Raw genomic sequence first — 222,301 nt, 5'->3', positions numbered from 1 at the left:
CTTCACCGCGAACCGGGGCGACTTCACGCTCGCCGAGGCGCTGATCTGGACGACGGCCGGCTCGGTGATCGGTGCCGCCGTCCTCTACTGGCTGGGCGTCGCCTTCGGCCGCCAGCGGATGTACCGCGTGTGGGAGCACGTGCCGCTGGTCAAGACCGAGGACCTCGAGCGCACCGAGGCGTGGTTCGAGCGGCACGGCAGGAAGGCCGTGTTCTTCGGGCGGATGGTCCCGATCTTCCGCAGCCTCATCTCCGTCCCCGCCGGCATCGAGCGGATGCCGTTCCTGCTCTTCCTGCTGCTCACGCTGGCGGGCAGCCTCGTGTGGAACAGCATCTGGGTGCTCGCCGGCTACTTCGCCGGGTCCCAGTGGGACCGCGTCGAGCCCTACATGGGCGCGGTGCAGACGACCGTCGTCGTGGTCGTCGCGCTGGCCGTCGCGTCCTTCGTCGTCTTCCGCGTGCGGCAGAACCGCCGCGTCAGGCGGGACGCCAGTACCCTCGGCCCGTGACGACGGACCTGACCCCCAAGCGCTCGCGGGCCCTGCTGCCGCTCGACCTGGTGCGGGGGTTCCTCATCGGTCTCGCCGAGCTGGTGCCCGGGGTCTCGGGCGGCACGGTCGCCCTGGTGACCGGGGTCTACGAGCAGCTCATCGCCTCCGCCTCGCACTTCCTGGGCGCCGCCAAGCGGTTGGTGCTCGGGCCCGACCGACGCGCGGGCTTCGCCGCGGAGGTCCGCCGCACGGACTGGTTCCTGGTGGGGCCGGTGCTCCTCGGGATGGCAGCCGCCGTCCTCACCGTCGCGGGCGCGATGGAGGCCTTCGTCGGAGACCACCCGGAGCACGCCCGGGGGCTCTTCCTCGGTCTCGTGGCGGCGAGCATCGCCGTCCCGCTGCGGATGCTCCCGCGGCGCGAGCGCGGGACGGGTGGCGGCCGGGGCGCCGACGTCGCGCTCTTCGCGGTGCCCGCCGTCGTCGCCTTCGTGCTCGTCGGCCTGGCGTCCGGCAACGAGGTCGCCGACCCGCCTGCCTGGGTCGTCTTCCTGGCCGCGGCCGTCGCGATCTGCGCCCTCGTCGTGCCGGGCGTGTCCGGCTCCTTCTTCCTCCTGGCCGTCGGTCTCTACAGCACCACGCTGACCGCCGTGGACGAGCGCGACCTGGGGTACGTCGTGGTGTTCGCGGCCGGTGCGGTCGCGGGCCTGGCGGCGTTCGTCCCGGTGCTGCACCTCGCCCTGACGCGGCACCGCCGCGCGACCCTGCTCGCGATGGCGGGTCTCATGCTCGGGTCGCTGCGCGCGCTGTGGCCCTGGCAGTCCGGCGGTGCGGACGACGAGGCGCACGGCCCGGGCAGCCTCCTCGCCCCCACCGACCCGGTCCTCGGGCCGGTGCTGCTCGCCGTCCTGGGGGTCGTGATCGTCCTCGTGCTGCTGGTCGTCGAGCGGCGCGCGTCCGTGACCGACCGCGACCCGGCGCGACCGGCCTGAGCGCCGGCGTGCCCGGTCCCCAGGACACCGCCGGACCCGACGAGGAGGCGGTGCGCGCGCCGTACGACCCCATGCCGCACGGCCCGGCCGAGGTGGGCGTCGGGCCGTGGGAGGGCCCGTGGCCGACGGGGGAGGGCAGCGAGCGCTACGACCCCGAGCTGCTGGCCGGCGGCGACCGCCGCAACGTCGTGGACCGCTACCGCTACTGGCGGCTCGAGGCCATCGTGGCCGACCTCGACACCCGCCGGCACGGCTTCCACGTGGCGATCGAGAACTGGCAGCACGACTTCAACATCGGCACGATCGTGCGCACGGCGAACGCCTTCCTGGCCGCCGAGGTGCACGTCGTGGGCAACCGCCGCTGGAACCGCCGCGGCGCGATGGTCACCGACCGCTACCAGCACGTGCGCCACCACGCCTCCGTGCCCGACCTCGCGGCGTACCTCCACGGGCTCGAGCGGCCCGTGCGCCTGCTGGGCATCGACAACCTGCCGGGGTCGGCCCACCTGGAGACGATGGCCGTGCCCCACGACGTCTGCTTCCTCTTCGGGCAGGAGGGTCCCGGCCTGTCGGAGCAGGCGCGCGCGGTCTGCGACGGCACCTTCTCGATCGCGCAGTTCGGCTCCACGCGCTCCATCAACGCCAGCGCGGCGGCCGCGATCGCGATGCACGCCTGGGTGCGCACCCACGCCGACCTCGGCGACGCTCAGGTCTGGCGCGGCTGATCCTCGCCCCGGCGCCGGCGCAGGCGGGCCACCTCGCCGCGCAGCCGCTCCACCTCGGCCTCCAGGGCCAGCACCCGCCCGATGCCGACGAGGTTGAGACCCTCCTCCAGCAGGGTGCGGATGCGGTGCAGCCGGTCGATGTCGGCCTCGCTGTAGAGCCGGGTGCCGCCCGGCGTGCGGTCGGGCTCGAGCAGGCCGCGACGCTCGTAGACCCGCAGGTTCTGCACCTGCATGGACACCATGTCGGCCGCCACCGAGATGGCGAACACCCCCGTCGTCCGTCGCGCCACGGCACCTCCCGAAAAAATCCCCGGCATGGGCTTGAACCGCGCCCGTCACCGGAATATATAACAGTGGTGTCAGGTTCTCTGATGCGTAGACATCAGGTCTCGGGCCCTCCGGGACCAGGACACACGAGGAGGATGACGTGATGCTGCTCCGGACCACCGACCCGTTCCGTGAGTTCGACCGCCTGGCCGCCCAGCTCATGGGCTCCGGCACGACCAACCGACCCGCCGTCATGCCGATGGACGCGTGGCGCGAGGGCGAGCACTTCGTGATCGAGTTCGACCTTCCCGGCGTCAGCGCCGACACCATCGACCTCGACGTCGAGCGCAACGTGCTCACCGTCAAGGCCGAGCGCGTGGCGCGCAACGGCGACTGGGAGATGCTCGCCTCCGAGCGCACGCGGGGCACGTTCACCCGCCAGCTGGTGCTCGGCGACAACCTCGACCTCGACCGCATCGAGGCGGCGTACGCCGACGGCGTGCTCCGGCTCGTCGTCCCCGTGGCCGAGAAGGCGAAGGCGCGGAAGATCGCCGTGGCGGGCGCCCGGCCCACCGACACGCCGGAGGCCATCGAGGCCTGATCCACCCGGTCCGCACGGCACGCACACGACGCCGGTCCCTCCCGAGGGGCCGGCGTCCGTCGTGCCGGGGGCGCCCGCCCGCACCCGGGCGTCACCTCCCGGCCACCCGTCGTCACCGCGGGGGCCTACGCTGGCCCGTCCGCGTCCCGGCGCGGCCCCCGCCCGACCGCGCCCCGCGGACGGCCGCCCCCGTGAGGAGGACCGATGTCGGACCGCACCCGCCCGTCCCGCCTGCTGCCGCCGCCCCTGCGACGCAACCGCGTCGATCCCGCGCGGGTGGACGCCGTCGAGGGGGCCGCGGGCGTCCCCGCCCCCGAGAGCGGGACCCCCGAGCCCGCGGACGCGACCGAGCGGCGCATCATCGACAGCGCCCTGTACGTCGGTGGGCGACGCGTCGCCTCCCCGGGCGACCTCGCCGCGACGTACCGGGTGCTGCGCGAGCACGACGAGGCCATCGCCTGGATCGGGCTCTACCGCCCCGAGAACCACGAGCTCGCCTCGCTCGCCGGCGAGTTCGACCTGCACGAGCTCGCGGTCGAGGACGCGATCGTGGCGCACCAGCGCCCGAAGCTGGAGCGCTACGACGACACGCTCTTCGTCGTGCTGCGCCCCGCCCGCTACGTCGACGACCGCGAGGAGGTCGAGTTCGGCGAGGTGCACCTCTTCGTCGGGCCCGACTTCGTCGTCAGCGTCCGCCACAGCGAGGCACCCGACCTGGGTGCCGTGCGGCACCGGCTCGAGGAGGACCCCGAGCTGCTGGCGCTGGGGCCCGAGGCGATCCTCTACGCCATCCTCGACCGGGTCGTCGACGGCTACGCGCCCGTCGTGGCCGGTCTCGAGAACGACATCGACGAGATCGAGACCGAGGTCTTCAGCGGCGACCCGGGGGTGTCGCGGCGCATCTACGCGCTGACGCGCGAGGTCGTCGAGTTCCAGCGCGCCACCCGCCCCCTGTCCGCCGTGGTCAAGGGCCTCGGGGCCGGCTTCGCCAAGTACGGCACCGACGAGGAGCTGCAGCGCTACCTGCGCGACGTCGACGACCACCTGACCGTCGTCATCGAGCAGGTCGACGAGTTCCGCCAGCTGCTGCGCGACATCCTGACCGTCAACGCCACCCTCGTCGCCCAGCAGCAGAACGAGGAGATGAAGGCGTTGAGCGAGGTCAGCATCGACCAGAGCGAGGAGGTCAAGCGCATCTCGTCGTGGGCCGCCATCCTCTTCGCGCCCACCCTGGTCGGCACGGTCTACGGCATGAACTTCGACCACATGCCCGAGCTGCACTGGGCGTGGGGCTACCCGATGGCCGTCGTCATGATGCTGATGGTCAGCGTGGTCCTCTACCTCGTCTTCCGCCGCCGCGGGTGGCTCTGACCCGGCGGGCGGCGCCACCCCGCTAGGGTGACGGCGATCCGCCCGCTCATCGAGGAGACCCCACCGATGCCCATCGCCACTCCCGAGAAGTACGCCGAGATGCTCGACGCGGCCAAGGCGAAGTCCTTCGCCTACCCGGCCATCAACGTCTCGTCCTCCCAGACCCTCAACGCGGCCCTCAAGGGCTTCGCCGACGCCGGGTCCGACGGCATCATCCAGATCTCGACGGGCGGCGCGGAGTACCTCTCCGGCCCCAGCGTCAAGAACATGGTGACCGGCTCCGTCGCGTTCGCGGCGTACGCCGCCGAGGTCGCGAAGAGCTACCCCGTCAACGTCGCGCTGCACACCGACCACTGCCCGAAGGACAAGCTGGACGGCTTCGTGCGGCCCCTCATCGAGATCTCGAAGGAGCGGGTGGCGCGCGGCGCGGCGCCGCTTTTCCAGTCGCACATGTGGGACGGCTCGGCCGTGCCGCTCGACGAGAACCTGCGGATCGCCGAGGAGCTGCTGGCCCAGGCCGCGGCGGCCAAGATCGTGCTCGAGGTCGAGATCGGCATCGTGGGCGGCGAGGAGGACGGCGTCGAGGGCGGCATGGGCGAGCACCTCTACACGACCCCCGAGGACGCGCTGGCCACGGTCGCCGCGCTCGGCACCGGCGAGAAGGGCCGCTACCTGACGGCGCTGACGTTCGGCAACGTGCACGGCGTCTACAAGCCCGGCAACGTGAAGCTGCGCCCGGAGATCCTCAAGGCCGCCCAGGAGGCGGTCGTCGCGCAGCTCGGCCTCGACGCCGGCGCCAAGCCGTTCGACCTCGTCTTCCACGGCGGGTCGGGCTCGACGGCCGAGGAGATCGCCGCGGCCGTCGACTACGGCGTCATCAAGATGAACGTCGACACCGACACGCAGTACGCGTTCACCCGCCCCGTCGCGGGCCACATGCTCGCCAACTACGACGGCGTGCTGAAGATCGACGGCGAGGTCGGCAACAAGAAGGCCTACGACCCCCGCGCCTGGGGCAAGGCCGCCGAGGCCGGCATGGCGGCGCGCGTCGTGGAGGCGTGCCAGGCCCTGCGCTCGGCGGGCACCACGCTCGGCGCCTGAGCGCCACCGCACGAGACGACGGGGCGGTCCCACCTGCGGGTGGGGTCGCCCCGTCGCCGTACCGGCGGGCGACGTCAGCGGCCGGGTGGCTCCGCGTCGGGGACGCCCTCGGCGAGCTTGTCGGTGAGCAGGTGGGCGAGCAGGAACATGACCACCGCGACGACCGGCACCACCAGCAGCGCGACCCACGAGAACAGCACGTCGAGCAGGAAGAGCAGCACGACGAACGCCACGAGGCCGACCGCCAGGAAGCTGGTGCTCCCGGGCTCGGACACCCGCCAGGCGCTGAGCAGCCGCGCGCCCAGGACGACGGCGATCACCAGCGCCGCGACGAGCAGCAGCAGCACCGGGCTGCCGCACGACCCGGTGCCCTGCACGACCGAGCAGAGCTGCAGCGAGCCGGTGGCCAGCACGGCGACGACCAGGCCCGTCAGGAGGCCGGTCGCGGCCACGGCCACCGTCTGGGGCACGGGCGGCAGCTCGAAGGTGCGCAGGCGGGTCAGCAGCGACGAGCCGGTACGACGTCCCCCGCCGCCGCCCTCGGCGCCACCCTCGGCGGACGCAGCCGCCGGGTCGGTCGACTGCCCGGTCTCCGGGTAGAGGATCTCCTCGGGCACCGGTGCGGTCCCCGCGACCGGCTCGGACGAGGGCTCCTCGACGGGACGGTCGACCAGTCCGGTGGGCGCGGCGGGGTCGGTGGGCTCAGTGGGCTCGGTGGGCCCGGTGGGCCCGGTGGGCCCGGCCGGGGCGTCGGGATCGGGGGCCACCTCGCGGGTCGCGGCCTCCACCGCTTCGCGCAGGGGAGACGCGGGCGCGGCGTCCTCCGGCTCGGCAGCGACCGGCTCCGGCTCCGGCTCGGCGGCCACCGGCTCCGGCACGAGATCGATCGGTGCGGGCTCCGTCGGCTCCGCCGGCTCCGCCGGCTCCGCGGGTGTCAGCGCCTCCGGCTCGACCGCGGTGCCCGGCTCCTCGGTCGTCTCCGACCCGACCGGCGGCTCGACGGCGACCGGCTCGGGCGCGACCGGCTCGACAGGGTCCGCCAGGGGCGTCTCCGGCGTCGCGGCCGGGGCGGGTGCGGGGGCCCCGCCGGAGGCCAGCTCCTGCTGGCTGCGCCGAGCGGCGAGCCGCTCGCTCAGGGTGCCCCCGAGGCGGCCGCGGGCGGTGGACAGCCCCGGACGGGGACGGCGCACGACCGGCTCGACGCGCGCGGCCTCGGCGGCCGCGGGCTCGGCCGTGGGCTCGGCGGCGAGTGACGGCTCGGGCTCGCGTGCGGACTCGGCCGGGGGCTCGGGTGCGGGCTCGGGCTCGAGTTCTGCCGGGGGCTCGGCCGGGGCCTCAGCGGGGGTCGGCGTGGCGCCCGACGGCTCGACGACGGGCAGCACCTCGGTGACGGGCTCGGGCTCCGGGAGCGGCTCGGGCTCGGGGAGCGGCTCGGGCTCGGGCACGGGGTCCGGCTCGGGGAGCGGCTCCGGCTCGGGGGCCGGCAGGGGCTCCGGGACCGGCAGGGGCTCGGGGACGGGCTCGGGCTCCGGCAGCGGCTCGGGCGCCGGCGGTGGGGGACTCGGCTCGACGACCGGGGCAGCGGCCTCGGCGCGCGCCCCCTTCTTCTTCCGCCGACGACCGAAGGAGGGCAGCTGGAGGGAGAGCTCGAGGTCCTTCTCGACGTCGTGCGCGGGCCCGCCGCCCTCGTCCTTCTCGACCATGGGGGGAGTGTGCCACGCGCGCCGGGTGCCGCTGCAGGTGAACGGGCCCGCCCGACGGGCGGCCGTCGTGGCGCTGCAGCGCGGGGCGCGGTCGGGCGCGCGGGCGACGGGTGCGGCCGGGTCGGAAGGCCCCGGAAACGGGCGACGGCCGGACCCCTGGGGGTCCGGCCGTCCCGGTGGTCGGGCTGACAGGATTTGAACCTGCGGCCTCCTCGTCCCGAACGAGGCGCGCTACCAAGCTGCGCCACAGCCCGACGATCGTGGCCTCTCGGCACACGAGCGTCAGGAGCATATACGAGCCGACGACCGGCGCTCCAATCGGCCCCGCGTCAGCCGACGGTCGGCACGGCGGGCGCCGGGACGAGCGTCAGCAGCGTCGCCTCGGGACGGCAGAACGTGCGGATCCGCATCGACGGCGCGGTGCCCAGCCCGGCGGACACGTGCATCCAGGTCGACCCGGGGTCGCCCGGCGCGGAGTCGGCCGGGTGGCGGTGCAGGCCCCTGGCGCGCGCCGGCTCGAGGTCGCAGTTGGTGGTGAGCGCGCCGATCCCCGGCAGGCACACCTGGCCGCCGTGCGTGTGGCCGGCGAGCACCGCGTCGTACCCGTCGCGGGCGAACTGGTCGAGCACCCGCAGGTACGGCGCGTGCGCGACGCCGAGGGCCACGTCCGCGTCCGCGCCCAGACCGGCCCGGGCGTCACCGGCGACGGCATCGAGGTCGTCCTGCTCGAGGTGGGGGTCGTCGACGCCGGCGAGCACGAGCCGCAGGTCCCCCACGTCGAGGCTCGCCCGGCGGTTCGTCAGGTCGCGCCACCCGGCGGCGGCGAACGCGGCGACGAGGTCGCGCCACGGCAGCTCGGGGGTCTGCGTGTTGCGCCGGCCGTCGTCGGGCAGCAGGTAGCGCAGGGGGTTGCGCAGCGACGGCGCGAAGTAGTCGTTCGACCCGAGCACGTGGGCGCCCGGCACGTCGAGCAGCGGGCCGAGGGCGTCGAGCAGCGCGGGGACGGCGTCGGGGTGCGCGAGGTTGTCCCCGGTGTCGATCACCAGGTCGGGGCGCAGATCGCCCAGGCTCCGCAGCCACGCGATCTTGCGCCGCTGCGTCGGCACGAGGTGGATGTCGGAGAGGTGCAGCACCCGCAGCGGCCGGGCGCCGGGTGGCAGGACCGGCACCTCCACCTCCCGCAGGGTGTAGCGCCGGGCCTCCCACGCGCCGTACGACGTGGCCGCGGCCCCCGCCGCGACGCCCGCCAGCGCGGTGCGTGCCAGGACCCTCCCGGCCCGGCGTCCACCCGCGCCGACGTGGGGGGAGGAGGGGCGGAGGAAGTCGGTGGGCGGCACCCCGACAGGCTGCCACAATGGCCCCATGAGTGCCCTGAAGGACCGTCTCCGCGCCGACCTGACCGCTGCCATGAAGGAGCGGGACCCGCTGCGCTCCTCGACCCTGCGGATGGTGCTGGCCGCGGTCACCACCGCCGAGGTGTCCGGCAAGGAGGCCCGCGAGCTCAGCGACTCCGAGGTGCTCGGGGTGCTCGGCAAGGAGGCCAAGAAGCGGCGCGAGGCCGCCGCGGCCTTCGCCGAGGGCGGGCGCGCCGAGAGCGCGGAGAAGGAGCAGGCGGAGGCGGCGGTCATCGCCGACTACCTCCCGGCCCAGCTCGGTGAGGCGGAGATCACGGAGATCGTGCGGGCGGCCGTCGAGCAGCTCGGGGTCGCCGGCGAGGGCATGAAGGCGATGGGGAAGGTGATGGGGGTGGTCCAGCCGCAGGTCAAGGACCGTGCGGACGGCGGGGCCGTCGCCGCCGAGGTGCGCCGCCAGCTGGCCTGACCCGACGCCCGGGCGTGTCGCGCCGTCGGGGGCGGGGCGTGATTTCGCGGTGGGCGTACGGCGAATGTGCGTCGGGAAGTGCGGGAACGACCAGCGAACAGGTAGCGTTGCGCCCACGACACAGACAGTCAGCCCGGGTGCCCCAGAGCCCCGGCCAAGCGCGAGGGGGTCGACCCTATGGGGCGCGGCCGAGCAAAGGCCAAGCAGGCGAAGGTCGCACGCGACCTGAAGTACCGCACGCACGAGACCGATCTTGGTGCTCTGGCGCGGGAGCTGCATGGCGACAGCGGCAATGACGACTCCGCGGAGTCGTTCGATGAGTACGACAAGTGGGCCGACTACCCCGGCCCACAGCGTGACTGACCCCCGCTGAGCGGATCGGCACCCCCGAAGGCGTGAGCCTCGGGGGTGCCGGTGCGAAGGCCTCCTGGCTTCCCGCTCAGCTGCCCAGCCAGACCCCTCGCAGGCGACCCACGTCCTGCATCCGCTTCTCGGCCAGCCGGTCGGCGGCCGTCGCCGGCGTCACGCCGTCCCGGTCGGCCAGCTCGAACACCGCCCGGGTGGTGTCGAATATCCCCGCCGCACGCTGCTGCGCGCGCTCGAAGGAGAACCCGTCGAGCTCGTCGGCGACCTGGATGAGGCCGCCCGCGTTCACGCAGTAGTCGGGCGCGTAGAGGATGCCCGCGTCCGCCACGCGCTCCGCCGAGCCCGCGTGGGGCAGCTGGTTGTTGGCCGCGCCGCACACGATGCGGGCCTTCAGCACGCCGACCGTCTCGTCGTCGAGGGCGCCGCCGAGCGCGCAGGGCGCGTAGACGTCGAGGTCCTCGCGCACGAGGTCCGCCGTGGTCCCGACCGCCCGCACGCCGGGGTACGTCGCGAGCACGCCCTCGACCGCGGGCGCGTGCACGTCGGTGACGACGACCCGGGCGCCGTCCTCGACGAGCAGCCCGGTCAGGTGGCGCCCGACCTTGCCGACGCCGGCGATGCCGACCGTGCGCCCGGCGAGCGTCGCCTCGCCCCACAGCCGCTCGGCCGCGGCCCGCATGCCCTGGAACACGCCGTACGCGGTGAGCACGGAGCTGTCGCCGGCGCCGCCGTTCGCGACCGTGCGGCCCGTGACGTAGCGGCACTCCCGTGCGACGAGGTCCATGTCGGCCGAGTAGGTGCCGACGTCGCAGGCGGTGAGGTAGCGCCCGCTCAGCGACTGCACGAACCGGCCGTAGGCGCGCAGCAGCGCCTCGGACTTGTCGCGGCGCGGGTCGCCGATGATGACGGCCTTGCCGCCGCCCAGGTCCAGCCCGGCGAGGGCGGCCTTGTAGGACATCCCTCGGGACAGGTCGAGCACGTCGCGCAGCGCGGCGTCGGTCGAGGCGTACGGGTGGAAGCGGGTGCCGCCGAGGCCCGGGCCCAGCGCGGTGGAGTGGATTGCGATGATCGCGCGCAGGCCGGAGGCCGGGTCGTTGGCGACGACGACCTGCTCGTGGCCGGCGGCCAGCTCGAAGAGGTCGGACCCGACGGTGTCGGGGGCGGTTGCGGGGCTGGTCATGGTTCTCCTGTGCTCGGGCGCCGCGGGGGTGGGCGGCGCGGTGGGCGCGCCCGCAGGGGTGGCGCGGGCGACGCCCACCACCCTAGGACCGACGGGGCCCGGCGTCAGGAGGTGGCGACGGACTCGGCTCAGCGCAGGCGCGCGACGTACTGCCGGCCACGGCGCAGCGACTGCAGCCGGCTCTCCCAGGTGACGCCCACCGCGACGAGCACGACGCCCGCGAGGAGCATGACGAGGTACGGCGGCACCTGCGCGGCGTACGGCGCGAGCGCGCGCAGGAGCAGCAGGCTCCCGGTCACGGCGCCGGCGAGCAGCGGCGCGCTCCAGCGCAGCCGCGCCCCGCCGAGGACGAGCGCGAGGCAGGCCAGGGCGAGCAGCAGGCCACGCAGGGACGCCGGCTCGTCCAGCGCCGCCAGCAGGCTCGGCGTCAGCGCGAGCGCCAGGCCGCCCAGGAGGGTCGGCGTCGTCCGCAGCCGGGGCTCGCGCAGCAGGGCCAGCACGCCCACGGCGAGGAGCGCCACCGCGGCCGGGAGCGAGTAGGCCTCCGGGGTCGTGACGCCGGAGTCGACGAGGCGCACCCACGAGGCGAGCACCAGCAGGGCGCCACCGACCCAGGCGAGCGGACGGCGCCCGGTCCGGAGCAGGGCCGCGAGGGCGGCCCCCACCCCGAGGAGGGTGAGGTCGACGGCCAGCCACGTGCCCGCGTCGGGCTGGGACGCCGCGACGCCGAGGAGCACCACGGCCGTCGCGGCGGCGCCGAGCTCCACGGCGACCCGGCCGACGAGCGCGACCAGCAGGGCGACGACGACGGTCGTCACCGCGACCAGCGGCTGGCGGTCGGCGTCGAGCAGGTCGCCGAGCACCAGCACGGTGCCCGTCGCGGCGGGCGCCAGGACCAGGCCCGCGCCGGTGCCCACGACGACGCCGCTGGGCAGCAGGAGGGCGACGGTGCACCCCACGACGGCCAGGGCGAGCGCGCCGAGCAGCAGCTCCGGGGCAGGAGTGGCGGCGATCGTGCCGAGGCCGGTCAGGGCGGCCGCGACGCTCCACCACGGTGCCGACCGCCCGTCGCCGAGCGCGGCGACCACGACCGCGCCGGCGGCGGGCACGAGCAGCCCGAGCACGACGACGAGGAGCGGGACCGGGTAGGAGGCCGCCACCGCTGCGGCGACCAGGGTCGTGAGCAGCAGCGCGACGGGCACGTCCCCGCGGTCCCCACGTGCCGCGGGGACGTGCCGTCCGAGGGTCACGGCGAGGGCCGCGACGAGGGCGAGGGCCGCGACGGCGGCCACCCAGGGCCGGTCGAGCAGGCCCTCGGGCGGGGCCAGTCGGGTGAGGGCGTCGGTCGGGCGCGGCACGGTGAGGACGGCCCCGACGGCCCGGCTCACCACCTCCAGCAGCGCCGCGAGGGGGACGAACGTGCTCACCGCGCCGGGGCCCAGCAGGGCGGCCCGCCAGGCCGGCGGGACGACCGCCGCGGCCGCGGCGACCACGAGGAGGGCGAGGCTCCAGCCGGTGACGGCGGCGTCGAGGCCCACCGCGTGCAGGCCCAGCACGACCGCGACGGTGACCGCGGCGCCCGCGGCGGCGGCGCACACCACCCGGGCCAGGTGCGGCAGGGCGAGGACGGTCGGCGGCAGCACGGCGGGAGCGGCAGCCAGGCCGGCCGCGACGAGCAGGGGCACCACGTGGCCGGCGGACCACAGGGTGTCGAGGTGCAGGACCGCCCGGACGACGCCGACGGTGGCGAGCAGGGCCCAGGTCCCGGCGCCGGCCAACGCGGCGAGCGCCGAGAGCAGCCGGGAGGGCCGCACGGCGCCGTACGCCGCGAGGAGGGCGAGGCCCGCCGTACCACCGGCGAGACCGCTCTCGACGGGGAGGACCGCCGCGGCGCCCGCCGTGGCGAGGAGCCCGCCGAGGACGGTGCCGACCTGGGGCGCGGCGAGCAGCCCGCGGGGCGTGCCGTGGCCCGCCTCGGCCAGCCCGAGACCGACGGGCACCAGCGCGCCGCCCATGAGCAGGAGCAGCGTGCCGCCCCCGATGTCGCCCCACCAGCCCGCGGCGTCGGCGCCGCCGACGACGAGCAGCACGAGGCCGAGCGTGACGCAGGCGAACGACTCCGCGCCCGCCCGCAGCCCGCGCCGCGCGAGCGCGACGGTGCCGACGGCCGCCAGCACGGTCATCGAACCCAGCACGGCCGTGCGTCCGCCGACGCCGAGCAGGGCCCACGCGATCGCGAGGAAGACCAGCGAGCCGACCAGCAGGCAGGCCGCGCCGAGGCCGAGGAGCAGGCCCGGCACCCCGCTCTCGAGGAGGCCCGTGGAGGGCGCCGCCGGGGGAGCCGCCGCAGGACGGGGGCCCGGGGGCGCCGGCGTCGGGCGGGGGTACGGCGCGACCGTCGCACCGCCGACCCCGACCGGGACAGGGGCGGGGGCGGTGACGGGCGCGGGCGCGGATGCGGGGGCCGGTGCGGGTGCCGGCGCCGGTGCCGGGGCGGTGGCGGTGGCGCGGAGCCGGACGAGCAGGCCGTCGGCGGCGCGCAGCGTGCTGAACAGCTCGCGGGCCAGGTCGCCGCGCAGGGGGAGGCCGCAGCGGCTGCAGCCGGGGCTCCCCGCGGCGTACGGCGCGCGGCAGTCGGGGCAGCGGGTGGGATCGGCGAAGCTCATGCTCCCCATCCAGCCAGTCCGCCGCCGCGCGCGGCAGGCCGTGGGGACTCAGGTGCGTCTGAGTACGCACACCTGCCTTCGCGGACGGTCGCCTACTGTGGGCCGCGTGCGTGTACTCCTCGACCGCCGCAACCCCGCCGCCGCCGGCACCGACGACCTCGGTGACGACCAGCTGCCCGCGCTGTACGGCGTGCCGGCGGGTGGCCCGTGGCTGCGCGTCAACATGGTGAGCACCCTCGACGGGGCGGCGACCGGCGACTCGGAGCGCTCCGACTCCATCCACGACGCGGCCGACCAGCGGGTGTTCCGCGTGCTGCGGCAGCTGGCCGACGTCATCGTCGTCGGTGCCGGGACGGCGGAGGCCGAGGGCTACTCGCCGGCCGAGCGGCCGATCGTGCTCGTGAGCCGCCGTGGCCAGGTGCCCGCGGGGCTGCGCGGGGCCGAGCCCGGCCGGGTGCTCCTGGCGACCTGCGCGGCGGCCGACGGCCTGGCCGAGGCGCGCGAGGTGCTCGGCGAGGACAACGTGCTCGTGCTCGGCTCCCACAGCGTCGACCTGGTCGCGCTGCGGGAGCAGCTCGTGGAGCAGGGGTTCGTGCACCTGCTCGCCGAGGGCGGCCCCCACCTGCTGCGCGACCTCCTGGCGAGCCGTGTCGCCGACGAGCTGTGCGCCACGTTCGTGCCGCGGATCGTCGCCGGCGAGCGCCCGCGCATCACGGCCGGTCCGCCGGTCGACGCGGCCCTCGACCTGCAGCTGCTCCTCGAGGCGGACAGCACGCTGCTGGGCCGCTGGTCCGTCCGCCGCTGACGCTCGCGTCGACGGTGCGTCCGCGCCGGTGCGAGGATGACCGACCGTGACTGTCCGACGGATCGCGTACCAGGGTGAGCCCGGCTCCAACTCCCACATCGTGTGCCAGCGGCACTACGCCGACCTGGAGTCGGTGCCGTGCGCCTCGTTCGAGGAGGTCTTCGCGGTCGTCGAGCGCGGCGACGCCGACCTGGCGCTCATCCCGATCGACAACACGCTCGCGGGGCGCGTCGCCGACATCCACCACTTCCTGCCGACGACGAGCCTCCACATCATCGCGGAGCACTTCCTGCGCATCCAGTTCCACCTGATGGCGGTGCCGGGCGCGACGACGGAGACGATCCGCACCGTCCACAGCCACGTGCACGCGCTCGGGCAGTGCCGCCGGATCATCGCGGCCCACGGCTGGACGCCGATGATCTCGGGCGACACCGCCGGCGCCGCCCGCGAGGTGGCGGAGTCCGGCGACCCCACGCAGGCCGCGCTCGCCCCGCCGCTGGCCGCCGACATCTACGGCCTCGAGGTGCTGGCGACCGACGTCGAGGACGAGGACCACAACACCACCCGGTTCGTGGTGCTCTCCCCGTCGTACGACGAGGCGCCCGCGGGCAACGGGCCGGTCGTGACGACCTTCGTGTTCAACGTGCGCAACCTGCCGGCCGCCCTCTACAAGGCGCTCGGCGGGTTCGCCACGAACGGGGTGAACATGACGAAGCTGGAGTCCTACATGGTCGACGGGGAGTTCATCGCCACCCAGTTCCTCGCCGAGGTGGACGGGCACCCGGCCGATCCGGGGCTGGCCCGGGCACTCGAGGAGCTGTCGTTCTTCACCACCGACGTGAAGGTCCTGGGCGTCTACCCGGCCGACGCGTACCGGGCGGGCTGAGCGCCGTACCCCGCCGTGGCCGGCGCTGCCGGTAGTGTGACGCGCACCACACGTCTCGGAGGGGAGCTCGCATGACAGCCACCCAGGACGGCCGCTCCGGCCAGCGCACCGACGTCGACAAGGCGTTCCTCGACACCGCGACCTACCGCAGTCTCGGCGAGCAGCACCTGTCGCCGCGCGAGGAGCGGTTCGAGAAGGGGCGGCGCACGGCCGGGCTCGTGCTCGCGCCGCTGCTCGGGGTGGTCTTCTGGCTGCTGCCGACGGGGCTCGAGGGCGACCAGCACCTGCTGGCGGCGATCCTGCTCGGCGTCATCGTGCTGTGGGTGACCGAGCCGGTGCCGATCCCGATCGGGGGCTTCCTGGGCATCGCGGCGATCGTCGTGCTCGGGGTGGCCTCGGCCGACGAGGCGTTGGCGCCCTTCGGGTCGTCGACGGTCTTCACCTTCATCGGGGCGTTCATCCTGGCCCAGGCGATGCTCAAGCACGGGGTGGCGCGGCGCTTCGCGATCTTCGTGCTGAGCCTGCCCGGCGTCGGACGCTCGACGTTCCGCGTCGTCATCGCCTTCGGCGCCATCACCGCGCTGCTCTCGGCCTTCGTCTCCAACACCGCGACGGTCGCGATGCTCCTGCCCACCGCGATCGGCATCCTCACGGTCATCGCGAAGCTGATGCAGGACCGCGGGGAGGTCGCGGCCGACTTCGACCCCCTGCGCCTGCGGGTCGGTGCCGCGCTGATGCTCATGCTGGCCTACGGCGCGAGCGTCGGCGGCCTGCTCACCCCCGTCGGCTCGCCGCCCAACCTCATCGGCCGCGGCCTCATCGAGGAGGCGACGGGCGAGCGCATCTCGTTCCTCGACTGGATGATGATGGCGGCGCCGATCTGCGGGGTGATGTTCGTGGCCCTCGCCGTGGTCGTCCTGCTCCTCAACCGCCCGGAGACCCGTCGCCTCGAGGGGGTCGAGGAGTACGTCGCGGCCGAGCGGGCGCGGCTGGGCCGCTTCTCGGTCGCCGAGCGCAACACCCTCGTGGCGTTCGCCGTCACCGTCACCCTCTGGATCACGCCGGGCGTCGTCGCCCTCGTCGCGGGCACGGACTCCGGCGTCTACACCACGGTGAGCGACCGGCTCGACGAGGGCGTCGTGGCGATCCTCGGGGCCTCCCTGCTGTTCCTGCTGCCCACCCGCTGGGCCGAGCGCGAGTTCACCCTGCGCTGGAGCGACGCCGCCAAGATCGACTGGGGCACGGTCGTGCTCTTCGGCACCGGCATCATCTTCGGCAGCCTGCTGGAGTCCTCCGGGCTCGCCGAGACCATCGGCAACGGGGCCTCGGACCGCCTGGGTCTCGCCAGCACGTTCTGGATCACCGCGTTCGCGGTCGTGCTGGCCATCGTCGTCTCGGAGACGACCAGCAACACGGCGTCGGCCGCGGTGGTGGTGCCGATCATCATCCCCATCGCGGTGGCCGCCGGGATCAACCCGTTCGTGCCCGCGCTGGCGGCGACATTCGCCGCGTCGTTCGGCTTCATGCTGCCGGTCTCCACGCCGCAGAACGCGGTCGTCTACGGCTCCGGCACCGTGCCGATCACGCGGATGATCCGCACCGGCGTCTCGTTCGACGTGCTCGGCGCGGTCCTCATCATCCTGGTCCTGCCGCTGATGGTGGGCGCGCTCGGGCTGGGGGGCTGAGCGCGGCGCACGAGCGCGGCGACGGCGAGCGCCACCGCGAGGGTCAGCGCGCCCAGCAGGGCGACGCTGCCGGCGAACGCGGCGGTACGGCGGGGGTCGAGGGCGTCGTACACGGCGAGGTCCCCCGCGACGTACCAGGTCAGGTAGGCCGCCGGCGGCAGGAGCCACGACGGGGCGTGCCAGCGGCGGGGGGCCGGGGAGCGTGCCACCAGGAGGTGGTCGATCGTCACCAGGGCGGGCGTGAGCACGTGCTCGAACAACGAGTACGGGTCGGTGAGGTTGTCGTTCTGCATCGGCAGGTAGGCCAGCGCGACGAGCAGCACCGCGGTGGTCAGCGCCCCGCGCAGCCAGCCGCTGCGGGGCTCCGGGCGGCCGGTGACGTGGGGGAGGGCCGCGAGCCCGAGATAGGTCGCCCCGACGGCCAGGCTGACGAGCTGGCTGAGCGCGGTCCACCACACGTCGTGCTGCAGCGCGGCGAGCACCACCCCTGTCAGGGCGGAGGCCGCGACGGCGAGGCGCCAGGCGGTGAGGGCGGGGGAGACCACCTGCCCACCGTGCCACGTTCACCCTGAGGTCACCCCCCGTTCACCCGAACTCGTGGGGGACGACGGGTCGCCCGACCGGGCGCGGAGGCTCAGAACAGCTGGTCGTCGCGCGGCGGGTCGAGGTCGCAGGTGTCGCCGATGCGCACCGTGCCGGAGTCCAGCAGCCGGCACACCACGCCCCCGCGCCGACGCAGGGCGACGGCGCCGCCGGGCCCGAGCTCGTCCTCCATGATCCGGCAGGGCGCGGCGACGCGCAGCACCTCGAGGTCCAGGTTCGCCAGCCGCAGGCGCGCGCCGGGCGTCGTCGGCAGCGGGCCGTGGTCGAGGGTGATGTTGCGGCGGGTGCGGTCGGGGGTGACCGGCCGGCCCAGCCGCTCGGTCGCCACCGCCAGGTCCTCGGCGGTCTGCACGGTGACGTGGCGCGAACGGGCGCCGAAGAACCGGTCGCCCACGATGCCGCGGCCGCCGACGAGCTCGAGCGCGTCGACCGCCCGCATGGGCGTGCGGTGGGCGGGGGCGAGGTGGAGTGCGACGACGGTCGCCGTGGGCGACGGCACCGATCGATCGTAGCCAGCGGGCGGGTGGGGCGGCCGCACGCCGCCTACCCTCGGCCCCGTGCCGATCACCGTCGCCCACCCGGCCGTCGTGCTGCCGCTGCGTCTGCTCGGCCTGCCGCTGACGCCGCTCGTGGTGGGGGCGACCGTCCCCGACCTCGGGCTGTACGTCGGGGCCCGCGACGTCTACGGGTTCGCGCACTCGCCGCTCGGCCTGCTGACGTGGGCGCCGGTGGTCACCGTCGTGGTGGTGGCCCTCTGGTTCACGGTGGTACGCGACGCCCTCGTGGGCCTGGCGCCGGCCGCGGTGCGGGCCCGGCTCGACCCGCACGTGCGCCTGGGGCGCCGCGGGTGGGCGTGGGTGCCGATCGGCGGGGTGGTCGGCGCCGTGACGCACGTGGCCTGGGACTCCTTCACCCACCCCGGTCGCTGGGGGTGGGAGAACGTGGCCTGGCTCGCGGAGCAGCACGGTCCGCTGCCGGGCGGGAAGTGGCTGCAGTACGGCTCCGGCGTCACCGGGATGGTCGTGGTCGCGGTGGCCGCCGTCGTGTGGCTCGCCCGCCGGCCGGTGCGCGCGGAGGTCCCGCCCCGGGCGACCCGGCTGCCCCTGCTGGAGGTCGCGGTCGGGGCGGCCGCCCTGGTGGCGGTGGGCACCGCCGTACGACGGGTGCCCGAGGGCCTGCACGCCGTGGCGTTCGACGGGGTGGTGGCGGGGTGCGTGGCGCTCGTGGTCGCGCTGCTCGTCGCCACGGCGGGGTGGCACGCGGCGCGGGTGCGCGGCGTACCGGATCGGCGCTAGCCGCCGGGGCCGCCGGGGTCCCTCAGACCTGCTCCTGCGGGCACCACCACGTGGTGCGCCCGCCGACGGTGCCGCGGGTCATCGCCGCGCCGCAGCGCGGGCAGTGCGCCCCCGCCCGCCGGTGCGGCACGACCTCGCCGGTGTGCACGCCGCCGTGCTCGATCGCGGCGCGGGTGCAGCGCCGCAGCACGCGGCGCAGGTGGTCCAGCCGGTCGTCGTCGAGGTCGCCCGCTGGGCGGAGCGGGCTGATGCCCGCCTGCCACAGGGTCTCGTCGGCCAGCAGGTTGCCGATGCCCGCCACGCATCCCTGGTCCAGCAGCCGCGCCTTGAGCGGGGCGGTGCCGCGGCCGACGCGGGCGCGGAACTCCTCGCGGCCGACCTCGGCGGCGTCGGGTCCCAGCGCCGACAGGTCGGGGTCGAGGCGCACCCGGCCGAGGCGGCGCGGGTCGAGCAGGCGCAGGCTGCCGCCGTCGGCGAAGCGCAGGGTGAAGCGGAACCACTCCTCCCTGCGGCGGTCGCCGGTGCGGCCGGCGTAGTCGCCGCCCTCCTGCTCCTCGCCGCCCTCGGCCTCGGGGCGCTCGCGCACGAGGATCCGCCCGCTCATCCCGAGGTGGAGCCCGAGCACGGGCCCCTCGGCGCCGCTACCCCCGCCGGCGCCGGCGTCACCCTCGCGGGCCGAGGTGGTGCACCACATCGACTTGCCGCGCCGGTGCGCGGCCACGAGCGTGCGCCCGAGCAGCGCCTCGCGGATCTCGCCGGGCGCGTGCGGGCGGCACTCCCAGGTGTCGCTGTCGTCGACGTCGACGATCCGCCGGCCCAGGGCGCCGCGCTCCACGACGGCGCGGGCCGACTCGACCTCCGGCAGCTCCGGCACCTAGAGGCCCAGCAGCCCGCGGACGTACGCCGCCTGGCCCGCGTGCTGCGTCCCGTCGTCGACGACGCTGACGAGCCGGACCCCGAGGGTGACCGGCGGGTCCCAGCGCTCGTCCACGACGCGGTCGAGCGCCTCGGGGGTGAGCGAGCGGAGGAAGGTGGTGCTCGCCTCGTGGGTGGCCCGCAGGTACGCCGTCAGGTCGGCCTCGCTCGCCCGCACCTGCCCGACCTGCTCGCTGCTGTGGCCGTAGCCCGTGTCGGCGTCGTCGAGCGGCAGGGCGAAGCGGGCGGCGTACCCCTGCTCGGTCCACACCTGCGAGGTGCCGGCGACCTCGGCGACGTGGTCGTCCTGCACGCGGGTCAGGTGCCACACGAGCCAGGCGATCGAGTTCGCGTCCGGGGCGGGGCGGGCGGCGAGCTGGTCCTCGTCGAGGCCCTCGACCGCGGCGGTGGCGTTCTCGAGCACGCGCCCGTAGGCCTCGATGAGCAGGTCGGCGGGGGTCATGTCAGTCCTCCTGGGGGATGGTGACGGCGATCTTGCCGCGGGTGCGGCCCTCCTCCGAGGCGCGGTGCGCCTCGGCGATCTCCTCGAGCGGGTACGTCGCGGCGAGGTCGACGCGGAACCGGCCGGCGTCGACGAGGGCCCGCAGCTCGTCGAGGTGGGCGCGCTCGGGGCGCACGAAGACGTAGTGCCCGCCGAGCCGCGCGACGGTTGCGTCGTCGACGACGGAGGCGATGCGGGCGGGGTCGCGCACCTGCTGCGGTGCGTCCTCGAGGGCCTCGCCGCCGACGAGGTCCAGCACGGCGTCGACGGGGGCCGAGAGCTGGGCGCTGACCGGGCCGGCCGAGTGGTCGACCACCTCGCTGACACCGAGGTCGCGCAGCAGGTCGTGGTTGTCGGGCCGGGCGGTGCCGACCACCACGGCGCCCCGGGCGAGCGCGATCTGCACCGCGAACTGGCCCACGCCCCCGGCGGCGGCGTGCACCAGCAGCCGCTCGCCCGCCTGCACGTCGAGCGCCTCGACCACGGTCTGCCAGGCCGTGAGCCCGGCGAGGGGCACGGCGGCGGCCTCGGCGAAGGAGAGCCCGGCGGGCTTCAGCGCGACGGTGCGCTGGGGCGCCGGCACGAGCTGCGCGGCGGTGCCGAACGCGAGGTCGTCGCGGCGCACGTAGCCCCAGACCTCGTCGCCGGGGCGGAGGCCGGTGCGGACCGCGGGGCCCACCGCCTCGACCACGCCGGCGACGTCCCAGCCCGGGATGATCGGGAGGTGGTGGGGGAAGGCGCCCCGCAGGTAGCCCTCCCGCACCTTCCAGTCGACCGGGTTGACGCTCGTCGCGTGGGCCCGCACCAGCACGACGTCCGGCCCCACCGGCGGGTCGTCGACCTCCCGCACGCTGATGACGCCCGCGTCGCCGAACTCGTCGTACACCGCTGCTCGCACCCTCGGCCTCCTCGCTCCCGCCCCGGCGGTCGGGGCGCTCCCCGCCATCGTGGCGCGGGAGGCAAGGAGGCCGGGCCGGCCCGCGTCAGGCGGGGGCCGCGGCGTCCTCGTGCCGGCCGTGCCGGCGCTCCCGCCGCCGGCGACGCCGCTCGGCCCCGCGCTCCTTGCGGCGCTCGACCAGCAGGTAGAGCGCCGGGACGAGCAGGAGGGTCAGCAGGGTCGAGGACAGCAGCCCGCCGATCACGACGATCGCCAGCGGCTGGGAGATGAACGCGCTGCCGCCCGTCACGCCGAACGCCATCGGCGTCAGCGCCAGCACCGTCGCGAGCGCCGTCATCACGATGGGCCGCACGCGCTTGCCGCCGCCCTCGCGCACCGCCTCGACGATGCCGGCCCCCGCCTCGCGGCGCTGGTTCACGAGGTCGATGAGCACGATCGCGTTGGTCACCACGATGCCGATGAGCATGAGCGCGCCGATGAGGGAGGGCACGCCGAGCGGGATGCCCGTGACGGCGAGCAGCAGCATCGCGCCGGTCGCGGCGAACGGCACCGAGACGAGCAGGATGAGCGGCTGCACCAGGGAGCGGAACGTGCCCACCATGACGACGTAGACGATCGCGATCGCGATGAGCAGCGCGAGCCCGAGCTGGGCGAACGCCTCCGCCTGGTCCTCCGAGACGCCGCCGAGGGAGACCTCCGTGCCCTCCGGCAGGTCGACGTCGTCGAGGACGGCCTGGACGTCGGCGGTGACCGACCCCAGGTCGTCCGCCGCCGGCTCGGCGGTGATGGTCACGGTGCGCTCGCCGTCGGCGCGGGTGATCGCCGTGGCGACCTGCTCCTCGCGGAGCTCGGCGACCTGGCCGAGCGTGGTGCCCTCGCCGACGGGCAGCTGCTCCAGCGCCTCGACCGACGTCGGCTTCTCGCCCTGAGCGATCACGACGGGCAGCTGCTGGCCGTCGACCGAGACCTGGCCGACGGGGGGCTGCGCCAGGGCGGCCGCGAGCACCTGGCCGAGGACGGTCGACGTGAGCCCGGCCGCCTCGGCCTCCGGGCGCGCCTGCACCGACAGCACGGGCTGCGCGGGCGCGGCGTCGGAGGTGACCTGGCCGATGCCGTCGACGCCCTCCAGCTCGGCGGTGACGACCTCGGCCGCCTCCACCAGGCGCGACTGGTCCGTGGCGGTGACGACGACCTCCAGCGCGGAGGCGAACCCGGCGTCGCCGGCCGCGACCGTGATGTCGCCGTCCGCGTCGGCCAGGTCGTCGGTCAGCCGGTCGGCGACGGCCTCGGCGTCGGCCTCCTCGTCGAGGGTGACGGCGAACGACGCCGAGCCACCCGCCCCGAACGCCGCGGCCGCCGGGTCGGCGGACCCGACCGAGGTCTGCACGCTCTCGATGTCGTCGGCGCCGACCAGCACCTCCTCGACCGTGCGGGCCGCCTCGTCGCGCCGCGCGAGGCTGGCGCCGGGCTCGAGGTCCTGGGTGACGGTGAGCGTGTTCTGCCCGCTGCTGCCGAGGAAGCTGGTCGCGATGAACGGGGTGAGCCCGAGGGTGGCGACCAGCACGACCACGGCCGCGCCGACGGTGGTCCACGGTCGCCGCACGACCCAGCGCACGGCGGGGTCGTAGGCGCGGCGCAGCCAGGTGCGCTCCTCCTTCGCCTCGGCCTCCGCCTGCACGACGGCCACGTCCACCGGGCTCGCGGGCGAGGCCAGGAACCAGTAGGCGAGCACCGGCACGATCGTCAGCGCGACGAGCAGGGACGCCAGCAGCGCCAGTGCCACCGTCACCGCGAAGGGCCGGAACAGCTCGCCCACCTGGCCGCCGACGACGCCGATGGGCAGGAACACGGCCGCGGTGGCCAGCGTCGAGGACGTGATGGCCCCGCCGACCTCGCGCACCGCCGTGGTGATCGCGGTGACCTTGGGCTCGCCGTACGACAGGTGGCGCTTGATGTTCTCGATGACGACGATCGAGTCGTCGACGACGCGGCCGATCGCGACCGTCAGCGCGCCCAGCGTCAGGATGTTGAGGGTGTAGTCGCCCAGGCGCAGCCCGATGAGGGTGACCAGCAGCGACAGCGGGATGGAGATCGCGGTGACGAGCGTCGAGCGCACCGAGAAGAGGAACACGAGGATCACCAGCACGGCGAAGAACAGGCCGAGCCCGCCCTCCGTCGTCAGGTCCTCGACCGACTTCTCGATGAAGGGCGCCTGGTCGAACGCGACCGTGAACTCGGTGCCGTCGCCGAGGTCCTCCTCGAGCTCCGGGACCAGGTCGGCGACCGCGTGCGAGATGTCGACGGTGTTGCCGTCGGGGGTCTTGGTGATCGCGACCGCGAGGCTCGGCTCACCGTCGGTGCGCGAGTACGACGTGGCCGCCGCCTCGGTGACCTGCACCTGGGCCAGCCGGCCGAGCGGCGCCGTACCGCCCGCGGGCAGCGGGACCGGGACGGCCTGCAGCTCCTCGAGCGTCGCGGGGGTGGTGCCGACCTGGACGGACAGGGCCTGGTCGCCGGCCTCGAGGTTGCCCGCGGGCACGAGCGAGGCGTTGGTGCCGAGCGCCTCGGCGACGGAGGCGCCGGTGACGCCCTGGGCGAGGGCCTCCGGGGCGAGTGCGACCTCGACCCGGTCGGTCGGGGCGCCCGTGAGCTGCACCTGCCGGACGCCCTCGACGTCCTCGAGCTCGGGCAGCGCGAGACGCTCGAGACGCTCCGCGAGCGCGGCCGGCTCGGCGTCGGAGGTCACCGCGAGCTGCACCACGGGGAACTGGTCGAAGTCGCCGGCGAAGACGACGGGCTCGACCTCCTCGGGCAGCGTCTCCAGCCCGGAGACCGCGCTCTCGACCTGCTGCTGCGCCCGGTCGAGGTCGGTGCCGTACTCGAGCACCACCAGCACGAGCGAGGAGCCGCTGGACGAGGTGGAGTCGAGCTCGTCGAGCCCGTCGATCCCCGTCAGGGCCTCCTCGACGGGGATCGTCACCTCCTGCTCCACCGCCTCGGGCGACGCCCCGTCGTACGGCAGCACGACCCCGACGGCGGGGAACTGCAGGTTGGGGATGAGCTCCTGCTTCAGCGAGCCCGCGGAGATGACGCCGAAGAAGGCGACCATCACGGTGGCGAGGGCGACGAGCGCGCGGTTGCGCAGGGAGAAGGACGCGAGACGGCCCACGGAGGTCAGCTCCTGTGTCGGTGGCGGCGGTGGTGCGGGACCCGGCGGAGGGGTCGGCGAAGGCGGTTAGCGTCAGGCTAACCGTATCCTCGGACGGGTGAGTGACCGTCAGGTGGACATCGATGCGGTCGAGGGCATCGCGCTGCGCATCGAGGACCTCCTGACGGACGTCCAGGTCGACGCGGTGGTCGCCACCGAGCTGTCGATCCAGCAGCTCAAGGTGCTGATGCTCGCCGTGCACCGCAGCCCCGTCACCGCCCACGACGTCGCCGTGGCCCTGGGAGTGAGCGCCGCGACGGTCTCCGGGCTGGTCGCCCGTCTCGTCGACCGGGGCCTGCTGGTGCAGGAGCGCACGCCCCACGACCGGCGGGCCCGCCACCTCGTCGCCACCCCCGCGGGCCACGCCGCCCTCGAGCAGGTCGCGAGCACGGGCGTCGCCCACCGGCGCGAGCTGCTGCAGCGGCTCACCGACGCCGAGGTCGCCGCCCTCCGGGTCGGGATGGGCGGCCTGGAGCGCGCGCTGCGCGAGCTGGTCGGGCCGGGTACGCCGGAGCGGCCCGGCGACTAGCCGGTCGGTGCGCCGGGCTCGGGTACCGTCGACGCGATGAGCGAGCACCCCCGCGGCCCGCGCGGCCTCCGCGCCGTACCCGCCACCCTCGTCCGGGGCCGCGAGCGGCTCACCGGGGCCTTCCAGCACCGCTACCCGACCGTCGCCGTCACCGGCATGACCGGCGTCGGCAAGAGCGAGCTGGTCGACCACCTCGCGGGCCGCCCGCGCAGCGAGGAGCCGCCCGAGGCGGGCTCCGCGGTGATGGAGCGACGGGTACGCCGGGACCGGCGCCTGCGCGGCTTCCGCTTCCGGGTCGTGCCGGGGGAGAACGCGGCGACCCGGCTCGGGGCGCTCGACGAGGTCTTCCACGACGACCCCGTCGACGGCGTGCTCCACGTGGTCGCCGACGGTCACGCCACGGGCCGTCGTCCCGCGGGGACGACCGGCGCGGTCCACGTCGACCGCGAGGAGCAGCTCGCCCGCGAGCTCGAGGACTGGACCGTGACCGCGCACCGGATCGCGTCCATGGCCGTGCGCCGGCCGCGCCCGACGTGGCTCGTCGTGGTGGTGACGAAGGTCGACCTGTTCCTCGACGACGTCGACGAGGTCGTGCGGTCCTACTCGCCGGGCAGCGGCACCCCGTTCGGGGACCGGCTCGACGAGCTGCGCGCCCTGGCCGGCGCGGCCAAGCTGTCGGTCGACGTGCTGCCCGCGTGCAGCCGCCTCGAGCCGGACAGCCCGCTGGCCCCGCAGCAGCGCGACGCCTACCTCGCCGCCCTCGAGGCGCGCATGGGACAGCTCGCCGGGCACGTCTGAGGGGCCGCCCGCACGTCGCGGCCACCCCTCAGGACGCCGGGGTCCCCGGGTCGAGCAGCGCCCGCAGGGTGGCGGTGAGTGCCGCCCGGGCGTCGTCGGTGTCGAGCCCCAGGTCGTCGCGCAGGGTCGACCACGCGGGGTACGTCGCGGCGGCGAGCACCGCGGAGGTCCGGTCGGGTGCCCCGGCGAGCTCGGCGCCGAACAGCCGCAGCACGTCGTCGCGCACGGCGCCGACGAAGCGGGCCCGGGAGGCGCGCAGTGCCGGGCTGAAGGGCTCGGCCAGCGCGGCGGTGCGGGCGAAGGGCGCGATCTCCTCGTTCTCCGCCGCGCGCCGGGCGGCGAACCGGTCCACCCGGGTCGGCAGGTCGAGGTCGGCCGCCACGAGGGTGCGGCCCTCCTGGTAGCGACGCCACAGCTCGCGGCTCGCCGCGTCGTACAACGCCTCGAGGTCCGCGAAGTGCGTCCACACGGTCCGCACGGAGACGCCCGCGCTCTCGGCGACCTGCTGGCCGGTCACGCGCTGGTGCCCGGCCGCCACCAGGTCGAGGAAAGCGGCGACAAGGGCGGCGCGGTTGCGCTGCCCCCGCGCGACGCGCCCGTCCGCCGCGTGGCCGTCCGGAGCGGCGGTCCCGTTCGTGCCGTTCGTGCTGCGGTCGTCGTGCTCCACGTGCTCCCCCTCGGTCGCGTCGGTCCCGGCCCGCCCCGCGGTGCCGGGACCGACGCGCCGGGCGGGCTCAGCTGATCCTGTAGTCCGAGACGTCCCCGAACGGTGACACGTTCGGGCCCGGGGTCAGGAACTGCTCGTAGCGGGTGTCGTCGTCGACGTAGCGCTTCAGCCACGCGACCGTGTAGGCCGCGATCGTCGCGTTCGAGGTGTTCGGCGCGAAGTGGCTGGCCCCGGCGAGCTCGAGGTAGGCCCGCCGCTCCGCCCCCGTGAGCGAACCGTAGAACGGGATGGCGTGGCTGGAGACCGGGGCGACCGAGTCCCTCTCGGCGCCGATCATCAGCGCCGCCGCGTCGACCCCGGACCACGTCTTGTCGAGGTTCCAGGGGGTGAGGCCCACGGCGGCCTCGAGGGAGGGCCGGGTCACGGCCGCCTCGAGGGTGCCGCCGCCGCCCATGGAGTGGCCGACCACGGCCTGACGGGTCGCGTCGACGCGGGAGGACGTGCGGGAGTCGGCGATGACGTGGTCGAGGGCGGCGAGGAGCTGGTCGCCGCGCGCGGCCGGCTGGTCGTAGCGGGAGTTGGTGTTGAAGGTGACGACCACGAAGCCGAACGACGCGAGCCGCGGGCCGAGCCAGGCGATGGTCGACTCCGACGCGGTGTAGCCCGGCGAGATGGCCACCACGCCGAAGCGCCCCTCGCTCGTCGTCGTGGGGTAGGTGACGGTGCCCGAGCCGAAGCCGCGGCTGGCGAGGTCGGAGATGGAGTACGACGACGTGGCGTACGGCCCGCGGGTCGCTCGGATCGCGGCGAGCGTCGGGTCCGGACCGTGCTGGTACGGGCTGGCGAGGGCCGCGGCGGCGGTCGTGGTGGTGGCGGCGTGCGCGCCGGTCGGCGTGGCCGTGGCGGGGCCGGTCGTGGCCGTGCCGAGGGCGAGCGCGGCGACCAGCGCGGGCGCCGAGAGACGGCGCAGGAGGGGGTGCTGTGACATGGGTGGTGCTCCCGAGGTGGAGGGGCGTCGCGGCGGCACCCGAGTGGCGCGTGGCGAGGTGGTGCCCGAGTTCCTGCACTCATGGTGCAACTACTTCCGCGGTTCGGCAAGGGGTCGGCGTGACCCAGGTCCCAGCCAACTGCTAGTGCATGTTCTTGCTCAATGCTGACGACTTCTGCACGATTCGCTCGTAGGCTGGCGCCGTGGACACCATCGAGACCGATCGCCCCGACCCCTCCCCGTCGCCCCGCGGCGCCGCGACCACGACCCGCGGCACCCCCGGGGTCGACGTGCCCGACGCGCGGGGGCGCACGGGCCTGGACCAGGCGGGCCGTGACCTGCACGGCAACGACGACGTCGTCGTGCGGGACGTCGAGCTCCTCGCCGCGGGGTGGCACGTCCTGCGGCGCACGACGTTCGACTACCGCGACTCCCGCGGCCGGTGGAGCGTGCAGCAGCGCGAGACCTACGACCGCGGCAACGGCGCCACGATCCTGCTCTTCGACCCGGTACGGCGCACCGTCCTGCTGACGCGCCAGTTCCGGTTCCCGGTCTACGTCAACGGCCACCCCGACGGGCGGCTCGTGGAGACCGCGGCCGGGCTCCTCGACGAGGACGACCCGGTCACCGCCGTGCGACGCGAGGTGGCCGAGGAGCTGGGCGTCGTCGTCGGCGACGTCGAGCACGTCTTCGACCTCTGGATGAGCCCCGGCTCCGTCACCGAGCGGGTGCACTTCTACGCCGCCCCCTACGGCCCGGGGGACCGCACGGGGGCGGGGGGCGGCCTCGAGGACGAGGGCGAGGACATCGACGTCCTCGAGCTCGACTTCGACGACGCCCTGCGGCAGGTGGGCGACGGCAGGATCGCCGACGCCAAGACGGTCGTGCTGCTGCAGTGGGCCGCGTTGTCGGGCCCGTTCCGCGCGGGCCCGCGGGCCTGAGCCCCTCCGTCACCCCGACCCCGCGGGGCGGGGGGCCTCAGGGGGCGGGGCTGCCCGCGTCGACGACCGGGACGCCGAGCGCCACCAGGTCCGCCACGGCGGCCGTGTCGGCGGGCGCGTCGGTCACGATCCCCGCGACCCGGTCCAGCGGCAGGACCGTGTACGGCGAGGCAGCGCCGATCTTCTCGACGCTGGCCAGCACGTAGGTCTCGGCCGCGCGCTCCGCCAGCAGGCGCTTCATCGCCGCCTCGTCGGGGTCGCCCGTGGTGAGGCCGGTCCGCGCGTGCACCCCGGTGACCCCGAGGAGGAACAGGTCGGCCGTGATCGTGGCCGCGGCCTCGGCCGCGGCGGCGCCGCACGTGACGGCCGAATGCTTGAAGAGCCGGCCCCCCAGCACGAGCACCCGGACCGTGGGGTGCTCCACCAGGGCCGCGGCCACGGTCACGCTGTGGGTGACGACGGTCGCGTCGAGGTCCGCCGGCAGGGCACGCGCCACCTCGAGGGCCGTCGTACCGCCGTCGAGCAGCAAGGTGGAGCCCGGCTGCACGAGCCCGGCCGCGGCGACGGCCACGCGGCGCTTGCTGTCGGAGGCCACCCGCGTGCGGGCGGCGTAGTCGCCCACCGCCGGCGAGACCGGCAGCGCGCCGCCGTACACCCGCTGGCACAGGCCCGCGGCCGCGAGCTCGCGCAGGTCGCGGCGGACCGAGTCCTCCCCGACGCCCAGCTCGGCGGCGACGTCCTTCGCGATGATGCGGCCGTCCTGCCGCAGGCGGGCCAGCAGGAGGTCCCTGCGCTGTGCGACCAGCATCGACCGCTCCCTCCTGTCCGGTGACCGGGCCCCACGCTAGCGCCGGGCGCCGGCGGGAGGTGCCCGGGAAGGGCGAGAGCCCCGCCGGCGGACCGGCGGGGCTCTCGTGCTCGTGGGCAGGGGCGGGGTCGAACCGCCGACCTATCACTTTTCAGGCGATCGCTCGTACCAACTGAGCTACCTGCCCGAGCGAGGGCAACCATACCGCAGCCCGCGCGGGCGCACGAAACCGGTTCCGAGCCGGGCCCGAGGGCGGTGTCCTATGCTTGACGGGTCGTCGGCACCCGGCTCCGCCCGGACGCCGCGCGGCTGGCCCCCATCGTCTAGCGGCCCAGGACCCCGCCCTTTCACGGCGGTAGCGCCGGTTCGAATCCGGTTGGGGGTGCGGGCCGGACCTCGATTGGGATTCGGTCGCGAGGATGAGTTATGGTTCACCGGCTCCTGACGCAGGAGCTGCCACACCTGGCCCCGTAGCGCAGTTGGTTAGCGCGCCGCCCTGTCACGGCGGAGGCCGCGGGTTCGAGTCCCGTCGGGGTCGCAGGACGATCGCCCCGGATCCACACGGATCCGGGGCGATCGGCATTTCCGGCCCCCGCCATGATGGTGCCGTGCCCGTCGACCTGGACCGTGAGACGTTCGAGCGCATCGTCGACGCCGCGCTCGACTCGGTGCCCGACGAGCTGGCCCGCCTGGTGCACAACGTGGTCGTGCTCGTCGAGGACGAGCCGCCGGAGGACGAGCCGGACCTGCTGGGTCTCTACGACGGAGTCGCCCTCACCGAGCGCGGGTTCGACTACGGCGGGGTCCTGCCGGACCGCATCTTCGTCTTCCGCCGGCCGCTGCAGGAGATGTGCGACTCGCTCGAGGAGCTCGAGGACGAGGTGCACGTGACCGTGGTCCACGAGATCGCGCACCACTTCGGCATCGACGACGACGCGCTGCACGCCCTCGGCTACGGCTGAGCCCGGCGCCCGTCAGGAGGCGTGGACGCCGTCGACCCGGTCGGCCGCCGCCGCGGCCCAGGCCGCGGGCTGCTCACCGCGGCCCTGGCGCGCCACCTCGCTCAGCAGCCACTGCTGGAACGCCCGCTGCGCCGCGCTGCGCTCGAGCGAGAGCAGCCGCTGGGCCCGGCAGAACGCGTCGGCGAGGTCGAGCAGCTCGAGCATCTGCTCCGCGAGCCCGCCCGCCGGCTCCCCGACCGTGAGGTCGACGTCGACCCGGTCGTGCCCGGCGGCCAGCGTCGCCTCGACGCCGGCGGCGGCGGCGGCGTGGTCGATCTGCCGCTCGAACGTGTCGAACAGGCGCGAGAGGTCCCGGGCGAGGGGGTAGGCGTCCTCGTGGGCCAGCGCCAGTAGCCGGACCTCGCGGCGCAGGTCGCTGTAGTGCCGCCGGAAGTCGCGGTACGCCGCCGCGGGCAGGCCCGCCAGGTGCACGACGTACCGGTCGTCGGCGTCGGGGGCCGACGGTGCCGTGGTCACGTCGTACACCTCGCCCGCCAGGTCGCCGTCGAGGCGCGGCTCGGCGACCGGCTCGAACCAGACGACCTTGCCCTCGGGCGTGATGTCGGCGCCCCAGGCGGCCGAGTTCATCGCCACCATCCCGAGTCCGCGCCCGACGGTGAGCAGCAGGTCCAGCTCGTCGTCCACGTCGCCCTCCGCCATCGGCGTGAACACCGGCGGCTGGTGCGACCCGTCGAAGACCTCGAGGCGCGGGTGCTCGCGGGTGCCCCGCACCCGCAGCGAGATCGGCGGCTCCGCGTGCAGCACCGCGTTGGTGACCAGCTCCGACACGCACAGCTCGGCGGCCTCCACGAGGTCCTCGCGCCCCATCTCGCGGCAGGCGGCAGCGGCCCAGCGTCGGGCGTGCTGGACGCTGGACGGACCGGGGTCGAGACGGACGGCGTCGCGGCTCTGCGGCATGACGGGCAACCTCGGGTGCAGGTCGCGTCAGACCGAGATAGACGCGGGGTTCGGAGACATCTGGCGCCTGTTTCCCCGGGTGGTTGTGTCTGAAACCACCTCTGGTGATGTGCTTTGGGTCGCGGACCGGACAAGAATGGGGGGTGCGCGCCGGGATCTGGGGTAACCGGCGTCGCACGGGATGCCACGAGGTGAAGACGACGAGAAGGGCGAGGCCGATGAGCGCAGCGCAGACCAGCGGAGACCGTCACGAGGTGGTCGTCATCGGCTCCGGGTTCGGGGGTCTGTTCGGCACCAAGGCGCTCCGGAAGGCCGACGTCGACGTGACGATGGTCGCGAAGACGACCCACCACCTCTTCCAGCCGCTGCTCTACCAGGTGGCGACCGGCATCCTCTCCCAGGGTGAGATCGCGCCGCCCACCCGGGAGATCCTCGCGAAGCAGCGCAACGCGACGGTCCTGCTGGGCGAGGTGTCCACCGTCGACCTCGAGGCGCGCACCGTGACCTCGCACGTGCTGGGCCGCGAGACCGTCACGCCGTACGACTCCCTCGTCGTCGCCGCCGGCGCGAGCCAGAGCTACTTCGGCAACGACCACTTCGCCGAGTTCGCCCCCGGCATGAAGAGCATCGACGACGCGCTCGAGCTGCGCGGGCGCATCTTCGGTGCGTTCGAGATGGCCGAGCTCGCCGCGGGCCGCGGCGAGCCCGTCGACCACCTGCTGACCTTCGTCGTCGTCGGCGCGGGCCCGACCGGTGTGGAGATGGCCGGCCAGATCGCCGAGCTCGCCCACCGCACGCTGCGCCGCGACTTCCGCCACATCAACACCGAGCGTGCCCGCGTCCTCCTGGTGGACGCGGCACCCCAGGTGCTCCCGCCCTTCGGCGCCCGTCTGGGCCAGAAGGCCAAGGAGGGCCTCGAGAAGCTGGGCGTCGAGGTGATGCTCGGCGCGATGGTCACCGTCGTCGACGAGCGCGGCCTCGAGGTCAAGTTCAAGGACGGCAGCACCGAGCGCATCGAGTCGATGGCGAAGATCTGGGCCGCCGGCGTGCAGGCGAACCCGATCGGCAAGCAGCTGGCGGAGCAGAGCGGCGCGCCGCTCGACCGCGCCGGCCGCATCGGCGTGAACCCCGACCTGACGCTCCCCGGCTACCCCGAGGTCTTCGTGGTCGGCGACATGATCAGCCTCAACAACCTGCCGGGCGTCGCCCAGGTCGCGATCCAGGGCGCGCGCTACGCCGCCCGCGAGATCGAGGGCCGGCTGAAGGGCAAGGAGCCCCAGAAGCCGTTCAAGTACTTCGACAAGGGCTCGATGGCGATCATCAGCCGCTTCCGCGCCGTGGCCATGGTGGGCAAGTTCCGGTTCACCGGGATCCTGGCGTGGCTCTCCTGGCTGGCGGTCCACCTCGTCTACATCACCGGCTTCAAGAACCGGGTCAGCGCCCTCATGCACTGGGCGATCTCGTTCCTGGGCCGCGACCGGTCCGAGCGCACCGTGACGGAGCAGCAGATCTTCGCCCGCACGGCGCTCGCCCGGCTCGAGGGCGGGGCGAAGGACCTCGTGTCCCGCCCCGGTGAGTACGAGTCCGAGCTCGAGGCCCGGCGCATGGAGCTCGAGGACCAGGCGGCGGAGGAGAGCAGGCTCACCGACGCCGGTGAGCGCGGCGTGCGCGTCGGCGGGTGAGTCCACGCCGCGGGGGCGCCCGCGTCCGGGAGGTCCCGCACGGGCACGTCCACGGGCACGTCGACGCCCCCACCAGCCGGTTGGCCCGCATCGTCCTGCTGACCTTCCTCGCCGTCGTGGCGCTGGGGTCGGTGGCCGGTCTCGTGGCGCTGTGGCCATCGGGCGACAGCGTCGTGGACGACGTGCAGTACGCCGCGGAGGGCGTGACGTTCCCCGACGCCGAGGTGCTGGCCGTCCGTGAGCCGTGCCCGGTCATCGCGGTGGGCCCGGGCATCGAGACGCCCGAGGGCGTCGAGGACTTCCCCGAGGGGTGCAACGAGATCGACGTGCGCCTGACCTCGGGCCCGGAGGAGGGCGACGAGGCCACGGTGCAGACCGAGCCCTCCGTCGTGCGCTCGGGCCTGCGCGCGGGCGACGAGGTCGTGCTGCTGCGCATCCCGCCTCCCGACGAGACGGTGCCGGTCGTCTACGGCTTCTCCCACACCCACCGCGAGGCGCCGCTGCTCGGGATGACCGTGCTGTTCGTCGTCGTGGTCGCCGTGGTGGCGCGCCTGCGCGGCATCCTGGCCCTCCTCGGGCTCGTCTTCGCCGCGGCCGTCATGTGGTGGTTCGTGATCCCCGGCCTGCTGGCGGGGGAGTCGGGCATGGCGGTCGCCGTCGTCGGGTCCACGGTGATCATGTTCGTGGTGCTCTACCTGGCCCACGGCCCGTCGATCCGGACGTCCACGGCCCTGGCCGGCACCTTCCTCGGCATCGCGGTGACGGCGCTGCTCGGCGTGTGGGCCGTCGACGCCGCGCGGCTCTCGGGGATGAGCGACGAGGGCGGCGAGATGCTCCAGCTCTACGCCGACGGCCTCGACTACAAGGCGCTCCTGTCGGCCGGCATCGTGATCGCCGGCCTCGGCGTGCTCAACGACGTCACCATCACCCAGTCCTCCGCGGTCTGGGAGCTGCGGGCAGCCGCCCCCGACCTCACCCGGCGCGAGCTCTTCGGCCGCGGCATGCGCATCGGCCGCGACCACATCGCCTCGACGATCTACACGATCGTCTTCGCGTACGCCGGCACCGCCCTCGGCGTGCTGCTGCTGCTCTCCCTCTACGACCGGCAGACCTCCCACGTGCTCTCCGACGACATGCTGAGCGAGGAGGTCGTGCGCACCCTGGCCTCCGCCATCGGGCTCGTCGCCAGCGTCCCGATCACCACGGCGGTGGCGGCGCTGACGGTCAGCGGGGCCCGGCCGCGGGACGCCGTACCGGAGCACGAGGACGCGCGGGCCTGACCGCGCGGGTCCGGCCGGTCGCGGCCCGGGGTCTCAGACGTCGCGGCGGTAGCGGCGCACGGCGGCCATGAAGGCCGTCGGGTCGACCATGCGACGGTCGACCGCCACCGGCCCGAGGCTGCGGCGGTGCACGACGAACCGCCAGTCGCGGTCCCGCGGCCGCCCCTGCTCCTCGACGTCGAGCTGCACGTTCGTCAGGTCGAAGGTCGAGCGCTGCGCGCCGCGGTGGATCTCGAGCACGCCCCGGTCGATCGCGACGCGCGACGGCGCGGAGCCCGCTCGCGCGCCCCACACCACGAGCGTGAGGGCGGCGGCCACGCCGGCGAGTGCGATGTCGGGCACCGCCCGGGTGTCGTAGGCGACCCAGCCGAGCCCCGCGGTGACCAGCAGCCCGGCGAGGATCAGCAGCGACGCCGTCAGCTGGCCGGTGCGCGACGAGGTGAACTCGACCCGCACGGGAACCGGTGCCTCCGGCGTGCCGGCCGCCCGGGTGCGGGCGCCGATCGGCGTTCCCGGGGCGGTGTCCGGTACGGCGGACGTCCCCGCGCCGCGGGCGGGCGTGGGGTCGGCGACGGGGACGGTGGGCTCCGGGTCGGCCGCGGTCTGCTGCTCCTCCAGCCGGCGCGCCGCGGCGAGGAGCGGTGACGCGGCGGCGGTGGGGCTGACGGCGGCGGGTTCGCCCGAAACGGGCTCGCCGGGAACGGGCTCGACGTCGGGCTCGAGGTCGAGCTCGACGTCGGGCTCGACGTCGGGCTCGGGCCGGGGCCCTGCGTCGGTCGGTCCGGAGGACCGGTCGGCCACGGGCGTCCCGGGGGCCGAGGGGGTGCGGAACGCGGCGAGCACCGACCGCGCGACGTCGTGCCGCGGGTCGACGGGTCCCGCCTCGACGGGCGCCTCGACGGGCGCCGGCTCGACGGGCGCCGCCTCGGCGGGTTCCGGGGCGGCGAGGTCGCGGTCGACGGCGGAGAGGGCGGGCTCGGTCGCGGGCGTGCGGGGCGTGCGGTCGGCCCGGTGGGCGGGCTCGACGGGCGCCTCGTCGCCCGGCGTGCGGCTCTCGAGCCAGCGGCTCAGCAGGTCGACGGGCGCGGGGCCGCCGTCGTCCCGGGGAGTGCTCATGCCCCACAAACTACGCCGTGGCGGCCGCGTTACGGGCCCGTTCGCTCGCACGTCGGGCGTCCCGCCCGGCATCCCGGCGCGTCTCCCCGACTGGCAGACTGGGGCGGCGGGCCACTAGCTCAATGGGCAGAGCATCGGACTTTTAATCCGCTGGTTCAGGGTTCGAGTCCCTGGTGGCCTACCACCTCCCGCGCCGCGCGGCGGCGCGTTCGGCCCCCCGACGGGACGCCGTGAGCCCGGGCGTAGCGTGCGCGGGTGAGCACGGGACCCGACGACCGACCGGCCCGCGCAGCGTTCCCCTGGGTGCCCGTGCTGGCGCTGCTGCTGGTGGCGCTCAACCTCCGCGCCCCGTTCGTCGGGGTCTCCGTCGTCACCGACGAGCTGCGCTCCGCCCTCGACGCCAGCAGTGGCGAGATCGGGCTGCTGACGAGCCTGCCGGTGCTCTGCTTCGGCCTGGCCGCCCCGCTCGCGCTGGCCGTGGTGCGACGCCTCGGCGCCGAGGTCGCGGTCGTGGTGTGCCTCGCCGGGGTCGTGCTCGGCAGCCTCGTGCGCTCGTCCGGCTCACTGGCCGCCGCCGCGGTCGGCACCGTCGTCCTCGGCCTCGGCATCACCATCGGCAACATCGTCGTGCCCGTGCTCATCCGCCGCTCGACGCCGCCGGCGTACGTCGGGGCCGTCACCGGTGCCTACACCGCGACCCTCAACATCGGCTCGATGTGCGTGCTCGTCGGTACGGCGCCGCTCGCCGACGCGGCGGGCTGGCAGGTCGCGATCGTCGCCCCCGCCGTGGCGGCGAGCCTCGCGATCGCCCTGTGGTGGCGGGTGGCGCTCCCGCGCGGGCTCCCGGTCGCCGGGGGCGTCGCCGAGGAGGCCGGGCCGGGGGTGTCCGTCGTACCGGCCACCGGGGGCACGCGTGCCCGCCCGCTGTGGCGCGAGCCGGTCGTGCTCCTGCTGGCGCTGGCGTTCGCGGGGCAGGCGACGTCCTACTACTCGCTCACCGCGTGGTTGCCGTCGGTGCTGGCCGACGAGGCCGGCGCCGGCGACGCGGCCGGCGGCCTGGCCGCGGTGTTCCAGATCGCCGCGATCATCGGCGCGGTGGGGGTGCCGCTGCTGGCGCTGCGCGTGCCGGAGTGGTGCACGGTCGCGCTCGTCGGGGTGCTGTGGACGAGCTTCCCCGTGCAGCTGCTCGTGGCCCCCGACGCCTACCTGCTCGGCAGCCTGCTGGGCGGCGCCGCCCAGGGTGGCGGGTTCGCGGCCATCTTCACGATCATCGCGCGGGTGGCCCGCTCCGACCGGGAGAGCGCGGGCATGTCGACCTTCGTGCAGACGGTCGGGTACGCCGTGGCCGCCGTCGGCCCCACCCTGCTGGGCGCCGTCCACGACGCGACCGGGTCGTGGACGGTGCCGCTGGCGCTCGTGGTCGGCACGACCGCGACCTTCACGGTGGCGGGCTCGGCCGCCGCCCTCAATGCGCGACGTCGGTGAGGTCGAGGTCGCGCGGGGTGAGCCGGGCGACGACGAGCGAGGCGAGCAGCAGCAGGACGCCGCCGGCGAGGCCCGTCCACGCGAGCGCCTCGCCGAACGCGGCCGTCGCGTCGGCCGCGAGCGCCGCCCCGCCGGGGGCACCCTCGGCCACCTCGAGCGCGCCGCCGAGCGACTCGCGGGCCGTGTCGCCCGCACCCCCGCTCACGCCGTACGACGCGCCGTCGCCGAGGCCGGCGCGGTAGATCGCCGAGGCGAGGCTGCCGAGCAGCGCGACGCCGAGGACGCCGCCGATCTCGTAGCTGCTCTCCTCCATCGCGGCCGCGCTGCCGGCCTGGTCGGCCGGTGCGCCCGCCATGATCACCGCGGACGCGACGGCGAGGGACGCCGTACCGATGCCGACGAGGGTGAGGGCCACGGCGACCGCGCCGTACGCGAGCGGGGCCGGGGCCGCGAACAGCACGAGGAAGCCGATGCCGGCGACCGCGAGCCCGCCGGCGAGCACCGTGCGGGCGCCCACGACACGCGCCACCGTGGGCGCCAGCGGTGAGCCGACGAGACCGCCGACGGCGAGGGGCAGGAGGGCGACGCCCGACCGCAGGGGCGACCAGCCCTGCACCAGCTGCAGCCACTGGGCGCCGAGGAGCAGCAGGGCGACCATCGCCAGGCTCGACGTCAGGGCCGTCAGCACGCCCGCGGTGAACGCCCGGCCGCGGAAGAGGCGCACCTCGAGCATGGGCTGCGGGGTGGCGAGGCAGCGGCGCACGAACGCGGTCAGCGCGACGGTGGCGGCCACGGCGACCGCGAGGCCGGTCAGGTCCGGGCCGTGCTTCCCGAGGTGCTTGACCGCGAACACGAGGGCGGCCATCCCGGAGAAGGAGAGCGCGACACCGGGGAGGTCGATGCGCGGCGGACGCGCCGAACGGCTCTCGGGCAGCAGCGCCACGGCGGCGACGATCGCGACGACCATCACGGGCACGTTGACGAGGAACGCCGCGTGCCACGAGAACGCCTGGAGCAGCGCGCCGCCGACGACCGGTCCGAGCGCCCCGCCGAGCGCCGCCATGGCGCCCCAGATGCCGAGCGCCGTCGCCCGCTCGCCCGGGTCGGTGAAGAGGGTGCGGATGAGCGAGAGGGTCGACGGCATGATGAGCGCCCCGCCGACGCCCAGCAGGGCGCGGACGCCGACGACGTGCGCCGGGTCCGTCGCCACGAGGGCGCCGAGCGACGCGACGCCGAAGACGGCGAAGCCCAGGAGCAGGCTGCGCCGGCGCCCCCACCGGTCGGCGACCGCGCTGGCCGGCACGAGCAGGCCCGCGAGCACGAGGGCGTAGGCGTCGACGATCCACAGCTGCTCCACCGAGGTGGGCCGCAGGTCCGCGGTCAGCGAGGGCAGGGCGACGTTGAGGATCGTCATGTCCATCACCACCACCAGGAGGCTGGCGGACAGGACGGCGAGCCCGGCCCACCGGCGGGGGTCGCGGTCGGCCCGTGCGACGGCCCCGGCCCGGGGTCCGGGCTGGCCGGAGGGCTGCGGCTGGGGCTGGGGCTGGGGCTGGGGCTGGGGGGCGGTCGGGGCGGTCACCGTGCGGCTCCGTCGAGGAAGGTGGTCAGGACGAGGGGGGCGAGGTCGCGCGGCGCCACGTCCCCGGCCCGCGTCGCCTCGCGCGAGGCGACGAGCAGGCCGTAGACCGCGTGTCCGACCCAGCGGGCCGGCACGTCGCGGCGCAGCACCCCCGCGTCCTGGGCGGCGGCCCAGAGGGCGACCTCGCGGTCGAAGAGGGCGTCCGCGCGGGCGGCGACGTCGGGCAGGGCGTAGAGGAACTCGTCGACGAGGGTGAACCCGAACTCGTCCGCGTCCGCGACGAGCTGGGTGAGCAGCGCCGTCAGGCAGGTCCGGATCCGCTCGGGGTCGCCCGAGCGCCCGGCGGCCGTGACGCCCGTCTCCTCCTGCGTCTGCTCCCAGCGGTCGAGCGACCGGTCGCCGATCTCCCGCACCAGCGCCTCGCGGCTGTCGAAGTGGCGGTGCAGCGTGGCCCGGCTGACCCCGGCGGCCTCGGCGATGTCGGCCATTGACGCGGTGGGGTCGGTGTTGAGGTGGCGCAGGGCGGCGCCGAGCACGGTGTCGCGGGACTTCACGGGCACTCCCAGGTGGTGAATCAGGTTGAGACATCACTGTCGCACGTGAGCCAAGCTGGTCTCGAATCGGCGGTGGCGAGGTGAGGTCCCTGGCTCGTGTAGCCCCCGTGTCACCGGCTCGTAGCGCAGACTTCACCGCCCGCGGAAAAAAATCAGGCCGCGGAGAATGTCGTGCTGGGGGTAGAGGTTGGTACTGTCGGAGACGCAACAGGTGCAAGTTCCAGCAGGTATCGCCCGCGGAGTTTGTGATCCAACGGCGCTTTTCTTCGTGGGCCTACCACTCACGACAGTCGGAGCGACGTATCACCGCATCTGGTGTGGGTCGTCGAAGTGACGGCTCTCGCCCCGACAAGAGGAGAATGAGTCACATGACTCTGGGCACCGTTAAGTGGTTCAACGCTGAGAAGGGCTTCGGCTTCATCGCGCAGGAGGACGGCGGCGACGACGTCTTCGTGCACTACTCGGCGATCCAGTCGCAGGGCTACAAGTCCCTCGACGAGAACCAGAAGGTCGAGTTCGACGTCACGCAGGGCCCGAAGGGCCCGCAGGCGGAGAACGTTCGCGCCGTCTGATCGAGCCTCTCGGACGCACCTGTCCGTAGCTCACGAGGCCCCTCCCGCTCCGGCGGGAGGGGCCTCGTCCCGTTCGGTGGGCACTAGGCTCGGGCCCGTGAGTGCCTCCGCCGAGCTGCCCCACCGACTGCGCGACGCGCTCGTCGCGGCCGGCTTCACCGTCGACGCCGTCGCCGAGCTGCTGGGAAGCACGGCCCACGCCGCGCTGGCCCGCAACCAGACCGCGCCCGGGCTCGCCCGCACGCGGGACGGCTCGCCACTGGCGACGCTCACCCGGCTCTTCCTGCTGCAGACCGCCGTGCCGGCGTCGGCCGCGGAGCAGGCGCTGCCCGGTCTCGTGGACCGCCTGGCCGTCGAGGGGATCCTCGAGGCCGGGGTGGGCGAGGTGCGCGCGCGGCTCGACTGCCGGCCGTACGCCGCCCCCGACGCCGCGGGCGACCACGACTTCTGGGTCGTGAGCGACCTCACCCCGGGCCTGGACGGCGCCCCCAACGTGGTCAGCACCGACCACGTGCTCGGCATCAGCTCCGCCTCCACCTCGCTGGCGCAGCTCACCATCCGCGACGACGTGGCCAGCGCGCTCGACCTCGGCACCGGGTGCGGCGTCCAGGCGCTGCACCTGGCCACCCACGCGGGCCGCGTGGTCGCCACCGACGTGAACCCCCGCGCGCTGCGGATCGCCCGGCTCAACGCGGCGCTCAACGACCTCGGCACGGTCGAGGTGCGCGACGGCTCCTACTTCGAGCCCGTCCGCGGCGAGCAGTTCGACCTCATCGCCACCAACCCGCCGTTCGTCATCTCCCCGGGCACCCGGGAGCGCCTCGTCTACCGCGACTCCGGGCTGCCCGGCGACCGCGTCGTCGAGGACATCGTGCGCACCGCGCCTGGTCACCTCGTCCCCGGCGGCTGGTGCCAGGTGCTCGCCAACTGGGTGATCGCCCGCGGCACGCCGTGGGACGAGCGGCTCGCGTCCTGGCTCGAGCCGAGTGCCGACGGCGTCGCCTGCGACGCGTTCGTGGTGCAGCGCGAGGTGCTCGACCCCGCGGCGTACGTCGAGCTGTGGCTCGCCGACGAGGGCGCGACGGGGACGCCGGAGTACCTGCGTCGCTACGACACCTGGCTCTCGTGGTTCGCCGAGCAGGGCATCGAGGGCGTCGGGTTCGGCTGGATCAACCTGCGACGGCGCCCGGACGGCGCTCCCGGCAGCCCGGTCACCCGGCTGGAGGAGTGGCCGTACGACGTGGAGCAGCCGATCGCCCCCGCCGTCGCCGCCTGGGGCCACGCGATCGACGACCTCGCCGCGCTCGACGACACCGCGCTGCTCGGAGCCCGGCTGCGGGTACGGGCCGACGTGCGGCAGGAGAACGTCGGGGCCCCCGGCGCCAGCGACCCCGAGGCCATCGTGCTGCGCCAGCAGCGGGGCTTCCGCCGCGGGCACGCGGCCGACACCGTCACCGCCGGGCTCGTCGGGGCCTGCGACGGGGACCTCTCCGTCGGCCAGCTGCTCGACGCCCTCGCCCAGCTCCTCGACGAGGACGCCGCGGGGCTGCGCGCGACGTATCTCCCCGTGGTGCGCGGCCTGGTGGCCGACGGGTTCCTCGAGGTCTGAGCCTCAGGCCACGTCCGCGGCGCTCTCGGCCAGGGCGCGGTCGCGGCCCGCACGAGCCGGCGCCGGGTGCCGGTGGTGAGCACCCCCGCCCAGCCGGTGGGCAGCAGGTCCGCGCCGGCCCAGCCGTGGTGGTGCGCCCGCGGCCAGCGCGGGCCGAGGGACCGCTGCACCACCTGTCCGGTCGCGCTGAGCTGGCCGGCGAGGCCGAGGAGCTCGCGCACGGCCGCCTGGGTGGCGCCCGGCACGAACAGCCCGTTGGCCTTGCCGACCACCCAGCACACCCCGCCGGCGACCTGGGCCGCGGGGCGCGCGCCCGTCAGGAGCAACGGGTCCTCCGTGCAGAGGTGGTCGACGACGCGGTGGAGGGCCGCCTCGACGTCCGCGTCGAAGCAGCGCTCGGCGACCGCCGAGACGAGCTCGCGCACGACCGCCCGGCGCTCCAGCACCCCGCTCGGCAGCCCCGGCGGCGCCTCGCCGGGGTCCGGGGCCTCGGGGGTCAGCGCGAGCAGCGCGTCCCGGCCGCCGACGAGGTCGTCGAGCCACGCCAGCACCTGCTCGTGACGCGGTGGGGGCGGCGGCAGCGGGGGGAGCGGGGTGGCTGCTGGGCGGCGGGCGCGGTCGAAGGCCTCGGCGACCCCCGCCCACCGCGTCGGCTCGACCGGCTCGGTCCACACGTCGACGAGACGGCCGTCGACGAGCACCAGGTGGGTCAGGCGGTCGCCCCGCGCGGGGCTCGGGCAGGTCGGGGCGAGGTCGTCGGCCTCCTCGTGGTGGCGTGGTGGGGCGTCGTCGCCGCTCCACCAGCCGGGGCGTGGATCGGGCCGGTCGTCGTGCATCTCGTGCTCCCCCTCGGTCGTGTGGTGGGAGCCACCCTGGCAGCGCTCGCCGACCTCCTCGTCCGCTCGTCCACAGGTCCGCCGCGGGGCGACGGCCCTGGGGACGAGGTCGCCTCGACTCGCGTCCCCGTCGGGGTTCCGCGCTACTGTGACCCGCCGTGGGGGCCCGGAGATGGGTCGCGGTCCCCGCGTGACGCAGTGGGAGAGGGAGTCGTGGCACACAAGCTGGTGATCGTCGAGTCGCCTGCGAAGGCCCGGACGATCGCGGGTTACCTGGGCGAGGGTTACGTCGTGGAGTCCTCGATCGGGCACATCCGCGACCTGCCCAACAACGCCGCGGACACCCCCGCCAAGATCAAGGACAAGCCGTGGGGCCGCCTCGCGGTCGACGTCGACAACGGGTTCGAGCCCTACTACGTGGTGCCGCGTGACAAGAAGTCCCACATCACCAAGCTGAAGGGCCTGCTGAAGGGCGCCGACGAGCTCTTCCTCGCCACCGATGGTGACCGCGAGGGCGAGGCCATCGCGTGGCACCTGCTCGACGAGCTGAAGCCGAAGAACATCCCGGTCAAGCGGATGGTCTTCCACGAGATCACCAAGCAGGCCATCCTCGAGGCGGCGGAGCACCCGCGCGAGCTGGCGATGGACCTGGTGGAGGCGCAGGAGACGCGCCGGATCCTCGACCGCCTCTACGGCTACGAGGTCTCCCCGGTGCTGTGGCGCAAGGTCATGAGCGGCCTGTCCGCCGGGCGCGTGCAGTCGGTGGCCACCCGCCTCGTGGTGGACCGCGAGGCCGAGCGCCTGCGGTTCCGCGCGGCGTCGTACTGGGACCTCGAGGGCACCTTCGACGCCGGCAGCGACCACGACCAGCGCATGTTCCCGGCCAAGGTGCACTCCGTCGACGGCGCCCGCGTCGCCCGGGGCTCCGACTTCGGGCCCGACGGCCTGCTCAAGCCGGCCTCCGAGGGCAAGGTCGTCCACCTCGACCGCGCCCGCGCCGAGGGCCTGGTCGGCGCGCTCGCCGAGTCCACCTACGAGGTCCGCTCGGTCGAGTCCAAGCCCTACAAGCGCTCGCCGTACGCGCCGTTCCGCACCACGACGCTGCAGCAGGAGGCGAGCCGCAAGCTCGGGATGAGCGCGAGCGTGACCATGTCGGTCGCCCAGCGCCTCTACGAGAACGGCTTCATCACCTACATGCGAACCGACTCGACGACCCTGTCGGAGGGCGCGGTCGCCGCGGCCCGCGACCAGGTGCGCGAGCTGTACGGCGCGGAGTACGTGCCGGACCGTCCCCGGGTCTACGCGAGCAAGGTCAAGAACGCGCAGGAGGCGCACGAGGCGATCCGTCCCGCCGGCGAGTCGTTCCGCACGCCGGCGCAGACCGGCCTGAGGGGCGAGCAGTTCCGCCTCTACGAGCTCATCTGGATGCGCACGGTCGCCTCCCAGATGCGCGACGCCGTCGGCCAGTCGGTCTCGATCCGCATCGGCGGCACGGCCGCGACCGGCGAGGACGTCGTGTTCTCGGCCTCGGGTCGCGTCATCACGTTCCACGGGTTCCTCAAGGCGTACGTCGAGGGCACCGACCACGGCGCGGCGTCGGACGACCAGGAGACGCGCCTGCCGGCGCTCGCCGAGGGCGACGCCGTCTCGGCCGCCTCGCTGGCCGCCAACGGCCACGAGACCAAGCCCCCGTCGCGCTACACCGAGGCGACGCTGATCAAGGAGCTCGAGGACCGGGAGATCGGCCGGCCCTCGACGTACGCCTCGATCATCGGCACGATCCTCAACCGCGGCTACGTCTACAAGAAGGGCACCGCGCTGGTGCCGGCGTGGCTCGCGTTCTCCGTGGTGCGGCTGCTCACCGAGCACTTCCCCCGGCAGATCGACTACGAGTTCACGGCCCAGATGGAGGACGTGCTCGACGAGATCGCCGCCGGTCGCTCCGACCGCAACACCGAGCTGGCCGAGTTCTACTTCGGCACCGGCGACGTCGACGGGCTCAAGAAGCTGGTCAACGAGCTGGGCGACATCGACGCCAAGGGGCTCGCGACCTTCCCGCTGCCGTTCGGAGCCTCGGCCGAGGAGTCCGGCATCCACCTGCGGGTCGGCAAGTACGGCCCCTACCTGGAGGGCCCGGGTGACGACGGGACGGCGTTCGCGAAGCGGGCGAACGTGCCCGACGACCTGCCGCCCGACGAGCTGACGCTGGAGAAGGCCGAGGAGCTGCTGGCCAACCCGGCCGGCGAGGAGCGCGAGCTCGGCCGCCACCCGGAGACGGGTCTCGTGGTCGTGGCGAAGAACGGCCGCTTCGGCCCGTACGTCACCGAGCTGCTCCCCGAGGACGCCCCGAAGTCGGCCAAGCCGCGCACGGGCTCGCTGTTCTCCACGATGACGCTCGACACGGTGACGATCGACCAGGCCGTCAAGCTGCTCAGCCTGCCGCGCGTCGTCGGCACCGACGCCGAGGGCGTGGAGATCACCGCGCAGAACGGTCGCTACGGCCCGTACCTGAAGAAGGGCACGGACTCGCGCTCGCTCACGAGCGAGGACCAGATCTTCGACATCACGCTCGACGAGGCGCTCGCGATCTACGCGCAGCCCAAGCAGCGGGGTCGCGCCGCGGCCGCGCCGCCGCTCAAGGAGCTGGGCAACGACCCGGTCTCCGGCCAGCCGATCGTGGTGAAGGCGGGTCGCTTCGGCGAGTACGTGACCGACGGCGAGTACAACGCGACGCTGCGCAAGGACGACTCGGTCGAGGCCGTGACGCTCGAGCGGGCCGCCGAGCTGCTCGCCGAGCGCCGCGCGAAGGGCCCCGCCAAGAAGGGCGCGAAGAAGGCGCCGGCCAAGAAGGCCCCCGCCAAGAAGGCGACGGCCAAGAAGGCGGCCGCGAAGAAGACCACGGCGAAGAAGACCACGAAGGCCGCGGCCAAGAAGGCCTGACGCGGGCCGCGCTCAGCCGAGCGCGGCCAGCAGGTTGTCCGGCGTGAGCCGGCGGGGCCCGACGTAGTAGAGCGTCGCCCCCGCCGGCACCCGCGTGGCCCAGTCGGGGCTGACGTGCACGTCGCCGTCGACACCCAGGGCCAGCAGCGTGGTCGCGCTGGTCGCCCCGAGCGCCCGCTGCCAGTCGCCGTACGTCGCGTCGGGGCCCTCGGGCACCGTCGTGGACCAGGTGCTCGGGCCGCCGGGGGTCATCAGCTCGTCGTACACCTCGGCGATGCCGGGGTCGGCGAGCTCGTCGTACACGAGCCCCAGCGCGTGCCACTGCACGCAGTGGACCGTGGGGTCGATGCGGCGCACGGTGCGGCGGCGCGAGAGGTCCCGGAGGGTCACGACCGTGTGGACCCCCGGGGCGGCCTCCTCGGCCGCCACGGTCAGCGTGATCGCCTCGTTGTCGTCGCGGGCGTCGACGAGGACGGCGGAGGCCCGGCCGATCGCGGCGCGCCGCAGCACGGCCAGGTCGGTGAGGTCGCCGCGCACGAACTCCACGCCGGCGACGTCGACGAGCGGGTGCTGGGGCACCTGCTCCTCCCAGGCGCACACCACGATCGGCGTGTCGTCCTCGGCGCGCAGGTCGGCCACGAGCCGGTCGGTGCGCCCGGGGGCGTAGCCGACCAGCACGAGGTGGCCGGAGAGGTCGTGGGTGAGCAGGCCGTTCATGCGTCGTCCCTTCGCGTTCGCCAGCGTGGCGGCGAGGTGGGTGAAGAAGGTGGTGAGGGTGGCCACGCCGCCGGCGACGACGTAGGCGCCCACGAGCCGGCCACCCGTCGTGACCGGGAAGTAGTCGCCGTATCCCACCGTCGAGGACGTGACGAGGAACCACCACCAGTAGTGGGCGGGGTCGGCGATGTCGCCGTCGGGCTCGAGCAGGGCCATCGCGGCCCAGCTGGTGGAGAACACGACGAGCAGCACCAGCAGGGGGGTGCGCCACGTGACGCGCGAGGTGAACCTGGCCCAGAACCGGGCGAGGACGAAGACCATCAGTAACCCACCCAGGCGTGCTCGGAGTAGCGCAGGATCGCGGGGTCCAGGAGCGTGGACACGTCACCCGACCGGTCGGCCATGTCCGGCGGGAAGACGGCGGAGGCGTCGAGCACGGCGGGGGACGCGTAGCGCGTCCGCGGCGCGCCGGCCGCGAGGTCGAGGGTCGGCGCCCCGGCGTCGTCGGGGCGGGCGAGCACCCAGCCCCAGTCGCCGAAGGACGGCACGTCGGCGTGGTACGGCGTGGTGGCGAAGCCCGCGTCGGCGAGCGTGCGGCGCACGCACCAGAACGCGTCGGGGGCGAAGAACGGCGAGCCGGACTGGACGACCATCCGGGCGTCGGGGGCCAGCAGCGAGCGCAGCGTCGCGTAGTGCTCCCGCGAGTAGAGCTTGGCCAGCGCGGGCGAGTCCGGGTCCGGGTAGTCGACGACGACCACGTCGTACTCCTGCCCGTCGTCGACGGCGTCGCGGGCCCACGAGAACGCGTCGGCGGCCTCGTAGGTCACCCGGGGGTCGGCCCACGCGTCGTCGTTGAGGTCGCGGATCGGCTCGTAGCTGCGGGCGAGGTCGACGACCGCGGGGTCGAGGTCGACGAGCGTGACCTCCTCGACGTCGTCGTAGCCCAGCACCTCGCGCAGCGCCAGGCCGTCGCCGCCGCCGAGCACGAGCACCCGGGCGTGCGGGCCGGCCATCGCGGGGTGCACGAGCATCTCGTGGTAGCGGTACTCGTCCACCGAGGAGAACTGCAGGTCGCCGTCGAGGTAGAGCCGCACGTCGTCGAACTCCGCACCCTGGAACCACCCGCGGGTCACCACGATCGACTGGTACGCCGACCGCTCGCTGTGGACGATCGGGTCCCGGTAGAGCGCCTGCTGGGCCGTGGCCTCGAAGGCGCTCGCCCGCCACGCCATGAGGCCCAGGGCCAGTGCGGTGACGACGCACGCGGAGACCGCGACGAGCACCGGCGTACGCGTGCGGGCGCGGCGGCCCAGGGCGAGTGCGACGACCGCGGCGGCGGCGACGTTGAGGGCGGCCGTCGCCAGCGCGCCCTCGAGCAGGCCGAGCAGTGGGAGCAGCAGGAACGGGAAGGCGAGGCCGCCGACGAGCGCGCCGACGTAGTCGACGGCGTTGATGTCGGCGACGGCGTGTGCCGCGTCCTGGCGGCGCAGGTGCTGCAGGAGCGCCATCAGCAGCGGGATCTCCGCGCCGACCAGCAGGCCGATGGCGAAGGACGCGACGACCATCGCCGGGGTGTAGAGCGAGAGCCACGCGAACGCGGCGTACAGCGCGGGGACCGAGAAGCCGCCCACGACCGCCAGCGCCAGCTCGACGCCGACGAAGGCCCGCAGGGGGTGGCCGAGCAGCGGCTTGGCCGCGACGGCGCCGACGCCCATCGCGAACATCGTCACCGCGAGCACGAGCGAGGTCTGGGTGACGGTGTTGCCGAGGAGGTAGCTGCCGAGGGTGACGAGGGACAGCTCGTAGACGAGCCCGCACGCGGCGCACACGAAGACCGCGGCCAGCACGACCACCCGCAGCGCGCGCGGCGTGGCCCCCGGGCCGGGAGCGGTGCGGGCCCCGGCGGTGGGGGCGGTCGTGGCGCTCAGCTGATCGACGCGGCGACGACCAGGCCGACCGCGAGCTGGACCGCCACGGCGACGTACGCCGCCGGGTCGTCCGAGTCGTCCACGACGAGCTCGGCGAGGCTGCCGGGCGTGACGGCGTCGAGGATCCAGAACGCCAGGCCGAGCAGCGCGACGCCGATGATGCCGAACACGGACGCCTCGAGGAGCGTGTCCCAGGTGTCGCCCTCGGCGGTGAAGAACGCCGTGGCGATGATGAAGCCGAGCGAGACCTGGGTGGCCGACAGCACCAGCGCCGCGTCGCGGCGGTGCTCGACGAAGACCTGGCGACCGAGGTGGCCCGGGGTCAGCAGGTCGACCATGAAGTAGCCGATGACGAGCAGGAGGATGCCGACCCCGGCGAAGGCCAGGGTCGCGAGGGACTCGTCGAGGAGCTCGGGCATGTCGTGCCTTTCGGTGCGGGTCGGTGCGGGTCGGTGCTCGTCGGGTGCGGTGCTGCGGGTGGTGCCGGTCGTGCGGCGTGGTGCCGGGTGCTGCTCGCCGTGCGGCAGCGGGTCGTGGTGCTACTTGCCGGAGCCGGAACCGCCGCCGCGGTAGCCGCTGCCCCCGCCGCCCCCGCCGTAGTAGCCGCCCCAGAAGCCGATGAACGTGCTGTTCGCCGAGTAGCCGCGGTCGAACTCGTCGAGGGTGATGCGCGAGCCGCCGCTGCTCTTCGTCACGGTGACGATCCAGTCGTTGCTGTAGCGCAGGAACGCGCGACCGTCGGCCTCGCGGCGGTCCGACGGGTTGGTGCCCGCCGCGATCGCGGAGGCGGTGGCCGTCACGTCGTCGTCCGATCGCCAGGTGACGGTCTGGCGGTCGGGGTCCGAGCCGGAGACGTGGTCGTAGTGGTCGTCGATCCAGCCCTTGGGCCCGTTGCCGAAGCCGCCGAAGAGCATCGGCACGAGCACGATGCCGACGAGGAGGAGGGCGCCGACGATCAGGAGGCCCTTCGCGCGTGAGCTCACGTCGCCCCCTCAGCGTGCGCCGGGCTCGTCGGAGCCCGGGTAGACGGTGAGCTCCCACGGCTGGAGGGGCTCGCCGAGCGAGGCCTCCCAGCTGCCGCCGAAGTTCTCGAAGCCGAGCAGCTGCTTGCCGTCGGCGCTGGCGTAGTCGACGTACTCCGCCGTGCCCTGCGGGGCGGTGCCCGTCGAGCCCTGGGCGCGGAACGACGCGGAGCCCCGCTCCTGCAGCCGGTAGGCCACACCGCCGACGATGACGTCGCGGTCGCCGGGGGCGCCCTGCTCGACGTCGCCCGCGGGGATGCTGCGCCACAGGGAGACCTCGAAGCCCTCGTCGTCCTCCACCGAGAGCCAGCGACGGGCCTCGGCGTCGTCGAGGAAGTGCTCGGTCCACGTGTAGCCGGACTCGTCGAAGTCGAGGCGGCCGCGGACGAAGAGCATCGCGCCCTGGTACTCCACGATGTCGCCGACGCGCAGGCGGCGCAGCGGCTCGACGGAGGCCAGGTCGTTCTCGGCGATCACGTCACCGGGCGGGCGGGAGCCGGTCGTCGCGGGCTTGCGCGTGCGCACCACGACGACAGCGGCCGCGACGGCTGCGGCCAGCACCAGCAGCAGGATGAGCCACCACACGGACGATCACTCCTCGGAACGGGTCGGACGGGATCCGGACCCTCGTTACCCCTCGTCCGGACGCCCAAACCCCACCACGCCGCACCGACGACCGCCAGTCCCGTCCACAGGTCGGCCGCCACCCCTGCCCCCGCGGCTGGCCGGGTGTCGGTGGGACCTCGTAGGTTCGTCGCCGTGAGCGTCCCTCCCGTGCCCCCGCCGCCGACGGGCGCAGCCCCCGTCCGCACGAGCACGGGGGTCTTCGTCTGCCTCGAGGGCGGTGACGGCGGCGGCAAGTCCACGCAGTCGGCCCTGCTCGTCGAGCGCCTGCGCTCCGAGGGGTACGAGGCGGTCCCCACCTTCGAGCCGGGCGACACCGCCGTGGGCCGCGAGCTGCGCCGCATCGTGCTCGACCCTGCTACCGGCGACCTGGCCGCGCGCACCGAGGCGCTGCTGTACGCGGCCGACAAGGCCGAGCACGTCGAGCGGGTCGTGCTGCCCGCGCTGGGGCGCGGCGCGGTGGTGGTGACGGACCGGTACGTCGACTCCACGCTCGCCTACCAGGGCGCGGGTCGCGTGCTCGGCGGCGCGCTCGCCGGGCTCGAGCAGGTCGCCCGCTGGGCCACCCGCGGGCTGCGCCCCCACCTGACCGTCGTGCTCGACGTGCCGCCCGCGGCCGGGCTGGGCCGGCTGGAGGGCCGCGACCGCATCGAGGCGGAGTCGGCGGAGTTCCACGAGCGCGCCCGCCAGGCGTTCCTCGCCCTGGCGGCGCAGGACCCGGCCCACTACCTCGTCGTCGACGCGCGGGGCACCCGCGAGGAGATCGCGGCCACCGTCTGGGCGCGCGTCGCCCCCCTGCTGGCCCAGGCCGCCCGGGCCGCCAGGACCGTCGGGGAGGGCGCGTGAGTGTCTGGGACGGCCTCGTCGGCCAGCGCCCCGCCATCGCCGCGCTCGCCCCGGCGGCGCGCGAGGGCCGCGGCATGACGCACGCCTGGCTGTTCACCGGGCCGCCCGGGTCGGGCCGCTCCAACGCCGCGATCGCGTTCGCCGCCGCGCTGCAGTGCGAGCGGGGCGGGTGCGGCGAGTGCCACGACTGCCGCACCGTGCTGGCCGGGTCGCACGCCGACGTGGGCGTCATCCGCACCCAGCGGCTCTCCATCGGCGTCGACCAGGTCCGCGACCTGGTGCGCCGCTCCGCCCTGGCGCCGGTGGGCCGCCGCTGGCAGGTGCTCGTCGTGGAGGACGCGGACCGGCTCACCGACCAGGCGTTCAACGCCCTGCTGAAGGCCATCGAGGAGCCGACGGAGCGCACCGTGTGGATGCTGTGCGCCCCCACGGTGGAGGACGTGCTGCCCACCATCCGCTCGCGCTGCCGGCTCGTGACGCTCACGACGCCCGCCGCGGCCGACGTGGCGGCGTTCCTCGAGCGCACCTGCGACGTGTCGCCCGAGCTGGCGGCGTACGCGGCCCGCGCCAGCCAGGGCCACATCGGGCGGGCACGCGCGCTCGCCACCGACGACGCGACCCGCCAGCGGCGCGCGGCCGTCGTCGCCCTCCCGGGGCGGCTCCGCTCGCTCGGGGCGGCGATGACCGCGGCCGCGACGCTGAACGAGACGACGAAGCAGGAGGCGGAGGCCATCACGGTCGAGCTCGACGCGGCGGAGCGCGCCGACCTCGACGCCGCGTACGGCGTGGTCGAGCGCGGTCGCCGGCCGCGGGAGTACGCGCCCGCCCGCGCCGCGCTCGAGCGCGAGCAGAAGTCGCGGGCCAAGCGGCGCCACCTCGACGTGGTCGACCGGGCGCTGACGGACCTGGTCTCGGTCTATCGCGACGCCGTCGCGCTGGCCGTGGGGGCGGGCGGCGAGCTGGTCAACGAGGAGCTGCGCGACGACGTGCAGGTGCTCGCCGACCAGCGCGGCGCCGAGGGCTGCCTGCGGTGCATCGACGCGATCTTCGCGGCCCGCGAGCAGATGCTGGAGTTCAACGTCCCTGTCATGCTGGCGCTCGAGTCGATGGCGGCGGGTCTCCTGCCGACGGCCGGTGGTGTCGGTGCGGGGACCTCGACGAGGGTGGGGGACGCGTGAGGCGCGGAGCTGTTCTGGCGTTGGTGCTGGCACTGGTGGTGGTCGTGGCGGGAGCCGTGACCGCGGTGGTGCTGGTGAGGGGTGGCGGCGACGACGTCCGCGAGACCGGCGGGCGCCAGGAGGCGGGCGGTGACGCCGGCTCGACGGAGGACGACGACGCCCGCACCCCGCCGAGCCCGGAGCTCGAGCCGTTCTACTCCCAGGAGATCGACTGGGAGGAGTGCGACGAGGAGGGCGACGAGTTCGACTGCGCCGAGCTCGAGGTGCCGCTGGACTACGCCGAGCCCGAGGGCGAGACCCTCGAGCTGAAGCTCGTGCGCGACCCCGCGGACGAGCCCGACGAGCGCATCGGCTCGCTCGTCGTGAACCCGGGCGGTCCCGGGGCGCCGGGCTCGGAGATGGCGACGCGCGGCAGCGCGGCGTACGGCCAGGTGCTGCTCGACCGCTTCGACGTCGTGGGCTTCGACCCGCGCGGCACGGGCGCCAGCCGTCCCATCGACTGCCTCGACGACGCCGAGCTCGACGCCTACCTGGCCGACTCGGTGGACCCCACGACGCCGGAAGGCATCGCCGCGGTGCAGGGCTGGCAGCAGCGGATGGGCGAGGGCTGCGCCGCTCTGTCGGGCAACCTCGTCGACCACGTCTCCACGGTCGAGAGCGCCCGGGACATGGACGTGCTGCGGGCCGCGGTGGGCGACGCGTCGCTGCACTACCTGGGCTTCTCCTACGGCACCACGCTGGGCGCGACGTACGCCGAGTACTTCCCCGAGCGCGCCGGCTCGCTGGTGCTCGACGGTGCGACGGACCCGTCGCTGTCGCGCATCGACGGGTCGCTGAGCCAGATCGCCGGCTTCGAGCTGGCCTGGGACAACTACCTCGCGGACTGCGTCGAGAACGCCTGCGCCCTGGGCGCGACGGTGGAGGAGGCCGACGCGGCCGTGAACGGCTTCCTCGACGGGCTGCTGGCGCAACCGCTCGCCGTCGGTGACCGTGAGCTCACCCAGGCCCTCGCCACGACGGGCATCCAGGCCGCGCTCTACAGCGAGGAGAGCTGGACCTACCTGACGCAGGGTCTGCAGACCGCGTTCGCCGGCGACGGCACGCTGCTGCTCCTGCTGGCCGACCTGTACGCCGACCGCAACGAGGACGGCAGCTACAACTCGAACCTGATGGAGGCGTTCTACGCGATCTCCTGCCTCGACGACCCCACGAGCCTCACGCCGCAGGAGGCCGCGCCGTACGCGGACGACTTCGTCGCCGCCTCGCCCACGTTCGGCGAGGGCGGGCAGCTGGGTCTCGGCTGGTGCAGCGGGTACCCGGGGCGCTCCGGCGAGGAGCGCCGTGAGGTCCGCGGTGCGGGCGCCGCGCCCATCCTCGTCGTCGGTACGACGGGCGACCCGGCCACGCCGTACGAGGAGGCCGTCGCGATGGCCGAGCAGCTCGAGTCGGGTGTCCTGCTGACCCGCGAGGGCGAAGGCCACACGGCCTACGGCTCGGGCAACGACTGCATCGACGAGACCGTCGAGGCGTTCCTCGTCGACGGCGAGGTGCCGGACGACGGCACCACCTGCGCGGCCTGACGGCACCCGTCACCGCGGGTCGTAGGGCTCCGCGATCTGCCGGATGCGCGCCGTGGCCAGCTCGATCATGAGCCGCGCGGCGGGCGAGAGCGTCGCCCCGGCGCGGTGGACGACGGCGAGGCTGTCGTACTGCCGCGGGCGCAACGACACGTAGCCGGCCTGCGGTGCGAGGCGGGGGAGCAGCTGCACGGCCGCGCCCTTGGGGATGACGGAGTCGGCGAGGCCCATGCCCACGAGCTCGACGGCGGTCTCGACGTCCTCCACCTCGATGCGGGTCGTCGGGTTGCGCCCCGTCTCGTGGAGCATCTGCCGCAGCACCATGCGGGTCGAGTCCACGGCGCGCCACGTCGTCTCGGGCATCACCAGCCGGGCCAGCGACAGCCGGTGCGCCGTGACCGGTGTCGCGAGGTGGGCGGGGTCGGCGCTGATGTAGACCAGCTCGTCCTTCGCCACCGGGGTGACGCTCATGCCCTCGCTGCTGGCGGCCGGCACGGCGATCATCGCCGCCTCCAGGCGACCGCGCCGCAGGTCCTCCTGCACGTCGGTGGAGTTCTGGCCGATGAGCTCGACCCGCACGCCGGGGTAGCGCTCGAGCACGTCGGCGACGAGCCCGGCACCCGCGTAGAGCCGGGCCGTGCCGAACATGCCGAAGCGGATCGTGCCGGTCTCGAACCTGCGGGCGCTCGCGACGGCGCGGCGCGCCTCGTCCGCGGCCGCCAGCGTGCGCTCGGCGTGCGGGCGGAGCTCGTCGGCCATCGTCGTGGGCACGACGCCGCGGCCCACCCGGCGGAAGAGCGGGACGTCGAGGGTCTTCTCCAGGGCGCGGATCTGCTCGGAGACGCTCGGCTGGGCGTAGCCCAGCTCGGCCGCGGCCGCGGTCAGCGAGCCGTGCTCGTAGGTGGCGAGGAAGCAGCGCAGCTGGTGGAGCGAGAGCACGGTCACAACCATAGGTCAGACCTAGGGCTCCTGCTGGCAAGTGAGGCTACCCCTTGAATCTCGACGGCGAGAGACTTGGTCCGTCACCGATCTGACCCGAGGAGGTCCCGTGTTCGTCCACCACTGCACCGCGTGCCGCAAGCACCAGCTCACCTTCGACTCGCAGTTCACCGCGGTCCGTGCCGTCGAGGGCGGCTACGAGGCCACCTTCACCTGCTGGTGCGGCGCCGAGCAGACGCACCTCAGCGAGGGTGCCCGCGCCGCGCGCCTCGCCCTGGCGGCCTGATCCTCGGCCGGAACCGCCCGGTCCGCCCCGCGCGGACCCGGATTTCGCCTCCGCGACGGACGTCCCTATACTTCTGCGGGTCGTCCGTCATGGCGGACGGCGCGCCGCCTTAGCTCAGTCGGTAGAGCGAATCACTCGTAATGATTAGGTCGTCAGTTCGATTCTGACAGGCGGCTCCGACGACAAGCCCTCTGAACTGCAGCGATGCAGGGCAGGGGGCTTCGTCGTACCCGGGCCAGGAGGAGAGCACATGACCCCCGCGACCACCGCCGTGCGGATGACCGGCGCCGCGCACCGCGAGGAGCTGCCGCTCCTCGTCCTCGGACCGGCGCTCGGCACGTCCGCCGCCACGCTGTGGAGGACGTGCGCGGCCGGGCTGACCGACGCCTTCGACGTCCTCGCCTGGGACCTGCCCGGTCACGGGCACAACCGCTCGGTGCCCGACGAGCCGTGGGACGTCGCGGACCTGGCCCGCGGGGTGCTCGCCGTGATCGACGACGTGCTGGCCCAGCGCGGGGAGGTCGGCGGCCCGTTCGCCTACGCCGGTGTCTCGGTCGGGGGCGCGGTCGGCCTGCAGCTGCTCCTCGACGTGCCGGCCCGGGTCGACGGCGCCGTGCTGCTGAGCACCGGCGCGCGGATGGGCACGCCCGAGCTGTGGGCCGACCGGGTGGAGCGCGTGCGCGCCTCGGGTACGGCGGCCGTGGTCACCGCCGCGGCCGAGCGGTGGTTCGCCCCCGACTTCCTCGACCGCCGCCCGTCGGTCGGCTCCGACCTGCTGGTCGCGCTGCAGGAGACGGTCGACGAGGGCTACGTCCAGGTGTGCCGCGCGATCGCGGACCTCGACGTGCGCGATCGGCTCGCCGAGGTCACGGCACCCGTGCTGGCCGTCGCCGGCGCGGTCGACGTGGCCACCCCGGCCGCCCACCTCGAGGAGATCGTCGCCGGGGTGCGGGACGGCCGGCTCGTCGTGCTCCCCGACGTCGCCCACCTGCCGCCCGCCGAGGCCCCCGAGGCCGTCGCCGCCCTGGTGCGCGAGCACCTGCTCGGCGAGACCGCGCCGTCCGCCCCCGCCGCGTCGGTGACCCACGACGACCGCACGGAGCGTCACGAGGTCGGCACGGTCGTGCGCCGCGAGGTGCTGGGCGACGACCACGTCGACCGGGCGCTCGGGGAGGCCACCGACTTCACCGACCAGTTCCAGGAGCTGGTCACCGACCACGTCTGGGGCGGCATCTGGGCCCGCCCCGGCCTCGACCGGCGGAGCCGGTCCCTCGTGGCCCTCACCGCCCTGGTCGCGCAGGGCCACCACGAGGAGCTCGCCGCGCACGTGCGGGCCGCGCTGCGCAACGGGCTGACCGTGGAGGAGATCAGGGAGCTGCTGCTGCAGACCGCGGTCTACTGCGGCGTCCCCGCGTCCGGCGCCGCCTTCCGTGTGGCCCAGGAGGTGCTGGCGGAGGAGGGCCTGGCCTGAGCCCGATCGGGGCTGCGTCGTACCCGGGCCGCGGTCGGGCGTTGCCAGCCCTCGGGGAGCCCGGCCCTCGGTAGGTTGCCGTGCCATGGGGGACACGGGGGAGGACGTGCGGATCGGGGCGCTGGCCAGCCGCGAGAGGTGGCTGGCGATCACCTACGGGTTCCTGGTGGTCTCCGCCGCCCTCCGCTGGGACGACGACAAGTCGACGCTGTGGAGGGTGACCGACCTGATCATCATGGTCCTCGGCACGATGCTCCTCGCCTTCCTGGCCCTCGCGTGGTGGCACCGCCGCCGCACGGGCCAGGATGTGGCCCGCCACGTCGGCGTCGACGTGACGTGGTGGACGCCGACCACGTGCCCGACCTGCGGGGCGCCCGTGGTGGGCGAGCGGCATGCGTACGACAGCCGGCTCGGACCGCTCTACCGCGAGCGCCGGACCTGCTCGGCGGCGGGGGCGGCGCACCTCGACGACCCGGGCCCCATGTCCGACGGGACCGGGAAGAAGGTGGCCCGATGACCCGCGAGGATCCCGACGACCTCGTCCTCGCCGTCGTCCCCGCGCTCGTCGCGGTGCTGCTCGCCACCGAGCGCACGAAGGGTGCGGGGCGTCAGGCGCCCTGCTCCTCCTCGCGCAGCCGCGGCGGGGTGAAGGACTCCGGGTGGAAGCCGGTCTTGTCGGCGTAGAACTCCCGCACCCGGTCCATGTCCGCGCGCACGTCGCCGGACGGGTGGAACGTCGGTCCCCAGCCCACGGTGCGGCTCGGGACGTCGAGGTAGGCCAGCGTGATGGGCAGGCCCGTCTGCTGCGCGATGCGGTAGAAGCCGGACTTCCAGTAGTCGGTCCGGCTCCGGGTGCCCTCGGCGGCGAGACCGAGCAGGAAGGGGTGGTCGCCCTCGGCCTGCGCGAGGAGGGCGCGGACCGTCGTACCGGGGTTGCGGCGGTCGAGCTCGACGGCGCCCGTGGCCCGCAGGAGGGGGCCGAGCGGCCCGCGGAACATCTCCTTCTTCACGAGCAGCCCGATGCGGATCCCGTAGGACCAGCCGAGCAGGAGGGTCAGCACCCAGTCCCAGTTGGAGGTGTGGGGGGCGCCGACGAGCACGCCCCGCTCGGGCACCTCGCCGACGGCGCGCCAGCGGACGGCCTTGAGGACGAGACGGGCCACGGTGCGGCGGATCAGGAAGTGACGCTTCACCTCCTGACCGTACCCGGGGCGGGCCCCGCTCAGCCGTCCCGACCCGCGACCGAGCCGCCGCGCGGGTCCGGCTGTCCGCTCCCCGCGGGCACGACGACCGTGACGGGCTCGAACGGCTCGCCGGCCGGGTAGACGCCGTTGAAGAGCTCCGCCCCCGCAGGGGTGAGGCGGACGTCGGCGGCGGTCCACAGCTCCACGCCGTCCGCCTCCGCCTCGGGGCTCGGTCGCGCGGCCAGCGTCATCGTCACGAGCGGCACCCGGGGGGCGCCCGCGGTCGCGTACGGGTCCTCGATCGACAGCGTCGCGCCGTCCCCGGCCCCGGTCCCGGTCCCGTCGAGCACGAGCCACGGGTGCGCGACCCGCACGAACATCATCCCGCCGTGCCCGGCGAAGCGGACGTCGCCGCGGAACGCCCACGCCCGCGTCGTGCCCTCGGGCAGCTCGGCCGGCGCGGGGGGCTCCGGCGCGAGGGCGAAGAGGATCTCGGTCGGGCTGACCGGCACCGCACCGTCGGCCACCGAGCCCGTGCCGCCCGGCGTGCGGCGCACGTACTCGACGAACGAGGTCTTGATGCCCCACCGGAGCCCGTGGGCCGGGGCGGGTGGGGGTGCCGGTACGCCGGAGCTGTCGGGTCCCTGCGGCTGCTCCGTCATGCCCGCGATGCTTCCATGCGCAGGGTTTCTGCGCCAGGGCCGTGCGCGGGCCGGGTGGGCGGTGCGGGGCGGGAAGGGTCGCGCCACCGGGCGCGTTGACCCCGGCGTGAGGCTCTCCCTGCTCGACCGCTCCCGCACCCGCGCCGGCCGCCCCGACGGCGAGGCGCTGCACGACACCGTGGCGCGGGCGCGGTGGGCAGAGGAGCTGGGCTACGACCGGTTCTGGGTGGCCGAGCACCACGGCGTGCCCGGCGTCGCCTCGGGCTCCCCGCCGGTGTTGCTTGCCGCGCTTGGGGCGGCGACGGAGCGCATCCGCATCGGGTCCGGCGGCGTGATGCTGCCCCACCACCAGCCCTTCGTCGTGGCCGAGCAGTTCCGCATGCTCGACGCGCTGAACCCGGGCCGGGTCGACCTCGGGGTGGGGCGCTCCCTCGGCTTCACCGAGCCGGTGCGCCGCGCCCTGCGGCAGGGCACCGACGCGCCGGACACCTTCGAGGCCGACCTCGCCGAGCTGCGGGACCACCTCGCCGGCACCGGGCCGGTGACGGTGCGCCCGGCGGGCGGGCACGTCGTACCGCTCCACGTGCTCGCCACCGGCCGCGGCCTCGTCGTCGCCGCGCGCCTGGGGCTGCCCGTCGTGCTCGGCGGCCCCGTGCTGGCCAGCGACGAGCTGCCGGGGGCGCTCGCGGCGTACCGCTCCGGCTTCCGGCCCCACGCCGAGGGCGACCGTCCGCGGGTCATGGTCTCCCTCGACGTGCTCGTCGCCGACGACGCGGCCACCGCCCGCGAGCTGGCGCTGCCCGAGGCCTGGGCGATGGCGCGGTCGCGGCAGACGGGCGAGTTCGGGCCGCTGGAGGCGCCGGCCGCCATCCGCGCCCAGGCCTGGACCGACCAGCTGCGGCGCCGCGTCGAGGAGCACCTCGACCGGACGGTGGCGGGCACCCCCGCGCAGGTACGACGCGAGCTCGAGCGCCTCGCCGAGCGCACCGGGGCCGACGAGCTGCTGGCCAGCACCTCGACGCACGACCGCGACGCGCTGCGCGCCGCCGACGCCGCCCTCGCGGAGCTGGTGCACGGCCGCTGAGCCGGGTCCGCCCGGACGCCGTTGCCCGCTCCGACGGGTCCGGTTACGTTGGCCGGGTCACACCGGCCGGCGCGGCCCGCGTGCCGCCGGACCCCTCCGGAGAGGTCCTCCCATGACCACGACCGCCTCGTCCCCCGCCGCCCCGACTCCCGCCGTGCCGTCCCCCGCCGTGCCGACCTCCGACGTGCCGGCCGCCCAGGTGCTCGCCGACCTGCGCCGCGTGCACGCCGGGGGGCGCACCCACGAGCGCGCCTGGCGCGACGCGCAGCTCGCCGGGCTCGAGCGGCTCCTCGCCGAGCGGGAGCAGGAGATCGTCGCGGCCATCGCGGCCGACCTGGGCCGTGACGGGGTCGAGGCGTGGATGGGCGACGTCGCGTCGTCGCGCGCCGAGGTGCTCCACGCCCGGCGCCACCTGCGCCGCTGGATGCGCCGCCGCCCGCAGGCGGTGCCGCTGCACCAGCAGCCCGCGCTCGCGTGGGTGCAGCCGGAGCCGCTCGGCGTCGTGCTCGTCATCGGCCCCTGGAACTACCCGGTCTACCTCGTGCTGGCCCCGCTCGTGGCCGCGCTGGCGGCCGGCAACTGCGCGGTGGTGAAGCCGTCCGAGCTGGCGCCCGTCTCGTCGGCGCTGCTGGCCGAGCTGCTGCCGCAGTACGTCGACCCCGAGGCCGTGCGCGTCGTCCAGGGCGACGCGACGACGTCGCAGGACCTCATCGCGAGCGGCTTCGACCACGTGCTCTTCACCGGCGGGACCGAGGTGGGCCGCAAGATCATGGAGGCGGCCGCCCCGACCCTCACCCCCGTCACCCTCGAGCTGGGCGGCAAGAGCCCCGTCGTCGTCACCGCCTCGGCGGACCTCGAGGTCACGGCGCGCCGCATCGCCTGGTTCAAGCTCGTGAACTCCGGCCAGACCTGCATCGCCCCCGACTACGTGCTCGTCGACGCGGGTGTGCGCGACCGGTTCGTCGACCTGCTGGTGGGGGCGGTCCGCGACCTGCGGCGGGACAAGGCGGGTGCCGGGCTGCCGATCGTCAACGACCGGCAGCTGACGCGACTGGCGGCGTACCTGCGGAGCACCACCGGACGCGTCGCGCTCGGCGGCGGCGTGGACGAGGCCGCCCGCACCATCGAGCCCACCGTGGTGGTCGACCCCGACCCCGAGGACGAGCTGATGCGCGAGGAGATCTTCGGGCCGCTGCTGCCGGTGCTGACCTACCGCACCCTCGACGAGGCCATCTCCTTCGTGAACGCCCGCCCCAAGCCGCTGGCGTTCTACGCCTTCACCTCGTCGGCGCCCGACCGTCGCCGCCTCGTGCGCGAGGTGCCGGCCGGCGGCACCGTCGTCAACCACGTCGGCATGCACAGCCTCGTCCCGCAGCTGCCGTTCGGCGGCGTGGGCGCGAGCGGCACCGGCGCCTACCACGGTCGCTGGGGCTTCGACGCGCTCAGCCACCGCAAGGCGGTGCTGAGCCGGACGACGCGGCTGGACCCGAGCTTCGTCTACCCGCCGTACTCGCCGCGGGCCGTGCGCCTCATCAAGCGCGTGCTCTGAGGCCGGGCCCACGCCGGGCCCGCGCCGGGCCCGAGCCGGGCCCGCGCCGGGCCCGAGCCGGGCCCGCGAGCCGGGCTCAGCGGGCGCGGCGGTCGACGTAGGCGACGACGCGGGCGAACAGGGCGCCCGCGGCGGCGGGGTCGCCCTCGTCGCGCTGCTCGGCCCGCAGGAGCAGGTCCGCCTCGGCCGGCGGCTCGCCCGCCGCGGCGGCGCACGCCCGGGACGCGGCCGCCACGTCGGCGGGCCGCAGGGACCACACGGCCTCGAACTCGCGCCGGGCGTCGGGCAGCGCGTCCTGCCCGGGCACCTCCCACGCCGACAGCACGACGGGCAGGTCCTCGCCGTCGCACACGACCGCCCACTCGCCGTGCAGGGGCGAGTCGTCGGCGAGCGCGACCCGGCGCACGGAGCCGGGCGCGGCGACGGGGTCGCTGTCGGGGAAGTCCGCGAGCACGGTGGCCGACGCGCAGCGGCGCGCCAGGTCGCGCCACCGGCTCCGCGACGCGGCGTAGAACTCCGCGCGCTGGAACGCGCCGTACAGCCGCGGGCGGCGGGCCCGGGCGACGAGCTCGTCCTCGATCGCCCACGACATCGCGACGAGGGTGGCCTTGGTGAGGCGGTGGACCGGCAGGCCCGGGTTGTGGCGGCGCAGCTCGGCGAAGACCGACGCGTCGGGAGGCGCGGCGCTGCTGCGCACCCGGGCCACGGCCTGCTCCAGCCGCAGGCCGGCGGCGCGCTGCTCGGCGACCCTGCGCACGAGGTCGACGTCGCCGGCGCGGTAGCGGCGGTGGCCGCTCGGCAGGCGCACCGCGACGGGGAATCCGTGCCGCTGCTCCCACATCCGCAGCGTCGGGACGCTCACCCCGGTGGCCGCCGCGAGGTCGCCGATCGAGAGGGCGGCTGCCTGGGGGTCGCGAGGGGCTTGGGCCATGATGTCACCATACCTGCACACTGCGTTGACATCGTTGTTAACATTCCCCGGAAGGAGCTCGGATGGACGAGCGCCGTCGCGTCGGCCACGTCGCTGGCCTCGCCCTCGAGCTCGACGGGAACCGCGGGCCGGTGCCCGCGCTGCTGCTCCGCGACGACGACGGCGGCCTCGTGCTCCGCCTCGAGGACCCCTCGGCCTACCGGGGCCTGCGGATCCGTCCGCAGGTGCGGCGGGCGAGCGCCCTCATGGCCCAGCGGGGCGTCGAGGTGCGCGTCGTCGCCGGCGAGCGCGAGGTCATGGTGCTCGGCGTCGCCTCGGCGCCGTGGTGGCACCGCGTGGTGACCGGTACGGCGCACGTCCGGCTCGGCGCGCGCCCCCGTCGTCGGCGCCCGGCCCGCCCGGTGACACCCGTCCGGCCGGCCTTGAGCGGAAGTTGACCGCAACCAGCGCAGAAATCGAGACACGAGGTGGACGGCGGGTGCATAGTTGTCCTCGAACCGCGGTGGAGACCCGAGACTCCACCGCGGTTCTTCATTTCCGGCCCGCCTGCCTGCCCGCCCGGGTGGCCCCTCCCGGCCGCGGCTACGGTTCGCCGGGTGAGCACTGCCGACGCGATCTCCCCCGACTCCGACCGCCCCTGGGGCGACGCGGGCGCGTGGCCCGTCGCGCCGGGCGTGCACCGCATCCCCCTGCCGCTGCCGAACGACGGCCTGCGGGCGGTCAACGTCTACGCGCTGGAGACCGTGGAGCCCGACGGCGCCCGCAGCCTGACGCTGGTCGACGGCGGCTGGGCGATCCAGGAGGCCGACGACGCGCTGCGCTCCGCGCTCGCGACCCTCGGGGCCGGCGTCGAGGACGTCCGCCGCTTCCTCGTCACCCACGTCCACCGCGATCACTACACGCAGGCCGTGGCGCTGCGCCGGGCCACCGGGGCCGAGGTCGTGCTCGGCCGCGGCGAGGAGACCTCGCTGGCGCTGGCCGGCGACCCCGACGGCGGCGTCCGGGAGGTCATGGCCGCCCACCTCTCCGACGCCGGCTCGGTCGAGGACGCGCGGCGGCTGCGCGACCTGCCGGACGAGGGTGACCTCGACATCTGGGAGGCGCCCGACACGTGGCTCGACGGCGACGTGCGGTTGGAGGTGGGGGAGCGTGCCGTCGACGCGGTGCACACCCCGGGCCACACCAAGGGCCACTACGTCTTCGCCGACGCCGCCGCCGGGCTGCTGCTCGCGGGCGACCACGTGCTGCCCACCATCACGCCCTCGATCGGGTTCGAGCCCGACACCCAGCGCGCGGCCCTCGCCGACTTCCTCGGCTCGCTGGCCAAGGTGCGGGCCCTGCCCGACCTGCGGCTGCTGCCGGCCCACGGCCCCGTCACGGGCTCGGCGCACGCCCGGGTCGACGAGCTGCTGGAGCACCACGAGACCCGGCTCGCGCTCAGCCGCGCCCCACTCGACGCCGCCGGCGCCGAGGGGCTCACCGCCCGCGACGTCGCCGCGCACCTGCCGTGGACCCGCCACGAGCACGCCTTCGCCACCCTCGACCCGTTCAACGCCGCCCTCGCCGTGATGGAGACCCGCGCCCACCTCGAGGTGCTCGTGGCCCGCGGCGAGGCGACGGTACGGCGGGCCCCCGCGCCGACGACCGGCCCCGGCACCGACCGGGTGACGGGGGAGCCGGCGCGCTACACGCTCGCCTGAGAGCCGGTCGCGCCGGTGGCCCCGCCGGCACCCGTGCCCGGCCGCTCCATCGGCAGGTGCGGGATGCCGTCCTCGAGGAACTCCGGGCCGGTGACCGCGTAGCCGAAGCGGGCGTACCAGCCCGCCAGCGGCGCCTGCGCGTCGAGGTGCGAGGGGCGCTCGCCGATCACGTCGAGCGCGGCGGCCATGAGCGGGTCCGCGAGGCCGCGGCCCCGCGCCGTACCCCGCAGGACGACCCGGCCGACGCGGGCCCGGTCGCCGTCGTCGAGCACCCGCAGGTAGCCGAGCAGCACGTCGTCCTCGACGAGCAGGAGGTGGACCGTGCCCGGCTCGAGGTCGCGGCCGTCGAGGTCGGGGTAGGGGCAGTCCTGCTCGATGACGAACACGTCCTGCCGCAGGCGCCAGGCCTCGTAGGCCAGGCGCGGGGGGAGGTCGTCGAAGGAGCAGCGGAGCACGGTCACGGCGGCACGCTCCCACACCGGGCCCCGGCGCGGGCGCGGGGGAGCCGCGACGTAGGGTTGCCGCCACACGACAGGGGAGCGCCTCACGGGCGCTGAGAGTGCGGATCCGCCGCAGACCCTCGAACCTGCTCCGGTTAGCACCGGCGAAGGGAGTCATCATGATGCCGTCGCGCCATGCCGTCCGACGCACGGGCCTCGCGGTCCTCGCCACCACCCTCCTCACGCCTCTGGCGTCCTGCTCGCTCGTCGGCGGCGGGGACGACGAGGGGGCCGACGGGCGCGGCGAGGTCGTCCTGCTCACCCACTCCTCGTTCGTGCTGCCCGACGAGCTCGTCGAGGACTTCGAGGCCGCGCACGACGTCGACCTCGTCGTGCGCCAGCCCGGTGACGCCGGGGCGGTCGTCACCGAGATCAGCCTCAACCCCGACGACGCGGGCGCCGACGTCGTCTTCGGCGTCGACAACACTTTCGCGAGCCGCGTGCTCGAGGCCGACGCCCTCCTGCCGTACGACGGGGAGCTGCCGGCCGGCGCCGACGCCTTCGCGCTCGAGGGCGAGGACCGGCTCGTGCCCGTCGACACGGGCAACGTCTGCGTGAACGTCGACACCGCCTGGTTCGCCGAGCAGGGCATCTCCGAGCCGGAGACGCTCGAGGACCTGGCCGACCCGGCGTACGCGGGCCTGTTCGTCACCCCCGGCCCCGTCGACTCCAGCCCCGGGCTCGCGTTCCTGCTCGCCACGGTCGCGGAGTTCGGCGAGGACGGGTGGGAGGCCTACTGGGAGCGGCTGCTCGCCAACGACGCGCTCGTCGTCGACGGCTGGACCGACGCCTACTACGGCGACTTCACCGCGACCGGCGAGAACCCGACCCGCCCGATCGTCGTCTCCTACGACTCCTCGCCCGCGTTCACGCTCAGCGAGGACGGCGCGTCCACGACGACCCGCGCGCTGCTCGACACCTGCTACACGCAGGTCGAGTACGCCGGGGTGCTGCGCGGCGCCGACCACGAGGACGTCGGGCGCGAGCTGGTCGACTGGCTGCTCTCGCCCGAGGTGCAGGCCGCGCTGCCGGAGAGCATGTACGTCTTCCCGGTCGCCGAGGACGCGGAGCTGCCCGCCGACTGGGCGAGCTTCGCGGAGCGGCCCACCGCGCCGTACCAGCTCGAGGCGGACGTCGTCGCCGCCGGCCGCGAGGAGTGGATCGCCCGCTGGCGCGACCTCGCCGCGGGGTGACGGCGGGCGCGCGGTGACGGGCGCGGGAGCCGTCGCGTGAGGACGCTGCGCCTGCTGGCGCTGGCGGCGCTGCCGCTGGCGGTCGTCGGCGTCTTCTTCGCGCTGCCCGTCGGCGCCATGGTGGCCCGCGGGCTGTTCGCAGAGGGGTCGTTCGACCCGGGCGCCCTCCTCGACGTGCTCGGCCGTGAGCGGACCGGCCGGATCCTGGGGTTCACCCTCTGGTCGGCCGCGCTCGGCACGGCGCTCTCGGTGCTGCTGGGCCTGCCCGCCGCCCACGTGCTCCACCGGCTCGACCTGCCGGGGGTGCGGCTCGCCCGCGGGCTGCTGCTCGTGCCGTTCGTGCTGCCGACGGTCGTCGTCGGTGCGGCGTTCCGGGCCCTCCTCGCCGACGGCGGCCCCCTGGGCTTCCTCGGGTGGGAGGGCTCGAGCGCGGCCATCGTCGCGGCGCTGGTGTTCTTCAACGTCTCGGTCGTCGTGCGGGTCGTCGGCGCCTCGTGGGCGACGCTCGACCCGCGGCCGGCCGAGGCGGCCGCGGCGCTCGGCGCGAGCCCGCTGCGCGTGCTCACCACGGTCACGCTGCCGGCACTGCGTCCGGCGATCGTCTCCGCGGCGGCCGTGGTGTTCCTCTTCTGCTCCACCGCGTTCGGGGTCGTGCTCACCCTCGGCGGGCAGCGCCACGCGACGGTCGAGACGGAGATCTACCTGCTCACCCGCGCCTTCGACCTGCCGGCGGCGGCGTGCCTGTCGCTCGTTCAGGTGCTGGGCGTGGTCGCGCTGCTCGTGGTGCTCGGCCGGCTCCGGGCCGACGGGCCCGACGCCGCCGCGGTCGGGCGGCGCCCGGTGGCCCCGCGGCGGCCGCGGCGCCCCGACGTACCCGCCCTGGTGGTGACCGGCCTCGTCGGCGTCGCCTCCGCGGTGCCGGTGCTCGCGCTCGTGACGACCTCGCTGCGGGTGCGGGGGGAGTGGACGCTGGCGAACTACCGTGCGCTGAGCGGCGTCGACGAGGACTCGCCGGTGCTCGTGCCCGTGACGCAGGCGCTGCGCAACTCGCTGCAGACCGCCGCCGACGCGACGTGGATGGCGCTGCTGCTCGGCGGCCTCGTCGCGGTCGTGCTCACGCGGCGCCCGCGGGGGCGGGGCGAGCGGGCGGTGCGCTCGGTGCTCGACGGCTTCTTCATGCTGCCGCTCGGGGTCTCCGCGGTCGTGCTGGGCTTCGGGCTGCTCGTCACCGTCGCCCGGCCGCCGCTGGCGCTGCGCGACGAGCCGCTGCTCGTGCCGCTCGTGCAGGCCCTCGTGGCGCTGCCGCTGGTGGTGCGCACGCTCGTTCCCGTGCTCGCCGGGATCGACGACCGCCAGCGGCAGGCGGCCGCGTCGCTGGGGGCCTCGCCGGCCCAGACCCTGCTCGTCGTCGACCTGCCCGTCGCGTGGCGCCCGGTGCTCGCCGCGGGCGGGTTCGCCTTCGCGGCCTCGCTGGGGGAGTTCGGCGCCACGTCGTTCCTCGCCCGCCCCGACCACCCGACCCTGCCCGTCGTCGTCGCCCGCCTGCTCGGCACGCCCGGCGTCACGGGCGCCCAGTCCAATCCGGGCACCGCCATGGCGGGCGCCGTCGTGCTCGCCGCCACCGTCACCGTCGTCGTGCTGGCCGTCGAGCGCCTGCGCGTGCCCAGCACAGGAGCGCTGTGATGTCCCCCCAGCCCAGCCGACGCGGCCCCGGTCTCGTGCTCGACGGCGTCGGCGTGACGTACGACGGCACGCCCGCCCTCCGCGACGCCTCCCTCCACCTGCCGCGCGGCGAGGTGCTCGCGGTGCTCGGTCCCTCGGGCAGCGGCAAGTCGACGCTCCTGCGCGCGGTCGCCGGCCTGGAGGACCTCGCGAGCGGCTCCGTCGCCTTCGACGGCGAGGACCTCGCCGGTGTGCCGGTGCACCGCCGCGCGTTCGCGCTGATGTTCCAGGACGGCCAGCTCTTCGCCCACCTCAGCGTCGGGCGCAACGTGGCCTACCCGCTGCGCCTGCGCCGGACCCCGCGGGCGGCCGTGCGCACCCGGGTCGCGGAGCTGCTCGACCTCGTCGGTCTCTCCGGGTACGCCGACCGCCCGCCCGCCACGCTCTCGGGGGGCGAGCGCCAGCGGGTGGCGCTGGCCCGGGCGCTGGCCTGCGAGCCGCGGCTGCTGCTGCTCGACGAGCCGCTCTCCGCGCTCGACCGCGGGCTGCGCGAGCGGCTGGCGGGCGACCTGCGGCGCATCCTCGTCGCGGCCGGCACCACCGCGCTGCTCGTCACCCACGACGTCGACGAGGCGCTGGCGACCGCCGACCGGCTGGCGCTGGTGCGCGCCGGCCGGGTGGTCCAGGAGGGCCCCGCGGCCGCCGTCGACGCGGCGCCCGTGGACGCCGACGCCGCCCGGCAGCTGGGGTACGCGCACGTGCTCTCCCCGGACCTCGCGGCCCGGGCCCTCACCCCGACCGGCACCCCGACCGGCACCCCGACCGGCACCCCGACCGGCACCCCGACCGGCACCCCGACCGGAGCGGTGGCGAGCGGGCCCGGCGGGCTGGCGGTGCGCCGTACCGGGTGGGAGACGGTGGCCGACGGCGGCCTGCCCGGCACCGTGACCGAGCAGCGGCGCACCGGCGGCGGGCCCCGCCTCGTGGTCGCCGTGCCCGAGGTCGGGGAGGTGGAGGTGCGGCTGCCGGGTGCCGGGGCGGCGCCCGCGGCCGGGGAGCCGGTGCGGGTGGCGGTCGATCCGGCCTCGGCGGCCCCGATCGGCTGAGCCCCTACACTGCAGGGGTGTATCGCCGCGCCTACGTCCTGCTGATCGGGGTCGCAGCGACGATGGCGGTCCTGGCCTTCGTGACCGCCCTGTCGCTCGGCCGCAGCGTCATCGACCCCGAGGGCTTCCTCGGCCCGGGCTGGCTGCGGTTCCCCCTCCTCGTGGGCCTGGCGCTCTTCGCCGACCTCGTCCCGCGGGCGCTGTGGGGGGCGCGCGGCAACTTCTCGAAGGTGCCGCCGCTGGTGAAGGAGCGCTGGCGCGAGCACTGGACGCGCGAGCGGTTCACGCTCGTGGCGCTGGGCATCGGCTGCTTCTACGTCACCTACGCCTGCTACCGGAACCTGAAGTCGTTCCTGCCCTTCGTGCTGGGCGACCAGAAGTACGACGCGGAGCTGCACGCGCTCGACCGCATCCTCTTCCTCGGCAACGACCCGTCCGCGGTGCTGCACACCCTGTTCGGCTTCACCTGGTTCGAGCAGCTGATCTCGACGATCTACCTCTGGTACCTGCCGCTGGTGCCGGTGCTCGTGGCGATCTGGGTGATCTGGTCGCGCAACATCTCGTTCGGCTACTGGTTCGTGACCTCGCAGGTCATCGCGTGGTCGCTCGGCACGGCGACGTACTACATGCTCCCCGCCCTCGGCCCGAAGTTCGCGTTCCCGTGGCTCTACACCGACCTCGACTCCGGGGCCGCCGACCTGGCCGACTCGCTGTTCTACAGCCGCATCGACGTGCTGTGGGGCGGCGGCGAGGGCCTGCAGTCGACGGCCGCGTTCGCCAGCCTGCACACCGCCATCACCCTGCTGTGGGCGCTAATGGTGCAGTACACGGTGCGCAACCGCGTCCTGCACTGGGTGATGTGGGTGAACTTCGGCCTCACGATCATCGCGACGCTCTACTTCGGCTGGCACTACGTGGCCGACGACATCGCCGGCGCCATGATCGCGGTGGTCGCGTTCTACGTGGGCGGCGTGGCCAGCGGGCAGAGGTTCGACAGACGGGGCCTGACGAGCCATCCGACGACCACGACGTCGCGCATCCCGCTGACCCCCGACGGCAGCGACGCCGACGTCCGGGTGGAGGACCCGGCCGAGGCCGCGCCCGAGGCGTCGCGACTCAACCTCCGGAAGCGTCGTACCGCCCGGTAGGTTCGGGGCATGGCCACCGACGCCGTCGTCTCCCCGCAGCCCGAGTCCGCCCGCGAGCCGTCCGCCGGCGGGTACGTCCAGCCCGCGCCCGACACCGCCGCCCTCCAGCGCGTGCTCGACGGTCGCTACGCCGAGGTCCGCGACCTCGTGCGCCGCAACCTCGTCGACTACGCCGGCCTCCTCGAGGAGGCCGAGAGCCTGGACCGCGACGCGTTCCGCGACCGCGTGCTCGAGGTCGTGCTCGACATCGCCCGCACCGGTCAGACCGGCTTCGGGTTCCCCACCGAGTACGGCGGGGGCGGCGACATCGGCGCCTCCATCGCCGCCTTCGAGACGCTCGCCTACGGCGACCTGTCGGTGCTGGTGAAGGTCGGCGTGCAGTTCGGCCTGTTCGGCGGCGCCGTGCTGCAGCTCGGCACGAAGCGTCACCACGACGCCTACCTCGCCGGCACCATCGACGGCTCGATCCTCGGCGCCTTCGCGATGACGGAGTCGGGGCACGGGTCGAACGTGCAGGCGCTCGCCACCACCGCGACGTACGACGTGGCGACCGGCGAGTTCGTCGTCGACACCCCCCACGACGCCGCCCGCAAGGACTACATCGGCAACGCGGCGCGGCACGCGGAGCTCGCGGTCGTCTTCGCGCAGCTGCACATCGGCGGCGAGAGCCAGGGCGTGCACGCGTTCGTCGTGCCGATCCGGGTGCGTGACGAGGACGGGAACCTGGTGCCGGCCCCCGGCGTGCGGATCGAGGACTGCGGCCCGAAGATGGGCCTGGAGGGTGTCGACAACGGCCGCCTGTGGTTCTCGGGCGTGCGGATCCCGCGGGAGAACCTGCTCGACCGGTTCGCCGACGTCAACGAGGCCGGCGTCTACAGCTCGGCGATCGAGAGCCCCGGGCGGCGCTTCTTCACCACGATCGGCACCCTCGTGCAGGGCCGCGTCAGCGTGGGCGGCGCGGCGATCAACGCGGCGAAGGTCGCGCTGGTGCTGGCCGTGCGCTACGCCGAGCGGCGCCGCCAGTTCGAGGCCACCGGCGACGCCGAGGAGCTGCTGCTCGACTACGGCATGCACCAGCGGCGCCTGCTGCCGCTGCTCGCGCGCACCTACGCGCTGCACTTCGCGCAGGAGGAGGTCGCGGGCCGGCTGCACTCCGTCTTCTCCGGCGAGGAGGACAGCGAGCGCTCGCGCCGGGCGCTGGAGTCCGAGGCCGCCGGCATGAAGGCGTTCGGCACGTGGCACGCGACCCGCACCATCCAGGAGTGCCGCGAGGCGTGCGGCGGCGCGGGCTACCTCTCGGCCAGCCGCTTCGCCGCCCTCAAGGCCGACACCGACGTGTTCACCACGTTCGAGGGCGACAACCACGTGCTGCTGCAGCTCGTGGCGAAGGGCCTGCTGACCGACTACGCGGGCGACTTCCAGGACGCCGACCAGTTCGAGATGGTGCGGCTCGTGGCGGGCCTCGCGCTCGACGAGGTCGTCAAGCGCACCCGCGCCCACCAGCTCTTCGAGCGCGTGCGGGACCTGCTGCCCGGCGGGGACGAGTGGGACTCCGAGGCCGGCCTGCGCGACCCGGCGTACCAGCTCGCGATGCTGCGCTACCGCGAGGAGCAGATCATCTCCTCGGCCGCGCGGCGCCTGAAGTCGGGCGTCGACGGCGGGCTCAACCCCGGCGCGGTGTTCTCGCGGGTGCAGCCGCACGTCATCGCGGCGGCGAAGGCCCACCAGGAGCGCGTGGTGCTCGAGGCGTTCCTCGGCAAGCTCGACGGCCTGCCCGACGGCGAGGAGAAGCGGGCGCTCGGCCTGCTCGCCGACCTGCACGCGCTGTCGGTCATCGAGGAGGACCGCGCCTGGTTCCTCGAGCACGGCCGGATGACCTCGACCCGCGCCAAGGCGATCACGCGCGAGGTCGACGACCTGTGCCGCAAGGTCCGTCCGCTGGCCCGGGTGCTCGTCGACGCGTTCGCGGTGCCCGAGGAAGTCCTGCGGGCCCCCGACCTCCTCGGCCCCGTCGTCGTGGCGGCCGAGCAGGGCGACGGCGACGACGCCGCGCACCACACGCTCGGCGAGACCGCGGAGCAGGTCGCGGACCAGGCGTGAGGCCGCCGCTCGACCCCGTCGGTACGGCGGTGCGCGCCGTCGCCGGCGGCCTGCGGCGGGTCCGCGGGCTCGTCGACGGCTGGGAGGGCGACCCCGCGTGGGCCCACGTCTACGCGTGGTCGGTCGACCACCCCGGCCCCGGTGCGGTGGGCTGGCGGGCGGCCGTCGGCTCCGACCTCCGGCTGCTGCTCGACGCCGCCGACGAGACGGGCGCGCTGCCGCCCGGCTCGCGGGTCCTCGACGTGCCGTGCGGCTCCGGGGTGGCGCTGCGCGGCCTGCGCCCGGGGCAGGGGCTGGAGTACGTCGCCGCCGACATCGCCCCGGCCATGCTCGGGCGCACCCGGCGCACCGCCGCCCGCCTCGGCGTCGCCGACCAGGTGACGTGCACGGAGGCGGACGTCGCGGCGCTGCCCTTCGCCGACGGGTCGTTCGACCGCGTGCTCAGCCTGACCGGCCTGCACTGCTTCCCCGACCCGGCGGCCGCGTTCGCCGAGATGGCGCGCGTGCTGCGCCCCGGCGGCGTGCTGTTCGGCAGCGCGCTGCTCACCGACACCGGCCGACGCCACGAGCCGGTGCGCCGGATCGGCCGGCTCGCCGGGCTGCTGGGGCCGATGTGCACGAGCGAGGACGTCCGGCGGTGGGCGACGGAGCACGGCGTACCCGACCTCGAGCTGCGCACCAGCGGTGCGCTCGCGTACTTCCGGGGCACCCGGGCCCAGCGGCACTAGCGCCGGCGACGCTCCAGCGCGTCGCGGGCGGCCTGGGCCCGCTCGGCGGCGATCTCGGCCATGAGCCGGCCGAACTCGGGGTGGCGGCGCAGGTCGCGCTCGTCGGCGAGCCCGCGTCGTACCGCGGTCGCGAGGGCGTGGAACGACGGGTCCTCGCTGCGGGCGAGGGCCTCGTCGAGGGGGTCGCGGGTACGGCGCAGCTCGCCGCGGTCGGGCAGCTCCGGGCGGGGGAGGCGGCGCGCCTCCGCACGCACCTCGCCCTGCAGGGTCGGGAGGTGCTCGGCGAGGTAGGCGTTCATCGCCTCGACCCCGGTGCGCGGGGGCGGCGGCAGCGGGCGCAGGCCCGGCGGGCGGGGCAGGCGCGGTTGGTCGGGCCCGTGCGGGCCGGTCGGGTGCGGGCCGGTCACGGGCCGTCCACGTCGGAGGGCGTGAAGGTGGTCGCGTCGCCGTGGGGCACGGCCAGGCCGGGGTAGCGGTTGATCTGGCCGAGCGTCAGCGGGAAGACGGCGACGAGCGCGAACACGAGGTCGATGCACAAGATGATGAGGTCGATCGCCTTCGAGATGACCGTGATCCACCGCAGCGCCTGGCTGCCGCCGCGGGCGAACCAGTCGATGAGGTCCCAGGGGTCGAACTTCAGCAGCTCGAGCACCAGCCCGACGAGGGTGTCGAGGGCGCCGCAGAGCGCGTCGGTGAGGAACCGCATGCCGACCGCGAAGCCGTGCAGGCCCTGCGAGGTCGAGGAGAGGTTGCCGCAGTGCTCGTCGACGACCGCGGTGAAGGCGGCGAAGGAGGAGTACGCCGCGTCGGCAGCGTTGCCGTCCCACGTGGACTGCAGCGCCAGCCCGGTGGCCGCGAGCTCGGCGGCGAGGCGGCCGTGGAAGTCCTCGAGCGCGTCGAGCGCGAGCGACACGTTGCCGACGGCCTCCCAGTCGCCGTCGAACGTGTCGCGCAGGTCCTGCGTCGGCTTGGGCAGCTCGTAGAAGAACGGCATCTGCGTCAGCGCGTCGAAGACCCACAGGAAGCTGCAGGCGTAGCTGACGTTGTCGAGGATCGCCCGCCACGTGTCGAGGCCCTCGAAGAAGCCGCTGGGCGGCACGAGGGTGGCGGTGAGGTCGGTGACCGCGACCCCGGCGGTCTCGCCGTCGGCGTCCAGGCCCCAGCCGGGCTCGGCGGGGGCGCCGGCCCCGGGGAGCAGGGCGTCGAACCCGGCCCGGCTCGCCGCGTCGGTGGCGGCGTAGTCGGTCGCGTTGGCGGCGAGGGCGTCGGAGGCCCCGCGGAGGTAGGACTGGAACGGCCCGCCGGGCGCGTACACGGCCTGCAGGTCGCCGCGGGCGCGCTCGATCTCGGTGATGATCGAGTCGATGACCTGGCCGCCGCCGGGCGCCGTCACGTGCTGCTCGGCGTAGGAGAGCGCGGACGGGATCGCGTCGGCGAGCGTGCCGATCTGCGTCGCGGCGTCACCCAACGCGGCGGTGTCGACCTGGAAGCTCACGCCGCGCACCTTGCCACCGACGGTTGAAGAGGAAACCCGCCACTTCCGGTGGGAAGTTTCGCACCGGAAGTGGCGGGTTCCCCGGTGCACCGGGGAACCCGCCACCCCCGCGGATCAGCTGACGAGCAGCAGGTCAGTACTTGCCGCCGTTGTCGGTGAAGCGCTGGTACGACGCCTCGATCTCCTTCTGCGCCTCCTCGGCGCCCACCCACTCGGCGCCCTCGACGGACTTGCCGGGCTCGAGGGCCTTGTAGACCTCGAAGAAGTGGCGGATCTCGAGCAGGTCGAACTTCGAGACGTCGTCGAGGTCCTTGATGTGGTCGACGCGGGGGTCGCCGGCGGGCACGCACAGCACCTTGTCGTCGCCGCCGGCCTCGTCGGTCATGCGGAACATGCCGATCGCGCGGGACTTGATGAGGCAGCCGGGGAAGGTGGGCACGGGGAGGATGACCATCGCGTCGAGCGGGTCGCCGTCCTGGCCGAGCGTGTCCTCGATGTAGCCGTAGTCGGCCGGGTACTGCGTCGAGGTGAAGAGGGTCCGGTCCAGGCGCAGGCGACCACTGTGGTGGTCGACCTCGTACTTGTTGCGCTCGCCCTTGGGGATCTCCACCAGTACGTCGAACTCGAGCACGCTGTTGCCTTCCACGTCGCGGCCGCGCCGGCGCGGCCGATCTTGTCGGTCTCGATCTGCATAGTGTGCGGTACCCGCGGGGTCGCAGGGTCTGCACGGAACTGTAGGGGTGGGGCTGCAGCTGCGCCCGGCGCCGGCCCGGAGGCCGGGTTCGTCGGCGTCGGCCGGTTCGCGCACAATGGCGCGGACCGATCGAGCTGAGGTGATCCTAGGTGGCCGAGGGACAGGGTCGCAGGCGGGGCCGCGGGCCGGACCGAGGGCCGCGCCGCGAGCGGGGCCGCAGGCTGCCGCTGGTGCTCGCGCTCGTCGTCGTCCTCGTGGCCGTCGTGGGCGCTGCCGCGTGGCGCCTCGACCTGCTCGACGGCGTGCTCGGCGACGACGGTCCCGGGGGTCCCGCGGCGGTCGCCCCGCCGGAGGGTCTCGACCTCCCGCCGCTGGCCGATCCGGACCCCCTGCTGACCCCCGTGGCGGCGACCGCGGGCGCGGTCGACCCGCAGGCGGTCGCGGCGGCGATGGCGCCGTACCTCGCCGAGGCGGGCCTGGGGCCCCAGGTCATGGTCGGGGTCGCGCCGCTGGGGGAGGGCACGCCGTACCTGGCGGGCGCCGAGCGGGTCGTGCCCGCCTCGACCACCAAGCTGCTCACCGCCGTCGCCGCCCTCGAGGCCCTCGGCGGCGACCACGTCTTCACCACCCGCGCGGTGGACGGGGGCGAGGCCGAGGGTGCCCCGGGGGTACGCCGCGTGGTGCTGGTCGGCGGCGGCGACCCGCTGCTGGCCCGGGAACCGGTCGGCCCGGAGGAGGCGGCGTCGAGCTACCCGGTGCGGGCCTCGCTGCGCGACCTCGCCGACCGCACGGCGGCGGCGCTCGTCGCGGACGGCGTGACGAGCGTCCAGCTCGCCTACGACGCCTCCCTCTTCACCGGGCCCGCGATCAACCCGGCGTGGCCGGCCTCCTACGTGCCCGACGGGGTGGTGCCGCCGATCACCGCCCTGTGGGCCGACCGCGGGTACCTCGAGGACGAGGTGGTCGCCGACCCGGCCGCGGACGCGGCGGCGTGGTTCGCCCGGGCCCTGACCGAGGCCGGCGTGCAGGTCGTCGCCCCGCCGACCCCCGGGCTCGGCGGCAACGGCACCGCGCTCGCCGAGGTGGACAGCGCGCCGGTGACGAACCTCGTCGAGCACCTGCTGGCCGTCAGCGACAACGAGACGACCGAGGTGCTGGCCCACCACGTCGGGCTCGCCGTCGAGGGCAGCGGCACCTTCGAGGGCGGCGCCGCCGGGGTACGGCGCGTGCTCGCCGACCTCGGCGTCGACCTGGGCGCCGACGTGCTCCGCGACGGCAGCGGCCTGTCGCGGGAGAACCAGCTGAGCGCCACGACGCTCCTCGGCGTGCTCGAGGTCGCCGTCTCCTCGGAGCACCCCGAGCTGCGCGCCGCCGTCACCGGCCTGCCCGTCGCCGGGTTCAGCGGCTCCCTGTCGAACCGCTTCGACGACGCCGACCCCGCCGGGCTCGGCACCGTGCGGGCCAAGACGGGCACGCTCACCGGCGTGCAGGGCCTCGCGGGCGTGGTCGAGGACGCCACGGGCACCCCGCTGCGGTTCGTCGTCGTCGCCGACCGCGTCGACCTCCCCGCCACCCTCGACGCCCGCCAGGCCCTCGACCGCGCGGCCGCGGCCCTCGCCGCCTGCACGTGCTCGACCCCGGCGGCCGGTTCCCCGGCCGGCTCCGCGACGGCCACCCCGACCGGCGGCCCGACCGGCGGCCCGACCGGCTGAGCGACCGGGGCGGAGGCACGTCGGGGCCGCCGCCCGGTCTTCGGCCCGCGCGTAGGGTCGCGGGCATGAGCTCCCACCCGTCGTCCGGCCCGCCGGACCCGTCCGCGGCCGGCGCGCCGGCCATCGACTGGGCGCTCGCGGCCCGCATCGGCGCGCGCCTGGCGCCCCCGGAGCCGGCCATCCCCGCGGAGTCCGTCGCCGAGACGGTGGAGGCGCTGCGGGCCGACGCCGAGCGCTCCTCGGGGCTGGTCCGCGAGTTCACCGGCCTGCACGCCGTCGAGCACAGCGCCCCCGTGCTGGTCGTCGACCGCCGCCGCTGGATCGAGGCCAACACCCAGAGCTTCGGCGTGATGATGCAGCCGTTCGTCGACCAGCTGGCGCAGCGCCGCTCGGACGGCCCGCAGGCGCCGGAGGTGCTGCGGCGCGCCGGGGCCGCCGTCGGCTCCCGGGTGACCGGCGCCGAGCTCGGCGCCCTGCTCGGGCTGCTGTCGGGCAAGGTGCTGGGGCAGTTCGACCCCTTCGCCCCGGCCGACGTCGCCCCCGACGGCCGGCTGCTCCTCGTCGCCCCGAACGTCTGGCAGGTCGCGGAGGAGATCGGCGCCCGCCACCGCGACTTCCGCCTGTGGGTCTGCCTGCACGAGGAGACCCACCGCGTGCAGTTCACGGCCGTGCCGTGGCTGCGCGACCACCTGCGCGCCCAGGTCGAGGGCCTCGCGGGCACGCTCGACCCGTCGGCGGTGCTCGGCGACGGCCTGTCCCGCGTCGTCGAGGCCGTGCGCGGCGGCGGGGGCGGCAGCATCGTCGACATGCTGAGCACGCCCGACCAGAAGGAGATCATCGACCGGGTCACGGGCGTGATGTCGCTGCTCGAGGGCCACGCGGACGTCGTCATGGACGGCGTCGGCCCCGGCGTGATCCCCACGGTCAAGCGCATCCGCCGCGCGTTCGAGCAGCGCCGCGACGGGGTGGGCCACCTCGACCGCCTCCTGCGCCGCCTGCTGGGCCTCGACGCCAAGATGGCGCAGTACCGCGACGGGGCCGTCTTCGTCCGCTCGGTCGTCGACCGGGTGGGCATGGACGACTTCAACGCCGTCTGGTCGGCGCCCGAGGCGCTGCCGTCCCGTGCCGAGATCGCCGACCCGGACGCCTGGGTCGCCCGCGTCCTGTCCTGAGCCGCGGGTCGTGACGCTTCCCCCCAGCCTCGCCGCGGTGCGCGGCGCCGTACGCCGGGAGCTCGCCCCGTCCCCGTCCGCCGCCGTCCCGCCCGTCGTCGTCGTGGCGTGCAGCGGGGGAGCGGACTCGCTCGCGCTCCTGGCCGCGACGGTCTTCACCTGCTCGCGGGCGCGTGACGCCCTCGGCACGCGGGTGGTCGGCACGGTGGTCGACCACGGGCTGCAGGAGGGCTCGGCCGAGCACACGGCGCGCGTGGTCGAGCAGATGGCCGCGCTGGGCGCCGACGAGACCTACTCGGCCCGTGTGCAGGTCGCCGCGGGCGGCCTCGGGGTGGAGGCCGCGGCCCGGGAGGCCCGCTACGCGGTGCTCGCCGAGGTCGCCCAGCGGGTCGGTGCACCCCTGGTGCTGCTGGGCCACACCCTCGACGACCAGGCCGAGACCGTGCTGCTGGGCCTGGCCCGCGGCTCGGGCGGCCGCTCGATCGCCGGGATGCGGCGCCGCTTCGACTCCTTCGCCCGGCCGCTGCTCGACGTCACCCGCGCGGAGACGGAGGAGGCCTGCCGCGCCGAGGGCATCGAGTGGTGGAGCGACCCCCACAACGACGACCCCCGGTTCCTGCGCTCCCGGGTGCGCCACTCCGTGCTGCCGGTGCTCGCGGCCGAGCTGAACCCGCGGGTGCGCCACAACCTCGCCCGTACGGCGGACCTGCTGCAGGACGACCTCGCCGCCCTCGACGAGCTGGCGGCGGGGTTGCACCGCCAGGCGGTCCGGGGCACGGGGCTGGCCACCCAGGTGGACACCGCGGCGTTCGCGGGCGTGCCGCGCGCGCTCGTCACGCGGGTGCTGCGCCGCGCGGCGCTCGCCGCCGGGGCGCTGGACGCCGAGCTGTTCGCGGTGCACGTGGACGCCCTCGACCGGCTCGCGTCCGGCCCGCGGGGGGCCTCCACGCCGCTGCCGGGCCACGTGACGGCGTACCGCGACGGCGCCCTGCTGCGCTTCCGCCCCACCCCGCCCGCCGACGCCTGACCGCGCCGCCGCCCGACCGCCCGACCGCCCGTGGCCGCAGCCGCGGCGGCTGTGGCAGGCTGACTCCTCGTGGACGCCTCCTCCGTCGAAGACGACCTGGTCAACATCCTCTTCACCGAGGAGCAGATCCTCGAGAAGCTCGACGAGATGGCCCGCCGGATCGAGGCGGACTACGCGGGCAAGGAGCTGCTGGTCGTCGGCGTCCTGCGCGGCGCGATCATGGTGATGGCCGACCTGTCCCGGGCGCTGGACCGCCACGTCGAGACCGACTGGATGGCCGTGTCGTCGTACGGCTCGGGCACCAAGTCGAGCGGCGTCGTGCGGATCCTCAAGGACCTCGACACCGACATCTCCGGCAAGCACGTGCTGGTCGTGGACGAGATCATCGACACCGGCCTCACACTGAGTTGGCTGATCTCCAACCTGTCGAGCCGCGGGCCCGCCAGCGTCGAGATCGCCACCCTCCTGCGCAAGCCCGAGGCGCTGGCCATGCCGGTGACCCCGAAGTACGTCGGGTGGGACATCCCCAACGAGTTCGTCGTCGGCTACGGCCTCGACTACCAGGAGCGCTACCGCAACCTGCGTTGCATCGGCACCCTGGCGCCGCACGTCTACTCCTGACGCCCGTGGGTACGCCGCCCCGCGAGGTGGTTGGTCGGTGCTGCCAGAATTGCCCGAGCAGGGGCTCCGCCACGCGCCCGGGCCTGTAGCGTCGCTCCCTGAGTCCTCGATGCCGCGGCTGTGCCCGGTGTCCACCGTCGTACGTGGAAGAAGCCTGTGAAGCGTTTGTTCAAGGGGCCGTGGCTCTGGATCGTCCTGGCCGTCGTGGCCGTCCTGCTCGCGCTGCAGTTCCTCGCCCCCGGCGACGGCTCGGACGAGATCAGCACGTCGCGGATGGAGAAGTACATCGCGGACGGCGAGGTCTCCGAGATCAACTTCGTCGACGGTGAGCAGCGGATCGAGGCCGTCCTCGACGACGACGTGGACCGGGAGGGCGGCCGCGAGGTCGTCGCCTACTACGTGCAGGGCCAGCAGGACGGCATCATCGAGGCCGTCGGCGAGCAGGTCGACGAGGGCACGATCGAGGAGTCGAACTCCGAGAACCCGCAGCCCAGCCTGCTCGGCTCGCTGCTCGTGAGCCTGCTGCCCTTCGTCATCATCCTGGCGCTGTTCATCTTCCTGATGAACCAGGTGCAGGGCGGCGGCGGTCGCGGCGTCATGCAGTTCGCGAAGTCCAAGGCGAAGCTCATCACCAAGGACATGCCGAAGACGACGTTCGCCGACGTCGCCGGCTGCGAGGAGGCGATCGAGGAGCTCGGCGAGATCAAGGAGTTCCTCTCCGAGCCCGCGAAGTTCCAGGCCGTGGGCGCCAAGATCCCCAAGGGCGTGCTGCTCTACGGCCCGCCCGGAACGGGCAAGACGCTGCTCGCGCGCGCCGTCGCCGGCGAGGCGGGCGTGCCGTTCTACTCGATCTCGGGCTCCGACTTCGTCGAGATGTTCGTCGGCGTCGGCGCGAGCCGCGTCCGCGACCTGTTCGAGCAGGCCAAGGAGAACGCCCCGGCCATCGTCTTCATCGACGAGATCGACGCCGTCGGTCGCCACCGCGGCGCCGGCATGGGCGGCGGGCACGACGAGCGCGAGCAGACCCTCAACCAGCTGCTCGTGGAGATGGACGGCTTCGACGTCCGCGGCGGGGTCATCCTCATCGCCGCGACGAACCGTCCCGACGTGCTCGACCCGGCCCTGCTGCGTCCCGGCCGCTTCGACCGCCAGATCCAGGTCGACGCCCCCGACCTGTCGGGCCGCCACCAGATCCTCAAGGTGCACTCCCGCGGCAAGCCGATGGCCGAGGGCATCGACCTGCTGCAGATCGCGCGTCGTACCCCCGGCTTCACGGGCGCCGACCTGGCGAACGTGCTCAACGAGGCCGCGCTGCTGACCGCGCGGTCGAACGAGCTGCTCATCACCCCGGCCGCGCTCGACGAGGCGATCGACCGCGTCATCGCGGGTCCGCAGCGCCGCACCCGCCTGATGAACGAGCACGAGAAGCTCATCACCGCCTACCACGAGGGCGGCCACGCCCTGGTCGCCGCGGCGCTGCCGGGCACCGACCCCGTGCACAAGGTGACGATCCTGCCGCGCGGGCGGGCGCTGGGCTACACGATGGTGCTGCCCGACGAGGACAAGTACTCCCAGACCCGCAGCGAGATGCTCGACAAGCTCGCCTACATGCTGGGCGGCCGCGCCGCGGAGGAGATGATCTTCCACGACCCGACCACGGGTGCCGGCAACGACATCGAGAAGGCCACGAGCCTGGCCCGCGCGATGGTGACGCAGTACGGCATGACCGAGCGCCTGGGCGCGATCAAGCTCGGCGACTCGGGCGGCGAGCCGTTCCTGGGCCGCGACATGGGCCACCAGCGCAACTACTCGGAGGACGTCGCGGCGATGGTCGACGACGAGACCAAGAAGCTGCTGGCGACCGCCCACCAGGAGGCGTTCGACATCCTCGAGGAGAACCGCGACGTCCTCGACGCGCTGGTGCTCGCCCTCCTCGACAAGGAGACGCTCGACAAGGCGGAGATCGCCGCGATCTTCGAGGCGCTGCGGCGTCGTCCGGTCCGCCCGGCGTGGACCGGGTCGCCGACCCGCAACCCGTCGGCCATCCCGCCGGTCGAGATCCCCGAGGCGGTGCGCGAGCGCGCCCGCGCCGGCACGGTCGAGCTGGCCAAGGGCGAGCAGGGCGGCACGGTCATCACGCCTCCCGGCCCCGGCGGTGACATCCACGGCGGCACGCCCGGTCCGGGGACCCCGTGACGGACCGCATCTCGGTGAGCGAGCCCCGCGAGGTCCCGCCGTACGACCACGAGCGGGCCGAGGCCGCCGTGCGCGAGCTGCTCGCGGCCATCGGCGAGGACCCCGAGCGCGAGGGCCTGCGGGACACGCCGGCCCGCGTGGCCCGGGCGTACGCCGAGGTCACCGCGGGCCTGCGCCAGCAGCCCGAGGAGGTCCTCACCACGACCTTCGACATCGGCCACGACGAGATGGTCCTCGTGCGCGACATCGAGCTGTGGAGCATGTGCGAGCACCACCTCGTGCCGTTCACGGGCGTCGCGCACGTCGGCTACATCCCGTCGGCCGACGGGAAGATCACCGGGCTGTCGAAGCTGGCGCGCCTCGTCGACGTCTACGCCAAGCGCCCCCAGGTGCAGGAGCGGCTCACGACGCAGGTGGCGGACGCGCTGATGCGCATCCTCGAGCCGCGCGGCTGCATCGTCGTGGTCGAGGCCGAGCACCTGTGCATGACCATGCGCGGCGTGCGCAAGGCCGGCGCCCGCACCCTGACCTCGGCCGTGCGCGGGATCATGCACAACCCCGCGACCCGCGCCGAGGCCATGGCGCTCATCCACAGCCCGCGTCGCTGAGGCCGCTCGTGAGCGCCCCCCGACCGCTCCTCATGGGCGTCGTCAACGTCACGCCCGACTCGTTCTCCGACGGCGGCCGCTGGGCCGACGCCGACCACGCGGTCGCGCACGGCCTCGAGCTCGTCGCGCAGGGCGCCGACCTCCTCGACATCGGCGGCGAGTCGACCCGTCCGGGCGCGACCCGTCCGCTGCTGGCCGAGGAGCTCGGCCGCGTCGTCCCCGTCATCCGCGAGCTCGCGGCCACCGGCGTCCCCGTCTCGGTGGACACGATGCGCGCGGAGGTGGCGCAGGCCGCGCTGGAGGCCGGCGCGAGCGTGGTCAACGACGTCTCCGGCGGGCTCGCCGACCCCCGCATCCTCGAGGTGGCCGCGGCGGCGGGCGCGACGTACGTCGCCATGCACTGGCGCGCCCACAGCGACCGGATGGCCGACTTCGCGTCGTACCCGACGGGGGTGGTCGCCGAGGTCGCCGACGAGCTCGCGGTACGGCGGGACGCGGCGCTCGCCGCGGGCGTGGCCCCCGAGCGGCTCGTCCTCGACCCGGGACTGGGCTTCGCGAAGCGCGCCGAGCACAACTGGGAGCTGCTGGCCGGCCTCGACCGGATCGCCGCGCTGGGCCACCGGCTCCTCGTGGGCGGCAGCCGCAAGACGTTCCTCGGCCGGCTGCTCGCCGACGGCGACGCGCCGCGGCCCGTGGACGAGCGGGAGGCCGCCACCACGGCGCTCACGCTGCTGCTCGCGGACGCCGGGGCGTGGTGCGTGCGGGTCCACGACGTGCGGGCGAGCCGCGACGCGCTCGCGGTGCGGGAGGCCTGGCACTCGGCCGGGTCCGGCACCCCACCGACGGCCGGCGACGCCGGCCAGACGGGAGTGACATGACCGACGAGCTCGCCGTCCTCGGCATCGAGTGCTTCGCCCACCACGGGGTCTTCCCCGACGAGCGCCGCGACGGGCAGCGCTTCGTCGTCGACCTCGTGCTCGGCGTGGACACCCGGGCCGCGGCGGCCTCCGACGACTTGCACGACACGGTCGACTACGGAAGTCTCACCATGGCGGTGAAGGCCGCCGTGGAGTCCGACCCGGTCGACCTCGTCGAGCGGGTGGCCCAGCGGATCGCCGACACCTGCCTGTCGGACGAACGTGTTGAATGGACCAGGGTGACCCTGCACAAGCCGGACGCACCCATCACCGCGACGTTCTCCGACGTCGCGCTGACGATCGAGCGGAAACGAGGCAACGCGTGACCGAGACGCCGAACCCCCACATCATCGACGCGGACACCCTGACGGGCGAGATGCGCCCGATCCGACGCACCGTGATCTCGTTGGGGTCCAACCTCGGCGACCGCTTCGCCAACCTCCAGGGCGCGGTCGACGCGCTCGCCGACACCCCCGACGTGTGGATCACCGGCATCTCGGCGGTCTACGAGACGGACCCGGTCGGCGCGCCGGAGGGCTCCGAGAACTTCCTCAACGCGGTCGTCCTCTTCGACACCACGCTCTCCGCGGCGCGGCTCGTGGACCGGGCCCACGCCATCGAGGACGCGTTCGGCCGTGAGCGCACCGCGGTGCCGAACACCCCGCGCACCCTGGACGTCGACCTGATCGTCGTGGGCGACCGCCGCAGCAACGAGGAGTGGCTCAAGCTCCCGCACCCGCGGGCCGCCGAGCGCGCCTTCGTGCTCCAGCCCTGGTACGACCTCGAGCCCGACGCCGAGATCCCCGACCACGGTCGCGTCGCCGACCTGCTCACGAAGGTCGGGTCGGAGGGCGTCCGCCGTCGTGACGACCTCGTCCTCTCCACCCCCTCCTGACGGCCCCGGGGGCCCTGCGGGTCCCGGGGACCCCGACGGTGACGGGACGCGTGGCGGTGACGGTCGTCGCCGCCTCCAGCCCGTCGCGCCGGGGGTGCTGACCGGCTGGGTCGTCGCCGGCCTCGTGGTCGGCTGGCTCCTGCGCCGCGTGGCGCGGGCGGCGGGCACGAGCGTGCCGGAGGTCTCGTGGACCCAGGTGCTGCTCCTCGCCCTGGTCGCCGCGATCCTCGGCGTCACCGCCGTCATCACCCGGCGCGAGGTCACCACGGCCCGTCCGGACCTCCTGCCGCACCGTGCCGTCAACCGCCTGGTGCTCGCCCGGGCGTGCGCGCTGGTGGGCGCCCTGCTCCTCGGCGGGTACGCCGGCCACGCGCTGAGCTGGGTGGGCTCCCCGTCGTACGTCGCGGAGGAGCGGATGGCCCGCGCGGTCCTGGCGGCCCTCGCCGGTGCATCCGTGCTGGTCGCAGCCCTGCTGCTCGAGCGCGCGTGTCGCGTCCGATCGGACCCCGACGCCGCCTAGGGTGGCGCGCATGGCTTCCCCCACCGCCCGCCGACGCCAGCGCAGCACGCGCCTCGCAGTGGCCGTCGCGCTCATCGTCGTCGCCGGGCTGCTGGTCGCGGCCACCGTTCCCACCGGCTCCTTCCCCGCGGTCGCCGTCGCCGGCGCCGTGGCGGTCGCCCTCGGCGCGGCCGCGCTGCGCATCGCGCACACCGAGCTCATGACCTCGCGCCGCGACGCCGCGGGCGACCGGGCCACCCAGGCGAAGGAGTACGCCGCGCTCGCCGCGCGCCGTACCGAGGAGAACGCCGAGTTCGTCAGCTCGATGAGCGACCGCCTCGCCCAGCGCGACGACGCCCTGGCCGAGCGCTCGAAGGCGATCGGCGAGCTGGAGCAGGCCGTGCGCCTCGCCCAGGAGAAGGTCGTGGAGCTCACGCGTCGCGCCGACGCCGAGGCCAAGCGGGCCGACGCCGCCGTCGCCGAGCGGGACGCGCTGCGCGCCCGCCTCGCCGCGGCCGAGGAGCGTGCGGCGGACGCGATCGTGCGTCTCGCGGAGCTGGAGCACGAGCTCGACGTGGTGCGCGCCGAGCTGCTGGCGTGGGAGACGACCCACGTCGACCTGCGCAAGCGCGCCTGAGCGCGCGGTAGGCGGACCCCGGCCCCTCGGGGTCGGAGGACGGCACTGCCCGTCGCCCCCCGCCGGGGGTGGGGCAGAATCACCGGGGTGATCCCGGACGACAGCCGATTCGAGAGCGACCCCGACGAGCTCCTCCCGTCGGACCCGCCCCTGCCCGACGGCTGGTCGGTGACGGGCGTCGACCCCGCGTCGGACGCCGACGTCGACCGCCTCGTCGAGCTGCTGCGCGGCCACGAGGTGGCCGGGCGCGGCTGGGCCGGCGCGAGCCGTGAGGGCGTGCTGGTCGAGATCTCCGACCTGGGCACCCGCACCCGCGAGAACGCCGTCGTGCGCGACCCCGAGGGCGTCGTCCAGGCCTGGGCCGGCGTGCACGACCGCGCCGCCGGCCGGATGCTCCTGCTCCACGTCGTCGCCCGCGACCTCGACCACGTGGTCGCCGCCGGCTGCGCCCGGGTGCTGCTGACCTGGGCCGAGGCCCAGGCCCGCGCGGTCGGTGCCGCGCGCGGCCTGCCGGTGCAGCAGATCGACACGGGCGCGTTCACCGACGACCCCCGCCAGCACGCGTGGCTCAGCGCCGCCGGCTTCGAGCGGGTGCGCACCTGGTGGCAGATGAACCGGCCGGTGGCCGAGGCCGAGGCCGGCCTCGTGCCCGACCCGGAGCGCTGGGAGAAGGACGGCGTGGTCTTCCGCGCCGTGGGCCGCGAGGGCTCGGGCATGCCCGACGAGGCCGACCTCCGCAAGGTGCACCACGTGCTCGAGGGCGCCTTCACCGACCACTTCAACTCCCGCGAGGAGACGTTCGCGGAGTTCGTGCACCGCCTGCGGCAGGACCCGGGCCACCGGTGGGACCACTGGTGGCTCGCCGAGATCGTGGACGGCGGGGAGCCCGAGCCGGCCGGCGCCCTCGTCGCGACCGAGAGCGAGTCCGACGACGGGCCCAACGGCTCCTACGTCGACTACCTCGGCGTGCTCGCCAACGCCCGCGGGCGCGGGGTGGCCAAGGGCCTGCTCCACACCGTCATCGCGGACGCCGCGCTGCGGGGCCGCAACCGGGTCGGGCTGGAGGTGGACGCGGACTCCCCGACGGGCGCCGACGGCCTCTACACCTCGATGGGCTGGACGTCGTCGTACCTCACGCAGTCCTGGCACAAGGACGTCCCCGTCGACGACGCCACGGACGACGCCGCGGACCCGGCCTGAGGTCGTCGCCGTGAGCCCCACGAGCCTCGGGATGCCGGCGCTGCCGCCGCCCGCCGAGCCGACCTGGAAGCAGGCGTGGGACGCGGCGCTCTACGGCACGGCCGGCGGCTTCCTGCGCGCCCACCCGCCGACGCTGCTCCAGGCGCGCGACGCGGTGCTCGACCTGGTCGCCACCGAGCGGCCCGACGAGCTGGTGCTGCTGGGCTCGGTGGGCGTGCTGACGCCCGACATCGTCGGGGTGCTGCCCACCACCGCGATCCGGTTCGACCTCCCGGCGGGGTACGGCGGCACCGTGCTCGCCGCGGACTGGCTGGCCCACGTGCCCACCCACGTGGTGCAGGTCGACCGCGACGGCTACCCGCGGATCGTGCACGTCGACCCCCTCACGGGTCGCGAGCGCCTGGGCGCCCGGCTCGTCGAGACCAGCGTGCCGCAGCAGGTGGGCCGTTGGCTCCAGGAGTGGTGGCCGGTCGCCGACGGCGGGCCCGGCGCCCGCGCCGAGGTCGGCACGGCCCGCGACGCCGCGTGGCGCGACGTGGTGCGCAGCCTCGGGCCCGGGGGCACCGCCGTGGCCGTCGAGTTCGGGCACACGCGCGCCACCCGCCCGTTCGACGGCTCCCTGCGCTGCCCCGGGTCCCGCGACCCGCACGTGCTCGTGCCGGACGGCTCGCGCGACATCGTCGCCGGCGTCGCGCTGGACGCGGTCGCGGAGGCGACGGCGTCGGTCCTGGTCGACGGCGACGGTCCGACGCGGCTCGTGCACGTCCGGCCCTGAGGGCCCGGCGGGTGAGCCAGGTCACCGACCGGGCCGTTCCCCGGTGGGAAGCACGGGCGTAACGTTCCCGTTGCACTGAGCGGCCGGGGCGTCCGGCCGCACCGTTCGAGACAACGTCCGGTACCCACACCGGCCCCGCGAGGGGTGGTCGGAGGGACGGGAACGAGAGGTTCGGACCATGTCGCCAGACATGCCCCGCCCGCACGCCCTGCGCGTGGGCGTCATCGGCACCGGCCGCGTCGGTGCCGTGCTCGCGTCGGCCCTGGCCGACGCCGGGCACACGGTCGTCGCCGCCTCGGGCGAGTCGACGGCCTCCCGCGAGCGGGCCGCGGCGCTGCTCCCCGGCGTACCCCTGGAGAAGCCCTCCGCCGTCGCCCGCGCCTGCGACCTGCTGCTGCTCACCGTGCCCGACGACATGCTCGACAACGTGGTGCGCGTGCTCGCCGCGAGCGGGGCGCTGCACGCGGGCCAGGTCGTCGTGCACACCTCCGGCGCCCACGGCGTCGCCGCCCTCGCCCCGGCCGTCGCGGTCGGCGCCCGGGCGGTGGCGCTGCACCCGGCCATGACCTTCACCGGTACGGCGACCGACCTGCCGCGCCTGCCCGGGTGCGCGTACGGCGTGACCACCGGCCCCGAGGAGTCCACGCTCGCCGACCGGCTCGTCGCCGACCTCGGCGGCCGGGTCGTGCGGGTCGCGGAGGAGCGGCGCCCGCTCTACCACGCGGCGCTCGCCCACGGCGCGAACCACCTCGTCACCCTCGTGGCCGAGGCCCTCGAGATGCTGGCCGCCGCGATGCCGGCCACCGAGGGCACCACCGTCGCCGAGGGCGCCACCGACGGCGCCGCGGGGGAGGAGGCGGCCGGACCGGCCGACGTGCTCCGCCCGCTGCTGACCGCGGCGCTCGACAACGCGCTGCGTGCCGGCGACGCCGCCCTCACCGGCCCCGTCGTGCGCGGCGACGTCGGCACCGTCGCCACCCACGTGGCCGAGGTCGCGGCCCACGCGCCGCAGGCGTCGGCGTCGTACGCCGCGCTGGCCCGCGCCACCGTCGGCCGCGCCGCCACTGACGGCCGGCTGCTGCCGCTGCGCGCGGGCCACCTGCTGGCCGCGCTGGAGGGGGAGCCCTCCGCCGCGACCCCCGCGGGCGCCGCGACCCCCACGAGCACCGAGGACGTGACCCGATGACGACGACCGTGCGGCCCCCCGTGTCCTCGGCGGTGCCCGCCCCCGCGCTGGCCCCCACGCGCGCGGCGCTGCAGCACGAGCTCGCCGTGGTGCGGGCGCGGGGCGGCCGCGTGGCGTTCGTGCCCACGATGGGCGCGCTCCACGAGGGCCACGCCAGCCTCGTGCGGGTCGCCCGCGACCACGTCGGGGCCGACGGCGCGGTCGTCGTGTCGATCTTCGTCAACCCGCTGCAGTTCGGGGAGGGCGAGGACCTCGACCGCTACCCGCGCACCCTCGACGCCGACCTGGCGCTGTGCGGCGCCGAGGGCGTCGACGTCGTCTTCGCGCCGGCGGTGGACGAGGTCTACCCGGGCGGCGACCCGCAGGTGAGCGTCGAGCCCGGCCCGCTGGCCACGGTGCTCGAGGGCGCGAGCCGCCCCGGGCACTTCCGCGGCGTCCTGACCGTCGTCGCCAAGCTGTTCGGGCTCGTGCAGCCCGACGTCGCCGTGTTCGGCCAGAAGGACTACCAGCAGCTCGCGCTCGTGCGCCGCATGGCCGCCGACCTGTGCCTGCCGGTCGAGGTCGTCGGCGCCGAGACGGTCCGCGAGGCCGACGGCCTGGCGCTGAGCTCGCGCAACCGCTACCTCGACACCGAGCAGCGCCGCCTCGCCGTCGTGCTCTCCCGCGCGCTGACCGCGGCGCGGGACCACGCGTCGTACGGCGTGGACGCGGCCCGGCAGGCCGCGGCGACCGTGCTCGCGGAGGCCCCGCAGGTGGAGGTCGACTACCTCGTCGTCACCGAGGCCGACCTCGCCGACGTCGACCCGGCCCGCACCGACGCCCGCGAGGGCCGCGTGCTCGTCGCCGCCCGCCTGGGCGCCACCCGCCTCATCGACAACCTGCCGCTGGAGCTCCGGGTCCCAGGAGCCCCAAGTTTCCCCGCTTAGCCGGGGAAACATGTGCTCTACGACCTAGGCATTGGTCGCAAACCACATGTTTCCCCGCCTAGGCGGGGAAACCTCGCAACCCCCGAACCCCACCCCGAACCCCCACGAGCTCCGAGGAGACCTCCGATGCTGCGCACCATGATGAAGAGCAAGATCCACCGCGCGACCGTGACGCAGGCCGACCTGCACTACGTCGGCTCGGTGACGGTGGACGAGGACCTCCTCGACGCCGCCGACCTGCTGCCCGGCGAGCTGGTCCACATCGTCGACATCACCAACGGCGCCCGCCTCGAGACCTACACGATCGCCGGCGAGCGCGGCTCGGGCGTGATCGGCATCAACGGCGCCGCGGCCCGCCTCGTGCAGCCCGGCGACCTCGTCATCCTCATCGGCTACGGCCAGATGGAGACGGCGGAGGCCAAGGAGTTCCAGCCGCACGTCGTCTTCGTGGACGCCGACAACAAGGTCCTCGCCACGGGCTTCGACCCGGCCGAGGCGCTGGCGGGCTCGGGCCTGGTGCGCGGGGACACGCTGGCTGCGCGCTGACCGCGCGCTGCTGCGAGACTCCACCCCCATGAGCACCCCGACCACCCGCCTGCCGCAACGGCTGAGCGCGCCCGCGCCCGGCTGGACGACGCGGGCCGACGTGGTCGTGGTCGGCTCCGGCATCGCCGGGCTGACCGCGGCCCTGCGGCTGCGCGCGGCCGGCGTCGGCCGGGTGCTGGTGGTCACGAAGACGGTGCTCGACGCGGGCTCGACCCAGTGGGCCCAGGGCGGGATCGCGGCGGCCCTCGGCCCCGGCGACACCCCGGCCGAGCACGAGCTCGACACCCTCGTCGCGGGCGCCGGCGCGTGCGACGGCGAGGCGGTGCGGGTGCTCGTCACCGAGGGGCCCGAGGCGGTGCGCGAGCTGATCGCGCTCGGCGCGCAGTTCGACCACGACCCCGACGGCGAGCTGTCCCTGACCCGCGAGGGCGGCCACCACCGCGACCGCATCGCCCACGCCGGCGGCGACGCGACGGGCGCCGAGATCCAGCGGGCGCTCATCGCCGCCGTCCAGCGCGACCCCGAGGTCGAGGTCGTGCAGCACGCGCTGGCGGTCGACCTGCTGCTCGCCGCCGACGGCGGCGTCGCCGGCCTCACGCTGCACGTGCTGGGGGAGGGGCAGCGCGACGGCGTCGGCGCGGTGCTGTGCCGCGCGGTCGTGCTCGCCAGCGGCGGGCTCGGCCAGGTCTTCCAGCAGACCACCAACCCGTCGGTCACCACGGGTGACGGCATGGCGCTGGCCCTGCGCGCGGGCGCCACGCTGCGCGACCTGGAGTTCGTGCAGTTCCACCCCACGGTGCTCTACCTCGGCGCCGACGCGCTGGGCCAGCAGCCGCTCATCTCGGAGGCGGTGCGCGGCGAGGGCGCGGTGCTCGTCGACGGTCTGCCCGAGGAGGGCGGGCGCCGCGTGATGGAGGGCGTGCACGAGCTGGGCGACCTGGCGCCGCGCGACGTGGTCGCGAAGGCGATCACGCGCCGCATGCACGCGACGGGCCGCCCCCACGTGTGGCTCGACGCCCGCGCCCTGGGGCGGGAGTTCTGGGAGCGCCGGTTCCCCACGATCCTCGCCACCTGCGAGCGGTACGGCGTGGACCCGGCCACCGACCTCATCCCCGTCGCGCCGGCCTGTCACTACGTCTCCGGCGGCGTGCGCACCGACCTGTGGGGGCGCACCGGCGTGCCGGGCCTCTACGCCACCGGCGAGGTCGCCTGCTCGGGCGTGCACGGCGCCAACCGCCTCGCGTCGAACTCGCTGCTCGAGGGCCTCGTGTTCTCGCGGCGCATCGCCACCGTGCTGCCCGGCGAGCTGCGGGGCTGGGCGGAGCCCGCCGACGACCGCCGGCCCGCGGGCCTCGTCACGGGCGAGGTGCGCGCCGAGCTGCAGGCGGTCATGACCGAGCGCGTCGGCGTGCTGCGCAGCGCGACCGGGCTGGCCGAGGCGCACGCGCGGCTGGCGGGGCTGGCCGCCGTACCGGCCGACCGGGTCGACGTCGACGCCTGGGAGACCACCAACCTGCTCACCGTCGCCGACGCCCTGGCCGCGGCCGCCGCCCTGCGCACCGAGACCCGCGGGTCGCACTGGCGCGAGGACCACCCGGCGACCGACGAGGTGTTCCCCGGCCACTTCGACGTCACCGTCCGCGAGGGCGTGCGCCACGTGGCGCTCGCCGCCGCCGTTCCCACCCGCACCGAGGAGACGACCCCCTGATGCTCGCGCGCCACCCGCTCGACGCGATGCCCGCCGACCTCCTCGCGGAGATCGAGGCCGCCGGCCTGTCCGCCACCGCGCTGCACGCCGCCGTGGCCGCCGCCATCGACGAGGACCTGCCGGGCGAGGACGTCACGAGCGCCGCCACCATCTCCGCCACCGCGCGCGGCGTCGCCGAGATGGCCGCACGGGAGCCGGGGGTCGTCGCGGGCCTGGCGCTCGCCGAGCTGGTCTTCCGCTACGTGATGGGCGACGACGTCGAGGTCACCGACCGGCGCCCCGACGGCGACCGCGTCGCGGCGGGCGACCTGGTGCTGCGCGTCGCGGGACCGACCCGCGGCCTGCTGACCGCCGAGCGCGTCGCCCTCAACTACGCCAGCCACCTCTCGGGCGTCGCCACCGCGACCGCCGCCTGGGTCGACGCGCTGGCCGGCACGCGCGCCCGGGTGCTCGACACCCGCAAGACGCTGCCCGGCGTGCGCGCGCTGCAGAAGTACGCCGTGCGCTGCGGCGGCGGCGTCAACCACCGGTTCAGCCTCTCGGACGTCGCGATGGTCAAGGACAACCACGTCGTCGCCGCGGGCGGGGTCGTGCCGGCGTACGAGGCGGTGCGGGCGGCGTACCCCGACGTGCGGGTCGTCGTCGAGGTCACCGAGCTCGACGAGCTGCGCCGGCTGCTCGAGGTCGGCTGCGACTGGGTGCTGCTGGACAACATGAGCACCGCGACGATGGCCGAGGCCGTCGCGATCACGGGCGGCCGCGCCACGCTCGAGGCGTCCGGCGGCCTCACCATCGCCCGGGCCACCGAGGTGGCCGCGACGGGCGTCGACTACATCTCCGTGGGCGCCCTCACCCACTCCGTCACGGTCTTCGACCTGGGCCTGGACCTGCGGGGCTGACGTGAGCGCCCCGCTGCCCCCGCCCGCCGCCGGCTCGCGGCTGCTCTGCGTCGCCATCGGCAACACCCGCACGGTGCTGGGCCTGCTCGACGGCGAGACGCCGCTGGCCGACTGGCGGGTGGCGACCGACGAGCGTCGTACGGCGGACGAGTGGGCCGCCCTGCTCACCTCGCTGTTCGCCGACGGCGGGCCCGCCCGGCCGCTGCCCGAGGGCATCCGGTCGCTGACCGGCGTCGCGATCGCCTCGACCGTGCCGGGCGTGCTCCACGAGTGGCGCGAGATGCTGGCGCGCCACCTGCCTCGGGTGCCGCACGTCGTGGTCGGCCCGGGCGTGAAGACGGGCATCCCGGTGCTCGTCGACAACCCGCGCGAGGTGGGCGCCGACCGCATCGTCAACGCCCTCGCGGCCGCGACCTACCACGCGGAGCCCGGCCGGCCGGTCGTCGTCGTCGACTTCGGCACCGCGACGACCCTCGACGTCGTCAACGCGAAGGGGCAGTACGTCGGCGGGCTCATCGCCCCCGGCGTCGAGGTCGCCGCCGAGGCCCTCAACCGGCGTACGGCGCAGCTGCGGCGCGTCGAGCTCGTGCGGCCCCGCTCGGTCGTCGCCAAGAACACGGTCGAGGCGATCCAGGCCGGCCTCTACTTCGGCGTGCTGGCGCAGGTCGAGGGGTTGCTGGCCCGGGTCGCGGCCGAGATCGGCACCAGCGTCGAGGACCTGCGGGTCGTCTCGACGGGATATCTCGCGCCGCTGGTGAGCGAGGAGTGCACCGGTATCGACCGGCACGACCCGTGGCTCACCGCGCGCGGTCTCGAGCTCGTGTTCCGCCGCAACGCGTCCTGAGGTCGCCGGGCGTCATTCGGCTCGCGGCCGACTCAATTCCGTCCGGGGATGCGTGGATTTCCCGCGTCGATATCCGGGACCGATTCCGGCGTCGACATCCGCTCCGTCGGCGACATCACGAAATCCATTACCGCTGATAAGTCGACCCGGTGCTGAATGTCGCCGGTGTTTCTGCCATGATCGAGCGGACAATTCATTCCCGACCGGTTTTCCGGTCGACCTCCCGGAAAGTGGTGGGAAATGGCGCAGAAGGTGAACATCGTCCTCGTCGACGACATCGACGGGAGCGAGGCCACGCAGACCGTGACCTTCGGCCTCGACGGTGCCGAGTACGAGATCGACCTCAACGACGAGCACGCCGAGGCGCTGCGCGAGGCCCTCGCCGGCTACGTCGGCCACGCCCGCAAGTCGGGCGGCAACCGCAGGACGCGCCGTACGTCGTCCTCGTCGTCCGCCGCGGCGGCCTCCGACGGTCCGTCGACCAAGGAGGTCCGCGAGTGGGCCCGCGAGAACGGCTGGGACGTCCCGGACCGCGGTCGCGTGTCCGCGGAGATCCGCGAGGCGTACGACGCCGCGCACTGACGCCGCGCCGAGCGGGCCCTCTCCACGCTCCGTGCGCCGCCGGGGTCTGTTCGCTGTGAGCAGACCCCGGTGGGTGTCTGGAGGGGAACACGTAGTCTGGACCGGGAGTTGATCTCCGGTGTACGAGCGGCCCCTGACGGGGTCGCCCGGCCCACCCGCGGCGTTGGCGCGTCGCGGTATCGAGAAGGATCGAGGCGCACATGTTCGAGCGGTTCACTGACCGAGCCCGTCGGGTGGTCGTGCTGGCCCAGGAAGAGGCCCGCATGCTCTCCCACAACTACATCGGCACCGAGCACATCCTGCTCGGGCTGATCCACGAGGGCGAGGGTGTCGCGGCGAAGGCCCTGGAGAGCCTGGACATCTCGCTCGAGGCCGTCCGCGCCCAGGTCGAGGAGATCATCGGCCAGGGCCAGCAGGCCCCCAGTGGTCACATCCCCTTCACCCCCCGAGCCAAGAAGGTGCTCGAGCTGTCGCTGCGCGAGGCGCTGCAGCTCGGTCACTCCTACATCGGCACCGAGCACATCCTGCTCGGCCTCATCCGCGAGGGTGAGGGCGTCGCCGCCCAGGTGCTGCAGAAGCTGGGCGCCGACCTCAACCGCGTGCGGCAGCAGGTCATCCAGCTGCTCAGCGGCTTCCAGGGCAAGGAGAGCGCCGGCGCCGCGGCCAGCACGGGCGGCTCCGGCAGCGAGGCCCCGTCGTCCTCCCTGGTCCTCGACCAGTTCGGGCGCAACCTGACGCAGGCGGCCCGCGAGGGCAAGCTGGACCCGGTCATCGGCCGCGAGTCCGAGATCGAGCGGGTCATGCAGATCCTCTCGCGCCGCACGAAGAACAACCCGGTCCTCATCGGCGAGCCCGGCGTCGGCAAGACGACGGTCGTCGAGGGCCTGGCGCAGGACATCGTCAAGGGCAACGTGCCGGAGACGCTGAAGGACAAGCACATCTACACGCTCGACCTCGGCGCCCTGGTCGCGGGCTCGCGCTACCGCGGTGACTTCGAGGAGCGCCTGAAGAAGGTGCTCAAGGAGATCCGCACGCGCGGCGACATCGTGCTGTTCATCGACGAGATCCACACCCTCGTCGGGGCCGGCGCCGCCGAGGGCGCGATCGACGCGGCGAGCATCCTCAAGCCGATGCTGGCGCGCGGCGAGCTGCAGACGATCGGCGCGACCACGCTGGACGAGTACCGCAAGTACCTGGAGAAGGACGCCGCGCTCGAGCGCCGGTTCCAGCCCATCCAGGTGGCCGAGCCCTCGATCGCGCACACGATCGAGATGCTCAAGGGCCTGCGGGACCGCTACGAGGCGCACCACCGCGTGACGATCACCGACGAGGCGCTCGTCTCCGCGGCCACACTGGCCGACCGCTACATCTCCGACCGGTTCCTGCCGGACAAGGCGATCGACCTCATCGACGAGGCCGGCTCGCGCCTGCGCATCAAGCGCATGACGGCGCCCGCCGACCTCAAGGAGTACGACGACAAGATCGCCGAGGTGCGCGTCCGCAAGGAGGCGGCCATCGACGGTCAGGACTTCGAGGCCGCCGCCGCGCTCCGCGACGAGGAGAAGCAGCTCATCCTCAAGAAGGCCGACCGCGAGAAGCAGTGGCGCTCCGGCGACATGGACGTCGTGGCCGAGGTCGACGAGGAGCTGATCGCCGAGGTGCTCGCCGTCGCGACGGGCATCCCGATCGTGAAGCTGAGCGAGGAGGAGTCGACCCGCCTGCTCAACATGGAGGACGAGCTCCACAAGCGCGTCATCGGCCAGGAGGAGGCCGTCAAGGCCCTCTCGCGGGCGATCCGTCGTACGCGTGCCGGTCTGAAGGACCCGAAGCGTCCCGGTGGCTCGTTCATCTTCGCCGGTCCCTCGGGTGTCGGTAAGACGTGGCTGAGCAAGACGCTGGCGGAATTCCTCTTCGGTGACGAGGACGCGCTCATCCAGCTCGACATGAGCGAGTTCGGCGAGAAGCACACCGTTTCCCGCCTCTTCGGTTCGCCCCCCGGTTACGTGGGTTACGAGGAGGGTGGCCAGCTCACGGAGAAGGTGCGGCGCAAGCCGTTCTCGGTGGTCCTCTTCGACGAGGTCGAGAAGGCGCACCCGGACATCTTCAACTCGCTGCTGCAGATCCTGGAGGAGGGTCGCCTGACCGATTCCCAGGGTCGGGTGGTCGACTTCAAGAACACCGTCATCATCATGACGACGAACCTCGGCACGCGTGACATCGCGAAGGGCGTGAACCTCGGTTTCGCCCAGACCGGTGACGCCGCGGGTTCGTACGACCGGATGAAGAACAAGGTGTCGGAGGAGCTCAAGCAGCACTTCCGCCCCGAGTTCCTCAACCGCGTCGACGAGATCATCGTGTTCCCGCCCCTGAACCAGGAGCAGATCATCTCGATGGTCGACAACATGATCGCGTCGGTGGAGCTGCGCCTGAAGGACCGCGACATGTCGCTGGAGGTGACGCAGTCCGCGAAGGACCTGCTCGCCAAGCGCGGCTTCGACCCGGTGCTGGGTGCGCGACCGCTGCGCCGCACGGTGCAGCGCGAGATCGAGGACACCCTGGCCGAGAAGATGCTCTTCGGCGAGGTCGGCCCCGGTCAGATCGTGCTCGTCGACTCCGAGGGCGAGGGCCCGACGGCGACCTTCACCTTCAAGGGGCAGAAGGTCGGCGCCATGCCCGACATGCCGCCCCTCGAGGCGGCCGGCGTCGAGCTGACGAAGGGCGACCCGACCGAGGAGACCGAGGGTCCCGTCGACATCCCGCGGAACCCGGAGGACTGATCCTCCGCCGCCCGGTGAGAGCCGGGCGGTGAGCAACAGCGGCCCGTGCGCTCCGGCGTACGGGCCGCTGTCGCGTCCGGGGGTGGGTGCCGGGCGGGTGCGGACCGGGGCGCAGGGACCGGGGGAGGGGCCGGGCGAGCGCTCGGCCGTGACGTCGAAATTCGCGCGTGGGTCGCAGTTCACGCCCTCGTCGTCCCGCCTCGACAGCGTCGTGGGTGCCGGCGACCGCCGGCAGGACCGTTCTCGGGTCCGTCACGTCTGCGAAGGAGATCCCCCATGCGCACCCTCACCCGTCTCGCCGCCGGCGGCGCCGTCGCCCTCGCCCTCGCCGGTGCCTTCACCGCGGCCACCCCCGCCGAGCCCGCCGAGGCCGTCCCGCCGTTCGGTGGTCTCATCATCAACAGCGGCCCGCAGCCGATGTTCATCACCTACAACCTGGGCGACCCGTGGGGCAACGAGGCCATCCTCGGCGACGGCCAGGCGAGCGCCGGCAACCGCGACGCCGACGCGTTCTACGTCGAGGCCGGCTGCCGCGCGGTCTACTACGTGACCAACTTCGGCAGCTCCTACCCGGCCGGCCCCTACACCGACACCACCGCCGGCTGGACGAAGATCAGCAACCTGCAGACGGCGAGCGTCAGCTACTACTGCTGACGCCCCCGCGTAGTCCCTGACGTTCCCGACGGTCCGACCGGCGTGTCGCGTCGGAAACGTCAGGGACTACCGGGCGGGTGGGACCGGGCCGTGGGGCCGGGCCGTGGGGCCGGGCCGTGGGGCCGGGCCGTCCGGCACGGGTACGGCGCCGCGTCAGGGCAGCGCGTACGTCGTGGGCCCGACCCGGGCGAGCAGGCCGTCGGCCAGGAGGCTCGCCAGGCACCGCTCGCGCTGGGTCGCGTCGGCCCACTGCGCCTCCAGCGTCGAGGCCGGCACGGGACCGTCGGCGTCGCGCACGGCGCCGAGCAGGCGGCCGCGGCACTGCCGGTCGGTGCCGGCGTACGTCTGCACGGGGCGGGGCGGTCCGTCGTACGCCGGCCGCCCGGCCGCCACCCACGCGCACCGCTCGGCGAGCGGGCAGCGGGGGCAGGCGGGCGACGTCGCCGTGCAGACCAGCGCCCCGAGCTCCATGAGCCCGACGTTCCAGGTCGCCGCCACCGGGGCCTCCTCGGGCAGCAGCGAGGCGGCCAGGTCGCGCTCGGCGCGGTTGACCGAGCGCGCCGGGTGCTCCACACCGGCCACGGCCCGCCCGATCACGCGCCGCACGTTGGTGTCGAGCACGACGTGGCGCCGGGCGTGGGCGAACGACGCGATCGCCGCCGCCGTGTAGTCACCGACCCCGGGCAGGGCCAGCAGGTCGTCGTACGACGCGGGCACCTCGCCGCCGTGCCGCTCCACGATCGCGGTGGCCGCGGCGTGCAGGCGCAGCGCGCGCCGGGGATACCCGAGCCGCCCCCACGCCCGCACCGCCTCGCCCGTGCTCGCCGCGGCCAGGTCGGCCGGCGTCGGCCACGCCTCCAGCCAGGCGGCGTGCACCGGCAGCACCCGGGCGACGGGCGTCTGCTGCAGCATGAACTCCGAGACCATGACGGACCAGGCGCTCGCCTCGGTACGGCGCCACGGCAGGTCGCGGGCGAACTCGTCGTACCAGCCGAGCACCGCCGCGTGCAGCGCCTCCAGCTCCGCGGGCGCGACGGCGGCGGGGGCACCAGCGGCGGGGGCACCGGCCCGGGAGCCGCGGGCCGGAGGGGTGGGCTGGGGCACGTCGCCCGAGCCTACGGTGCGCCTGCCCGGCCGCGGCGTCCGCGCTGACTACCGTTCGCGCCATGTCTTCCCCGACCCGTCCCCGTCGCCGGCACCCGGCGCGGGTCTACTGGGTACGCCGCGCGCTGGTGCTCGGCGTGGCCGCCCTGCTCGTCGTCGCGATCGCCCGGCTGCTCGGCGGGGGCGGCGACGAGGAGCCGGCCGGCGAGGCTGCCGCCCAGGTCGCGGGCGAGGCCTCGGAGACGACGAGCGACGCCGCCACGACGGCCCCGACCACCACGGCCCCCGTGCCCACCACGACGCAGCCCGCGAGCCCGACGGGGCCCTGCGCGCCGGAGGACGTCGTCGTGACCCCGCAGGTCGAGGGCGCCGTCGCCGGGTCGCCGGTCGCCATCACCCTGGCCCTCACGACCCGCGAGTCGCCGGCGTGCTTCTGGAACGTCTCCTCGGCCACGGTGGTCGTGAAGGTGACGTCGGGCGACGACGGCATCTGGACCAGCCAGCACTGCCCGGACGCCGTGGCCCGCGTCGACGACGCCGTGCTCCGCCCGGAGCAGCCCGCGGTGGCGACGGTCGAGTGGCCCGCGTGGCGCTCGGGCCCGGGCTGCGAGCTCATGCAGTGGTCGCTGCCGGGCTCCTACCACGTGGAGGCGGCCGCCCTCGCGGGCGAGCCGACCGACGTGCAGTTCGAGCTGGTGGCGCCCGAGCCCGAGATCATCGAGCGGACGATCCCGCCGACGGCGCCTCCCGCGACCACGCCCGTGGCGCCCGCGCCGCAGCCGACCGCACCCGCCACGACGGGCTGAGCCGCACCACGGGCCGAGCCGCCGGCAGGCTCAGACGTAGCGCTCGAGGATGCTCGACTCGGCGAGCCGGGAGAGGCCCTCGCGCACGTTGCGGGCGCGCAGCTCGCCGACGCCGTCGACGGCCTGCAGGTCGTCGATGCCGGCCGACAGCAGCTTCTGCAGCGTGCCGAAGTGCTCGACGAGGCGGTCGACCACCGCGGCGGGCAGGCGGGGCACCTTGGCCAGCAGCCGGTAGCCCCGTGGCGCGACCGCGCCGTCGAGGTGCTCGCTCGTGCCGAGGCCGAGGGCCCGCGCCACCTGGGCGGGGTCGACGAGCTCGGTGGCGGACAGGCCGTCGAGCCGGTCGAGCAGCTTCTCCGGGGACGGCGCGCGGCGCCCCGAGGGCAGGTAGTCGCGCACGACCAGCTCGCGCTCGGCGTCGACGCCGGTGACGAGCTCCTCGAGCTGCAGCGACAGCAGGCGGCCGTCGGTGCCGAGCTCGAGCACGTAGTCCTCGATCTCCCGCGCGATGCGCGAGACCATCTCGAGGCGCTGGGCCACGACCGCGACGTCGCGCACCGTGACGAGGTCCTCGATCTCGAGCGCGGACAGCGTCGTGGCCACCTCGTCGAGGCGCAGCTTGTAGCGCTCCAGCGTCGCGATGGCCTGGTTGGCGCGGGACAGGATCTGGCCCGAGTCCTCCAGCACGTGGCGGGTCGACCCGACGTACGCCGCGATGATCTGCATCGACTGCGACACCGAGATCACGGGGAAGCCGGTCTGCTTGGCGACGCGGTCGGCGGTGCGGTGGCGCGTGCCGGTCTCGAACGAGGGGATCGTGTGGTCCGGCATCAGGTGCACGGCGGCGCGCTGGATGCGGCTGACGTTGGCGTCGAGGATGACCGCGCCGTCCATCTTGGCCAGCTCGCGCAGGCCGGTGGCGCTGAAGGGCACGTCGAGCTCGAAGCCGCCCGTCGAGATCGACTCCACGACCGCGTCGTTGCCCAGCACGATGAGGGCGCCGGTCCGGCCGCGCAGGATGCGCTCCAGCCCGTCGCGCAGCGCGGTGCCCGGGGCGATGGACGCCAGCACCTCGCGCACGCGCAGCATGTCCTCGCTGCGATCGATCCCGGCCACGTTCCTCCTCGAGCTGCGTCGCGCCCGCACGGGCGCCGGCCTGAGTCTAGGGCGCGGGGTGGCGCGGCGACGTCCGCCTTTGGTAGGGCGTGGCGCGACCCCGGTCGCCCGGCCCTGCGCGAACCGCTCGCCGCGCCCGTCGCCGCGCCGTAGCATGACCCGACCGGTCTCGGGGCATACGTGGGCGGGTCGAGCGAGGGGCGGTGGGTCCAGTGGTGATCTTCATGGTGGTCGCCGGGGTGGGTGCTGTCATCGGTGCCGTCCTGGCCTGGCTCTGGGCCCGTACGGCGGGGGAGCAGCGCCCTGCTCCGGGGCGTCACGCCGCGCCGGTGGCCCCGCCCGCGACGCGGACAGGTGAGGTGTCCGTCGACGACGTGCCCACCGTGCCGCTGCGCACCGACCGCAGCGCCAGCGCCAGCGCCGCCCGGGACGCCGAGCGGCCCGAGCCCACGCTCCCGCTGCCGCGACCGGTCCCGCACCAGCCGACCAGCGTCGCGCACCGTCCCGTCCAGCAGGGCCCGGTCCAGCAGCGCCCGGTCCAGCAGCGCCCCGTGCCGACCCCGGCGCACCCGGCGGCGCCGCGGGCCGCCGTACCCCTCCCGCCCCGTCCCGGGAAGCGTCCCGTGGCTCCTCCGCCGCCCCCGGCGCGTCCCACCGCCCGTCAGCCCGGCCCCCTGCCGGCCGGCCGGCCCGCCCACCCGCCGGTGCACGCGCCGACCGCCCCGCCGGCCGCGCCGGTGATGCGCACCGACGTGATCCGCGGCGTGGACGAGCTGGCGCTCGTCACCGGCGGCGGCGACCTCGTCCGGGTGCGCTCCGGCGCGCTGGTCGGTCGTGCGCAGGGCTGCCGCGTCCGGCTCCGCGACCACCGGGTCTCGCGCCACCACGCGATGGTCTACCTGGCCCGCGGGGCGTGGTGGATCGGTGACCTCGGCTCTACGAACGGCACATTCGTCGACGGCGCGCCCGTGCGGGGTGCCACGCCGCTGCGCGAGGGCAGCCACGTGCTCGTCGGCGGCCCGGGGGGCACCGCGTTCGTCGTGCTGCGCCCCGTCGCGGGCAGCGCGCTCGCCGCGTCCTCGGCCGCCTGAGGCTCGCTCCGGCCGTCGGGCCCGTGCGTCGGCGGACGTGAGGCGCCGACCCGGCCCGTCCGCATCGCGGAACGCCGTCTCACGATGTGGCTCGCGCGTTCGGCCCGCACCCGGCTCGCGCCTACATTGGACCTCGTGTTCACGACCCTGCTGACGAAGCGACGCGCAGTCGACCACTGCCGCGTGCGCTCCGCGCTGTGTCGACCGACCTGACCGACGCCGTCCCCGTCGCGCCGCGCGCGCACCCGACCGCGTCACCGTGAGCCCCCGCCCACCGCCGACCCGTCAGGTTCCCGCCATGCCCCCTGAGCCGCAGACCGTGGCCGCCCCCGTGCGTCCCGCCCGGCCCGACCCCCGGCAGATCGACCCGCGCGGCCCGCAGGTCGCCGCCGGCCTGACCTCCGTCGTGCTCGCCCTCGTGCTGGTGCTCGGCGACTCGACCGCCGCGGTGGTGCTGCTCGCCGCCCAGGTCGCCGTGTTCGCCGTCGGCGCCGGCCTGGGGCCGCAGCACACGCCGTACGCCTGGGTGTTCCGCGGGCTCGTCCGCCCGCGGCTGGCCCCGCCGGCCGAGCTCGAGGACGTGGCGCCGCCCCGCTTCGCGCAGGCCGTCGGCCTCGCCTTCACCGGGGTCGGGCTCGTCGCGCTGCTGGCCGGCGCCGTGCTCGTCGCCCAGGTCGCCGTCGGCCTCGCCCTCGTGGCCGCCCTGCTCAACGCCGTCTTCGCCCTCTGCCTCGGCTGCGAGGTCTACCTCCTCGCCCGTCGCGCGACGGCGCGGGCCTGACCGCCACCCCGAGACACACCGAGACACACCGAGACACCCCGAGACACACCGAGACACCCCGAGACACCCCGAGACACACCTAGTCCCACCCGAGCTTCCATCCCAGCCCCCAACCGCGCCCCGAGGCGCAGAGGAGTCACCTACATGAGCCGCGAGACCGCTCTCGTCACCACCCAGTGGGTCGAGGACAACCTGGACACCGACGGGATCGTCCTCGTCGAGGTCGACGAGGACACCTCGTCCTACGACAAGGGCCACATCCGTGGCGCCGTGAAGCTCGACTGGACGACGGAGCTGCAGGACCAGGTCCGCCGCGACTTCGTGAACAAGCAGCAGTTCGAGGAGCTCCTGTCCCGCAAGGGCATCTCCAACGACGACACCGTCGTGCTCTACGGCGGCAACAACAACTGGTTCGCGGCGTACGCGTTCTGGTACTTCACGCTCTACGGCCACAACGACGTCAAGCTCATGGACGGCGGCCGCAAGAAGTGGGAGCTCGACTCCCGCGAGCTGACGGCCGACGTCGTCGAGCGCCCCGCCACGTCGTACACGGCGCAGGAGCAGGACCGCTCGATCCGCGCTTTCCGCGACGAGACCGTCGCCGCCATCGGCGTCAAGAACCTCGTCGACGTCCGCAGCCCCGACGAGTACGCCGGGCGCCTGCTGGCCCCCGCGCACCTCCCGCAGGAGCAGGCGCAGCGCGCCGGCCACGTGCCCACGTCGATCAACGTGCCGTGGAGCAAGAACTGCAACGACGACGGCACCTTCAAGTCGGACGACGAGCTCAAGGCGCTCTACGCCGACGCGGGCATCGACGACTCCAAGGAGACGATCGCCCTGTGCCGCATCGGCGAGCGCTCCTCGCTGACCTGGTTCGTGCTCAAGGAGCTCCTGGGCCACCAGAGCGTGAAGAACTACGACGGCTCGTGGACCGAGTACGGCTCCCTCGTCGGCGTCCCCGTCGCCCTGGGCGACGAGCCCGGCACGGCCGACGGGCAGGGCGCCTGAGATGTGCGGCGCCACTGAGGGCGGCCTGTCGCTCGACGGCGTCAACGTCGCCAAGGAGGCCGTGATCCAGGGCCAGGTGCTGCGCGCGGGCGAGCCCGTCGGCAACGCCTACGTGCGCCTGCTCGACGGCACCGGTGAGTTCACCGCCGAGGTCCCGACCTCGGCCACCGGCCACTTCCGGTTCTTCGCGAACGACGGGCAGTGGACGCTGCGCACGCTGGCGCCGAAGGCCGACACCGTCGACCGCACCGTGGTGGCCCGCACCGGCGTCGTCGCCGAGGTCGAGATCGCCATCTGACGCTCCACCCCGACGGGGGAGCCCGGGACGCCACGTGCGTCCGGGGCTCCCCCGTCCGCGTTCCCGGGGGGTGCTCGGGGCGCCGCCGGGCGTCGAGCCGCGAGGTCACTCAGGCTAGGCGCAAGGTTCGGTCAATGCGCGCCGCGTGCCGCTGCGGCCGGTGGAACATCGGGTCATGCGTACGTCGCTCCTCACCGAGGCGCCCCCGGCTGCGGCCCCGGCGCTGACCGTGGTCCCCGCCCCGTCCGCGACGCCCTCCGCGGACCTCACCATGTCCGTGCGCAACGGAGCGCTCGCGATCACCACCGCCCGCACGCGCGCGGTGCTCCTCCTCGCCGCCCACGTCGACTCGGGCAACGGCGCGTACCTCTCGATGGAGGTCCGCCCGGGCACGACCGTCGTCTCCCCGCCGCTGACGATCCCCGGCACCCTCGTCGAGCTCGTCGACGCGGTCAGCGGGGCGAGCCTGGGCGAGGTCACCCTCGAGCGGAGGCCCGCGCCGCTCGCGCGGTGACGCGCCTCACCACCTCACCGGTCCAGTCCCCCTGGGCCGTTCCGGCTCGACCTGCGAATCTCGGACCAGCTCTGCGCTCCACCGCCTGCGTCCTACCCGTCACCGAGCCGAGCCAGTCCCGTTCGGCGCCGCCCCGAGGAGCACCCATGTCCCGCCGTCCGAGTCCCGTCGAGGCCCGCCGCCGCCGGTTGGCGCTGCAGTACACGCTGCTGGCGCTGCTGTCCGCCCTGACCCTCGTGCTCGTCTACCTGGCCCTGACGCGCACGCCCTGACGCGCACGCCCCGAGCGGTGCGTGGCCGGGCGCCTCAGTCCGCGAAGACCTCGGGCAGCGCCTCGGCGAAGCCCTCCCGCACGAGCGGCGCGACCTTGCGCGACATCGGGTCGGTGAGGTGGGCGGCGTCGGCGCGTACCGGCACGCCGTCGACGAACCCCGGGCAGCCGACGCCGCCGACGCAGAACCACGGCACGACGTCGACGAACGCCGCGCCCGTGTCCTCCGCGGCGGCGCGGAAGGCGTCGTACCAGGGGCCGGGCAGGCCCGCCGGGCGCCGCACGCAGTCGGCGGGCACGGCGGTCCCGGTGCGGCACTCGGTCAGCGGCAGTCCGGGGGGCGGCGGCGGGAGGTAGACGGTGTGGTCCGCGATCGGCGCCAGCTCCTCGGCGGCGGTCGCGAGGCCCTCGCCCAGACGGGCGAACGCGTCGTCGGTGCCCTCGGCGCCCGCGACCTGGCGGGGGTCGCCCTCGGACGTCACGACGAGCACGTCGGGGTTCTCGGCGGCCAGGGCGTCGCGGGCGTCGCGGCGGAAGTCGGAGCACTCGGGGTAGGCGCCGCCGTCGGTCTCGGTGACCTCGACGTCGGCGACGGTGCACTGCCGGGCGGTCCACACCTCGATGCGCCAGGTGTCGCCGAAGGCCTCCTCGATGGCCGGCACCCAGGAGATGCCGATCGAGTCGCCGAGCACGGCCATGGTGCGGTCGGCGTCGGGGTCGCCGTACACGCAGCGGCGGGCGTTGGCGATCGGGTCGGGGTCGGCGCCGTCCTCGAAGGCGAGGCAGCCGTCCTCGCTCCAGGGGTCGACGATGTCGTCGCGCCCCAGCTCGTCCACGCTGGGCGTCAGGGTCGGCCACTCGGTCGCGAGCAGGGCGCTGGCGACGTCCTTGCGCCACGCGCCGGTCGCGGTGCCGTCGTCGGGGGCGGCGATGATCGCGCGCAGCTCGGCCTCGCCGCGCACCTGGGTCTGCGGCGCGACGGCGATGGCGACGCCCACGCAGGCGACGGCGGCGAGCACGCCGGCGACGCCGAGCACGACGTGGCGCCCACCGGGCACCCGCAGACCGGGCGAGCCGGGAACACGGGCCGCGCGGGACGACCGGCGGGCCTCGGGGGCCTTGCGCCGCGACCGCGGCTCGAGCCAGGAGGAGTGGTGGATCGGGTTCTCGAAGCAGTGGTAGCTCGTCACCGTCAGGATCGACATGACGGCCAGGGCGGCGGCGTAGTAGAGCGTCGTCTCCGGCGGCAGCGCGGCGGCGAGCAGCACGATGACGGGGAAGTGCCACAGGTAGAGCGAGTACGACAGGTCGCCCACGTAGGTCATCGCGCGGTTCGTCAGGGGGGCGAGGTACGGCGGGGTGCCCCCCACGCCGCCGGCGATGACGAGCGCGCTGCCGACGACGGGCAGCGCGGCCCACGGCACCGGGAAGCCCTGCTCCGCGCTGACGAGGAACGCGCCGGCGACGATGAGCCCGAGGCCGGTCCAGCTGACGACGGCGCCGGTACGGCGACCGATCACCCCCGCGAGCAGGGGCGTGGCGATCGCCAGGAGCGCGCCGAGGCCCAGCTCCCAGACGCGGGCCAGCGTCGAGAAGTAGGCCCAGGCCGGCCGGTCGAGCGTCTCGTGGAGGCCCCACGCGAAGGACCCGACGACGATCGCGGTCATCATCGCGCCCGCCAGGAGCCGGGAGTGGTGCCCGCGGCCGGCCCGCGCCAGCAGGGTCAGCGCCAGCAGCATGAGCCACGGCCAGACGAAGTAGAACTGCTCCTCCACCGCGAGCGACCAGAAGTGCTGCAGCGGGGACGCGTCGGCGGTGGCCGCGAAGTAGTCCGTGTCCGCGGAGGCGAACCGGTAGTTGCCGGCGAAGAAGAACGCCCAGATGGCGTCGACGCCGACGGTGCGGGCCCGGGTCTCGGGGTAGACGAGCCAGGCGCCGATCGCGGTCGCGGCCAGCACGAGCGTGGCGGCGGGCAGGATGCGCCGGGCGCGGCGGCGGTAGAACGAGGTGAACGAGATCCGGCCGGTGCGCTCGTGCTCCCGCAGCAGCAGGCCGGTGATGAGGAAGCCGGAGATCACGAAGAAGACGTCGACGCCGATGAAGCCGCCGTGCGGCCAGCCGGTGAGGTGCTCGGCCACGACGAGCAGCACCGCCACGGCGCGGAGGCCCTGGATGTCCTTGCGGGGCCCGGTGGCGACCTTGACGCGCCGGCCGCCCCGGCTGGGGGAGGAGCCGCCCTCCGGCGAGGCCCCGGTCCGGGACAGGGTGTCGGTCACGCACGCACTCCGGGAACCTCGGGGACGCCAACCGCCCCACCATAGGTAACGGAGCGGCCGGAGCCTGAATCGCACGCCGCGTGGCGCGAGCGCGTCCGGCGACAGGCCTGGATCACCGGAGGATCTCCTGGCAGCATGCCCGTCATGCCGGACGACCCCACCGCCCTGCTCCTCACCGTCGCCCCGACCGGTGCGGAGACCGCGAAGGCGGACTGCCCCGCCCTGCCGACCACGCTCGAGGAGCTGGTGACGACCGCGCAGGAGTGCGAGGCCGCGGGGGCCGGGATGATCCACGTCCACGTGCGCGACGACCGCCACGAGCCCACCCTCGACCCCGGGCGGCTGGCCGAGACCGTCGCGGCCCTGCGGGAGTCCTGCGGCCTCGTGGTGCAGCTGTCGACCGGCGGGTCGGTGCACGACGGGTACGACGCCCGCCTCCGCGTCCTCGACGCGGCCCCCGACTCGTGCTCGCTGACGGTCGGCACGGTCGACTTCGGCGACGACGTCTTCCTCAACCCCTGGCCCTTCGTGCAGGAGCTCTACCAGGGCGCCTGCGAGCGCGGCATCGCCCCCGAGTTCGAGCTGTTCGACCTCGGCCACGTGCACAGGCTCGGGCGGCTGCTCGAGCGCCACGGGCTCCCGGTGGGCGGGCGGGTGCACTGCGACCTCGTCATGGGGGTGCCGGGCGGCATGCCGGGTACGGCGGACGCGCTCGTCGCCGCGGTCGCCGCCCTCCCGGCCGCCGTGACCTCCTGGTCGGCGACGGGGATCGGCCGCACTGCCCTGCCCGTCGCGCTCGCCGCGCTGTCGAAGGGCGGGCACCTGCGGGTGGGGATGGAGGACACGCTGACGATGGCGCCCGGCGAGCCCGTCGGCAGCAACGCCCGGCTCGTCGAGCGGGCCCGCGACCTGGGTGGTCTGGTCGGGCGCTCGCCGCTGTCCCCGCAGGGGGTCCGACGGCTGCTGGGCCTCGATCCGGCGGCGTGACGTGACGGCGCGCCGGTGGCGCGCGCGAAGTTTTACCTTGCAGGAGGGGATTTCTCCCACAACGGCGGGGCGGCGGGCATTCGTGCCCTACTGTTCTCCACAGGTGGATGAGGGGTTCGTCCACCGCAAGCCAGATCAACGTCAGGGGTTCTCATGAAGAAGCTTCTCGTCGCGGTCTTCTCGGCGGTCCTCATGACCGCTGGGTTGGTCGCCGGCACCGGTGTCTCGCCCGCGTCCGCGGCGGAGGAGCCCTACCCGGGCACCTACACCGTCGGCTCGCGCATCGTCGTGGGTGCGCCGTACCAGTACGGCCGCCAGAACGCCGCCAAGCCGCTCACCGTGTTCTTCGTCGGCTCGAACGGCCAGCGCGTCGAGGGCGAGGTCGTCACGACCGTCCGTCGCGTCGGCACGGCCGACGTCCGCGCCACGTCGTACGACTACTTCGGCACCACGCGCCGCATCTGGACGCCGAACTTCGGCATCCGTCCCACGCCGGCCAACTACCAGGTCGTCGTGTCGTTCTTCCCGTACGACGAGGCCTACCAGCCGACGACCCGCTCGTTCTACGTCTGGGTCACGCGCACCGGTCGCCCCTGATCGCACAGCACCACCGCTCGACACCGAGGCCTCCGCTACGGCGGGGGCCTCGGTGCATTTCCGTTCGGTGGTCGGTGGTCGGTGTCCGCGCCCTCAGTACACGAGCGCCTGCACGCCCTCGGCCAGGATCTCCTCGGCGAAGGTCGCGGCCCCCGCGACGCGCACGCCGGGCAGCACCGCGTCGGGGGTGATGCCCCGCCGTACGGCGCACTGGGTGCACACGGTGACCTGGCCCAGCTCGAGCACGGTGTCGCGCAGGTCGGCCAGCGCCGTGGCGTGGGGGAGCGTGAACTCCTCGGCACGGCCCGGGAGCCCGAACCACGCGGCCTCGCCCGTGAGCCAGAGTCCGACGTCGGCTCCCGCCGCGGCGGCGGCCGCGGCCACGGTGAACGCCTGGTTGCAGCGCTCCGCGTCCTCGGCGCCGCAGGTGACCTTGATCCGGAGGCTTCGCATGCGCCCGAGCCTAGGCGCGGGCGGGCGCGGATAGACTGCCGGACGTGGATGCCGTTCTGATCGCCGTGCTCGCGTGCGCCCCGCTGGCCCTGGCCGCGGTCGCGTCGCGCACCCTCGTCCGCCTCCTGCGCACCCCGCGGGTGCGCTGATGCCGTTCGAGCTGCCGCTGGACCTGCACCCCGACTGCGGGCCGATCGCCTGGATGCTGGGCACGTGGCGGGGCAACGGCCACGGCGCCTACCCGACGATCGAGTCCTACGAGTTCGGCCAGGAGCTCATCTTCACCCACGACGGCCGCCCGTTCTTCCACTACATGGCGCGCTCCTGGGTGGTGGACGCGAACGGCGAGAAGGTGCGCGACGACGCCATCGAGACGGGCTTCCTGCTGGCGCGTCCCGAGGGCAAGGTCGAGCTGCTGCTCGCCCACGAGAGCGGCGTCGTCGAGATCTGGGCCGGCGAGGCCGGCGCGGGTCGGATGGAGATCGTGACCGACGCGGTCGGTCGGGTCGAGGATGCCGAGGAGGTCACCGGCGGCAAGCGGCTCTACGGCAACGTCGAGGGCGACCTGCTCTACGCCTACGACCGCTCCACGACCGAGCACGGGCTCCAGCCCCGCACCTGGGCCCGACTGCAGCGGGTCTGAGCCGTGGGGGAGCACGCCCACGAGCCGGGCGCCGGTGACGACTGGCGCAGCCGCCTGCGTGCCCAGGGCTACCGGCTCACCCCCCAGCGCGAGCTCATCCTCCAGGCGGTCACGACGCTGCGGCACGCCACGCCCGACGAGGTGCTCGCCGAGGTGCGGCGCTCGTCCTCGGCGGTGAACCTCTCGACCGTCTACCGCACCCTCGAGGTGCTCGAGGGCCTGGGCCTCGTGCGGCACGCCCACCTCAGCGACCGCGCCCCCACCTTCCACGCCGTCGACCCCGACCACGAGCACTTCCACCTCGTCTGCCGGAATTGCGGCCGCGTCAGCTCGGTTGACGCAACGGAGGCCGCCGGCCTCACCGACCGGCTCCGCGAGCGTCACGGCTTCGTGGCCGACACGGGCCACCTGGCGGTCTTCGGCACGTGCGTGGAGTGCCCACCTCCCGGTGGTTGAGGTGGGTTGCTCCGGCAACCCCTCGAAACCACGCCCCACGATCGAAGGACCGACGATGACCCAGCCCAGCCCGCTCCTCGCGCTCCCCGGGGCCGTGGCCGGTGACGGCGTGGACGCGCCGGTCGCCGCGCACTACGGCTCCTTCATCACCGAGCAGCGCACGCTCGTCGCCGGCGAGGGCTTCGTCGACCTCTCCCACCACGAGGTGGTGCGGGTCGCCGGACCCGACCGCCACACCTGGCTGCACTCGCTGACGACGCAGCACCTGCTCGACCTCGCGCCCCGGGAGTGGACCGGCGTGCTGCTGCTGAGCCCGCAGGGCCACGTCGAGCACGCCTTCTACGGGTACGACGACGGCGAGGCCTTCCTCGCCCACACCGAGCCCGGTCAGGCCGCCGCCCTCGTCACCTTCCTCGAGCGCATGAAGTTCTGGAGCGACGTCGAGGTCGCCGACGTCACCGCCGACTGGGCGCTGACCTGGCGACCGGCGTCGGCGGGGGAGGCGCCGTACTCGGCGTACGAGCTCGTGCCCCGGGACCAGCTGGAGACGTACGCCGCGGCCGCGGGCCCGGCGTGCGGCCTGTGGGCCTTCGAGGCACTGCGCATCGAGCGGGGCGAGCCGCGGCTCGGGCTCGACACCGACCACCGCACGATCCCCAACGAGGCGGGGTGGATCGGCCCGGCGGTGCACCTCGACAAGGGCTGCTACCGCGGCCAGGAGACAGTCGCGCGCGTGCACACGCTCGGCCGTCCGCCGCGGCGCCTGACCCTGCTGCACCTCGACGGCACGGAGATCGTCCTGCCCGCGGTGGGCGCCGAGCTGCGGCTCGACGACAAGGTCGTCGGCTTCGTCGGCACGTCGGCGCGCCACCACGAGCTCGGCCCGATCGCGCTGGCGATGGTGAAGCGGAACGTGCCGCTGGACGCCGTGCTCGACGCGGGCGGCATGCCGGCGGCGCAGGAGGTCGTGGTGGACCCCGAGGTGGGTCTGCACGTCCGTCCGCGGCTGCGGTGAGGCGTCGCTAGAGTCACGCCATGCGTGCTCTCCGCGGCTGGAAGCTGCCGGTCCTCCTGGTCGCGGCGCTGCTCCTCGTCCTCGGCCTGTACGCCGCGTGGCAGGTGCTGACCACCAGCCGCGACCTGACGGCGGCGGCCGACGACGCCCAGCGGCTCCAGAGCGCCGTGACCGCCGGTGACGACGCTGCGGCGGACGCCGCGCTCGCCGACCTGCGCGAGCACGCCGGGTCGGCCGCGGACCGCACCGGCGGTCCCCTGTGGTCGGCGCTGACCTGGGCGCCGGTGGTGGGGGACGACCTCGACGGCGTGCGCACCGTCAGCGCCGTGCTCGACGACCTCGCGGCCGACGGCCTGGAGCCGCTCGTCTCCACGGCGCGCGACCTCGAGACGCTCACGCCCCGCGACGGGCGCATCGACCTCGCCGCTGTGGAGGGGCTCGCCGCGCCGGTCGCGGCGGGCAACGCCGCGTTCGCTGACGCCCGGGAGCGCCTGGCCGAGCACGACCCGTCGGGCTACCAGGCCACGGTGCGGGACAAGTACCGGGAGGTCACGCGCCAGGTCGACCGCGCGGCGGACGCCCTCGACACCGCCGACCGCGCCGTGCGGGTGCTGCCGTCGATGCTCGGCGCCGAGGGGCCCCGCAACTACCTGCTCGTCTTCCAGAACAACGCGGAGATCCGCGCGGGCGGCGGGCTCCCGGGCTCGGCCTCGCTGGTCACGGCGGACGACGGGGCGATCGCGCTGACGCGCCAGGTCGCGGGCAGCTCGTTCGGGCGGGCCGACGAGCCCGTGCTCGAGCTGAGCGAGGCGGAGGAGGACATCTGGGGCCGCCAGCTCGGCACCTACTTCCTCGACGCCAACTTCACGCCCGACTTCCCCCGCTCCGCCGCCCTGTGGCAGGCCCGCTGGGAGCAGGAGTACGAGCCGGTCGACGGCGTCCTCGCCCTCGACCCGGTGACCCTGTCCTACGTGCTCGGGGCGACGGGGCCGGTCGAGGTGCCGGGCGGGCCGGCCCTGACCCAGGCCAACGTGGTCGACGAGCTGCTCCACCAGGTGTACCTGCGCTACGAGGACCCGGCCGACCAGGACGCCTACTTCCAGGCGGCGGCGGGCACCATCTTCGCCGAGCTGACGCGCGGCGGCGGGAACCCCCGGGCCCTCATCGAGGCGCTGGGCCGCGGCACGGACGAGGGCCGGGTCAAGCTGCACTCCTTCACCGAGACCGAGCAGGCGTCGTTCGCCGGCACGGCCATCGCGGGCGAGCTGGTCACGGATCCCGCGGCGGACCCGCAGGTGGGCGTCTACCTCAACGACGCGACCGGCGCGAAGATGTCCTACTTCCTGCGCCACGAGGTGCACGTGACGGCGACGAGCTGCCGGTACGGCGTGCAGGGCCTGACGGGCCGGGCCTACCTGCTCTCGGACGCCCCGGCCGACGCCGCCTCGCTGCCCCGGTACGTGACCGGGGCCGGGGTGTACGGCATCGAGCCGGGCAAGCAGCTGGTCGCCCTGCAGATCGTCGGGCCGGTGGGCGGTGAGGTCGAGGACGTCACGTTCAACGACGCCCCGCTCCCCGTGCCCCCGACCGTCGAGCTCGACGGTCGTCCCGTCGTGACGGTCCTCGTCGAGCTGGAGCCGGGGTTCACCGCCGACGTGCGGTGGACGATGACGACGGGGGAGGACCAGCCGGGCGACGTGGTCGTGGACGCCACACCGGGAGTGGCGCCCACCGACCTCGACACCGTGGCCGCGTCGGCCTGCTGACCAGTCCGGCAGGCCAGGCCGGAAGTCCAGGCGGGGTCAGGCCCGGGCGCGCTTGCCGCCGCGGGTCCTGGCCGCAGGCCGTGCCGGCTCCTCCGGGCTGTACCCGTACCCGTACCCGTAGCCGTACCCGTGGCTGCCCCCGGTCTTCGGGGTCATGTTGAACACGACGCCCAGCGGCGTGGCGTCGACCTGCGCGAGCCGGTTGACGGCGCCGGCGAGCTGGTCGTGGGTGGTCTTGCCGTGGCGCACGATGAGGAGCGCGCCGTCGGCCTGCGCGGCGAGCAGGGCCGCGTCGGTCACCGGCAGCAGGGGCGGGGCGTCGATGAGCACGACGTCGTAGTCGCGGCGGACCTCGGCCAGCAGCTCGCCCATGGCGTGGCTCTGGATGAGCTCCGCCGGGTTCGGCGGCACGGCGCCGCTGCCCAGCACACGCAGGCCCGACCCGGCGTGCTTCTGCACCGCGTCGGCCACCGTCGCCCTGCCGAGGAGGATCGTGGTGACGCCGATGCTCGAGTCCAGGCCCAGCGACTGGGCGGCCTTGGGACGCCTCAGGTCGCACTCGACGAGCAGCACGCGCTGGCCGCCCTGCGCCAGGGCCAGGGCCAGGTTCACCATCGTGGTGGTCTTGCCCTCGCCGGGCACGGCCGAGGTGCCGACGATGACCTTGGAGCTCTTGTCCACGTCGAGGAACTGCAGGTTCGTGCGCATCACGCGGAAGGCCTCGACCCGGGGCGCGTGGGGGGCGAGCGACGTGATGAGGGGGTCGCTCTTGACCGTGGTGTCGTAGCCGATCGCCCCGACGATGGGTGCCGAGGTCGCGGCCGCGATGTCCTCGGTGCTCTTGACCGTGGTGTCGAGCAGGTCGCGCAGCACCGCGACGGCGACCCCGAGCAGCAGGCCGAGGATGAGGCCGAGGGCGAGGTTGCGCGCCGGCTGCGGGGAGATGGGGGCACTCGAGAAGCTGGCGGGGTCGACGATGGTGGCCTTGATGGGCGCCGCGGTGGATCCCACGGGGGTCTCGAGCTCCCGGACGAGGTCGACCATGCCCTCGGCGTAACCCTGGGCGAGACGCTGCGCCTCGTTCGGGTCCTCGTCCACGATGCGGATCTCGAGGTTGACGGTGTCCGGCACGACGGAGGCGGAGACCGCGGCGACGAGGTCGCCCGGGGCGGCGTCGAGGCCGAGGTCGTCGACGACGTCGGCGGCGAGCTCGCGGCTGCGCACGAGGTCGGCGTAGGACGTCACCCGCTGGGCGGAGAACTGGGCGCCCGTGAAGGCCTCGCTCGTGTCGGCCTGCGACGTGCTGACGAAGAGCCGTGCCGTCGACTCGTACTGCGGTGTCACCAGGAAGGTGTAGGCCGCCGAGGCCGCCACCGTCGTGAGGGCCACGAGGGTGATGACGAGCCACGAGGCCCGGATGATGCGCAGGTAGTCCCGCAGGGTCATGAGCTCCAGCTTCGTTCGGCAACGTCTTCACGATGGTAGTGCCGCCGGGGCTCCCCCCACCGCGAACTCACCCGATGTGAGGGGCCGCAACCACAGAACGCTGTTCACTGTGGGCCCGTTCACCTGAACTTTGCGCGAACTGGTTCGCGGGCCGCGAATAGTGGATGACAATGAGGTCCGCCCCACCCTCGTCCTATCGGAGCCTGCATTGACTGTCGCCGTCGAGACAGCGCAGCGCGACGACGCGTCCGGAGGCGCCCGCTCGGTGCGCCACCGGGCCCTCAGCTACCTGCCCGTGACCGCGTTCGTCACCGACGCCGCCGCGATCGCCCTCACGGCGGTGCTCGCGATCGCCGGCCGGAACCGGCTCACGTTCTTCGTCGGACCGGGCAACGTAGCCGATCAGCTCGGGGTCGTCGGCCCCCTTATGTTCCTCGGCTGGGTCGCCCTCATCGCCGCCTTCGGCGGCTACAACCGCTCCGTCTTCGGCGCGGGTCCCGACGAGTACCGCCGGGTGCTCAACGCGTCGCTCTACACCGCCGCCGTGGTCGGCATCGGCTGCTACCTGGCCAAGTTCCCCCTGTCGCGCGGCTTCTTCCTGCTGGCCGTGGGGCTGGGCATCCCGTTGCTGCTCCTCGGCCGCTTCGGCCTGCGCCGGGCCCTGCACAAGGCGCACCGCCTCGGTCGGCTGCGTCACCGGGTCGTCATCGCGGGGCGTCCGTCGCACGTCGACGAGATCGCCGCGGTGCTCGAGCGGGAGACCTGGCTGGGCTACCACGTCGTCGGCGCCGTGACCCCGGTGGGCCACGTCAAGGACGTGACCGACTCGGGCATCGAGGTGTTGGGCGACACCCTGCAGATCGCTGAGGTCGCGAACCTGGCCCAGGCGGACGTGGTGTTCTTCGCCTCGGGTGCGTTCCGCACCTCCGACGACATGCGCCGCGCCGCGTGGGACCTCGAGCAGCACCGCACGCACGTGGTCGTGGCGCCCAGCGTCACCGACGTCGCCCGCGAGCGGGTGACGGTGCGCCCCGTGGGCGGGCTGCCCCTCATGCACCTCGACACCGCGCGCTCCACGCAGGCCTCCCGCTGGGCGAAGCGCACCTTCGACCTGCTCGGGGCCGCCGCCCTCGTCGTGGTGCTGAGCCCGGTGCTCGCGCTCGCGGCGCTGCGGGTGTGGGCGTTCGACCGCGGGCCGGTGCTCTTCCGCCAGACCCGCACGGGACGCGACGGGGTGGAGTTCGCCTGCCTCAAGTTCCGCACGATGGTGGTGGACGCCGAGGCGCGGCTGGTCCACCTCCAGTCCGAGACCGGCTTCTCCGGCGGGCTGTTCAAGCTCAAGGACGACCCGCGCGTTACCAAGCCGGGGCGGTGGCTGCGCCGCTTCTCGCTCGACGAGCTGCCGCAGCTGTTCAACGTGCTGCGGGGGGAGATGAGCCTCGTCGGCCCGCGGCCACCGCTGCCCACCGAGGTCCTCAGCTACGACGACGACATGCGTCGACGCCTGCGGGTGCGCCCCGGCATGACGGGCCTGTGGCAGGTCTCCGGGCGTTCCGACCTGTCGTGGGACGAGGCGATCCGCCTCGACATCTACTACGTCGACAACTGGTCGATGCTGCAGGACCTCAGCATCCTCGTGCGCACCGTCGGCGCCGTGGTGGGCTCCCGAGGGGCCTACTGAGCGCGTCGTCGGACCTCCCCGGACCCACGGCCGGGGCCCGCCAATCCTGGGGGATGGCGGGCCCCGGTCGTGTCACGCCGGGGTGGCGGCGGGGCGCTGCCTCAGTCGAGCAGGCCCTCGAGGTAGGCGCCGTACCCGCTCTTGCGCAGCGGCGCCGCGCGCTCGCGCAGCTCGTCGTCGCTGAGGAAGCCCATGCGCCAGGCGACCTCCTCGGGGCAGCCGATCTTCAGGCCCTGGCGGCCCTCGAGGGTGCGCACGAAGTTCGACGCGTCGTTGAGGGAGTCGAACGTGCCCGTGTCGAGCCACGCCGTGCCGCGCGGGAGGATCTCGACCTGCAGCCGGCCCTCCTCGAGGTAGGTGCGGTTGAGGTCGGTGATCTCCAGCTCGCCGCGGGCCGACGGCTCGAGCACCTTCGCGCGCTCGACGACGTCGTTGCCGTAGAAGTAGAGGCCGGGCACGGCGTAGTTGCTCCTCGGGTGCGTCGGCTTCTCCTCCATCGAGGTGGCCACGCCGTGCTCGTCGAAGTCCACGACGCCGTACGCCGTGGGGTCGGCCACCTGGTAGCCGAACACCGCGGCACCGTCGAGGTGCTCGAACCGGCGCAGCCGCGTGCCGAGCCCCGGGCCGTAGAAGATGTTGTCGCCGAGCACGAGCGCGACGGTCTCGGAGCCGATGTGGCTCTCGCCGATGACGAACGCCTGCGCGAGCCCGTCGGGGCTCGGCTGCACGGCGTACGTGATCGCGACGCCCAGCTGCGAGCCGTCGCCGAGGAGGCGGTGGAACTGCTCCGCGTCGTGGGGCGTGGTGATGATGAGGATGTCGCGGATGCCCGCGAGCATCAGGGTGGTGAGCGGGTAGTAGATCATCGGCTTGTCGTAGACGGGCACCAGCTGCTTGCTCACGCCGATCGTGATCGGGTGCAACCGCGAGCCCGTGCCACCGGCCAGAATGATTCCGCGCATGCGCTCACTCTAGGCTGGCGCCCATGCAGCGCATCCTCGTGACGGGCGGAGCCGGGTTCATCGGCTCGAACTTCGTGCACCACCTCCTCGCGCACACCGACGTGCGGGTGACGGTCCTCGACAAGCTGACGTACGCCGCGAGCCGCGAGTCGCTCGCGGGGCTGACGGCCGACCGGGTGGAGCTGGTGGTCGGGGACATCGCGGACGCCGCGGTGGTCGACCCGCTGGTCGCGCGCCACGACGCGGTCGTGCACTTCGCCGCCGAGTCGCACAACGACAACTCGCTGAGCGACCCGAGCCCCTTCATCCAGACCAACCTCGTCGGCACCTTCGTGCTGCTCGAGGCGGTCCGCAAGGCGGACGTGCGCTTCCACCACATCTCGACCGACGAGGTCTACGGCGACCTCGAGCTCGACGACCCGCACCGGTTCACCGAGTCGACGCCCTACACGCCCTCCTCGCCGTACTCGGCGTCGAAGGCGGGCTCCGACCACCTGGTGCGCGCCTGGGTGCGCAGCTTCGGCGTGCGTGCGACGGTGTCGAACTGCTCGAACAACTACGGGCCGTGGCAGCACATCGAGAAGTTCATCCCCCGCCAGATCACCAACGTCATCGACGGCGGCCGCCCGAAGCTGTACGGCGCGGGGCTCAACGTGCGCGACTGGATCCACGCCGACGACCACTCCTCGGCGGTCTGGACGATCCTGCAGAAGGGCGAGATCGGGGAGACCTACCTGATCGGCGCCGACGGGGAGCGCAACAACCTCGAGGTGGTGGGCATGATCCTCGAGGCGTTCGGCCGCCCGGCCGACGACTTCGAGCACGTGACGGACCGCGCCGGTCACGACCTGCGCTACGCGATCGACTCCACGAAGCTGCGCACCGAGCTGGGGTGGCAGCCGGCGTACGCCGACTTCGCCGAGGGCCTGGCGCGCACGATCCAGTGGTACCGCGACAACGAGGCGTGGTGGCGCCCCCACAAGACCGCCGTCGAGGCGACGTACGCCGCGAAGGGCCAGTGAGCGACGTGCCGAAGGACCTGAGCGTCGAGACCACCCCGATCCCGGGCCTGCTGGTCGTCCACCTGCCCGTGCACGGCGACGCGCGCGGCTGGTTCAAGGAGAACTGGCAGCGGGCCAAGATGACCGCGCTCGGCCTGCCCGACTTCGGCCCGGTGCAGAACAACGTCTCCTACAACTCCACCCGCGGCGCCACGCGCGGCATCCACACGGAGCCGTGGGACAAGTACGTCGCGGTGGCGACGGGCCGCGTCTTCGCGGCGTGGGTCGACATGCGCGAGGGCGACTCGTTCGGGGCGACCTTCTGGGTCGAGATCGACGAGTCGGTGGCGGTCTTCGTGCCGCGCGGCGTCGGCAACTCCTACCAGGCGCTCGAGGACGGCACGACGTACACGTACCTGGTCAACGACCACTACGTGCCGGGCCGCACCTACCCGGCCCTGCACCTCGGCGACGAGACCGCCGCGATCCCGTGGCCCATCCCGCTCTCCGAGGCGGAGATCTCCGAGAAGGACCAGGCCAACCCGCGCCTCGGCGACGTGACGCCGATGCAGCCGCGCCGCACGCTCGTCGTGGGCGCCCGGGGCCAGCTGGGCCGCGCCCTGCAGGCCGCTTTCCCGGGGGCCGACCTGGTCGACCTCGGCGAGCCGGGCGACGGGGTGGAGCGCCTCGACCTCACCGACGCCGACGCGGTCGCCGCCTGGCCCTGGAACGAGTGCGACGTGGTGCTCAACGCCGCGGCGTACACGGCGGTGGACGCCGCCGAGACGCCCGAGGGGCGCGTCATCTGCTGGGCGGCCAACGCCACGGCCCCGGCGACGCTGGCCCGGCTGGCGGCCGAGCACCGCTTCACGCTGGTGCACGTGTCGAGCGACTACGTCTTCGACGGCACGCACCCCCTCCACCCGGAGGACGAGCGGTTCAGCCCGCTGGGGGTCTACGGCCAGGCGAAGGCGGCCGGTGACCTGGCGGTCGGCACCGCCCCGCGGCACTACCTGCTGCGCACGTCGTGGGTGATCGGCGACGGGAAGAACTTCGTGCGGACCATGCAGACGCTGGCCGGCAACGGTGTCTCGCCGACGGTGGTCGACGACCAGCGCGGCCGGCTGACGTTCACGAGCGAGCTGGCGCGCGCGGTGCGGCACCTCGTCGACACGGGCGCGCCGTACGGCACCTACAACGTGACCGGTGCCGGCGAGGTGCTGTCGTGGGCCGACTACGCGAAGCGGGTGTTCGAGCTGTCGGGACGCTCGGCGGACGACGTCACGCCCATCACGACCGAGGAGTACGAGGCCGGGAAGACGCTGTCGCCGCGGCCGCGCAACAGCGCGCTCGACCTGGCGAAGATCGAGGCCACGGGCTTCGAGCCGCGCGACGCGCTGGAGCAGCTGGCGGAGTACGTCACCAGCGGGGACGCATCACGTCCTTGAGGGCGGGGCGCACGTCGGCGAGGTAGACGAGGGCCGCGATGAGGAAGCCCAGGTTGAGGATCCGGCCGAAGGGCCCGAGGTACAGCACGAAGCTCGCCAGCTCGAGCACGAAGCCGATCGCGAGGATGGCGGTCCACTTCTGCTTCGTCAGCTTGCCGGCCGCGTCGTAGGCGTCGGCGCGGTGGGCCAGCGCGTTCACCAGGGTGAAGCCCTTGAGCAGGAGCAGCGCCACCAGCACGACGAGCATGACGATGCTCTGCATCTCGAAGACGATCACGGGGCCCAACACTAGGGTGTCGCGCGTGCGGCGTCCCCCGGCATCCCGACCCGACCTGCCCTACACGCCCGCCTCCGTCGAGGCGGTGCGCGAGGCGCTGCGCGTCGTGCTGGCGGACGACGGACGGGTGTTCCGTCTCCCCGCGGGTGTGGGCGAGGACGAGTTCCTCGCGGCGGCGGACCGGCACCGCGTGGTCGTCTTCCTGTCGATGCACCTCGACCGGTTGGACCTGCCGACAGCCGTGACCGAGGAGCTCCGCAGCCGGGGGCGGAGGGGTCGGCTGCCGTGCCTCCTCATGGCCCACGACCTCCACCGCGCCCTCGAGGTGCTCGCGACGGCGGGGGTGCGGGCGCTCACGGTCAAGGGGGTGGCCCTGGCTGCCCAGGCGTACGGCGACTACACCGCCCGCGGGTCGGGGGACCTCGACCTCCTGGTGCCGCCCGACCAGGTCGAGGCCGCCCACGGGGCCCTGCGGTCCGCCGGATGGCTCCCCGCAGGCGCCTACCCCGCCCCCGGGCCGGCGTGGGCGTGGCGGTTCACCGTGCGGAACTACTGCGAGCTGCCGCTGTCGGGCCAGGGGGTGTCCGTCGACCTGCACTGGCACCTCGCGACGGCGCACGACGCCTTCCCCGGCTTCGACGAGCTCTGGGACCGGCGGGTGCTGGTCGACGTGGGGGGCCGGGACGTGGCGACGCTCGGCATCCGCGACGCCCTCGAGCACTCGGCCAGCCACGCCGCGAAGGACGACTGGGCGTGGCTGCGGAGCGTGCTCGACGTCCACCTGCTGACCGGGGCCACGGACGGGTCGGCGCTCCTCGCGACCTCCGCCCGGCGGCGCACGGCCGCGGCCGCGGCCTGGCTCCTGGCGTCGGAGCCGGTCGGGCGACCGCCCGGGCTCGGCCTGGTGCTGTCCCGCCAGGCGGCGGACGCGGAGGTGTCGGTGGGCCGCTTCCCCGGGCACCGCACCCTGGTCGGTCTCCGGCGGTCGTCCCGGGACGTCCGGTCGGCCGCCGACACCCGACGGGTGCTGGCGGTGACCGTGTTCCACCCGAGCGAGCTGGGCGGGATCGAGGCGCCGGACGCGTTCCGCGGTGTCGCCGCGGCGGTCGCGGTGCGCACCCGGGCCTTCCGGGATCGAGCCCGGCAGTGGCGACGCCCCGGCACGAGGCCCTCGTCGGGTCGCCGCCGCGCCGGGACGGAGGACGGGCCCGCGGCGACGCCGCGGGCCCGTCCTCGATGCTGATCGATCAGTCGCCGACCTTCTTCGCGGCGTCCTTGGCGGCGGTGGCCGTCTTGGACGCCGTCTTCTTGGCGGTGGTGCTGGTCGCCTTGGCCGTGCTCTTCGTGGCGGCGGCGCGCTTGCGGGTGGTCGCGGTGGCGTTCTTGGCGGGGGTCGACGTGGCGGCGTCCTTGGCCGCGTCGGCCGTGCGCTTGGCGGTGGACGTGGCGGTCGTCTTGGCCGACGACGCCGTCTTCTCCGCCGTGGTCCGGGTGGCCTTGGCGCGGGACGCGGTGGACTTCGCGGACGCGGCAGCCTCCTGCGTCGACTCCTGGCGGCGGATGCGGGCCACGAGCGTCTCGCCGCGCTTGGCGAGGTCCGTGTAGGTCGCCGTCGCGGTCGACACGTACTCGTCCGCACGCTTCTGGGCCTTCTCGGGGATGGCCCGCGCCTCGGCCTGGAGCTCGGTGATGCGGGCCTCGACGGCCGCGCGGCGCTCCTTGGCCTCGGTGGTGAGCGCCTCGATGCGGGCGTTCACGGTGCTGACGGCCTGGTCGCGCAGCGCCTTGGCCTCGAAGTCGAACGAGGTCGCCTTCTTCTGGGCCTCGGTCACCCGGGCCTGGGTCGTCGCGACGTACTCACGGACGGCCTCGACGGCCAGGTCGATGACGCCGGCGCCGGCGTAGAGGGTCTTGTTGGCCTCGGTCTTGATGTCGAACTTGGCGGAAGCCATGTTCACTCCTTCGGTTGGGGTGAGGCGGCGCGGGGCCGCGCTCGGAGGGTGTGCACCGCGCGATCGAGCGGCGAGCAGTGCCGGTGGTGGCTCAGCCGTCGCTCTGGGCGTTGAGCGCCAGGAACGACGCGTACACCTCGAGCAGGGACTGCTTCTGCCGCTCCGTCAGCTGCGGGTCGGCGAGGACCGCGAGCTCGACCGAGCCGCCCTCGCCGTCCGGGGGGCTGACGATGCCCGCCCGGAGGTAGAGCTGCTCGGCGGAGATCCGCAGTGCCTTGGCGATCTGCTGCAGCACCTCGGCCGAGGGCTTGCGGAGACCGCGCTCGATCTGGCTGAGGTAGGGGTTCGACACTCCCGCCTGGTCGGCGAGCTGCCGCAAGGAGAGCTGCGCGGAGGTGCGCTGCTCCTTGAGGTACTCACCCAGAGTCTCGACGGTCTTGCCGACCTTGCCCCTTGCCATGCGTTCCATAGTGCTAACTATAGCTAGCACCCACAACCCCTCTGACGGTGAGCCGGGCCACACCATGCTTGAAAGTTCAGGCGGGGCGAGGTGCTCTCGGCCGTCGAGGCTGCTTGCAGGTGCTTGCAGGGGCCAACGGTGCTGCCGGCCGGGGAGGGGGCTGGTGGACGGTGGCCACAACTTGTCCGACCACCCTTTGTGCCCGCGCTGGGGGCGTGCCAGAGTAGTCGCGGAGTGACGCTGCGACCGGGAACCCTGACGCCCGGGAGCCGGCGGCCTCCGCCGGGAGCCGCCCTGCTGAACCCCAGAGAGCAGGGCGGCTCCCTTCTCCGTCGAGCCGCGGTCGCTGGCAGGATGAGGCGGTGGCCACGATGCAGCACAGCCCGAGCCCGCGCGTGCTCGACGACCTGGAGCTCCGGGCGTGGGGGATCCTCCCGAGGTCGGTCCCGGCCGAGGAGCTGGACCTCCCGGCGGGCATCACGCCCGGCGAGCCGGGCTCGCTCGAGCTGGTCGACCCCGAGGGTCTGCCGCTGGCCCGTCTGCACGCGCAGGACGCCGGTGGCTGGAACGTCGAGCCGCTGGCCCGCCCCGCGTACGGCCCCTTCCGACGGCTGCGGCTGAGCCCCGACGAGGTGCGCGAGCGGTACGCCGACGCCGTGCGGGTGCCGGTCGAGTCGCCCCTGACGCCGGACCAGCGGGCCGACCTGGCCGCCGCCGACGGCGAGGTGGTGCTCCTCGTGCTCGCCGGCGACGGGTGGCCCGTCGGGGCGACCGCGCTGGGGCTGGTGCGCTCGACCGTGGCCGCCTTGCGCGACCTGCCCGCGGTGCACGTCGTCGTGGTCCCGCTGGCGCGCACCGGCGACGTGGCGGCGGACACCGAGCGCCGGGCGCAGGTCGTGGCCGCCTACTGCGATGGTGCAGCAGTCGTCGAACTGGGCGCCGGGGGAGCGTCGCCCGACCGTGGCGCAGGGGCGGGGCCCGAGGGCCTAGTGGTCTTCTTCACCGGCCTGTCGGGCAGTGGCAAGTCGACGATCGCCCGTGCGCTCGTCGACCACCTGCTGGAGACGACAGAGCGCACGGTGACGAGCCTCGACGGCGACGTGGTCCGCCGGAACCTGTCGGCCGGGCTCACGTTCTCCCGCGAGGACCGGGAGACGAACATCCGCCGCATCGGGTGGGTCGCCGCGGAGATCGCCCGGCACGGCGGCGTGGCCGTCTGCAGCCCGATCGCGCCGTACGACGCCACTCGCCGCGACGTACGCCGGATGGTCGCGGACGCAGGCGGTCGCTTCGTGCTGGTGCACGTGGCGACACCGGTCGAGGAGTGCGAGCGGCGGGACCGCAAGGGCCTCTACGCCAAGGCGCGGGCGGGTGAGATCGCGGACTTCACGGGCATCTCGGCGCCCTACGAGGCACCGCGCGACGCCGACGTGGTCGTCGACACGACCGGCCTGACCGTCGAGGAGGCCCTGGCCCCCGTCCTCACCGCCCTCTCCCCGGTGGTTGAGGTGGGCGCTGCGTCGGTGGTTGAGGTGGGCGCGCTAGCGCCCCTCGAAACCACGGAGCCGCGCCCCGGGCCGGTGGTCGAGGTGGGCGCGTCAGTGCCTGGGCCGGTGGTTGAGGTGGGCGCGTCAGTGCCTGGGCCGGTGGTTGAGGTGGGCGCGTCAGTGCCTGGGCCGGTGGTTGAGGTGGGCGCGTCAGTGCCTGGGCCGGTGGTTGAGGTGGGCGCGTCAGTGCCTGGGCCGGTGGTTGAGGTGGGCGCGTCAGTGCCTGGGCCGGTGGTTGAGGTGGGAGCGCCCGGGCCGGTGGTTGAGGTGGGCGCGCCAGCGCCCCTCGAAACCCCTCTCAAGGTCCTCGTCGTCTGCACCGCCAACATCTGCCGCTCGCCCTACATGGAGCTCGCGCTCCAGGCGGCGGCGGGCGACGCCGTCGTCGTCACGAGCGCGGGGACGCACGGCTACACCGACCACCCGATGGACGAGCACATGGCTGCGGAGGCCCGTTCGCGCGGGCTCGACCCGTCGCAGTTCCGAAGCCGCCCGTTGAGCCGTGCCCTGGTCGAGGAGGCGGACCTGGTGCTCACGGCGGAGAGCCGGCACCGCTCGTTCATCCTCGACGAGAACCCCACGGCGTTCCGCAAGGTCTTCACGCTGGGGCAGTTCGCGCGCGGGGTGGAGGACATGGGGGACGGCGTGAGCGCTCGGGAGGCGGTGGCTCTCGTCGGTACCAACCGCCCAAGCGCGGAGGGGCTTGACGTGGCGGACCCGTACCGTCGCGGTCCGGTTGTGGCCGCGGACTGCGCGAACCAGTTTGACCGTCTCATCAGCGGGGTTGCTGAGCAGTTGCGGCGACGCTGACCCACGCGGGGCGTCGAGTGCCCCTACTCAAGCGGCCTTTCCGCGGCGTCGGCTGGCGCGAGAGACTCAGCTTGTGAACGTGACCCGTGCCTGTCCTGTCTGCAAGGCGTTGACTCTGCAGATGAACTGGGACGTCGAGCAACGTCCGTCTCGCCTCCGCAGGCTGCGCTGCGACAGCGGATGTGAACTGAGCGGTGACCAGGTCGAGGAGCAGCGCGCGCGTGCAGTGATTTGAGCGGGGTAGTGAGCGCACGCCGGGCCACATCAGAGGGTCTGCACCCGCCGTGGCGAACTCGAACCCCTCGTCGGTCAGATGGCGCTGCCGCGCAATCATCGCCGAGGCAACTCGGCGGCCTTCCCGCAGGACGCTGCGATGATAAGAGATGGGCTTGCTCCGGTGGCGGCCCGCCGACCGGGTGTTAGCGCTCCCTGCGTACGTCCGGCGCATGGTGTTGCAGTCCGCGTTGCAGGCCCGCGGCTCCCACATGATCGGGCTCGGCCGGCCGACCCTGGGCAACGGCCATCCTGCGGGTTCGAGCGCGGCCCGCGCTATGTACGCCAGCGCGGCGCAGTCGGGCGCGAACCACACTCCGATGTGAGGGCAGCTCGCGACGTGGGACGACTTCTGCGCCCACCACTTCCATCGCAGCGACGCCGGACATCGGGCCGTGTCGGTGCATCAACGCTTCAGTCGGTGATCGGACGGCGCTGCAAACCTGCGGCAGTGCCCCGCCCGACCTCTTCCTCGGTGGGCCGGGTAGGAGGTGCCCTCAGAACCCATCCCCAGGCGAGCGCAATCGCCAACCCCGAGGTCGTGGCGAACGTCGAGCCGGCGACAGTAAAAGCGACGGAGAACAGGACGGCGAGGTTGAGGTCATTCCCGGGCAGGCTCCAGTCGGCCGTCACCGACCGTTTGACGACTGCGACGACCACCGACAGCAAGGCCAGCAGGGCCAGTGGGCCTGCGGCCAGGAGCAGATCGACGTAGAGGTTGTCCGCTCGTTGCACGGACGCACCGAATCCAGTTCCGAGGGGCTGTCGGAGGGCGGGACCGACCTCGGCGAGTAGTCGAATACGAGCCTCGAGGGATTGATCGTCACCCAGGTTCGTGTACCGCTCCACGGTGAAGATGCTGGTGTCAGTCGGACTGGCGATGATCCGGCTTCCCACGAAGTACAGCATCGCTCCCGCGCCGGCAGCCACCGCGATGAGCGTGAACGACCTGGTCTTGATTGCAGCGACCAGCATGACGAGGGCCATCGACAGCAGTCCCGTTCGTACCCCCGTGAGAAAGAACGCGGGAGTGGAGACGGCCAGCGCCACGACGCGCAAGATCAAGTGACGTCGACCCGCTCCTCTTACAACACCTTGGGCGACGACACACATGAGACCACCGAGGACGAGCGCGTACGGGCCAGGTGATTCCAACGATCCGAACACCCTGACCTGACCGGGTAGGGGGGCGCCGATCGAGTTCAGGTCAGAGGCGATCATCCAAGCCCGGTCCCACGACGGCAGGAACTGGAACTGGATCAGGCCATAGCTGGCGAGCGCCAGCGTGGCCCACGGTGCACCTCGTGAGACCGCGTCGGAAGCGTTGGGAAGGATTCCAGAGGCAGCGGTTCCCATGGCGAGGAAACACGTCGAGTAGACGACCGCCACGTACAAGGCGTCGATCGAGCGCTCGGAGAGTGCCCAAGACACCAGTGGCAGGACCACCAGTGCGCCGAGCGCAAGACCCAGCACTGGAGAGGTCTTGCGCGTCGCAGCGGCCCGATCGGAACCGAGGCTCCACATCAAGGCAAGGCCCAGAAGGGCAACGGGCAGGAGCAGCAGGGGGTCGGTCTCGGTCCGACCGCCCGACGTGACCCGCCTTACGAGACCGAGCGACACGACCGACACCAATAGAAGGATCACCGCCGTGCGCGCCTGAACGAGTAGACCCGCCATGAGCAGGACGACGGCAACGGCGAGCCTGGGCTCGATGGCGACCAGTACCCCCATGGATGCGCAAAGGAACAATGCGAGGCCGAACAAGAGGCCACTACCTACACTGCGCACGAATACTCCCGGCTAGTCGTCAGGAGCAGCCTAAGTTCCGGCGCTCTAGGTCCGTACAGGCTTCTGACGCCTTCTGCGGATACGAGATGACGACAGAACGTCATGGCAGGTCGCGCACGCGTGTGGCGGGAACGCCTGCGTACAACCCGTCAGGAAGCGTGTCCCGGGTGACGATCGATCCAGCGGCTATGACGCAGCCACGGGCCACGGTCACACCCGGGAGTATGACCGCCCTAGCCCCTACCCAGCAGCCGTCGGCGATGGATACCGGCGCTCCCGAGTAGGAACCAGCCCGCTGCTCGGTGGGTCCCACCGCGTGGGTGGAGGTGCCGATCAGCACCTGGGGTCCCAGGTACACCCGGTCCCCGATGGACACCGGCTCTCGATTCTCGAAGTGGCAGCCTGCGTTGATCATGCCGTCACGACCGAAGGTGATCTGCGAGCTGAAGAACCAGCATCCGGTTCGGACCTGCGTGCCATTGGTGTCGATACCGCCTCGTCAGTAGAGGCGTTCTCGGACGGTTCCGGTGAGGAGCGGCGAAGCAGCGAGCACGTTGACCGTCATGTGCCACACCCTGTTGACGTGCCGTTGCTCACCCATGGTGTGGACGATAGCGGCGCCCGAGTGCTACTCGGTCGCCTACGGTTCCCCCCGTGACCACCCTCTCCCTGTGCATCTGCACGATGAACCGGCCGGACGAGTTGGCGACCGCACTCGCCAGCGTCCGGTCCGGCACCGTGCAGCCGGACGAGTTGATCGTGAGTGACGACGGCGACGGTTCAGCGGCCGAGGTCGCCGCCCGGTTTGAGGCCACCTATCAGCGAGGCCCTCGACGCGGCCTTGGGCCCAACCGCAACGCGTGCATCGCATCTGCCACGGGGCAGGCGGTCGCCTTCATCGACGACGACGTCGTCGTGTCGACCGAGTTCGTCGAGCGGGCTGTGGCAGCAGCGCGGCCCGACGTCGTGGTGACGGGGTGGGAGCTCAATTTCGGTGTGGGGGAGGGCCGGAAGGTGACGCCGCACAACCCCGATTTCCTCGGCTTCCAGCGACTCGATCCCGCGGGCGAGTACCGGGGGATCGTCGTCAACGCGACGGTCTTCCCGTCGCGCCTATTCGACACGGCCCGCTTTGACGAGCAGATCCGCTATGGCTATGAAGAGATCGACATCGCACGGCAGGCGGTGCGTCTGGGATTCCCCATCGTGTTCGACGACGACCTTTGGGTGGAGCACCACCCGTCGTCCGTCAACCGCGGCAGCTACAACGACGTGCTGGCAGCATCGCGCATCTACATCACCCATCGGGCCTACCGGTACTACGAGGGGCGGCCCGCGAAGGCTGCGCTGTTCGCCGTAACCGCAGGTGCTCACCACCTTGCGCACGCCGTGCGGTCGGGAGCGGGGCTGCGCAAGGGGGCCCAGACGCTCAGGACCGCCCGGGCGTACAACCGGGCGTCGACGGCGCCTGACTTCTATCGTGGCTGACTTGACGACCCCCACACCCTCGGCCCGCGTCGTCGGGCTGGCGCTGGCGCGCCGTTAGGCTGCCGTCCATGAAGATCGCCGTCGCCGGCATGGGCTATGTCGGGCTGTCGAACGCCGTCGTCCTCGCGCAGCACCACGAGGTCGTCGCGGTCGACGTCGACCAGAGCCGTGTGGACCTGCTCAACCAGCGGCAGTCGCCGATCGAGGACACCGAGCTGGAGGAGTACCTGGCCTCCGTCCCGCTGAACCTCTCGGCGACGCTGGACAAGGCGGCGGCCTACGCCGACGCCCGCTTCGTCATTGTCGCGACGCCGACGGACTACGACGAGCGCACCAACTACTTCAACACCAGCACCGTCGAGAGCGTGATCGCCGACGTGCTGGCGGTCAACACCGACGCGACGATCATCGTGAAGTCGACAGTGCCGGTCGGCTTCACCCGTCGCGTGCGGGAGGAGAACGAGGGGGCGTCGATCATCTTCTCGCCCGAGTTCCTCCGTGAGGGCCGCGCGCTCTACGACAACCTGCACCCCTCGCGCATCGTCGTCGGCGACACCTCCGACCGGGCGCGGGAGTTCGCAGCGCTGCTCGTCGAGGGTGCGATCGACAAGGACGTGCCCACACTCTTCACCGACCCCACGGAGGCCGAGGCGATCAAGCTGTTCGCCAACACCTACCTGGCGCTGCGGGTGGCCTACTTCAACGAGCTCGACACCTACGCCGCCGTGCACGGGCTCGACTCGGCGCAGATCATCGAGGGCGTCGGGCTCGACCCGCGCATCGGGTCGCACTACAACAACCCCTCGTTCGGGTACGGCGGGTACTGCCTGCCGAAGGACACCCGCCAGCTGCAGGCGAACTACCAGGACGTGCCGCAGAACCTGATCAGCGCGATCGTCGAGGCCAACACCACGCGCAAGGACTTCATCGCCGACGACGTGCTGCGCCGCGGCCCCCGCACGGTCGGCATCTACCGCCTCATCATGAAGGCGGGCTCGGACAACTTCCGAGCGTCGAGCATCCAGGGCGTCATGAAGCGCATCAAGGCAAAGGGCATCGAGGTCGTCGTCTACGAGCCCGCGCTGGACACCGAGGAGTTCTTCCACTCCGAGGTCATCACCGACCTCGACGAGTTCAAGAAGCGCTCCGACGTGATCATCGCGAACCGACGCACCGACGTGCTGGCCGACGTAACCGAGAAGGTCTACACCCGCGACATCTACGGCCGCGACTGACCGCGACGGACCGCGCGCCGCCGAGCCGGTGGTTGAGGTGGCCGCGCCAGCGGCCCTCGAAACCCCACTCGGCGCCCACGGACTGATACGTGGCCGGGTGCTGAGACGGCCGTCCGTACTCTGATCCGGTGTCCGTGTCGCATCCCGACTACCGCCTGAGCCAGCTGGACCAGCTGGAGGCCGAGTCGATCCACGTCTTCCGCGAGGTCGCGGCCGAGTTCGAGAAGCCGGTGCTGATGTTCTCCGGCGGCAAGGACTCGATCGTCATGCTCCGCCTGGCCGAGAAGGCGTTCTTCCCCGCGAAGATCCCCTTCCCGGTGCTGCAGGTGGACACCGGCTACGACTTCCCCGAGGTGCTCGAGTGCCGTGACGAGTGGGTGGCCCGCCTCGGGCTGCGCCTCGTCGTCGCCAGCGTCGAGGAGGCGATCGCCTCGGGCGTCGTCGTCGACGACGGGCGCACGACGCGCAACCGCATGCAGATCGGCACGTTGCTCCACGCCATCGAGGAGGAGGGCTTCACCGCCGCCTTCGGTGGCGGTCGCCGCGACGAGGAGAAGGCCCGCGCCAAGGAGCGCGTCTACTCCCACCGCGACGAGTTCGGCCAGTGGGACCCCAAGAACCAGCGCCCCGAGCTGTGGAGCCTCTACAACGGCCGCATCCACTCGGGCGAGCACATGCGGATCTTCCCGCTGAGCAACTGGACCGAGCTCGACATCTGGCACTACATCGACCGGGAGCAGATCCTCATCCCGTCGATCTACTTCAGCCACCAGCGTCGCGTCTTCGAGCGCGACGGCATGCTGCTGACCGAAAGCGAGCACAACCCGCTGCGCGCCGGGGAGACCGCCGAGGAGCGCACGGTGCGCTTCCGCACCGTGGGCGACCTGACGCTGACCGGCTGCGTGGAGTCGACCGCCTCGACCACGACCGAGATCATCGACGAGATCGCCGTGGCCCGCGTGACCGAGCGCGGCGCCACCCGGGGCGACGACCGGTTCTCCGAGGCTGCCATGGAGGACCGCAAGAAGGAGGGCTACTTCTGATGGACCTGCTTCGCTTCGCCACTGCCGGCTCCGTCGACGACGGCAAGTCGACCCTCATCGGGCGCCTGCTGCTGGACTCCAAGGCGATCTTCGAGGACCAGCTCGCGGCCGTCGAGGCCACGAGCCAGTCGAAGGGCTACGACTACACCGACCTGGCCCTGCTGACCGACGGCCTCCGCTCCGAGCGCGAGCAGGGCATCACGATCGACGTCGCCTACCGCTACTTCGCGACGCCGAGCCGCAAGTTCATCATCGCGGACACCCCGGGGCACGTGCAGTACACGCGCAACATGGTCACGGGCGCCTCGACCGCCGACCTCGGCCTCGTGCTCGTCGACGCCCGCCACGGGCTGTCGGAGCAGTCGCGCCGCCACGCCGTGCTGCTGTCGCTGCTGCGGGTGCCGCACCTCGTGCTGGCCGTGAACAAGATGGACCTCGTGGACTACTCCCAGGAGCGGTTCGACGAGATCAAGCGCGAGTTCAGCGCCTTCGCCACCAAGCTGACGATCCCCGACCTCGCGGTCATCCCGATCTCGGCGCTCAAGGGCGACAACGTGGTGACCCGCTCCGAGAACATGCCGTGGTACGAGGGCTCGTCCCTGCTGCACCACCTCGAGAACGTCCACGTCGCCTCCGACCGCGACCTGCGCGACGCGCGGTTCCCGGTGCAGTACGTCGTGCGCCCCAAGTCCGACGAGCACCACGACTACCGCGGGTACGCCGGCCAGGTCGCCGGCGGTGTCTTCAAGCCCGGCGACGAGGTCGTCGTGCTCCCGTCGGGCATGACGGCGAAGATCGCCGGGATCGACCTGTTCGACCGGGAGGTCACCGAGGCGTTCCCGCCCATGTCGGTGACGATCCGGCTCGACGACGAGCTCGACGTCTCCCGCGGCGACCTCGTCGCGCGCCCGAACAACCAGCCGCAGGTGACTCAGGACATCGACGCCATGGTCGCCTGGATGAGCACGACCCCGCTGCGCCCGCGCCAGCGGCTGCTGGTCAAGCACACGACGCGCACCGTGAAGGCCCTGGTGAAGGACCTCGACTACCGGCTCGACGTGAACACGCTGCACCGCGACCAGGAGACCGGCGAGCTCGGCGTCAACGAGATCGGCCGGGTGCGCCTGCGCACCCAGCAGCCGCTGCTCGTCGACCCCTACTCGCGCAACCGCACCACCGGGGCGTTCATCCTCATCGACGAGGCGACCGGTGTGACGGTGGGCGCCGGCATGGTCAACGACTGACGTCGTCGGCGAGCACCGAGGGTGGTGTCGTTGGCCGCACGTCGGGCCGATCCACCGTGGACCAGCCATCTCCCTTGGTACGGTCGCCGGGTGCCGATGGAGGAGAGCGGGCCCGATCCGCTGAGGGTGCTCCTCGTGACGCCGGACTATCCGCCGGACACCGGCGGGATCCAGCGTCTTCTCCACCAGATCACCACCCACATGCCGTCGGCAGAGACGCGTGTCGTCACCATGGCGGCGGACGGCGCCACGGCCTTCGACGCAGCGTCGGAACAGCGCATCCACCGGCTGCGCAGTGTCTCCACTCGATCGGTCGTGCGGAACGCTGTGTTCAACGCCCAGTTGCTCCCGTGGCGTTCGCGGTGGAAGCCGGACGTGCTCCTCAACGGGCACGTCGTGACCAGCCCGGCCGCGCTCCTGCTGGCACGCCGGCTGGGGGTCCCGAACGTGTTGTACACGTACGCCAAGGAGCTCGACGGGCGCCCGCGACTGTCGGCCTGGGCGGCGAGGCGATCGGACGCTGTGATCGCCATCAGCGAGTTCACGGCGGCGAAGGTGCGTGAGGTGGCGCCCGGCCTGTCCACCCCCGTCCGCATCGTGACCCCAGGCGTCGAGGCGCCTCACCACGTCGTCCACGTGGAGACTGAACGCCCCACGGTCGTGACCATCGCCCGTCTGCGCGACTGGTACAAGGGCCACGACGTGCTGCTCGATGCCTTGACACGGGTACGCGCGGACGTGCCAGACGTCCTCTGGGCGGTGATTGGCGACGGGCGCTTGCGGACCGACCTGGAGGACCGCGTTGAGCGAAGTGGGCTGACAGACAACGTCGTGTTCCTCGGGCGCGCCACGGACGAGGAGCGCGATCGCTGGCTGGCACGCGCCTCGGTCTTCGCCATGCCGAGCCGTTACCCCGAGGGCGAGGTCGGGGGTGAGGGATTCGGCATCGTCTACCTCGAGGCCGCGGTCTGGGGAGTTCCCTCGCTCGCCGGCAACGTGGGTGCACCCACGGAGGTGGTGGAGGACGGGGTGACGGGGCGCTTGGTGGACCCGGTCGACCCGGCCGCTGTGGCCGACGCCCTGGTGCAGATGCTGAGCGAGCCGGAGAAGACCCGTGCGTGGGGGCGCGCGGCCCAGCTGCGGGCGCGCGAGGACTACAGCTGGGAGCGGGTGGGGTCCCACCTGCGCTCGGAGCTCGCGGCCGTTGTGGCTGGTGGCCGATGACGTCGTCGGGTCCGGGGCGAGGCACTCACCAGCCGACAATGTCCCCGCAGGCGCTGGTCCCACCGCGTCCGGCGGCTCATAGCGAACCGTGCCATCCGACTCCGAGGTCCCGATGATTGATCCGACCGTCACCGTGGTCGTACCGACGATGTTCCGGCACGCCGACCTGGAACGCTGCCTTACTGCCCTGGCGACGATGACCACGACACCGGACCGTGTGCTCGTCGTCACCAGAGCGGAGGACATCCGTTCTCGTGAGATCGCGGCCGCCCACGCTGCAGACAGCGTCGTAGTTCCGAGGCCGGGCTTGGCCGTCGCCATCGAGACCGGCCTCCGTGCGGCAACGACCGAGCTCGCAGCCTTCATCGATGACGACGCGCGGGCTCACACTGACTGGCTGGAGCGGGCTGTCCGTCACTTCGCTGCGGATCCCGCCCTGGGCTTCGTCGCCGGCCGCGACAACGTGCACGGTGACGCCGACAGCGGCTCCGAGGACCTCGTGGTCGGCTCGCTGCGTCGCGGCAAGCTGAGGGGCAACCACCACCTCGGCAAGGGGCGCGCCCGTCCCGCCCTGCACGCCAAGGGCGCCAACATGGCCCTCCGCGTGGCCGCGGTCCGCGACCTGCCATTGGGTCGGATGGTGCGGGGACAGGGCGCGCAGCACGGGAACGAGCTGTTCCTGTGCTTCGGGGCCCTGAGCCGGGGGTACCACGGTGTCTACGACCCCGACGTGCAGGTGGACCACCACCCCGCCGCTCGCGCCGACAACGACGGGCGCCTGGAATTCTCCCCCGAACGGCTCGACGCCGACGTGCGGAACTCGGCCGCAGCGATCGGGCTGTACCTGGGCTTGTCGCACTGGGGCCTCTACCTGCTGCGGGCCGTGCTCGTCGGTGATCGCAACCGCCCGGGCCTGGTCTGGGCGGCCGTGCACCTGCTGAGAAGGGACCCCGCTGGTGGTCGCCTCGCTCAAGTGCTCAGGGCGTCGATGCGTGCTCCCGGTGACCTACGACGACTCCGCGGGCTAACGGGTCCTCGACCTGCGCGGGCCGCGGCTGCGGGCACGCCGTGATCGGTGAGATCTGCGGGTTGGACGACGGACGCCCGTCTTGATCCGATCGGTGGTCCGGCGGCTCCAATCCTCGACCCAAGCGCGTCATGCGACGCTGAACGCCCTGGTCACGTATGCGGGTATGGGATCGTCTCTGCTCTCTGCCCCCGTCTTGGCGCACACCCTCGGTGCTGATGGCCGGGGGGTGCTGGCGGGCACATTCGTCGTGTTGCAGGTCGCCGGGTGGGTGTCGTTCTTGGGGCTGCCCGCGTCCCTCGCGCTTCAGATGGAGAAGCGCCGCGAACTGTCCTTCTGGGGGGTGGTGACGGCGGGTCTGATCGGCACGGTCGTCTCGCTCTTGGTGGTCGCTGCCGCGCCAACGCTCGCGAACGGCGACGGTCGCATTGCAACGGGCATCAGGGTTGCAGCGGTTCTGCTGCTCCTGACGGGTATCGGCAACATAGGAGACCAGCTGGCGTTGCTGCGGGGAGCAGTAGTCGTCTTCAACTTGATGCGAGCAGCCACGCTCGTACTGCCGTCCGTCGCGATACTGATACTTGCAGCCTTTGGTGCGCTCACCTTGACCTCCGCTTTTCTGGCGACGCTAACTGGCCAGTCGATCACCGTCTTGATCGGCTGTGCCTACACGTTGCGCAACTCTCGAGGCCTCAGCCGGACAGGAGTTCCCTGGAACCTGAGCCTGAAGCTATGGATCACCACCGTTTTCGACTCCGTCGGCGGCCGCGGGGACCAGGTCGCGCTGACCATGCTGACGTCTGCACCCGTGGTCGGTGTGTACGCGATCGCCGTCACCTGCACCACGGCCGCCAGCGGTGTGGCTAGTTCGCTTGCCCAAGCCAGCTTCGCCCAGTTCGTCCGCGCCGCGGGCGGAGCGGACGAGCCCTCGCTCCGACGACTGATGCTTGTGGTCGCCTCGTGCACCCTTGCCGCGGGGGCCGGCATCCTGGCCGTCGTCGCGCTGTTCGGGGAGCACATCTTCGGCACTGACTTCTCCGGGCTGCCCCCGGTGGTCGCGGTGCTCCTGCTGGCCGCGGTCCTCCAGGACGTGTGGCGGGTCCGCGCTGTGCGGGAGTCGGTCCGCGAGCGTGCGGGCTCGCTGGCCGTCGCATCGGCCGTGGGTCTGGCAGTCATGGTCCTCGTCATCGCGGTGCTCGCTGCGAACGAGGCCGTCTCGGCCGTCTCCATGGCCTTCGCCTTCACGACGATGTGTGCCGTTCGGCTGCTGACCCACCTGGCCCTCATGCGGTACGCCCGCTGACCTCACCGTCCGAGCAGGCCGCGGTACATCTCCACGAGCCGCCCAGCGGAGCCTTCCGCGGCGATGGTGGACACGAGGTGGCTGCCCGCAGCGCGTTCCGCGGCCGTCACCACGGGGCCACGCTCGACAGCGCGGGCGAGAGCTGCGGCGTACCCGGTGTCTCCCACCACATCGAGCGGCACGTGTGGCTCGGCGCGGGACTGCAGGTACTCAGAACCGGGATTGCTGCTGGCGACGACCCGCAGGCCGTGATCGATCCCCTCGAGGACGGGGATCCCGAAACCCTCGTACTCCGACGGAGAGGCCAGGACCCAGGCGGTGTCGAGCACCTGGGCGACCTGCGCATCGGTGAGACCGGCACGATGCTCGACCCACGTGTCCCAGCTCGCGGCGTCGTCGGCCGGGCCGATGACGACCAGGCGGGCGCGGGGGTCGTCGACTCGCAGCGCCTCCACGGCTTCCTGCACCATCCAGCCGCGCTTGCGACCGCGGAAGCTGCCGATGAACACCACGACGGGCCCCTCGGAACGGGTAGCTTCCCCCGTGTGCTCCGACCGGAGGTACGGCGGAAACACGTGCTGGCAGCGGAACATCTGCAGCGACTCGGGCGCGATTCCCAGACGCAACCGAGCCCGGCGCGCCGCCCAGAGCTCGGCGCCCGCCAAGACGACGTGGTTGGCCTTGCGCAAACCGGTCGAGGACTTCGCCTCCCCCCAGGACGTGCCGTAGAACGACCGCACGATCGGCGCGGAGGTCCGCAGCAGGAAGTCGTCGCCGTGGGCGTGGACCACGTCCGGTCGCGTGGCGGGGAGCGCGCGAGCGGCACGCCAGGCGGAGGTGTAGTAGCGACCGATGCGGGAGTCGGCAGTCGGGATGGTCACGAGAGCGACCCCCGGTACCGGGGTTCCCCCCTCGTAGGTGATCACGGTCAGGTCGACCAGCTCCTGCACCCGCGACGCCAGCCGAGCCGTGTAACGACCCACTCCTCCCGAATGATGGCCCTCTCGGGGCCACTCCAGGCTCACCCACGTGACGCGTAGCCGGTTCATCGGTCCTTCTCCTCGGTCCACTGGTCCCAGTCGATCACGGGTGGCAGACGGCGCCGTCTCGCGACCGCGCGGATGAAGCCGGCGCGGGCGGGGGTCGTCACCTCGATCGCGTACCTCCCCGTGGTGCGGTGTCCCGCGGCGACGAGTTCCTGCCGCTGGTCCGGACCCAGCGCAGCCACTGCCGTGAGTGCGTCCTGCAGCGCGATGACGTCGCCACCTGGCACCAGGAACCCGTTGTTGCCGTGCTCGACCACCTCGGTCGGTCCGCCGGGCCGGGACGCGATGACGACACAGCCCGCGTCCATGCCCTCCAGGACGACGGATCCGAACGGCTCGGGGAGGACCGAGGTGTGGGCCAGCACGTCCATCTCGTCCAGCAAGGGGCGGGGGTCGTCGACGTGGCCGTGGAACACGACACGCTCCCCGAGCCCCCGCCGCTCGATCTCGTCGTGGAGGGCGGACTCGTAGTCGGTCTCTCCGAACAACGCCCCGCCGATGAGGTGCAGCGTCGCGGACGGGGGCAGCACGGCACCGGCGAACGCCTGCACCGCCTCGAGCTGACCCTTCCAGGGGCTCAGCCGACCGAGGACGGCGATGTCTCGGACCCGCTCGCGGACCGGGCGGGTGACTCGCCGCAGCTGGGCGCCGGGCGGGCAGACCAGGACCGGCGTACGCCCGGGAACGAGTGACGCCAGCGTGGCACGGCTGTTTACGACGATCCCGTCGACCAGGCGCGGCAAGACACGCGAGAAGAACGGGGCGGCGGGGCCGAGGTAGTCGCTGCTGACCCGGTCGTGGACGCTCCACACCACCGGCGTTCGGGAGAACGCGGTGGCGATGCGGCCGTAGACCACGGCTTTCAGGCTCCCGGCCACGACCACGTCGGGGCGGCTGCTGCGAAGCTCACGCCGCAGCGCCACGGCATATCGGAGCAGGGCCAGGAGCGCACCCACCTTGGCGCTGACGCCAGCCCCGCGCGGAGTCGCTCGGGCGCGCTCCGCGAGCGGGCGGACGTGGACCTCGACGCCCAGGCGGCGGTAGGTCTCCACCATCGGCCCGTCACCGGCCAGGTGCACCTCGACCCTCGAGTGGGGCGGCCAGACCCCCAGCGCACGTCCGAGTGCGAGCTCGGCACCCGAGGGCGCCGCGGAATGGAGGAGGTACGCGACGCGGGTCACGACGGGGCCGGGACCGACGCGGCCCAGGCGTCCTCGAGGCTCTGTTGCAGCGTGAGCCGGGTTCGCCACCCGGTCGTCTCGGTGAGCCTCTGGTTGGACCCAGCAATCACCGAGGGCTCGGTCGGTCTCAGACGCGCGGCATCGACGGTGACCCCATCGACGGCGATCCCGGCGATGTCCGCCAGGCGGCGCAGGACCTCGGTCCCCTCGACGGCGCGACCGCTGCAGACGTTGAAGATCCCACCGGGAGCGAGGTGCTCAGCCGCGAGCAGAGCGACGTACGCGCCGGCGACGTCGCGGACATCGGTGTAGTCGCGCTGCGAGGTGAGATCGCCGAAAGCGGGGGGTGTGCCGGTCTGCCGGGAGGCCCGGAGGCCGGCGATGATGTCGGGGACGAGGAATCCCGGCCCCTGGCCAGGACCGATGTGGTTGAACGGGCGCGCGACGGTCGCCGTGAGACCCCGCCGGGCGTAGTACAGCGTCTGCTGCTCGACGGCCAGCTTGCTGACGGCGTAGGGCGAGGTCGGCGCAGTCCGTCCGCTCTCGGTGATGGGCAGGTCCTGGGCGGAGTCGTAGACGGCGCCCGAGCTGACGACGACGACGCGGGCTTTCGACCCGGTGGCGAGCAGGGGTTCGCAGACGTTGGTGAGCATCGCCGTGTTCGACGTGATGTAGTGCTGCGGCCGGTCGAACGACGGGCCGACGGCTGACAGCCCGGCCAGGTGGACGACTCCCGCAGCCCGAACGGCGGGCAGCGGGTCCCGGGTGAGGTCGAGGGCCAGGTAATCGGCGAGCAGGCCCGAGATGTCCTCCTTCGGTGCTTCGTCGCGGGAGACCCCGACGACGGGAAGCCCGGCATCGACGAGTGCCCGCACCAGGTGGTGGCCGACGAACCCGTTGACCCCGGTGACGACGACCGGCTCGGACATCAGGCGTTCGGGTCCGTCACCTTGAGGTCGTGCTGGACCATGCGGCGCACCAGACCCGGGAAGTCGACCTCGCGCTTCCAGCCCAGCACGCGCTCCGCCTTCGCCGGGTCGCCGAGGAGGATGTCGACCTCGGCGGGACGCATGAACTGTGGGTCCTGCTTGACGTAGGGACGCCAGTCGTCGATGCCGACCTCGGCGAACGCGAGCGTCAGGAACTCCTCGATGGAGTGCGTCTCCCCGGTGGCCAGCACGAAGTCGTCCGGTTCGTCGTGCTGCAGCATCTGCCACATGCCGCGGACGTAGTCACCGGCATAGCCCCAGTCACGTTTCGGCCACAGGTCGCCCAGCACGATGTGGGGCTGCAGGCCGTGGTGGATCCGAGCCACGCCGTCGGTGATCTTCCGCGTCACGAACTCGAGTCCCCGGCGTTCCCCCTCGTGGTTGAACAGGATGCCGGTGGCGACGTACATGCCGTAGGACTCGCGGTAGTTCCTGGCGATCCAGTGTGCGTAGAGCTTCGCGACGCCGTAGGGACTGCGAGGGTGGAACAGGGAGTCCTCGTTGTATCCCGCGCCGGGGCGGTTGTAGTCGAGGCCGCCGAACATCTCCGACGTCGACGCCTGGTAGAAGCGGACCTCGTCCGCGCGGCCCGACGACCGGATGGCCTCGAGGAGGTTCAGGACGCCCTTGCCCGTGATGTCCGCCGTGAGCTGGGGGTTGCGGAAGGAGTAGCCCACGTGGCTGATCGCGCCGAGGTTGTACACCTCGTCGGCGTGCGAGGTCCGGACGGCTTCGAGCAGCGACGTCGGATCCGTCAGGTCCGCCTCGACCAGGTTCACGAAGGGGAACTCGGCCACGAACGCCTCGCGCCGCGCGTTGCGCTGCCCGCGGATGAGTCCGTAGATCTCGTAGCCCTTGGCGTTCAGCAGCTCCGACAGGTGCTGCCCGTCCTGGCCGGTGATGCCGGTGATGAGGGCGCGTCTGGGGGTGGTCACTGTTCCTCCTGGGGGAGCGGTGGTTCGGTGAGGGAGGTGACCTCGTCGCGCAAGCGGGCGACGAACGCACTCTCGGTGAAGCGGTTGGCGTGGGCGAGGATGGTGTGCTCGTCCCACCCCGACTCGAGAAGGCGGCGGACACCTCCCGCGATGGACTCCGGGGTAGGGGCATCGAAGAAGACCGACGTGCTGCCGTCCTTCATCGTGTCGAGGAAACCGCCGGCAGCCAGCACGGCACTGGGCTTGCCGAACAACGCCGCCTCGAGCGGGGTCAGGCCGTAGTCCTCGTGGCTCGCAGCAACGAGGCCGTGCGAACGCTCGTAGACGGTCCGCATCTGACCGTCGGTGAGATCGCGGAGGAACGTCACGTTCCCCGGGGCGTCACGGCGGAGGGCGTCCCACTCGGGGCCCCGGCCGACCACGACCAGGTGCTGATCCGGCAGGTGCTCGAAGGCCGCTGCCACCTTGTCGACGTTCTTGTAGGGCAACAGCCGCGAGACGCACAGCACGTACCCCCCGTCCCGCACGACGGGGTCGTCCACCGGCTCGGGCTCCACCGCACGCAGACGGTCGCTCAACGGTGCGGGGAGGATGGCCGACTCGATCCCGTAGGTCGCGCGGATGCGCTCCTGCACGACGGTCGAGATCGCAAGGTAACGGTCCGCGCGCGAGGCCGCCCGCCGGTCCCAGCGACGCAGCGGCATGCTGACGGACTTCAACCCGGCCCGCTGCAGCAGGCCGGCGTCAGCCGAGAGGTAGACGTCGGGCTGGTAAAGCCACCGCGCCGGGGAGTAGCAGTACACGAGCGTCTTGTGCGTGCCCCCGAACCCGTGAGCCCAGCCGCTGCTGCTGGCGATCACGACCTCGGCGTCGATCCGCAGGGACGAAGCAGCCGCGGGGAGGAGGGGCAGAGCCGCCCGGTGGTTCTTGCGGAGCGGCCCGATCCTGTTCAGGCGCGACGGACGGACGTCGAGGTCACGGAACTCGGGGAAGGTGCCTTCGGGGTCGTACAACGTCGTGTAGATGGGCGCGTCCGGAAAACCCTTCGCCAGAGCGAGGACGACCCGCTCCGCGCCGCCACGCTGGGTGAGGTAGTCGTGAGCGATGGCAACGGTGGTGGTGCCGCGCCCACCCGTGGTTGTCATCCGCTGGTTCGCCCCGTCCTCCGGTCTCGATCGCCGATCGCGACCCTAGCCGCGGGCCCCTCCCGTTGTCGTCCGTTCCTGCCGATGGGCGGTGGCGCCTGCATCACGTGATCCAGCGACACGGCGATCGGGCGGACCGTGCCGCGCGACCTATGACAGGCGCTTGGCCTGCGACGACTGCGCGGCGAGCAGGTCGCGGATCTCGGTGAGCAGGGCGACGTCCTCCGGCGTACCGGGCTCACCCTGCGGGTCGGGGAAGAAGCGCTCCTTCGCCTTCGTGTACGGCAGGACGACGCCGAAGTAGACGACGGCGGAGAGGATCAAGAAGGAGATCACGGTGGTGATCCACGCCCCCAACGACACCCCGTAGGGGTCCCAGCCGCTGAAGTCGGGCTGATCGAACGTCTTGCCGACCAGATCCATGATCAGCGCGACGGTCGCTGTGACGACTGAGGCGAATGCTGCGCCGATGATGAAGGCCACCGCCAGCTCGATCAGGTTTCCGCGCAGGATGAATGCCTTGAATCCGCTCACCGGTTGCTCCTCGTCCCGAGGCCCCGCAGGTCACGGGGCTACCGGGCGGCCACGCTAGACCGGAAGGCGAGGGTCAGGAAGTCCTGCGCGCCGGCGCGGGCGATGTCGAGCGCGTCACCCGGTGGGGCTGCGAACACGACGAGGCGGCCGCTGACGAGCTCGCCGGCGGGGTCCTCCGCAGGCCGGGGGAGCGCGGAGACGCGGACGTCGCGGGCGACCGTGGTCGTCGTACCGTCCTCGGCCGCGGTGGCCACGAGATCGACGACGTCCCCGACGCGCAGCAGGTCGGCCATCGCGGGGTCCGGAAGGCGGACGGGCACCGCCACCTCGCCAGCGCCCGCGGCGATGGTGGCGACAGATGCCAGCCGCGTCTCGGTGACGGGCTCGCGCTCGGCGATGGGGCCTGCGGTCGCGCGGCCGACGAGCTCGTCGATGGATGGTGCAGCCGGCGGTGCGACGTCCGCCGGGACGGCGAGCGTCGTCAGGTCTGCGCGGGTCAGCTCCGCGCCGGCCGCGACGGGACGGGCCGCGACGACCACCTCCGTCGTGGGCGGCGCCGGCGTTGCGAATGCCTGCACGCCGACGAGGACCGCGACCCCGAGGAGCGCCGCACCCAGGGCGCGACGATGGCGGGCGAAGACGCGGCGCGGGCCCCGCGTGAGGGTCGCGCCGCGGGAGCGCGCGGCGGTCGTCGGAGGAGCGGCGAGAGGCATGCGACGACGCTAGGCCGGATCGGGCCGGGGCGTGGGGCGGCTTCCACAGGTGGTTTCGAGGGCCGCTGGCGCGGCCACCTCAACCACCGGGTGCTGACTCGGCCACCTCGGCCACCGGTCGGATCAGGCGGTCGTGCTCGCGGCGCCCGACTTCTTCTCAGTCGAGGTCGTGGTGCTCGACTTCGTGTCGCTCGACGACGACCCGGAGTCGCTCGAGGAGGTGCTCTTCGAGGACGAGGTGTCCGACGCGGTGGAGGCACCCGTGCGGCTGTCGGTGCGGTAGAAGCCGGAGCCCTTGAAGACGACGCCGACGGCGTTGAACAGCTTGCGCAGGCGACCGTGGCACTCCGGGCACTCGGTCAGGGCGTCGTCGCTGAAGCTCTGGACCTGCTCGAAGGCGTGACCGCACTCGGTGCAGGCGTACTGGTACGTGGGCACGATGGACCTCCGGGAGACGTGTGCTGGCCGAGAGACTGGCACTCGGCGGGCTCGACTGCCAATTCTAGGTCGTCGCCCGGGCAACGCCCGACCCGGCCGGGTTCGAGTTCCGGGCGGCTCGGTCCGACGCCCGCACCACTCCGTACGCTGACCCGATGACCTGGGTACGCCGCGGCTGCGTGCTGGCGTTCCTCGTGGGCGTGACCGCCTGGATGCTGGCGTCCATCACGAACGACCACGCACCCGTGAGGATCCTCGTCGCCTTCAGCGACACGCACGGCATCGTCGCCAGCGACGTGCCCCGCCTGCTGGCCTGGGCCGTCCTCGTCGGGTTCGGGGTCCGCGCGCTGCGCTGAGCCCGGTGCGTCAGTTGACGGTGGCGCAGACGGCCTGCACGACGAGGTCGTCCTCGACGTCGGACGGGTTCGAGGCGAAGGCGGCGACGCCCGAGCCGTCGCTGTTGATGAGGAACTGGACGGCCGCGTCGCTCGTGGACCAGTAGGCGGCACCGCTGAGCGTGGACGTGCCCGCGGGGCAGTAGACCTCGGCGTACGCGTCGGTCTCGAGGCCGCCGACGGTCACGAGCTCCTCGACGACCTGGTAGCCGTTGACGCCGATGAAGGTCTTCTTGGTCGCGCCGTTGATCTGCGCCCCGAAGATGCTGGCGCGGCCGAGGTCGGCGCCGGAGAGGGAGCCGTTCTTGACGTCCTTGGTCGTGATCGTCTCGTCGGCGATCTGCGCGCCGGTGATGACCGTGGCGGCGAACGCGCCGGTGGTCGCGCTGGCGGCCACGACGGCGGTGCACACGAGGGTGGCGGGCAGGAGGCGGCGAGCCGTCGTGGATCGGGCGGCAGGGGTGCGGGGGATGAGTGACATGGCGGGAACGTAGGTCGGGCGGCGTCTCCTCGGAGGGACAACGCCGCGGACGGCCGGCGCGGGCTAGACCGCCGCCCCGAGAACGGGCGGCGCGGGAGTGAACCCTGTTCTACTCAAGCGTCAGTCGGTTGAGTCCTCAACAAAGCCACAAGTCGGCCGATGAGCCCTCTGCAGCGTGAGACCGTCGAGCGTTCCGGATCGGGCCGGGTGAGGTGAGGGGAGGCAGGGCGATGGTGCAGACGACCGTCGCCCCGTCCACGATCGCTGCGCCGGGGACGACCGCCCGTTCGTCCGAGCCGGCCGGTGCGCCCGGGCCCGTCGACCGGCTCGCCTGGTCCGTCGCGGCGCTCACCATGATCGCCACCGCGCTCGGCCGGGGCATCGTCGGCGACGAGGTGTACGGCGTGAACCCGGTGTGGGCCTCGGTCGGGGTCGGCACCGCCGCCCTCGTCCTCGCCCCGACCTGGGGGAAGGTGCTCACCTGCTTCGCGCTGCCGGCGTACATGGTGCTGAGCGCCGTGCTCGTCGGCTCACCGCTCGTCGACGCGGTGCTCGTCGGTGTCGCGGGCACGGTGGCCTCCGCGGTCGCCGCGCTCGTGCTCGTGCGCTCTGGGGTGCGCACGGTCGACTCGATGAGCGCCTTCGGGCGCCTGGCGCTGGCCGCGACCCTCGGGGGCGCCTGCGTCGGGCTGGCGGGCTGGTGGCTGTCGTTCCTGGGTGGCGACGACCCGCGCATCGCGGCCGACGCCGGCATCGCGAACGTCACCGCCATCCTGCTGTGGTGCCCCGTGCTGCTGCGCCGCCCGGCCCGGGTCTACGACCGCTACTCCACGCGCGAGCTGGTGCTGCAGGTCGCGTGCGCCCTGGCGCTGTGCGTCATCGCGCTCGTCGCGGGCGGGTTCGGCACGGCGGTGGCGAGCGCGACGCTGCTGGTGACCCTCACCTGGGCGGGCCTGCGGTTCGGCGTGCGGGTCACCGCCGCCGAGCTCGTCGTGCTCTCCGCCGTCGGCACGCTCGTGTGGCTCGTCGGCGACCCGCTGCACGCCCCCACGACCAGCATCTTCGACGCCCAGCTCCTCGACGTGGAGCGGTCGTGGTCCATCGGGGTCTTCATCGGCACGGCGGCCCTGTGGGCCCTGCCGCTGGCGATCGTCGGCGACCAGCGCCGCGACGCCGAGCGACGGGTCGTGCGCGAGCTGCGGGCCATGGAGGTCGCCCGCGCCCGGTTCGTCGCCACCGCCAGCCACGAGCTGCGCACCCCGGTCACCAACGCCCTGGGACGCCTCGACCTCCTCCAGGAGGGCGTCTTCGGCCCCTTGACCGACGAGCAGCAGGGCGTCGTCGAGACGACGGCCCGCAACGTGGAGCGGCTCGCAGACCTCGTCGAGAGCCTCGTGCTGCTCACCCAGGTCGACGGACCACGGACCTGCCCGCCCCGCTCGCTGCGCCTCGACGACGTCGTGCGGCACGCCGTCACCGTCGAGCGCGAGCGGGCCGGCGCGTCCTGCGCGCGCCTGCACGTGGACGTGCGGGTCACGGAGGTGGAGGTCGTCGGTGACGAGGCGCTCCTCACCAGTGCCGTGCGGCACCTCGTGCGCAACGCCCTGACCTTCGGCGAGCACCGCGTGTGCGTGGCGGTCGGCCGCGGCAAGGACGCCAGGGGCGGGTTCGAGGCGGTCGTCACCGTGGAGAACGACGGCGTGCCGATCCTCGGGGAGGAGCGCGCCAGCCTCTTCGACAGCTTCTACCGGGGCGGGTACGCCGAGAAGTGGGCCATCCAGGGCAGCGGCGTCGGCCTCGCCATCGTCCGCGCCGCCGCCGAGCGCCACGGCGGCGCCGCCCGCGTCGTCTCCGCCGAGGGCGACGGCGCGAGGTTCGAGATCCGGATCCCCTGCGGGGGTTGAAGGTCCAGGCCCGGCTGCTGTCCGGGCGCGCGGCCACGCCTGGCCGGGGGTGGGCCCGCGGCGACCAGCTCGGCCGAACCCCAGAGACGTGCTCCGAAGGCGGGCTACTGTGCCTGACATGCCGATCAAGCGAGCAGTGAAGTCCAGGGTCCTGCCGCACGGTCGGTCCATGCGGCGCCTGCCGGTCGGACTCGGTCGCGGCCTGCGGATGGGGGTCGACTTCCAACGCGGTGAGACTCGGCTGTACCTCGGTCTGTACGAGGTGGAGCTGAACCGCCACCTCCGACGTATCGCCAAGCCGGGCTATCGGTCGTTCGACATCGGCGGTCAGTACGGCTACGACGCCTTGGTGCTGGCGAAGCTGACTGGTGCCCCCGTGCTGTCGGTCGAGTCGGAGCCCGAGCTGGCCGTCGAGATCCGGGAGAACGCTGCCGCCAACCCGGGCCTGCCGTCGATCGAGGTGGTGACTGGGTTCGTCTCCGACGACGCCGCCGGGGATCACGTCACCATCGATGACCTCGCCGCCGAGCACTTCGTGCCCGACCTGATCAAGCTCGACATCGAGGGGGGCGAGGTGGCAGCGCTGCGGGGCGCGGCCCGAGTGCTGGAAGACCGGCGGCCGGCGATACAGCTGGAGGTGCACGGCAAGGAGATCGAGTGGGAGTGCCTCGCGATCCTCCGTGCGGCCGGGTACGAGCCGCCCACCGTCGTCGATCGCCGTCGGTGGCTCCCCGAGCACCGCCCCATCGATCACAACCGCTGGCTCATCTTCGAGGGCTGACGCTGTTCCCGCCAGCGTCGCCGCGGGGTCCCGGCCGGGCGGGGCGACGCGCGTCCGTCGGAGCCCGGGAGATCAGCCCCCGGGGAACCCGTAGCGGTCCGCCGCGCCGGAGGGCAGCAGCCCGTCGCGCTGCATCCGGGCGATCTCCTTGCGCACCGCCCGACGCACCACGCCGCGCAGGAACGCAAGAACGCCGAGGAGCATGAGGGCGAGGACGGACAGGACGAACGCGACGAACGCCAGCTCCCAGCCACCCGGCGCGGCGACTAGCGACTGTGCAGGGGTCCAGGTCATGTGGCGCCTATCGGTGCGGGACGGCAGGACCTGAGGCGAGGCGCGCGGCCGCCCAGGCTCAGGCCGTGATCGCCCCGTCGACGGGCACGTCGTGGGGTGCGGTCGGCACGTCGATCCCGACCTCGTCGGGGTGCAGCAGCACGTAGGTCGGCACGGGGGAGCGGAGCGCGGCGAGCGCCCGGTCGTAGGCGCCGCCGCCGCGGCCCAGTCGCGCGCCGTCGTCGGAGCAGGCAAGGCCGGGCAGCAGCACGACGTCGGCGTCGTCGAGCACGTCGACCGCCCCCTCGGCCGCCTCCGCCAGCGCGGGCTCGAGCAGGCCGCGCGGGGACGTGACGAGGGCGTCGGGCCCGTCGTACCGCCCCCAGTCCATCGACCAGTCCGGCCGCAGGACGGGCAGCAGCACCCGCACGCCGCCCGCGCGCAGCGCGTCGAGGAGCGGGAGGGTCGCGGGCTCGGTGCCCACCCCGACGTACGCCGCCACGCACCGCGCGCCGGCGACCACCGGGTGGGCGAGGGTCGCCGCGGCGAGGCGCTCGCCGTACGCCGCCACCTCGGCCGGCGTGCGCGCCGCGCGTCGGGCGAGGATCTCGGCGCGAAGGGCGCGCTTGGCCCGCGCAGGAGGTTCATCCACCGGAGGTTGTGTGGCGGCCACCCGATGAGCCTACGATCGCCGCCATGGGTTCCCCCGGGCTGCACAAGGCGGCCGAGAAGATGCGCGAGGCCGGGATCGACGAGACCGCGGTGGAGGTGTTCGCGCACTACTACCGGCTCCTCGAGCACGGCGAGACCGGCATGATCGCCGAGGACACCATCGAGCCGCTGGACATGCCGTCGCTGGCCGACGTCGAGGTCGACGAGGCCGCCGCGGCCGAGGCGCTGCAGAAGACCGCCGTCATCAAGCTCAACGGCGGGCTCGGCACCTCGATGGGCATGGACCGGGCGAAGTCGCTGCTGTGCGTGCGCCGTGGGCTGTCGTTCCTCGACATCATCGCCCGCCAGGTGCTGCACCTGCGGGAGCGCTACTCCGCGCCCCTGCCGCTCATCCTGATGAACAGCTTCCGCACCTCCTCCGACACCCTCACGGCGCTGGCGCGCTACGAGGACCTGCCGGTGGAGGGCCTGCCGCTGGAGTTCCTGCAGAACAAGGAGCCCAAGCTGCGCGAGAAGGACCTCACGCCCGTCGAGTTCCCCACCGACCCCACGCTCGAGTGGTGCCCGCCCGGCCACGGCGACATCTACACGGCGCTCCTCGGCACCGGCCTGCTCGACCAGCTGCTCGACGCCGGCTACCGCTACGCCTTCGTGTCGAACTCCGACAACCTCGGCGCCGTCCCCACCCCCGAGGTCGCCGGCTGGTTCGCGACCTCCGGCGCCCCCTTCGCGATCGAGGCCGTGCGCCGCACGCCGTCCGACCGCAAGGGCGGCCACTTCGCCCGCCGCAAGAACGACGGCCGCATCATCCTGCGCGAGTCGGCGCAGACGCGCGACGAGGACAAGGACGCGCTGGCCGACCTCGACCGCCACAAGTACACGTCGACCAACAACCTCTGGTTCGACCTCGCCGCGATGAAGCAGGCCCTCACCGAGCGCGAGGGGATCCTGGGCCTCCCGCTGATCCGCAACGTCAAGACCGTCGACCCCTCCGACCCGGGCACGGAGAAGGTCGTGCAGATCGAGACGGCCATGGGCGCGGCCATCGAGGTCTTCGACGGCGCGCAGACGATCGAGGTCGGCCGCGACCGCTTCATCCCGGTCAAGACGACCAACGACCTGTTGGTGCTGCGCAGCGACATCTACGCCATCGGCCCCGACTTCACCCTCGACCAGGTCGCGGCCGACGTGCCGTTCATCGATCTCGACGGCGACCACTACAAGCTGGTCGGCGACTTCGACCGCCGCTTCCCCGAGGGCGCGCCGTCGCTCAAGGAGGCCGCCGCCCTGCGCGTGCGCGGCGACTGGACCTTCGGCCGCGACGTCAAGGTGCTGGGCGAGGTCACGCTTGAGGAGGCTCCTTCGGCGCAGCGCCTCGAGCCGGGTACCGTGCTGGGAGGCTGAGCCCGCGGCGAGTGCGGCGCGGGCTGGCCGCCGTACCGCCCACCAGTAGGAGCCTGATGCCCGACGCGACCTCCCAGCCGATCGGCGTCCCCGAGTTCTTCGAGCGCGTCATGGCCGGGGTGCGACCCCTCGAGCCGATGACCCACTCGTTGCAGGAGGCCAGCGGCCTGGCGTGCGCGGAGGACGTGGCCGCCGGTGTGTCGCTGCCGTCCTTCGACAACGCGGCCATGGACGGCTACGCGGTCGTCTCCAGCGACGTTGCCACCGCCAGCGAGCACCAGCCCGTCACCCTCCCGGTCGTCGGTGAGATCGGCGCGGGGCAGGCGCACATCATGGCGCTGAGCCCCGGCACGGCGGTCAAGATCATGACCGGCGCGCCCCTGCCCGCCGGGTGCGACGCCGTCGTCCCCTACGAGTGGACCGACCGCGGCGTCGCCTCCGTCACCGTGTACGACGCGCCCCGCCCGCTGCAGCACGTGCGGCACCGCGGCGAGGACGTGCAGGCCGGCGACGTCGTCGTCTCCGAGGGCACGATCCTCGGCCCCCGCCAGATCGGCCTGCTCGCGGCGATCGGCCGCTCCCACGTGCGCACCCGGCCGCGCCCGCGCGTCGTCGTCATCTCCACCGGCTCCGAGCTGCGCGCCCCCGGCGACCAGATCGGCCACGACTCGATCTACGACGGCAACTCCTACATGCTCGCCGCCGCCGTCCGGGAGGCCGGCGCGATCGCCTACCGGGTCGGCATCGTGCCCGACGACCCCGCCACCTTCCTCGAGGCCGTGCACGACCAGCTGGTGCGCGCCGACCTCGTCATCACCAGCGGCGGCGTCAGCGCCGGCGACTACGACGTCGTCAAGGCCGCGCTGTCCCCGCAGGGCGACATGTGGTTCGGCTCCGTCGCGATGCAGCCCGGCAAGCCGCAGGGCTTCGGCACCATCGGCGAGGACGCGACGCCGATCGTCACGCTCCCGGGCAACCCCGTGTCGGCGTACGTGTCGTTCGAGGTGTTCGTGCTGCCCGCGATCCGCAAGCTGATGGGGCTCACTCCGTACGCCCGCCCCCTGCGCCGCGCGCTGCTGACCCACCCGGTGAGCTCGCCGGAGGGGCGCCGGCAGTTCCTGCGCGGGGAGTACAACGCCCCGTCCGGCGTCGGCGGCAACGCGGCGCGCACCGCGCACGTCACCCCCGTCGGCGGCCCCGGCTCGCACCTGCTGGGCGACCTGGCCGCCTCCAACGCGCTCATCGTGATCCCCGAGAGCGTCACGCGCGTCGAGGCCGGCCAGCCGGTCCACGTGCTCGCGCTGGACGAGCAGATCTGATGGGCACCCCCGAGGGAGCAGAGGCCGAGGCCGGCGCCGCGCGGCTGACCCACGTCGACGAGCGCGGCGCCGCCCGCATGGTCGACGTCTCCGAGAAGTCGGTCACGGCGCGCACGGCGACGGCCTCGGGCCGCGTGCTCGTCTCCGCCGAGGTGGTCGCGCTGCTGCGCGGGGAGGGCGTCCCCAAGGGCGACGCGCTCGCCGTGGCTCGCATCGCCGGAATCATGGGTGCCAAGCAGACCCCCGCGCTCGTGCCGCTGTGCCACCCGCTCGCCGTCTCGGGCGTCGAGGTCGACCTCGAGGTCGCCGACGATGCCGTCGAGATCAGCGCGACGGTCCGCACCACCGACCGCACCGGCGTCGAGATGGAGGCGCTCACCGCGGTCTCCGTCGCCGCGCTCACCGTGGTCGACATGGTGAAGGCGGTCGACAAGCGGGCCGTGATCACCGACGTGCGGGTCGAGGCGAAGTCGGGCGGCCGCTCGGGGGAGTGGACCCGATGACCGCCACCCCCACCCCGCCGCCGGGCCTGCCCGCCGCCGTCGTCGTCGCCTCCAACCGCGCCTCCGCGGGCGTGTACGACGACACGACCGGCCCGCTCATCGTCTCCGCGCTGCGCGCCTGGGGCTTCACGTGCGCCGACGCGGCCGTCGTGCCCGACGGCGAGCCCGTCGCCGACGCGATCCGCGCGGCGCTCGACGCCGGCGCCCGCGTCGTGCTGACCACCGGCGGCACCGGCCTCACCCCGACCGACCGCACCCCCGAGGTCACGCGGCCCCTGCTCGACCGCGAGGCGCCCGGCATCGCCGAGGCGATCCGCGCCGCGGGCGTGGCCAAGGGCGTGCCGACCGCCGTGCTGTCGCGCGGCCTCGCGGGCGTCGCCGGCGCGTGCCTCGTCGTCAACCTCCCCGGCTCGCGCGGCGGGGTGAAGGACGCGCTGGCCGTGCTCGCCGACGTCGTGCCCCACGCCGTCGACCAGGTCACCGGGGGCGACCACCCCCGGCCGACGGCGAGCGCCTGAGGATCGCCGTGCGCTGGACCCACGCGGCGGCCTGGCCGGCGCGGATCGCCGACCCGGACCCCGCGACCGGCCTCGTGCTGCGCTCGCTGCGCATGGGGGATGCGTCCGCCTGGCAGGAGGTGCGCGTGCGCAACCGGGCCTGGCTCGGCCGCTGGGACGCCACCGCCCCGCCCGGCTCGGAGGCCGAGCAGCCGACGACGCTGCGCCGCAGCCTGCGCTCGCTGCTGCGGATGGCCGACGCCGGCCAGGCGATGCCGTTCGTCATCGAGGTCGACGGCGCCTTCGCCGGGCAGGTGACCGTCAACAGCGTCGTGCGGGGCTCGGCGCAGTCCGCGTCGATCGGCTACTGGATCGACCAGCGGTACGCCGGCCGCGGCCTCGTGCCCCGCGCCGTCGCGCTCGCGGTCGACCACTGCTTCGGGCCCGGGCGGCTGCACCGCATCGAGATCGCCGTGCGCCCCGAGAACACGAACTCCCTGCGCGTCGTCGAGAAGCTCGGCCTCGCCGAGTTCGGCTACGCCCCGCGCTACCTGCACATCGACGGCGCCTGGTGCGACCACCGGCTCTACGCGATCACCGCCGAGGAGTGCCCCGGCGGCCTGCGCGCGCGCCTGGGCTAGACCGCCCCGGCACCGGGCGGCGGTCGTGGCGGAGGTCTCGCCGCGCCACGCCGTAGGGATTCGACGCGGGGCGCCTCGCTGAGGCACCGTTCTCCCCGGTGCGGACCCCGGAGGTCCGCCGTACGGAGCAGGTCAGCGGAGTCGTCGACGGGGGTGGACGTGGCACACGGCGTCAAGCGCTGGGCGGTCGCGATCGCCGGGACGCTCGTGGTCGTGGGGATCCCGTTCGGGGCCGCGGCCGTGGAGCGCATCAGCGAGCAGGGCGCCGCCACCGAGGCGGCCGTCGCCGAGGGCGCGGACGCCGCGGGCGGCACCGGTGGGACCGCGGCGAAGGCCGACGGGGCCGACGACGCGGTGGACCCGTTCGAGCCCCTCGACCCCGACGCCGGCACGCCCGTCGAGCCCGCCGTGGACGCGACCCGCATCATGCTGCTCGGCGACTCCGTCACCCAGGGCGCGGGCGGCGACTGGACGTGGCGCTACCGCCTCGCGCGCACCCTCGACACGGCCGGCACCGCCTACGACTTCGTCGGCCCCCGCCAGGTGCTCTACGACCCGCTGACGCAGAAGTCGACGTCGTCGGCGTACCTCGACCCGGCCTTCGACCAGGACCACGTGGCGCGCTGGGGCATGACCCTGGCGGAGCAGGACTTCCCGGTCACCACCCTGGTCACCGACCTGCGCCCCGACGTGCTCGTCGAGATGCTCGGCGTCAACGACCTCAACCACCGCGGCGACGACCCCGCCGTGGTCGCGCAGCGGGTGCGCCAGCTCGTCGCCGACGCCCGCGCCGCGTCGCCCACCGTCGACGTCGTGCTCGTCGAGCTGCCGCAGACCTGGGTGGAGGGCGTCGACGAGTTCAACGCCTTCATCCACCAGATGGCGCTCGAGCTCGACACCCCGGACGCCCGCGTCGTGTCGGCCTCCACCGCCGGCGCCACGCCCGCCCACACCCGCGACGGCATGCACCCCAACGCCGACGGCGAGCTGCTCATCGCCGACGGCGTCGCCCGCGCCCTGCAGCGCATCGGCGTGCCCACGCAGCGACGCTCCCCGACCGCCTCGCTGCGCTCCTGAGCGCCGAGTCGTCGCCAGCGGCACGCGTGAGCGCGCCGAGTCGTCGCTGAGGTCACGGCGCCGAACCACACGGGTCACACAAGTCGACGCCCGACACACCCCGCACGTCCCGGGTGTGCCCGACCGGCGCTCCTAGGCTCGGTCCGTGGATCTGAGCGGTGTCATCTTCGTGGCCGTGGCCGTCGCGTGGGCGGCCTACCTCATCCCCCAGGCGCTCAAGCACCACGACGAGGCCGTGGAGAGCAGGTCGGTCGAGCGGTTCTCCGCCACCCTGCGCGTGCTCGCCCGCCGCGGCGCCGCCGAGGCGCCCCCCGCGGCCGCCGTGCCCGTAGCTGCGCCCACCCCTGCGCAGCTCCGGGCCCGGCGGGCCGCCGCCCGCCGCGCCATGCAGCGTCGCCGCCGCGTGCTCGGCGTCCTGGTCGGCCTGCTCGTCATCGGCGTGCTCCTCGCCGCGTTCGGTGTGGTGGCCTGGGGCTACGTCTCCGCTCCCGTCGCGCTCCTCGTCGCCTGGCTCGTCACCTGCCGCGTGATGGTCAAGGGCGAGCGTGCCGCGTTCCACCACGCCCGCCGCCCGGCCCCCCAACCCGAGCAGCGCGGACCGGTCGTCCTCGACGCCGCGAGCCGCGAGGAGGACCTGGTCGCCCAGCTCGAGGAGTACGACGACAGCGAGGTCGCCGAGCTGCTCGACGCCAGCGCCGACACCCAGCTCATCTCCGCCGTCTCCCGCGAGCTCGGCGACGAGCCGCCGGCGGTCCAGGACGACCGCGACCCCGCCACGCTGTGGACCCCGGTCGCCGCGCCGCTGCCCACGTACGTCGGCAAGGACCACGCCGCCGCCCGCGAGCTCCCCGCGTTCGACTTCGACGACAGCGGGATCTTCTCCTCGGGCCACGACCGCGCCGACTCGGAGCTGGTCCGCCGTACCGCCGCGGAGGCCGACGAGCAGCGGGCCGCCGAGGCCTCCCGGGCGACCGACCGTCGCGTCGTCGGGCACTGACGGACGGGCTCCCGGGGCGATTCGGCGCCCCCCGCGCGGGGGTGCTAACGTTCCCTCTCGCGTCACGCGAGTGACGCACTGGGGCTGTGGCGCAGTTGGTAGCGCGTCTCGTTCGCATCGAGAAGGTCAGGGGTTCGAATCCCCTCAGCTCCACCACCACGAGAAGGCCGTCCCGTCGGGGCGGCCTTCGTGCGTTCCCGGGCGACGGGCCCGCGTCGCCTACCGTGGCCCGGTGAGCAACGAGCAGGTACGCCGCACGTGGGTCGACAACGCCGCCGGCTGGGTCGCGAACGAGTCGACCTACGACGCGATCTTCGCCCCCGTCACCGCCGCGCTCCTGGAGGCGGGCGCGCCGACCGCGGGGGAGCGCGTGCTGGACGTCGGGTGCGGCAGCGGCACCCTCCTCGCCGCGGCCGCCGAGCGGGGAGCCGAGGTCGTCGGTGTCGACATATCGGCTCCGATGGCCGACGCCGCGCGGGAGCGGGTGCCGGGCGCGACCGTGCTCGCCCTCGACGCGCAGGACGCCGACCTCGCCGCCGCGGCCCCCGGCCGCCCGTTCGACCTCCTGCTGTCGCGCTTCGGCGTCATGTTCTTCGCCGACCCGGTCGGCGCGTTCACGAACCTGCGCTCGGCCTGCGCGCCGGGGGCCCGGTTGGCCGTCGCCTGCTGGCGCACGGCGGCCGAGAACCCGATCTTCACCCTCGGCACGTCGGCGCTCGTCGACGCCATCGAGACCCACCACGGTCCCCGGGAGGCGCGCGACCCCCACGGCCCCGGCCCGGTCGCGCTCGCCGAGCCTGACCGCGTGCGCGCGCTGCTGGGCGCCGCCGGGTGGAGCGACGTCGACCTGCGACCGCTCGACTACACCCACGACCACGGGTACGACGGCAGCGACGGCGTCGAGAGCCGGCTCGCCGCGATCCTGGGTACGACGACCGGCCGCGAGGCCCACGACGTGCTCGTGCCGCTGCTCGGCGAGGACGGCTGGGCAGCGCTCCTCGACGACGTGCGCGCCGAGCTGCGGGCGCACCTCGTCGACGGCGCCGTGCGCTACCCCGGCGCCGTGTGGATCGTCACCGCTGCTGCGTGACCTGGGCGGGTCACTGGGCGGGTCACCGGGCGGGGCGGGTGGGCTCCGCGTCCAGGTCGCTGGCCGGGAGCGGGCGCAGGTCGAGGTGCGGGTGCATGCGCTCGACCGCGCCGAGCCGCCAGCGGTCCGGGAACAGCGCGAGGTGCACGCCGTCGGAGCGGTGCAGGACCTCGACGCCCGACAGCGCCGCCACCTCCGCCAGGTCGGCCTCGTCGACCGCCCGGGCGAGCTGGTAGCCCAGCGGGTCGAGGCGGATCGGCGCGCCGAACTCCGCCTCCATCCGCGCGGCGGCCACCTCGAACTGCATCGGCCCGACGGCCGCGAGCACCGGCTCGTGCTCGCCGCGCAGCTCCGAGCGCAGCACCTGCACGACGCCCTCCTGGTCCAGCTGCTCGATGCCCCGACGGAACTGCTTGTAGCGGCCGGAGTCCGTTGCCCGGGCGGTGGCGAAGTGCTCGGGCGCGAAGCTCGGGATGCCGGGGAAGCGCACCGGCCTCCCGGCGTAGATCGTGTCGCCCACCCGCACGCTGCCGGCGTTGACGAGCCCGATCACGTCGCCGGGGTGGGCCACCTCGACCGCGTCGCGGCGCCGGCCGAAGACCGCGTGGGCGTACTTCGTGGCGAAGGGGCGGTCGGTCTGCGCGTGGGTCACCACCATGCCGCGCCGGAACACCCCCGAGACGACGCGGGCGAAGGCGAGCCGGTCGCGGTGGGCCCGGTCCATGCCGGCCTGCACCTTGAACACGAAGGCGCTGAAGTCGTCGGTGGGCGCACGCAGGGTGCCGTCCTCCGCGTGGGCCCCCTCCGGCGCCGGGGCGAGCTCCACCAGGGTGCGCAGCAGCTCGGCCACACCGAAGTTGAGCAGCGCGGACGCGAAGAGCACCGGTGTCGTCCGGCCGGCCAGGAACGCCGCGTGGTCGTGGTCGGCCCCGTCGGCGCCCAGCAGCTCGTGGCCCTCGACGGCCTCGTCCCACGTCGGGCCGAGCAGGTCGTGGGCGCTCCCGGCGCTCATGCGGGTCTCCGGCGCACGGGTCGCCCCGCCCGCGGTGCGGGTGTACGCGACGTACTCGCCCGTGCGCCGGTCGAGCACCCCGTGGAAGTCGCCCGCCTGGCCGACGGGCCACGTGAGCGGGGTGGGTCGCAGCCCGATGCGCTGCTCGATCTCGTCGAGGAGGTCGAGCGGGTCGCGGCCCGGCCGGTCCCACTTGTTGATGACGGTGATGACGGGCAGGCCGCGGTGGGCGCACACCCGGAAGAGCTTCAGCGTCTGCGGCTCCAGCCCGCGCGCGGCGTCGACGAGCATCACGGCGGCGTCGACGGCCGAGAGCACGCGGTAGGTGTCCTCCGAGAAGTCGGCGTGGCCCGGGGTGTCCACCAGGTTCACCACGTGGCCGTCGTGCTCGAACTGCAGCGCGGTCGAGCTGACCGAGATCCCGCGCTCCCGCTCCATGTCCATCCAGTCCGACACGGTCGCCCGCCGGTCGCCCTTGCCGTGCACCGCGCCCGCCTCGGAGATCACCTGTGCGTGCAGCGCCAGGGCCTCGGTCAGCGTCGACTTGCCGGCGTCGGGGTGGCTGATGACCGCGAAGGTACGGCGCGGACGCGCGTCGTGGGGGGAGTCGGACACGACGCAGACCGTACCCCCGGGCGCAGTCGCGGGGCGCTTCGCGCGGCACGGAACACCTGCGGCTCGTGAGCGTTGAGCCTGGTGTGAAGAAGATCGGGTTCCTGTCCTTCGGCCACTGGACGCCGTCGCCGCACTCGCAGACGCGGTCGGCGTCCGACACGCTGCTGCAGTCGATCGACCTCGCGGTCGCGGCGGAGGAGCTGGGGGTGGACGGTGCGTACTTCCGGGTGCACCACTTCGCCCGGCAGCTCGCCTCGCCGTTCCCGCTGCTGGCCGCGGTGGGCGCGCGCACGAGCCGCATCGAGATCGGCACGGGCGTCATCGACATGCGCTACGAGAACCCGCTCTACATGGCGGAGGACGCCGGCTCGGCCGACCTCATCTCCGGCGGGCGGCTGCAGCTCGGCATCAGCCGGGGATCACCGGAGCAGGTGGTCGACGGCTACAAGTACTTCGGGTTCGAGCCGCCGCAGGGCATGAGCGACGCCGACATGGCGCGGGGGCACACCCAGGTGCTCCTCGAGGTGCTGAAGGGCGAGGGCTTCGCCCAGCCCAACCCGCGCCCGATGTTCCCCAACCCGCCGGGCCTGCTGCGCGTCGAGCCGCACTCCCCGGGCCTGCGCGACCGCATCTGGTGGGGCGCCGGCTCGCGGGCGACCGCCGAGTGGACGGCCGAGCAGGGCATGAACCTCATGAGCTCGACCCTGCTGACCGAGGACACCGGCGTGCCGTTCCACCAGCTGCAGGCCGAGCAGATCCAGCGGTTCCGCGACGCCTGGACCGCGGCCGGCCACGAGCGCGAGCCCCGCGTCTCGGTGAGCCGCAGCATCTTCCCGATCGTCGACGACCAGGACCGGGCCTACTTCGGGCACGAGGGCCGCAGCGAGGACCAGGTCGGGTTCCTCGAGGGCGGGGCCGCGCGCTTCGGCAAGACGTACGCCGCCGAGCCCGACCGGCTCGTCGAGCAGCTCGCCGAGGACGAGGCGATCGCCGCCGCCGACACCCTGCTGCTGACGGTGCCGAACCAGCTGGGCGTCGACTACAACGCCCACGTGCTGGAGTCGATGATGACCCACGTGGCGCCCGCCCTCGGCTGGCGCTGACGGGCGAACGGACACGTCGTACGACGCGACGCGCCCCGGTAGCCTCACGCCCGAGCGGCGCGGACGGCGCCGGGGCCGCGTGGCGGCGTACCGAGGAGCAGGAGGCGACATGGGCGAGGCGAACGCGGTCGAGGTGCGGGACAACCCCGAGGAGAAGCGCTACGAGGCGTGGCTCGACGGGGAGCTGGCGGGCTTCGCCGCCTACATCCCCGCCGACGGCATGCTGGTGCTGCCGCACACGGAGGTGGGGGACGCCCACGAGGGCAAGGGCGTCGGGTCCGCGCTGGCGCGGCACGCCCTCGACGACATCCGCGCCCGGGGGCTGCGGGTCATGCCGACCTGCCCGTTCATCGCGTCGTGGATGCGCCGCCACCCCGACTACCTGGACCTCGCCTTCAACGCGCCGGCCAGCCGCGTCTCCGACTGATGGGTGCCCCCGAGGGCCACGACGCGCACGGGGGCGTGTTCCTCGACCGGGCCGAGCCCGAGGTGTACGCCGCGCTGTCGGCCACCGCGAAGGCGGTCACCGAGGCGGCCCGCCGGGCGGGTCTCGACCGGCGGTTCGTGGAGCTCGTCAACCTGCGGGTCTCACAGCTCAACGGCTGCGCCTTCTGCCTCGACCTGCACCACCGCCGGGCCGTGAAGGCGGGGGAGGACCCCCGCCGGCTCGCGGTGCTGGAGGTGTGGCGCGAGACGTCGCTCTTCGACGAGCGCGAGCGGGCCGCCCTGGCCCTGGCCGAGTCGATCACGCGGCTGCCCCCGCTCGAGGAGCGCCGGGCCGTCGAGGACGACGCCCGGCGGGTGCTGGGCGACGAGGCCTACGGCGCCGTCGCGTGGGTGGCCGTCACCATCAACGCGTTCAACCGCGTCTCGATCACCAGTCACCACCCGGTGGCCTGAGGCCCGGACGCCGGCCCGTCGGCCCCGTCGGCCCGCCGTACCCCCCGGACGCGCCGAGGGCGGGAGGAGCGCTGCTCCTCCCGCCCTCGGCGGTCCGTCGTGCGGGTGCCGGGCTCAGCCGGCCGCCTGGTCCGCGGTGGGTTCCACGGTGGGGCGCTCCTTCGGCTCGCCGAGCGGCGTGCCGAAGGCGATGACGTTGCGCTCGTAGTACTCGCCGTTCCAGTCGGCGCAGGTGATGAGGACGAGGTTGCCCTCGCCGCGGTCCTGGCCGAAGAGCTCCTCGGCCTTCTCCGCCACGTCGTCGCGGCTGTAGTAGCGCACCCGGTCGATCTCGTAGCGCATCCGGCCGGACTCGCTGACGACGTCCACCTCGTCGCCCGGCTCCAGGGAGCCGATCCGGTTCATCGAGCCACCGCCGGTGTGCACGGTGTGGCCGGTGATGACCGTCTGGCCGGTGGCGTTGCCGGGCTTGGCGCTCTGGTTCCACCAGCCGACCAGCTCGGCGTCGCGGGGCGGGTCGAGGACCCCCTCCGTGCTGACGCTGATCGGGACGATGGGGGCCGTCACCTCGAGGCGCGGGACCTCGAGGCGGATCGGCGCGGCCGGGTCGAGCGAGGTGTACTGCGACGACGTGCCGTCGTCCGCCTCCCCGCCCGGCCACGCGATCCCGATGCCCACGAGCCCGACGCTCAGGACGAGGAGCAGGGTGGTCAGCGCCGTCAGGACCGCGGTGCCGCGGACCTTGCGTGCCGCCGTGCTCTTCTCGCTCATCGCGTCAGTAGATCACGCAGCGTTGCGGGCGCGGACGAAGCGAGCCACACCGGCGGTGCCGGCGAGGAGCGTCATGCCGACCAGCGCGGCGGGACCCCAGGGAGCGGGCGTCTCACCCGACATGCCGGCGGGGACCGAGGTGGGCACCGTCGGGGTGTCGGCGACCGGCGTGACCGGCGTCGTCGGCGTCGGGGTCGGCGTGGGCTCGGGCTCGCCCACGGCGTACACGCCGCCGCGGCAGAAGGCCTTGCCGAGCTCGACGCTGGCGAAGCTGGTGCCGATGAACTGGCTGGCCGCCGGGAGCACCTGCAGGTCGAACGCCGTGACCTCGATGGAGTTCGGGGTCGGCTGGCTCTGCTTGTTGAGCGTGAGGCTCAGCAGGTTGTCGCGCACCGGCGCGAGCTGGGAGGAGATCTGCGCGATGACCAGGTCGTTGATCTGACCGATGAAGGGCAGCAGCGCGGTGAGCGGGGCCAGGGCGCCGTTCAGGCCGTTGGTGAGCTGCGAGTCCAGGCCCACGAGGATGGCGTCGACGACGTCGTCCAGGTTGGTGACGACCTCGGTGTTCGGCGCGATGTCGCCGACGGGGAGGTTGAGGATCTCGATCTCCTGGCCGGCGACCGTGACGTAGCCGCGCAGGTCGGCGATGTTGGAGGTCGCCTCGGCGGAGGTCGAGGTGGCGGCGCAGCGGCTCTGGATCGCGCCGGCCGACTCGATCACGACGCCGAGGTTGCCGAGGCCGCCCAGCACCTGGTTGAGCACGTCGCTCAGCGGGCCGAGCAGCTGCGGCGCCAGCGGGCCGAGCGCGGCGTTCAGGGGCTCCGTCAGCGGGGCCAGGATGTTGCTCTGGATGATCTGGGCGTTGCCCAGGTCGATCGTGCCGGGAACCAGGGTGACCTGGTCGCCGCCGGTGAGGCAGGTGCCGTCACCGACCTCGGCGACGACGGCACCGTTGCCCGCGACGCCGGAGCACGCGAAGGCGTTGGACCGGCCGCCGTTCGAGGAGGTCGTGGCGTCCTGGTAGATGACGCCCACGTCGATGTTGCTCTGCTGGGAGAGCACGTCGGCGACCTCGGGGCTGTTCGTGCCGGACTCGGTCTGGGTCGTGCCGTCGGTGACGACGGTGTACTGACCCGAGTCGACGGGGCTGCCCGCGATGGTGAGGATCGCGCCGGTCGCGCTCGCCTCCGCAGACGGCTCGGCGGCCATGGCCGGGGCCGTGGTGACGCCGACGACGGCGATGGTGGAGAGCGCAGCGACGAGGCGCGCAGTAGAGCGTGACAAAGGAATCCCTCCCAGGGTGGAACGCGGCAGTCCCGACGGATCCGAGCCATCGGGTCACTCGCTGTGCTGAACGACACAGGCCTGGGCAGGCTACTCTCAAGATTGGATCAAGGCGACCGAATCGGCAGATCAACCTCGCATCGCGGACGTGACGGAGGTCGCACGGGAGGCGCCCGGGCCGCTCCGCGCGGGGCTCCGCGCGGGATCCCAGCGGGTGGTCCACCTGTTCCCGGGGTGCCGTGCATCACTACGATCGAAACCATCCGCAGAGATTCTGCGGCCCGGCATCCCCGCCGCACGCCGGTGCGGCGCGAGCGAAGGAGCAGACGCGTGAGCCTCCCCGAGAGCCTGCAGGGCACGACCATCGCCGTCCTCGGCGGCACCGGCCCGCAGGGCCGCGGGCTCGCCCGCCGCTTCGCGGCCGCGGGCCTGAGCGTGGTGCTGGGCTCCCGCACGCAGGAGAAGGGGGCGGCGGCCGCCGCCGAGCTCGCGGCGTCGCTCGGCGAGGGCGCGGGCTCCGTCACGGGGTCCGACAACGCCGGTGCCGCGGCTGCGGGTGACGTCGTCCTCGTGGTCGTGCCGTGGGACGGGCACAAGGAGCTGCTCGAGGGCCTCCGCGCCGAGCTGGCCGGCAAGGTCGTCGTCGACTGCGTCAATCCGCTGGGCTTCGACAAGCAGGGCCCGTTCGCGCTGAAGGTGGAGGAGGGGTCGGCGACCGAGCAGGCCCAGGCCGTTCTGCCGGACTCCACCGTCGTGGGCGCGTTCCACAACGTCTCCGCCGTGCTGCTCGAGGACCCCGAGGTCACGAGCATCGACACCGACGTGCTCGTGCTCGGCGACGAGCGCGAGGCCACCGACCTCGTGCAGGACCTCGCCGGCGTGATCCCCGGTGTCCGCGGGGTGTACGCCGGCCGCCGCCGCAACGCCCACCAGGTCGAGGCGCTGACGGCGAACCTCATCGCCGCCAACCGCCGCTACAAGGCCCACGCCGGCGTGCGCATCACCGACGTCTGAGCGGAGCCTGGTCTCGCCCGGCGCGCCGGCCTCGCCGCCCGTCCGCATCCACTCCCCGGCGTCGTCCCCCGTCGTGGCGCCGCGTCCGACCTACGAGTGGTGACATCCGGGCGCCGCTGACCGTCGGGCGCCGCCGGCACCCGGGTGCGCCGTCGCCGGGGCGCCCGGGCTGACGGGTCCCGAGGGCCGTCCCCGCGGGGACGGCCCTCGGGACCGTGCGGCCTACCAGCTCGACTTCGTGATGCCCGGCAGCTCGCCCCGGTGGGCCATCTCCCGGAAGCGCACGCGGGACAGGCCCGCCTTGCGCAGGTAGCCGCGGGGGCGGCCGTCGACCTGGTCGCGGTTGCGCAGCCGCACGGGCGAGGAGTCGCGCGGCAGGCGCGACAGCGCGCGCACCGCCTCGGTCAGCTCCTCGGAGCCGGGCTCGGCGCGCCGCACGGCCTCGCGCAGGGCGGCGCGGCGCTCGGCGTACCGCTCGACGACCGCGCGGCGGCGCGCGTCCGCCGCGATCTTCGACCTCTTCGCCATCAGCGCTCCTCGCGGAAGTCGACGTGGCGCCGCACCCGCGGGTCGAACTTGCGCAGCACGAGCCGGTCGGGGTCGTTGCGCCGGTTCTTGCGCGTGACGTAGGTGTAGCCGGTCCCCGCCGTCGACCGCAGCTTCACGATCGGTCGCACGTCGTTGCCTCGCTTGGCCATCAGAGCCTCGTTCCCTTCCGCTGCAGCTCGGCGACCACGGACTCGATCCCGCGGGCGTCGATCACCTTGATGCCGCGGGCACTCACCCGCAGCACGACGTGCCGGCCGAGGCTCGGCACGAAGTACCTCTTGCGCTGGATGTTGACGTCGAACCTCCGCTTGGTGCGGCGGTGCGAGTGCGAGACGTGGTGGCCGAATCCCGGCTCCCGCCCCGTCACCTGGCACACACGTGACATCGGGACTCCCTTCGTGTCAGACTTGAAAACGGTTCTCATTCTAACCACATGCAGGAAGAGGCAGATTCCGATGAAGCAGGGGATCCACCCCACCTACGGGCCCGTGGTCTTCCGCGACCGCTCGGCCGACCAGCTGGTGCTCACCCGCTCGACGCTCGCCGGACGCACCGGCGGGGAGACGGTCGAGATCGACGGCACGACGTACCCGGTCGTCGACGTCGACGTCTCCTCGGCCAGCCACCCGTTCTGGACGGGCCGCGGCCGCGTCATGGACACCGAGGGCCGCGTCGAGGCCTTCCGGCGCCGGTACGGCGCACGCGGCGCCGCGGGCCGCGCCGGGTCCGCGACCCCCGCGACCCCCGAGACCCCCGAGACCGAGGGGGAGCGGTCGTGAGGACCGCCGTCGTCCTCGTCACCGGCGTCGCCCCCGACGCGATGGCCGCCGCCCAGCTGAGCCTGCTGTGGGACCTGCCCGACGCCGTCGCGGTGCGCCACCACATCGACCTCGACCGCGGGGTGCTCGAGCGGGTGGTCAGCGACCTCACCGGGGTCGTCGAGCACGTGGAGGTCGAGCTCGAGCACGCCTGCGTCAGCTGCGCGCTGCGCGAGGACGTGCTGCCCACCCTCGACCGGCTCGCCCGGGACGGCCGGTGGCGCTCGGTGGTGGCGCAGCTGCCGGTCGGGGCCGAGGCCGACCAGGTCTGCGGCGTCCTGGCCCGCGACCCGCGCCTCGCCCGGCGCCTGCGCCTCGCGGCCGTCGTCACCGCCCTGCCCGACGCCACCCTCGTCGACGACCTGCTCGGCGACGAGACCCTCGCCGAGCGGGGCCTGGCCACGAGCCACGACGACGAGCGCGGCGTCGGCGAGGTGGCCTGCTCGATGGTCGAGTTCGCCGACGTCGTCGTGACCACCGGCGCCGTCGGCACGCCCACCGGGCCGGAGCTGCTGCGGGCCCTCGCGCGCCCCGACGTACCGGTCGTGCGGGGCGCCGACCTGCTGGCCGGCTCCGACCTCGTCGCCCGACCGCCCCACCAGCACTCCCGCTCGCGGGCGTGGGCCTCCCACGTGCGCGAGCTGCCCCTGCCGGTGCCGGGCTCCGCCGACGTGTGGACGCTCGAGCTGGTCTCCGACCGGCCGTTCCACCCCGAGCGGCTCCTCGACGGGCTCGAGAGCCTCGCGCTGGGGCGCCACCGCACCCGCGGCTGCTTCTGGCTGCCCACCCGGCCGGGGCGCGCCCTGCTCTGGGAGGGCGCGGGCGGCCAGCTGAGCATCGGCGACGGCGAGCCGTGGGGCGACCGCGTCCCGCGCACCCAGCTCGCGTTCACCGGCACCGGGGAGCCGCCGCTCCACCTCGCCACGGCGTTCGAGGGCCTGCTCGTGCCGCGCGCCGCGTTCGGCCGCGGCATCGGCTGGCACCAGGCCGAGGACGGCTTCGAGCCCTGGCTCGGTCCGGTCCGCGACGTGGCCTGACCGGCCCGGCCCTCGCCGGCCCCGGCCCCCGCCGTACCCCGGCGGGAGCACGACCACCCACGCCCCTCCGGGGCCCGAGAGGAAGGACCCACCGTGGCCGTCCCGAAGCGCCGCACCTCGCGCAGCAACACCCGTCACCGCCGCTCCGCCTGGAAGGCGACCGCACCCGACCTCGTGCCGGTCGCCGTCGCCGGCGAGGAGCACGCCGTGCCCCGCCGCCTGCTGCCGGCCGTGCGGCGCGGCCTCGTCGACCCGGCCACCGGCCGGCTCGTCCGCTGATCCCCACCGACCCCGTCCGCCCCGCCCCGAACCCCGCTCCCGAGGAGAAGACATGAAGGTCCGCAACTCGCTGCGCTCGCTGAAGAACCAGCCCGGCTCGCAGGTGGTGCGCCGCCGCGGCCGCACCTACGTCATCAACAAGCAGAACCCCCGCCTCAAGGCCCGCCAGGGCTGAGGTGTCGTCGGCGGGGGTGCGTCGGCGGGGGTGTGCCCCCGTGGACCGCGCCCCCGTCGTCGGGCGCGCCCGCCGCGCGCCTCGTCTAGGCTCGGGCCGGTCCCGACCACCAGGAGGAGTCCGATGAGTGCACGCAACGGCATCCGCGCCGCCGCGCTGGCGGGGGTGCTCGCCCTCGGGCTGGGCGCCTGCAGCGGTGACGACGGCGGCGAGCCGGAGGCCGAGCGCACCGACTGGCCCGAGAACATCACCGAGGCCTGCCCCGAGGTCGCCGACTTCGTCGCCTCGCAGGAGCTCGACGAGGGCATGACCGACTACGCCGGCATCGCGTCGGGCCTGCGCGACCTCGTCGAGCACGGCGACGACGAGATGGACGCGGCGCTGACCCCGCTGGCCGACGCGGCCCAGGCCATGGCCGACAGCCCGGCCCTCGCGGCCGACGGCGAGCTCGCCGACGCGGCGACCGACCCGGCCAACATCCCGACCGACCTCGACCCCGGGGAGACGGCCACCTACACGTTGCCCGGCCTGCCGACCGAGGCGGAGCTGGCGGAGATCGAGCGCCTCGAGACCGACTTCTTCGCGGCGCTCACCACGGCGTCCACGGCCTGCACCGAGGCCGGTGAGCCGCTCGTCGACGAGGACCAGGTCGAGCAGCAGCTCGAGGACCTCGAGGAGATGGAGGGCTCGACCGTCCCGCCGACCGGGGGCTGAGCGCGCCGTACCCGCGGAGCGGGCCCGGACGCACGCAGCAGCACGCACAGACGCCGAGGGCGTCCGACCCCGAGGGGCCGGACGCCCTCGGCGTCTGTCGGTGGTGCTGGCGTCAGCCGGCGACCGTCTTCTTCAGCGCGGCCGCGGCCTTGAACGCCGGCGTCGTGCTGGCGGCGATCTGGATCTCCTCGCCCGTCTGCGGGTTGCGGCCCGTGCGAGCGGCGCGCTCACGGGTCTCGAACGTGCCGAAGCCGGCAACGGCGACCTTGTCGCCGGCCGCGAGGGCCTTCCCGATCGCGTCGAACACCGCGTTGGCGGCGGACTCGGCCTCGCCCTTGCCCAGGCCGGTCGCCTCGGCGACCTGGTCGACGAGCTCCTTCTTGTTCATGTCTGACTCCTTGTCGCGGACTACTGGATTGCGGGGCGACCGTACCGGTCCCACGTCGTCCGTCACGCTACCGGGGCGACGCTCGGATCGGGCGCCTCCGCCCCGTCCCAGCGCGTCGTGTCGGCCTCGGAGGCCTCCGCCGCCCGCACGAGGGCGCGTCGGGCGAGCACCGCGAGGACCGTGGCGCACGCCGTGGCGGTGACCGTGACGACGTACGCCGCGGTGTGCCCGCCGACGTCGGCGAGAGCCCCGGGGAGGTCCCCGGCGCGCGCGGCGTCCGCGAGCCGGCCCGCGACGGCCGACCCCGCGGCGTACCCGAGACCGGTGGCGCCGGCGAGCAGGGTCATCGCCGTGCCGACCCGGGCGAGCGGGACCACGCGCTCGGCGAGGGTGAACGTGGTGACCATGTACGGCGCCACGGCGAAGCCCAGCGCGAGGGTCACCAGCGCGACGCCCAGGAGGCCGTCGACGAGCAGCAGGGGCGCCGACAGCACGAGCAGCGCGACCGCGGCCACGACGAGGCGGTCGGCCAGGCGGAACCGGTCGGGCAGGGAGGCGTAGACGATCGCGGCGCTGGCGCTGCCCACCCCGAGCAGGGCGTGCAGCAGGCCCGCGGCGCCGGCGACGCCCTCGGCGGTGGCCAGCACGGTCGTGCCGGTCTGGATCGACCCGAAGAGGGTGCCGAGGAAGAACTGGGCGGCCAGCAGCACGAGGACCGCGCCCGTGACGAGGGGGCCGGTGGTGCTGGTGTCGACGCGGCCCGCGCCGGGCGGGGCCGTGCGGTGCAGCGCGAACAGGGTGCCGAAGACGGCGAGCATCGTGGCGGCGACCAGCAGCGCCCCGGCGGGCGAGACCAGGGCCGCGACCAGCCCGACGAGCGCGGGGCCGAGCACGAACGACGCCTCGTCGGCGGCGCCCTCGTAGGAGAACGCGGTCGCGACGAGCCGGTGCTGGTGCTCCTCGCCGCGGGTCACCGGACGCCAGCGCACGCGCGCCAGCGGGCCGACCTGGGGGAGGGCGAGACCGGCGAGGGCGGCGACGACGAGCAGCAGCGGCAGGGGCGCGCCCTGGGTCGCGCCGACGACGACGCCCACGAGGCCGACGGCGCCGACCGACGACTGCAGCAGCACGACGGGGCGCTGGCCCAGGCGGTCGGCGAGGCTGCCGGCGACGGGGGAGCCGAGTGCGTTGGCCACGGCCAGGGCACCGGCGGTCGCGCCGCCGGCGCCGTAGCTGCCGGTCTCCTGCGCGACGAGGAGGAGGGTGCCGATCTGCGCCATGGCGAGCGGGATGCGCGCGACGAACGCGACGGCGACGTAGGTGGGACCGACGAGTCCGAAGAGGCGTCGATAGCTGTCGAGCGAGGTCATGAGGGGCTCCGAGCGGGTACGGCGAGGCCGCGCGCCGTACCCACCTCCAAGACGCGCCCGAACCCTGAGCAGCGACCAGCGTAGCCCCCGGGGGTGCGGCCAGGCGAGCCTAACCTTTCTGGAATGGTTCCAGAAAGGGTGGCAAGGTGGCGTCATCGGCCGCTCCGGCGGCCACCCCGGCCCCCCGAGGAGAGGAGATCGCCATGAGCGACACCATCCAGACCACTGCCCCCACCGCGACCCACCAGGCGCGCCCGCCGTTCAAGGCCTCGCAGCAGCTGGCGGACCACCTCCAGGCCCTCAGCGCCGACCTCATCGACCTCCACCTCGTGGGCAAGCAGGCCCACTGGAACGTCGTCGGCAAGAACTTCCGCGACCTGCACCTGCAGCTCGACGAGGTCGTCGACGCGGCCCGCGAGTTCTCCGACACGGTGGCCGAGCGCATGCGCGCCATCTACGTGACCGTGGACGGCCGCGCCGCCCGCGTCGCCACCCAGTCGAGCATCCCGGAGTTCCCCGCCACCGAGATCGACACGGCGCGCTGCGTCGACCTGATCGTGGGCGCGCTCTACGCCGTCGCCGGCACCGCGCGCCGCATCCACGACGAGGTGGACGCCGAGGACCCGACCACGGCCGACATCCTCCACACGATCCTCGAGCGCCTCGAGCAGCTCGCCTGGATGATCGACGCCGAGAACCGCACCGCCAACGCGAGCGAGCCGGCCAACATCAACGAGTGACCCGCGGGCGGGTGCGGCGCGCGCGAGCCGCCGTACCCCGCCCGACGGCCCGAGAGCCGGTGCCCCCTGTCTCCGTGGCGGAGCAGGGAGCACCGGCTCTCGTGCGTCCGGCGCATGTCCGGCCGGGAGCGTCTCAGAGGCGGGCGCCGTGCAGCACCCGGTCGACCTCGATGCGCAGCGCCACGCGGTCGGGGCGCTCCTTCGGCCGGCGGTAGCGGGCGGCGTACCGCTCCACCGCCCGGGCGACCTGCGCCGGGTCCGACGTCGTGGTCGCGGTGCCCTCGACGGTGAGCCAGCGGGCCCCGTCGACGTGGCAGGCGGCCACGGGGCTGCCGGGCCGCTCGGCCACGTTGCGGGCCTTGCGCGACTCGGGGAACGTGATGACCCACGCGCAGCGCTGCTCGACGTCGAGGGTGAGGCCGACCGGCACCACGTGCGGGCGCCCGTCGGCGCGCAGCGTGGTGAGGGTGGCGAGGTGGTACTCGCCGAAGAACCGCTCGATCGGCTCCGGCACCGCGTCCCAGCCGGGCTTCCAGGTGGTCACGACTCTCCTCGGGGTACGGCGGGGCGCGCGGCCGCCGCGTGTCCGCGGCGCACCACCCCGACCGCGACGAGCGGCACGAGCGCGGCGACGCCGGCGACGAGGCCCACGACCGGCGACTCCGGGTCGCCGGCCAGCCGACCATAGGCCACCCACGCCAGCCCCCAGGCCTGGGCGAGGGCGACCGCGGCCCGGCCGCCCCACGCCCGCGCCATCACGACCGCCGCGAGCGCGACGCCGACGAGCACGACGACCGCGACGGCGACCGCCACGTCCCCGGTGCGCGCGGCGCCGTGGGCGGTGCTCGCGGCCGCCACGTTGGCGACGGCGGCGACGCCGACCCACCCGACGTACAGCCCGAAGGTGCCGTCGACCGCGAGCGGCTCGAGCCGGTCCCGGTGGCCCGGCGCGCGGCCGGCCGGGTGCCGGGTCAGCCGGCGCACGATCTCGACGAGGACCGCGAGCAGGGCCACGATGACCACGACGCTGGTCCACAGGTAGCCCTGCAGCGACGCCGTCAGCCACGCCGCGTTGAGCAGCGCGGCCGCCGCGACGAGCCAGCCGGTCACCCGGTGCCGGGCCGCCGTCGCCCGCGACGGCAGCCACTGGACGACGAGGTGGAGGGTGAGGCCGGCGTAGACGACCGACCAGATCGAGAACGCCGATCCGGCCGGCGTGAGCAGCGACGAGTCGGCGGCGAAGGCCTCGTTGCCCGCCGTGCTCACCTCGACGGGGCCGACGACGCCGGCGCCGAAGAGGTTGCCGACGACGCACGCGACGTAGGCGACGCTCACGGCCACCTGCCGAGCCCGGTCGGCCGGGGTCGGACGGCCCCGGTCGGTCGGTGCGGTGGCCGGCGGCGCGGGGGGAGCGTCGGAGGTCGTCATCCGGCCATCGTCCCCGCCGTGGTCAACCGGCGCGCGGGGGGAGGCCGCCTAGATCCAGCGGTCGAACCAGATGCGGTCGAGCCACTCGCTGCGGGTCAGCAGCTGGTCGGTGTAGATCGGCCAGAACCACGCGAAGTTCAGGACGACGAGCACGACCACGGCGCCCGCGAGGACGACCCCCGCCGTACGACGGGGGGTGGGGTGCGGCGAGCGGCCGACGAGCCGGCCGAGCACGAGGGTCAGCGCGATGACGGTGAAGGGGAGGATCGCCATCGCGTAGAAGAGGAAGATCGGCCGGTCGTCGTTGAAGAACCACGGCACCCAGGTCGAGCCCGCGCCCACCACGGCGACGCCGTAGCGCCAGTCGCGGGCCGCCGCCCACAGCCCGAGCGCGGCCACGAGGGCCAGCGCCCCGGCCCACCACAGCACCGGCGTGCCGAGGATGAGCACCTGGCGCAGGCACGTGCTGCCCTCGGCGGCGGTGCAGCCCTGGTCGCCGGGCTCGATGCCGTTCTCCGCGTGCACCCCGACCGGCCGGTTCAGCACGAGCCAGCCGACCGGGTCGGACTGGTAGGGGTGCGTCGAGCAGTTGAGGAACTGCGTGTGGAAGACGTAGAGGTCCTGGTGGTAGTACCAGAGCGAGCGCAGTGACTGCACCACCTCGCCGGGCCCGCTCGCGTCGGGCTCGGTGGCCGTGGGCCAGCGCCGGTCGGCGTCCAGGGTCGCCTGGTCGTCGCAGTCGGTGGCCGCGGCGACGAACTGGGTGTACTGCGTGGAGGAGAACGCCTCCTCCTGCTCGTCGGCGTGGAGCAGCCAGCCGGTCCAGCTCAGCACGTACGTCGCGAGCGCCACCAGCACGAGGTAGCCGAACGCCGGCACGCCGTCGACGAGCGCCGCGCGCACCAGCGAGCGCCGTACCCCGAACATGCGGCGGGCGCCGGCGCTCCAGACCCAGACGAGGATGCCGAAGGCGGCCAGCGGGTAGAGCGCGGTCCACTTCGTGCCGACCGCGAGGCCCCAGGCGACGCCGCCGGCCAGCAGCCACGGGCGCCACAGCAGGGCGCGGACGGGGCCGGACGCGCCCCAGCGACGCGACCCGTCGAGCGGGTCGAGCGCGGCGCCCGGGTCGCCGGGCCGCTCCGGGACGAGCCGGGCCAGCCGCGCGCGCAGCCAGTAGCGGTCGTTGACCACGCAGGCGACGCCGCAGAGCAGGAAGAGCGCCAGGAAGATGTCGAGCAGGGCGAGGCGCGAGAGCACGAAGTGCATGCCGTCGAAGGTCAGCAGCAGGCCCGCGGTGCAGCCCAGCAGCGTCGAGCCCGTCATCCGGCGCACCAGGCGGCACATCACCAGCACCATCAGCGCGCCGGCGACGACCGCGGCGATGCGCCAGCCGAACGGGTCCATGCCGAAGACGCGGACGCCGAGCGCGATCATCCACTTGCCCACCTCGGGGTGGACGATCAGCTCGGGCGCGTCCAGCCACACGTCGGTGTCGCCGTCGAGGATCGACTCGTCGGCGCTGTCGGGGTAGTCGCGCACGTAGCCGTGGTTGAGCAGCGACCAGCCGTGCTTGGCGTAGTAGGTCTCGTCGAACGAGAACTCCCGCGGCGTGCCGAGGTGGTAGAGGCGCAGCAGCAGGGCGAGGGCGAAGACGGCGAGGGCGGGCAGCCAGCCGCCCCACCGCGTCCCCCACCCGGCGAGCGCCCGCGTGACGGCCGGCGGGGCCACGGCGCGGGGACGCACGCGCGGCAGGGTCGGCATCGTCACGGGGGTGAACTCTACGGACGGCGTCCTGGGATGATCGCCGGTGTGGACTCCCCCCAGGTGACGTCGTGACGCCCGAGCCGGCGTCGGGCCCGGTGACGTCGAGCCCAGTGACGTCGGGCCCGGTGACGTCGGGCGGCGTGCTCGTGCTCGCCGGCACGCCCATCGGCCGGCCCGACGACGCGTCGCCCCGGCTCGTCGCCGAGCTGGCCCGCGCCGACGTGGTCGCGGCGGAGGACACCCGGCGCCTGCGCCGCCTCACGAGCGACCTCGGCGTCGAGGTCGGCGGCCGCGTGACGTCGTACTTCGAGGGCAACGAGCAGGCCCGCACCCCCCAGCTGCTCGAGGCGCTGCAGGCCGGGCAGCGGGTGCTGCTCGTGACCGACGCGGGCATGCCGAGCGTGTCGGACCCCGGCTACCGGCTCGTGGCGGCCTGCGTCGAGGCGGGCGTGCCCGTCACCGCGGTGCCCGGGCCGTCCGCCGTGCTCACCGCGCTCGCGGTCTCGGGGCTGCCGGTCGACCGGTTCTGCTTCGAGGGCTTCCTGCCGCGCAAGGCCGGCGAGCGGGCCCGCCGCCTCGCCGTGCTGGCCCACGAGGAGCGCACGATGGTGTTCTTCGAGGCCCCGCACCGCACCGAGGCGGCGCTGACCGCGCTCGCCGAGGCCTTCGGCGGCGACCGGCCGGCGGCCGTGTGCCGCGAGCTGACGAAGACCCACGAGGAGGTACGGCGCGGGCCCCTCGCCGACCTCGTCGCCTGGGCCGGCGAGGGCGTGCGGGGCGAGGTGACGCTCGTCGTGCAGGGCGTGGTGGCCGGCGCGAGCGTGGCGGCCGACCCCGACAGCCTCCGCGCCGCCGTCGCCGAGCGCGAGGAGATGGGCACCGCCCGCAAGGACGCCATCAAGGAGGTCGCCGAGGCGGCCGGCGTGCCCAAGCGGGTCGTGTACGACGCGGTCCACCGCGGCTGACCCCGGCGGGCCCACCCCGGTAGGTTCGACCGCATGATCGCGGAGCGCGTGACCACCTTCACCAACGACGGCCTCACCTTCGACGTCGTGGACTCCGGTCCCCTCGACGGCGACGTGGTCGTGCTGCTGCACGGCTTCCCCCAGCGCTCGTCGTGCTGGGACCAGGTGGCGCCGCTGCTGCACGCCCAGGGCTACCGCACGGTGGCGCCCGACCAGCGCGGCTACTCGCCGGGCGCCCGGCCGAACGGCCGGAAGCAGTACACGCTCAACAAGCTCGTCGGCGACGTCCTGGCGCTGCTCGACGCGCTGGGCGAGGCCGGGGCGAAGGTCCACCTCGTGGGCCACGACTGGGGCTCGGCGATCGGCTGGGGCGTCGCCGCGGCCCACGGCGACCGCATCCGCACCTTCACCGCCGTCTCCGTGCCCCACCCGGGCGCGTTCAGCAAGGCCGGCCTCCGCAGCCCCCAGCTGCTGCGCAGCTGGTACATCGGCATGTTCCAGCTGCCCGCCCTGCCCGAGCTGCTCGCGGCCAAGCGCCCCCGCGACCTGGAGCGGATCCTGGCCCACGCCGGCATGCGGCCCGAGGACCTCGCCCGGTTCCGGCGCGAGATCCTCGAGTACGGCGCGTTCCCCGGCGGCGTCGGCTACTACCGCGGCCTGCCGTTCTCCGGCGGCGGTGGCTTCGCGCGCCGCGTGAAGGTGCCCACCACGCTCGTGTGGAGCGACGGCGACACCGCCGTCGACCGCGCCGGCGTCGAGATGTCGGGGGAGTACGTCGACGCCGAGTACGAGCTCGTCGTGCTCACCGGGGTGAGCCACTGGATCCCCGAGCACGCCCCCGAGGCGCTGGCCGAGGCCGTCCTCGAGCGCGTCGGCAGCGCGGGCGGGCGCCCGTGACCGACGGGCCCCACCGCTCCACGACGCCCGACGGCCCCACCCGCTCCCGGGCCGCCGCGACCGAGCAGGGCGCGCGCCGCGACCGCAGCCGACCGCCGGCCCCGGAGCCCCTGCCGCACCCCGTCGTGGACAACCACTGCCACCTCGACATCGCCGACGGACCGGGCGGCGACGACTGGCTGGGCGTCGAGGCGGCGCTGGCGGCCTCGTCCGCGGTGGGCGTGCCCCGCATCGTGCAGATCGGCTGCGACCTGCCCGGCGCCCGCTGGGCCGTGGCCGCCGCCGAGCGGTACGACGCGCTCGTCGCCGGCGTCGCGCTCCACCCGAACGAGGCCCCCCTCCTGGCCGCCGCCGGGCGCCTCGACGAGGCCCTGGACGAGATCGAGCGGCTCGCCGCCGCCCACGCGGACGTGCGGGCGGTGGGGGAGACCGGTCTCGACTTCTTCCGCACCGGGCCCGAGGGCCTCGACGTGCAGCGGGAGAGCTTCGCCCGCCACGTCGACATCGCGAAGCGGCTCGACAAGACGCTCGTCATCCACGACCGCGACGCCCACGCGGCCGTGCTCGACGTGCTCGACGCCGTGGGCGCCCCCGACCGCTGGGTGATGCACTGCTTCTCCGGCGACGCCGCCTTCGCGCGGGCCTGCCTCGACCGCGGCGCGCACCTCTCCTTCGCCGGCACCGTGACGTTCAAGAACGCCGCCGACCTGCGCGAGGCCCTCGTCGTCGCGCCGGCCGACCGGGTGCTGGTGGAGACCGACGCGCCGTACCTGACGCCCACGCCGTACCGGGGGAGGCCGAACGCCTCCTACCTGGTGCCCGTGACCGTGCGGGCCATGGCGCAGGCCCGCGGGGACGACCTCGGCGAGCTGTGCGCAGCCATCGAGCGCAACACCTTCGCGGCCTTCGGCGGGCCGTGGGGAGAGGGCACCCGAGCCGGGGCCTGACCCCTGCCCGAGCCCCTGCCCGGCCCCCGGCCCGCCGTGTGAGCCGCGTTCCATCGTGGGACGGCGGATTGGCTCAGGCCACCACGGCGGTTATGGTCGAGTTCTTGTCAGCCGGGATCGGACGTCACGTCCAGCCGGCGCAGGGTGCGGCTCGCGGCCGCCACCGCGGGCAGACAACCGCTGTGGTCGATCGCTACTCCCCCAGTCGGCCCGACAGGTCCAGACGGTCCACGACGTGGCCCGGCGGCGTGCGCGCCCCCGGATCCCGCGCGCGGTCCGCTGCGGCCTGGGGTGCGCCGACGTTCGAGGACCGGACAGATCAGCGTTCGGAGTGTTGTGCAGCTTCTCAGCTCGAGCGGCGGCCGCGGCGATCTCGCCCGGTTCGTCCGCAGTCGTGGGTTCATCGCCGCCCTCGTGGCGGTCGTGGTTCTGGCGGTGGCCGGCACCACCGCGGGTTACGCGGCCCTCAGCAAGACGGTGACGCTCAGCGTCGACGGCCAGGAGCGGACCGTGTCCGCGTTCGGCGGGTCGGTCGGCGACGTCCTGGAGAGCGAGGGCGTCGAGGTCGGCGACCGCGACCAGGTCGCCCCCAGCGTCGACGAGGACGTCGAGGACGGCGCGCGGATCAGCGTCCGCTACGCCCGTCCCCTCGAGCTCACCGTCGACGGCGCGACCGAGACCCACTGGGTGCTCGCCCGCGACGTCGACAGCGCCCTCGCCGAGATCGGCCTGACCGCCGACGGTGCGCAGCTCTCCGCCAGCCGCAGCGCGGGCATCGACCGCCAGGGCATGGCGCTGGAGCTCGTCACCCCCAAGACCCTCACCCTCGTCGTCGGCCCCGACGCCCCGGTGACCGAGCAGGTGGCCGGCCTGACCGTCGGCGACGTGCTCGCGCAGCTCGGCATCGAGCTCGCCGAGACCGACGCGGTCGTCCCCGCGGTCGACACCCCGGTCGCCGAGGGGGGCACGATCACCGTGACCCGCTGGGCGCAGCAGGAGGTCACCGTCCCCGACCAGGTCGTCCCGCACGAGACCGTCGAGGTCGAGGACCCGTCGCTGTTCGAGGGCGAGGAGGAGGTCGAGCAGGCCGGTCGCGACGGCGCCCAGGACGTGACCTACCTCGTCACCCTGCGCAACGGCCGCGGCGTCGAGCGCCAGGTCACCGCCTCGCGCGTCACCGCCGCCCCGGTCACCGAGCGGATCCGCGTCGGCACGAAGGAGCGCCCGGTGGAGACCCCGGCCCCGTCGAGCTCGTCGTCGTCCTCGTCGCCCTCCGCCCCGGCCGGCGGCTCGAACTACGCCTCGGGCTCCTCGACCTGGGACCGGCTCGCCAAGTGCGAGTCCGGCGGCAACTGGGCCATCAACACGGGCAACGGCTACTACGGCGGCCTGCAGTTCAACCTGCAGACCTGGCGCGCCTACGGCGGCTCGGGCTACCCGCACGAGAACAGCCGCGAGGAGCAGATCCGCGTCGCCACCAAGCTGCGCGACGACCGTGGTGGGTACGGCGCGTGGCCGAGCTGCGCGAACAAGCTGGGCCTGCCCCGCTGACCCGAGCACCTCACCGCTCCACGACGCCGAGCCGCCGCCGACCCCACCGGTCGGCGGCGGCTCGCGTCGTACCCGGGTGTCCCCGGCCCACGGGGCGCCGAGCCGCCCGGGGCCCGGGGTTCGTAGGGTGGCCCCCGTGACCACGGCCGGCGCTCCGCGACTCCTCAGCGCCGCCGACGTCCGTCGCCTCGCCGCCGAGCTCGACCTGCGGCCCACGAAGCAGCGCGGGCAGAACTTCGTCATCGACCCCAACACGGTGCGCCGCATCGTGCGCGACTCCGGCGTGGGCGCCGACGACATCGTCGTCGAGGTGGGCCCCGGCCTGGGGTCGCTCACGCTGGCGCTGCTCGGGGTCGCGCGGCGCGTCGTGGCGATCGAGCTCGACGAGGTGCTGGCGGCGCGGCTGCCGGCCACCATCGCCGAGCTCGCCCCGGCCCAGGCCGACGCGTTCGAGGTCGTGGCCGCCGACGCCCTGCGCATCACCGAGCTGCCCGGCGACGCGCCGACGGCCCTGGTCGCGAACCTGCCCTACAACGTCTCGGTGCCCGTGCTGCTGCACCTGCTCGCCCTGCTGCCCTCGCTCGAGCGCGGGCTCGTGATGGTGCAGGCCGAGGTCGCCGACCGGCTCGCGGCGGGGCCGGGCTCGCGCACGTACGGCGTGCCCTCGGTCAAGGCCGCCTGGTACGCCGACGTGCGGCGCGCCGGGTCGGTCGGGCGCAACGTGTTCTGGCCGGCGCCCAACGTCGACTCCGGCCTCGTGGCCTGGACGCGGCGCGAGCCGCCCGTCACCACCGCATCGCGCACCGAGGTCTTCACCGTCGTCGACGCCGCCTTCGCCCAGCGCCGAAAGACGCTGCGGGCCGCGCTGCGCGGTCTCGCCGGCTCCACCGAGCGCATCGAGGCCGCCCTCGCGCACGCCGGCGTCGAGCCCACGATCCGCGGCGAGCAGCTGCGCGTCGAGGACTTCGCCCGCGTGGCCGAGGGCCTCGCCCTGACCGCCCCCGCGCCGCACCCCGAGCCGCACCCCGAGCCCCACCCCGACCCCCCGGGAGACCCCGCATGAGCGCCCGCACCGCCCACGGCGACGGCCGGTCGGTGACCGTGCGCGCCCCGGCGAAGATCAACCTCTACCTCGCCGTCGGCGCCCCCCGCCCCGACGGCTACCACCCGCTCGCGACCGTCTACCAGGCCATCGGGCTGTACGACGACGTGACCGCCCGACCCGGCGGCTCGGGCACGGTGCCGGTGCAGCTGGACCTGACGGCGTCCGACCACGTCGACGGCTCCGCCGTACCGCTCGCGCCGGGCACCAACCTCGTGCACCGCGCCGCCGAGCTGCTCGGCGCCCACCACGGCCGCACCCTGCGCGCGGACGTGCACGTGGAGAAGGACATCCCGGTCGCCGGCGGGCTCGCGGGCGGCTCGGCCGACGCCGCGGCGACGCTCGTGGCGCTCGACCGCCTGCACGACCTGCAGACCCCCGACGACGACCTCCTCGCCATCGCGGCGGAGCTGGGCAGCGACGTGCCGTTCTGCCTGCTCGGCGGCACGGCCGCGGGCGTGGGGCGCGGCGAGCAGGTCGCGCCGTACGCCGACCCGGCCATCGTCGACGCGACCTGGTGGTGGGTGGTCGTGCCGTCGCGGGAGGGCCTCTCGACCCCGCGGGTCTTCGCCCACCACGACCGGCTGCGCCCCGACGCGGCCGCGGAGGGCGTCGTCGTGCCCGACCGCGTCATCGCCGCGCTGGCGTCGCAGGACCCGGAGCTGCTCGGCCAGGTGCTGCACAACGACCTCCAGCTGCCGGCGCTCGACCTGCGCCCCGACCTCGTCGACGTGCTCGAGGCGGGCGAGGCGGCGGGCGCGGTGCGCGGCATCGTCTCGGGCTCGGGCCCGACCTGCGTGTTCCTGTGCACCGACGCCGACCACGCCCGGGAGGTCGCCGAGCGGCTGCGCGCGGCGTACGACGTCGTGCTCGTCGCCACCGGCCCCGTCGCGGGCGTGCACCGGGTGGAGTACGTCTGATGGCCGTCCCGAACCTCGTGAACCTGGAGCGGGTCTCCAAGTCGTACGGCGTGCGCCCCCTGCTGTCGGAGGTGTCGATCGGCGTCGGCGAGGGCCAGCGCATCGGCATCGTCGGGCGCAACGGCGACGGCAAGACGACGCTGCTGGAGGTGCTGACCGGCCTCGAGGAGCCGGACACCGGCCGCGTGTCGATGACGCGGGGCATCGAGATCGGCTACCTCCACCAGGGCGACGAGCTCGACGACACCCACTCCGTGCGCGAGGCCGTTCTGCAGGGCCGGCTCGACCACGAGTGGGCCGCCGACTCCACGACCCGCGAGGTCGTCGAGGTGCTGCTCGCCGGGGTCGACCTCGACCGCCCGGTCGTGGGTCTGTCCGGCGGTGAGCGGCGCCGCTGCGCGCTGGCCGCCCTGCTGCTGGACCGCCACGACCTGCTCGTGCTCGACGAGCCCACCAACCACCTCGACGTCGAGGCCGTCGCCTGGCTGGCGCGCCACCTCGTGGGGCTGCCGTCGGCGCTGCTGGTCGTGACGCACGACCGGTGGTTCCTCGACGCCGTCGTCGAGTGGACGTGGGAAGTGCACGACGGGGTCGTCGACGTCTACGAGGGCGGGTACGCCGCGTTCACCCTCGCCCGGGCCGAGCGGTCGCGCCAGGCCGCGGTCAACGAGCAGCGCCGGGCGAACCTCGCGCGCAAGGAGCTGGCCTGGTTGCGCCGCGGCGCGCCGGCGCGCACCTCGAAGCCGAAGTTCCGCATCGACGCCGCCAACGCGCTCATCGAGGACGAGCCGCCGCCGCGCGACAGCATCGCCCTGCAGCGCTTCGCCACCCAGCGGCTCGGCAAGGACGTCGTCGACGTCGAGGACGTCGACCTGCGCCGCGGCGAGAAGGTGCTGCTCGACCAGGCGACGTGGCGCATCGGGCCCGGCGACCGGTTCGGGATCGTCGGCGTCAACGGCGCCGGCAAGACCTCCGTGCTGTCGCTGCTCGCGGGAACGCTCGAGCCGCAGAAGGGCCGGGTCAAGCGCGGTCGCACCGTCGCGCTGGCGCACCTGACGCAGCAGCTCGACGACCTCGACCCCGACGCCCGGGTGCTGCCCTTCGTCGAGGACATCCGGCGCGTGACCCGCACCGCCGACGGCGAGATCACCGCGACGTCGATGCTGGAGCGCTTCGGGTTCACCGGCGACCGGCTGACCGCGCGCATCGGGGACCTGTCCGGTGGCGAGCGGCGACGGTTCCAGCTGCTGTGCCTGCTGCTCGGCGAGCCCAACGTGCTGCTGCTCGACGAGCCCACCAACGACCTCGACATCGAGACCCTGCAGGTGCTCGAGGACTTCCTCGACGGCTGGCCCGGCACGCTCGTCGTGGTCAGCCACGACCGGTACTTCCTCGAGCGCGCCACCGACGCCACCTGGGCCCTGCTCGGCGACGGGAAGATCTCGATGCTGCCCCGCGGCGTCGACGAGTACCTCGAGCGCCGCGACGCCGACGCCCGCGCCGCCGCGGCCGCCGCCTCCGGCGGGGGTACGGCGGGAGCCCCTCCCGCCGCCGCGGCCGACGGCGCGAAGGCGAAGGTCGGCGGCGCCGAGGAGCGCGCCGCCCGCAAGACCGTCGCCCGCGTCGAGAAGCGCCTCGCCCGCCTCACCCAGGAGGAGGCCGCGCTCAACGCCGAGGCGCTGGAGCACGCGCAGGACTACGAGCGCCTCGCCGCCGTCAGCGCGCGGCTCCAGGCCCTGGCACAGGAGAAGGACGAGCTCGAGATGGAGTGGCTCGAGGCGGCGGACCTGCTCGGCTGACGCCGGCTCCCCGCTTGGTGGTCGAGGTGGGTTGCTCTGGCAACCCCTCGAAACCACGCCCGGGATGCGCTGGTGGTTTCGAGGGCCGCTGGCGCGCCCACCTCAACCACCGGTCTGCTGGCCCGCCCACCTGGACCCCCGGCGTACCGCGCCCCGGCGCCTCAGGAGAACGGGCGCATCAGCTCGCGCAGCAGCGCACCGAGGCGCTCGCGCTCGCCGGCGGGGAGGGCCGCGACGAGGGTCGCCTCGGCCTCCAGCAGCGCCTCGAAGGCGCCGTCGACCGCGGCGCCGCCCTCGCGGGTGAGTCGCACGAGCACGCCGCGGCGGTCGTGCGGGTCGGGGAGGCGGTCGACGAGGCCGCGGGCGACGAGACGGTCGACGCGGTTCGTCATCGTCCCGCTCGTCACCAGCGTCTCGCGCAGCAGCCGGCCGGGGGAGAGCTCGTACGGCGCGCCCGCCCGCCGCAACGCGGCCAGCACGTCGAACTCCCACGTCTCGATGTCGTGGTCGGCGAACGCCTTGCGCCGCGCCAGGTCGAGGTGGCGGGCCAGGCGGCTGATGCGGCTGAACACCTCGACGGGCGCGAGGTCGAGGTCGGGGCGCTCGCGCGCCCACGCCTCGACCAGCTCGTCGACCTCGTCCCGCATGGGGAGGATGGTACCGCCCGTCGAGAATCTTGACATCAAGAGGTTTCGGGCGGACGGTGGACCGACCGTCGACGCGAGGAGACCGCCGTGCCCTGGGACCCCACCAGCTACCTGCAGTACGCCGACGAGCGCGGCCGGCCCTTCGTCGAGCTGCTGGCGCGGGTGCGGGCCGAGGCGCCCGACCGCGTCGTCGACCTCGGGTGCGGCCCCGGCAACCTCACCGCCCTGCTGGCCCGCCGCTGGCCCCGGGCGGAGGTCGTCGGCGTCGACTCCTCGCCCGAGATGATCGACCGGGCGCGCGCCGAGCTCGTCACCGCCGGGCTGAGGTTCACGGTCGGTGACGTCCGCACCTGGCGGCCCGAGCGCCCCGTCGACGTCCTCGTCTCCAACGCGACGCTGCAGTGGGTGCCCGGTCACCTCGACCTCCTCCCGGAGCTCTTGGCCCGCGTGGCGCCGGGCGGCACGCTCGCGTTCGGCGTGCCCGGCAACTTCGCCGAGCCCAGTCACGTGTTGCGCGCGGAGCTGGCCGGGCGCGCGCCGTACCGCGAGCACACCCGCGGCGTCGACGTGCCCGCGGCGCACGACGCGGCGACGTACCTCGAGGTGCTCGCCGCCGCCGGGGCGCAGGTGGACGCCTGGGAGACGACCTACCTCCACGTGCTGCGCGGCGAGGACCCGGTGTTCGCCTGGGTGCGCTCGACGGGCGCCCGGCCGACGCTGGAGGCGCTGCCGGTCGACCTGCGCGAGCGGTTCGCCGAGGAGTTCCGCGCGGCCCTGCGGGCGGCGTACCCCACCACCGAGGTCGGCGGCGAGCCGGCCGTGGTGCTGCCGTTCCGGCGGGTGTTCGTGGTCGCGACGCGGCCCGGCGGCGCGGACGGACCGGGGGAGTGACGCGCGCGGTTACCGACGAGTAAGGTGGCCCGCATGGCCAACGTGCTCCAGCTGTGGAAGCAGACCACCTCGCTCCCCGTCGTCGGCCCGCTGCTGGGCAAGCGGGTCTTCTCGCTGGCGTTCAGCCAGCAGGCGCCCTACTTCGCGACGATCCGCCCGCGGTTCACCGAGCTGCGGCCCAACTACGCCGAGCTGCGCATCCCCAAGCGCCGCGGCGTGCACAACCACATCGGCACCGTGCACGCGATCGCCCTGTGCAACGGCCTCGAGGCCGCGATGGGCGCGCTCGCCGAGGTCACCATCCCCGCCGACAAGCGGTGGATCCCGAAGGGCATGGACGTCGCCTACACGGCCAAGGCGGACAGCGACATCCGCTGCATCGCGGAGACCGACCCCGAGCAGTGGACGGGCGACGACCCTGACCTCCCGGTCCGCGTGCGCGGCGTGCGTGCCGACGGCACCGTCGTCATCGAGGGCGTCATCCGCCTCTGGGTGACGCCGAAGAAGCGCTGAGCCCACCCGCCCGTACGACGAGGGGCCCCGCACCTGCCCAGGTGCGGGGCCCCTCGTCGTACGTGTCTCGGACGATCAGGTCCTAGCCGTCGTCCCGGCGCCCACCATCGGCACGTCGAGCTGCTTGCGCTCGCCGACCAGCTTGTGCTGCAGCCAGGTCGCCAGCAGCGTCAGCAGGATGTTGACGAGGATGTAGATGCTCGCGATGACGATGGCGGTCGGCACCTGGTTCTGGAACTCCAGGTAGATCGGCCGCATGACCGCGGTGAGGCCCGGCGCGGTGATGTAGTAGCCGAGGCTCGTGTCCTTCAGCGCCACCACGCACTGGCTGACCAGGGCGGGCAGCATGATCTTCACGGCCTGCGGCAGCTGCACGAGCCAGATGACCTGCGACTTGCGCAGACCCAGGGCGTACGCCGCCTCGACCTGCCCGGCGGGCACCGCGTTGATGCCGGCGCGTAGCACCTCGGCGAGCACCGAGCCGTTGTAGAGCGTCAGGGCGATGACGACGCACCAGAACGGGCTGAGCGGCCCGTCGCCGATCGAGAACGCGAGCCACAGGCCGGTCATGAGCAGCAGCACGGGGACGGCGCGGAAGAACTCCACGACCGCCCACGACGGCCAACGCAGCCAGGCGTGGTCCGACAGCTTCCCGATGCCGAAGAGCACACCGAAGACGATGGCCAGCACGATCGCGCCGAACGCCATCTTCAGCGTCTGCAGCAGCGCGTCGAGGATGACCTCGAGGTAGGCGGGGGTGACGAAGGGCTCCCACAGCGCGTACTCGAGCTGGCCCCTGTCGGCCAGGCGCAGCAGCACGAGCGCCAGCACGCCGGCGAGCGCCAGCACGGAGAGCACCGTGTAGATCCGGTGGCGCACCCGGGCCTTGGGGCCCGGGGCGTCGAAGAGGACTCCGGCGCTCATCGGGCCGCCACCTTCCAGCGCCGCTCGAGCGCGTAGGAGCCGAGGGCGAGCAGCTCGACGACGACGATGTAGCCGATGGCGATGAAGAAGAAGATCTCCACCACCTGGTCGCCGTAGCGGTTGCCGAGGGTGCGCATCGCCGACGTCGCCTCGGCGATGCCGAACGCGGCCGCCACCGACGTGTTCTTCGTCAGGGCGATGAAGACGCTGGTCAGCGGGGGTACGACGGCACGCAGCGCCTGCGGCATCACGATGTTCGTCATGTTCTGGACGAACGTCAGCCCGAGCGCCCGGGCGGCCTCGGCCTGGCCGAGCGGGACCGCGTTGATGCCCGAGCGGAACGCCTCGCAGACGAACGCCGACGTGTAGAGCGTCAGGGCGACGCAGGCCCGGAAGAAGAACGCCGAGATGCTCCAGTCGCCGACCGCGATCTCCTCGACGAACTTGAAGGTGATGCCGATCCGCGGCATCGCGATGGCCACGAAGATGAAGACCATCAGCAGCGGGGTGTTGCGGAAGATCGTCACGTAGAGGCTCGCGGCCTTGGACAGCACCCAGATGGGGCCGACGCGTGCGGCGGCCAGCAGGGCGCCGAACACCAGCGACGCGACCCCGGAGACGAGCACCAGCCCGACCGTCAGGGCGAAGCCCTTCAGGTAGAGGTCGTAGTCAGTGAGGATCGCCTCCACGCGGCGGCTCCTCCTTCCGGTTCAGGGGGGTGGCGGTTTCCCCGGTGCACCGGGGAACCCACCACTTCAGGGTGAAAGTTTCGCGCGACAAGTGGCGGGTTCCCCGGTTCACCGGGGAACCCGCCACGTCACCTCACGCGCAGGGGTCGAGCGCGGGCGGCTCGGGGGCCTCGTCGAGGGAGACGCCCAGGGTGTTGTTGAACGCCTCCTCCCAGGTGCCGTCGTCGAACGACTCCTCGAGGGTCTCGTTGATCCAGCCGCACATCTCGGGGGCGTCGATGGAGTAGCCGACGCCGTAGCGCTCCTCCGAGAACGGGTCGCCGACGACCTTGAGGTTGTCGGGGTCCTCGGCGGCGTAGCCCAGCAGGATCGCGCCGTCGGTCGTCATCGCGGCGACCGTGCCGTCGCGGACCTGGTCGACGCACTCGGAGTAGGTGTCGAAGCCGCGCGGCTGCGCGCCCTCGGCGGCCACGTTGTCGAGCGAGGTCGAGCCCGTCACCGAGCAGACCTCCTGGCCCTGCACGTCCTCGACGCCGGCGATGTCGCTGTCGGCGGGGACGAGCAGCTGCTGGCCGGTCACGTAGTACGGACCGGCCTGGCCGACGACCTCGCGACGGGCGTCGGTGATCGAGTACGACGCGATGACGAGGTCGACCTCGCCGCTCTCGAGGAACGACTCGCGGTTGGCCGAGATGGTCTCGACCCACTCGATGTCGTCGGCCGCGATGCCCAGCGAGGCGGCCAGGATCGTGCCGACCTGCGGGTCGAAGCCGGTCGGGACCTCGTCGGTGGCGCCCTTGTAGCCGATGCCGGGCTGGTCGAACTTCACGCCGATCTTGATGGTGCCCTGCTCGGCGAGCTCGCGCATGCGCGTGCCCTCGTCGAAGCTCTCCGCCGCGTCCTCGCTGACGTCGACGTCGACCGAGTTCTCCTCGTCGCTGCCGGCGTCGCCGCACGCGGCCAGCGAGGCGGCGAGCACCAGGCCGGTCATCGTGGCCATCGTCCTTCTGAGTCGCATCTCTCCTACTTCCAGGGCCGCGAGGGCCCGTCATCGGGTGATGGGGTGATGGGGCTGCGAGGTCGCGGCGCCCGAGCGCGCGTCCCGTCGTACGTGCCGGTGGCCCCGGGTGCCCCGTCGTCGGGGGCCGGACCCGGCGGGTCGTCAGTGCTTGAGGATCTTGCCCAGGAAGTCCTGCGCACGCTCGCTCTTGGGGTTGGTGAAGAACTCCTGCGGCGTGCCGGACTCGACGATCTGGCCGTCGGCCATGAAGACGACCCGGTCGGCCGCCGTGCGCGCGAAGCCCATCTCGTGGGTCACCACGACCATGGTCATGCCGCCGCGGGCGAGCTCGACCATGACGTCGAGGACCTCCTTGATCATCTCGGGGTCCAGCGCCGAGGTGGGCTCGTCGAAGAGCATCACCTTGGGCTCCATCGCCAGGGCCCGGGCGATCGCGACGCGCTGCTGCTGGCCGCCGGAGAGCTGGGCGGGGTACTTGCCCGCCTGGGCGCCGACCCCGACGCGGTCGAGCAGCTCCTGCGCGCGGGCCTCGGCCTCGGCCTTCTTGATGCCGCGGACCTTGATCGGCCCGAGGGTGACGTTCTCGAGGATCGTCTTGTGGGCGAAGAGGTTGAAGCTCTGGAACACCATGCCGACCTCGGCGCGCAGGCCGGCGAGCGCCTTGCCCTCCTCGGGCAGCGGCTGGCCGTCGAGCGTGATCGAGCCCTCGCCGATCGTCTCGAGGCGGTTGATGGCGCGGCACAGCGTCGACTTGCCGGAGCCCGAGGGGCCGATCACCACGACGACCTCGCCGCGGTGCACGGTGAGGTCGATGTCCTTGAGCACGTGGAGGGCGCCGAACCACTTCTGCACCCCCGACAGCACGACCAGCGGCTCGCCCTGCGGCGCCGCGGGGATCGGCTCCTTCTCCAGAGTCGTCATGGTCGGGGAACCTAGACCCTCGCGGTCTCCGGGGGCCAGCCACCGGGCCCCGATCAGGCTGATCGGGACCTTTTCGTGATGAGGACGCGCGCGTTCGTGCGGTGGGCGCGGGTCGCCGTACCCTGGTGCGGCCATGCCTGAGACCGCCACGCCCCGCACCTACGACGTCCGCACCTTCGGGTGCCAGATGAACGTCCACGACTCCGAGCGGCTGACCGGCCTGCTGGAGCAGGCGGGGTACGTCGCGGCGCCGGCCGGCGCGGACGCCGACGTGGTCGTGCTCAACACCTGCGCGGTGCGGGAGAACGCCGACAACAAGCTCTACGGCAACCTCGGGCACCTCGCGCCGGTGAAGGCGCGGCGCCCGGGCATGCAGATCGCCGTCGGCGGCTGCCTGGCGCAGAAGGACAAGGGCGAGATCACCCGCAAGGCCCCGTGGGTCGACGTCGTGTTCGGCACCCACAACATCGGCTCGCTGCCGGTGCTGCTGGAGCGGGCGCGCATCGCGGAGGAGGCCCAGGTCGAGATCCTCGAGAGCCTCGAGGTCTTCCCGTCCACGCTGCCGACGCGCCGCGAGTCGGCGTACGCCGCGTGGGTGTCGGTCAGCGTCGGCTGCAACAACACGTGCACCTTCTGCATCGTGCCGAGCCTGCGCGGCAAGGAGAAGGACCGCCGCCCCGGCGACGTGCTCGCCGAGATCGAGGCGCTCGTGGCCGAGGGCGTCACCGAGGTGACGCTGCTGGGCCAGAACGTGAACGCGTACGGCGTGGAGTTCGGCGACCGGCAGGCCTTCAGTAAGCTGCTGCGCGCCTGCGGGGAGATCGAGGGTCTGGAGCGCGTGCGCTTCACCTCGCCGCACCCGGCCGAGTTCACCGACGACGTCATCGAGGCGATGGCCGAGACGCCGAACGTGATGCCGTCGCTGCACATGCCGCTGCAGTCGGGCTCGGACACGGTGCTCAAGGCGATGCGCCGCTCCTACCGCCAGCGCAAGTTCCTCGGCATCATCGAGCGCGTGCGCGCCGCCATCCCCGACGCGGCGATCACCACCGACATCATCGTGGGCTTCCCCGGCGAGACCGAGGCCGACTTCGAGCAGACGCTGCACGCGGTGCGCGAGTCGCGGTTCTCCGGCGCGTTCACGTTCCAGTACTCCACCCGCCCCGGCACCCCGGCCGCCACCATGGCCGACCAGGTGCCGAAGGCCGTCGTGCAGGAGCGCTACGAGCGCCTCGTCGCGCTCGTCAACGAGATCGCGTGGGAGGAGAACCGGAAGCTCGAGGGCCGCCGGCTCGAGCTCATGGTCGCCGAGGGCGAGGGTCGCAAGGACGCCGCCACCGCGCGCCTGTCGGGCCGCGCCCCCGACAACCGCCTCGTGCACTTCGCGGCCGACTTCTCGCTCGTGGGCGGCGAGGCGCCGCGCCCCGGCGACATGGTCGAGGTCGCGGTCACGTACGGCGCACCCCACCACCTCGTGGCCGACGGCCCGGTGCTGGCGCTGCGCCGCACCCGCGCCGGCGACGCCTGGGAGCGACGTACGGCGCAGCCCCCCACCCCCGCGGGGGTGTCGCTCGGCATGCCGAGCATCGGCGTGCCCGCGCCGCTGCCCGTCGTCGAGAGCGCCTGCTCGGTGCGCTGAGCGCTCAGACCCCCGCGAGACCGGCCCGGAACGCGTCGAGCGAGGCCTGCGTCGACCCGACGCGCCAGTCGGTCTCCTTCACGGCGTCGAACCACGTGAAGCCGCGGATCTCGGGGCGCGCGGCGAGCACGGCGAACATGTCGGCGATCCAGGCCGCCTTGTCGCCGCCCGCCTCGGCGCACGCGACCTCGCCGATGACGAGCGGCTTCGCGGTGAGCGCCCGCAGCTCGGCGACGCCGGCACCGAACACGTCGGTGAAGGAGCCCCACGTCGACCAGGCCCGGCTGGTGCCCCAGTTGTAGCCGTCGAGCCCGACGGCGCCGACCCACGCGTCGCCGGGGTAGATCGACGCGAGCGCCGGCGTGCCCGCGAAGGGGACGTTGGGGCACCAGACGAAGGTGACGTCGGTGGCGCCCGCGGAGCGGAAGATGCCCACGACGCGGCGCCAGGCGGCGACGTGGTCGCGGGTCGTCGTGCCGGCGACCCCGACGGCCCAGGGGTACCAGGTGCCGTTCGACTCGTGCGCGAACCGCAGGCGCACCGGGCCGCCCCACGCGGCCGCCGCCCGGGCCCAGGCCCGCACGTAGTCGTCGTGGCGGCCGCCGGCGATCGAGGCCATCGAGAAGCGCTCCTGGCCGGTCCCGAGCGCGGGGTCCCACGGCTCCCAGGTGATCTCGGGGACCGCCCCGAGGGCGCTGACCTCCTGCACCTGGGCCAGCGGGAACGCGCGGCCGTCGGACCACGCGGCGTACCAGGTCACGACCTCCGGCATCCGGCCCACGGCCGCGCCGGCGGCACGCAGCGCGTCCGTGCTGCCCGGGTACGCCGGCAGGAACAGGCCGTAGCCGCGGCCGGGCGTGGTCGCGCGGACCGGCGCGGTCAGCAGGCCGGGCACGAGCGTGCGGCGAAGGCCACGGCGCCCCCCGCTGGCCGCCTGAGGAGAGGCCCCCGCCGGGTGGTGCGCGTCAGTCCGCGGGCTCCTCGGAGGTGGCGGGGTCCTCCTCGCCCTCCTGCTGCTTGTCCTCGCCCTCGGTGACGCCGTCGGGCAGGGCGTCCTCGTCGACGGCGGGGTTGCTGTCCGACGGGAGGTCGGGGGTGATCGGCTCGCCGGCTTCGTCGCCGTAGCGGTCCGACTCGTCGATCGCGTCGGCCCCTCCGGGGTTGGGCTCGGCGGGCTCGATGGTGGGGTCGGGCTGCGGTCCGGGGTCGCTCACGGCTGTTCCTCCTCGGCGGGTGGCGTCGTGAAGCCGAACGTCAGGTACGGCGACGGCTCGGCCACCACCGTACCGAGCGGCCCCACGACCCGGCGCAGCTCGGTCAGGGCGACGAGCTCGTGGGGGACGACGGGGTCCGGGAGCGCGTCGAGGCCGAACCACCGCAGGTCGGCGCACTTCGCGCCCTCCATGATCCGCGGCTCGCCGGCCCACGACGTCGCGGTGAGGAAGAAGTCCACGCGCTCGTCGATCGGCGCGACCGGACCGGGCCCGGGCGCGCGGCGCTGCATGGTGGCCAGCACCCGCAGGTCGACCACGGAGACGCCGAGCTCCTCGGCCGCCTCGCGGCGGGCGGCGTCGTACGCGGTCTCGCCCTTCTCCACGTGCCCGGCGGCGCCCGACGCCCAGTGGTCGTCCATGTAGCCCGTGCCGGAACGCAGCTGCAGGAGCACCTCGGGGACGTCGCCGGCGCCGGGGCGCAGGAGCAGCACGTAGGCGGCGGGCACCACGACGAAGCGCCCGATCCCGACGGGGTCGTCGGCGGTCGGGCGCTGGTCCGAGCGCGGCGCGGGGTCCGGCTCGGCGGACGTCATCGGGGGGTGCCGCCGTCGTTCCGCTTGTCGATCTTGTCGAGGCCCTGCTTGGCCTTCGTGGTGCCCTTGGCGATCTTGTCGGAGTACTTGCCCTTGGTCTTCGCATCGGCCACGGCGGCGGCCTTGTCGATGCTGCCCGTGATCTTGTCGCCGTGCTTGTCGACGACGTCGCCGGCCTTCGTGCGGGCCTGGCCGAGCGCGCCCTTGAGCTTGTCGCTGAACGCCATGTGCGGTCCTCCTGGTCGGTGCGCCCGACGCCGCCGGATGGTGTCGGGCGCCGGTCGGGCACGTCGTCTCGTGCGGTGCTGGAAGGATAGCCAGCGTGAGCCAGCCGCCCGTCCCGCCGATCGTGGCGGTCGTCGGGGCCACGGCGGCCGGCAAGACCGACCTGTCGCTCGACCTGGCCGAGCGCCTCGACGGGGAGGTCGTCAACACCGACGCGATGCAGCTCTACCGCGGCATGGACGTCGGCACGGCGAAGCTCCCCGCCGCCGAGCGCCGTGGGGTGCCGCACCACCTGCTGGACCTCCTCGACGTCACCGAGCCGGCCAGCGTGGCCGACTTCCAGGGCCGCGCGCGCGGTGTGATCGCGGAGGTGCGGGGGCGGGGCCGGGTCCCGGTGCTCGTGGGGGGCTCGGCGCTCTACACCCGCGCCGTGCTCGACCGCTTCGACTTCCCCGGCACCGACCCGCAGGTGCGGGCGCGGTACGACGCCGAGCTCGCCCGCGTCGGGTCGGCCGCGCTGCACGCCCGGCTCGCGGAGGTCGACCCCGAGGCGGCGGCCGGGATCCTCCCCGAGAACGGGCGCCGGATCGTGCGGGCGCTCGAGGTCGTCGAGCTGACCGGGCGTCCGTTCAGCGCCTCGCTGCCGGTGCTCGAGCACGTCGACCCGCGCACCGTGCAGGTCGGCGTCGCCATCGACCGCCCCACCCTCGACGAGCGCATCGCGCGGCGGGTCGACGCGATGTTCGCGGCCGGGTTCGTCGCCGAGGTCGAGCGCCTGCTGGAGGTGGGCCTGCTCGACGGGCTGACGGCGTCGCGGGCCATCGGCTACCGCGAGGTCGCCGAGCACCTGGCCGGCCGGCTCTCGCTCGACGAGGCCCGCGAGCGCACGGTGGTGGCGACGCGACGCTTCGCCCGGCGCCAGGAGTCGTGGTTCACGAAGGACCCGCGCATCAGGTGGGTGCCGTACGACGCGCCCGACCGCGTCGACCGGGCCCTCGCCGCCGTGGCCGCCGTCGCGGTGGCGTAACCGCGCCGTACCCTCCCGCCGCCGCGGCGCCCCGCGCCTCGCCCCGCCGTACCCCGTTCGTGGTGCCAGCGCCACGGAATGCCTGGCGTTGCTACCACGAACGCGCGGCGTCCCCGTTCGTGGTGCCAGCGCCACGAAAAGCCTGGCGCTGCTACCACGAACGCCGCCGGGAGCCTGCCCGCAGGACAGCAAGATCGGTCGGGCGCGCGGGGCCCCGGCCGCCCCAGACTGGACCCGTGACCCACCCCGATCACCCCGGCGACCACCCCGGCGACCAGCCCGCACCGCCACGCGGCCGCGACCGCCTGCGCGAGCTCCTCGACGCCGTGCTCGACGACGACCACCCCCGCCTCGGCGACATGGCGCGCGGGGCGCACGCGTCGCCGTACCACTTCAGCCGGCAGGTGGCCCGCGAGGCGGGCGAGCCGCCGGTGGCGCTGCGACGCCGGGTGCTGCTCGAGCGGGCGGCGTGGCGCCTGGCGGGCGGCGCGACGGTGACGGAGGTGGCGCTGGAGGCGGGCTACGACTCGACCGAGGGGTTCGCGCGGGCGTTCGCACGGGCCTACGGGCACCCGCCGAGCGCCACGACGAGCGGCACCGCCACCTGGCTCGACGCCCCCAACGGCATCCACTTCCACCCGCCGACGAACCTGTGGGTGCGCGAGCCGACCGCCGGGCGCGCGCGGCTCGACCCCGTCCTCGCGGTGCAGCTGCACCACGGCGTCGCCGACACCGCCCTCGTGCTGGAGGCGGCGGGCGGGCTCGACGCCGCGGCGTACCGACGCCCCCTCCTGCCCGGCCACCGCGTCCACGCCTGGGGCCCCGCGGAGGAGAGCGTCGCCGCCCTCCTGCAGGCCCTCGTCTTCTCCGAGGAGGTGTGGGTCGCCAGCATCGAGGGCGCCGACCACCCGGGCGTCGGCACCGACGACCTCGACGACCTCCGCGCCCGCCACGCCGTCGCCGGACCGCGCTGGGTCGCCACCGTCGCCGACATCGCCGCCCGCGACGCCTGGGACGACCGCCTCGTCGACGCGCTCTGCGAGCCGCCCGAGTCGTTCGTGCTGAGCGGGGTGGTCGCCCACGTCCTGCAGTACGGCGCGCACCGCCGCCTGCTCGTGCGCCGCCTCCTCGGCGAGCTCGGCGCCCTCGACGACGCCCCGCCCGCCCCGGACCTCGGCGACCCCGTCGAGTGGATCCGCCAGCCGACCCGACCGACCCGACCTGACGAGGAGCACCCGTGACCACCGTCTACAACACCGCCAGCAGCCTCGACGGCTTCATCGCCACCCCCGACCACTCCCTGGAGTGGCTCCTCCACCGCGACCTCGACCCCGAGGGCCCGGGCAACCACGCCGCGTTCATGGCGCGCGTCGGCGCGACGCTCATGGGCGCCTCGACCTACACCTGGGTCGCCCAGCACGCCGGCGACGACCCGTGGGCGTACGACGTGCCCACCTGGGTCCTCACCCACCGCGCCGCCGAGCTCGAGGCCGCCCGCCCCGCCGGGTGGGCCGACGCCGACATCCGCTTCGTCGCGGCCGACGACGACGCCGCGGTGCGGGCGCTGCACGCCGAGGCGGCGGCGGTCGCCGGTGACCGCGACGTGTGGGTGGTCGGCGGTGGCGAGCTCGCCGGGCGGCTCGCGGACGTGGGCCTGCTCGACGAGGTCGTCGTGGCCTACGCGCCGGTCGTGCTCGGCGCCGGCGCGCCGCTGCTGCCGCGCCACCTCGAGCTGGCGCTGCGCGGCGTCGAGCGCAACGCCGACTTCGTCGTCGCGACCCACGCCGTGGTGCGCGGGGACTGACCCGGCCCGGTTCGTGGTGTCAGCGCCGTGGGATCCCTGGCGCTGGCACCACGAACCGCGGGGGGCTAGGTACAGCTGGGCCGCTCCGGTACGGCGGGCGCCGGGCCCGGTGCGCCCGGTGCGGCCGGTGCGGCCGGTGCGGCCGGTGCGGCTGGTGCGGCCGGTGCCCAGCCGGGCGGCCCCACGACGTACCCGACCTTGTCGCGCAGCCGCGACGCCGCGCGCACGTCCTGCCAGATCTCGCGGTAGTGCCCGTACTGCAGCTCGAGCAGGTTGAACGTCGTGACCGGCGTGGTCAGCCCGTAGCGCGGCCGGTGCCGCTCGGGGGCGAAGGTGCCGAAGAGGCGGTCCCAGACGATGAGGATGCCGCCGTAGTTCTTGTCGAGGTACTCGGGGTCGCTGCCGTGGTGGACCCGGTGGTGCGAGGGCGTGTTCATCACCCACTCGACGGGTCGGGGGAGCCGGTCGACCACCTCGGTGTGGGTGAAGAACTGGTAGATCAGGTTGATGCCGAACGCCACGTAGAGCGTCCACGGCGCGAAGCCGAGCAGCGGCAGCGGCAGCCAGAAGAAGAACTCGAACCACGGGTTCCACTTCTGGCGCAGCGCGGTGCCGAAGTTCATGAAGTCGCTGGAGTGGTGGGCCTGGTGGCCGGCCCACGCGATGCGCACGCGGTGGCTGAACCGGTGGTGCCAGTAGTAGCCGAGGTCCACGCCGAGCACGACGAGCACCCAGTACCACCACGTGTCGGTCGGCAGCTGCCACGGCGCCAGGTAGGTGGCGACCGCGACGAAGCCGACGAACGAGACGAGCTTGAACGCGGTGAGGAAGACCAGCGAGACGATCCCCATCGAGATCGAGGTGCGCGCGTCCTTCAGCGCGTAGCCGGTGACGTTGTCGTCGTGGTCGAGCCAGCGCAGCGCGGCGAGCTCGACGAGGATCGTGAGCACGAAGAACGGCGCGGCGTAGGTGACGGGGTTCTTCATCGGGTCGAGCAGCTCGTCCACGTGACCTCCAGGGATGTGACCTCGAGGTAAGTTACCTCCAGGTCATATCGCCTGGCTAGAGTTCCGCGCATGGCAGCTCGCACCGGCACCAAGGGCGTGCCCCGGCGCGCCCGCGAGGAGCAGATCCTCGCCGCCGCGCAGGAGGAGTTCGCCCGGGTCGGCTACGCCGCCGCCTCCGTCGTCACCGTCGCCCGCGCCGCCGGCATCTCGAAGCCGCTCGTCTACAGCTACTTCGGGTCGAAGGAGGGCCTGTACGTCGCGTGCGTCGACGCCGCGGGCAGCCTCGTCGCCGACGAGGTCGAGCGCAGCGCCGGGCTCGGCGCCGTCGGCCTCGAGCGCGGGCTGCTCACCGTCGCGGGCCTGACGGCGGTGCTCGACGGCCGCCCGCACCTGTGGCGCGTGCTCTTCGACCCGACGGTGCCCGCGGGCACCGAGGCCGCCCGGGCCGCCGCGCGCCACACCGACCGGCTGCACCGCCTGGCCGTCGAGGGCGTGGGGGAGATGCTCGAGCTCGCCGGCGACACCGACCCCGCCGACCGGGCGCTCACGACGCGCATCTGGATCGGCATGCTCGACACCGTCCTGCGCTGGTGGGCCGAGCACCCCGACGAGCCCGGCGCCTCCGTGCTCGCCCGGGTCGAGCGCATCGCCGCGGGCCTGTCCGCCGGCGCCGTCGCCCCCTGAGTCGCCGAACGCGGGTCGCGGTGCCAGCGGTAGTGATCCACTACCGCTCCTACCGCGACCGCCGGCGCACCCCGTTCGTGGTAGCAGCGCCGCGGAATGCCTGGCGCTGCTACCACGAACCAGCAGGGGCGAGCCGACCGCCGCCCAGCGGCTGGGCCCGGGGTGGCGCGGGGTGGGAGGATCGACACCGTGAGCGAGCACCCGACGTACCCCTTCGCGAAGGGCCACGGCACGCGCAACGACTTCGTGATCCTCCCGGACGCGGACGGCACGCGGCACGCCGACCTCGACCCCGCGCGGGTGCAGGCGCTCACCGACCGGCGCGCGGGCATCGGCGGCGACGGCATCCTCCGCGTCGTGCGCACGGCCGCGATCGACGACCCCGACGCGGTCGCCGGGCGCGGCGCGGCCGAGTGGTTCATGGACTACCGCAACGCCGACGGCTCGGTCGCGGAGATGTGCGGCAACGGCATCCGCGTCTTCACCCGCTGGCTCGTCGACCACGAGGGCGTCGACCCCGCCGCGCCCGTCGCGATCGCGACCCGCGCCGGTGTGCTGTCCGTGCGGGTCGACGAGGACGGCCGCGTCAGCGCCGAGGTCGGTACGCCGACGCTGCTGCCCGCCTCCGAGGTCACCGTCGCGGACACGGGGGCGACCTGGCCGACGACCGGCGTCGACATGGGCAACCCCCACGCCGTCGCCTTCCTCGAGGACCTCGCGGACGCGGGCAGCCTGCTGGTGGGTCCGGCGTACGACCGCGAGCTCTACCCCGACGGCGTCAACGTCGAGTTCGTGGTGCGCCGCGGCGAGCGGCACGTCGCGATGCGGGTGCACGAGCGCGGCTCGGGCGAGACCCAGTCGTGCGGCACCGGCGCCGCGGCGGTCATGGTCGCCAGCGCGCTGGCCGACGGTGCGGTCCCGGCCGACGGCACCCCGCCGGCCGAGCCGGTCGTCTACCGCGTCGACGTGCCGGGCGGCGAGCTGGACCTGACCTGGACCCCGGAGGGCACCGTCGTGCTCACCGGCCCGGCCGAGATCGTCGCCGAGGGCGTCTCCGCGCTGTAGGCCCGCACGCCCGGCGGCCCGGCCCACCCCCACGCACCCGGCGTCCGCCGAGCCTTCGCCCATCCCACGACGCGGCGCCACCGCCGGTCGGTCCGCGGTTCACCCGCGCTCGGTCGAGTGCGGTGCGTGCCGACTTCGCGAGGTCTCGGGCAGGCGGTCGTGCGACGGCGGGGGCTGCTGGCCCTCGGCGGTGGCGTGGCGGGAGGGGTGATGCTGGGCCCACCCTTCGATGCGTTGCGCGACCCCGCGGTGGCGGCGCGCGCGACCGACCGCCCGGTGCCCCACACGACGGCGAACCTGGTGCGCACCCGCGACGCCCTCACCCACGCGCAGACCGGCGACGTCACGCCCACCTCGGGGGTGCTGTGGGCCCGCGGCGAGGGCCCGGGGCAGCTGACGGTGCGGCTCTCCAGCGGCAGCCGGGTGATCGGCACCCGGGTGGGCCAGGTCGCGACCGCCACCACCGACCACACGGCGCGGATGGCGCTCGACGGCCTCGAGCCGGGCCGGGAGTACGCGGCCGAGCTCTGGTTCACCGACGCCGCCGGGGTGGCCGGCGAGGCCCGCACCGTCACCTTCACGACCCCGTCCACGACGCCGGCGCGCACCACCTTCGCGTGGTCCGGCGACACCTGCGGGCAGGGCTACGGCATCAACCCCGACGCGGGCGGGCTCGTGGGGTACGGCGCGGTGGCCGACCTGCGGCCCGACGTCTTCGTGCACTGCGGCGACAACATCTACGCCGACGAGCCGATCACCGACACGGTCGTCGAGCCCGACGGCACGGTGTGGCGCAACGTCGTCACCGAGCACGTGGCGCGCCCCGCGCAGACGCTGGAGGAGTACCGCGGGCGCTACCGCTACGTGCTGCTCGACGAGCACGTGCGCCGGCTGCACGCCTCCGTCCCCGTGGTCTCGCAGTGGGACGACCACGAGACGACGAACAACTGGTACCCGGGCGAGGTGCTCACCGACGAGACCACCACGCACCCCTACACCGACGAGCGCCGCGTCGACGTGCTGGCGCGGTGGGGGCGCCAGGCGTGGCAGGAGTACATGCCGATCGGCGAGGCCCACCTGCTCGGCCGCGGCGCGACGGGGTTCGCCGACCGGGGCCTCTACCGCAAGGTCGCCCGCGGCGCCCACCTCGACCTGTTCTGCCTCGACCAGCGCTCCTACCGCTCGCCCAACGCCGAGGCCGACGGCGAGCGCCCGGCCGCGCTGCTGGGGGAGGAGCAGACCGACTGGCTGATCCGCGAGGTCGTCGCGTCTCGGGCCACGTGGAAGGTCATCTCGGCCGACCAGCCGCTCGCCCTGGGGCCGCGCAAGCCGGTCGACTTCGACGGCTACGGCAACGCCGACGGCGGCGCGCCCCGCGGGCGGGAGCACGAGCTGGCGCGGATCCTCTCGGCCTTCCGGGCAGCCGGGGTGCGCAACGTCGTCTGGATCACCGCCGACGTCCACTTCGCCGCGGCCCACCGCTTCCACCCGGACCGTGCGGCCTTCACCGACTTCGACCCGTTCTGGGAGTTCGTGGCCGGACCGATCGCGTGCAGCTCGTTCGGCGTCAAGGAGCCCGACACCACGTTCGGCGCCGAGCAGGTCTTCGCGACCGGCTCGTCGGCCCCGAGCCGGCGGGCGCCGACCCCCGAGCAGACCTTCATCGGGTACGGCGAGATCGCCGCCGACGGCCTCCTGCGGGTCTCGTTGCGCGACGCACTGGGTACCGAGTTGTATGCCGTCGACCTGCAGCCGGAGCCGTCCGGGGGATAACGGATCGCCAGGTGGGGTGCGGCGGCCTACTCTGGAGGGCGTATGAGCAACGCACCTGACTTCTCCCTCGCCGCCGAGCTGGCGGCCACCGACGACTGGGACGACGACGACTTCGTCTCGGGATACGCCGACGAGCCCGACGACCCCGATGTCGTCGACGCCGACGGGCCCGACCCGGAGGACCCCACGACCGGCGACCTGGACCTGGTGGAACGCCACCAGCTGCGCCGCGTCGCCGGCCTGCGCACCGAGCTCGAGGACATCACCGAGGTCGAGTACCGGCAGCTGCGCCTCGAGCGCGTCGTGCTCGTCGGCGTGTGGACCGAGGGCACGGTCGCGGACGCCGAGAACTCGATGGCCGAGCTCGCGCTGCTCGCCGAGACCGCGGGCTCCGAGGTGCTCGACGCGATGTACCAGCGGCGGCAGTCGCCGGACCCCGCGACGTACGTCGGTCGCGGCAAGGTCGACGGCCTGCGGGAGATCGTGCAGGCGACCGGCGCGGACACCGTGATCTGCGACGGCGAGCTGGCGCCCAGCCAGCTGAGGAACCTCGAGGACCGGCTCAAGGTGAAGGTCGTCGACCGCACCGCGCTGATCCTCGACATCTTCGCCCAGCACGCGAAGAGCCGCGAGGGCCAGGCGCAGGTCGAGCTGGCGCAGTTGAGCTACATGAAGCAGCGCCTGCGCGGCTGGGGCGGCAACCTGTCCCGCCAGGCCGGTGGCCGGGTCGCCGGCGGCGCGGGCATCGGTGGTCGTGGTCCCGGTGAGACGAAGATCGAGACCGACCGCCGCCGCATCAACACGCGCATCGCGAAGCTGCGTCGCCAGCTGGCGCAGATGAAGGGCACGCGCGACACCATGCGCTCGGAGCGCCACCGCAACCAGGTGCCGAGCGTGGCCATCGCGGGCTACACGAACGCGGGCAAGTCGTCGCTGCTCAACCGGCTCACGGGCGCGGGCGTGCTGGTGGAGGACGCGCTGTTCGCGACCCTCGACCCGACGACGCGGCGCACCACGACCTCCGACGGCCGGGTCTACACGATGTCCGACACGGTCGGCTTCGTGCGCCACCTGCCCCACCAGCTCGTCGAGGCGTTCCGCTCGACCCTGGAGGAGGTCGCCGACTCCGACCTGGTGCTGCACGTGGTCGACGGGTCGCACCCCGACCCCGAGGGCCAGATCGCCGCGGTCCGTGAGGTGTTCGCCGAGATCGGCGCCGACAAGGTCCCCGAGATCGTCGTCGTCAACAAGGTGGACGCGGCCGACCCGCTGGTCATCGCGCGGCTGCGGCAGCGCGAGCCGCACATGGTCGTCGTCAGCGCCCGCACGGGCCAGGGTATCGAGGAGGCGCTGCGCGTCATCGAGGGCGAGCTGCCGCACCCGGCGGAGCCCTTCGACGTGCTGGTGCCCTACGCCCGGGGCGACCTCGTCAACCGCATCCACCAGCAGGGCGAGATCGACCACCTGGAGCACACGGGCGAGGGCACCCGCGTCACCGGCCGGGCGAACGCCGACCTGGCGGGCGACCTCGCGCCGTACGCGGTGGGCTGACCCCGACGACCTCGCGCCGCACGACGGCGCCGACGCACGATCCGACGCGCCCCGGGCCTGCCCGGGGCGCGTCGTCGTGGGTGGGGAGCGTCGATGCTCAGCGGACGTCGGGTGTCTGTACCCTTTCCCGCGTTTGTGTTCCTCTCGCCCACGACAGAGCAGGTAGTGCATGTCTCGCGGAATCCTCGTCCGGCTGCTGTTCGTCGTCGCCCTGCTGGCCGCCTGTGCGGCCGCGGCGTGGAGCATCCAGCCCCGCCTCGGCATCGACCTCGAGGGCGGCAGCCAGATCACGCTGACCGTGCTGTCGGAGGAGGAGGGTGAGGACCCGACCGCCGAGCAGGTGGACCAGGTGGTCGAGGTGCTGCGCCAGCGCGTCGACGGCATCGGTGTCAGCGAGTCGACGATCGTCCGCTCCGGCTCCGACCGCATCATCATCGAGCTGCCGGGTGTCCAGGACCCCGACGAGGCGCTCGAGGTGGTGGGCCGCACCGCGCAGCTCGAGGTGCGCCCGGTCGTCGACCAGTCCACGATCGACCCCACCGTTCTCGGCACGATCGTCGAGTGCTCCGAGGCCGAGGACGACGCGCAGTGCCAGGCCGCGGACGACCAGTCCGGCGCCCCCATCGTCATGGGCCCGGTGGCCCTCAAGGGTGACCAGATCACCGGAGCCGCCGCCGAGCAGCCGCAGAACTCCACCGGCTGGGCCGTCACCGTCGACTTCTCGGGCTCGGGCTCGGACGCGTTCGGCGACCTGAGCAGGGACGCGGCGTGCGCCACCGGCGACGCCGGCCGCATCGCGATCCTGCTCGACGACGAGGTCATCTCCTCCCCGCAGGTGACCGTCGCCTGCGGCGCCTCGATCACCGGTTCCACGCAGATCACCGGCAACTTCAACCAGTCGCAGGCCAGCGACCTCGCCGTCCTCATCGAGGGCGGCTCGCTGCCCCTGCGCATCGCGTCGGAGGACGACGGCCAGGACATCGCCCCCGACGTCCGCACCATCGGCCCCACGCTGGGCGACTCGGCCATCGAGGCGTCGGCCGAGGCCGGCGTCATCGGCCTGCTGCTGACCGGCCTGTTCATCGTCCTCGTCTACCGGTTCGTCGGCCTCCTCGCGACCGTCGCGCTCGCCACCTACGCGCTCATCTCCTACGCGATGCTCGTCGTCGTCGGGGCGACCCTGACGCTGCCCGGCCTCGCCGGCTTCGTGCTGGCGATCGGTCTGGCGATCGACGCCAACGTCCTCGTGTTCGAGCGCGCTCGGGAGGAGTACGCCGCCAACCGGGCCTCCGGCCTGCGCCGGGCCCTGCAGGTCGGCTTCAACAAGGCCTTCAGCGCGATCCTCGACTCCAACGTCACGACGCTGCTCGCCGCGGTGCTGCTGTTCTTCCTCGCCTCCGGCCCCGTCCAGGGCTTCGGCGTCACCCTCATGATCGGCACCGTGGCGTCGATGATCTCGGCGCTCGTGGTCGCCCGGGTGCTCACCACGGCCGGCGTGCACCCGCGCTGGGTGAACCGCAAGCCGAAGATCACCGGCCTCGCCAGCGTGGGCCGCGTGCGCACGTGGCTGGACCGCAAGCGCCCGAAGCTGGTGCAGCGCCGCAAGGTGTTCCTCGGCATCTCGGGTGCGGCGGTCGTGCTCGCCGTGGCCGGCATCGCCACCCAGGGCCTCAACCTGGGCCTGGAGTTCACCGGCGGCCGCAACGTCGTCTACGCCACCGAGTCCCCGATCGAGCCCGACCGGGCGCGCGACGTCATCGCCGACGCGGGCTTCCCGGAGGCGACCGTGCAGAGCGCGGACGCCGGCGACATCTCCGTGCGCACGGGCCGCATCACGGACGAGGAGGAGCAGCAGATCCGCGACGCCCTCGACGCGGAGGTCGGCGTCACCGACGTGGTCACGGACGACAACCTCGGCGCCGCCCTCGGTGGCGAGCTGCTGCGCAACGCGATCATCGCGTTCGTCCTCGCGCTCGCCGCCCAGATGATCTACCTGGCGTTCCGGTTCAAGTGGACGTTCGGCGCCTCCGCCGTGCTCGCCATGGCGCACGACGTGGTGATCGTGGTGGGCGTCTTCGCCTGGCTCGGCAAGCCCATCGACGGCGTCTTCCTCGCCGCGGCCCTGACGATCATCGGTCTGTCGGTCAACGACACCGTCGTCGTCTTCGACCGCGTGCGCGAGAAGTGGTGGGGGTCGAAGGACGACGACGAGTTCATCGACGTCGCCAACGACGCGGTCGTGGAGACCCTGCCCCGAACGGTCAACACCGGCCTCGGCGCCATGTTCATCCTCGCGGCCCTCACCATCCTCGGCGGCGACTCGCTGCAGGACTTCGCGCTGGCGCTGCTGATCGGTCTCGTGGTGGGCACGCTGTCGACCATCTCGCTGGCGACGCCGCTGCTCACGTACCTCGACCGCTTCTCGCCCTTCGGGCGCGAGAAGAAGGAGAAGGTCGTGCGCGACCCGGCCGACTCCGGCGCCGTCGTCTGACGTCGTGGTCTGACCCCAGCACCACCCCGACCGACGGGCCCGCCGCACCACGCGGCGGGCCCGTCGGCGTCCTGCGGCCGTCGCCGGGGGCCTGTGGAGGCGCCGTACGACGGGAGCCACCGCGCGGCTAGTGTTCTCGGGTGCCCGACGAGACCCCGACCCCCGACCGCGTGCGGGAGGTGCTGGCGACGGCGGTCTCCGGTCTCGGTGGTGCGGAGCGCGAGGGCCAGGTGCGGATGGCCGAGGCCGTCGCCGCCGCGCTGCGCGACGAGCAGCACCTGCTCGTCCAGGCCGGCACCGGCACGGGCAAGTCGTTGGCCTACCTCGTGCCCTCGATGCTGCACGGCGACCGGGTCGTCATCGCCACCGCGACGCTGGCGCTGCAGCACCAGCTGGTCGAGCGCGACCTGCCGCGCCTCGTCGGCGCCGTGAAGGGCGAGGCGGGCGTGGACACGTCGTACGCGGTGCTCAAGGGCCGGTCGAACTACGCGTGCCTGCACCGCATCCGCGAGGGCGTGCCCGACGACCAGGGCGTGCTCGTCGACGTGCCCGAGGGCACGATGGGCGCCGAGGTGCTGGCGCTGCGGGCGTGGGCGGAGGAGCAGGCCGAGTCGGGCGGCCCGGGCGACAAGGACCACGCACCTCGCCACAACGACCGGCTGTGGCGCCAGGTCAGCGTCAGCGCGCGCGAGTGCCTGGGCGCGGCCCGCTGCCCGTACGGCGAGGAGTGCTTCGCCGAGCGGGCGAAGGAGAAGGCCGCCACCTCCCAGCTGGTCGTCACCAACCACTCCCTCCTGGCGATCGACGCCATCGAGGGGATCCCGATGATCCCGGAGTACGACGCGGTCGTCGTCGACGAGGCCCACGAGCTGGTCGCGCGCGTGACGCAGGCGGCCACCGACGAGCTGACCGCCGGCGAGGTGGACCGGGCGGCGCGCCGGGCCCGGCGCCACGTCGAGGAGTCGGACGCGCTCGGCAACCCCGCCGACGACCTCGCCGACGCCGCCGAGGCGCTGCGCGCCGCGATGGCCGAGACCGACGGCGGGCGCCTCGACGCGCTCGGCGAGGAGCTGTCCGACGCCCTCGTGCTGGTGCGCGACGCCGCCCGCGAGTGCGTCTCCGCGTTCGCGAAGGACCGGGGCAAGGACAAGGACGCGGAGGGCGACGCGGGCAAGGCGCAGGCCAAGGCCGGGGTGCAGGAGGTCTTCACCACCGCCGAGCGGCTCGTCGCCAACAGCGACCACGACGTCGTGTGGCTCTCGAAGCCGTACGCGCCGGGTCGCGACCGGGTGCCCGACCGCCTGTGCGTGGCGCCGCTGCAGGTGTGGGGCCAGATGCGCGACCGCCTGCTGTCGGAGTCGACGGTCGTCATGACGAGCGCGACGCTCATGCTCGGCGGCGACTTCGACGCCGTCGCCTCGACCGTGGGCCTGAAGCCCTCGGAGCGCGTCGCCGAGGGCGCGGAGCCGCAGCCGCGCCGTACCCCCGGGAAGAGCGGGCAGGGCCCCACCGTGCTGCCGTGGCGCGGCCTCGACGTGGGCTCGCCGTTCGACTACGGCAAGCAGGGGATCCTGTACGTCGCCCGCCACCTGCCCACCCCGGGCCGTGACGGGCTCGGCCCGGCGCAGCTCGACGAGATCGTCCGGCTGGTCGACGCCGCGGAGGGCCGCACCCTCGGGCTGTTCTCCTCGCGCCGGGCGGCGGAGGCCGCGGCCGAGGCGGTGCGCGAGCGGCTGCCCCACCTCACGACGCTGGCGCAGGGCGACGCGCAGCTGTCCGAGCTGACCCGCCAGTTCGTCGACGACCCGCACACGAACCTGTTCGGCACGCTCGGGCTCTGGCAGGGCCTCGACGTGCCGGGCGACACCTGCCAGCTGGTCATCATCGACCGCATCCCGTTCCCGCGCCCCGACGACCCGCTGATGTCGGCCCGCCAGCGGGCCGCCGACGCCGCGGGCGGCAACGGCTTCATGCAGGTCGCGGCCACCCACGCCGCGCTGCTGCTCGCCCAGGGCGCGGGCCGCCTCATCCGCACGACCGAGGACCGCGGTGTCGTGGCGGTCCTCGACCCGCGGCTCTCGACCGCGCGCTACGGCCGGTTCCTCGAGGCGAGCCTGCCGCCGATGTGGCGCACGAGCGACCCGGCGGTCGTGGCGAAGGCGCTCGCGCGCCTCGCCTCGGTCACCGCCTGACGTCCCCGACCTGCCCGCGCGACCTCACCAGCGCAGCAGCGACTTGCCGTCCCAGGCGGTCCGGCCGGTCATCGCCGGCAGCCCGAGGAACTTCGCCACCGTGGGGGTGACGTCGACGGTGTACGCCGGCTCCGACGACGAGCCGCGCCGGATGGCCGGGTGCCCGCCGCTGAGGAAGAACGGGATCGGGCCGGTCGCGGGGTGCCCGTGGTTGCCCGGGATCGGGTTGCTGAGCACGTTCGGGTCGGAGAAGCGCCACCCGGCCTGGCAGTACACGACGACGTCGCCGGCGTTCGGGCCGAGGCGCAGCGACGGCGTGCGGGCCCGGTCGTGCGCGGAGAGCACGCCCGGCTGGGCCGCGGCGACCTGCAGCATCCGCCGTACGCCGGCGTCCCTGCCCGACGCGGGGCCGGTCCAGTAGAGGAGGTCCGCGCCGCCGTTCTGGGCGATGGCGACCTTGCCGCGCAGCAGCGGGTCGGCCTGCAGCGGGCGGGTCAGCGAGATGACCTTGTGGGGCAGCGACCAGTCCATCGAGTGGTCGGCGAGCACGACGACCATCGACTTCTCCCAGCGGCCGGTCGCCTTGAGCATGTCGACGAACCGCTTGACCTGCAGGTCGGTGGAGACGAGCGCGGTGCGGCGCAGCACCTCGAGCGACAGCCCGCCGGTGAGGTCGGTGTGCCCGACGCGGTCGACGTCGCCGAGGTTGACGAAGACGAGGTGGGGGTCGAACCGCTCGACGATCGACAGGGCTGCGTCCATCGTGAAGTTGTCGGGCGCGTGCCCGCTGATCGGCACGATCGGCCGCGGCTCCCAGCGGAAGGTCGCCTGCCGGCCGAAGATCCCGTAGAGGTACTCCTTGCTCAGCACCGTCCCGGCGGTCAGCCCGTGCTTGCGGGCCCACCACAGCAGGGTCGGCGCGACGAGGTCCGCCGGCCGGTCGAGGGTGCGCTCCTCGCCGATGGTGCGGTCGAAGATCGAGTTGGCCGGCACGCCGTTCCGGTCGGGGCGCACGCCGGTCATCATCATCACGTGGTTCGGGATGGTCTCGAGGATCGGCATCGACCGCCCGCGGGGGAAGTTGAAGCCGCCGTCGCGCAGCGCCCGCAGGTTCGGCATGAACCCCGAGTCGATCTCGTCGGGGCGGCAGCCGTCGACGACGAGCACGTAGGCACGGTTCCAGCTCTTCGGGGCCGCGCGCGCCGCGTCGAACCCGGCGGCCGCGGAGAAGAGCAGGCTCGCGCCGCCGGCGCCCGCGACCTTGAGGAAGGTACGGCGCTGCGCCGCCGGCCGCTGCTGCTCGAGGTCGGGATCGCCGTCGAGGAACGGCGAGGGTCCGGAGGAGCGGTGGTCGTGGCCCATGTCAGTTCCCTCCCACGGGCCCGGCGGCCCGGCTGAGCTTGTTGGTGCCGGCCAGCGTCTGGAACGACGCCGCCCAGGTGGAGCCGGCGTTCCGCTGGTCGCGGGGGCCGGTGACGTACCAGTCCATCTGCGCCCGGGCGGGCGTCACGTCGAGCACGGAGTAGCCGTGGCTGTCGAAGTCGAGGTAGCGCACGTGGCGGTTCGCCAGCTTGATGACGGTCTCGACGGCGAGGCTCGCCGTGCGCGGCGGCGCCCCGAGGATGTCCTTGAGGTTGTTCGAGGTGACCGAGCTGGCGACGAACTCGACGCCGGCGGAGCGGCCGAGCGGGTAGGTGGCGACGTCGTACGGCAGGTCGGCGGCCCAGCCCGAGTGGATGTCGCCGGTGACGAAGACGGTGTCGCGGATGCCCTGGTCGCGGATGTGGGTGAAGAGCTCGCGCCGGTCGTCGGTGTAGCCGTCCCACTGGTCGACGTTGTAGGGCGCGCCGTCGCGCGGCAGCAGGCCGGTGACGTCGTTGACCGGGTCGATGAGGCCGGTCGGCAGCTGGGCGAAGGTGACGGGGGCGATCATCACGGGGTTGCCGACGAGCTTCCACTGGACCGCGCTGCTGGCCACCGCCCGCTTGAGCCAGTCGAGCTGCTCGCGGCCGGTGATGGTGCGGGCGGGGCTGCTCACGGCCGGGTCGACCACGGGGTAGGCGACCTGCTGGTCGCGGTAGGTGCGCAGGTCGAGCATGCTCAGCTCGGCGAGCGTGCCGAAGCGCAGGCTGCGGAACAGGCGGGTGCCGTCGCCCAGGGGGGCCGTCGAGCCGAGCCGCACGGGCATCCACTCGTCGTACGCGCGGTGGGCGCGGGAGCGGCGGGTGGCCCAGTCGCCCTCGCCGGGCTGGTGGTTCTCGGCGCCGTCGCGCCAGGCGTCGTTGGTCGACTCGTGGTCGTCCCAGGTGACGATGAAGGGGTACTTCGAGTGCAGCCACTGGAGGTCGGGGTCCTCCTTGTACTGCCCGTGGCGCTGGCGGTAGTCGGCCAACGACACCATCTCGCGGGCGGGGACGTGGCGGCGCACGTCGACGTCGTCCTGGCCCATGCCGTACTGCCCGGGGCCGTACTCGTAGAGGTAGTCGCCGAGGTGGAGGACCGCGTCGAGGTCGTTGCGGACCGCGAGGTGGCGGTAGGCGTGGAAGTAGCCCGCCTGCAGGTTGGCGCAGGACACGACGCCCATCCGCAGGCGCTCCGGCGAGCTGGTGTAGCCGGGCGCGGTCTTGGTGCGCCCGACGGGGCTGGCGACGCCGCGGTGGACGAAGCGGTAGTAGTACCACCGCCCGGGCTGCATGCCCCACGCGTCGACCTTGACCGTGTGGTCGGCGGCGGCGTCGGTGCGCACGGTGCCGCGGGTGACGAGGTGGCGGAAGCGGGTGTCGGTCGCGACCTGGTACTCCACCGTGACCGCCGGGCCGCGGCCCGACCCGGGTGTGGCGTCCGGGGTGGGGGTCACGCGGGTCCACAGGACGACGCGGTTGGCGAGGGGGTCGCCGGAGGCCACGCCGTGGCGGAAGTACGGCGACGCGCCGGCCAGCGCGGCGCGGGCCTCGTCGTCGTCGAAGGGGCTGGCGGCGAGGGCCGCGGCGCCGACGAGGGCGCCGCCGGCGAGCACGGTACGGCGGGGCACGGCCGGCAGGGCGAGCTGCTGCTCGACGCCTGCGCCGGTGCTGGTGGGGGATGAGGCCTCGGTCACACCTCATCGAACGACGGAAACCGGGGCAGGTCCCGCGAACGGGGATGTGAGCACCGTCCGGACGGCGGGAGTTCACCCGGTGGTCGAACGGCGGGCCGGCGGCCGGCGGGGCTCAGAAGAAGGAGAGCACGTAGCTGCCGAGCAGCGCGACGATCACGACGAGCGCGACGACGCGCGCCCAGGTGGGGATGGTGCTGGTGAAGTCGTCGGTCGCGGGCCGCGACGGCGGGACGTCGCGCAGCTCCGGCGGGTCGTCGATGTCGCCGTCGTACGTCGCGCGCCCGAGCCCGGAGGGGTGGTGGCGGCGCGCCTCGAGCTCGCCCGAGCAGCGGTCGAACCAGGCGTCGACGGCGCGTGCGTCGTACACCTGGGAGCGGTGGACGAGGGCGAACGGGCGGGTGTCGAGGGGGCCGGGGTGGAACCCGGTGCGGCGGCCGCGCTGCACGTCGTCGAGCAGGGTCGCGACGTGCCGGTCGACCGCGGCGATCTCGTAGCCGTCGGCAGCCTCCAGCACGGGGAAGCGGGGCGCGTCAGCCGACATGGCACCTCCTCGGAGCGGGTCCCCGCAAGGGTACGGCGCGCCCCGCCCGTCCGGGGCATCGACCGTGGGTGGAGCGGCCGGTGCCCGCGCGGGCGCGGGTGCGGGTGCCTCAGAGGCGGCGCAGGACCGCGGTGACCTTGCCGAGGATGGTGGCGTGCGTGCCGTCGATCGGCTCGTACGCCGGGTTGTGCGGCAGCAGCCAGACCTGGCCGTTCTTGCGCTGGAAGGTCTTCACGGTGGCCTCGCCGTCGATCATGGCGGCGACGATCTCGCCGTTCTCGGCGTTGGGCTGCTGGCGGACCACGACGTAGTCGCCGTCGCAGATCGCGGCGTCGACCATCGAGTCGCCCGAGACCTCGAGCAGGTAGAGGGTGCCGTCCCCGACGAGCTGCTGGGGGAGGGGGAAGACGTCCTCGACGCGCTGCTCGGCCAGGATCGGGCCGCCGGCCGCGATGCGTCCGACGACCGGCACGTACGTCGCGGCGGGCTGGGCGTCGCCGATGCCCGTCTCGTCGAGGACGGCGTCGAGGTCGGGGTCGGTGACGGACGAGACGGCGGCGCGCTCGGGGGAGCCGGGGGTGACGACCTGGATGGCGCGCGGCCGGTTCGGGTCGCGGCGCAGGTAGCCCTTCTCCTCCAACGCCTTGAGCTGGTGGGCGACCGAGGAGGAGCTGGTGAGACCGACCTGCTCGCCGATCTCGCGCATGCTCGGCGGGTAGCCCTGGTCGTCGAGCGCCTGGGTGATGACGGCCAGCACCTTCGCCTGGCGGGGGGTCAGGCGGGCCTGGCCGGCGGCGGGCTCGGGGAGGGCGGACAGGTCCTCGACCGTGGCGCCCGCCTCGTCGCTCTTGCTGCTGCTCGCCATCTCCGCCTTCTTCCCGCGCCGGGGCGCGCTCCGTCTGCCTGCTCCGTCTGCTTCTGCCGCTGCGTCGTGCGCCGGGCACGGCCCGGTCGACGCAGGTCACGCTAGTCGTTTGCGACCTCCGTCATCAAACATCTGTTCGAACCGGCGTGTCGGTCGGCGCGCGGGCGGCGCTCGAAGAAATGCTCGAGCGGGTGCTTGATCCGTTCGAACACCTGCTCTACTGTCGAGCACGTGTTCGATCGAACGGATGATCGACAGCGGGTCCGGAGCAGCACGCGGACCAAGACTGTCGGTGGCCGTCGGTAGACATCAGCTCGTCCGACCCGACTCCTTCCCCTGGAGGTCATCATGAGCAGCACGTACGCCGTTCCCACCGTCCGCACCCGTCGTCCGGCCGCGCCGCGATCCGTCGCCGCGCCGTCCGTTCGCCGCAGCACCGTGCGGCTCACCCACCGGGGTCGTGTGGTCGTCGTCGCGCTCGCCCTCCTGGTGATGCTCGCCCTCGGCGTCGTGCTGGGGTCCGTGTCGTCCGCGACGGACGAGCCGGGTCCGACGGGCACCTCCGAGACGATCCGCGTCGGCGTCGGGGACACCCTGTGGGCCATCGCGTCGGAGCGCGCCGCCGACGGTGAGAGCGTCCAGAGCGTCATCGACGAGATCCGCTCCCTCAACGCGTTGTCGAGCGGCTCGCTGCAGGCTGGTCAGCTGCTGGTGGTGCCCACCAGCTGACCCCGGCCGCCCCGCGCCCGGCACCCCGTCGGCGCGCGCTCGGGCGGCCACAGACCCCGACAGGTCGCTTCGACCCCGACCTGTCGGTCCACCGGGGAAGACCACGAGGGGCGGAGCTTCGGCTCCGCCCCTCGTGCCGTTGGTGGACGTGACCCGCCGGCCGTGCGACTGCGCCCGTCCGGTGGTCGAGGTGCTCGCGCTGGCGAGCCTCGAAACCACGCTCCGCGTGCCGAAGGGTGATGGCTGCGCCCGTCCGGTGGTTGAGGTGCTCGCGCCAGCGAGCCTCGAAACCGCGCCGCCGCGGTGGGGGTCTCGGGGGCGGGACGGTCAGTCGGTGAGGATCGGTGTGGCTTCGTCGACCTGGAGGGGCACGGGTGCGCTGGGCATGGTGACGGTGCCGGCGACGTCGAGCCAGGGTCCGCCGTTGACGCGGTAGCGGGCCGACCAGGTGGTGGTGACGGTGACCTGGTAACTGCCCGCCTGTTGGTAGCGGTGGGTGACCTCGAGGTCGGGGTACGGCGCGCCGGGGGTGCTGGTGGTGACGGTGGTGCCGTCGCCGTAGTTCCAGGTGTACGACGTCGGGGTGATGTCGAGCTCGACGGCCTGGCCGAGGAGCGTGACGGTGGTGGTGAAGGGTGCGGCCTCGGTGTAGAAGTTCGTGTCGAAGTTGACCAGGGTCAGGCCGTCGGGGGGTTGGATCGTCAGGACGGTCTCGGGCAGCGGCACGGATTGAAACGCCTGGAGGACCAGCGCGGGGGTGATGACGGGGGCCGCTGCAGCGGCCGCGGCCGGCTCGCACTCGGACTGGAAGTCGCCCCCGCCGGCGAGCACCTCGACGTAGCTGATGTCGCTCGTCTCGCCGCCGGAGCAGGCGACGGGGGCCTGGCAGTCGCCGAACAAGGTCCCGCTCCAGATGGAACCGCCCGTGCACTCGAGCGAACCCAGTCGATCCAAATACACCTGTCCGAGCTCTGCTGGCGATGGTCCTTGGGTCTGCGGCGCGGCTGCGCCTCCGCCACGACGATCTTCGGGGCTTCGACCTCCCCCGTCCTGCATGGTCGACCAGACGTCGAATGAGCCGTTGGCTGGGCTGGCGCCCGTGTCGGAGCCGGAATCGTCGTCTGAGACGGTGGCCCACAAGATCTGGATGGCGCCCATCGTGGCGACGGCCAACCGCACGTGTTGTCCAGTCTTGGTCATGCTTCTTCACCGTCGGACCAGATGAGTGCCCAGGGGGCCGGCCCGACCTTTCCGGTCAGGCCGAAGGCGAAGGTGCCGGAGCGGCCTTCCGTGGTGGATCGGCGGATGTCGTCGATGACTAGGACGTCAGCCACGACTACTACGTCGGTCGCCGCAGCATCGCCAGCGTCAGGCGGGACCGCTTCCAAATTCGACAACCGCCAAGCGCCGACAGGGCCTTGGCCGAACGTCTCGTCCAGGTAGTCCAGGGTGGCCATGCAGGTGCTGCAAGCCGCGGCCGTCTGGCGGGCCGGAGCCGTATCGCCGGTAGCGAAACCATAGTTGAGCAACTCCACCCAGTGCTCGACGAAGGCGATGGCGGCTGCGTCGTCGTCGCCGGTGGCTTCGTCGGGCAGGGGTGGGGGTGTGGGGGCGGTGGTGGTCGACTCGACCGGTGCGCTGGAGCTGCTGGTGCTGTCGCTGGGTTCGGCGTCGTCGTCGGTGTCGCCGGAGTCGCTGGTGCAGGCGGTGAGTGCCGTCGTACCGGCCAGGGTGCAGGCGAGCAGCCGTCGTCGCAGGCGCATGGATCCTCCCGAGGTGTCCGGCGCCCCGATCGCGCCGGCGTGCTCACGAATCTAACGAGACTCGCGGGGCTCGGCTACCCGTCGTACGGGCGCCTGTGGAGGACGGTCAGTCAGCGTGCGGCGCGCTTGCCGCCGCTGGGACGCGGGGGAGCGTCCGGGTCGGGGGGCGGGGGCGCGGCGCCGAGGATGCGCAGGGCGGTCGTGCCCAGCAGCAGCGCGATGAAGAGGCACGCGATGGCGCCCAGAGAGGCGAGCGCCACGAACCACCAGGCCGCGCTCTCGCCGGCGCGCGCCGTGGCCCCGAAGTCGATGGCGACCCAGACGAGGTAGCCCCACGCGACGACCGTGACGGTGATCCCGAGGGCCAGGGCGGCGAGCCGGGCGCGGGGGCGGGGCGCAGCGGTGGACTCGCGTCGCGACCCCGCCCTCCTGCCTCCTCGCACCGCTCCATCATGTCCCACCGTCCCCAATCCCGCGGGCGCACGGTGGGACCCGTCCCCAGGCTTCGCGAAGTGCCTCCGGGGAGGGTCTCGCGGGGTCCGCGACACGCCGCGCCGAACCGTCGGCGGGGCGCTGACCTGCGTGTTCGTGGACCGCTCCGGGCGGGTGTCGGGAGACACGCCGATCCGCTTGCACCTCTAGGGGACCGCGCGTACGGTTACCCCCACATCTAGTACTTACAGCCGTGTAGTTATCCACATCTAGTTCACAGGCCGGGGTCTGGATACCCACACGAAGTGCAGATCCATCCACAGGTAGACCCCGTTTCGTCCACACCCCCAGCGCCCGAGAGGAGTCCGTCGTGCACTGTCCGTTCTGCCGCAACAGCGACACGAAGGTCCTCGACTCGCGGGTCGCCGAGGACGGCGCCTCGATCCGTCGCCGGCGCGCGTGCCTCGGGTGCGAGCAGCGGTTCACGACGGTCGAGCAGATGCAGCTGACCGTGGTGAAGCGCTCGGGCGCGACCGAGCCGTTCAACCGCGAGAAGGCGATCGCCGGTGTGCGGAAGGCCTGCAAGGGCCGCCCGGTGAGCACCGACGCGCTCGCGTGCCTCGGCCAGCAGGTGGAGGACGCCCTGCGCGCCTCCGGCTCGGCCGAGTTCCCGGCCCACCAGGTCGGGCTCGCGATCCTCGGCCCGCTCCGCGAGCTGGACGAGGTGGCCTACCTCCGCTTCGCCAGCGTCTACCGCTCGTTCGAGTCCGCCGCCGACTTCGAGGCCGAGATCGCGCTGCTGCGTCTTGACCGGGAGGCCGCGGCGGTCGCCGCCGAGGGGAACGGCGCCGAGAGTGTCGGTGCCCGCGGCGAGCATCGTGAACGGGCCACGTCAGCCGCCTCCGGCTGACCACCAGACCGCCCGGCGCGTCGTGGGGAAGCGGCGTGCCGGGCGCACCACTCCTTCCTCCGTGGCAGCACCCAGCAGCACCCCAGCAGCACCGAACAACCGGAACACCCGTCGTCGCGGCCTTGTTGTGCAGAAGGCCCCTCCGGCCCGCGATGACGACCTGAAACGACTTACGACGCAGCGACCGAGAGTGACGAGGAGATTCCATGACGGAGACGGTGAGCGGCCCCGGAGCAACGGGCGCCGCAGGTCGGGCGAACGGCACGACGGGCCTCACCATCGACCGGGTGTTCAGCAGTGGTGTGCACCCGTACGACGAGATCACCTGGGAGCGTCGGGACGTCGTCCAGACGAACTGGAAGACCGGTGAGACCGTCTTCGAGCAGCGCGGCGTCGAGTTCCCCGACTTCTGGTCGGTCAACGCCTCGACCATCGTCACGTCGAAGTACTTCCGCGGCGCCGTCGGCACCGACGCCCGCGAGTGGAGCCTCAAGCAGCTCGTTGACCGCGTCGTGAAGACGTACGTCAAGGCCGGCGTCGAGAACGGCTACTTCGCGTCCGAGGCGGACGCCGAGGTCTTCGAGCACGAGCTCACCTGGCTGCTGGTGCACCAGTACTTCTCGTTCAACTCGCCCGTGTGGTTCAACGTGGGCACCCCGTCGCCGCAGCAGGTCTCGGCCTGCTTCATCCTCTCGGTCGACGACTCGATGGACTCGATCCTCAACTGGTACAAGGAGGAGGGGTTCATCTTCAAGGGCGGCTCCGGCGCCGGCCTCAACCTCTCCCGCATCCGCTCCAGCAAGGAGCTGCTGTCCAGCGGCGGCACCGCGAGCGGCCCGGTCTCCTTCATGCGCGGCGCCGACGCGTCCGCGGGCACCATCAAGTCGGGCGGCGCCACGCGTCGTGCGGCCAAGATGGTCGTCCTCGACGTCGACCACCCGGACATCGAGGAGTTCGTGGCGACCAAGGCGCGCGAGGAGGACAAGATCCGCGCGCTGCGCGACGCCGGGTTCGACATGGACCTCGGCGGCAACGACATCACCTCGGTGCAGTACCAGAACGCCAACAACTCGGTCCGCGTCAGCGACGAGTTCATGCGCGCCGTCGAGGACGGCACCGAGTTCGGCCTCCGCGCCCGCCAGACCGGCGAGGTCATCGAGACCGTCGACGCCCGCGACCTGTTCCGCAAGATCGCGAAGGCCGCGTGGGAGTGCGCCGACCCGGGCCTGCAGTACGACGACACGATCAACGACTGGCACACCAACCCCGAGACGGGCCGCATCACCGCGTCCAACCCGTGCTCGGAGTACATGTCGCTCGACAACTCGTCCTGCAACCTGGCGTCGCTCAACCTGCTGAAGTTCCTGCGCGACGACGACACCTTCGACGGCGAGCTGTTCGCGAAGGCCGTCGAGGTCATCATCACGGCGATGGACATCTCCATCTGCTTCGCCGACTTCCCGACGGAGCCCATCGGCGAGACCACCCGCAACTACCGCCAGCTGGGCATCGGCTACGCCAACCTCGGCGCGCTGCTCATGGCGATGGGCCTCGGCTACGACTCCGACGGCGGCCGCGCCATGGCCGCGACGATCACGTCGCTCATGACCGGCACGTCCTACAAGCGCTCCGCCGAGCTCGCCGCGATCGTGGGCCCGTACAACGGCTACGCCCGCAACGCCGAGGCGCACCAGCGCGTCATGCGCAAGCACCAGGCCGCCAACGACGTGGTCCGCACCCTGCACACCAACGACACCGCGGTGCACCGCCTCGCGACCAAGGCGTGGGCCGACGTCGTCGAGCTGGGCAAGGTCAACGGCTTCCGCAACGCGCAGGCCTCCGTGCTCGCACCCACCGGCACCATCGGCTTCATGATGGACTGCGACACCACCGGCATCGAGCCCGACTTCTCCCTCGTGAAGTTCAAGAAGCTCGTCGGCGGCGGCTCCATGCAGATCGTCAACCAAACCATCCCGCGCGCCCTGAAGAAGCTGGGCTACCAGCCGGAGCAGGTCGAGGCGATCGTCGCCTACATCGCCGAGCACGGTCACGTCATCGACGCCCCCGGCCTGCGCCAGGAGCACTACGAGATCTTCGACACCGCCATGGGCGCCCGCTCGCTCAAGCCCATGGGCCACGTGCGCATGATGGCCGCCGCGCAGCCGTTCCTCTCCGGCGCGATCAGCAAGACGGTCAACCTGCCGGAGACGGCGACCGTCGAGGAGATCGAGGACGTCTACCTGCAGTCGTGGAAGCTCGGCCTCAAGGCCACCGCGATCTACCGCGACAACTGCAAGGTCGGCCAGCCGCTCTCCGACGGTGGCGGCAAGGCGAAGAAGGACGCGGCCGACGCCGCCGACGCCGCTGCTGCGGCCCAGGTCGTCGAGAAGGTCGTGGAGAAGGTCGTCTACGCCCCCACCCGCAAGCGCCTCCCGAAGTCCCGCGTCTCGCGCACCACGTCCTTCACGGTCGGTGGCGCCGAGGGCTACATGACCTCGGGTGCCCACGAGGACGGCGAGCTCGGCGAGATCTTCCTCAAGCTCGGCAAGCAGGGCTCGACCCTGGCCGGCGTGATGGACGCGTTCTCGATCGCGGTCTCCATCGGCCTGCAGTACGGCGTGCCGCTCGAGACCTACGTCTCGAAGTTCACCAACCTGCGCTTCGAGCCCGCCGGCCTGACCGACGACCCCGACGTGCGGATGAGCCAGTCGATCATGGACTACATCTTCCGCCGCCTGGCGCTCGACTACCTGCCCTTCGACGAGCGTGCCGGCCTCGGCATCTACTCGGCCGAGGAGCGTCAGCGCCACCTCGAGACGGGCTCCTACGAGCCGGTCGAGGAGACCGGCTCTGCGTCCGAGCTGCTCGAGGCCCCGGCCATCGAGATCAAGCCCGCCGCGGAGGAGGAGAAGGCCGCCGAGGCGCCCGTCGTGAAGTCGGCCGCCAAGGAGGCCCACACCTCCGCCGAGCTGCTCGAGAAGATCACGGGTACGGCGGTCGACTCGCCGCTGTGCTTCACCTGCGGCACCAAGATGCGCCCCGCCGGTTCCTGCTACGTCTGCGAGGGCTGCGGCAGCACCAGCGGCTGCAGCTGAGTCCAGCAGCACCACGAAGGGCCGTCACCCCACGGGGTGGCGGCCCTTCGCCGTTCACTCGTCCCGCCCGCGGCTCTGCCCCGCCACCCGCCCGCACCGCTCGCCCAGCACGCGGAACGCCTCGACGAGCTCGGGCGGACCGACCACCTCGAGGTCGGCGTCGTACCGCAGCAGGGAAGCCGCCAACGCCGGCCACGACCAGGCGCCCTGGGTGACCCGGGTACGCCGCTCGCCCACCGCCTCGGCCACGCCGTCGCCGACGAACGGAGACACCTCGGCTACGGGCAGGTCCACCACCACCTCGCCGACGCACGGCCACCCGGCGCCCGCCTCCGGGGCGGAACCGCGGAACCGCCCGACGACGTACGTCGCGACGTCCACCCCGCCCGGCAGGTCACGCGGCGCGAACCGGGGTCCGTTCGGCACCCGCGGGGTGATGCGGTCCGCCCGGAACGTCCGCCACTCGGCGGCCTCGAGGTCCCAGCCGACGAGGTACCACCGGCCCCGCCACGTCACGAGGTGGTGCGGCTCGGCCCGCCGCGGGGCCGCGTCGGGCTCGCCTCCGGCGCCGCTCGAGGACACGTAGTCGAACCGCAGCACCTCCCGGGCGTGCACGGCCGCGCCGAGCGCCAGCAGCACCGCGCCGTCCACCGCGGCCCGGCGCGCCCCGTCGCCGAGCGGCGCCTCGACCGCCTCGAGCGGCAGGGCGTCGAGCCGGTGCCGCAGCCGCCCGGGCAGCACCTGGCGCACCGAGACGAGGGCGCGCAGCGCGGCCTCGCCCACCGCCGTACCGAGCCCGGCACCGCCCTGGGCCACCACCTGCAGCGCGACGGCCAGCGCCACCGCCTGATCGTCGTCGAAGAGCAGCGGCGGCAGGTCGGAGCCGGCGTCGAGGCGGTAGCCGCCGTCGGGCCCCTTCGTCGCCGTGATGCGGTAGCCGAGCTCCCGCAGACGGTCGACGTCGCGCCGCACCGTCCGGCCGCTGACCTCGAGCCGCTCGGCGAGCACCTCGCCCGGCCAGTCCCGCCGCGACTGCAGCAGGGACAGCAGCGCGAGGAGGCGCGACGAGGTCGTGGGCACGCCACCAGGATGCCGGAAGAACAGGACACGTCCTGGCCTCTACCCCCGCCAGTGTGGCCCCCGAGGCGGTCACCAGGACCGCAACCACTCCGAGGAGCACCCGTGAGCATCAGCACCGTCACCCACGTCAACCTGCGCGGCACCGCCCGCGAGGCGCTGGCCTTCTACCGCTCGGTCTTCGGCGGGGAGCAGACCGTCGTCACCTACGGCGACGCCGGCCAGGCCACCGACCCCGCAGGCGCCGACGAGGTCATGTGGGGCCAGGTGGTCTCCGGCGACGGCTTTCACGTCATGGCGTACGACGTGCCCGCCGACCGCCCGCACGAGCCGGGGATCGCGCCGTTCTTCGTGTCCGTGCGCGGCGCGGACGCCGACGAGATCACCCGCTACTGGGAGGCGCTGACCGCCGACGGGAGCGGCACGAGCGTCGTCGTGCCCCTCGCGCCGGCGGGCTGGGCGCCGCTCTACGGCATGGCAACCGACCGCTTCGGCGTCACCTGGGTGCTCGACGTCGCGGTCGCGTACGCCGGCTGAGCCTGCGGACGGCGCCGAGCAGGGCGGCCCGGTGAGCGCCCGGGCCGTCCACGCCCCCGGCGTACCTTCGGAGAGGACCGGCTCGACCCGGCCCCGCGCGGCGGAGCCTCTGCACGAAGGGGATGAACTGCATGACGCACCACGACCACGACGCCCACGACGACGTCGCCAAGGTCGCGGAGCTCGTCGACCAGGCGCGCATCGCGATGCTGACCACGATGACGTCGGAGGGCCGGCACGTCAGCCGGCCGATGGCGCTGCAGGACGTCGAGTTCGACGGCGACCTTTGGTTCTTCACCTACGACGACTCGCCGAAGGCGGCCGAGGTGCGCACGCACCCGCAGGTCAACGTCTCCTTCTCCGACGACAAGCACAACGCCTGGACGTCGATCTCCGGCGCCGCCGAGCTCGTCCACGACCGGGCCAAGGCGGAGGAGCTGTGGGCCGCGCCGCTCGAGGTCTGGTTCCCCGAGGGCCTCGACACCCCGAACCTCGCGCTCATCAAGGTGCACGTGGAGACGGCGGAGTACTGGGAGGCGTCGCAGTCCCGGGTGAAGCGGCTGATCGGTGGCGTCCGCGCCGCCGTCACCGGTGACCCCGGCAAGTTCCCCGCCGACAACCGCACCGCCCGGCTGGACACCTGATGAGCGGCCGGTTCACGCCCACGCGCCTCGTCTCCGCCGCCACCGTGCTCGTGGCGGACCTGAAGGACGACTGACCTGCCGGCAGCCCCCGTCGTACCGCTCCCTCAGGGGAGCGGGGCGGCGGGGGCCTCCTGCTGCTCGGGCTCCTCGACCACCAGGTGGCGCAGGGCCAGGCCGGCGGCGAAGCCGAGCGGGAACATGATGACGCCGTAGACCGCGGCCGGCACGGCCAGCTTCTCGCTGTCGAGCACGCTCACCGCGACGGTAATCGCCAGCGTGCTGTTGTGGATGCCGACCTCGAACGCCGACGACATCGCCTGCCGGGCGCCGACGCCCGCGGCGCGGGGCACGACGTACCCCAGCAGCAGGCTGCCCACGCAGAACAGGGTGGTCACGAGCCCGACGTCGGCGAGGTAGTCGCCGATGTCCTCGCGCTCCGCGAGCAGGGCGCCGACCACGACCAGGGCGAGCACCACCGCCGACGCGATGCGCACCGGCTTGTCGGCCTTGGCGGCGAAGCCGGGGGCGGAGCGGCGCACCGCCATGCCGATCGCCACGGGCACGAGCACGATGGCGAACACCTGCAGCGACTTGCCGAACTGCAGGCCGATGTCGCCCGCCCCCGACGGGTCGAAGTAGCCGATCGCGAGGTTGACCACCAGGGGGAGGCTGGCGACGGCGATGACCGAGTTGACCGCCGTCAGGGTCACGTTGAGCGCGACGTCGCCGCGGAACAGGTGGCTGAACAGGTTCGCGGTCGTGCCGCCCGGTGACGCGGCGAGCAGCATCATCCCCACCGCCAGCAGCGGGTCGAGGTCGAGCGCCACCACCAGCCCGAAGCAGAGCAGCGGCAGCAGCACCAGCTGCGCGGCGAGCGCCACGACGACCGGCTTGGGCTGCCGGCCGATGCGGCGGAAGTCGTCGACCGTCAGCGACAGGCCGAGTCCGAACATGATGACGGCGAGCGCGAGCGGCAGGCCCACGGTCAGCAACGAGGTGTCCACGGCTCCTCCTGGGTGGGTGGTGGGCTGACTGTGACACGGATCACTCACCGTGTCCTGTCGTTCGACCACCCTGGTCGGCGCGCCGCGCCGTGCCAGACTCGCCCCGTGGAGCCGCACCTCGCGCCCGACCCCGTCGCCGACGCCACCGACTGGCCGGCGCACGGGACCGAGCGCCGGCCCTGGCGCTCCCAGTCGGGCCGCGGTCCGCGCGCCGACCGCGACGTCCGCTCGATCGACGTCCGGCTCCCGCCGCGCATCGCCGACGAGGTCTACGAGCCGAGCCGCGCCCTGCGCACCCATCTCGCGACGGCCCTCGACGGGCTCGTCCGCCTCGACCAGGTGCACGGGCGCAACCTCGGCGCGCTCAACCAGCTGCTCCTGCGCACCGAGTCGATCGCCTCGTCGAAGATCGAGGACGTCGAGGCCAGCCTGTCCGACTACGGCAAGGCCCTCGTCGGTCAGCGGGCCAACGCCTCGGCGGTGTCGATGGCGGCGGCGACCGAGGCGCTGTCGGGGATGGTGGTCCGCGCCGGTACGGCGGGCGAGCTCACCGCCGAGGGGCTGCGCCGGGCCCACCACGACCTGTTCCGTCGCCACCCCGACCACGCCCGCAACGCCGGCACGGTGCGCGACCGGCAGAACTGGATCGGCGGCAGCGACTACTCCCCGCGCAACGCCCTCTTCGTGCCGCCCCCGCCGGAGACGATCGACGACTACCTCGCCGACCTCTTCGCGTTCGCGAACCGCGACGACGTGCTCCCGCTCGCGCAGGCCGCGATCGTGCACGCCCAGTTCGAGTCCGTGCACCCCTTCGTCGACGGCAACGGCCGCATCGGCCGCACCCTCATCCACGCCGTCCTGCGCCGCCGCGGCGTCACCCGCCACCTCACGGTGCCGATCGCCTCGGGGCTGACGGCCCACCGCGAGCGCTACTTCGAGGCGCTCGGCGACTACCGCCGCGGCCGGGCCGCGACGATCATCGGCCTGCTGGCCTCGGCCACGATGTGGGCCACGCACGAGGCCCGCCGCACGGTGACCAGCCTCCAGGTCGTGCACGACGACTGGCGGGAGCGGCTCGACCACCCCGAGCCGGGTACGCCGCTCGCCCGGTCCCTGCGCGTGCTCATGGCCGAGCCGATCGTGACGCCGGGCGTCCTCGCGGCCCGCCTCGATCTCGACGACGCCGCGGTCGACGACGTGCTCCGCCGGCTCCACGCCGCCGACGTGGTCGCGCCCCTCACGCCGCGGCGCGCCGACCGGGTGTGGGGCGCCCACGAGGTGCTGGACGAGGTCCGCGACCTCAACACCCGCATCGAGTCGCTCAGCCTGCGCGACGCCGGCGACCGGCGCGACGGCCCCGTCTGGGCCCGGGCGTGGGGCCGCTGACTGATATTGTGATACAGACAATAAGTCGGGTAGCGTGGTCCGGGATGCACTCGGCGAGACGGGGGACGGCATGACCGCGACGTGGACCGGCGACCAGGTCGACCGAGGGGTCGGCGTGCTGCTCGCGAGCGCTGCGGGCGACGCGCTGGGCGCCGGCTACGAGTTCGGCTCGGCGCCGCTGCCGCCGGCGGGCACCGCCCCGCGGATGATCGGCGGTGGGCTCGGCGGCTTCGCCCCGGGGGAGTGGACCGACGACACGGCGCAGGCCCTCGCCATCGCCGAGGTCACGGCGACCGCGGTCGACCTGCGCTCCGAGCCCGCGCTCGACGCGGTGGCCCAGCGCTTCGCCGACTGGTTCGCGGCCGGCCCCGCCGACGTCGGCATCCAGACGAGCGCCGTCCTCGCCGGCGCCGGTGCGACGACCACGGCGGCGGCGATGCGCGCCTCCGCCGCCCAGGTCCACGCCCGCACCGGCCGGTCGGCCGGCAACGGCTCCCTCATGCGCACGGCCCCCGTCGCGCTCGCCCACCTCGACGACCCCGCCGCGCTCGTCGAGGCGGCGCACGCCGTCAGTGCCCTCACCCACCACGACCCGCTCGCGGGCGAGGCGGCTGCCACCTGGTGCCTGCTCGTGCGGCACGCCGTCCTCACCGGCACGTACGACGGGGTGCGCGACGAGCTCGCCTACCTCCCGCCCGCGGCCCGCGACCGCTGGACGGCGATGCTCGACGAGGCGGAGGCCCGACCGCCGTCGACCTTCACCGAGAACACCTGGGCCGGGGGAGCGCTGCAGGCCGCGTGGTCCGCGATCGTCCACACCCCCGTGCCGGCCGACACCCCGGCCGCGCACCTGCAGGACGCCCTCGCCACGGCCATCCGGATCGGCAACGACACCGACACCGTCGCGGCGATCGCCGGCGCCCTGCTCGGCGCGCGGTGGGGGGCGGCCGCCGTACCGGGGGAGTGGGCCGACCTCCTCCACGGCTGGCCCGGTCGGTCGGCCGGCGGGGACGCGCGGGGTCTCGTCGACCTGGCCACGCGGACGCTCCGGGGGACGGCGCCGTGAGCGAGGACGCCCAGGAGGCCGTGCTCGAGGCGCTCGGCCCCGAGGTGATGCGCCTCGCGGCGCGCCGCACGACGTCGTACGAGGGGTCGGTGCTCGACCAGTCGGCCTTCCGGATCCTGTGGCGGCTCGTCCTGGACGGGCCGAAGACCCTCGCCGACCTGGGCGAGGAGCTGCAGCTCGAGCGCTCCACCATCAGTCGCCAGGTCAGCGCCGCGGTCACCCGCGGGCTCGTCGAGCGCACCGCCGACGACGACCTGCGGGTGCGCACCGTGCGCCCGACGGCGGCGGGCCTCGCGGCCTACCGCAACGACATCGCGCTGCGCGCCGCCGTGTGGGGCGAGGCGGTCGCCCAGCTCGGCGCCGACCGCGCCCGGGCGCTCGCCGAGGAGCTGCGGGCCTTCAACGACGCCCTCGACCGCGCGCACGGCCATGACGCCCCCGAGCGCTGACCCTCCCCCGGGGTACGACGACGGGCGCGGCCCGGCGTACCGGTGCCGCGCCCGTCGGGGTCGCGGTGATGACGAGGTGGCTCAGGCGACCTCGGCGGCCTCGCGGTCGGCGGCGGGCGCCGTGCCGGCGGGCTGGGCGCGGCGCGGGATGAACGCCGCGATCGCGATGCCCAGGAACGCCGCGATCGCGCCGGCGGCGAAGCAGAGCTGGAACGCGCTCTGGGCGGGGATCTCGACGCCACCGCCCAGGGAGTGGGTGCGGCTGGTCAGGATCGTGCCCATGACGGCGGCCGCGATCGTCGTGCCCATGGAGCGCATGAGCGCGTTGAGCCCGACCGCGGAGGCCGCCTCGCGGGCGGGCGCCGCGTCGAGGATGAGCGTCGGCATGGCCGCGTAGCCGATGCCCACGCCCGCCGAGGAGACGCAGGAGGCGACGAGCAGCTGCCACGGCGCGTCCATCATGAACAGCGCGACGAGGTAGCCCACGCCCAGCACGAACGCGCCGGCCATGAGGGTCTGCTTGGCGCCCACGGTCGTGATGAGGCGGCTCGAGATGGGCGCGAACACCATCATCATCAGGCCGGCGGGGGCCATCCACAGACCGGCCGCGAGGATGCTCTGCCCGAGGCCGTAGCCCGTCATCTCCGGCAGCTGCAGCAGCTGGGGGACGACGATCGACTGCGCCATCATGCCGAAGCCGATCGCCACCGCGGCGATGTTGGTCATCAGCACCGGCATGCGCGAGGAGGTGCGCAGGTCCACCAGCGGGTCGTCCTGGCGCAGCTCGTAGGCACCCCACGCGAGGAGCACGACGATGCCGGCCACGATCGCGCCGATGGTGCGGGCGTCGCCCCAGCCCCAGGTGGTCGCCTTGGAGATGCCCACCAGGAACGAGACGAGCCCGACCGCGAGGCCCACGGCGCCGACGACGTCGAGGCGCCCGGGCTGGGCGTCGTGCACGTGGGGGATCGCCACCCAGGTCAGCACGAGGATGACCGCCGCGAGCCCCGTGGCCACCCAGAAGAGGGCGTGCCAGTCGCCGACCTGCACGATCCACGCCGACAGGGGCAGGCCGATGGCGCCGCCGACACCGAGCGTGGCGCTCATCGCGGCCGTCGCCGTCGCGGCCAGGTGGGGCGGCGTGACCTCGCGCATCAGCGAGATGCCGACCGGGATGAAGCCCATCGCCAGGCCCTGCAGGGCGCGGCCCACGAGCATCGGCACCAGGCTGTCGGCCATCGCGCAGACGAGCGAGCCGACGACCAGGATCGCCGCGGAGGCCACGAGCACCCGCTGCTTGCCGACGAGGTCGGCGATGCGCCCGGCGACCGGCATCGCCACGCCGCCGGCGAGCAGCGTGACCGTGACGACCCACGCGGCGTTCGACGCGCTCGTGCCCAGCAGCTCGGGCAGCTCGGACTGGATGGGGATGACCAGGGTCTGCGTCAGGGCGGCGGCCAGGCCGCCGACGCAGAGCACGACGACGGCAGCCATGGGGCTGGCGCCGGCCGGGCGGGTGGGTGTGGACACGGGGCTCTCCTCGAACTGGACGACCCGTGCACCATACACATGCTTGTCATTGACAACTATTGGTACGGCGTGAGGCCCCGGTCACAGCGGGGCCGGACGCCCGAGCGCCGGCCCCGTCCGACGACCCGCTCAGTCGAACGACCAGTAGGCCCGACGGCCCTCGAACGAGAACGTCTTCTCGACGTACAGCCGCGGCTCCGCGAGCGCCGCCTCGGGGACGTCGAAGCACACGTCGAAGGCCCCCTGCCCGCCGGTCGTCAGCGTCGGCACGTCCATGGCCGCGCGCGGCGTGACCGCCGCGCAGGTCGACTCGTCGTAGTTCCGGGCGTCCGAGCCGACCAGCACCGTCGACAGGTCGAGCCAGGGGTCGCCCTCCTCGTCACCGAGGTAGGTGACGTCGAGCGAGGCCAGGACGTACCGCCCGGCGGGCGGCTGGTTGAACTGGTTGGCCCCCGCCACCGCGTCGTCGGCGGCGCCATCGACAGCCGTCACGGTCACGTCGTACTCGCCCACCCGGGCCGTCTGCCCGAGCGTGAGGACGTCGTCACCCTCCTCGGCCGACGAGAGCTGATCGGCGTCGTCCTCGGAGACGGCGGAGTCCCCGTCGAGCTCGTCCTCCGCCTCCTCGACCGACTGCTCGATCTCGTCCCCGACCTCATCCAGGACGGCGGAGTAGAACGCCTGGGTGGCCAGGACACCGATGAAGGCGACCAGGCCCAGGATCCAGCCGGCGCGCGCCCGGCTCAGGCCGCCGGAGCGGCCCTTCTTCGCGCGGCGAGCAGCGACGAGGCCCAGCACGATGGCGACGACGGCGATGACGGCCGCGACGTTGTTGATGATCGGCACCCAGCACAGCGCCACTGCGACGATGCCGAGGACGAGGGCAGCCACGGCCATCCCCGACGACTGCGGGGCCGGCGGCCGCCCGCCGTCGTACCCGCCCGGGTGCACCGGCCCGTACCCGCCCTGCGGCGGCGGCCACTGCGTCGCGCCCACGGGCGCATCCTGCTCCTGCACTACTTTCGACCCCCCGATTGAAGGATTGATCTGCTTCGGACGGCCTGAACCGTGCAGGAGCCCGCCGACACTTCGGCGGACGCGGTCTAGGCCACCGCCCGCATCGACCGGCACGCGACCGGTCACGACCACCGATCCGCCGACGTACCGGCAGCCGGCGTGGAAGGCTGCGCCCGTGGTCACGCTGATCCCCGAGGACCCCCAGTTCTCCACCGAGTCGGAACGCCTCGTCTGGGAGGCGCTGAAGGACGGGCTCGGGGAGCAGGACGTGCTCCTCGCGAACCTCCGGCTGACCGACCAGGCCAAGGACCACGAGGTCGACCTGCTCGTGCTGATGCCCGACGTCGGCTGCCTGGTGCTCGAGGTCAAGGGCAGCTCCGTGTGGTACGACGACGGCTGGTGGATCAAGCGTGGGGGCGCGGACGTGCGGATCCGTCCCGTCGACCAGGCCAGGGACGCGAAGCACGCGTTGAAGGCGTACGTCGCACGCGACCCCCGGTGGGGGTCCCGTCCGCACGTCGCGTGGGCGCACGGCGTCGTGACCCCGTTCTCTGCCTTCGACGACTCCGACCACCCGGACCTTCCTCGGTGGGCGCTGCACGACCGCGACGACCTGGCGACACTCGCCCAGCGGGTGCGCGACAACGCGTGGGGCCTGCGGCACAACGCGACGCCGCCCTCGGTCGAGGACGCTGAGGACATCGCCGAGATCCTGTCCGGGCGGCTGCCGACGTCCTACGACGTCAACGCCGAGGCCGAAGAACGCGCGGCCACGGCCGACCGCCTGACGCAGGAGCAGGCGACGATCCTGGGGGTGACCCGGCTGCTGCACAGGGTGGAGGTGCGTGGGGGCGCCGGGAGCGGCAAGACGGTGCTGGCCTTGCAGCAGGCGAAGGAGCTCTCCCGCGGACGCGCGGGACGGACGGCGCAGCGCGTCGCCCTGCTCTGCTACTCGATCGGTCTGGCGGAGCACCTCAAGCGGGAGGTCGCCCGGTGGCACCGCAAGGACCGGCCGGCGTTCGTCGGCACCTTCCACGAGCTGGGGCGGCAGTGGGGTGCTCCCGACGGGGACCGGGAGGACAGCGCCTTCTGGGAGCACGGCCTGCCTCGGCACATGAGCGCGCTCGCCGGGGAGCTGGCGGAGCGGAAGAAGTTCGATGCCGTGGTCGTCGACGAGGCCCAGGACTTCGCCGACGACTGGTGGACCCCGCTGCTCCGAGCCCTCCGCGACGACGAGACGGGCGGCCTCTACGTCTTCTCGGACGAGCACCAGCGGATCTTCGCCCGCTTCGGCCGACCGCCCGTCGCACTGGTGCCCCTCGTGCTCGACCACAACCTGCGCAACACCCGGCAGATCCACGAGTCGTTCGGCCCGCTGGCGCCGACGCGCATGCGTCCGCGCGGCGGGGAGGGGCCCGCGGTGCGCTTCGTGCCGTGCACGCCGGACGAGGCCCTCGACGCCGCCGACGACGAGGTCGACGCCCTCCTCGACGCCGGGTGGGCAGCGGGGAACGTCTGCCTGCTGACGACCGGCCACCGGCACCCCGTGCAGATCCAGACGACGCAGGCGCGGGGCCACGAGGGGTACTGGGCCTCCTACTTCGACGGCGAGGACGTCTTCTACGGCCACGTCCTGGGGTGCAAGGGGCTGGAGCGCCGCGCCGTCGTCCTGTGCCTCAACGAGGACGGCGAGCGCGACCGGGCCCGCGAGCGGCTGTACGTCGGGATGTCCCGCGCCACCGACCAGCTCGTGGTGGTGGGTGACCCCCGGGTGGTCGCGCGTGTCGGCGGCCCCGAGGTGGCGCGTCGGCTCGGCCTGGCCTGAGCAACGGTCCGCGACCGGTACGGCGCCACCCGATGCGGCACACTGGCCCCCGGGCCGGAGGTGCCCACCGCCGGCGAGGTGCGCCGGCGTACCTGCGAGAAAGGCTGTCTGGTGTCCACGCAAGCGAACGTCCTCGACGATCTGGAGTGGCGCGGTCTCATCGCGAACTCCACCGATCGCGACGCCCTCCACTCCCACCTGGGCTCGGGCAGCGTCCGCTACTACGTGGGCTTCGACCCGACGGCGCCCAGCCTCCACATGGGTCACCTCGTGCAGGTGCTGACCGCGCGCCGGCTGCAGGAGGCGGGGCACACGCCGTACCTGCTCGTGGGTGGGGCGACCGGCCTCATCGGTGATCCCCGCGACTCGGGGGAGCGCACGCTCAACGCGCTCGACACGGTGAAGGAGTGGGTGGAGAAGGTCCGCGGGCAGCTCGAGCCGTTCCTGTCGTTCGAGGGCCCGAACGCCGCGACGATGGTGAACAACTACGACTGGACCGCGTCGTTGTCGACCATCGACTTCCTGCGCGACATCGGCAAGCACTTCCCGGTCAACCGCATGCTGGCGCGCGACACGGTCCGCCGGCGCCTCGACTCGGGCATCAGCTACACGGAGTTCAGCTACGTGCTGCTCCAGTCGATGGACTTCCTCAACCTCCACCGCGACCACGGGGTGACGCTGCAGTTCGGCGGCTCCGACCAGTGGGGGAACCTGACGGCCGGCGCCGAGCTCATCCGCCGCGTCGAGCAGGGGCACGCGCACGCGTTCAGCACCCCGTTGCTGACGAAGTCCGACGGCACCAAGTACGGCAAGACCGAGGGGGGAGCGCTGTGGCTCGACCCCGAGATGCTGTCGCCCTACGCCTTCTACCAGTTCTGGCTCAACGTCGAGGACGCCAAGATCGGTGAGCTCCTGCGGGTGTTCACCTTCCTGAGCCACGACGAGATCACCGACCTCGAGGCCCGCAGCGCCGAGAAGCCGTTCCTACGGCTCGGGCAGAAGGCCCTCGCCCGCGAGGTGACGTCGCTGGTGCACGGCTCCGAGGAGACCGACCGCATCGAGGCCGCGTCGGCGGCCCTCTTCGGCGGGGGCGACCTGCACGCCCTCCCGGGGACTACGCTCGGCGCCGCCCTGGTCGAGGCCGGGTCCGTGACCTCGCCCGCGGGGGACGGACGCCTGGGGGTCGTCGACCTGCTCGTCGAGGCCGGGTTGGCGAAGAGCAAGGGCGAGGCGCGCCGCACCATCTCCGAGGGCGGCGCCTACCTCAACAACGAGCGCGTGACCGACCCCGACCTGGTGCCCGGGCCGGACGACGCGCTCGACGGCGGGTGGCTCGTGCTGCGCCGCGGCAAGAAGAACCTCGCCGGCGTCCAGCTCGTCTGACCCGACCGACCTCTGATCGACACCCCCCGTGGGCCCGCCTCGTGCGGGCCCACGGCCGTTCCCGGGGACCGGTACGGCGGCCCTCCCCGCCCGCGGACGGGGTGTCAACGGCCTGTGCGCCAGGTCACGCCGCCAGCGTTTGACGGCCCTCGGGTCCCGGCGTAATGTTCTTCCTCGTTGCCCGGAACGCGACGGGGAGCAAGACCGAGAGGTCGGGCTTCCGGCGCGGGTGACCACCACAAACTGAGCAGGCCTCGGAAGAGGTTGGAATCGCTGCGTGCGAAACCAGCTGATAATGAGGTTTACGAAGTATGCGGTGAATCGGACGAAACACCCCGAGTTTGCATCTGGGAAATCATCCGGTAATGTTTCACCTCGCAAGCCCCGAGGGGCCGGAGAGATACCGGCCAAGCGGTGCGCGTGTGATTCTTGAGAACTCAACAG

The 222,301-nt window shown here is 73.9% G+C and carries 219 protein-coding genes, 7 tRNA genes and 1 riboswitch (1 of these 227 cut by a window edge); of the genes, 140 read left to right on the top strand and 86 right to left on the bottom strand.

Translation table 11 applies throughout. From position 1 onward, the window contains the following. From ACOACO_RS01130 to ACOACO_RS01120, 3 genes are all read left to right on the top strand, one after another. Positions 1-508: the 3' portion of a DedA family protein gene (locus tag ACOACO_RS01130; protein ID WP_420294417.1), read on the top strand. It extends 185 nt beyond the left edge of the window; only the last 508 of its 693 coding nucleotides appear in the window; its start codon lies beyond the left edge, outside the window; its stop codon occupies positions 506-508. Further along, positions 505-1,479: a DUF368 domain-containing protein gene (locus tag ACOACO_RS01125; RefSeq protein ID WP_420294416.1), complete on the top strand. Its 975-nt coding sequence runs from the start codon at positions 505-507 to the stop codon at positions 1,477-1,479. Before ACOACO_RS01130 ends, ACOACO_RS01125 begins: the two co-directional genes overlap by 4 nt. A gap of 71 nt (positions 1,480-1,550) precedes the next feature. Next, on the top strand, positions 1,551-2,204 hold the full coding sequence (locus ACOACO_RS01120) for a TrmH family RNA methyltransferase (RefSeq protein WP_420296276.1): 654 nt from the start codon (positions 1,551-1,553) through the stop codon (positions 2,202-2,204). On the opposite strand, the gene ACOACO_RS01115 is transcribed toward ACOACO_RS01120, so the two are convergent. Continuing rightward, positions 2,186-2,494, bottom strand: a complete 309-nt coding sequence (locus tag ACOACO_RS01115; RefSeq protein WP_420294415.1) for a MerR family transcriptional regulator — start codon at positions 2,492-2,494, stop codon at positions 2,186-2,188. The genes ACOACO_RS01120 and ACOACO_RS01115 overlap by 19 nt on opposite strands. 140 nt (positions 2,495-2,634) lie before the next feature. Here ACOACO_RS01115 and ACOACO_RS01110 point away from each other — a divergent pair, with 140 nt between their 5' ends. From ACOACO_RS01110 to fbaA, 3 genes are all read left to right on the top strand, one after another. Further along, positions 2,635-3,072 carry an Hsp20/alpha crystallin family protein gene (locus ACOACO_RS01110; protein ID WP_420294414.1) on the top strand — a complete coding sequence of 146 codons (438 nt, stop codon included), beginning with the start codon at positions 2,635-2,637 and terminating at the stop codon, positions 3,070-3,072. A gap of 204 nt (positions 3,073-3,276) precedes the next feature. Then, positions 3,277-4,443, top strand: a complete 1,167-nt coding sequence (locus ACOACO_RS01105; RefSeq protein ID WP_420294413.1) for a magnesium and cobalt transport protein CorA — start codon at positions 3,277-3,279, stop codon at positions 4,441-4,443. A gap of 66 nt (positions 4,444-4,509) precedes the next feature. After that, positions 4,510-5,544, top strand: coding sequence for a class II fructose-bisphosphate aldolase (gene fbaA / locus ACOACO_RS01100; RefSeq protein WP_420294412.1), 1,035 nt, complete (start codon positions 4,510-4,512; stop codon positions 5,542-5,544). Between the two features lie 74 nt (positions 5,545-5,618). Here fbaA and ACOACO_RS01095 read toward each other — a convergent pair whose 3' ends face one another. From ACOACO_RS01095 to ACOACO_RS01085, 3 genes are all read right to left on the bottom strand, one after another. Beyond that, on the bottom strand, positions 5,619-7,247 hold the full coding sequence (locus ACOACO_RS01095) for a hypothetical protein (RefSeq protein ID WP_420294411.1): 1,629 nt from the start codon (positions 7,245-7,247) through the stop codon (positions 5,619-5,621). Positions 7,248-7,424: 177 nt separating this feature from the next. After that, positions 7,425-7,501: transfer RNA gene (locus tag ACOACO_RS01090), tRNA-Pro, on the bottom strand. Positions 7,502-7,576: 75 nt separating this feature from the next. Next, positions 7,577-8,584, bottom strand: a complete 1,008-nt coding sequence (locus ACOACO_RS01085) for a metallophosphoesterase (RefSeq protein ID WP_420294410.1) — start codon at positions 8,582-8,584, stop codon at positions 7,577-7,579. A gap of 25 nt (positions 8,585-8,609) precedes the next feature. Here ACOACO_RS01085 and ACOACO_RS01080 point away from each other — a divergent pair, with 25 nt between their 5' ends. Together ACOACO_RS01080 and ACOACO_RS01075 are read left to right on the top strand one after the other, a co-directional pair. Further along, entirely contained in the window at positions 8,610-9,068 is a 459-nt protein-coding gene (locus ACOACO_RS01080) for a GatB/YqeY domain-containing protein (protein WP_420294409.1), read from the top strand. A 177-nt stretch (positions 9,069-9,245) separates the two neighbouring features. Then, entirely contained in the window at positions 9,246-9,431 is a 186-nt protein-coding gene (locus ACOACO_RS01075) for a DUF3073 domain-containing protein (protein WP_420294408.1), read from the top strand. Positions 9,432-9,507: 76 nt separating this feature from the next. Here the strand turns inward: ACOACO_RS01075 and ACOACO_RS01070 are convergent, their stop codons facing one another. Together ACOACO_RS01070 and ACOACO_RS01065 are read right to left on the bottom strand one after the other, a co-directional pair. Beyond that, the gene (locus tag ACOACO_RS01070; RefSeq protein WP_420294407.1) at positions 9,508-10,614 is read right to left on the bottom strand and encodes a Glu/Leu/Phe/Val family dehydrogenase; all 1,107 of its coding nucleotides are present in this window, start codon (positions 10,612-10,614) and stop codon (positions 9,508-9,510) included. A 128-nt stretch (positions 10,615-10,742) separates the two neighbouring features. Then, complete coding sequence (locus ACOACO_RS01065) at positions 10,743-13,280, bottom strand: SCO7613 C-terminal domain-containing membrane protein (protein ID WP_420294406.1); 2,538 nt, start codon at positions 13,278-13,280, stop codon at positions 10,743-10,745. Between the two features lie 106 nt (positions 13,281-13,386). On the opposite strand from ACOACO_RS01065, the gene ACOACO_RS01060 reads away from it, so the two are divergent. The 3 genes from ACOACO_RS01060 to ACOACO_RS01050 all read left to right on the top strand — a co-directional run bounded on the left by ACOACO_RS01060 (position 13,387) and on the right by ACOACO_RS01050 (position 16,656). Then, positions 13,387-14,085 carry a dihydrofolate reductase family protein gene (locus ACOACO_RS01060; protein ID WP_420294405.1) on the top strand — a complete coding sequence of 233 codons (699 nt, stop codon included), beginning with the start codon at positions 13,387-13,389 and terminating at the stop codon, positions 14,083-14,085. 46 nt (positions 14,086-14,131) lie between these two features. Next, entirely contained in the window at positions 14,132-14,971 is an 840-nt protein-coding gene (locus ACOACO_RS01055) for a prephenate dehydratase (RefSeq protein ID WP_420294404.1), read from the top strand. Positions 14,972-15,042: 71 nt separating this feature from the next. Beyond that, positions 15,043-16,656 carry an SLC13 family permease gene (locus ACOACO_RS01050; RefSeq protein WP_420294403.1) on the top strand — a complete coding sequence of 538 codons (1,614 nt, stop codon included), beginning with the start codon at positions 15,043-15,045 and terminating at the stop codon, positions 16,654-16,656. A gap of 634 nt (positions 16,657-17,290) precedes the next feature. Here ACOACO_RS01050 and ACOACO_RS01045 read toward each other — a convergent pair. Continuing rightward, the gene (locus tag ACOACO_RS01045; protein ID WP_420294402.1) at positions 17,291-17,758 is read right to left on the bottom strand and encodes an MOSC domain-containing protein; all 468 of its coding nucleotides are present in this window, start codon (positions 17,756-17,758) and stop codon (positions 17,291-17,293) included. 58 nt (positions 17,759-17,816) lie between these two features. Between ACOACO_RS01045 and ACOACO_RS01040 the strand changes: the two genes are divergently transcribed. After that, positions 17,817-18,554, top strand: coding sequence for a DUF4184 family protein (locus tag ACOACO_RS01040; RefSeq protein ID WP_420294401.1), 738 nt, complete (start codon positions 17,817-17,819; stop codon positions 18,552-18,554). 22 nt (positions 18,555-18,576) lie between these two features. Here ACOACO_RS01040 and ACOACO_RS01035 read toward each other — a convergent pair whose 3' ends face one another. From ACOACO_RS01035 to ACOACO_RS01020, 4 genes are all read right to left on the bottom strand, one after another. Then, a complete protein-coding gene (locus ACOACO_RS01035) occupies positions 18,577-19,428 on the bottom strand; it encodes a DNA-formamidopyrimidine glycosylase family protein (protein WP_420294400.1) in 852 nt (283 codons plus the stop codon). Next, a complete protein-coding gene (locus ACOACO_RS01030) occupies positions 19,429-19,932 on the bottom strand; it encodes a mycothiol transferase (RefSeq protein ID WP_420294399.1) in 504 nt (167 codons plus the stop codon). Position 19,933: 1 nt separating this feature from the next. Beyond that, the gene (locus ACOACO_RS01025) at positions 19,934-20,869 is read right to left on the bottom strand and encodes an NADP-dependent oxidoreductase (protein WP_420294398.1); all 936 of its coding nucleotides are present in this window, start codon (positions 20,867-20,869) and stop codon (positions 19,934-19,936) included. An 85-nt stretch (positions 20,870-20,954) separates the two neighbouring features. Continuing rightward, positions 20,955-24,038 (bottom strand): efflux RND transporter permease subunit, encoded by a 3,084-nt coding sequence (locus tag ACOACO_RS01020; protein ID WP_420294397.1) that lies wholly within the window; start codon positions 24,036-24,038, stop codon positions 20,955-20,957. 97 nt (positions 24,039-24,135) lie between these two features. Between ACOACO_RS01020 and ACOACO_RS01015 the strand changes: the two genes are divergently transcribed. Beyond that, entirely contained in the window at positions 24,136-24,606 is a 471-nt protein-coding gene (locus tag ACOACO_RS01015) for a MarR family winged helix-turn-helix transcriptional regulator (protein ID WP_420294396.1), read from the top strand. A 36-nt stretch (positions 24,607-24,642) separates the two neighbouring features. Then, positions 24,643-25,404 (top strand): GTPase domain-containing protein, encoded by a 762-nt coding sequence (locus ACOACO_RS01010; RefSeq protein ID WP_420294395.1) that lies wholly within the window; start codon positions 24,643-24,645, stop codon positions 25,402-25,404. A gap of 28 nt (positions 25,405-25,432) precedes the next feature. On the opposite strand, the gene ACOACO_RS01005 is transcribed toward ACOACO_RS01010, so the two are convergent. Both ACOACO_RS01005 and ACOACO_RS01000 read right to left on the bottom strand, forming a co-directional pair. Next, positions 25,433-26,071, bottom strand: coding sequence for a TetR/AcrR family transcriptional regulator (locus ACOACO_RS01005; RefSeq protein ID WP_420294394.1), 639 nt, complete (start codon positions 26,069-26,071; stop codon positions 25,433-25,435). A gap of 67 nt (positions 26,072-26,138) precedes the next feature. Then, positions 26,139-27,059 carry an alpha/beta hydrolase family protein gene (locus tag ACOACO_RS01000; RefSeq protein WP_420294393.1) on the bottom strand — a complete coding sequence of 307 codons (921 nt, stop codon included), beginning with the start codon at positions 27,057-27,059 and terminating at the stop codon, positions 26,139-26,141. 203 nt (positions 27,060-27,262) lie between these two features. On the opposite strand from ACOACO_RS01000, the gene ACOACO_RS00995 reads away from it, so the two are divergent. Continuing rightward, positions 27,263-28,000, top strand: coding sequence for an NUDIX domain-containing protein (locus tag ACOACO_RS00995; protein WP_420294392.1), 738 nt, complete (start codon positions 27,263-27,265; stop codon positions 27,998-28,000). Between the two features lie 37 nt (positions 28,001-28,037). On the opposite strand, the gene ACOACO_RS00990 is transcribed toward ACOACO_RS00995, so the two are convergent. Both ACOACO_RS00990 and ACOACO_RS00985 read right to left on the bottom strand, forming a co-directional pair. Continuing rightward, positions 28,038-28,808, bottom strand: coding sequence for a DeoR/GlpR family DNA-binding transcription regulator (locus ACOACO_RS00990; RefSeq protein WP_420294391.1), 771 nt, complete (start codon positions 28,806-28,808; stop codon positions 28,038-28,040). Positions 28,809-28,921: 113 nt separating this feature from the next. Further along, positions 28,922-28,995 (bottom strand) — tRNA-Phe (locus ACOACO_RS00985). A 125-nt stretch (positions 28,996-29,120) separates the two neighbouring features. Between ACOACO_RS00985 and ACOACO_RS00980 the strand changes: the two genes are divergently transcribed. The 3 genes from ACOACO_RS00980 (at position 29,121) to ACOACO_RS00970 (ending at position 29,770) form a co-directional block, all read left to right on the top strand. Next, positions 29,121-29,193 (top strand) — tRNA-Glu (locus ACOACO_RS00980). A 79-nt stretch (positions 29,194-29,272) separates the two neighbouring features. Then, positions 29,273-29,346, top strand: a tRNA-Asp gene (locus ACOACO_RS00975). A 70-nt stretch (positions 29,347-29,416) separates the two neighbouring features. Then, positions 29,417-29,770: a metallopeptidase family protein gene (locus tag ACOACO_RS00970; protein ID WP_420294390.1), complete on the top strand. Its 354-nt coding sequence runs from the start codon at positions 29,417-29,419 to the stop codon at positions 29,768-29,770. Positions 29,771-29,782: 12 nt separating this feature from the next. On the opposite strand, the gene ACOACO_RS00965 is transcribed toward ACOACO_RS00970, so the two are convergent. Then, entirely contained in the window at positions 29,783-30,727 is a 945-nt protein-coding gene (locus tag ACOACO_RS00965; RefSeq protein ID WP_420294389.1) for an ATP-binding protein, read from the bottom strand. A 218-nt stretch (positions 30,728-30,945) separates the two neighbouring features. Between ACOACO_RS00965 and ACOACO_RS00960 the strand changes: the two genes are divergently transcribed. Then, positions 30,946-32,409 (top strand): NAD(P)/FAD-dependent oxidoreductase, encoded by a 1,464-nt coding sequence (locus tag ACOACO_RS00960; RefSeq protein ID WP_420294388.1) that lies wholly within the window; start codon positions 30,946-30,948, stop codon positions 32,407-32,409. Further along, positions 32,406-33,689, top strand: a complete 1,284-nt coding sequence (locus ACOACO_RS00955; RefSeq protein WP_420294387.1) for a YibE/F family protein — start codon at positions 32,406-32,408, stop codon at positions 33,687-33,689. Before ACOACO_RS00960 ends, ACOACO_RS00955 begins: the two co-directional genes overlap by 4 nt. Positions 33,690-33,722: 33 nt before the next feature. Here ACOACO_RS00955 and ACOACO_RS00950 read toward each other — a convergent pair whose 3' ends face one another. Continuing rightward, entirely contained in the window at positions 33,723-34,805 is a 1,083-nt protein-coding gene (locus ACOACO_RS00950; protein ID WP_420294386.1) for a hypothetical protein, read from the bottom strand. A gap of 108 nt (positions 34,806-34,913) precedes the next feature. Between ACOACO_RS00950 and ACOACO_RS00945 the strand changes: the two genes are divergently transcribed. Beyond that, positions 34,914-34,989 (top strand) — tRNA-Lys (locus ACOACO_RS00945). A 71-nt stretch (positions 34,990-35,060) separates the two neighbouring features. Beyond that, entirely contained in the window at positions 35,061-36,290 is a 1,230-nt protein-coding gene (locus tag ACOACO_RS00940; RefSeq protein ID WP_420294385.1) for a CynX/NimT family MFS transporter, read from the top strand. Here ACOACO_RS00940 and ACOACO_RS00935 read toward each other — a convergent pair. Then, a complete protein-coding gene (locus ACOACO_RS00935) occupies positions 36,271-37,872 on the bottom strand; it encodes an MFS transporter (protein ID WP_420294384.1) in 1,602 nt (533 codons plus the stop codon). The genes ACOACO_RS00940 and ACOACO_RS00935 overlap by 20 nt on opposite strands. After that, the gene (locus ACOACO_RS00930; RefSeq protein ID WP_420294383.1) at positions 37,869-38,426 is read right to left on the bottom strand and encodes a TetR/AcrR family transcriptional regulator; all 558 of its coding nucleotides are present in this window, start codon (positions 38,424-38,426) and stop codon (positions 37,869-37,871) included. The genes ACOACO_RS00935 and ACOACO_RS00930 overlap by 4 nt, the downstream gene beginning before the upstream one ends. Positions 38,427-38,794: 368 nt before the next feature. On the opposite strand from ACOACO_RS00930, the gene ACOACO_RS00925 reads away from it, so the two are divergent. The 3 genes from ACOACO_RS00925 to topA all read left to right on the top strand — a co-directional run bounded on the left by ACOACO_RS00925 (position 38,795) and on the right by topA (position 44,383). Beyond that, positions 38,795-38,998: a cold-shock protein gene (locus tag ACOACO_RS00925; protein WP_277499506.1), complete on the top strand. Its 204-nt coding sequence runs from the start codon at positions 38,795-38,797 to the stop codon at positions 38,996-38,998. A gap of 97 nt (positions 38,999-39,095) precedes the next feature. Further along, positions 39,096-40,607, top strand: coding sequence for a DUF7059 domain-containing protein (locus tag ACOACO_RS00920; RefSeq protein WP_420294382.1), 1,512 nt, complete (start codon positions 39,096-39,098; stop codon positions 40,605-40,607). Between the two features lie 1,049 nt (positions 40,608-41,656). Beyond that, the gene (gene topA, locus ACOACO_RS00915; protein WP_420294381.1) at positions 41,657-44,383 is read left to right on the top strand and encodes a type I DNA topoisomerase; all 2,727 of its coding nucleotides are present in this window, start codon (positions 41,657-41,659) and stop codon (positions 44,381-44,383) included. A gap of 12 nt (positions 44,384-44,395) precedes the next feature. On the opposite strand, the gene ACOACO_RS00910 is transcribed toward topA, so the two are convergent. The 5 genes from ACOACO_RS00910 to ACOACO_RS00890 all read right to left on the bottom strand — a co-directional run bounded on the left by ACOACO_RS00910 (position 44,396) and on the right by ACOACO_RS00890 (position 48,635). After that, positions 44,396-45,421, bottom strand: coding sequence for an ion channel (locus ACOACO_RS00910; RefSeq protein WP_420294380.1), 1,026 nt, complete (start codon positions 45,419-45,421; stop codon positions 44,396-44,398). After that, positions 45,421-46,953, bottom strand: coding sequence for a polyamine aminopropyltransferase (locus tag ACOACO_RS00905; RefSeq protein WP_420294379.1), 1,533 nt, complete (start codon positions 46,951-46,953; stop codon positions 45,421-45,423). The genes ACOACO_RS00910 and ACOACO_RS00905 overlap by 1 nt, the downstream gene beginning before the upstream one ends. Before the next feature lie 71 nt (positions 46,954-47,024). Next, a complete protein-coding gene (locus ACOACO_RS00900) occupies positions 47,025-47,447 on the bottom strand; it encodes a DUF350 domain-containing protein (RefSeq protein ID WP_420294378.1) in 423 nt (140 codons plus the stop codon). Between the two features lie 120 nt (positions 47,448-47,567). Beyond that, entirely contained in the window at positions 47,568-48,011 is a 444-nt protein-coding gene (locus tag ACOACO_RS00895; RefSeq protein WP_420294377.1) for a DUF4247 domain-containing protein, read from the bottom strand. Between the two features lie 9 nt (positions 48,012-48,020). After that, complete coding sequence (locus tag ACOACO_RS00890) at positions 48,021-48,635, bottom strand: DUF4178 domain-containing protein (protein WP_420294376.1); 615 nt, start codon at positions 48,633-48,635, stop codon at positions 48,021-48,023. A 174-nt stretch (positions 48,636-48,809) separates the two neighbouring features. Between ACOACO_RS00890 and tmk the strand changes: the two genes are divergently transcribed. Genes tmk through ACOACO_RS00875 form a run of 3 tightly spaced genes read left to right on the top strand, consistent with a single transcriptional unit; the run spans position 48,810 to position 52,278 of the window. Then, entirely contained in the window at positions 48,810-49,520 is a 711-nt protein-coding gene (gene tmk / locus ACOACO_RS00885) for a dTMP kinase (protein ID WP_420294375.1), read from the top strand. Further along, positions 49,517-50,698: a DNA polymerase III subunit delta' gene (locus ACOACO_RS00880; RefSeq protein ID WP_420294374.1), complete on the top strand. Its 1,182-nt coding sequence runs from the start codon at positions 49,517-49,519 to the stop codon at positions 50,696-50,698. Before tmk ends, ACOACO_RS00880 begins: the two co-directional genes overlap by 4 nt. A gap of 23 nt (positions 50,699-50,721) precedes the next feature. Then, the gene (locus tag ACOACO_RS00875) at positions 50,722-52,278 is read left to right on the top strand and encodes an alpha/beta hydrolase (protein ID WP_420294373.1); all 1,557 of its coding nucleotides are present in this window, start codon (positions 50,722-50,724) and stop codon (positions 52,276-52,278) included. Positions 52,279-52,287: 9 nt separating this feature from the next. Here ACOACO_RS00875 and ACOACO_RS00870 read toward each other — a convergent pair whose 3' ends face one another. Next, complete coding sequence (locus ACOACO_RS00870; RefSeq protein ID WP_420294372.1) at positions 52,288-53,214, bottom strand: LysR family transcriptional regulator; 927 nt, start codon at positions 53,212-53,214, stop codon at positions 52,288-52,290. 109 nt (positions 53,215-53,323) lie between these two features. On the opposite strand from ACOACO_RS00870, the gene ACOACO_RS00865 reads away from it, so the two are divergent. The 4 genes from ACOACO_RS00865 to ACOACO_RS00850 all read left to right on the top strand — a co-directional run bounded on the left by ACOACO_RS00865 (position 53,324) and on the right by ACOACO_RS00850 (position 55,488). Then, entirely contained in the window at positions 53,324-53,500 is a 177-nt protein-coding gene (locus tag ACOACO_RS00865) for a hypothetical protein (protein WP_420294371.1), read from the top strand. A 103-nt stretch (positions 53,501-53,603) separates the two neighbouring features. Continuing rightward, positions 53,604-53,676: transfer RNA gene (locus tag ACOACO_RS00860), tRNA-Thr, on the top strand. Positions 53,677-53,750: 74 nt separating this feature from the next. Continuing rightward, positions 53,751-54,971, top strand: coding sequence for an alpha/beta fold hydrolase (locus tag ACOACO_RS00855; protein ID WP_420294370.1), 1,221 nt, complete (start codon positions 53,751-53,753; stop codon positions 54,969-54,971). Positions 54,972-55,056: 85 nt separating this feature from the next. Then, entirely contained in the window at positions 55,057-55,488 is a 432-nt protein-coding gene (locus ACOACO_RS00850) for a hypothetical protein (RefSeq protein ID WP_420294369.1), read from the top strand. A gap of 91 nt (positions 55,489-55,579) precedes the next feature. Here ACOACO_RS00850 and ACOACO_RS00845 read toward each other — a convergent pair whose 3' ends face one another. Both ACOACO_RS00845 and ACOACO_RS00840 read right to left on the bottom strand, forming a co-directional pair. Next, entirely contained in the window at positions 55,580-56,164 is a 585-nt protein-coding gene (locus ACOACO_RS00845; protein ID WP_420294368.1) for a 1-acyl-sn-glycerol-3-phosphate acyltransferase, read from the bottom strand. A gap of 29 nt (positions 56,165-56,193) precedes the next feature. Further along, entirely contained in the window at positions 56,194-56,817 is a 624-nt protein-coding gene (locus ACOACO_RS00840) for an HtaA domain-containing protein (protein WP_420294367.1), read from the bottom strand. Positions 56,818-56,923: 106 nt separating this feature from the next. Here ACOACO_RS00840 and ACOACO_RS00835 point away from each other — a divergent pair, with 106 nt between their 5' ends. Together ACOACO_RS00835 and ACOACO_RS00830 are read left to right on the top strand one after the other, a co-directional pair. Continuing rightward, entirely contained in the window at positions 56,924-57,901 is a 978-nt protein-coding gene (locus ACOACO_RS00835; protein ID WP_420294366.1) for an MsnO8 family LLM class oxidoreductase, read from the top strand. Positions 57,902-58,013: 112 nt separating this feature from the next. After that, a complete protein-coding gene (locus ACOACO_RS00830) occupies positions 58,014-59,450 on the top strand; it encodes an aldehyde dehydrogenase family protein (protein ID WP_420294365.1) in 1,437 nt (478 codons plus the stop codon). Positions 59,451-59,526: 76 nt separating this feature from the next. On the opposite strand, the gene ACOACO_RS00825 is transcribed toward ACOACO_RS00830, so the two are convergent. Next, positions 59,527-60,381: a DICT sensory domain-containing protein gene (locus ACOACO_RS00825; RefSeq protein WP_420294364.1), complete on the bottom strand. Its 855-nt coding sequence runs from the start codon at positions 60,379-60,381 to the stop codon at positions 59,527-59,529. Between the two features lie 62 nt (positions 60,382-60,443). Here ACOACO_RS00825 and ACOACO_RS00820 point away from each other — a divergent pair, with 62 nt between their 5' ends. Both ACOACO_RS00820 and ACOACO_RS00815 read left to right on the top strand, forming a co-directional pair. Beyond that, the gene (locus ACOACO_RS00820) at positions 60,444-60,818 is read left to right on the top strand and encodes a hypothetical protein (protein WP_420294363.1); all 375 of its coding nucleotides are present in this window, start codon (positions 60,444-60,446) and stop codon (positions 60,816-60,818) included. A gap of 159 nt (positions 60,819-60,977) precedes the next feature. After that, positions 60,978-62,081 (top strand): MBL fold metallo-hydrolase, encoded by a 1,104-nt coding sequence (locus ACOACO_RS00815; protein ID WP_420294362.1) that lies wholly within the window; start codon positions 60,978-60,980, stop codon positions 62,079-62,081. On the opposite strand, the gene ACOACO_RS00810 is transcribed toward ACOACO_RS00815, so the two are convergent. After that, complete coding sequence (locus tag ACOACO_RS00810; RefSeq protein ID WP_420294361.1) at positions 62,066-62,542, bottom strand: GNAT family N-acetyltransferase; 477 nt, start codon at positions 62,540-62,542, stop codon at positions 62,066-62,068. The two genes, ACOACO_RS00815 and ACOACO_RS00810, sit on opposite strands and share 16 nt — an antisense overlap. 62 nt (positions 62,543-62,604) lie before the next feature. Further along, positions 62,605-62,711: riboswitch (TPP riboswitch) on the top strand. Between ACOACO_RS00810 and ACOACO_RS00805 the strand changes: the two genes are divergently transcribed. The 6 genes from ACOACO_RS00805 (at position 62,701) to ACOACO_RS00780 (ending at position 70,518) form a co-directional block, all read left to right on the top strand. Continuing rightward, positions 62,701-63,774: a thiamine ABC transporter substrate-binding protein gene (locus tag ACOACO_RS00805; RefSeq protein ID WP_420294360.1), complete on the top strand. Its 1,074-nt coding sequence runs from the start codon at positions 62,701-62,703 to the stop codon at positions 63,772-63,774. It overlaps the preceding riboswitch by 11 nt. A gap of 36 nt (positions 63,775-63,810) precedes the next feature. Next, on the top strand, positions 63,811-65,457 hold the full coding sequence (locus ACOACO_RS00800) for an ABC transporter permease (RefSeq protein ID WP_420294359.1): 1,647 nt from the start codon (positions 63,811-63,813) through the stop codon (positions 65,455-65,457). Continuing rightward, on the top strand, positions 65,457-66,542 hold the full coding sequence (locus ACOACO_RS00795; protein ID WP_420294358.1) for an ABC transporter ATP-binding protein: 1,086 nt from the start codon (positions 65,457-65,459) through the stop codon (positions 66,540-66,542). The genes ACOACO_RS00800 and ACOACO_RS00795 overlap by 1 nt, the downstream gene beginning before the upstream one ends. Before the next feature lie 17 nt (positions 66,543-66,559). Continuing rightward, positions 66,560-67,690, top strand: a complete 1,131-nt coding sequence (locus tag ACOACO_RS00790) for a phosphatase PAP2 family protein (RefSeq protein WP_420294357.1) — start codon at positions 66,560-66,562, stop codon at positions 67,688-67,690. Positions 67,691-67,699: 9 nt separating this feature from the next. Beyond that, on the top strand, positions 67,700-69,790 hold the full coding sequence (locus tag ACOACO_RS00785) for an acyl-CoA dehydrogenase (RefSeq protein WP_420294356.1): 2,091 nt from the start codon (positions 67,700-67,702) through the stop codon (positions 69,788-69,790). Then, positions 69,787-70,518, top strand: a complete 732-nt coding sequence (locus ACOACO_RS00780; RefSeq protein WP_420294355.1) for a class I SAM-dependent methyltransferase — start codon at positions 69,787-69,789, stop codon at positions 70,516-70,518. The genes ACOACO_RS00785 and ACOACO_RS00780 overlap by 4 nt, the downstream gene beginning before the upstream one ends. On the opposite strand, the gene ACOACO_RS00775 is transcribed toward ACOACO_RS00780, so the two are convergent. From ACOACO_RS00775 to ACOACO_RS00765, 3 genes are all read right to left on the bottom strand, one after another. Continuing rightward, entirely contained in the window at positions 70,515-70,925 is a 411-nt protein-coding gene (locus ACOACO_RS00775; RefSeq protein WP_420294354.1) for a hypothetical protein, read from the bottom strand. The two genes, ACOACO_RS00780 and ACOACO_RS00775, sit on opposite strands and share 4 nt — an antisense overlap. Then, entirely contained in the window at positions 70,922-72,013 is a 1,092-nt protein-coding gene (locus ACOACO_RS00770) for a WXG100 family type VII secretion target (protein WP_420294353.1), read from the bottom strand. The genes ACOACO_RS00775 and ACOACO_RS00770 overlap by 4 nt, the downstream gene beginning before the upstream one ends. A gap of 133 nt (positions 72,014-72,146) precedes the next feature. Further along, on the bottom strand, positions 72,147-72,644 hold the full coding sequence (locus ACOACO_RS00765) for an inorganic diphosphatase (protein ID WP_420294352.1): 498 nt from the start codon (positions 72,642-72,644) through the stop codon (positions 72,147-72,149). Positions 72,645-72,937: 293 nt separating this feature from the next. Here ACOACO_RS00765 and dacB point away from each other — a divergent pair, with 293 nt between their 5' ends. From dacB to ACOACO_RS00655, 22 genes are all read left to right on the top strand, one after another. Next, a complete protein-coding gene (gene dacB / locus ACOACO_RS00760; RefSeq protein WP_420294351.1) occupies positions 72,938-74,419 on the top strand; it encodes a D-alanyl-D-alanine carboxypeptidase/D-alanyl-D-alanine endopeptidase in 1,482 nt (493 codons plus the stop codon). Positions 74,420-74,484: 65 nt separating this feature from the next. Then, positions 74,485-75,591, top strand: a complete 1,107-nt coding sequence (locus ACOACO_RS00755) for a zinc-dependent metalloprotease (protein ID WP_420294350.1) — start codon at positions 74,485-74,487, stop codon at positions 75,589-75,591. A gap of 10 nt (positions 75,592-75,601) precedes the next feature. Further along, on the top strand, positions 75,602-76,618 hold the full coding sequence (tilS, locus tag ACOACO_RS00750; protein WP_420294349.1) for a tRNA lysidine(34) synthetase TilS: 1,017 nt from the start codon (positions 75,602-75,604) through the stop codon (positions 76,616-76,618). Positions 76,619-76,687: 69 nt separating this feature from the next. Then, positions 76,688-77,239 carry a hypoxanthine phosphoribosyltransferase gene (hpt, locus tag ACOACO_RS00745; protein WP_420294348.1) on the top strand — a complete coding sequence of 184 codons (552 nt, stop codon included), beginning with the start codon at positions 76,688-76,690 and terminating at the stop codon, positions 77,237-77,239. Positions 77,240-77,395: 156 nt separating this feature from the next. Next, positions 77,396-79,435 carry an ATP-dependent zinc metalloprotease FtsH gene (gene ftsH / locus ACOACO_RS00740; RefSeq protein WP_420294347.1) on the top strand — a complete coding sequence of 680 codons (2,040 nt, stop codon included), beginning with the start codon at positions 77,396-77,398 and terminating at the stop codon, positions 79,433-79,435. Continuing rightward, positions 79,432-80,043: a GTP cyclohydrolase I FolE gene (gene folE, locus ACOACO_RS00735; RefSeq protein ID WP_420294346.1), complete on the top strand. Its 612-nt coding sequence runs from the start codon at positions 79,432-79,434 to the stop codon at positions 80,041-80,043. The genes ftsH and folE overlap by 4 nt, the downstream gene beginning before the upstream one ends. 32 nt (positions 80,044-80,075) lie before the next feature. After that, the gene (gene folP / locus ACOACO_RS00730) at positions 80,076-80,921 is read left to right on the top strand and encodes a dihydropteroate synthase (RefSeq protein WP_420296275.1); all 846 of its coding nucleotides are present in this window, start codon (positions 80,076-80,078) and stop codon (positions 80,919-80,921) included. Beyond that, positions 80,918-81,286, top strand: a complete 369-nt coding sequence (folB, locus tag ACOACO_RS00725) for a dihydroneopterin aldolase (protein WP_277499546.1) — start codon at positions 80,918-80,920, stop codon at positions 81,284-81,286. Before folP ends, folB begins: the two co-directional genes overlap by 4 nt. Further along, a complete protein-coding gene (gene folK, locus ACOACO_RS00720; RefSeq protein WP_420294345.1) occupies positions 81,283-81,855 on the top strand; it encodes a 2-amino-4-hydroxy-6-hydroxymethyldihydropteridine diphosphokinase in 573 nt (190 codons plus the stop codon). The genes folB and folK overlap by 4 nt, the downstream gene beginning before the upstream one ends. Before the next feature lie 94 nt (positions 81,856-81,949). After that, positions 81,950-82,375 (top strand): DUF3180 domain-containing protein, encoded by a 426-nt coding sequence (locus tag ACOACO_RS00715; RefSeq protein WP_420294344.1) that lies wholly within the window; start codon positions 81,950-81,952, stop codon positions 82,373-82,375. A 10-nt stretch (positions 82,376-82,385) separates the two neighbouring features. After that, on the top strand, positions 82,386-82,991 hold the full coding sequence (locus tag ACOACO_RS00710) for a hypothetical protein (RefSeq protein ID WP_420294343.1): 606 nt from the start codon (positions 82,386-82,388) through the stop codon (positions 82,989-82,991). Positions 82,992-83,078: 87 nt separating this feature from the next. Then, positions 83,079-84,191 carry a GNAT family N-acetyltransferase gene (locus tag ACOACO_RS00705; RefSeq protein ID WP_420294342.1) on the top strand — a complete coding sequence of 371 codons (1,113 nt, stop codon included), beginning with the start codon at positions 83,079-83,081 and terminating at the stop codon, positions 84,189-84,191. A gap of 10 nt (positions 84,192-84,201) precedes the next feature. Beyond that, on the top strand, positions 84,202-84,966 hold the full coding sequence (locus tag ACOACO_RS00700; RefSeq protein ID WP_420294341.1) for a hypothetical protein: 765 nt from the start codon (positions 84,202-84,204) through the stop codon (positions 84,964-84,966). 178 nt (positions 84,967-85,144) lie between these two features. Then, positions 85,145-86,152: a Rossmann-like and DUF2520 domain-containing protein gene (locus ACOACO_RS00695; protein WP_420294340.1), complete on the top strand. Its 1,008-nt coding sequence runs from the start codon at positions 85,145-85,147 to the stop codon at positions 86,150-86,152. Continuing rightward, entirely contained in the window at positions 86,149-87,078 is a 930-nt protein-coding gene (gene panC / locus ACOACO_RS00690; RefSeq protein WP_420294339.1) for a pantoate--beta-alanine ligase, read from the top strand. Before ACOACO_RS00695 ends, panC begins: the two co-directional genes overlap by 4 nt. A 126-nt stretch (positions 87,079-87,204) precedes the next feature. Next, on the top strand, positions 87,205-87,624 hold the full coding sequence (panD, locus tag ACOACO_RS00685) for an aspartate 1-decarboxylase (protein WP_420294338.1): 420 nt from the start codon (positions 87,205-87,207) through the stop codon (positions 87,622-87,624). 28 nt (positions 87,625-87,652) lie between these two features. Beyond that, the gene (locus ACOACO_RS00680; protein WP_420294337.1) at positions 87,653-89,332 is read left to right on the top strand and encodes an L-aspartate oxidase; all 1,680 of its coding nucleotides are present in this window, start codon (positions 87,653-87,655) and stop codon (positions 89,330-89,332) included. Next, the gene (nadC, locus tag ACOACO_RS00675) at positions 89,332-90,231 is read left to right on the top strand and encodes a carboxylating nicotinate-nucleotide diphosphorylase (protein WP_420294336.1); all 900 of its coding nucleotides are present in this window, start codon (positions 89,332-89,334) and stop codon (positions 90,229-90,231) included. Before ACOACO_RS00680 ends, nadC begins: the two co-directional genes overlap by 1 nt. 1 nt (position 90,232) lies before the next feature. After that, positions 90,233-91,075 (top strand): type III pantothenate kinase, encoded by an 843-nt coding sequence (locus ACOACO_RS00670; protein WP_420294335.1) that lies wholly within the window; start codon positions 90,233-90,235, stop codon positions 91,073-91,075. 240 nt (positions 91,076-91,315) lie between these two features. Further along, a complete protein-coding gene (locus tag ACOACO_RS00665) occupies positions 91,316-91,657 on the top strand; it encodes a histone-like nucleoid-structuring protein Lsr2 (protein ID WP_420294334.1) in 342 nt (113 codons plus the stop codon). A 200-nt stretch (positions 91,658-91,857) separates the two neighbouring features. After that, on the top strand, positions 91,858-94,434 hold the full coding sequence (locus ACOACO_RS00660; protein ID WP_420294333.1) for an ATP-dependent Clp protease ATP-binding subunit: 2,577 nt from the start codon (positions 91,858-91,860) through the stop codon (positions 94,432-94,434). Between the two features lie 276 nt (positions 94,435-94,710). Then, complete coding sequence (locus tag ACOACO_RS00655; protein WP_420294332.1) at positions 94,711-95,088, top strand: hypothetical protein; 378 nt, start codon at positions 94,711-94,713, stop codon at positions 95,086-95,088. Between the two features lie 153 nt (positions 95,089-95,241). Here ACOACO_RS00655 and ACOACO_RS00650 read toward each other — a convergent pair whose 3' ends face one another. Next, positions 95,242-96,108, bottom strand: a complete 867-nt coding sequence (locus tag ACOACO_RS00650) for an A/G-specific adenine glycosylase (RefSeq protein WP_420296274.1) — start codon at positions 96,106-96,108, stop codon at positions 95,242-95,244. 146 nt (positions 96,109-96,254) lie between these two features. Between ACOACO_RS00650 and ACOACO_RS00645 the strand changes: the two genes are divergently transcribed. Continuing rightward, complete coding sequence (locus ACOACO_RS00645) at positions 96,255-96,998, top strand: hypothetical protein (RefSeq protein ID WP_420294331.1); 744 nt, start codon at positions 96,255-96,257, stop codon at positions 96,996-96,998. Positions 96,999-97,028: 30 nt separating this feature from the next. Here ACOACO_RS00645 and disA read toward each other — a convergent pair whose 3' ends face one another. Next, positions 97,029-98,087 (bottom strand): DNA integrity scanning diadenylate cyclase DisA, encoded by a 1,059-nt coding sequence (gene disA / locus ACOACO_RS00640; RefSeq protein ID WP_420296273.1) that lies wholly within the window; start codon positions 98,085-98,087, stop codon positions 97,029-97,031. 230 nt (positions 98,088-98,317) lie between these two features. Here disA and ACOACO_RS00635 point away from each other — a divergent pair, with 230 nt between their 5' ends. The 6 genes from ACOACO_RS00635 (at position 98,318) to ACOACO_RS00610 (ending at position 102,078) form a co-directional block, all read left to right on the top strand. After that, positions 98,318-99,205: an FHA domain-containing protein gene (locus ACOACO_RS00635; protein ID WP_420294330.1), complete on the top strand. Its 888-nt coding sequence runs from the start codon at positions 98,318-98,320 to the stop codon at positions 99,203-99,205. 298 nt (positions 99,206-99,503) lie between these two features. Beyond that, positions 99,504-99,986 (top strand): DUF4395 domain-containing protein, encoded by a 483-nt coding sequence (locus ACOACO_RS00630; protein WP_420294329.1) that lies wholly within the window; start codon positions 99,504-99,506, stop codon positions 99,984-99,986. Between the two features lie 144 nt (positions 99,987-100,130). Then, positions 100,131-100,994 carry a sulfurtransferase gene (locus ACOACO_RS00625; protein ID WP_420294328.1) on the top strand — a complete coding sequence of 288 codons (864 nt, stop codon included), beginning with the start codon at positions 100,131-100,133 and terminating at the stop codon, positions 100,992-100,994. A 1-nt stretch (position 100,995) separates the two neighbouring features. Continuing rightward, complete coding sequence (locus ACOACO_RS00620) at positions 100,996-101,292, top strand: DUF1416 domain-containing protein (protein ID WP_420294327.1); 297 nt, start codon at positions 100,996-100,998, stop codon at positions 101,290-101,292. 175 nt (positions 101,293-101,467) lie between these two features. Further along, positions 101,468-101,806 (top strand): hypothetical protein, encoded by a 339-nt coding sequence (locus ACOACO_RS00615; RefSeq protein WP_420294326.1) that lies wholly within the window; start codon positions 101,468-101,470, stop codon positions 101,804-101,806. Between the two features lie 146 nt (positions 101,807-101,952). After that, complete coding sequence (locus ACOACO_RS00610) at positions 101,953-102,078, top strand: hypothetical protein (protein ID WP_420294325.1); 126 nt, start codon at positions 101,953-101,955, stop codon at positions 102,076-102,078. Positions 102,079-102,112: 34 nt separating this feature from the next. Here the strand turns inward: ACOACO_RS00610 and ACOACO_RS00605 are convergent, their stop codons facing one another. Continuing rightward, positions 102,113-104,353: an acyltransferase family protein gene (locus ACOACO_RS00605; RefSeq protein ID WP_420294324.1), complete on the bottom strand. Its 2,241-nt coding sequence runs from the start codon at positions 104,351-104,353 to the stop codon at positions 102,113-102,115. A gap of 144 nt (positions 104,354-104,497) precedes the next feature. On the opposite strand from ACOACO_RS00605, the gene ACOACO_RS00600 reads away from it, so the two are divergent. Together ACOACO_RS00600 and ACOACO_RS00595 are read left to right on the top strand one after the other, a co-directional pair. After that, a complete protein-coding gene (locus ACOACO_RS00600) occupies positions 104,498-105,340 on the top strand; it encodes a 3-keto-5-aminohexanoate cleavage protein (protein WP_420294323.1) in 843 nt (280 codons plus the stop codon). Positions 105,341-105,493: 153 nt separating this feature from the next. Beyond that, entirely contained in the window at positions 105,494-105,937 is a 444-nt protein-coding gene (locus ACOACO_RS00595; protein ID WP_420294322.1) for a hypothetical protein, read from the top strand. A gap of 93 nt (positions 105,938-106,030) precedes the next feature. Here ACOACO_RS00595 and ACOACO_RS00590 read toward each other — a convergent pair whose 3' ends face one another. Next, on the bottom strand, positions 106,031-106,390 hold the full coding sequence (locus ACOACO_RS00590; RefSeq protein ID WP_420294321.1) for a DsrE family protein: 360 nt from the start codon (positions 106,388-106,390) through the stop codon (positions 106,031-106,033). A 148-nt stretch (positions 106,391-106,538) separates the two neighbouring features. On the opposite strand from ACOACO_RS00590, the gene ACOACO_RS00585 reads away from it, so the two are divergent. The 4 genes from ACOACO_RS00585 to ACOACO_RS00570 are packed head-to-tail and all read left to right on the top strand — an operon-like array spanning position 106,539 to position 110,270. Continuing rightward, a complete protein-coding gene (locus tag ACOACO_RS00585) occupies positions 106,539-107,033 on the top strand; it encodes an FABP family protein (protein ID WP_420294320.1) in 495 nt (164 codons plus the stop codon). 3 nt (positions 107,034-107,036) lie between these two features. Continuing rightward, positions 107,037-107,489 (top strand): Fur family transcriptional regulator, encoded by a 453-nt coding sequence (locus ACOACO_RS00580; protein WP_420294319.1) that lies wholly within the window; start codon positions 107,037-107,039, stop codon positions 107,487-107,489. A gap of 55 nt (positions 107,490-107,544) precedes the next feature. Then, complete coding sequence (locus ACOACO_RS00575) at positions 107,545-108,504, top strand: YgfZ/GcvT domain-containing protein (protein WP_420294318.1); 960 nt, start codon at positions 107,545-107,547, stop codon at positions 108,502-108,504. 20 nt (positions 108,505-108,524) lie between these two features. Beyond that, a complete protein-coding gene (locus ACOACO_RS00570) occupies positions 108,525-110,270 on the top strand; it encodes a DUF4012 domain-containing protein (RefSeq protein ID WP_420294317.1) in 1,746 nt (581 codons plus the stop codon). 36 nt (positions 110,271-110,306) lie between these two features. Here the strand turns inward: ACOACO_RS00570 and ACOACO_RS00565 are convergent, their stop codons facing one another. Continuing rightward, the gene (locus tag ACOACO_RS00565) at positions 110,307-111,716 is read right to left on the bottom strand and encodes a polysaccharide biosynthesis tyrosine autokinase (protein WP_420294316.1); all 1,410 of its coding nucleotides are present in this window, start codon (positions 111,714-111,716) and stop codon (positions 110,307-110,309) included. Positions 111,717-111,924: 208 nt separating this feature from the next. Between ACOACO_RS00565 and ACOACO_RS00560 the strand changes: the two genes are divergently transcribed. Next, positions 111,925-113,397: a sugar transferase gene (locus tag ACOACO_RS00560; RefSeq protein WP_420294315.1), complete on the top strand. Its 1,473-nt coding sequence runs from the start codon at positions 111,925-111,927 to the stop codon at positions 113,395-113,397. A 101-nt stretch (positions 113,398-113,498) separates the two neighbouring features. On the opposite strand, the gene rfbA is transcribed toward ACOACO_RS00560, so the two are convergent. Then, positions 113,499-114,359, bottom strand: coding sequence for a glucose-1-phosphate thymidylyltransferase RfbA (rfbA, locus tag ACOACO_RS00555; RefSeq protein WP_420294314.1), 861 nt, complete (start codon positions 114,357-114,359; stop codon positions 113,499-113,501). Between the two features lie 23 nt (positions 114,360-114,382). Here rfbA and rfbB point away from each other — a divergent pair, with 23 nt between their 5' ends. Then, positions 114,383-115,381, top strand: a complete 999-nt coding sequence (gene rfbB, locus ACOACO_RS00550) for a dTDP-glucose 4,6-dehydratase (RefSeq protein WP_420294313.1) — start codon at positions 114,383-114,385, stop codon at positions 115,379-115,381. Continuing rightward, entirely contained in the window at positions 115,378-116,808 is a 1,431-nt protein-coding gene (locus tag ACOACO_RS00545) for a sugar nucleotide-binding protein (RefSeq protein WP_420294312.1), read from the top strand. Before rfbB ends, ACOACO_RS00545 begins: the two co-directional genes overlap by 4 nt. Here ACOACO_RS00545 and ACOACO_RS00540 read toward each other — a convergent pair. Beyond that, positions 116,780-117,085, bottom strand: a complete 306-nt coding sequence (locus ACOACO_RS00540; RefSeq protein ID WP_420294311.1) for a DUF2516 family protein — start codon at positions 117,083-117,085, stop codon at positions 116,780-116,782. The genes ACOACO_RS00545 and ACOACO_RS00540 overlap by 29 nt on opposite strands. A 25-nt stretch (positions 117,086-117,110) precedes the next feature. Here ACOACO_RS00540 and ACOACO_RS00535 point away from each other — a divergent pair, with 25 nt between their 5' ends. Beyond that, positions 117,111-118,328, top strand: a complete 1,218-nt coding sequence (locus tag ACOACO_RS00535) for a nucleotidyltransferase family protein (RefSeq protein ID WP_420294310.1) — start codon at positions 117,111-117,113, stop codon at positions 118,326-118,328. A 4-nt stretch (positions 118,329-118,332) separates the two neighbouring features. Here the strand turns inward: ACOACO_RS00535 and ACOACO_RS00530 are convergent, their stop codons facing one another. Together ACOACO_RS00530 and ACOACO_RS00525 are read right to left on the bottom strand one after the other, a co-directional pair. After that, positions 118,333-119,037 carry a hypothetical protein gene (locus ACOACO_RS00530; protein ID WP_420294309.1) on the bottom strand — a complete coding sequence of 235 codons (705 nt, stop codon included), beginning with the start codon at positions 119,035-119,037 and terminating at the stop codon, positions 118,333-118,335. A 91-nt stretch (positions 119,038-119,128) separates the two neighbouring features. After that, the gene (locus ACOACO_RS00525; RefSeq protein ID WP_420294308.1) at positions 119,129-119,497 is read right to left on the bottom strand and encodes a helix-turn-helix domain-containing protein; all 369 of its coding nucleotides are present in this window, start codon (positions 119,495-119,497) and stop codon (positions 119,129-119,131) included. Positions 119,498-119,868: 371 nt separating this feature from the next. Between ACOACO_RS00525 and cysC the strand changes: the two genes are divergently transcribed. Beyond that, complete coding sequence (gene cysC / locus ACOACO_RS00520) at positions 119,869-121,854, top strand: adenylyl-sulfate kinase (protein WP_420296272.1); 1,986 nt, start codon at positions 119,869-119,871, stop codon at positions 121,852-121,854. Between the two features lie 687 nt (positions 121,855-122,541). Here the strand turns inward: cysC and ACOACO_RS00515 are convergent. Together ACOACO_RS00515 and ACOACO_RS00510 are read right to left on the bottom strand one after the other, a co-directional pair. Then, on the bottom strand, positions 122,542-123,891 hold the full coding sequence (locus ACOACO_RS00515; protein ID WP_420294307.1) for a hypothetical protein: 1,350 nt from the start codon (positions 123,889-123,891) through the stop codon (positions 122,542-122,544). 124 nt (positions 123,892-124,015) lie between these two features. Further along, positions 124,016-124,330, bottom strand: a complete 315-nt coding sequence (locus ACOACO_RS00510) for a DapH/DapD/GlmU-related protein (protein ID WP_420294306.1) — start codon at positions 124,328-124,330, stop codon at positions 124,016-124,018. A gap of 239 nt (positions 124,331-124,569) precedes the next feature. On the opposite strand from ACOACO_RS00510, the gene ACOACO_RS00505 reads away from it, so the two are divergent. From ACOACO_RS00505 to ACOACO_RS00475, 7 genes are all read left to right on the top strand, one after another. After that, positions 124,570-125,403 carry a glycosyltransferase family 2 protein gene (locus tag ACOACO_RS00505; RefSeq protein WP_420294305.1) on the top strand — a complete coding sequence of 278 codons (834 nt, stop codon included), beginning with the start codon at positions 124,570-124,572 and terminating at the stop codon, positions 125,401-125,403. Positions 125,404-125,471: 68 nt separating this feature from the next. Further along, positions 125,472-126,638 (top strand): nucleotide sugar dehydrogenase, encoded by a 1,167-nt coding sequence (locus ACOACO_RS00500; protein ID WP_420294304.1) that lies wholly within the window; start codon positions 125,472-125,474, stop codon positions 126,636-126,638. Positions 126,639-126,766: 128 nt separating this feature from the next. Continuing rightward, positions 126,767-127,681, top strand: a complete 915-nt coding sequence (gene cysD / locus ACOACO_RS00495; RefSeq protein WP_420294303.1) for a sulfate adenylyltransferase subunit CysD — start codon at positions 126,767-126,769, stop codon at positions 127,679-127,681. Then, a complete protein-coding gene (locus tag ACOACO_RS00490; RefSeq protein ID WP_420294302.1) occupies positions 127,681-128,925 on the top strand; it encodes a sulfate adenylyltransferase subunit 1 in 1,245 nt (414 codons plus the stop codon). Before cysD ends, ACOACO_RS00490 begins: the two co-directional genes overlap by 1 nt. A 96-nt stretch (positions 128,926-129,021) precedes the next feature. Then, the gene (locus ACOACO_RS00485; RefSeq protein WP_420296271.1) at positions 129,022-130,149 is read left to right on the top strand and encodes a glycosyltransferase family 4 protein; all 1,128 of its coding nucleotides are present in this window, start codon (positions 129,022-129,024) and stop codon (positions 130,147-130,149) included. Between the two features lie 112 nt (positions 130,150-130,261). Continuing rightward, on the top strand, positions 130,262-131,221 hold the full coding sequence (locus tag ACOACO_RS00480) for a glycosyltransferase family 2 protein (protein WP_420294301.1): 960 nt from the start codon (positions 130,262-130,264) through the stop codon (positions 131,219-131,221). 205 nt (positions 131,222-131,426) lie between these two features. Next, on the top strand, positions 131,427-132,479 hold the full coding sequence (locus ACOACO_RS00475) for a hypothetical protein (RefSeq protein ID WP_420294300.1): 1,053 nt from the start codon (positions 131,427-131,429) through the stop codon (positions 132,477-132,479). Positions 132,480-132,481: 2 nt separating this feature from the next. Here the strand turns inward: ACOACO_RS00475 and ACOACO_RS00470 are convergent, their stop codons facing one another. The 8 genes from ACOACO_RS00470 to ACOACO_RS00435 form a co-directional block, all read right to left on the bottom strand. Further along, the gene (locus tag ACOACO_RS00470) at positions 132,482-133,528 is read right to left on the bottom strand and encodes a glycosyltransferase family 4 protein (RefSeq protein WP_420294299.1); all 1,047 of its coding nucleotides are present in this window, start codon (positions 133,526-133,528) and stop codon (positions 132,482-132,484) included. Continuing rightward, complete coding sequence (locus ACOACO_RS00465; protein WP_420294298.1) at positions 133,525-134,604, bottom strand: glycosyltransferase family 4 protein; 1,080 nt, start codon at positions 134,602-134,604, stop codon at positions 133,525-133,527. Before ACOACO_RS00465 ends, ACOACO_RS00470 begins: the two co-directional genes overlap by 4 nt. A 98-nt stretch (positions 134,605-134,702) precedes the next feature. Then, positions 134,703-135,635, bottom strand: a complete 933-nt coding sequence (locus ACOACO_RS00460; RefSeq protein WP_420294297.1) for an NAD-dependent epimerase/dehydratase family protein — start codon at positions 135,633-135,635, stop codon at positions 134,703-134,705. Next, complete coding sequence (locus ACOACO_RS00455) at positions 135,635-136,630, bottom strand: GDP-mannose 4,6-dehydratase (RefSeq protein ID WP_420294296.1); 996 nt, start codon at positions 136,628-136,630, stop codon at positions 135,635-135,637. The genes ACOACO_RS00460 and ACOACO_RS00455 overlap by 1 nt, the downstream gene beginning before the upstream one ends. After that, complete coding sequence (locus ACOACO_RS00450; RefSeq protein WP_420294295.1) at positions 136,627-137,775, bottom strand: glycosyltransferase; 1,149 nt, start codon at positions 137,773-137,775, stop codon at positions 136,627-136,629. The genes ACOACO_RS00455 and ACOACO_RS00450 overlap by 4 nt, the downstream gene beginning before the upstream one ends. Before the next feature lie 150 nt (positions 137,776-137,925). Beyond that, a complete protein-coding gene (locus ACOACO_RS00445) occupies positions 137,926-138,309 on the bottom strand; it encodes an MscL family protein (protein ID WP_420294294.1) in 384 nt (127 codons plus the stop codon). Between the two features lie 38 nt (positions 138,310-138,347). After that, positions 138,348-139,022 carry an SAF domain-containing protein gene (locus ACOACO_RS00440; protein ID WP_420294293.1) on the bottom strand — a complete coding sequence of 225 codons (675 nt, stop codon included), beginning with the start codon at positions 139,020-139,022 and terminating at the stop codon, positions 138,348-138,350. 123 nt (positions 139,023-139,145) lie between these two features. Further along, positions 139,146-139,460: an FmdB family zinc ribbon protein gene (locus tag ACOACO_RS00435; protein ID WP_420294292.1), complete on the bottom strand. Its 315-nt coding sequence runs from the start codon at positions 139,458-139,460 to the stop codon at positions 139,146-139,148. 155 nt (positions 139,461-139,615) lie between these two features. Here ACOACO_RS00435 and ACOACO_RS00430 point away from each other — a divergent pair, with 155 nt between their 5' ends. Continuing rightward, complete coding sequence (locus ACOACO_RS00430) at positions 139,616-139,816, top strand: hypothetical protein (protein WP_420294291.1); 201 nt, start codon at positions 139,616-139,618, stop codon at positions 139,814-139,816. Between the two features lie 10 nt (positions 139,817-139,826). Here ACOACO_RS00430 and ACOACO_RS00425 read toward each other — a convergent pair whose 3' ends face one another. Further along, complete coding sequence (locus tag ACOACO_RS00425; RefSeq protein WP_420294290.1) at positions 139,827-140,336, bottom strand: hypothetical protein; 510 nt, start codon at positions 140,334-140,336, stop codon at positions 139,827-139,829. A 230-nt stretch (positions 140,337-140,566) separates the two neighbouring features. Between ACOACO_RS00425 and ACOACO_RS00420 the strand changes: the two genes are divergently transcribed. Together ACOACO_RS00420 and ACOACO_RS00415 are read left to right on the top strand one after the other, a co-directional pair. Beyond that, on the top strand, positions 140,567-142,240 hold the full coding sequence (locus ACOACO_RS00420; RefSeq protein ID WP_420294289.1) for an ATP-binding protein: 1,674 nt from the start codon (positions 140,567-140,569) through the stop codon (positions 142,238-142,240). A gap of 118 nt (positions 142,241-142,358) precedes the next feature. Beyond that, positions 142,359-143,021, top strand: a complete 663-nt coding sequence (locus tag ACOACO_RS00415) for an FkbM family methyltransferase (RefSeq protein WP_420294288.1) — start codon at positions 142,359-142,361, stop codon at positions 143,019-143,021. A gap of 72 nt (positions 143,022-143,093) precedes the next feature. Here ACOACO_RS00415 and ACOACO_RS00410 read toward each other — a convergent pair whose 3' ends face one another. Both ACOACO_RS00410 and ACOACO_RS00405 read right to left on the bottom strand, forming a co-directional pair. Beyond that, positions 143,094-143,315 (bottom strand): hypothetical protein, encoded by a 222-nt coding sequence (locus tag ACOACO_RS00410; RefSeq protein WP_420294287.1) that lies wholly within the window; start codon positions 143,313-143,315, stop codon positions 143,094-143,096. A gap of 58 nt (positions 143,316-143,373) precedes the next feature. Next, a complete protein-coding gene (locus ACOACO_RS00405) occupies positions 143,374-143,946 on the bottom strand; it encodes a 5-formyltetrahydrofolate cyclo-ligase (protein WP_420294286.1) in 573 nt (190 codons plus the stop codon). Between the two features lie 44 nt (positions 143,947-143,990). Here ACOACO_RS00405 and ACOACO_RS00400 point away from each other — a divergent pair, with 44 nt between their 5' ends. The 9 genes from ACOACO_RS00400 (at position 143,991) to ACOACO_RS00360 (ending at position 151,494) form a co-directional block, all read left to right on the top strand. Beyond that, entirely contained in the window at positions 143,991-145,370 is a 1,380-nt protein-coding gene (locus ACOACO_RS00400) for a UTP--glucose-1-phosphate uridylyltransferase (RefSeq protein WP_420294285.1), read from the top strand. A gap of 56 nt (positions 145,371-145,426) precedes the next feature. Further along, positions 145,427-146,689, top strand: a complete 1,263-nt coding sequence (gene glp / locus ACOACO_RS00395; protein WP_420294284.1) for a gephyrin-like molybdotransferase Glp — start codon at positions 145,427-145,429, stop codon at positions 146,687-146,689. Continuing rightward, positions 146,689-147,192 (top strand): cyclic pyranopterin monophosphate synthase MoaC, encoded by a 504-nt coding sequence (moaC, locus tag ACOACO_RS00390; protein ID WP_420294283.1) that lies wholly within the window; start codon positions 146,689-146,691, stop codon positions 147,190-147,192. The genes glp and moaC overlap by 1 nt, the downstream gene beginning before the upstream one ends. Further along, positions 147,189-147,710: a MogA/MoaB family molybdenum cofactor biosynthesis protein gene (locus ACOACO_RS00385; RefSeq protein WP_420294282.1), complete on the top strand. Its 522-nt coding sequence runs from the start codon at positions 147,189-147,191 to the stop codon at positions 147,708-147,710. The genes moaC and ACOACO_RS00385 overlap by 4 nt, the downstream gene beginning before the upstream one ends. An 8-nt stretch (positions 147,711-147,718) precedes the next feature. Next, entirely contained in the window at positions 147,719-148,330 is a 612-nt protein-coding gene (locus ACOACO_RS00380; protein ID WP_420294281.1) for a GNAT family N-acetyltransferase, read from the top strand. A 159-nt stretch (positions 148,331-148,489) separates the two neighbouring features. Then, entirely contained in the window at positions 148,490-149,407 is a 918-nt protein-coding gene (locus tag ACOACO_RS00375; protein WP_420294280.1) for an SGNH/GDSL hydrolase family protein, read from the top strand. Between the two features lie 145 nt (positions 149,408-149,552). Then, positions 149,553-150,404, top strand: coding sequence for a hypothetical protein (locus tag ACOACO_RS00370; RefSeq protein WP_420294279.1), 852 nt, complete (start codon positions 149,553-149,555; stop codon positions 150,402-150,404). An 80-nt stretch (positions 150,405-150,484) separates the two neighbouring features. After that, positions 150,485-150,560: transfer RNA gene (locus ACOACO_RS00365), tRNA-Ala, on the top strand. 76 nt (positions 150,561-150,636) lie between these two features. Then, positions 150,637-151,494: a class I SAM-dependent methyltransferase gene (locus ACOACO_RS00360; RefSeq protein WP_420294278.1), complete on the top strand. Its 858-nt coding sequence runs from the start codon at positions 150,637-150,639 to the stop codon at positions 151,492-151,494. 22 nt (positions 151,495-151,516) lie between these two features. Here the strand turns inward: ACOACO_RS00360 and ACOACO_RS00355 are convergent, their stop codons facing one another. After that, entirely contained in the window at positions 151,517-153,121 is a 1,605-nt protein-coding gene (locus ACOACO_RS00355; RefSeq protein WP_420294277.1) for a peptide chain release factor 3, read from the bottom strand. A gap of 83 nt (positions 153,122-153,204) precedes the next feature. Between ACOACO_RS00355 and ACOACO_RS00350 the strand changes: the two genes are divergently transcribed. From ACOACO_RS00350 to ACOACO_RS00340, 3 genes are all read left to right on the top strand, one after another. Beyond that, a complete protein-coding gene (locus ACOACO_RS00350) occupies positions 153,205-154,224 on the top strand; it encodes an LLM class flavin-dependent oxidoreductase (protein WP_420296270.1) in 1,020 nt (339 codons plus the stop codon). A 109-nt stretch (positions 154,225-154,333) separates the two neighbouring features. Then, positions 154,334-154,651, top strand: coding sequence for a GNAT family N-acetyltransferase (locus tag ACOACO_RS00345; protein WP_420294276.1), 318 nt, complete (start codon positions 154,334-154,336; stop codon positions 154,649-154,651). Continuing rightward, positions 154,651-155,124: a carboxymuconolactone decarboxylase family protein gene (locus ACOACO_RS00340; RefSeq protein WP_420294275.1), complete on the top strand. Its 474-nt coding sequence runs from the start codon at positions 154,651-154,653 to the stop codon at positions 155,122-155,124. Before ACOACO_RS00345 ends, ACOACO_RS00340 begins: the two co-directional genes overlap by 1 nt. Positions 155,125-155,238: 114 nt before the next feature. Here ACOACO_RS00340 and ACOACO_RS00335 read toward each other — a convergent pair whose 3' ends face one another. Together ACOACO_RS00335 and ACOACO_RS00330 are read right to left on the bottom strand one after the other, a co-directional pair. Next, a complete protein-coding gene (locus ACOACO_RS00335; RefSeq protein WP_420294274.1) occupies positions 155,239-155,895 on the bottom strand; it encodes a class F sortase in 657 nt (218 codons plus the stop codon). A 12-nt stretch (positions 155,896-155,907) separates the two neighbouring features. After that, positions 155,908-157,179, bottom strand: a complete 1,272-nt coding sequence (locus tag ACOACO_RS00330) for a hypothetical protein (protein ID WP_420294273.1) — start codon at positions 157,177-157,179, stop codon at positions 155,908-155,910. Positions 157,180-157,509: 330 nt separating this feature from the next. Here ACOACO_RS00330 and npdG point away from each other — a divergent pair, with 330 nt between their 5' ends. After that, on the top strand, positions 157,510-158,193 hold the full coding sequence (npdG, locus tag ACOACO_RS00325; protein ID WP_420294272.1) for an NADPH-dependent F420 reductase: 684 nt from the start codon (positions 157,510-157,512) through the stop codon (positions 158,191-158,193). 222 nt (positions 158,194-158,415) lie between these two features. Here the strand turns inward: npdG and rpsN are convergent, their stop codons facing one another. The 3 genes from rpsN to rpmB are packed head-to-tail and all read right to left on the bottom strand — an operon-like array spanning position 158,416 to position 159,127. Beyond that, positions 158,416-158,721 (bottom strand): 30S ribosomal protein S14, encoded by a 306-nt coding sequence (gene rpsN, locus ACOACO_RS00320; protein ID WP_420294271.1) that lies wholly within the window; start codon positions 158,719-158,721, stop codon positions 158,416-158,418. Continuing rightward, positions 158,721-158,891 (bottom strand): 50S ribosomal protein L33, encoded by a 171-nt coding sequence (gene rpmG / locus ACOACO_RS00315; protein ID WP_315733113.1) that lies wholly within the window; start codon positions 158,889-158,891, stop codon positions 158,721-158,723. The genes rpsN and rpmG overlap by 1 nt, the downstream gene beginning before the upstream one ends. Continuing rightward, positions 158,891-159,127, bottom strand: a complete 237-nt coding sequence (rpmB, locus tag ACOACO_RS00310; RefSeq protein ID WP_420294270.1) for a 50S ribosomal protein L28 — start codon at positions 159,125-159,127, stop codon at positions 158,891-158,893. Before rpmB ends, rpmG begins: the two co-directional genes overlap by 1 nt. A 70-nt stretch (positions 159,128-159,197) precedes the next feature. Between rpmB and ACOACO_RS00305 the strand changes: the two genes are divergently transcribed. The 5 genes from ACOACO_RS00305 (at position 159,198) to ACOACO_RS00285 (ending at position 161,765) form a co-directional block, all read left to right on the top strand. Then, complete coding sequence (locus tag ACOACO_RS00305) at positions 159,198-159,521, top strand: type B 50S ribosomal protein L31 (protein ID WP_420294269.1); 324 nt, start codon at positions 159,198-159,200, stop codon at positions 159,519-159,521. Continuing rightward, positions 159,518-160,597 (top strand): GTP-binding protein, encoded by a 1,080-nt coding sequence (locus ACOACO_RS00300; RefSeq protein WP_420294268.1) that lies wholly within the window; start codon positions 159,518-159,520, stop codon positions 160,595-160,597. The genes ACOACO_RS00305 and ACOACO_RS00300 overlap by 4 nt, the downstream gene beginning before the upstream one ends. Positions 160,598-160,690: 93 nt before the next feature. Next, positions 160,691-160,876 (top strand): 50S ribosomal protein L32, encoded by a 186-nt coding sequence (gene rpmF, locus ACOACO_RS00295; protein WP_420294267.1) that lies wholly within the window; start codon positions 160,691-160,693, stop codon positions 160,874-160,876. Positions 160,877-160,928: 52 nt separating this feature from the next. Continuing rightward, positions 160,929-161,051 carry a type B 50S ribosomal protein L36 gene (gene ykgO, locus ACOACO_RS00290; protein WP_023645249.1) on the top strand — a complete coding sequence of 41 codons (123 nt, stop codon included), beginning with the start codon at positions 160,929-160,931 and terminating at the stop codon, positions 161,049-161,051. A gap of 123 nt (positions 161,052-161,174) precedes the next feature. Then, the gene (locus tag ACOACO_RS00285) at positions 161,175-161,765 is read left to right on the top strand and encodes a hypothetical protein (protein ID WP_420294266.1); all 591 of its coding nucleotides are present in this window, start codon (positions 161,175-161,177) and stop codon (positions 161,763-161,765) included. Between the two features lie 112 nt (positions 161,766-161,877). Here the strand turns inward: ACOACO_RS00285 and ACOACO_RS00280 are convergent, their stop codons facing one another. Both ACOACO_RS00280 and ACOACO_RS00275 read right to left on the bottom strand, forming a co-directional pair. Next, positions 161,878-162,153, bottom strand: a complete 276-nt coding sequence (locus tag ACOACO_RS00280) for an HU family DNA-binding protein (protein ID WP_277497928.1) — start codon at positions 162,151-162,153, stop codon at positions 161,878-161,880. 62 nt (positions 162,154-162,215) lie between these two features. Next, on the bottom strand, positions 162,216-163,523 hold the full coding sequence (locus tag ACOACO_RS00275) for an MFS transporter (RefSeq protein ID WP_420294265.1): 1,308 nt from the start codon (positions 163,521-163,523) through the stop codon (positions 162,216-162,218). Between the two features lie 203 nt (positions 163,524-163,726). Between ACOACO_RS00275 and ACOACO_RS00270 the strand changes: the two genes are divergently transcribed. Next, the gene (locus tag ACOACO_RS00270) at positions 163,727-164,263 is read left to right on the top strand and encodes a Dps family protein (protein ID WP_420294264.1); all 537 of its coding nucleotides are present in this window, start codon (positions 163,727-163,729) and stop codon (positions 164,261-164,263) included. 133 nt (positions 164,264-164,396) lie between these two features. Here the strand turns inward: ACOACO_RS00270 and ACOACO_RS00265 are convergent, their stop codons facing one another. The 3 genes from ACOACO_RS00265 to ACOACO_RS00255 are packed head-to-tail and all read right to left on the bottom strand — an operon-like array spanning position 164,397 to position 167,452. After that, on the bottom strand, positions 164,397-164,807 hold the full coding sequence (locus ACOACO_RS00265; protein WP_420294263.1) for a pyridoxamine 5'-phosphate oxidase family protein: 411 nt from the start codon (positions 164,805-164,807) through the stop codon (positions 164,397-164,399). Then, on the bottom strand, positions 164,804-165,691 hold the full coding sequence (locus ACOACO_RS00260; RefSeq protein WP_420294262.1) for a hypothetical protein: 888 nt from the start codon (positions 165,689-165,691) through the stop codon (positions 164,804-164,806). Before ACOACO_RS00260 ends, ACOACO_RS00265 begins: the two co-directional genes overlap by 4 nt. Positions 165,692-165,739: 48 nt before the next feature. Continuing rightward, a complete protein-coding gene (locus ACOACO_RS00255) occupies positions 165,740-167,452 on the bottom strand; it encodes a dolichyl-phosphate-mannose--protein mannosyltransferase (RefSeq protein ID WP_420296269.1) in 1,713 nt (570 codons plus the stop codon). A 143-nt stretch (positions 167,453-167,595) separates the two neighbouring features. Between ACOACO_RS00255 and rsmI the strand changes: the two genes are divergently transcribed. The 7 genes from rsmI to ACOACO_RS00220 all read left to right on the top strand — a co-directional run bounded on the left by rsmI (position 167,596) and on the right by ACOACO_RS00220 (position 175,636). After that, complete coding sequence (rsmI, locus tag ACOACO_RS00250; RefSeq protein WP_420296268.1) at positions 167,596-168,420, top strand: 16S rRNA (cytidine(1402)-2'-O)-methyltransferase; 825 nt, start codon at positions 167,596-167,598, stop codon at positions 168,418-168,420. A 33-nt stretch (positions 168,421-168,453) separates the two neighbouring features. Beyond that, a complete protein-coding gene (locus ACOACO_RS00245) occupies positions 168,454-169,317 on the top strand; it encodes an alpha/beta fold hydrolase (RefSeq protein ID WP_420294261.1) in 864 nt (287 codons plus the stop codon). Then, positions 169,314-170,264 carry a TatD family hydrolase gene (locus tag ACOACO_RS00240; RefSeq protein WP_420294260.1) on the top strand — a complete coding sequence of 317 codons (951 nt, stop codon included), beginning with the start codon at positions 169,314-169,316 and terminating at the stop codon, positions 170,262-170,264. The genes ACOACO_RS00245 and ACOACO_RS00240 overlap by 4 nt, the downstream gene beginning before the upstream one ends. Positions 170,265-170,699: 435 nt before the next feature. Next, positions 170,700-171,815 (top strand): transglycosylase family protein, encoded by a 1,116-nt coding sequence (locus tag ACOACO_RS00235; RefSeq protein WP_420294259.1) that lies wholly within the window; start codon positions 170,700-170,702, stop codon positions 171,813-171,815. 136 nt (positions 171,816-171,951) lie between these two features. After that, a complete protein-coding gene (gene rsmA / locus ACOACO_RS00230; protein ID WP_420294258.1) occupies positions 171,952-172,878 on the top strand; it encodes a 16S rRNA (adenine(1518)-N(6)/adenine(1519)-N(6))-dimethyltransferase RsmA in 927 nt (308 codons plus the stop codon). Then, positions 172,875-173,837 carry a 4-(cytidine 5'-diphospho)-2-C-methyl-D-erythritol kinase gene (locus tag ACOACO_RS00225; RefSeq protein WP_420294257.1) on the top strand — a complete coding sequence of 321 codons (963 nt, stop codon included), beginning with the start codon at positions 172,875-172,877 and terminating at the stop codon, positions 173,835-173,837. Before rsmA ends, ACOACO_RS00225 begins: the two co-directional genes overlap by 4 nt. After that, positions 173,837-175,636, top strand: coding sequence for an ABC-F family ATP-binding cassette domain-containing protein (locus ACOACO_RS00220; protein WP_420294256.1), 1,800 nt, complete (start codon positions 173,837-173,839; stop codon positions 175,634-175,636). The genes ACOACO_RS00225 and ACOACO_RS00220 overlap by 1 nt, the downstream gene beginning before the upstream one ends. A 161-nt stretch (positions 175,637-175,797) precedes the next feature. Here ACOACO_RS00220 and ACOACO_RS00215 read toward each other — a convergent pair whose 3' ends face one another. Beyond that, the gene (locus ACOACO_RS00215; RefSeq protein WP_420294255.1) at positions 175,798-176,283 is read right to left on the bottom strand and encodes a MarR family winged helix-turn-helix transcriptional regulator; all 486 of its coding nucleotides are present in this window, start codon (positions 176,281-176,283) and stop codon (positions 175,798-175,800) included. Between the two features lie 87 nt (positions 176,284-176,370). Here ACOACO_RS00215 and ACOACO_RS00210 point away from each other — a divergent pair, with 87 nt between their 5' ends. Both ACOACO_RS00210 and ACOACO_RS00205 read left to right on the top strand, forming a co-directional pair. Next, complete coding sequence (locus ACOACO_RS00210; RefSeq protein WP_420294254.1) at positions 176,371-177,174, top strand: methyltransferase domain-containing protein; 804 nt, start codon at positions 176,371-176,373, stop codon at positions 177,172-177,174. 33 nt (positions 177,175-177,207) lie between these two features. Then, entirely contained in the window at positions 177,208-177,687 is a 480-nt protein-coding gene (locus ACOACO_RS00205) for a hotdog fold domain-containing protein (RefSeq protein WP_420294253.1), read from the top strand. A gap of 75 nt (positions 177,688-177,762) precedes the next feature. On the opposite strand, the gene ACOACO_RS00200 is transcribed toward ACOACO_RS00205, so the two are convergent. The 4 genes from ACOACO_RS00200 to ACOACO_RS00185 all read right to left on the bottom strand — a co-directional run bounded on the left by ACOACO_RS00200 (position 177,763) and on the right by ACOACO_RS00185 (position 181,242). Next, positions 177,763-178,611, bottom strand: a complete 849-nt coding sequence (locus ACOACO_RS00200; protein WP_420294252.1) for an amino acid ABC transporter permease — start codon at positions 178,609-178,611, stop codon at positions 177,763-177,765. Then, positions 178,608-179,300 carry an amino acid ABC transporter permease gene (locus tag ACOACO_RS00195; protein ID WP_420294251.1) on the bottom strand — a complete coding sequence of 231 codons (693 nt, stop codon included), beginning with the start codon at positions 179,298-179,300 and terminating at the stop codon, positions 178,608-178,610. The genes ACOACO_RS00200 and ACOACO_RS00195 overlap by 4 nt, the downstream gene beginning before the upstream one ends. A 133-nt stretch (positions 179,301-179,433) precedes the next feature. Beyond that, positions 179,434-180,300 (bottom strand): glutamate ABC transporter substrate-binding protein, encoded by an 867-nt coding sequence (locus tag ACOACO_RS00190; RefSeq protein WP_420294250.1) that lies wholly within the window; start codon positions 180,298-180,300, stop codon positions 179,434-179,436. Positions 180,301-180,462: 162 nt separating this feature from the next. Next, positions 180,463-181,242, bottom strand: a complete 780-nt coding sequence (locus tag ACOACO_RS00185) for an amino acid ABC transporter ATP-binding protein (RefSeq protein ID WP_420294249.1) — start codon at positions 181,240-181,242, stop codon at positions 180,463-180,465. Positions 181,243-181,375: 133 nt separating this feature from the next. Here ACOACO_RS00185 and miaB point away from each other — a divergent pair, with 133 nt between their 5' ends. After that, on the top strand, positions 181,376-182,881 hold the full coding sequence (gene miaB, locus ACOACO_RS00180; protein WP_420294248.1) for a tRNA (N6-isopentenyl adenosine(37)-C2)-methylthiotransferase MiaB: 1,506 nt from the start codon (positions 181,376-181,378) through the stop codon (positions 182,879-182,881). 4 nt (positions 182,882-182,885) lie between these two features. Here the strand turns inward: miaB and ACOACO_RS00175 are convergent, their stop codons facing one another. The 4 genes from ACOACO_RS00175 to ACOACO_RS00160 form a co-directional block, all read right to left on the bottom strand. Beyond that, on the bottom strand, positions 182,886-183,776 hold the full coding sequence (locus ACOACO_RS00175) for a glycoside hydrolase family 26 protein (protein ID WP_420294247.1): 891 nt from the start codon (positions 183,774-183,776) through the stop codon (positions 182,886-182,888). 70 nt (positions 183,777-183,846) lie between these two features. Then, complete coding sequence (locus ACOACO_RS00170) at positions 183,847-184,095, bottom strand: hypothetical protein (RefSeq protein WP_420294246.1); 249 nt, start codon at positions 184,093-184,095, stop codon at positions 183,847-183,849. Further along, the gene (locus ACOACO_RS00165; protein WP_420294245.1) at positions 184,092-184,688 is read right to left on the bottom strand and encodes an NUDIX domain-containing protein; all 597 of its coding nucleotides are present in this window, start codon (positions 184,686-184,688) and stop codon (positions 184,092-184,094) included. The genes ACOACO_RS00170 and ACOACO_RS00165 overlap by 4 nt, the downstream gene beginning before the upstream one ends. Beyond that, on the bottom strand, positions 184,685-184,915 hold the full coding sequence (locus ACOACO_RS00160) for an Rv0909 family putative TA system antitoxin (RefSeq protein ID WP_420294244.1): 231 nt from the start codon (positions 184,913-184,915) through the stop codon (positions 184,685-184,687). Before ACOACO_RS00160 ends, ACOACO_RS00165 begins: the two co-directional genes overlap by 4 nt. A gap of 95 nt (positions 184,916-185,010) precedes the next feature. Between ACOACO_RS00160 and miaA the strand changes: the two genes are divergently transcribed. From miaA to ACOACO_RS00145, 3 genes are all read left to right on the top strand, one after another. Next, positions 185,011-185,940: a tRNA (adenosine(37)-N6)-dimethylallyltransferase MiaA gene (miaA, locus tag ACOACO_RS00155; RefSeq protein WP_420294243.1), complete on the top strand. Its 930-nt coding sequence runs from the start codon at positions 185,011-185,013 to the stop codon at positions 185,938-185,940. Between the two features lie 236 nt (positions 185,941-186,176). Further along, positions 186,177-187,181 (top strand): helix-turn-helix domain-containing protein, encoded by a 1,005-nt coding sequence (locus tag ACOACO_RS00150; protein ID WP_420294242.1) that lies wholly within the window; start codon positions 186,177-186,179, stop codon positions 187,179-187,181. Next, positions 187,178-187,744 carry a dihydrofolate reductase family protein gene (locus tag ACOACO_RS00145; protein WP_420294241.1) on the top strand — a complete coding sequence of 189 codons (567 nt, stop codon included), beginning with the start codon at positions 187,178-187,180 and terminating at the stop codon, positions 187,742-187,744. The genes ACOACO_RS00150 and ACOACO_RS00145 overlap by 4 nt, the downstream gene beginning before the upstream one ends. A gap of 65 nt (positions 187,745-187,809) precedes the next feature. Here ACOACO_RS00145 and ACOACO_RS00140 read toward each other — a convergent pair whose 3' ends face one another. Next, complete coding sequence (locus ACOACO_RS00140) at positions 187,810-188,751, bottom strand: sterol desaturase family protein (protein ID WP_420294240.1); 942 nt, start codon at positions 188,749-188,751, stop codon at positions 187,810-187,812. Between the two features lie 69 nt (positions 188,752-188,820). On the opposite strand from ACOACO_RS00140, the gene ACOACO_RS00135 reads away from it, so the two are divergent. The 6 genes from ACOACO_RS00135 (at position 188,821) to ACOACO_RS00110 (ending at position 198,507) form a co-directional block, all read left to right on the top strand. Further along, the gene (locus ACOACO_RS00135) at positions 188,821-189,435 is read left to right on the top strand and encodes a TetR/AcrR family transcriptional regulator (protein ID WP_420294239.1); all 615 of its coding nucleotides are present in this window, start codon (positions 188,821-188,823) and stop codon (positions 189,433-189,435) included. 189 nt (positions 189,436-189,624) lie between these two features. Further along, positions 189,625-190,500, top strand: a complete 876-nt coding sequence (gene dapF, locus ACOACO_RS00130) for a diaminopimelate epimerase (protein WP_420294238.1) — start codon at positions 189,625-189,627, stop codon at positions 190,498-190,500. Between the two features lie 234 nt (positions 190,501-190,734). After that, positions 190,735-192,273: an alkaline phosphatase D family protein gene (locus ACOACO_RS00125; protein ID WP_420294237.1), complete on the top strand. Its 1,539-nt coding sequence runs from the start codon at positions 190,735-190,737 to the stop codon at positions 192,271-192,273. A 42-nt stretch (positions 192,274-192,315) separates the two neighbouring features. Then, positions 192,316-193,824 (top strand): GTPase HflX, encoded by a 1,509-nt coding sequence (gene hflX, locus ACOACO_RS00120; protein ID WP_420294236.1) that lies wholly within the window; start codon positions 192,316-192,318, stop codon positions 193,822-193,824. A 169-nt stretch (positions 193,825-193,993) separates the two neighbouring features. Continuing rightward, on the top strand, positions 193,994-196,315 hold the full coding sequence (gene secD / locus ACOACO_RS00115; protein ID WP_420294235.1) for a protein translocase subunit SecD: 2,322 nt from the start codon (positions 193,994-193,996) through the stop codon (positions 196,313-196,315). Positions 196,316-196,455: 140 nt separating this feature from the next. Further along, positions 196,456-198,507: an ATP-dependent DNA helicase gene (locus ACOACO_RS00110; RefSeq protein ID WP_420294234.1), complete on the top strand. Its 2,052-nt coding sequence runs from the start codon at positions 196,456-196,458 to the stop codon at positions 198,505-198,507. 24 nt (positions 198,508-198,531) lie between these two features. On the opposite strand, the gene ACOACO_RS00105 is transcribed toward ACOACO_RS00110, so the two are convergent. The 4 genes from ACOACO_RS00105 to lexA all read right to left on the bottom strand — a co-directional run bounded on the left by ACOACO_RS00105 (position 198,532) and on the right by lexA (position 203,010). After that, positions 198,532-199,869 carry an alkaline phosphatase family protein gene (locus ACOACO_RS00105; RefSeq protein ID WP_420294233.1) on the bottom strand — a complete coding sequence of 446 codons (1,338 nt, stop codon included), beginning with the start codon at positions 199,867-199,869 and terminating at the stop codon, positions 198,532-198,534. 1 nt (position 199,870) lies between these two features. Then, positions 199,871-201,604, bottom strand: a complete 1,734-nt coding sequence (locus ACOACO_RS00100) for an alkaline phosphatase D family protein (protein WP_420294232.1) — start codon at positions 201,602-201,604, stop codon at positions 199,871-199,873. Positions 201,605-201,716: 112 nt separating this feature from the next. Beyond that, positions 201,717-202,145 carry a hypothetical protein gene (locus ACOACO_RS00095; RefSeq protein WP_420294231.1) on the bottom strand — a complete coding sequence of 143 codons (429 nt, stop codon included), beginning with the start codon at positions 202,143-202,145 and terminating at the stop codon, positions 201,717-201,719. A 109-nt stretch (positions 202,146-202,254) separates the two neighbouring features. Continuing rightward, positions 202,255-203,010 (bottom strand): transcriptional repressor LexA, encoded by a 756-nt coding sequence (gene lexA / locus ACOACO_RS00090; RefSeq protein ID WP_420294230.1) that lies wholly within the window; start codon positions 203,008-203,010, stop codon positions 202,255-202,257. Between the two features lie 348 nt (positions 203,011-203,358). Between lexA and ACOACO_RS00085 the strand changes: the two genes are divergently transcribed. Further along, positions 203,359-203,739 carry a LysM peptidoglycan-binding domain-containing protein gene (locus ACOACO_RS00085; RefSeq protein WP_420294229.1) on the top strand — a complete coding sequence of 127 codons (381 nt, stop codon included), beginning with the start codon at positions 203,359-203,361 and terminating at the stop codon, positions 203,737-203,739. 327 nt (positions 203,740-204,066) lie between these two features. Here ACOACO_RS00085 and ACOACO_RS00080 read toward each other — a convergent pair whose 3' ends face one another. The 3 genes from ACOACO_RS00080 to ACOACO_RS00070 form a co-directional block, all read right to left on the bottom strand. Then, entirely contained in the window at positions 204,067-204,639 is a 573-nt protein-coding gene (locus ACOACO_RS00080) for a PKD domain-containing protein (protein WP_420294228.1), read from the bottom strand. A gap of 296 nt (positions 204,640-204,935) precedes the next feature. After that, on the bottom strand, positions 204,936-205,502 hold the full coding sequence (locus tag ACOACO_RS00075) for a DUF6318 family protein (protein ID WP_420294227.1): 567 nt from the start codon (positions 205,500-205,502) through the stop codon (positions 204,936-204,938). 110 nt (positions 205,503-205,612) lie between these two features. Next, positions 205,613-205,945: a hypothetical protein gene (locus tag ACOACO_RS00070; RefSeq protein ID WP_420294226.1), complete on the bottom strand. Its 333-nt coding sequence runs from the start codon at positions 205,943-205,945 to the stop codon at positions 205,613-205,615. A gap of 359 nt (positions 205,946-206,304) precedes the next feature. Between ACOACO_RS00070 and nrdR the strand changes: the two genes are divergently transcribed. Next, the gene (gene nrdR / locus ACOACO_RS00065) at positions 206,305-206,844 is read left to right on the top strand and encodes a transcriptional regulator NrdR (RefSeq protein ID WP_420294225.1); all 540 of its coding nucleotides are present in this window, start codon (positions 206,305-206,307) and stop codon (positions 206,842-206,844) included. Positions 206,845-207,050: 206 nt separating this feature from the next. Continuing rightward, the gene (locus ACOACO_RS00060) at positions 207,051-209,939 is read left to right on the top strand and encodes a vitamin B12-dependent ribonucleotide reductase (RefSeq protein ID WP_420294224.1); all 2,889 of its coding nucleotides are present in this window, start codon (positions 207,051-207,053) and stop codon (positions 209,937-209,939) included. A 54-nt stretch (positions 209,940-209,993) separates the two neighbouring features. Here ACOACO_RS00060 and ACOACO_RS00055 read toward each other — a convergent pair whose 3' ends face one another. Beyond that, positions 209,994-211,019 (bottom strand): helix-turn-helix transcriptional regulator, encoded by a 1,026-nt coding sequence (locus ACOACO_RS00055; RefSeq protein WP_420294223.1) that lies wholly within the window; start codon positions 211,017-211,019, stop codon positions 209,994-209,996. Between the two features lie 102 nt (positions 211,020-211,121). Between ACOACO_RS00055 and ACOACO_RS00050 the strand changes: the two genes are divergently transcribed. Together ACOACO_RS00050 and ACOACO_RS00045 are read left to right on the top strand one after the other, a co-directional pair. Then, a complete protein-coding gene (locus ACOACO_RS00050) occupies positions 211,122-211,553 on the top strand; it encodes a VOC family protein (RefSeq protein WP_420294222.1) in 432 nt (143 codons plus the stop codon). 131 nt (positions 211,554-211,684) lie between these two features. Then, the gene (locus ACOACO_RS00045) at positions 211,685-212,197 is read left to right on the top strand and encodes a pyridoxamine 5'-phosphate oxidase family protein (RefSeq protein WP_420294221.1); all 513 of its coding nucleotides are present in this window, start codon (positions 211,685-211,687) and stop codon (positions 212,195-212,197) included. A 104-nt stretch (positions 212,198-212,301) separates the two neighbouring features. Here the strand turns inward: ACOACO_RS00045 and ACOACO_RS00040 are convergent, their stop codons facing one another. After that, positions 212,302-213,201: a bile acid:sodium symporter family protein gene (locus ACOACO_RS00040; RefSeq protein WP_420294220.1), complete on the bottom strand. Its 900-nt coding sequence runs from the start codon at positions 213,199-213,201 to the stop codon at positions 212,302-212,304. 105 nt (positions 213,202-213,306) lie between these two features. On the opposite strand from ACOACO_RS00040, the gene ACOACO_RS00035 reads away from it, so the two are divergent. From ACOACO_RS00035 to ACOACO_RS00025, 3 genes are all read left to right on the top strand, one after another. Next, entirely contained in the window at positions 213,307-214,587 is a 1,281-nt protein-coding gene (locus tag ACOACO_RS00035) for a Fic family protein (protein WP_420294219.1), read from the top strand. A 70-nt stretch (positions 214,588-214,657) separates the two neighbouring features. Next, positions 214,658-215,653 carry an ADP-ribosylglycohydrolase family protein gene (locus ACOACO_RS00030; protein WP_420294218.1) on the top strand — a complete coding sequence of 332 codons (996 nt, stop codon included), beginning with the start codon at positions 214,658-214,660 and terminating at the stop codon, positions 215,651-215,653. Beyond that, positions 215,650-216,102, top strand: a complete 453-nt coding sequence (locus ACOACO_RS00025) for a MarR family winged helix-turn-helix transcriptional regulator (protein WP_420294217.1) — start codon at positions 215,650-215,652, stop codon at positions 216,100-216,102. Before ACOACO_RS00030 ends, ACOACO_RS00025 begins: the two co-directional genes overlap by 4 nt. An 81-nt stretch (positions 216,103-216,183) precedes the next feature. On the opposite strand, the gene ACOACO_RS00020 is transcribed toward ACOACO_RS00025, so the two are convergent. Both ACOACO_RS00020 and ACOACO_RS00015 read right to left on the bottom strand, forming a co-directional pair. Further along, positions 216,184-217,632: an MFS transporter gene (locus ACOACO_RS00020; protein ID WP_420294216.1), complete on the bottom strand. Its 1,449-nt coding sequence runs from the start codon at positions 217,630-217,632 to the stop codon at positions 216,184-216,186. 129 nt (positions 217,633-217,761) lie between these two features. Beyond that, complete coding sequence (locus ACOACO_RS00015) at positions 217,762-218,628, bottom strand: DUF4190 domain-containing protein (RefSeq protein WP_420294215.1); 867 nt, start codon at positions 218,626-218,628, stop codon at positions 217,762-217,764. 196 nt (positions 218,629-218,824) lie between these two features. On the opposite strand from ACOACO_RS00015, the gene ACOACO_RS00010 reads away from it, so the two are divergent. Both ACOACO_RS00010 and tyrS read left to right on the top strand, forming a co-directional pair. Then, positions 218,825-220,474: an NERD domain-containing protein gene (locus ACOACO_RS00010; protein WP_420294214.1), complete on the top strand. Its 1,650-nt coding sequence runs from the start codon at positions 218,825-218,827 to the stop codon at positions 220,472-220,474. A 111-nt stretch (positions 220,475-220,585) separates the two neighbouring features. Continuing rightward, positions 220,586-221,857, top strand: coding sequence for a tyrosine--tRNA ligase (gene tyrS / locus ACOACO_RS00005; protein ID WP_420294213.1), 1,272 nt, complete (start codon positions 220,586-220,588; stop codon positions 221,855-221,857). The last annotated feature ends 444 nt before the right edge of the window (positions 221,858-222,301 follow it).

Origin of the sequence: Nocardioides sp. CPCC 205120 (assembly GCF_048654585.1) — a bacterium.
Classification (GTDB): domain Bacteria; phylum Actinomycetota; class Actinomycetes; order Propionibacteriales; family Nocardioidaceae; genus Nocardioides.
This window is presented reverse-complemented; position numbering and strand designations above follow the sequence as displayed.

What these genes read in the sequence shown, in the direction of transcription:
- ACOACO_RS00225 (WP_420294257.1), top strand. Translation starts at nt 172,875, where the DNA reads ATGAGCGCCCGCACCGCCCACGGCGACGGCCGGTCGGTGACCGTGCGC.
- ACOACO_RS00965 (WP_420294389.1), bottom strand. Translation starts at nt 30,727, where the DNA reads ATGCCGCAGAGCCGCGACGCCGTCCGTCTCGACCCCGGTCCGTCCAGC.
- ACOACO_RS00215 (WP_420294255.1), bottom strand. Translation starts at nt 176,283, where the DNA reads ATGCGGGACGAGGTCGACGAGCTGGTCGAGGCGTGGGCGCGCGAGCGC.
- cysC (WP_420296272.1), top strand. Translation starts at nt 119,869, where the DNA reads ATGCAGCACAGCCCGAGCCCGCGCGTGCTCGACGACCTGGAGCTCCGG.
- ACOACO_RS00165 (WP_420294245.1), bottom strand. Translation starts at nt 184,688, where the DNA reads ATGACGTCCGCCGAGCCGGACCCCGCGCCGCGCTCGGACCAGCGCCCG.
- ACOACO_RS00410 (WP_420294287.1), bottom strand. Translation starts at nt 143,315, where the DNA reads ATGACCTGGACCCCTGCACAGTCGCTAGTCGCCGCGCCGGGTGGCTGG.
- rpmB (WP_420294270.1), bottom strand. Translation starts at nt 159,127, where the DNA reads ATGTCACGTGTGTGCCAGGTGACGGGGCGGGAGCCGGGATTCGGCCAC.
- ACOACO_RS00105 (WP_420294233.1), bottom strand. Translation starts at nt 199,869, where the DNA reads ATGGGCCACGACCACCGCTCCTCCGGACCCTCGCCGTTCCTCGACGGC.
- ACOACO_RS01030 (WP_420294399.1), bottom strand. Translation starts at nt 19,932, where the DNA reads ATGACCCCCGCCGACCTGCTCATCGAGGCCTACGGGCGCGTGCTCGAG.
- ACOACO_RS00135 (WP_420294239.1), top strand. Translation starts at nt 188,821, where the DNA reads ATGGCAGCTCGCACCGGCACCAAGGGCGTGCCCCGGCGCGCCCGCGAG.
- ACOACO_RS00595 (WP_420294322.1), top strand. Translation starts at nt 105,494, where the DNA reads ATGAAGAAGCTTCTCGTCGCGGTCTTCTCGGCGGTCCTCATGACCGCT.
- ACOACO_RS00655 (WP_420294332.1), top strand. Translation starts at nt 94,711, where the DNA reads ATGCGCACCCTCACCCGTCTCGCCGCCGGCGGCGCCGTCGCCCTCGCC.
- ACOACO_RS00420 (WP_420294289.1), top strand. Translation starts at nt 140,567, where the DNA reads ATGGTGCAGACGACCGTCGCCCCGTCCACGATCGCTGCGCCGGGGACG.
- panC (WP_420294339.1), top strand. Translation starts at nt 86,149, where the DNA reads ATGACGACGACCGTGCGGCCCCCCGTGTCCTCGGCGGTGCCCGCCCCC.
- ACOACO_RS00345 (WP_420294276.1), top strand. Translation starts at nt 154,334, where the DNA reads ATGGGCGAGGCGAACGCGGTCGAGGTGCGGGACAACCCCGAGGAGAAG.
- ACOACO_RS00400 (WP_420294285.1), top strand. Translation starts at nt 143,991, where the DNA reads ATGGGTTCCCCCGGGCTGCACAAGGCGGCCGAGAAGATGCGCGAGGCC.
- ACOACO_RS00045 (WP_420294221.1), top strand. Translation starts at nt 211,685, where the DNA reads ATGACGCACCACGACCACGACGCCCACGACGACGTCGCCAAGGTCGCG.
- ACOACO_RS00910 (WP_420294380.1), bottom strand. Translation starts at nt 45,421, where the DNA reads ATGGTCTTCGTCCTCGCCCGGTTCTGGGCCAGGTTCACCTCGCGCGTC.
- ACOACO_RS00305 (WP_420294269.1), top strand. Translation starts at nt 159,198, where the DNA reads ATGAAGCAGGGGATCCACCCCACCTACGGGCCCGTGGTCTTCCGCGAC.
- ACOACO_RS00695 (WP_420294340.1), top strand. Translation starts at nt 85,145, where the DNA reads ATGTCGCCAGACATGCCCCGCCCGCACGCCCTGCGCGTGGGCGTCATC.
- ACOACO_RS00480 (WP_420294301.1), top strand. Translation starts at nt 130,262, where the DNA reads ATGATTGATCCGACCGTCACCGTGGTCGTACCGACGATGTTCCGGCAC.
- ACOACO_RS00385 (WP_420294282.1), top strand. Translation starts at nt 147,189, where the DNA reads ATGACCGCCACCCCCACCCCGCCGCCGGGCCTGCCCGCCGCCGTCGTC.
- ACOACO_RS00510 (WP_420294306.1), bottom strand. Translation starts at nt 124,330, where the DNA reads ATGATCAACGCAGGCTGCCACTTCGAGAATCGAGAGCCGGTGTCCATC.
- ACOACO_RS00795 (WP_420294358.1), top strand. Translation starts at nt 65,457, where the DNA reads ATGTCCCCCCAGCCCAGCCGACGCGGCCCCGGTCTCGTGCTCGACGGC.
- ACOACO_RS00415 (WP_420294288.1), top strand. Translation starts at nt 142,359, where the DNA reads ATGCCGATCAAGCGAGCAGTGAAGTCCAGGGTCCTGCCGCACGGTCGG.
- rpsN (WP_420294271.1), bottom strand. Translation starts at nt 158,721, where the DNA reads ATGGCGAAGAGGTCGAAGATCGCGGCGGACGCGCGCCGCCGCGCGGTC.
- ACOACO_RS00590 (WP_420294321.1), bottom strand. Translation starts at nt 106,390, where the DNA reads ATGCGAAGCCTCCGGATCAAGGTCACCTGCGGCGCCGAGGACGCGGAG.
- ACOACO_RS01120 (WP_420296276.1), top strand. Translation starts at nt 1,551, where the DNA reads ATGCCGCACGGCCCGGCCGAGGTGGGCGTCGGGCCGTGGGAGGGCCCG.
- ACOACO_RS00660 (WP_420294333.1), top strand. Translation starts at nt 91,858, where the DNA reads ATGTTCGAGCGGTTCACTGACCGAGCCCGTCGGGTGGTCGTGCTGGCC.
- rfbA (WP_420294314.1), bottom strand. Translation starts at nt 114,359, where the DNA reads ATGCGCGGAATCATTCTGGCCGGTGGCACGGGCTCGCGGTTGCACCCG.
- ACOACO_RS00530 (WP_420294309.1), bottom strand. Translation starts at nt 119,037, where the DNA reads ATGGCTTCCGCCAAGTTCGACATCAAGACCGAGGCCAACAAGACCCTC.
- ACOACO_RS00500 (WP_420294304.1), top strand. Translation starts at nt 125,472, where the DNA reads ATGAAGATCGCCGTCGCCGGCATGGGCTATGTCGGGCTGTCGAACGCC.
- ACOACO_RS00960 (WP_420294388.1), top strand. Translation starts at nt 30,946, where the DNA reads ATGAGCGCAGCGCAGACCAGCGGAGACCGTCACGAGGTGGTCGTCATC.
- ACOACO_RS01075 (WP_420294408.1), top strand. Translation starts at nt 9,246, where the DNA reads ATGGGGCGCGGCCGAGCAAAGGCCAAGCAGGCGAAGGTCGCACGCGAC.
- ACOACO_RS00785 (WP_420294356.1), top strand. Translation starts at nt 67,700, where the DNA reads ATGGCCACCGACGCCGTCGTCTCCCCGCAGCCCGAGTCCGCCCGCGAG.
- ACOACO_RS00990 (WP_420294391.1), bottom strand. Translation starts at nt 28,808, where the DNA reads ATGCTGGTCGCACAGCGCAGGGACCTCCTGCTGGCCCGCCTGCGGCAG.
- ACOACO_RS00570 (WP_420294317.1), top strand. Translation starts at nt 108,525, where the DNA reads ATGCGTGCTCTCCGCGGCTGGAAGCTGCCGGTCCTCCTGGTCGCGGCG.
- ACOACO_RS00665 (WP_420294334.1), top strand. Translation starts at nt 91,316, where the DNA reads ATGGCGCAGAAGGTGAACATCGTCCTCGTCGACGACATCGACGGGAGC.
- ACOACO_RS00805 (WP_420294360.1), top strand. Translation starts at nt 62,701, where the DNA reads ATGATGCCGTCGCGCCATGCCGTCCGACGCACGGGCCTCGCGGTCCTC.
- ACOACO_RS00060 (WP_420294224.1), top strand. Translation starts at nt 207,051, where the DNA reads ATGACGGAGACGGTGAGCGGCCCCGGAGCAACGGGCGCCGCAGGTCGG.
- ACOACO_RS00335 (WP_420294274.1), bottom strand. Translation starts at nt 155,895, where the DNA reads ATGAGCGAGAAGAGCACGGCGGCACGCAAGGTCCGCGGCACCGCGGTC.
- moaC (WP_420294283.1), top strand. Translation starts at nt 146,689, where the DNA reads ATGGGCACCCCCGAGGGAGCAGAGGCCGAGGCCGGCGCCGCGCGGCTG.
- ACOACO_RS01110 (WP_420294414.1), top strand. Translation starts at nt 2,635, where the DNA reads ATGCTGCTCCGGACCACCGACCCGTTCCGTGAGTTCGACCGCCTGGCC.
- ACOACO_RS00925 (WP_277499506.1), top strand. Translation starts at nt 38,795, where the DNA reads ATGACTCTGGGCACCGTTAAGTGGTTCAACGCTGAGAAGGGCTTCGGC.
- ACOACO_RS00625 (WP_420294328.1), top strand. Translation starts at nt 100,131, where the DNA reads ATGAGCCGCGAGACCGCTCTCGTCACCACCCAGTGGGTCGAGGACAAC.
- ACOACO_RS00205 (WP_420294253.1), top strand. Translation starts at nt 177,208, where the DNA reads ATGGCCAACGTGCTCCAGCTGTGGAAGCAGACCACCTCGCTCCCCGTC.
- glp (WP_420294284.1), top strand. Translation starts at nt 145,427, where the DNA reads ATGCCCGACGCGACCTCCCAGCCGATCGGCGTCCCCGAGTTCTTCGAG.
- ACOACO_RS00185 (WP_420294249.1), bottom strand. Translation starts at nt 181,242, where the DNA reads ATGACGACTCTGGAGAAGGAGCCGATCCCCGCGGCGCCGCAGGGCGAG.
- ACOACO_RS00710 (WP_420294343.1), top strand. Translation starts at nt 82,386, where the DNA reads ATGGCTTCCCCCACCGCCCGCCGACGCCAGCGCAGCACGCGCCTCGCA.
- ACOACO_RS00850 (WP_420294369.1), top strand. Translation starts at nt 55,057, where the DNA reads ATGGGGGACACGGGGGAGGACGTGCGGATCGGGGCGCTGGCCAGCCGC.
- ACOACO_RS00255 (WP_420296269.1), bottom strand. Translation starts at nt 167,452, where the DNA reads ATGCCGACCCTGCCGCGCGTGCGTCCCCGCGCCGTGGCCCCGCCGGCC.
- ACOACO_RS00470 (WP_420294299.1), bottom strand. Translation starts at nt 133,528, where the DNA reads ATGAACCGGCTACGCGTCACGTGGGTGAGCCTGGAGTGGCCCCGAGAG.
- ACOACO_RS01095 (WP_420294411.1), bottom strand. Translation starts at nt 7,247, where the DNA reads ATGGTCGAGAAGGACGAGGGCGGCGGGCCCGCGCACGACGTCGAGAAG.
- ACOACO_RS01070 (WP_420294407.1), bottom strand. Translation starts at nt 10,614, where the DNA reads ATGACCAGCCCCGCAACCGCCCCCGACACCGTCGGGTCCGACCTCTTC.
- ACOACO_RS00030 (WP_420294218.1), top strand. Translation starts at nt 214,658, where the DNA reads ATGACCGCGACGTGGACCGGCGACCAGGTCGACCGAGGGGTCGGCGTG.
- ACOACO_RS00755 (WP_420294350.1), top strand. Translation starts at nt 74,485, where the DNA reads ATGAGCTCCCACCCGTCGTCCGGCCCGCCGGACCCGTCCGCGGCCGGC.
- ACOACO_RS00340 (WP_420294275.1), top strand. Translation starts at nt 154,651, where the DNA reads ATGGGTGCCCCCGAGGGCCACGACGCGCACGGGGGCGTGTTCCTCGAC.
- ACOACO_RS00460 (WP_420294297.1), bottom strand. Translation starts at nt 135,635, where the DNA reads ATGTCCGAGCCGGTCGTCGTCACCGGGGTCAACGGGTTCGTCGGCCAC.
- ACOACO_RS00645 (WP_420294331.1), top strand. Translation starts at nt 96,255, where the DNA reads ATGTCTTCCCCGACCCGTCCCCGTCGCCGGCACCCGGCGCGGGTCTAC.
- ACOACO_RS00425 (WP_420294290.1), bottom strand. Translation starts at nt 140,336, where the DNA reads ATGTCACTCATCCCCCGCACCCCTGCCGCCCGATCCACGACGGCTCGC.
- panD (WP_420294338.1), top strand. Translation starts at nt 87,205, where the DNA reads ATGCTGCGCACCATGATGAAGAGCAAGATCCACCGCGCGACCGTGACG.
- ACOACO_RS00825 (WP_420294364.1), bottom strand. Translation starts at nt 60,381, where the DNA reads ATGGCCCAAGCCCCTCGCGACCCCCAGGCAGCCGCCCTCTCGATCGGC.
- rpmG (WP_315733113.1), bottom strand. Translation starts at nt 158,891, where the DNA reads ATGGCCAAGCGAGGCAACGACGTGCGACCGATCGTGAAGCTGCGGTCG.
- ACOACO_RS00160 (WP_420294244.1), bottom strand. Translation starts at nt 184,915, where the DNA reads ATGGCGTTCAGCGACAAGCTCAAGGGCGCGCTCGGCCAGGCCCGCACG.
- folB (WP_277499546.1), top strand. Translation starts at nt 80,918, where the DNA reads ATGACCGACGAGCTCGCCGTCCTCGGCATCGAGTGCTTCGCCCACCAC.
- ACOACO_RS00285 (WP_420294266.1), top strand. Translation starts at nt 161,175, where the DNA reads ATGAGTGCACGCAACGGCATCCGCGCCGCCGCGCTGGCGGGGGTGCTC.
- ACOACO_RS00630 (WP_420294329.1), top strand. Translation starts at nt 99,504, where the DNA reads ATGCCCCCTGAGCCGCAGACCGTGGCCGCCCCCGTGCGTCCCGCCCGG.
- miaB (WP_420294248.1), top strand. Translation starts at nt 181,376, where the DNA reads ATGCCTGAGACCGCCACGCCCCGCACCTACGACGTCCGCACCTTCGGG.
- ACOACO_RS00525 (WP_420294308.1), bottom strand. Translation starts at nt 119,497, where the DNA reads ATGGCAAGGGGCAAGGTCGGCAAGACCGTCGAGACTCTGGGTGAGTAC.
- ACOACO_RS00220 (WP_420294256.1), top strand. Translation starts at nt 173,837, where the DNA reads ATGGCCGTCCCGAACCTCGTGAACCTGGAGCGGGTCTCCAAGTCGTAC.
- ACOACO_RS00830 (WP_420294365.1), top strand. Translation starts at nt 58,014, where the DNA reads ATGACCACGACCGCCTCGTCCCCCGCCGCCCCGACTCCCGCCGTGCCG.
- ACOACO_RS00950 (WP_420294386.1), bottom strand. Translation starts at nt 34,805, where the DNA reads ATGAGCACTCCCCGGGACGACGGCGGCCCCGCGCCCGTCGACCTGCTG.
- ACOACO_RS01000 (WP_420294393.1), bottom strand. Translation starts at nt 27,059, where the DNA reads ATGTCACAGCACCCCCTCCTGCGCCGTCTCTCGGCGCCCGCGCTGGTC.
- folP (WP_420296275.1), top strand. Translation starts at nt 80,076, where the DNA reads ATGGGCGTCGTCAACGTCACGCCCGACTCGTTCTCCGACGGCGGCCGC.
- ACOACO_RS00485 (WP_420296271.1), top strand. Translation starts at nt 129,022, where the DNA reads ATGGAGGAGAGCGGGCCCGATCCGCTGAGGGTGCTCCTCGTGACGCCG.
- ACOACO_RS00840 (WP_420294367.1), bottom strand. Translation starts at nt 56,817, where the DNA reads ATGACGGAGCAGCCGCAGGGACCCGACAGCTCCGGCGTACCGGCACCC.
- ACOACO_RS00855 (WP_420294370.1), top strand. Translation starts at nt 53,751, where the DNA reads ATGACCCCCGCGACCACCGCCGTGCGGATGACCGGCGCCGCGCACCGC.
- lexA (WP_420294230.1), bottom strand. Translation starts at nt 203,010, where the DNA reads ATGGCGAGCAGCAGCAAGAGCGACGAGGCGGGCGCCACGGTCGAGGAC.
- ACOACO_RS00450 (WP_420294295.1), bottom strand. Translation starts at nt 137,775, where the DNA reads ATGACAACCACGGGTGGGCGCGGCACCACCACCGTTGCCATCGCTCAC.
- nadC (WP_420294336.1), top strand. Translation starts at nt 89,332, where the DNA reads ATGCTCGCGCGCCACCCGCTCGACGCGATGCCCGCCGACCTCCTCGCG.
- ACOACO_RS00680 (WP_420294337.1), top strand. Translation starts at nt 87,653, where the DNA reads ATGAGCACCCCGACCACCCGCCTGCCGCAACGGCTGAGCGCGCCCGCG.
- ACOACO_RS00280 (WP_277497928.1), bottom strand. Translation starts at nt 162,153, where the DNA reads ATGAACAAGAAGGAGCTCGTCGACCAGGTCGCCGAGGCGACCGGCCTG.
- ACOACO_RS01080 (WP_420294409.1), top strand. Translation starts at nt 8,610, where the DNA reads ATGAGTGCCCTGAAGGACCGTCTCCGCGCCGACCTGACCGCTGCCATG.
- ykgO (WP_023645249.1), top strand. Translation starts at nt 160,929, where the DNA reads ATGAAGGTCCGCAACTCGCTGCGCTCGCTGAAGAACCAGCCCGGCTCG.
- ACOACO_RS01065 (WP_420294406.1), bottom strand. Translation starts at nt 13,280, where the DNA reads ATGAGCTTCGCCGATCCCACCCGCTGCCCCGACTGCCGCGCGCCGTAC.
- secD (WP_420294235.1), top strand. Translation starts at nt 193,994, where the DNA reads ATGTCTCGCGGAATCCTCGTCCGGCTGCTGTTCGTCGTCGCCCTGCTG.
- ACOACO_RS00245 (WP_420294261.1), top strand. Translation starts at nt 168,454, where the DNA reads ATGATCGCGGAGCGCGTGACCACCTTCACCAACGACGGCCTCACCTTC.
- ACOACO_RS01010 (WP_420294395.1), top strand. Translation starts at nt 24,643, where the DNA reads ATGAGCGAGCACCCCCGCGGCCCGCGCGGCCTCCGCGCCGTACCCGCC.
- hflX (WP_420294236.1), top strand. Translation starts at nt 192,316, where the DNA reads ATGAGCAACGCACCTGACTTCTCCCTCGCCGCCGAGCTGGCGGCCACC.
- ACOACO_RS00200 (WP_420294252.1), bottom strand. Translation starts at nt 178,611, where the DNA reads ATGAGCGCCGGAGTCCTCTTCGACGCCCCGGGCCCCAAGGCCCGGGTG.
- ACOACO_RS01050 (WP_420294403.1), top strand. Translation starts at nt 15,043, where the DNA reads ATGACAGCCACCCAGGACGGCCGCTCCGGCCAGCGCACCGACGTCGAC.
- ACOACO_RS00260 (WP_420294262.1), bottom strand. Translation starts at nt 165,691, where the DNA reads ATGACGACCTCCGACGCTCCCCCCGCGCCGCCGGCCACCGCACCGACC.
- ACOACO_RS00190 (WP_420294250.1), bottom strand. Translation starts at nt 180,300, where the DNA reads ATGGCCACGATGACCGGCCTGGTGCTCGCCGCCTCGCTGGCCGCGTGC.
- ACOACO_RS00075 (WP_420294227.1), bottom strand. Translation starts at nt 205,502, where the DNA reads ATGCGCCTGCGACGACGGCTGCTCGCCTGCACCCTGGCCGGTACGACG.
- ACOACO_RS00615 (WP_420294326.1), top strand. Translation starts at nt 101,468, where the DNA reads ATGCGTACGTCGCTCCTCACCGAGGCGCCCCCGGCTGCGGCCCCGGCG.
- ACOACO_RS00095 (WP_420294231.1), bottom strand. Translation starts at nt 202,145, where the DNA reads ATGTCGGCTGACGCGCCCCGCTTCCCCGTGCTGGAGGCTGCCGACGGC.
- rfbB (WP_420294313.1), top strand. Translation starts at nt 114,383, where the DNA reads ATGCAGCGCATCCTCGTGACGGGCGGAGCCGGGTTCATCGGCTCGAAC.
- ACOACO_RS00900 (WP_420294378.1), bottom strand. Translation starts at nt 47,447, where the DNA reads ATGCCCGAGCTCCTCGACGAGTCCCTCGCGACCCTGGCCTTCGCCGGG.
- ACOACO_RS00820 (WP_420294363.1), top strand. Translation starts at nt 60,444, where the DNA reads ATGGACGAGCGCCGTCGCGTCGGCCACGTCGCTGGCCTCGCCCTCGAG.
- ACOACO_RS00575 (WP_420294318.1), top strand. Translation starts at nt 107,545, where the DNA reads ATGACCCAGCCCAGCCCGCTCCTCGCGCTCCCCGGGGCCGTGGCCGGT.
- ACOACO_RS00610 (WP_420294325.1), top strand. Translation starts at nt 101,953, where the DNA reads ATGTCCCGCCGTCCGAGTCCCGTCGAGGCCCGCCGCCGCCGGTTGGCG.
- ACOACO_RS00620 (WP_420294327.1), top strand. Translation starts at nt 100,996, where the DNA reads ATGTGCGGCGCCACTGAGGGCGGCCTGTCGCTCGACGGCGTCAACGTC.
- ACOACO_RS00275 (WP_420294265.1), bottom strand. Translation starts at nt 163,523, where the DNA reads ATGACCTCGCTCGACAGCTATCGACGCCTCTTCGGACTCGTCGGTCCC.
- ACOACO_RS00270 (WP_420294264.1), top strand. Translation starts at nt 163,727, where the DNA reads ATGAGCGACACCATCCAGACCACTGCCCCCACCGCGACCCACCAGGCG.
- ACOACO_RS01105 (WP_420294413.1), top strand. Translation starts at nt 3,277, where the DNA reads ATGTCGGACCGCACCCGCCCGTCCCGCCTGCTGCCGCCGCCCCTGCGA.
- ACOACO_RS00440 (WP_420294293.1), bottom strand. Translation starts at nt 139,022, where the DNA reads ATGCCTCTCGCCGCTCCTCCGACGACCGCCGCGCGCTCCCGCGGCGCG.
- ACOACO_RS00565 (WP_420294316.1), bottom strand. Translation starts at nt 111,716, where the DNA reads ATGACCCTGCGGGACTACCTGCGCATCATCCGGGCCTCGTGGCTCGTC.
- ACOACO_RS00585 (WP_420294320.1), top strand. Translation starts at nt 106,539, where the DNA reads ATGCCGTTCGAGCTGCCGCTGGACCTGCACCCCGACTGCGGGCCGATC.
- ACOACO_RS00430 (WP_420294291.1), top strand. Translation starts at nt 139,616, where the DNA reads ATGACCTGGGTACGCCGCGGCTGCGTGCTGGCGTTCCTCGTGGGCGTG.
- ACOACO_RS00600 (WP_420294323.1), top strand. Translation starts at nt 104,498, where the DNA reads ATGCCGGACGACCCCACCGCCCTGCTCCTCACCGTCGCCCCGACCGGT.
- fbaA (WP_420294412.1), top strand. Translation starts at nt 4,510, where the DNA reads ATGCCCATCGCCACTCCCGAGAAGTACGCCGAGATGCTCGACGCGGCC.
- ACOACO_RS00490 (WP_420294302.1), top strand. Translation starts at nt 127,681, where the DNA reads ATGGACCTGCTTCGCTTCGCCACTGCCGGCTCCGTCGACGACGGCAAG.
- ACOACO_RS00085 (WP_420294229.1), top strand. Translation starts at nt 203,359, where the DNA reads ATGAGCAGCACGTACGCCGTTCCCACCGTCCGCACCCGTCGTCCGGCC.
- disA (WP_420296273.1), bottom strand. Translation starts at nt 98,087, where the DNA reads ATGCTGCGCGTGCGCGAGGTGCTGGCGTCCATCGCCCCGGGCACCGCG.